Source organism: Bradyrhizobium sp. LMG 9283 (assembly GCF_045571415.1).
Classification (GTDB): Bacteria; Pseudomonadota; Alphaproteobacteria; order Rhizobiales; family Xanthobacteraceae; genus Bradyrhizobium.
The window spans coordinates 3585079-3806637 of the sequence record NZ_CP120691.1 but is presented as its reverse complement, the minus strand read 5'-3'; the positions used below and the strand labels follow the sequence as shown (position 1 = coordinate 3806637).

The 221559-nt window shown below is 64.1% G+C and carries 211 protein-coding genes, 7 tRNA genes, 3 pseudogenes and 2 riboswitches (1 of these 223 only partly in view); of the genes and pseudogenes, 89 read left to right on the top strand and 132 right to left on the bottom strand.

Features of this window, described 5'->3' with window-relative positions; translation table 11 throughout:
* The 14 genes from rpsL to P6U29_RS17715 form a co-directional block, all read right to left on the bottom strand.
* Positions 1–227, bottom strand: partial view of a 30S ribosomal protein S12 gene (gene rpsL / locus P6U29_RS17780; RefSeq protein WP_007603006.1) — the 5' portion only. Its footprint begins 145 nt before the window's first position; only the first 227 of its 372 coding nucleotides appear in the window; it begins with the start codon at positions 225–227; the stop codon falls past the left edge of the window.
* Positions 228–1120: 893 nt separating this feature from the next.
* A complete protein-coding gene (locus tag P6U29_RS17775) occupies positions 1121–3127 on the bottom strand; it encodes an ABC transporter ATP-binding protein (RefSeq protein ID WP_407118763.1) in 2007 nt (668 codons plus the stop codon).
* Between the two features lie 132 nt (positions 3128–3259).
* On the bottom strand, positions 3260–5314 hold the full coding sequence (locus P6U29_RS17770; protein ID WP_407118762.1) for an FAD-dependent oxidoreductase: 2055 nt from the start codon (positions 5312–5314) through the stop codon (positions 3260–3262).
* Between the two features lie 191 nt (positions 5315–5505).
* Positions 5506–9702, bottom strand: a complete 4197-nt coding sequence (rpoC, locus tag P6U29_RS17765) for a DNA-directed RNA polymerase subunit beta' (protein ID WP_407118761.1) — start codon at positions 9700–9702, stop codon at positions 5506–5508.
* Between the two features lie 129 nt (positions 9703–9831).
* Positions 9832–13956, bottom strand: a complete 4125-nt coding sequence (gene rpoB / locus P6U29_RS17760) for a DNA-directed RNA polymerase subunit beta (protein ID WP_407118760.1) — start codon at positions 13954–13956, stop codon at positions 9832–9834.
* A 480-nt stretch (positions 13957–14436) separates the two neighbouring features.
* Complete coding sequence (gene rplL, locus P6U29_RS17755) at positions 14437–14817, bottom strand: 50S ribosomal protein L7/L12 (RefSeq protein ID WP_122402689.1); 381 nt, start codon at positions 14815–14817, stop codon at positions 14437–14439.
* Between the two features lie 54 nt (positions 14818–14871).
* Positions 14872–15390, bottom strand: coding sequence for a 50S ribosomal protein L10 (gene rplJ / locus P6U29_RS17750; protein ID WP_024342439.1), 519 nt, complete (start codon positions 15388–15390; stop codon positions 14872–14874).
* Positions 15391–15975: 585 nt separating this feature from the next.
* Positions 15976–16929 (bottom strand): 2-hydroxyacid dehydrogenase, encoded by a 954-nt coding sequence (locus tag P6U29_RS17745; RefSeq protein WP_407118759.1) that lies wholly within the window; start codon positions 16927–16929, stop codon positions 15976–15978.
* An 89-nt stretch (positions 16930–17018) separates the two neighbouring features.
* A complete protein-coding gene (gene rplA, locus P6U29_RS17740; protein WP_018647230.1) occupies positions 17019–17711 on the bottom strand; it encodes a 50S ribosomal protein L1 in 693 nt (230 codons plus the stop codon).
* A 6-nt stretch (positions 17712–17717) separates the two neighbouring features.
* Positions 17718–18146 (bottom strand): 50S ribosomal protein L11, encoded by a 429-nt coding sequence (rplK, locus tag P6U29_RS17735; protein WP_011088164.1) that lies wholly within the window; start codon positions 18144–18146, stop codon positions 17718–17720.
* Positions 18147–18279: 133 nt separating this feature from the next.
* On the bottom strand, positions 18280–18834 hold the full coding sequence (nusG, locus tag P6U29_RS17730; protein ID WP_407118758.1) for a transcription termination/antitermination protein NusG: 555 nt from the start codon (positions 18832–18834) through the stop codon (positions 18280–18282).
* The gene (gene secE / locus P6U29_RS17725; protein WP_092294122.1) at positions 18834–19025 is read right to left on the bottom strand and encodes a preprotein translocase subunit SecE; all 192 of its coding nucleotides are present in this window, start codon (positions 19023–19025) and stop codon (positions 18834–18836) included. The genes nusG and secE overlap by 1 nt, the downstream gene beginning before the upstream one ends.
* Before the next feature lie 332 nt (positions 19026–19357).
* On the bottom strand, positions 19358–19549 hold the full coding sequence (locus P6U29_RS17720) for a hypothetical protein (protein WP_407118757.1): 192 nt from the start codon (positions 19547–19549) through the stop codon (positions 19358–19360).
* Between the two features lie 220 nt (positions 19550–19769).
* Positions 19770–19845, bottom strand: a tRNA-Trp gene (locus P6U29_RS17715).
* A 146-nt stretch (positions 19846–19991) separates the two neighbouring features.
* Here P6U29_RS17715 and P6U29_RS17710 point away from each other — a divergent pair.
* Complete coding sequence (locus tag P6U29_RS17710; RefSeq protein WP_407118756.1) at positions 19992–21215, top strand: serine hydrolase domain-containing protein; 1224 nt, start codon at positions 19992–19994, stop codon at positions 21213–21215.
* Positions 21216–21361: 146 nt separating this feature from the next.
* Here P6U29_RS17710 and P6U29_RS17705 read toward each other — a convergent pair whose 3' ends face one another.
* A complete protein-coding gene (locus tag P6U29_RS17705; protein ID WP_407118755.1) occupies positions 21362–22129 on the bottom strand; it encodes an SDR family NAD(P)-dependent oxidoreductase in 768 nt (255 codons plus the stop codon).
* A 140-nt stretch (positions 22130–22269) separates the two neighbouring features.
* Positions 22270–22968 carry a histidine phosphatase family protein gene (locus P6U29_RS17700; RefSeq protein WP_407118754.1) on the bottom strand — a complete coding sequence of 233 codons (699 nt, stop codon included), beginning with the start codon at positions 22966–22968 and terminating at the stop codon, positions 22270–22272.
* A 133-nt stretch (positions 22969–23101) separates the two neighbouring features.
* Between P6U29_RS17700 and P6U29_RS17695 the strand changes: the two genes are divergently transcribed.
* The 3 genes from P6U29_RS17695 (at position 23102) to P6U29_RS17685 (ending at position 26559) form a co-directional block, all read left to right on the top strand.
* The gene (locus P6U29_RS17695) at positions 23102–23887 is read left to right on the top strand and encodes an SDR family NAD(P)-dependent oxidoreductase (protein ID WP_407118753.1); all 786 of its coding nucleotides are present in this window, start codon (positions 23102–23104) and stop codon (positions 23885–23887) included.
* Positions 23888–24985: 1098 nt separating this feature from the next.
* The gene (argE, locus tag P6U29_RS17690; protein WP_407118752.1) at positions 24986–26158 is read left to right on the top strand and encodes an acetylornithine deacetylase; all 1173 of its coding nucleotides are present in this window, start codon (positions 24986–24988) and stop codon (positions 26156–26158) included.
* Positions 26159–26175: 17 nt separating this feature from the next.
* Positions 26176–26559 (top strand): immunity 8 family protein, encoded by a 384-nt coding sequence (locus P6U29_RS17685; RefSeq protein WP_407118751.1) that lies wholly within the window; start codon positions 26176–26178, stop codon positions 26557–26559.
* Between the two features lie 145 nt (positions 26560–26704).
* Here the strand turns inward: P6U29_RS17685 and P6U29_RS17680 are convergent.
* From P6U29_RS17680 to P6U29_RS17670, 3 genes and pseudogenes are all read right to left on the bottom strand, one after another.
* A pseudogene (locus P6U29_RS17680) lies at positions 26705–28049 on the bottom strand (IS5 family transposase).
* 282 nt (positions 28050–28331) lie between these two features.
* Complete coding sequence (locus tag P6U29_RS17675) at positions 28332–29390, bottom strand: phosphotransferase family protein (RefSeq protein WP_407118750.1); 1059 nt, start codon at positions 29388–29390, stop codon at positions 28332–28334.
* Between the two features lie 150 nt (positions 29391–29540).
* Positions 29541–30776 (bottom strand): acyl-CoA dehydrogenase family protein, encoded by a 1236-nt coding sequence (locus P6U29_RS17670; RefSeq protein ID WP_407118749.1) that lies wholly within the window; start codon positions 30774–30776, stop codon positions 29541–29543.
* Positions 30777–30987: 211 nt separating this feature from the next.
* Between P6U29_RS17670 and P6U29_RS17665 the strand changes: the two genes are divergently transcribed.
* A complete protein-coding gene (locus P6U29_RS17665) occupies positions 30988–31650 on the top strand; it encodes a TetR/AcrR family transcriptional regulator (RefSeq protein WP_407118748.1) in 663 nt (220 codons plus the stop codon).
* 59 nt (positions 31651–31709) lie between these two features.
* Here the strand turns inward: P6U29_RS17665 and P6U29_RS17660 are convergent, their stop codons facing one another.
* From P6U29_RS17660 to P6U29_RS17610, 11 genes and pseudogenes are all read right to left on the bottom strand, one after another.
* Positions 31710–32102 (bottom strand): RidA family protein, encoded by a 393-nt coding sequence (locus P6U29_RS17660; protein WP_407118747.1) that lies wholly within the window; start codon positions 32100–32102, stop codon positions 31710–31712.
* A 97-nt stretch (positions 32103–32199) separates the two neighbouring features.
* On the bottom strand, positions 32200–32415 hold the full coding sequence (locus P6U29_RS17655; RefSeq protein ID WP_407118746.1) for a hypothetical protein: 216 nt from the start codon (positions 32413–32415) through the stop codon (positions 32200–32202).
* A 275-nt stretch (positions 32416–32690) separates the two neighbouring features.
* Positions 32691–33920 carry a CaiB/BaiF CoA transferase family protein gene (locus tag P6U29_RS17650; protein ID WP_407118745.1) on the bottom strand — a complete coding sequence of 410 codons (1230 nt, stop codon included), beginning with the start codon at positions 33918–33920 and terminating at the stop codon, positions 32691–32693.
* Between the two features lie 181 nt (positions 33921–34101).
* On the bottom strand, positions 34102–35307 hold the full coding sequence (locus P6U29_RS17645) for an MFS transporter (protein WP_407118744.1): 1206 nt from the start codon (positions 35305–35307) through the stop codon (positions 34102–34104).
* 133 nt (positions 35308–35440) lie between these two features.
* Entirely contained in the window at positions 35441–36268 is an 828-nt protein-coding gene (locus tag P6U29_RS17640) for a 3-keto-5-aminohexanoate cleavage protein (RefSeq protein WP_407118743.1), read from the bottom strand.
* A gap of 122 nt (positions 36269–36390) precedes the next feature.
* Entirely contained in the window at positions 36391–37788 is a 1398-nt protein-coding gene (locus P6U29_RS17635) for an MFS transporter (RefSeq protein ID WP_407118742.1), read from the bottom strand.
* A 367-nt stretch (positions 37789–38155) separates the two neighbouring features.
* Positions 38156–38326 carry a hypothetical protein gene (locus P6U29_RS17630; protein WP_198028350.1) on the bottom strand — a complete coding sequence of 57 codons (171 nt, stop codon included), beginning with the start codon at positions 38324–38326 and terminating at the stop codon, positions 38156–38158.
* Between the two features lie 39 nt (positions 38327–38365).
* Complete coding sequence (locus tag P6U29_RS17625) at positions 38366–38569, bottom strand: hypothetical protein (protein WP_061030115.1); 204 nt, start codon at positions 38567–38569, stop codon at positions 38366–38368.
* Positions 38570–38628: 59 nt separating this feature from the next.
* Positions 38629–39963, bottom strand: coding sequence for a PQQ-dependent sugar dehydrogenase (locus P6U29_RS17620; RefSeq protein WP_407118741.1), 1335 nt, complete (start codon positions 39961–39963; stop codon positions 38629–38631).
* Positions 39960–40412, bottom strand: a complete 453-nt coding sequence (locus tag P6U29_RS17615; RefSeq protein WP_407118740.1) for a DUF2231 domain-containing protein — start codon at positions 40410–40412, stop codon at positions 39960–39962. The genes P6U29_RS17620 and P6U29_RS17615 overlap by 4 nt, the downstream gene beginning before the upstream one ends.
* A gap of 103 nt (positions 40413–40515) precedes the next feature.
* Positions 40516–40977, bottom strand: a pseudogene (locus P6U29_RS17610) (NuoB/complex I 20 kDa subunit family protein); the annotation flags it as partial.
* 234 nt (positions 40978–41211) lie between these two features.
* On the opposite strand from P6U29_RS17610, the gene P6U29_RS17605 reads away from it, so the two are divergent.
* Positions 41212–41706: a ferritin-like domain-containing protein gene (locus P6U29_RS17605; protein WP_407118739.1), complete on the top strand. Its 495-nt coding sequence runs from the start codon at positions 41212–41214 to the stop codon at positions 41704–41706.
* Positions 41707–42182: 476 nt separating this feature from the next.
* Here the strand turns inward: P6U29_RS17605 and P6U29_RS17600 are convergent.
* From P6U29_RS17600 to P6U29_RS17590, 3 genes are all read right to left on the bottom strand, one after another.
* Positions 42183–42256: transfer RNA gene (locus P6U29_RS17600), tRNA-Gly, on the bottom strand.
* A gap of 345 nt (positions 42257–42601) precedes the next feature.
* Complete coding sequence (locus tag P6U29_RS17595) at positions 42602–42805, bottom strand: hypothetical protein (protein WP_407118738.1); 204 nt, start codon at positions 42803–42805, stop codon at positions 42602–42604.
* Positions 42806–42831: 26 nt separating this feature from the next.
* On the bottom strand, positions 42832–43017 hold the full coding sequence (locus P6U29_RS17590; RefSeq protein WP_407118737.1) for a hypothetical protein: 186 nt from the start codon (positions 43015–43017) through the stop codon (positions 42832–42834).
* A 199-nt stretch (positions 43018–43216) separates the two neighbouring features.
* Between P6U29_RS17590 and P6U29_RS17585 the strand changes: the two genes are divergently transcribed.
* Positions 43217–43597, top strand: a complete 381-nt coding sequence (locus P6U29_RS17585) for a YciI family protein (RefSeq protein ID WP_122406594.1) — start codon at positions 43217–43219, stop codon at positions 43595–43597.
* A gap of 3 nt (positions 43598–43600) precedes the next feature.
* Here the strand turns inward: P6U29_RS17585 and P6U29_RS17580 are convergent, their stop codons facing one another.
* Entirely contained in the window at positions 43601–44191 is a 591-nt protein-coding gene (locus tag P6U29_RS17580; protein WP_407118736.1) for a TMEM175 family protein, read from the bottom strand.
* A 126-nt stretch (positions 44192–44317) separates the two neighbouring features.
* Here P6U29_RS17580 and P6U29_RS17575 point away from each other — a divergent pair, with 126 nt between their 5' ends.
* Positions 44318–46375: an ATP-dependent helicase gene (locus P6U29_RS17575; RefSeq protein ID WP_407118735.1), complete on the top strand. Its 2058-nt coding sequence runs from the start codon at positions 44318–44320 to the stop codon at positions 46373–46375.
* Here the strand turns inward: P6U29_RS17575 and P6U29_RS17570 are convergent, their stop codons facing one another.
* From P6U29_RS17570 to P6U29_RS17560, 3 genes are read right to left on the bottom strand one after another with little or no spacing between them, the layout of a single operon-like run.
* Positions 46376–47623, bottom strand: a complete 1248-nt coding sequence (locus P6U29_RS17570; RefSeq protein ID WP_407118734.1) for an amidohydrolase family protein — start codon at positions 47621–47623, stop codon at positions 46376–46378. It abuts the gene before it with no gap.
* Between the two features lie 13 nt (positions 47624–47636).
* Positions 47637–48140, bottom strand: a complete 504-nt coding sequence (locus P6U29_RS17565) for a GAF domain-containing protein (protein WP_407118733.1) — start codon at positions 48138–48140, stop codon at positions 47637–47639.
* Positions 48137–49495 (bottom strand): MFS transporter, encoded by a 1359-nt coding sequence (locus P6U29_RS17560; RefSeq protein ID WP_407118732.1) that lies wholly within the window; start codon positions 49493–49495, stop codon positions 48137–48139. The genes P6U29_RS17565 and P6U29_RS17560 overlap by 4 nt, the downstream gene beginning before the upstream one ends.
* Before the next feature lie 112 nt (positions 49496–49607).
* Here P6U29_RS17560 and P6U29_RS17555 point away from each other — a divergent pair, with 112 nt between their 5' ends.
* Together P6U29_RS17555 and P6U29_RS17550 are read left to right on the top strand one after the other, a co-directional pair.
* Positions 49608–50531 (top strand): LysR family transcriptional regulator, encoded by a 924-nt coding sequence (locus P6U29_RS17555; protein ID WP_407118731.1) that lies wholly within the window; start codon positions 49608–49610, stop codon positions 50529–50531.
* A gap of 138 nt (positions 50532–50669) precedes the next feature.
* The gene (locus P6U29_RS17550; protein ID WP_407118730.1) at positions 50670–51701 is read left to right on the top strand and encodes an LLM class flavin-dependent oxidoreductase; all 1032 of its coding nucleotides are present in this window, start codon (positions 50670–50672) and stop codon (positions 51699–51701) included.
* 121 nt (positions 51702–51822) lie between these two features.
* Here P6U29_RS17550 and P6U29_RS17545 read toward each other — a convergent pair.
* Positions 51823–51908, bottom strand: a tRNA-Tyr gene (locus P6U29_RS17545).
* Positions 51909–52114: 206 nt separating this feature from the next.
* Between P6U29_RS17545 and rlmB the strand changes: the two genes are divergently transcribed.
* Positions 52115–52945 (top strand): 23S rRNA (guanosine(2251)-2'-O)-methyltransferase RlmB, encoded by an 831-nt coding sequence (gene rlmB, locus P6U29_RS17540; RefSeq protein WP_407118729.1) that lies wholly within the window; start codon positions 52115–52117, stop codon positions 52943–52945.
* 118 nt (positions 52946–53063) lie between these two features.
* Here the strand turns inward: rlmB and P6U29_RS17535 are convergent, their stop codons facing one another.
* Both P6U29_RS17535 and P6U29_RS17530 read right to left on the bottom strand, forming a co-directional pair.
* Complete coding sequence (locus tag P6U29_RS17535; RefSeq protein ID WP_407118728.1) at positions 53064–53570, bottom strand: hypothetical protein; 507 nt, start codon at positions 53568–53570, stop codon at positions 53064–53066.
* A gap of 43 nt (positions 53571–53613) precedes the next feature.
* Positions 53614–54096, bottom strand: coding sequence for a hypothetical protein (locus P6U29_RS17530; RefSeq protein ID WP_407118727.1), 483 nt, complete (start codon positions 54094–54096; stop codon positions 53614–53616).
* Between the two features lie 282 nt (positions 54097–54378).
* Here P6U29_RS17530 and P6U29_RS17525 point away from each other — a divergent pair, with 282 nt between their 5' ends.
* Positions 54379–54840, top strand: coding sequence for a hypothetical protein (locus P6U29_RS17525; RefSeq protein ID WP_407118726.1), 462 nt, complete (start codon positions 54379–54381; stop codon positions 54838–54840).
* Between the two features lie 185 nt (positions 54841–55025).
* Positions 55026–55100, top strand: a tRNA-Thr gene (locus P6U29_RS17520).
* Between the two features lie 414 nt (positions 55101–55514).
* Here P6U29_RS17520 and P6U29_RS17515 read toward each other — a convergent pair.
* The 3 genes from P6U29_RS17515 to P6U29_RS17505 form a co-directional block, all read right to left on the bottom strand.
* Complete coding sequence (locus P6U29_RS17515) at positions 55515–55931, bottom strand: GFA family protein (RefSeq protein WP_407118725.1); 417 nt, start codon at positions 55929–55931, stop codon at positions 55515–55517.
* The gene (locus tag P6U29_RS17510) at positions 55928–56614 is read right to left on the bottom strand and encodes a class I SAM-dependent methyltransferase (RefSeq protein WP_407118724.1); all 687 of its coding nucleotides are present in this window, start codon (positions 56612–56614) and stop codon (positions 55928–55930) included. The genes P6U29_RS17515 and P6U29_RS17510 overlap by 4 nt, the downstream gene beginning before the upstream one ends.
* A 69-nt stretch (positions 56615–56683) precedes the next feature.
* Positions 56684–57298: a class I SAM-dependent methyltransferase gene (locus P6U29_RS17505; protein WP_407118723.1), complete on the bottom strand. Its 615-nt coding sequence runs from the start codon at positions 57296–57298 to the stop codon at positions 56684–56686.
* 529 nt (positions 57299–57827) lie between these two features.
* On the opposite strand from P6U29_RS17505, the gene P6U29_RS17500 reads away from it, so the two are divergent.
* On the top strand, positions 57828–58016 hold the full coding sequence (locus P6U29_RS17500) for a hypothetical protein (protein WP_407118722.1): 189 nt from the start codon (positions 57828–57830) through the stop codon (positions 58014–58016).
* 3 nt (positions 58017–58019) lie between these two features.
* Here the strand turns inward: P6U29_RS17500 and P6U29_RS17495 are convergent, their stop codons facing one another.
* Positions 58020–58184 (bottom strand): hypothetical protein, encoded by a 165-nt coding sequence (locus P6U29_RS17495; protein WP_407118721.1) that lies wholly within the window; start codon positions 58182–58184, stop codon positions 58020–58022.
* A 114-nt stretch (positions 58185–58298) separates the two neighbouring features.
* Here P6U29_RS17495 and P6U29_RS17490 point away from each other — a divergent pair, with 114 nt between their 5' ends.
* The gene (locus tag P6U29_RS17490; protein ID WP_407118720.1) at positions 58299–58673 is read left to right on the top strand and encodes a hypothetical protein; all 375 of its coding nucleotides are present in this window, start codon (positions 58299–58301) and stop codon (positions 58671–58673) included.
* 299 nt (positions 58674–58972) lie between these two features.
* Positions 58973–59227, top strand: coding sequence for a hypothetical protein (locus P6U29_RS17485; RefSeq protein ID WP_407118719.1), 255 nt, complete (start codon positions 58973–58975; stop codon positions 59225–59227).
* Positions 59228–59253: 26 nt separating this feature from the next.
* Here the strand turns inward: P6U29_RS17485 and P6U29_RS17480 are convergent, their stop codons facing one another.
* From P6U29_RS17480 to P6U29_RS17465, 4 genes are all read right to left on the bottom strand, one after another.
* The gene (locus P6U29_RS17480) at positions 59254–59496 is read right to left on the bottom strand and encodes a hypothetical protein (RefSeq protein ID WP_407118718.1); all 243 of its coding nucleotides are present in this window, start codon (positions 59494–59496) and stop codon (positions 59254–59256) included.
* A gap of 248 nt (positions 59497–59744) precedes the next feature.
* Positions 59745–60452 carry an outer membrane protein gene (locus P6U29_RS17475; protein WP_407118717.1) on the bottom strand — a complete coding sequence of 236 codons (708 nt, stop codon included), beginning with the start codon at positions 60450–60452 and terminating at the stop codon, positions 59745–59747.
* Between the two features lie 261 nt (positions 60453–60713).
* Positions 60714–61109, bottom strand: a complete 396-nt coding sequence (locus P6U29_RS17470; RefSeq protein WP_407119349.1) for a hypothetical protein — start codon at positions 61107–61109, stop codon at positions 60714–60716.
* 232 nt (positions 61110–61341) lie between these two features.
* Entirely contained in the window at positions 61342–61713 is a 372-nt protein-coding gene (locus tag P6U29_RS17465) for a His-rich protein BRANT (RefSeq protein WP_407118716.1), read from the bottom strand.
* A gap of 309 nt (positions 61714–62022) precedes the next feature.
* On the opposite strand from P6U29_RS17465, the gene P6U29_RS17460 reads away from it, so the two are divergent.
* Positions 62023–62565, top strand: coding sequence for a tetratricopeptide repeat protein (locus P6U29_RS17460; protein WP_407118715.1), 543 nt, complete (start codon positions 62023–62025; stop codon positions 62563–62565).
* 109 nt (positions 62566–62674) lie between these two features.
* Positions 62675–64063, top strand: coding sequence for a serine hydrolase domain-containing protein (locus P6U29_RS17455; protein WP_407118714.1), 1389 nt, complete (start codon positions 62675–62677; stop codon positions 64061–64063).
* On the opposite strand, the gene P6U29_RS17450 is transcribed toward P6U29_RS17455, so the two are convergent.
* A complete protein-coding gene (locus P6U29_RS17450; RefSeq protein ID WP_407118713.1) occupies positions 64050–65615 on the bottom strand; it encodes a S10 family peptidase in 1566 nt (521 codons plus the stop codon). The genes P6U29_RS17455 and P6U29_RS17450 overlap by 14 nt on opposite strands.
* A 256-nt stretch (positions 65616–65871) precedes the next feature.
* Here P6U29_RS17450 and P6U29_RS17445 point away from each other — a divergent pair, with 256 nt between their 5' ends.
* The 3 genes from P6U29_RS17445 to P6U29_RS17435 all read left to right on the top strand — a co-directional run bounded on the left by P6U29_RS17445 (position 65872) and on the right by P6U29_RS17435 (position 67905).
* Complete coding sequence (locus P6U29_RS17445; protein WP_407118712.1) at positions 65872–66651, top strand: NAD kinase; 780 nt, start codon at positions 65872–65874, stop codon at positions 66649–66651.
* 100 nt (positions 66652–66751) lie between these two features.
* The gene (locus tag P6U29_RS17440) at positions 66752–67297 is read left to right on the top strand and encodes a response regulator (RefSeq protein ID WP_407118711.1); all 546 of its coding nucleotides are present in this window, start codon (positions 66752–66754) and stop codon (positions 67295–67297) included.
* A 29-nt stretch (positions 67298–67326) separates the two neighbouring features.
* Positions 67327–67905 (top strand): Hpt domain-containing protein, encoded by a 579-nt coding sequence (locus tag P6U29_RS17435; RefSeq protein ID WP_407118710.1) that lies wholly within the window; start codon positions 67327–67329, stop codon positions 67903–67905.
* A gap of 282 nt (positions 67906–68187) precedes the next feature.
* On the opposite strand, the pseudogene P6U29_RS17430 reads toward P6U29_RS17435, so the two are convergent.
* From P6U29_RS17430 to folE, 5 genes and pseudogenes are all read right to left on the bottom strand, one after another.
* Positions 68188–69218: pseudogene (locus P6U29_RS17430) on the bottom strand (IS110 family transposase).
* A 299-nt stretch (positions 69219–69517) separates the two neighbouring features.
* The gene (locus tag P6U29_RS17425) at positions 69518–70693 is read right to left on the bottom strand and encodes a DUF2336 domain-containing protein (protein WP_407118709.1); all 1176 of its coding nucleotides are present in this window, start codon (positions 70691–70693) and stop codon (positions 69518–69520) included.
* Between the two features lie 312 nt (positions 70694–71005).
* Positions 71006–72025 carry a lytic transglycosylase domain-containing protein gene (locus tag P6U29_RS17420; protein ID WP_407118708.1) on the bottom strand — a complete coding sequence of 340 codons (1020 nt, stop codon included), beginning with the start codon at positions 72023–72025 and terminating at the stop codon, positions 71006–71008.
* 208 nt (positions 72026–72233) lie between these two features.
* Positions 72234–72656, bottom strand: a complete 423-nt coding sequence (hisI, locus tag P6U29_RS17415) for a phosphoribosyl-AMP cyclohydrolase (protein WP_407118707.1) — start codon at positions 72654–72656, stop codon at positions 72234–72236.
* Between the two features lie 83 nt (positions 72657–72739).
* The gene (folE, locus tag P6U29_RS17410) at positions 72740–73432 is read right to left on the bottom strand and encodes a GTP cyclohydrolase I FolE (protein WP_407118706.1); all 693 of its coding nucleotides are present in this window, start codon (positions 73430–73432) and stop codon (positions 72740–72742) included.
* Positions 73433–73674: 242 nt separating this feature from the next.
* Between folE and P6U29_RS17405 the strand changes: the two genes are divergently transcribed.
* Positions 73675–74130, top strand: a complete 456-nt coding sequence (locus P6U29_RS17405) for an iron-sulfur cluster assembly scaffold protein (RefSeq protein ID WP_407118705.1) — start codon at positions 73675–73677, stop codon at positions 74128–74130.
* 44 nt (positions 74131–74174) lie between these two features.
* On the opposite strand, the gene P6U29_RS17400 is transcribed toward P6U29_RS17405, so the two are convergent.
* A complete protein-coding gene (locus P6U29_RS17400) occupies positions 74175–75074 on the bottom strand; it encodes a hypothetical protein (protein ID WP_407118704.1) in 900 nt (299 codons plus the stop codon).
* A 248-nt stretch (positions 75075–75322) separates the two neighbouring features.
* Between P6U29_RS17400 and yidD the strand changes: the two genes are divergently transcribed.
* Both yidD and P6U29_RS17390 read left to right on the top strand, forming a co-directional pair.
* On the top strand, positions 75323–75661 hold the full coding sequence (gene yidD / locus P6U29_RS17395) for a membrane protein insertion efficiency factor YidD (protein WP_407118703.1): 339 nt from the start codon (positions 75323–75325) through the stop codon (positions 75659–75661).
* A gap of 91 nt (positions 75662–75752) precedes the next feature.
* Positions 75753–75959, top strand: a complete 207-nt coding sequence (locus P6U29_RS17390; RefSeq protein WP_407118702.1) for a hypothetical protein — start codon at positions 75753–75755, stop codon at positions 75957–75959.
* Here the strand turns inward: P6U29_RS17390 and P6U29_RS17385 are convergent, their stop codons facing one another.
* The gene (locus P6U29_RS17385; RefSeq protein ID WP_407118701.1) at positions 75960–77174 is read right to left on the bottom strand and encodes a hypothetical protein; all 1215 of its coding nucleotides are present in this window, start codon (positions 77172–77174) and stop codon (positions 75960–75962) included.
* Between the two features lie 2 nt (positions 77175–77176).
* Positions 77177–78544, bottom strand: a complete 1368-nt coding sequence (locus P6U29_RS17380; RefSeq protein ID WP_407118700.1) for an APC family permease — start codon at positions 78542–78544, stop codon at positions 77177–77179.
* A gap of 329 nt (positions 78545–78873) precedes the next feature.
* On the opposite strand from P6U29_RS17380, the gene P6U29_RS17375 reads away from it, so the two are divergent.
* The gene (locus tag P6U29_RS17375) at positions 78874–80205 is read left to right on the top strand and encodes an alpha/beta hydrolase (RefSeq protein ID WP_407118699.1); all 1332 of its coding nucleotides are present in this window, start codon (positions 78874–78876) and stop codon (positions 80203–80205) included.
* A gap of 40 nt (positions 80206–80245) precedes the next feature.
* On the opposite strand, the gene P6U29_RS17370 is transcribed toward P6U29_RS17375, so the two are convergent.
* Entirely contained in the window at positions 80246–80635 is a 390-nt protein-coding gene (locus tag P6U29_RS17370; protein ID WP_407118698.1) for a hypothetical protein, read from the bottom strand.
* 90 nt (positions 80636–80725) lie between these two features.
* A complete protein-coding gene (locus tag P6U29_RS17365; protein ID WP_407118697.1) occupies positions 80726–81901 on the bottom strand; it encodes an MFS transporter in 1176 nt (391 codons plus the stop codon).
* 186 nt (positions 81902–82087) lie between these two features.
* Here P6U29_RS17365 and thrS point away from each other — a divergent pair, with 186 nt between their 5' ends.
* From thrS to P6U29_RS17350, 3 genes are all read left to right on the top strand, one after another.
* Positions 82088–84130, top strand: coding sequence for a threonine--tRNA ligase (gene thrS / locus P6U29_RS17360; protein WP_407118696.1), 2043 nt, complete (start codon positions 82088–82090; stop codon positions 84128–84130).
* Positions 84131–84223: 93 nt separating this feature from the next.
* Positions 84224–84787, top strand: a complete 564-nt coding sequence (locus tag P6U29_RS17355) for a nitroreductase (RefSeq protein ID WP_407118695.1) — start codon at positions 84224–84226, stop codon at positions 84785–84787.
* A 63-nt stretch (positions 84788–84850) separates the two neighbouring features.
* Positions 84851–86119 (top strand): serine hydrolase domain-containing protein, encoded by a 1269-nt coding sequence (locus P6U29_RS17350; protein WP_407118694.1) that lies wholly within the window; start codon positions 84851–84853, stop codon positions 86117–86119.
* Here the strand turns inward: P6U29_RS17350 and P6U29_RS17345 are convergent.
* The 5 genes from P6U29_RS17345 to P6U29_RS17325 all read right to left on the bottom strand — a co-directional run bounded on the left by P6U29_RS17345 (position 86105) and on the right by P6U29_RS17325 (position 94173).
* Positions 86105–88567, bottom strand: a complete 2463-nt coding sequence (locus P6U29_RS17345) for a putative bifunctional diguanylate cyclase/phosphodiesterase (RefSeq protein ID WP_407118693.1) — start codon at positions 88565–88567, stop codon at positions 86105–86107. The two genes, P6U29_RS17350 and P6U29_RS17345, sit on opposite strands and share 15 nt — an antisense overlap.
* 539 nt (positions 88568–89106) lie before the next feature.
* Positions 89107–90069 (bottom strand): IS110 family transposase, encoded by a 963-nt coding sequence (locus P6U29_RS17340; protein ID WP_407115511.1) that lies wholly within the window; start codon positions 90067–90069, stop codon positions 89107–89109.
* 634 nt (positions 90070–90703) lie between these two features.
* Entirely contained in the window at positions 90704–92422 is a 1719-nt protein-coding gene (locus tag P6U29_RS17335; protein WP_407118692.1) for an IS1182 family transposase, read from the bottom strand.
* A 115-nt stretch (positions 92423–92537) separates the two neighbouring features.
* Complete coding sequence (locus P6U29_RS17330; protein ID WP_025037121.1) at positions 92538–92732, bottom strand: hypothetical protein; 195 nt, start codon at positions 92730–92732, stop codon at positions 92538–92540.
* A gap of 367 nt (positions 92733–93099) precedes the next feature.
* Positions 93100–94173: a hypothetical protein gene (locus P6U29_RS17325; protein WP_407118691.1), complete on the bottom strand. Its 1074-nt coding sequence runs from the start codon at positions 94171–94173 to the stop codon at positions 93100–93102.
* A 262-nt stretch (positions 94174–94435) separates the two neighbouring features.
* On the opposite strand from P6U29_RS17325, the gene P6U29_RS17320 reads away from it, so the two are divergent.
* Positions 94436–95464 carry a patatin-like phospholipase family protein gene (locus tag P6U29_RS17320; RefSeq protein WP_407118690.1) on the top strand — a complete coding sequence of 343 codons (1029 nt, stop codon included), beginning with the start codon at positions 94436–94438 and terminating at the stop codon, positions 95462–95464.
* Between the two features lie 19 nt (positions 95465–95483).
* Here the strand turns inward: P6U29_RS17320 and P6U29_RS17315 are convergent, their stop codons facing one another.
* A complete protein-coding gene (locus P6U29_RS17315) occupies positions 95484–95912 on the bottom strand; it encodes a CBS domain-containing protein (protein ID WP_407118689.1) in 429 nt (142 codons plus the stop codon).
* 190 nt (positions 95913–96102) lie between these two features.
* Positions 96103–96909 (bottom strand): rhomboid family intramembrane serine protease, encoded by an 807-nt coding sequence (locus tag P6U29_RS17310; RefSeq protein WP_407118688.1) that lies wholly within the window; start codon positions 96907–96909, stop codon positions 96103–96105.
* A 289-nt stretch (positions 96910–97198) separates the two neighbouring features.
* Between P6U29_RS17310 and P6U29_RS17305 the strand changes: the two genes are divergently transcribed.
* From P6U29_RS17305 to P6U29_RS17285, 5 genes are all read left to right on the top strand, one after another.
* The gene (locus P6U29_RS17305; RefSeq protein WP_407118687.1) at positions 97199–97501 is read left to right on the top strand and encodes a GIY-YIG nuclease family protein; all 303 of its coding nucleotides are present in this window, start codon (positions 97199–97201) and stop codon (positions 97499–97501) included.
* A gap of 576 nt (positions 97502–98077) precedes the next feature.
* Complete coding sequence (locus P6U29_RS17300) at positions 98078–98632, top strand: PAS domain-containing protein (RefSeq protein ID WP_407118686.1); 555 nt, start codon at positions 98078–98080, stop codon at positions 98630–98632.
* Positions 98633–98797: 165 nt separating this feature from the next.
* Positions 98798–99955: a DJ-1/PfpI family protein gene (locus tag P6U29_RS17295; protein ID WP_407118685.1), complete on the top strand. Its 1158-nt coding sequence runs from the start codon at positions 98798–98800 to the stop codon at positions 99953–99955.
* Positions 99956–99979: 24 nt separating this feature from the next.
* Positions 99980–100489 carry a GNAT family N-acetyltransferase gene (locus P6U29_RS17290; protein ID WP_407118684.1) on the top strand — a complete coding sequence of 170 codons (510 nt, stop codon included), beginning with the start codon at positions 99980–99982 and terminating at the stop codon, positions 100487–100489.
* Between the two features lie 123 nt (positions 100490–100612).
* Positions 100613–100915, top strand: coding sequence for a hypothetical protein (locus tag P6U29_RS17285; RefSeq protein WP_407118683.1), 303 nt, complete (start codon positions 100613–100615; stop codon positions 100913–100915).
* Positions 100916–100992: 77 nt separating this feature from the next.
* Here P6U29_RS17285 and P6U29_RS17280 read toward each other — a convergent pair whose 3' ends face one another.
* Positions 100993–102909: a DEAD/DEAH box helicase gene (locus P6U29_RS17280; protein WP_407119348.1), complete on the bottom strand. Its 1917-nt coding sequence runs from the start codon at positions 102907–102909 to the stop codon at positions 100993–100995.
* 257 nt (positions 102910–103166) lie between these two features.
* Between P6U29_RS17280 and P6U29_RS17275 the strand changes: the two genes are divergently transcribed.
* Positions 103167–103679, top strand: a complete 513-nt coding sequence (locus P6U29_RS17275) for a hypothetical protein (RefSeq protein WP_407118682.1) — start codon at positions 103167–103169, stop codon at positions 103677–103679.
* An 82-nt stretch (positions 103680–103761) separates the two neighbouring features.
* A complete protein-coding gene (locus P6U29_RS17270) occupies positions 103762–104502 on the top strand; it encodes a metallophosphoesterase family protein (protein WP_407118681.1) in 741 nt (246 codons plus the stop codon).
* Positions 104503–104508: 6 nt separating this feature from the next.
* Here P6U29_RS17270 and P6U29_RS17265 read toward each other — a convergent pair whose 3' ends face one another.
* Both P6U29_RS17265 and P6U29_RS17260 read right to left on the bottom strand, forming a co-directional pair.
* Positions 104509–104931, bottom strand: coding sequence for a VOC family protein (locus tag P6U29_RS17265; protein WP_407118680.1), 423 nt, complete (start codon positions 104929–104931; stop codon positions 104509–104511).
* Between the two features lie 147 nt (positions 104932–105078).
* Positions 105079–106230: a zinc-binding dehydrogenase gene (locus P6U29_RS17260; protein ID WP_407118679.1), complete on the bottom strand. Its 1152-nt coding sequence runs from the start codon at positions 106228–106230 to the stop codon at positions 105079–105081.
* A 283-nt stretch (positions 106231–106513) separates the two neighbouring features.
* Here P6U29_RS17260 and P6U29_RS17255 point away from each other — a divergent pair, with 283 nt between their 5' ends.
* The 3 genes from P6U29_RS17255 to P6U29_RS17245 all read left to right on the top strand — a co-directional run bounded on the left by P6U29_RS17255 (position 106514) and on the right by P6U29_RS17245 (position 109468).
* Positions 106514–107704, top strand: a complete 1191-nt coding sequence (locus P6U29_RS17255; protein WP_407118678.1) for an MFS transporter — start codon at positions 106514–106516, stop codon at positions 107702–107704.
* 193 nt (positions 107705–107897) lie between these two features.
* On the top strand, positions 107898–108509 hold the full coding sequence (locus P6U29_RS17250) for a PilZ domain-containing protein (protein ID WP_026312634.1): 612 nt from the start codon (positions 107898–107900) through the stop codon (positions 108507–108509).
* A 332-nt stretch (positions 108510–108841) separates the two neighbouring features.
* Positions 108842–109468 (top strand): transglutaminase-like cysteine peptidase, encoded by a 627-nt coding sequence (locus tag P6U29_RS17245; RefSeq protein ID WP_407118677.1) that lies wholly within the window; start codon positions 108842–108844, stop codon positions 109466–109468.
* Positions 109469–109587: 119 nt separating this feature from the next.
* Here the strand turns inward: P6U29_RS17245 and P6U29_RS17240 are convergent, their stop codons facing one another.
* The 3 genes from P6U29_RS17240 to P6U29_RS17230 all read right to left on the bottom strand — a co-directional run bounded on the left by P6U29_RS17240 (position 109588) and on the right by P6U29_RS17230 (position 114520).
* The gene (locus P6U29_RS17240) at positions 109588–111357 is read right to left on the bottom strand and encodes a CHAD domain-containing protein (RefSeq protein WP_407118676.1); all 1770 of its coding nucleotides are present in this window, start codon (positions 111355–111357) and stop codon (positions 109588–109590) included.
* Between the two features lie 520 nt (positions 111358–111877).
* Positions 111878–113425, bottom strand: coding sequence for an FAD-dependent oxidoreductase (locus P6U29_RS17235; protein ID WP_407118675.1), 1548 nt, complete (start codon positions 113423–113425; stop codon positions 111878–111880).
* A 387-nt stretch (positions 113426–113812) separates the two neighbouring features.
* A complete protein-coding gene (locus P6U29_RS17230; protein ID WP_407118674.1) occupies positions 113813–114520 on the bottom strand; it encodes a GntR family transcriptional regulator in 708 nt (235 codons plus the stop codon).
* A gap of 258 nt (positions 114521–114778) precedes the next feature.
* Between P6U29_RS17230 and P6U29_RS17225 the strand changes: the two genes are divergently transcribed.
* From P6U29_RS17225 to P6U29_RS17200, 6 genes are all read left to right on the top strand, one after another.
* Positions 114779–115765, top strand: coding sequence for an ABC transporter ATP-binding protein (locus P6U29_RS17225; RefSeq protein ID WP_407118673.1), 987 nt, complete (start codon positions 114779–114781; stop codon positions 115763–115765).
* Positions 115766–115807: 42 nt separating this feature from the next.
* A complete protein-coding gene (locus P6U29_RS17220; protein ID WP_407118672.1) occupies positions 115808–117097 on the top strand; it encodes a PotD/PotF family extracellular solute-binding protein in 1290 nt (429 codons plus the stop codon).
* A gap of 4 nt (positions 117098–117101) precedes the next feature.
* On the top strand, positions 117102–118061 hold the full coding sequence (locus P6U29_RS17215; RefSeq protein WP_407118671.1) for an ABC transporter permease: 960 nt from the start codon (positions 117102–117104) through the stop codon (positions 118059–118061).
* 2 nt (positions 118062–118063) lie between these two features.
* Complete coding sequence (locus tag P6U29_RS17210) at positions 118064–118942, top strand: ABC transporter permease (protein WP_407118670.1); 879 nt, start codon at positions 118064–118066, stop codon at positions 118940–118942.
* A 4-nt stretch (positions 118943–118946) separates the two neighbouring features.
* Positions 118947–119678 carry an aspartate/glutamate racemase family protein gene (locus P6U29_RS17205; protein WP_407118669.1) on the top strand — a complete coding sequence of 244 codons (732 nt, stop codon included), beginning with the start codon at positions 118947–118949 and terminating at the stop codon, positions 119676–119678.
* 406 nt (positions 119679–120084) lie between these two features.
* The gene (locus P6U29_RS17200; protein ID WP_407118668.1) at positions 120085–120579 is read left to right on the top strand and encodes a hypothetical protein; all 495 of its coding nucleotides are present in this window, start codon (positions 120085–120087) and stop codon (positions 120577–120579) included.
* 180 nt (positions 120580–120759) lie between these two features.
* Here P6U29_RS17200 and P6U29_RS17195 read toward each other — a convergent pair whose 3' ends face one another.
* Both P6U29_RS17195 and P6U29_RS17190 read right to left on the bottom strand, forming a co-directional pair.
* Positions 120760–121128: a hypothetical protein gene (locus P6U29_RS17195; protein WP_407118667.1), complete on the bottom strand. Its 369-nt coding sequence runs from the start codon at positions 121126–121128 to the stop codon at positions 120760–120762.
* 103 nt (positions 121129–121231) lie between these two features.
* Positions 121232–121561 (bottom strand): hypothetical protein, encoded by a 330-nt coding sequence (locus tag P6U29_RS17190; protein WP_407118666.1) that lies wholly within the window; start codon positions 121559–121561, stop codon positions 121232–121234.
* A 95-nt stretch (positions 121562–121656) separates the two neighbouring features.
* On the opposite strand from P6U29_RS17190, the gene P6U29_RS17185 reads away from it, so the two are divergent.
* Positions 121657–121821, top strand: a complete 165-nt coding sequence (locus tag P6U29_RS17185) for a hypothetical protein (RefSeq protein ID WP_407118665.1) — start codon at positions 121657–121659, stop codon at positions 121819–121821.
* A 28-nt stretch (positions 121822–121849) separates the two neighbouring features.
* Here P6U29_RS17185 and P6U29_RS17180 read toward each other — a convergent pair whose 3' ends face one another.
* The 3 genes from P6U29_RS17180 to P6U29_RS17170 form a co-directional block, all read right to left on the bottom strand.
* Positions 121850–123544 carry a PAS-domain containing protein gene (locus P6U29_RS17180; RefSeq protein ID WP_407118664.1) on the bottom strand — a complete coding sequence of 565 codons (1695 nt, stop codon included), beginning with the start codon at positions 123542–123544 and terminating at the stop codon, positions 121850–121852.
* Between the two features lie 127 nt (positions 123545–123671).
* A complete protein-coding gene (locus P6U29_RS17175; protein ID WP_407118663.1) occupies positions 123672–124202 on the bottom strand; it encodes a gamma carbonic anhydrase family protein in 531 nt (176 codons plus the stop codon).
* 83 nt (positions 124203–124285) lie between these two features.
* Positions 124286–124615, bottom strand: coding sequence for a DUF6949 family protein (locus P6U29_RS17170; protein ID WP_027576733.1), 330 nt, complete (start codon positions 124613–124615; stop codon positions 124286–124288).
* 222 nt (positions 124616–124837) lie between these two features.
* Here P6U29_RS17170 and P6U29_RS17165 point away from each other — a divergent pair, with 222 nt between their 5' ends.
* Both P6U29_RS17165 and P6U29_RS17160 read left to right on the top strand, forming a co-directional pair.
* Complete coding sequence (locus tag P6U29_RS17165; protein ID WP_407118662.1) at positions 124838–125545, top strand: hypothetical protein; 708 nt, start codon at positions 124838–124840, stop codon at positions 125543–125545.
* A gap of 144 nt (positions 125546–125689) precedes the next feature.
* Entirely contained in the window at positions 125690–126103 is a 414-nt protein-coding gene (locus P6U29_RS17160) for a PaaI family thioesterase (RefSeq protein ID WP_407118661.1), read from the top strand.
* Between the two features lie 277 nt (positions 126104–126380).
* On the opposite strand, the gene P6U29_RS17155 is transcribed toward P6U29_RS17160, so the two are convergent.
* Entirely contained in the window at positions 126381–126599 is a 219-nt protein-coding gene (locus P6U29_RS17155) for a DUF3126 family protein (protein ID WP_007602550.1), read from the bottom strand.
* A 131-nt stretch (positions 126600–126730) separates the two neighbouring features.
* Positions 126731–127555, bottom strand: coding sequence for a serine O-acetyltransferase (cysE, locus tag P6U29_RS17150; RefSeq protein ID WP_407118660.1), 825 nt, complete (start codon positions 127553–127555; stop codon positions 126731–126733).
* A gap of 273 nt (positions 127556–127828) precedes the next feature.
* Between cysE and P6U29_RS17145 the strand changes: the two genes are divergently transcribed.
* A complete protein-coding gene (locus tag P6U29_RS17145) occupies positions 127829–129187 on the top strand; it encodes a hypothetical protein (protein WP_407118659.1) in 1359 nt (452 codons plus the stop codon).
* Between the two features lie 225 nt (positions 129188–129412).
* Here P6U29_RS17145 and P6U29_RS17140 read toward each other — a convergent pair whose 3' ends face one another.
* From P6U29_RS17140 to P6U29_RS17130, 3 genes are all read right to left on the bottom strand, one after another.
* Positions 129413–129904 carry a hypothetical protein gene (locus tag P6U29_RS17140; RefSeq protein WP_407118658.1) on the bottom strand — a complete coding sequence of 164 codons (492 nt, stop codon included), beginning with the start codon at positions 129902–129904 and terminating at the stop codon, positions 129413–129415.
* 3 nt (positions 129905–129907) lie between these two features.
* Positions 129908–130663 carry an alpha/beta fold hydrolase gene (locus P6U29_RS17135; protein WP_407118657.1) on the bottom strand — a complete coding sequence of 252 codons (756 nt, stop codon included), beginning with the start codon at positions 130661–130663 and terminating at the stop codon, positions 129908–129910.
* 165 nt (positions 130664–130828) lie between these two features.
* A complete protein-coding gene (locus P6U29_RS17130; protein WP_407118656.1) occupies positions 130829–131965 on the bottom strand; it encodes a hypothetical protein in 1137 nt (378 codons plus the stop codon).
* Positions 131966–132270: 305 nt separating this feature from the next.
* Here P6U29_RS17130 and P6U29_RS17125 point away from each other — a divergent pair, with 305 nt between their 5' ends.
* Entirely contained in the window at positions 132271–132516 is a 246-nt protein-coding gene (locus P6U29_RS17125; RefSeq protein ID WP_008562814.1) for a zinc-finger domain-containing protein, read from the top strand.
* A gap of 19 nt (positions 132517–132535) precedes the next feature.
* The gene (locus P6U29_RS17120) at positions 132536–133738 is read left to right on the top strand and encodes an FAD-dependent monooxygenase (RefSeq protein ID WP_407118655.1); all 1203 of its coding nucleotides are present in this window, start codon (positions 132536–132538) and stop codon (positions 133736–133738) included.
* A 25-nt stretch (positions 133739–133763) separates the two neighbouring features.
* Here P6U29_RS17120 and P6U29_RS17115 read toward each other — a convergent pair whose 3' ends face one another.
* On the bottom strand, positions 133764–134186 hold the full coding sequence (locus P6U29_RS17115) for a twin-arginine translocation pathway signal (protein WP_407118654.1): 423 nt from the start codon (positions 134184–134186) through the stop codon (positions 133764–133766).
* Between the two features lie 173 nt (positions 134187–134359).
* On the opposite strand from P6U29_RS17115, the gene P6U29_RS17110 reads away from it, so the two are divergent.
* Both P6U29_RS17110 and P6U29_RS17105 read left to right on the top strand, forming a co-directional pair.
* Positions 134360–134448: transfer RNA gene (locus P6U29_RS17110), tRNA-Leu, on the top strand.
* Between the two features lie 150 nt (positions 134449–134598).
* Entirely contained in the window at positions 134599–136158 is a 1560-nt protein-coding gene (locus P6U29_RS17105) for a hypothetical protein (protein WP_407118653.1), read from the top strand.
* Between the two features lie 2 nt (positions 136159–136160).
* Here P6U29_RS17105 and P6U29_RS17100 read toward each other — a convergent pair whose 3' ends face one another.
* A complete protein-coding gene (locus P6U29_RS17100; protein ID WP_407118652.1) occupies positions 136161–137402 on the bottom strand; it encodes a hypothetical protein in 1242 nt (413 codons plus the stop codon).
* Positions 137403–137473: 71 nt separating this feature from the next.
* Entirely contained in the window at positions 137474–138805 is a 1332-nt protein-coding gene (locus P6U29_RS17095; RefSeq protein WP_407118651.1) for a hypothetical protein, read from the bottom strand.
* 439 nt (positions 138806–139244) lie between these two features.
* On the opposite strand from P6U29_RS17095, the gene P6U29_RS17090 reads away from it, so the two are divergent.
* The gene (locus P6U29_RS17090; RefSeq protein WP_407118650.1) at positions 139245–140495 is read left to right on the top strand and encodes a multidrug effflux MFS transporter; all 1251 of its coding nucleotides are present in this window, start codon (positions 139245–139247) and stop codon (positions 140493–140495) included.
* A gap of 54 nt (positions 140496–140549) precedes the next feature.
* Entirely contained in the window at positions 140550–140690 is a 141-nt protein-coding gene (locus tag P6U29_RS17085; RefSeq protein WP_407118649.1) for a hypothetical protein, read from the top strand.
* A gap of 9 nt (positions 140691–140699) precedes the next feature.
* On the opposite strand, the gene P6U29_RS17080 is transcribed toward P6U29_RS17085, so the two are convergent.
* Positions 140700–142292: a glycosyltransferase family 39 protein gene (locus P6U29_RS17080; RefSeq protein WP_407119347.1), complete on the bottom strand. Its 1593-nt coding sequence runs from the start codon at positions 142290–142292 to the stop codon at positions 140700–140702.
* 232 nt (positions 142293–142524) lie between these two features.
* Positions 142525–144135 carry an ABC transporter substrate-binding protein gene (locus P6U29_RS17075; RefSeq protein ID WP_407118648.1) on the bottom strand — a complete coding sequence of 537 codons (1611 nt, stop codon included), beginning with the start codon at positions 144133–144135 and terminating at the stop codon, positions 142525–142527.
* Positions 144136–144404: 269 nt separating this feature from the next.
* Here P6U29_RS17075 and P6U29_RS17070 point away from each other — a divergent pair, with 269 nt between their 5' ends.
* The 9 genes from P6U29_RS17070 to P6U29_RS17030 all read left to right on the top strand — a co-directional run bounded on the left by P6U29_RS17070 (position 144405) and on the right by P6U29_RS17030 (position 156732).
* Entirely contained in the window at positions 144405–145535 is a 1131-nt protein-coding gene (locus P6U29_RS17070; protein WP_407118647.1) for a M20/M25/M40 family metallo-hydrolase, read from the top strand.
* 202 nt (positions 145536–145737) lie between these two features.
* Positions 145738–145842: riboswitch (glycine riboswitch) on the top strand.
* 3 nt (positions 145843–145845) lie between these two features.
* A riboswitch (glycine riboswitch) is annotated at positions 145846–145950 on the top strand.
* Positions 145951–146014: 64 nt separating this feature from the next.
* A complete protein-coding gene (locus P6U29_RS17065; RefSeq protein ID WP_407118646.1) occupies positions 146015–147316 on the top strand; it encodes a D-amino acid dehydrogenase in 1302 nt (433 codons plus the stop codon).
* A gap of 176 nt (positions 147317–147492) precedes the next feature.
* Positions 147493–148434, top strand: a complete 942-nt coding sequence (locus tag P6U29_RS17060) for an ABC transporter permease (RefSeq protein WP_407118645.1) — start codon at positions 147493–147495, stop codon at positions 148432–148434.
* Positions 148435–148453: 19 nt separating this feature from the next.
* On the top strand, positions 148454–149341 hold the full coding sequence (locus tag P6U29_RS17055) for an ABC transporter permease (protein ID WP_407118644.1): 888 nt from the start codon (positions 148454–148456) through the stop codon (positions 149339–149341).
* A gap of 157 nt (positions 149342–149498) precedes the next feature.
* Positions 149499–151148 (top strand): ABC transporter ATP-binding protein, encoded by a 1650-nt coding sequence (locus P6U29_RS17050; RefSeq protein WP_407118643.1) that lies wholly within the window; start codon positions 149499–149501, stop codon positions 151146–151148.
* A 297-nt stretch (positions 151149–151445) separates the two neighbouring features.
* Positions 151446–152951, top strand: coding sequence for a M81 family metallopeptidase (locus P6U29_RS17045; RefSeq protein ID WP_407118642.1), 1506 nt, complete (start codon positions 151446–151448; stop codon positions 152949–152951).
* A 13-nt stretch (positions 152952–152964) separates the two neighbouring features.
* Positions 152965–154137, top strand: coding sequence for a M20 aminoacylase family protein (locus P6U29_RS17040; protein ID WP_407118641.1), 1173 nt, complete (start codon positions 152965–152967; stop codon positions 154135–154137).
* Positions 154130–155551, top strand: coding sequence for an amidase (locus P6U29_RS17035; RefSeq protein ID WP_407118640.1), 1422 nt, complete (start codon positions 154130–154132; stop codon positions 155549–155551). The genes P6U29_RS17040 and P6U29_RS17035 overlap by 8 nt, the downstream gene beginning before the upstream one ends.
* Positions 155552–155841: 290 nt before the next feature.
* Positions 155842–156732 (top strand): crotonase/enoyl-CoA hydratase family protein, encoded by an 891-nt coding sequence (locus P6U29_RS17030; RefSeq protein ID WP_407118639.1) that lies wholly within the window; start codon positions 155842–155844, stop codon positions 156730–156732.
* A gap of 105 nt (positions 156733–156837) precedes the next feature.
* Here the strand turns inward: P6U29_RS17030 and P6U29_RS17025 are convergent, their stop codons facing one another.
* Together P6U29_RS17025 and P6U29_RS17020 are read right to left on the bottom strand one after the other, a co-directional pair.
* On the bottom strand, positions 156838–157815 hold the full coding sequence (locus P6U29_RS17025; protein WP_407118638.1) for an NADPH:quinone oxidoreductase family protein: 978 nt from the start codon (positions 157813–157815) through the stop codon (positions 156838–156840).
* A complete protein-coding gene (locus tag P6U29_RS17020; RefSeq protein WP_407118637.1) occupies positions 157815–158423 on the bottom strand; it encodes a 2-hydroxychromene-2-carboxylate isomerase in 609 nt (202 codons plus the stop codon). The genes P6U29_RS17025 and P6U29_RS17020 overlap by 1 nt, the downstream gene beginning before the upstream one ends.
* A 109-nt stretch (positions 158424–158532) precedes the next feature.
* Here P6U29_RS17020 and P6U29_RS17015 point away from each other — a divergent pair, with 109 nt between their 5' ends.
* Positions 158533–159555: a methionine synthase gene (locus P6U29_RS17015; RefSeq protein ID WP_407118636.1), complete on the top strand. Its 1023-nt coding sequence runs from the start codon at positions 158533–158535 to the stop codon at positions 159553–159555.
* 273 nt (positions 159556–159828) lie between these two features.
* On the opposite strand, the gene P6U29_RS17010 is transcribed toward P6U29_RS17015, so the two are convergent.
* From P6U29_RS17010 to P6U29_RS17000, 3 genes are all read right to left on the bottom strand, one after another.
* The gene (locus tag P6U29_RS17010) at positions 159829–160461 is read right to left on the bottom strand and encodes a hypothetical protein (protein ID WP_407118635.1); all 633 of its coding nucleotides are present in this window, start codon (positions 160459–160461) and stop codon (positions 159829–159831) included.
* A gap of 105 nt (positions 160462–160566) precedes the next feature.
* A complete protein-coding gene (gene gpt, locus P6U29_RS17005; RefSeq protein ID WP_407118634.1) occupies positions 160567–161094 on the bottom strand; it encodes a xanthine phosphoribosyltransferase in 528 nt (175 codons plus the stop codon).
* A 36-nt stretch (positions 161095–161130) separates the two neighbouring features.
* Entirely contained in the window at positions 161131–161868 is a 738-nt protein-coding gene (locus tag P6U29_RS17000) for a competence/damage-inducible protein A (RefSeq protein WP_407118633.1), read from the bottom strand.
* Positions 161869–162150: 282 nt separating this feature from the next.
* Here P6U29_RS17000 and P6U29_RS16995 point away from each other — a divergent pair, with 282 nt between their 5' ends.
* From P6U29_RS16995 to P6U29_RS16975, 5 genes are all read left to right on the top strand, one after another.
* Entirely contained in the window at positions 162151–163569 is a 1419-nt protein-coding gene (locus P6U29_RS16995; protein WP_407118632.1) for a circularly permuted type 2 ATP-grasp protein, read from the top strand.
* 4 nt (positions 163570–163573) lie between these two features.
* On the top strand, positions 163574–164518 hold the full coding sequence (locus tag P6U29_RS16990; RefSeq protein WP_407118631.1) for an alpha-E domain-containing protein: 945 nt from the start codon (positions 163574–163576) through the stop codon (positions 164516–164518).
* 102 nt (positions 164519–164620) lie between these two features.
* On the top strand, positions 164621–165463 hold the full coding sequence (locus P6U29_RS16985; protein ID WP_407118630.1) for a transglutaminase domain-containing protein: 843 nt from the start codon (positions 164621–164623) through the stop codon (positions 165461–165463).
* Between the two features lie 86 nt (positions 165464–165549).
* Entirely contained in the window at positions 165550–166308 is a 759-nt protein-coding gene (locus tag P6U29_RS16980) for a proteasome-type protease (protein WP_122402565.1), read from the top strand.
* 26 nt (positions 166309–166334) lie between these two features.
* Positions 166335–167093, top strand: a complete 759-nt coding sequence (locus tag P6U29_RS16975; RefSeq protein ID WP_407118629.1) for an SDR family oxidoreductase — start codon at positions 166335–166337, stop codon at positions 167091–167093.
* 129 nt (positions 167094–167222) lie between these two features.
* On the opposite strand, the gene P6U29_RS16970 is transcribed toward P6U29_RS16975, so the two are convergent.
* The 7 genes from P6U29_RS16970 to P6U29_RS16940 all read right to left on the bottom strand — a co-directional run bounded on the left by P6U29_RS16970 (position 167223) and on the right by P6U29_RS16940 (position 175388).
* Positions 167223–168830 carry an FGGY-family carbohydrate kinase gene (locus P6U29_RS16970; protein ID WP_407118628.1) on the bottom strand — a complete coding sequence of 536 codons (1608 nt, stop codon included), beginning with the start codon at positions 168828–168830 and terminating at the stop codon, positions 167223–167225.
* Between the two features lie 48 nt (positions 168831–168878).
* On the bottom strand, positions 168879–169607 hold the full coding sequence (locus P6U29_RS16965) for an SDR family oxidoreductase (protein ID WP_407118627.1): 729 nt from the start codon (positions 169605–169607) through the stop codon (positions 168879–168881).
* Between the two features lie 25 nt (positions 169608–169632).
* The gene (locus P6U29_RS16960) at positions 169633–170889 is read right to left on the bottom strand and encodes a sugar ABC transporter permease (protein ID WP_407118626.1); all 1257 of its coding nucleotides are present in this window, start codon (positions 170887–170889) and stop codon (positions 169633–169635) included.
* On the bottom strand, positions 170886–171710 hold the full coding sequence (locus P6U29_RS16955) for an ATP-binding cassette domain-containing protein (protein WP_407118625.1): 825 nt from the start codon (positions 171708–171710) through the stop codon (positions 170886–170888). Before P6U29_RS16955 ends, P6U29_RS16960 begins: the two co-directional genes overlap by 4 nt.
* Before the next feature lie 62 nt (positions 171711–171772).
* Entirely contained in the window at positions 171773–172846 is a 1074-nt protein-coding gene (locus P6U29_RS16950) for a sugar ABC transporter substrate-binding protein (RefSeq protein WP_407118624.1), read from the bottom strand.
* Between the two features lie 217 nt (positions 172847–173063).
* Positions 173064–173948 carry a helix-turn-helix domain-containing protein gene (locus P6U29_RS16945; protein ID WP_407118623.1) on the bottom strand — a complete coding sequence of 295 codons (885 nt, stop codon included), beginning with the start codon at positions 173946–173948 and terminating at the stop codon, positions 173064–173066.
* 201 nt (positions 173949–174149) lie between these two features.
* Positions 174150–175388 (bottom strand): MFS transporter, encoded by a 1239-nt coding sequence (locus tag P6U29_RS16940; protein WP_407118622.1) that lies wholly within the window; start codon positions 175386–175388, stop codon positions 174150–174152.
* Between the two features lie 158 nt (positions 175389–175546).
* On the opposite strand from P6U29_RS16940, the gene P6U29_RS16935 reads away from it, so the two are divergent.
* On the top strand, positions 175547–176797 hold the full coding sequence (locus P6U29_RS16935) for a NupC/NupG family nucleoside CNT transporter (protein ID WP_407118621.1): 1251 nt from the start codon (positions 175547–175549) through the stop codon (positions 176795–176797).
* A gap of 146 nt (positions 176798–176943) precedes the next feature.
* Here the strand turns inward: P6U29_RS16935 and P6U29_RS16930 are convergent, their stop codons facing one another.
* Together P6U29_RS16930 and P6U29_RS16925 are read right to left on the bottom strand one after the other, a co-directional pair.
* A complete protein-coding gene (locus P6U29_RS16930; protein WP_407118620.1) occupies positions 176944–178158 on the bottom strand; it encodes a rhomboid family intramembrane serine protease in 1215 nt (404 codons plus the stop codon).
* A gap of 204 nt (positions 178159–178362) precedes the next feature.
* Complete coding sequence (locus P6U29_RS16925) at positions 178363–178890, bottom strand: cupin domain-containing protein (RefSeq protein WP_407118619.1); 528 nt, start codon at positions 178888–178890, stop codon at positions 178363–178365.
* A gap of 218 nt (positions 178891–179108) precedes the next feature.
* Here P6U29_RS16925 and P6U29_RS16920 point away from each other — a divergent pair, with 218 nt between their 5' ends.
* On the top strand, positions 179109–181238 hold the full coding sequence (locus tag P6U29_RS16920) for a tetratricopeptide repeat protein (RefSeq protein WP_407118618.1): 2130 nt from the start codon (positions 179109–179111) through the stop codon (positions 181236–181238).
* 7 nt (positions 181239–181245) lie between these two features.
* On the opposite strand, the gene P6U29_RS16915 is transcribed toward P6U29_RS16920, so the two are convergent.
* Positions 181246–181533, bottom strand: coding sequence for an usg protein (locus P6U29_RS16915; RefSeq protein ID WP_027560138.1), 288 nt, complete (start codon positions 181531–181533; stop codon positions 181246–181248).
* 378 nt (positions 181534–181911) lie between these two features.
* On the opposite strand from P6U29_RS16915, the gene P6U29_RS16910 reads away from it, so the two are divergent.
* Together P6U29_RS16910 and groL are read left to right on the top strand one after the other, a co-directional pair.
* Complete coding sequence (locus tag P6U29_RS16910; protein WP_407118617.1) at positions 181912–182226, top strand: co-chaperone GroES; 315 nt, start codon at positions 181912–181914, stop codon at positions 182224–182226.
* Between the two features lie 45 nt (positions 182227–182271).
* Positions 182272–183912, top strand: coding sequence for a chaperonin GroEL (groL, locus tag P6U29_RS16905; protein ID WP_194467474.1), 1641 nt, complete (start codon positions 182272–182274; stop codon positions 183910–183912).
* Between the two features lie 74 nt (positions 183913–183986).
* Here the strand turns inward: groL and lepB are convergent, their stop codons facing one another.
* The 6 genes from lepB to P6U29_RS16875 all read right to left on the bottom strand — a co-directional run bounded on the left by lepB (position 183987) and on the right by P6U29_RS16875 (position 186954).
* Entirely contained in the window at positions 183987–184733 is a 747-nt protein-coding gene (gene lepB / locus P6U29_RS16900) for a signal peptidase I (protein WP_407118616.1), read from the bottom strand.
* Positions 184734–184887: 154 nt separating this feature from the next.
* On the bottom strand, positions 184888–185148 hold the full coding sequence (locus tag P6U29_RS16895; RefSeq protein ID WP_407118615.1) for a hypothetical protein: 261 nt from the start codon (positions 185146–185148) through the stop codon (positions 184888–184890).
* On the bottom strand, positions 185145–185447 hold the full coding sequence (locus tag P6U29_RS16890; RefSeq protein ID WP_407118614.1) for a hypothetical protein: 303 nt from the start codon (positions 185445–185447) through the stop codon (positions 185145–185147). The genes P6U29_RS16895 and P6U29_RS16890 overlap by 4 nt, the downstream gene beginning before the upstream one ends.
* 334 nt (positions 185448–185781) lie before the next feature.
* Positions 185782–185847 (bottom strand) — tRNA-Lys (locus tag P6U29_RS16885).
* A 4-nt stretch (positions 185848–185851) separates the two neighbouring features.
* Positions 185852–185921 (bottom strand) — tRNA-Phe (locus tag P6U29_RS16880).
* Between the two features lie 193 nt (positions 185922–186114).
* Positions 186115–186954 carry a LysR family transcriptional regulator gene (locus tag P6U29_RS16875; RefSeq protein ID WP_407118613.1) on the bottom strand — a complete coding sequence of 280 codons (840 nt, stop codon included), beginning with the start codon at positions 186952–186954 and terminating at the stop codon, positions 186115–186117.
* A gap of 130 nt (positions 186955–187084) precedes the next feature.
* Here P6U29_RS16875 and P6U29_RS16870 point away from each other — a divergent pair, with 130 nt between their 5' ends.
* The 3 genes from P6U29_RS16870 to P6U29_RS16860 all read left to right on the top strand — a co-directional run bounded on the left by P6U29_RS16870 (position 187085) and on the right by P6U29_RS16860 (position 189768).
* A complete protein-coding gene (locus tag P6U29_RS16870; RefSeq protein WP_407118612.1) occupies positions 187085–187678 on the top strand; it encodes a cysteine hydrolase family protein in 594 nt (197 codons plus the stop codon).
* An 11-nt stretch (positions 187679–187689) separates the two neighbouring features.
* A complete protein-coding gene (locus P6U29_RS16865; RefSeq protein ID WP_407118611.1) occupies positions 187690–188322 on the top strand; it encodes a glutathione binding-like protein in 633 nt (210 codons plus the stop codon).
* A 108-nt stretch (positions 188323–188430) separates the two neighbouring features.
* A complete protein-coding gene (locus P6U29_RS16860) occupies positions 188431–189768 on the top strand; it encodes a caspase domain-containing protein (protein ID WP_407118610.1) in 1338 nt (445 codons plus the stop codon).
* A 37-nt stretch (positions 189769–189805) separates the two neighbouring features.
* Here the strand turns inward: P6U29_RS16860 and P6U29_RS16855 are convergent, their stop codons facing one another.
* Complete coding sequence (locus tag P6U29_RS16855; protein ID WP_407118609.1) at positions 189806–190906, bottom strand: DUF2778 domain-containing protein; 1101 nt, start codon at positions 190904–190906, stop codon at positions 189806–189808.
* Between the two features lie 669 nt (positions 190907–191575).
* On the opposite strand from P6U29_RS16855, the gene P6U29_RS16850 reads away from it, so the two are divergent.
* Together P6U29_RS16850 and P6U29_RS16845 are read left to right on the top strand one after the other, a co-directional pair.
* Positions 191576–192100 (top strand): FecR domain-containing protein, encoded by a 525-nt coding sequence (locus P6U29_RS16850; RefSeq protein ID WP_407118608.1) that lies wholly within the window; start codon positions 191576–191578, stop codon positions 192098–192100.
* 73 nt (positions 192101–192173) lie between these two features.
* On the top strand, positions 192174–194060 hold the full coding sequence (locus P6U29_RS16845; protein ID WP_407118607.1) for a CHASE2 domain-containing protein: 1887 nt from the start codon (positions 192174–192176) through the stop codon (positions 194058–194060).
* Positions 194061–194066: 6 nt separating this feature from the next.
* On the opposite strand, the gene P6U29_RS16840 is transcribed toward P6U29_RS16845, so the two are convergent.
* From P6U29_RS16840 to P6U29_RS16825, 4 genes are all read right to left on the bottom strand, one after another.
* Complete coding sequence (locus P6U29_RS16840; protein ID WP_407119346.1) at positions 194067–195569, bottom strand: glycosyltransferase family 39 protein; 1503 nt, start codon at positions 195567–195569, stop codon at positions 194067–194069.
* Between the two features lie 6 nt (positions 195570–195575).
* Positions 195576–196703 carry a glycosyltransferase family 2 protein gene (locus tag P6U29_RS16835; RefSeq protein ID WP_407118606.1) on the bottom strand — a complete coding sequence of 376 codons (1128 nt, stop codon included), beginning with the start codon at positions 196701–196703 and terminating at the stop codon, positions 195576–195578.
* 243 nt (positions 196704–196946) lie between these two features.
* The gene (locus P6U29_RS16830) at positions 196947–197150 is read right to left on the bottom strand and encodes a hypothetical protein (protein ID WP_212371979.1); all 204 of its coding nucleotides are present in this window, start codon (positions 197148–197150) and stop codon (positions 196947–196949) included.
* Between the two features lie 87 nt (positions 197151–197237).
* Positions 197238–197618 carry a hypothetical protein gene (locus tag P6U29_RS16825; RefSeq protein ID WP_407118605.1) on the bottom strand — a complete coding sequence of 127 codons (381 nt, stop codon included), beginning with the start codon at positions 197616–197618 and terminating at the stop codon, positions 197238–197240.
* A 110-nt stretch (positions 197619–197728) separates the two neighbouring features.
* On the opposite strand from P6U29_RS16825, the gene P6U29_RS16820 reads away from it, so the two are divergent.
* Both P6U29_RS16820 and P6U29_RS16815 read left to right on the top strand, forming a co-directional pair.
* Positions 197729–198565 (top strand): DUF72 domain-containing protein, encoded by an 837-nt coding sequence (locus tag P6U29_RS16820; RefSeq protein WP_407118604.1) that lies wholly within the window; start codon positions 197729–197731, stop codon positions 198563–198565.
* 9 nt (positions 198566–198574) lie between these two features.
* Positions 198575–199036: a DUF488 family protein gene (locus tag P6U29_RS16815; protein WP_407118603.1), complete on the top strand. Its 462-nt coding sequence runs from the start codon at positions 198575–198577 to the stop codon at positions 199034–199036.
* A gap of 64 nt (positions 199037–199100) precedes the next feature.
* Here the strand turns inward: P6U29_RS16815 and P6U29_RS16810 are convergent, their stop codons facing one another.
* From P6U29_RS16810 to P6U29_RS16780, 7 genes are all read right to left on the bottom strand, one after another.
* Positions 199101–200015, bottom strand: a complete 915-nt coding sequence (locus P6U29_RS16810; protein WP_407118602.1) for a PhzF family phenazine biosynthesis protein — start codon at positions 200013–200015, stop codon at positions 199101–199103.
* A 208-nt stretch (positions 200016–200223) separates the two neighbouring features.
* Complete coding sequence (locus P6U29_RS16805; RefSeq protein ID WP_407118601.1) at positions 200224–200433, bottom strand: hypothetical protein; 210 nt, start codon at positions 200431–200433, stop codon at positions 200224–200226.
* A 145-nt stretch (positions 200434–200578) separates the two neighbouring features.
* Positions 200579–201886, bottom strand: a complete 1308-nt coding sequence (locus tag P6U29_RS16800) for an adenylate/guanylate cyclase domain-containing protein (RefSeq protein WP_407118600.1) — start codon at positions 201884–201886, stop codon at positions 200579–200581.
* A gap of 108 nt (positions 201887–201994) precedes the next feature.
* Entirely contained in the window at positions 201995–203158 is a 1164-nt protein-coding gene (locus P6U29_RS16795) for an ABC transporter permease (RefSeq protein ID WP_407118599.1), read from the bottom strand.
* Positions 203155–204087 carry an ABC transporter ATP-binding protein gene (locus tag P6U29_RS16790; RefSeq protein WP_407118598.1) on the bottom strand — a complete coding sequence of 311 codons (933 nt, stop codon included), beginning with the start codon at positions 204085–204087 and terminating at the stop codon, positions 203155–203157. The genes P6U29_RS16795 and P6U29_RS16790 overlap by 4 nt, the downstream gene beginning before the upstream one ends.
* Positions 204084–204872 carry an HlyD family secretion protein gene (locus P6U29_RS16785; protein ID WP_407118597.1) on the bottom strand — a complete coding sequence of 263 codons (789 nt, stop codon included), beginning with the start codon at positions 204870–204872 and terminating at the stop codon, positions 204084–204086. The genes P6U29_RS16790 and P6U29_RS16785 overlap by 4 nt, the downstream gene beginning before the upstream one ends.
* Positions 204869–205564, bottom strand: a complete 696-nt coding sequence (locus tag P6U29_RS16780; protein ID WP_407118596.1) for a TetR/AcrR family transcriptional regulator — start codon at positions 205562–205564, stop codon at positions 204869–204871. Before P6U29_RS16780 ends, P6U29_RS16785 begins: the two co-directional genes overlap by 4 nt.
* A 109-nt stretch (positions 205565–205673) precedes the next feature.
* Between P6U29_RS16780 and P6U29_RS16775 the strand changes: the two genes are divergently transcribed.
* The 3 genes from P6U29_RS16775 to P6U29_RS16765 are packed head-to-tail and all read left to right on the top strand — an operon-like array spanning position 205674 to position 206896.
* Positions 205674–206009, top strand: coding sequence for an ArsR/SmtB family transcription factor (locus tag P6U29_RS16775; RefSeq protein WP_407118595.1), 336 nt, complete (start codon positions 205674–205676; stop codon positions 206007–206009).
* Positions 206006–206467 (top strand): SRPBCC family protein, encoded by a 462-nt coding sequence (locus P6U29_RS16770; RefSeq protein WP_407118594.1) that lies wholly within the window; start codon positions 206006–206008, stop codon positions 206465–206467. Before P6U29_RS16775 ends, P6U29_RS16770 begins: the two co-directional genes overlap by 4 nt.
* Before the next feature lie 15 nt (positions 206468–206482).
* On the top strand, positions 206483–206896 hold the full coding sequence (locus P6U29_RS16765) for a GFA family protein (protein ID WP_407118593.1): 414 nt from the start codon (positions 206483–206485) through the stop codon (positions 206894–206896).
* Between the two features lie 118 nt (positions 206897–207014).
* On the opposite strand, the gene P6U29_RS16760 is transcribed toward P6U29_RS16765, so the two are convergent.
* Both P6U29_RS16760 and P6U29_RS16755 read right to left on the bottom strand, forming a co-directional pair.
* A complete protein-coding gene (locus P6U29_RS16760) occupies positions 207015–207425 on the bottom strand; it encodes a DUF2000 family protein (RefSeq protein ID WP_407118592.1) in 411 nt (136 codons plus the stop codon).
* A 141-nt stretch (positions 207426–207566) separates the two neighbouring features.
* A complete protein-coding gene (locus P6U29_RS16755; protein ID WP_407118591.1) occupies positions 207567–207956 on the bottom strand; it encodes a DUF4189 domain-containing protein in 390 nt (129 codons plus the stop codon).
* Positions 207957–208284: 328 nt separating this feature from the next.
* On the opposite strand from P6U29_RS16755, the gene P6U29_RS16750 reads away from it, so the two are divergent.
* Together P6U29_RS16750 and P6U29_RS16745 are read left to right on the top strand one after the other, a co-directional pair.
* A complete protein-coding gene (locus tag P6U29_RS16750; protein WP_407118590.1) occupies positions 208285–208584 on the top strand; it encodes a hypothetical protein in 300 nt (99 codons plus the stop codon).
* 42 nt (positions 208585–208626) lie between these two features.
* Entirely contained in the window at positions 208627–209076 is a 450-nt protein-coding gene (locus P6U29_RS16745; RefSeq protein WP_407118589.1) for a hypothetical protein, read from the top strand.
* A 166-nt stretch (positions 209077–209242) separates the two neighbouring features.
* Here the strand turns inward: P6U29_RS16745 and P6U29_RS16740 are convergent, their stop codons facing one another.
* The 8 genes from P6U29_RS16740 to P6U29_RS16705 all read right to left on the bottom strand — a co-directional run bounded on the left by P6U29_RS16740 (position 209243) and on the right by P6U29_RS16705 (position 216076).
* Entirely contained in the window at positions 209243–210847 is a 1605-nt protein-coding gene (locus P6U29_RS16740) for an NTP transferase domain-containing protein (RefSeq protein WP_407118588.1), read from the bottom strand.
* Positions 210844–211545, bottom strand: coding sequence for an XdhC family protein (locus P6U29_RS16735; protein ID WP_407118587.1), 702 nt, complete (start codon positions 211543–211545; stop codon positions 210844–210846). Before P6U29_RS16735 ends, P6U29_RS16740 begins: the two co-directional genes overlap by 4 nt.
* Positions 211546–211547: 2 nt before the next feature.
* On the bottom strand, positions 211548–211871 hold the full coding sequence (locus P6U29_RS16730) for an XdhC family protein (RefSeq protein WP_008564652.1): 324 nt from the start codon (positions 211869–211871) through the stop codon (positions 211548–211550).
* Between the two features lie 10 nt (positions 211872–211881).
* Positions 211882–213084: a vWA domain-containing protein gene (locus P6U29_RS16725; RefSeq protein ID WP_407118586.1), complete on the bottom strand. Its 1203-nt coding sequence runs from the start codon at positions 213082–213084 to the stop codon at positions 211882–211884.
* A gap of 121 nt (positions 213085–213205) precedes the next feature.
* Positions 213206–214114 carry an AAA family ATPase gene (locus P6U29_RS16720; RefSeq protein WP_407118585.1) on the bottom strand — a complete coding sequence of 303 codons (909 nt, stop codon included), beginning with the start codon at positions 214112–214114 and terminating at the stop codon, positions 213206–213208.
* Between the two features lie 60 nt (positions 214115–214174).
* Positions 214175–214981, bottom strand: coding sequence for an FAD binding domain-containing protein (locus tag P6U29_RS16715; protein WP_407118584.1), 807 nt, complete (start codon positions 214979–214981; stop codon positions 214175–214177).
* Positions 214982–215008: 27 nt separating this feature from the next.
* A complete protein-coding gene (locus P6U29_RS16710) occupies positions 215009–215494 on the bottom strand; it encodes a (2Fe-2S)-binding protein (RefSeq protein ID WP_014494194.1) in 486 nt (161 codons plus the stop codon).
* 135 nt (positions 215495–215629) lie between these two features.
* Positions 215630–216076: an SRPBCC family protein gene (locus P6U29_RS16705; protein WP_407118583.1), complete on the bottom strand. Its 447-nt coding sequence runs from the start codon at positions 216074–216076 to the stop codon at positions 215630–215632.
* Positions 216077–216247: 171 nt separating this feature from the next.
* Between P6U29_RS16705 and P6U29_RS16700 the strand changes: the two genes are divergently transcribed.
* The 3 genes from P6U29_RS16700 to P6U29_RS16690 all read left to right on the top strand — a co-directional run bounded on the left by P6U29_RS16700 (position 216248) and on the right by P6U29_RS16690 (position 218978).
* Positions 216248–217603 carry a 3-carboxy-cis,cis-muconate cycloisomerase gene (locus tag P6U29_RS16700; RefSeq protein WP_407118582.1) on the top strand — a complete coding sequence of 452 codons (1356 nt, stop codon included), beginning with the start codon at positions 216248–216250 and terminating at the stop codon, positions 217601–217603.
* Between the two features lie 72 nt (positions 217604–217675).
* Complete coding sequence (gene pcaD / locus P6U29_RS16695; RefSeq protein WP_407118581.1) at positions 217676–218458, top strand: 3-oxoadipate enol-lactonase; 783 nt, start codon at positions 217676–217678, stop codon at positions 218456–218458.
* 127 nt (positions 218459–218585) lie between these two features.
* Complete coding sequence (locus tag P6U29_RS16690; RefSeq protein WP_124162311.1) at positions 218586–218978, top strand: carboxymuconolactone decarboxylase family protein; 393 nt, start codon at positions 218586–218588, stop codon at positions 218976–218978.
* Here P6U29_RS16690 and P6U29_RS16685 read toward each other — a convergent pair.
* Positions 218940–219479: a hypothetical protein gene (locus tag P6U29_RS16685; RefSeq protein WP_407119345.1), complete on the bottom strand. Its 540-nt coding sequence runs from the start codon at positions 219477–219479 to the stop codon at positions 218940–218942. The two genes, P6U29_RS16690 and P6U29_RS16685, sit on opposite strands and share 39 nt — an antisense overlap.
* 276 nt (positions 219480–219755) lie before the next feature.
* On the bottom strand, positions 219756–221018 hold the full coding sequence (ltrA, locus tag P6U29_RS16680) for a group II intron reverse transcriptase/maturase (protein WP_407118580.1): 1263 nt from the start codon (positions 221016–221018) through the stop codon (positions 219756–219758).
* Positions 221019–221559 lie beyond the last annotated feature (541 nt).

The window sequence follows — 221559 nt, the reverse complement described above, 5'->3', positions numbered from 1 at the left end:
TCCTGGAGGTTATGACCCTCGCCGGGGATGTAGCCGATCACCTCGAAGCCGTTGGTCAGGCGCACCTTGGCGACCTTACGAAGCGCCGAGTTCGGCTTCTTCGGGGTCGTGGTGTAGACGCGCGTGCAAACACCACGCTTCTGCGGCGATTGCTGCAGCGCCGGCACCTTCTTGCGCGACTTCTGCACTTCCCGCGGTTGAGCGATCAGCTGGTTGATCGTCGGCATTCTGGCCTTCACCCTTTTTCTGCCGCGGCCCCTCTCGGGTCCGCTGTCTTGCCGCGGCCCGTCACCGGGTCCGCAAATTCTGTTCGAGCTACCCGCCCGAGGGGCACCTTGCGCGAAATAACCCACGCAAAGCGAAATCGCGCCAACCGCTCCATCAACGAGCGGAAAGCGCTTCGACGCCACAGAGGACCGCAGTAGTGAGGCCGTTCAGCGTAACGCCGCGGCCCGCGCACTGAGGTCATGCATCCGAACTCGATCTCAAGAGAACGTGCTCAAGAGAACTAAAGTCGCACTGGCATTGCCTAGCTATGATCGACAGCGTTTGAGCGGCATTCGTCGAGGCTGGTGCCCGCCTTAGCGACCCCTTATGGATCTAGTCCTTGGGGATCAACGGGTGGCCCGTTCCGACGCTGGCGATGCTCACCGCCTGTCGTTAAGTGAGGCGCTTTCTATAAGTGAGAATCGGTCAAGTCAAGGTGAAACGACAGTCACAAAGCGCTTCTGGCGCCAGCAGAAATAGCCTCTTGGCCGCCGACGCGCGCCCATCCGACATGGGAACGAAGATTGCGATCTGCTAGGCCCGAAAGGGAATTATACCCGGACTAAATGTATTTTTATTATCAAAGTGAGTGCTTTTTCCTGCCCGTGCACAAATCTGCCGGCTGGCGACAGGCTTTCCAGCTTTGTCCGGCGTGCCGCGTTGCTGGGACTCCGATGGTAGTGGGCGATCCACGGGGCCAATGCGCCAAGCCACGTATCGAAAAAAGTCAGCGGCTTCGCGTCGGCCGAACGCCTTACGTCAGAGAATCGGCGACTCGGTGCAGGACCTCGCGTGCTTGCGAGACAAGACATGAATCGACCACGGCGGTTTCCCCAGAGCCGAACGCCTCCGGTCACTCCTCCTCGTCGTCCTCATCGTCCTCATCGTCCTCATCGCTGTCGTCGTCGGCGTGAGCCGTCACGCCATGCGGCTGGTGGATCTGATCGTTCCACAGCTTGCGATAGGTGCCGTTCTTGGCGAGCAGCTCGGCATGGGAGCCGCGCTCGATCGCCCTGCCCCCTGAAATCACGATGATCTCGTCCATCTCGACCACCGACGCCAGACGGTGGGTCGACCAGATCATGGTGCGGCCCTTGGCGAGCTTCAGCAGCGTGCGGTTGATCGCGGCTTCCGTAGTCTGGTCGAGGGCCGAGGTGGCTTCGTCCAGCAGCAGAACGGACGGATTACGGATGATCGCACGCGCGATCGCGATGCGCTGGCGCTGGCCACCCGACAGCGTGTCTCCGCGCTCGCCGACCTGCGTGTCGTATCGCTGCGGCAGGCTCATGATGTAGCGGTGGATCTCGGCCTTCTTGGCCGCCTCCTCCACCTCTTCGTCAGTCGCCCCCTCCTTGCCGAGCCGGATGTTCTCGCGGATCGACATGTTGAACAGCATGTTCTCCTGGAACACCACCGCCATGCTTCGGCGCAGCGAATCCAGCGTCACCTTGCGGACATCGACGCCGTCGATGGCGACGCGGCCTTCGTCGGGCACGTAGAGCCGCAGGATCAGATTGAGCAGCGTGCTCTTGCCGGAGCCTGAAGGGCCGACGATGGCGATGCGCTTGCCGGCCTTGAGCTTGAGGCTGAGATTGTCCAGCACCGGCGTCTGACTGCCCTCGTACTGGAAGGTGACGTGATCGAAATTAATGTCGTTGGTGATGCGCGGCAGATCGGGAGCGCCGGGGCGATCCGCCCCGCGGGTCGGCTCGTCGAGCAGCTCCTGGATGTGGCGGATCGCGGCGGCCGAGGAGATCGACACCGGGATGAAGTGCATCACATGGGCAATGTTGTAGGAGACCTCCCAGAACGCGCTCTCGAAGGTGACGAAGGTGCCGATGGTGATCTGGCCCTTGGTCGCCAGATAGGCGCCGATCGCGAGCACCACGAGGTGCAGGAGGAGCACTGAGATGGTGACCGTCCGCTCCACCATGGTCGAGAGGAACGCGGCCGAGGCAATCTTGTTGCGGGTCTCGTCGTTGCGCAAGATGAAGAAGCCGAACATCTTGCGCTGCAGGCTGAACGCCTTGATCACGGCCTGGGCCGCCACGTTCTCCTGCACCATTCCGAGCAGCGCACTCTCGTTGAGCTTCTGCTCGTAATTGGCCTGCACGGCCTTGGGCGTCAGGATCCGCGGGCCGATCAGGGTGATTGGGAACACCAGCAGGGCGACGACAGCGAGCTGCCAATTGAGGAACACCATCAGGATGATGCCCGCGATCAATTCCAGGAACGGCAGCGCGGCGCTGTTAGCAAAGGTCTTGACCGAACCTTCGAAGGCCGAGAGATCGACCGAGAAGCGCGACAGGATCTCGCCGCGCTTGGTGCGGCCGAAATACGCCGCCGGCAGGTCCTGCACGTGCTCGAACAGGCGCTTGCGGACATCGGAGATGATGCAGGCGGCAAGCCGCGCGTCCCAGCGCTCGTACCAGACCGCAACGATCGAAGTGAAGATACCGGCGACGGCGAGCGCGCCGAGGATCTTATAGAGCGCCTGAAAATCCTCCTCGCCGAGCGCGTCGTCGATCAGGAACTTGAGGCTCAGCGGCATGATGACGTTGAACAACGTCTCGACCACGACGCCGAATGCCACGAACGACAGCATCCGCTTGTAGTTGGAGAGATAGGGTTTGACGAACCCGACGATGGTCGCGAGCGCGCCGGCGGCTTCACGCGCGGTAAAGACGACGAGGTCCTCGTCCTCATCGTCGTCGTCGAGCTCCAGCTCGTCATCCTCCTGGTCTTCGGCGTCCTCGTCGTCTTCGAGGTCCGGCTTGGCGAGGGCAAGCTTGTCGTCGAGCTCGGCCGCATCTTCCGCGGCGAGCTTCTGTTTGTCGGGCGGGAGGGGCTTGGACGCCATGAAACCAACCGATGCTGACGGCCGGCATGACCGCAGAGAGAACCAGAAAATAGCGGCAACCGCTATTGTACCGATTCTATGCGATCAGGATGAATTCGGCAAAACAATTGGCGAATCCGACCTGCCCCGTGGCTAGTCCTCGTCCTCGACTTTATCGAAGAAGGAATAGCGCAAGGAGTCCGCGTCCGCGTACCACTGCCCCGGCCCCTTGTTGGCGGCGAGCGTCGCCTCCCACAGCACATCGGCACAATCCTTGCGGTGCATCGAAAGCTCGAAACCGTTGCCGAAGAACAGTTCGGACCATTCCCACCAGGTGCCGAGCTTCTTGACCCCACGCAGGAGATCGTAGCGGTCGATCAATGCCGGCGCCATGTCCGAGGTGATCGAGCCGAACACGAGGCCGGTCTTGACCACGCGGTTGAGCGCGCGGATCGCGCGGACCACCTGCTTCGGGGAAACGTGGCAGAGGCTGGTCTCGAACACGAAATCGAACGTGCCGTCCTTGAACGGCAGGTCGGTGACTGATCCGAGCTTGTTGTACTTCTTCAGCGCTTTCGGCGTCTTGGCGTGGATGGCGCGGTTGTTCTCGATTCCCCATGCATCGATGCCGCGATCGCGCAGCGCGCCGACCAGTTCGCCGCTGGCGGAACCCGCGACCAGCAGCTTGGCGCCCGCAGCCTTGCCCCAGACGATGTCGATTAGCCTGGTGAGGTAATCGGGATCGGTGAAGTGCCGCCACGCTTCGTGATAGGGGCCGAGGCCGCGATAGTTCTCGAAATAATCGCGGTCGATCTTGTTCGAGAGCGGCTTGTTCTGCCGCGCGCGTTCGCGGCGCAGGCGCATCATCTCGGTCAGGATGATGTCGGTCGCCGCGTCCGAGGAGTCGAGCAGGCCGTTCAGCGTCGAATCGAACAGATAGTCGCCGACCACCACGATGCCGGGATGCTCCTTCGGCTCGGGCCGGTGATTGGTCATGACATCGCGTACGGGCAAACCGCCCGGCAGCGCGTTCACCGACGACAGCCAGCGGTGGATCTTGCCTTCCATGAAATGCAAACGCGCATCACCGAGAGAAGCCGGCAGCGATTTCAGGGCGGCATCGATCAGTTCCTGATCCGACAGATTGGCAAAAGCCAGCGCGTCGGAGCCGGGAATGAGCCAGTTCAGAACACCATGCTTGCCGACGTCGTGGCGCGCGCCCTCGTTGTAGACGCAGCAGCCGCCGAAGGCCTCCGACATGAACCAGGCGCCCGGAATCTTCTCGCCCCAGAACGGCTCGTCGAACAGGATCGAGACGCGCAGATAGTGCGCGGGGCGATCGAAATACGAGACGTGCTTGACCATCGACTTGCGCAGCTGCTCGCCTTCCCAACCGAGGGTGGCGAGCCAGGAATGCGGCAGGCAGACCAGCACGAGATCGAAATCGCGGGTCTCCGGTCCCTTGCCGTTCATCATCTTGAGCTGATAGCGGCCGGTCGGCGCCTTGCCGACGGTGAGCACGCGATGATTGAGCTGGATGTCGGCATTGACCTCCGACTGCAGGCACTCGATCAGCTGCTCGTTGCCATTCTGGATGGAATAGAGGCCGATATAGCCGTCGACATCCATCAGATAGTTCTTCAGCGCGTTGAGACCGTTGGTGCTGTGGCTCTCGGTCGCGATGTCGGAGCGCGCCATCACCTTGAAGAAACGCTTTGCCGTGTCGTCCTCGACCTCCTCGTCGAGCACCTGCTCGGCGGTCTTGTAGGCCCAGGGATTCTCGTTGTCGTGCGCGCCGACGCCCTCGTAATATTCGATCGGCGACATCACCTCGGTGCAGCGCTTGCGGAACGCCTCGATCGCGGCCGCGGTCTCGGGGCCGTATTTGCGGCGCATGCCTGGCACGTCATTGAGGAGCTCGCCGCCGAAATGCACCTGCTCGGCGTCCATCGGAATGGTCTGCAGGCCGAAGTGCTGGATCAGCTCGCGCAACGGATCGGGTCCGGTCATGGAGTAATCGTAAATCTCGGCAACACCAGCCTCGTACATCGCGGGCGCCGAATCGAATTTACGCGTGACGATCTTGCCGCCGAGCCGGTCGGAGGCCTCGTAGATGGTGACGCGGCAGAGATCGCCGAGCTTGCGCTTCAGATACCAGGCGCTCATCAGCCCGCCGGGGCCGCCGCCTACGATTGCGAGATCAAGCATGAGAGTTCCGTGGTCTTCCGGCCCTGCCCCGTCACGGGACCACCGGTCTAAGTTCTCCTAGCAGAAGCACTTTTGCGACTGAAGGAAAGATGAACAAAGGTTATCCTGCATCGCAGCAAGCAAAGAAAGCAGCAAAAAGGCCGGCAAAAGCCGGCCTTTTCATTGTCCCCAGTATTCCTACGGATGAACCATCATTCCGCAGGCGGGAGCGCCATCGGCTCCGCTTCCGGCGCGGGCGACACGACGGCCGCCTGCTTCTCGCGCTCGTCCAGGATCAGCTTGTCGCGCTTCATGGCGACTTCGCGGATCTTGGCCATGGAGGCGCCGGTGCCCGCCGGGATCAGCCGGCCGACGATGACGTTCTCCTTGAGGCCTTCGAGTGGATCGATCTTGCCGTTGACCGCCGCTTCGGTGAGGACGCGGGTGGTCTCCTGGAACGATGCCGCCGAGAAGAAGGAGCGGGTCTGGAGGCTTGCCTTGGTAATGCCGAGCAGAACCGGCGTTCCCGTGGCGGGCTTCTTGCCCTCTTCCTTGGCCTTCGCGTTCAGCGCGTCGAACTCGATCTTGTCGACCTGCTCGCCGGAGATCATGTCCGTATCGCCCTGATCGGTGATTTCCACCTTCTGGAGCATCTGACGGACAATCACCTCGATGTGCTTGTCGTTGATGAGCACGCCCTGCAGCCGGTAGACCTCCTGGATCTCGTTGACCAGATAGGCCGCGAGTTCCTCGATGCCCTTCACCGCAAGGATATCGTGGGGCGCCGGGTTGCCTTCCACGATGAAGTCGCCCTTTTCGACGACGTCGCCGTCCTGAAGGTGGATGTGCTTGCCCTTCGGGATCAGGTACTCGCGCGGCTCGTCGGTCTTGTCCATCGGCTCGATCGAGATGCGACGCTTGTTCTTGTAGTCGCGCCCGAACCGGATGGTGCCCGCGATTTCGGCGATGATCGCCGCATCCTTCGGACGCCGAGCCTCGAACAGTTCCGCCACCCGCGGCAGACCGCCGGTGATGTCACGCGTCTTGGCGCTTTCGGTCGAGACACGGGCGAGAATATCGCCCGGCTGGACCTTGGCTCCGATGTCGACCGAGAGAATCGCGTCGACCGACAGCATGTAGCGGGCATCGCCGCCACGGGCGAGCTTGAGCACCTTGCCGTCCTTGCCCTTGACCACGATGGCCGGACGAAGGTCCGAGCCGCCGCGCGTCGAGCGCCAGTCGATGACCACGCGCTTGGCGATACCGGTGGCTTCGTCGAGCGTTTCCGAGATCGACTGCCCCTCGAGCAGATCCTCGAAGCCGATGGTTCCTTCGACTTCGGTGAGCAGCGGACGGGTGTAGGGATCCCACTCGACGATGCGCTGGCCGCGCTTGACCATGTCGCCCTCGTCGACGTGCAGGCGCGAACCGTACTGGATACGGTGCGTCGCACGCTCGGTGCCGTCGGCGTCGACGATCGCGACAACCATGTTGCGCACCATCGCGATCAGGTGACCTTCGCTGTTGCGGGCGATGGCCTTGTTCCTGATCACGATCTTGCCGTCGAAGTTGGCTTCGACGAAGGACTGCTCGTTGAGCTGCGCCGCACCGCCGATGTGGAAGGTGCGCATGGTGAGCTGGGTGCCCGGCTCGCCGATCGACTGCGCCGCGATGACGCCGACCGCTTCGCCGTGGTTGACCGGCGTGCCGCGGGCGAGGTCGCGGCCGTAGCACTTGCCGCAGATTCCGTTGACGAGCTCGCAGGTCAGCGCCGAGCGGATCTTCACCTCCTGGATGCCGGCCTGATGGATGGCATCCACGTGGCTTTCTTCCATCAGCGTGTCGCGCTTGACGATCACCTTGCCCGAGCCGTCACGCACGTCTTCGCAGGCCGTGCGTCCGAGGATGCGCGAGCCGAGCGAGGCGACCACGGTGCCGGCGTCGACGATGGCGCGCATCTTGATGCCGAGCTTGGTGCCGCAGTCGCTCTGCGTGATGATGCAGTCCTGCGCCACGTCGACGAGACGACGGGTCAGGTAGCCGGAGTTTGCGGTCTTCAACGCGGTGTCCGCGAGGCCCTTGCGGGCGCCGTGGGTCGAGTTGAAGTACTCGAGCACCGAGAGGCCTTCCTTGAAGTTCGAGATGATCGGCGTCTCGATGATCTCGCCCGACGGCTTGGCCATCAGGCCGCGCATGCCGGCGAGCTGGCGCATCTGGGCCGGCGAACCGCGGGCACCCGAATGAGCCATCATGTAGATCGAGTTGATGTCGGCGTCGGCTCCGCTCGCCGTCTTCTTGGTGGCGGAGATCTCCTTCATCATCGCCTTGGCGATTTCTTCCGTGGCCTTCGACCATGCGTCGACGACCTTGTTGTACTTCTCGCCATGCGTGATCAGACCGTCGTTGTACTGCTGCTCGAAATCCTTCGCCAGCGTACGGGTGGTATCGACGATCTTCCACTTGCCGTTCGGCACGACCATGTCGTCCTTGCCGAACGAAATGCCGGCCTTGAACGCGTTGTAGAAGCCGAGCGCCATGATGCGGTCGCAGAAGATCACCGTCTCCTTCTGGCCGCAGTGGCGGTAGACCTGGTCGATGACGCCCGAGATCTCGCGCTTGGTCATCAGCTTGTTGATGATCTCGTACGAGATCTTCGGATGCTTCGGCAGCAGGTTGCCGAGCATGACGCGGCCGGCGGTGGTCTCGATCCAGCGCTTGGAGACCTTGCCGGTCTCGTCCATGCCTTCCCACCGGTACTTGATCTTGGTGTGGAGGTGGATGACCTTCGCGTGCAGGGCGTGCTCGAGCTCCGCCATGTCGCCGAACACCTTGCCCTCGCCGGGCAGGCCTTCGCGCATGATCGAGACGTAGTACAGACCGAGCACGATGTCCTGCGACGGCACGATGATCGGCTGGCCGTTCGCCGGATGCAGGATGTTGTTAGTCGACATCATCAGGACGCGCGCTTCCAGCTGCGCTTCGAGCGACAGCGGAACGTGCACAGCCATCTGGTCGCCGTCGAAGTCGGCGTTGAACGCGGAGCAGACCAGCGGGTGAAGCTGGATCGCCTTGCCCTCGATCAGCACGGGCTCGAACGCCTGGATGCCGAGGCGGTGCAGCGTCGGCGCGCGGTTGAGCAGCACCGGATGCTCGCGGATCACCTCGTCCAGGATGTCCCAGACCTCGGGCCGCTCCTTCTCGACCAGCTTCTTGGCCTGCTTCACGGTGGTGGAAAGCCCCTTGGCGTCGAGCCGCGAATAGATGAACGGCTTGAACAGCTCGAGCGCCATCTTCTTCGGCAGGCCGCACTGATGCAGGCGCAGCTCGGGACCAACCACGATCACCGAACGGCCTGAATAGTCGACGCGCTTGCCGAGCAGGTTCTGGCGGAAGCGGCCCTGCTTGCCCTTGAGCATGTCGGCGAGCGACTTCAGCGGGCGCTTATTGGCACCGGTGATGACGCGGCCGCGCCGGCCGTTGTCGAACAGCGCATCGACCGCCTCCTGAAGCATGCGCTTCTCGTTGCGGATGATGATGTCGGGCGCGCGCAGCTCCATCAGCCGCTTCAAGCGGTTATTGCGGTTGATGACACGGCGGTAGAGGTCGTTGAGGTCCGACGTCGCGAAGCGGCCGCCGTCCAGCGGCACCAGCGGACGCAGGTCCGGCGGGATCACCGGGACCACGGTCATGATCATCCATTCCGGCTTGTTGCCGGAGTGGCGGAACGCTTCCACGATCTTCAGGCGCTTGGCGAGCTTCTTATGCTTGATATCGGAGTCGGTCTCCTGCATCTCGGCACGCAGCGAGGCCTCGAGCTTCTCGAGGTCCATGCCCTTGAGCAGCTCGCGGATCGCCTCGGCACCGATCATGGCGGTGAAGGAATCCTGGCCGTACTCATCCTGCGCCTTCAGATACTCGTCTTCCGACAAGAGCTGGCGGTCCTTCAGCGCGGTGAGGCCCGGCTCGAGCACGACGTAGTATTCGAAGTAGAGGATCCGCTCGAGATCCTTCAGCGTCATGTCGAGCAGGAGGCCGATGCGCGAGGGCAGCGACTTCAGGAACCAGATGTGGGCGACGGGAGCTGCGAGCTCGATATGGCCCATGCGCTCGCGCCGGACGCGCGACAGCGTGACCTCGACCGAGCACTTCTCGCAGATGATGCCCTTGTACTTCATGCGCTTGTACTTGCCGCACAAGCACTCATAGTCCTTGATCGGCCCGAAGATGCGGGCGCAGAACAGGCCGTCGCGCTCGGGCTTGAAGGTCCGGTAGTTGATGGTCTCCGGCTTCTTGATCTCGCCGTAGGACCAGGACAGAATCTTCTCGGGGGACGCGATCGAGATCCGGATCTGGTCGAAGACCTGAGCCGGCGTCGTCGGGTTGAAGAGATTCATAACTTCTTGGTTCATCGTCTTCTCCTCGCGTGCCGGTCGCCTCCGGCCGCAAATTCGAAAATCACTCAAGCGGGGCGCCCTGCCCTCAAGGCCTCGGGAGGGGCGCCAATGCCCGGCCGTGAAGGCCGGGCATGACAGGTCGAATTACTCGGCCGCTTCCGACGTCGGTGCCGGTCCCATCTTGGAGTTGTGCAGGTCGACGTTGAGGCCGAGCGAGCGCATTTCCTTGACCAGCACGTTGAACGATTCCGGAATACCGGCCTCGAACGTGTCGTCGCCGCGCACGATCGCCTCGTACACCTTGGTGCGGCCGGCGACGTCGTCCGACTTCACCGTCAGCATCTCCTGGAGCGTGTACGCCGCGCCGTAAGCCTCGAGCGCCCACACCTCCATTTCGCCGAAGCGCTGACCGCCGAACTGCGCCTTGCCGCCCAGCGGCTGCTGGGTGACGAGCGAGTACGGACCGATCGAACGCGCATGGATCTTGTCGTCGACCAGATGGTGCAGCTTGAGCATGTAGATGTAGCCCACGGTCACCTTGCGATCGAACGGATCGCCGGTGCGGCCGTCATAGACGGTCGACTGACCCGAAGCGTCGAGACCGGCAAGCTTCAGCATGTCCTCGATGTCGGCTTCCTTGGCACCGTCGAACACCGGCGTCGCGATCGGCACGCCGCGGCTGAGGTTATGGCCGAGTTCGAGCAGCTCGTTGTCGTTGAGCGACTTGATCGTCTCGTCCTCGCCGTAGACCTTCTTCAAAGTTTCCTTCAGCGGCTTGATGTCCTGCTTCGACAAATAAGCATCGACCGTCTGGCCGATACGCTTGCCGAGACCGGCGCAGGCCCAGCCGAGATGGGTCTCGAGGATCTGTCCGACGTTCATGCGCGAGGGCACGCCGAGCGGATTGAGCACGATGTCGGCATGCGTACCGTCTTCGAGGAACGGCATGTCCTCGATCGGCACGATCTTCGACACCACGCCCTTGTTGCCGTGGCGGCCGGCCATCTTGTCGCCGGGCTGGATCTTGCGCTTCACCGCGACGAAGACCTTGACCATCTTCATCACGCCGGGCGGCAATTCGTCGCCGCGCTGAAGCTTCTCGACCTTGTCGAGGAAGCGCTGTTCCAGCCCCTTCTTCGACTCGTCGTACTGCTTCCGCATGGCCTCGATCTCGGCCATCAGCTTGTCGTTCGGCGAAGCGAACAGCCACCACTGCGACTTCGGGTACTCCTCGAGCACCGCACGGGTGATCTTGGTGTCCTTCTTGAAGCCCTTCGGACCCGCAATGCCCTGCCGCCCCTCGAGCAGCTCGGCAAGACGGTTGTAGACGTTGCGGTCCAGGATCGCCTGCTCGTCGTCGCGGTCCTTGGCGAGGCGCTCGATCTCTTCCCGCTCGATCGCCAGCGCACGCTCGTCCTTGTCGACGCCGTGACGGTTGAACACGCGCACTTCCACGATCGTGCCCTGCACGCCCGGAGGAACGCGCAGCGAGGTATCGCGGACGTCGGAGGCCTTCTCGCCGAAGATGGCGCGCAGGAGCTTCTCTTCCGGCGTCATCGGGCTTTCGCCCTTCGGCGTGATCTTGCCGACGAGGATGTCACCGGCGCGCACTTCTGCACCGATGTAGACGATGCCGGCTTCGTCGAGGTTCTTCAGCGCTTCTTCCGAGACGTTCGGAATGTCGCGGGTGATCTCCTCAGGTCCGAGCTTGGTGTCGCGGGCCATCACCTCGAACTCCTCGATGTGGATCGAGGTGAAGACGTCTTCCTTCACGATCCGCTCGGAGAGCAGGATCGAGTCTTCGAAGTTGTAGCCGTTCCACGGCATGAACGCGACCAACACGTTCCGGCCGAGCGCGAGCTCGCCGAGATCGGTCGACGGACCGTCGGCGATGATGTCGCCCTTCTTGACGATGTCGCCGACCTTCACCAGCGGACGCTGGTTGATGCAGGTCGACTGGTTGGAGCGCTGGTACTTCATCAGACGGTAGATATCGACACCCGACTTGGTCGGATCGAGATCTTCCGTGGCGCGGATGACGACCCGGGTGGCGTCGATCTGGTCGATCACGCCCGAACGGCGCGCCGCGATCGCGGCGCCCGAGTCACGGGCAACCACGCCTTCCATGCCGGTGCCGACGAACGGCGCCTCGGCGCGAACCAGCGGCACCGCCTGGCGCTGCATGTTCGAGCCCATCAGCGCGCGGTTGGCGTCGTCGTTCTCGAGGAACGGAATCAGCGCCGCGGCGACCGAAACGAGCTGCTTCGGCGACACGTCCATGTAGTCGACCTTGTCGGGCGTCATCGGCACGACGTCGCGGGTCCCGCTCGAGCGGCAGACCACCAGGTCTTCGGTGAAGCGGCCCTTGGCGTCGACCGGCACGTTGGCCTGGGCCACGGAATAGCGCCCTTCTTCCATCGCCGACAGGTACACGACCTCGTCGGTGACACGACCATCCTTGACCTTGCGATACGGCGTCTCGACGAAGCCGTACTTGTTCACGCGCGCGAAGGTCGCGAGCGAGTTGATCAGACCGATGTTCGGACCTTCCGGCGTCTCGATCGGGCAGATGCGGCCGTAATGCGTCGGATGCACGTCGCGCACCTCGAAGCCGGCGCGCTCGCGGGTCAGACCGCCCGGTCCAAGCGCCGACAGGCGGCGCTTGTGGGTGATCTCGCTGAGCGGGTTGGTCTGGTCCATGAACTGCGAGAGCTGCGAGGAGCCGAAGAACTCGCGCACGGCGGCGGCCGCAGGCTTGGCGTTGATCAGGTCCTGCGGCATGACCGTGTCGATATCGACCGAGGACATGCGCTCCTTGATCGCGCGCTCCATGCGCAACAGGCCGATGCGGTACTGGTTCTCCATGAGCTCGCCGACCGAACGCACACGGCGGTTGCCGAGATGGTCGATGTCGTCGATCTCGCCCTTGCCGTCGCGCAGATCCACCAGCGTCTTGATGACGGAGAGAATGTCCTCCTTGCGCAGCGTGCGCTGGGTGTCCGGCGCATCGAGGTCGAGGCGCATGTTCATCTTGACACGGCCGACCGCGGAGAGGTCGTAGCGCTCGGCGTCGAAGAACAGCGACTGGAACATGGCCTGCGCCGATTCCAGCGTCGGCGGCTCGCCCGGACGCATCACGCGGTAGATGTCGAACAGCGCGTCCTCACGCGTCATGTTCTTGTCGGCCGAGAGCGTGTTGCGGATGTAGGGGCCGACATTGACGTGGTCGATGTCGAGCAGCGGCAGCTCCTTGTAGCCCTGCTCGTTGAGCACCTTCATCAGCTTGTCGGTGATTTCCTCACCGGCTTCGGCGTGGATCTCGCCAGTCTTCGGATTGACGAGGTCCTCGGCGACGTAATTGCCGACCAGCTCTTCGTCAGCCATGCGCAGCGCCTTCAGCCCCTTCTCCTGGAGCTGCCGGGCGGCACGTACGGTGAGCTTCTTGCCGGCCTCGAGCACGACCTTGCCGCTGTCGGCGTCGATCAGGTCGTTGACGGTCGAGTAGCCGCGGAAACGGTTGGCGTCGAACGGAACGCGCCAGCCTTCCTTGGTCCGCTTGTAGAGGATCTTCTTGTAGAACGTGGACAGGATCGCCTCGCCGTCGAGGCCGAGGGCGAACATCAGCGACGTCACCGGAATCTTGCGGCGACGGTCGATACGCGCATAGACGATGTCCTTGGCGTCGAACTCGATGTCGAGCCAGGAGCCGCGATACGGGATGACACGGGCGGCGAACAGCAGCTTGCCCGAGGAATGGGTCTTGCCCTTGTCATGGTCGAAGAACACGCCGGGCGAACGGTGCATCTGCGAGACGATGACGCGCTCGGTGCCGTTGACGATGAAGGTGCCGTTCATCGTCATGAGCGGGATGTCGCCCATGTAGACGTCCTGCTCCTTGATGTCCTTCACCGACTTGGCGCCGGTTTCCTCGTCGATATCGAACACGATGAGGCGCAGCGTCACCTTGAGGGGTGCAGCGAAGGTCATGCCGCGCTGGCGGCACTCGTCGACGTCGTATTTCGGCTGCTCGAACTCGTAGCGGACGAATTCCAGCATCGAGGTGCCCGAGAAGTCGGAGATCGGAAACACCGAGCGGAACACCGCCTGCAGACCCTCGTCGAGACGGCCGCCCGGGGGTTCGTCGACCATCAGGAACTGGTCATAGGACGCCTTCTGAACCTCGATGAGGTTCGGCATCTCGGCGACTTCCTTGATGTGTCCGAAGAACTTGCGAACGCGTTTGCGACCGGTGAATGTCTGCTGCGCCATCGTGGCCTCTCATTTTCGTCGCCCGCTCTGGGCGCGCCGTCCGGAACGCGGCTGCCACCGCCTTCCGGGTTGAATTTTTCGAACCCGTCTTGGGGGCCGGAGACGCAGTTTCAGGCGCCGATGTCCTGAATCCGTTCTTCAGACCTTCAAAACGCAAAACGACGCGCGGGGCGCAGATGCGCGCCCGCCCGTCACAACGATCATCTTCACGGACTGCAAAAGCCCGAAATAGCCTGCTCTCCCAACGGCTTACAGGGAAATCCGGCATCCCTGCCCACCGCGCTTTCGTGCTGCCGACCCGATATGGGGCGACAATAGTGGAGATTCGAGGGTTAAACCCTCAAATCCCCACACTTTTTTGTGTTCGGCCTGCGTCGGGACGTTCCGTCGCACGCCTTTTGCATCCGACCCCCTCTTGAGGGCGGACCGGGATCCCGGACCTTGCCGATGCGCGGCCGGGATCCCGCCAGCAAGCGCTGCTTACTTGAGCTCGACCTTGGCGCCAGCCTTCTCGAGCTGGGCCTTGATCTTGTCGGCTTCTTCCTTGTTCACGCCTTCCTTCAGCGGCTTCGGAGCACCCTCGACGAGGTCCTTTGCTTCCTTCAGGCCGAGACCGGTGATGGCGCGGACTTCCTTGATGACCTCGATCTTCTTGTCGCCGGCGCTGGCGAGAACGACCGTGAACTCGGTCTTCTCTTCCGCCGGAGCGGCAGCGCCGCCGCCAGCACCAGCCGGCCCGGCCACGGCGACAGCCGCGGCAGCCGAAACGCCCCACTTCTCTTCGAGGAGCTTCGCCAGTTCGGCAGCTTCGAGCACGGTGAGGCTCGAGAGGTCGTCAACGATCTTCTGCAAGTCAGCCATTGTTCAGTTTCCTTACGTGTAAGTCTGGTTCGGGTTTGAGTTTTGCGAAGGGCGTCAGGCCGCTTCGCCCTTTGAGGCATGAGCCTGGATGACGCGCGCGAGCTTGCCCGCGGGCGCATTGGCGAGCTGGGCCAGCTTGGTCGCCGGGGCCACGATGAGGCCGACGATCTTGCCACGCAGTTCGTCAAGCGACGGCAGCGAGGCAAGCGCCTTCACGCCGTCGACATTCAGGACGGTCTTCCCCATCGATCCGCCGACGATGACGAACTTCTCGTTCGCCTTGGCGAAGTCGATGGCGACCTTCGGCGCCGCTACCGGATCGCTGGAAGTCGCGATCACGGTCGGCCCCTTCAGCATGGGGCCGATGGCAACGACGTCAGTGCCTTCAAGAGCAATTTTGGCGAGACGGTTCTTCGAGACCTTCACCGATGCGCCAGCCTGCCGCATCTGCTTGCGCAGAGTCTGCATCTGGGCGACGGTGAGGCCGGAATATTGAGCAACGATCGCGACGCCCGTGGTCTTGAAGACCTCATGGAGCTGTTCGACCGCTTCTTTTTTTGCCGCTCGTTCCACAGCAAGCTCTCTCCGGTTGGCGGTCATCGCGAGAAGCGGGACCGCCGGGTTGCACCCATCGTCCCGCCCAAACCTGAACCTCAGGGCCAAAACCCTTCGGACACGCCGGGCAAGACGACAATTCAAAGCCTGCCCTCCGGGAGCCCCCCAAAGGCCCACGGCGTGTCGAGGTCCGAACCAGACCCTTTTCGCGAAGCCAGCCCTTAAAGCTGGGTGCGAAGTGAAATCCGGTCTTCACCCGTCTATGCAGGCCATGTGATTAAGCCGTTGAGAAATCGAAATTTCCCGCGGGCGCCTGCAGTCTTGGACAGGACAAGGTCAGCCGGCGAACCGCCCGACCTCTGCCCGCACCCCAGCCAACCGACGGGTTTTCCTTCCTTTTCCGGCAAATCCTTGCGGACGTCCTGAAAAGGAATAATCTCCTGCCGTATCGGGTTTTTCGGAATGCGCGCACGAACGCGCCAGCCGAGGCCGGCGCGTCCGGAGGCGGTTCTTTAACCGCTCGGAGCCTGCTTGCCAAGAGCAAAATTCACACCAATTCCATCGATTGGTGGCGGGGCTTGAAATGGCCCAACAAGGACCGATTCAGGCCGATTTGACCGCATAAGGCAGCGGCTTATCCTCAAAGAACGCACTCAGGTTCGCCAGCACGCAATTCTGCATGGCCACGTGCGAGTCTAGGGTATGGCCGCCAATATGGGGGGCGAGCACGACGTTAGGGAGCGCGGTCAAGGCGTCGGGAGCGTGCGGTTCCTTCTCATAGACGTCGAGGCCGGCGCCGGCGATGGTCTTGTCGGTGAGGGCCGCGACCAGAGCCTTCTCGTCGATGACCGACCCACGCGAGATGTTGACGACATAGCCGTCCGCGCCGAGTCGCCTCAGGATACCGGCATTGACGACATTCTGGGTCTCCGCCCCCGCCCGCACCGCGATGATCAGCACGCTGCACCAATCGGCCAGCGCCTCCAGAGAGGGAAAATATTGATAACGCAGATCGTATTTGGTGCGGCTGAAATAGCCGACCTCGCTCTCGAACGCTGCGCAGCGTGCCGCGATCTTGCGGCCGATCTCGCCGATGCCGTAGATGCCGATGCGGCGGCCGGGCATGCCCGCTTGCGGGCGCATCATCGGCGACTGCTTTGACGCCGCCCAATCGCCGCTGCGGACGTATTGGTCGGCAACCAGGATCCGCCGCGTCGTCGCCAGCATCAGGGTCATCGCAATGTCGGCGACGGAAGCGGCATTGGCTCCCGGACTGTGGCCGACCGCGATGTTGCGGGCGGCGGCCGCCTTTAGATCGACGCCGTCATAGCCGGTGCCGTAGCAGACGATAGCGCCGAGCTTGGGAAACAAGTCCATTGCCTCCGCACCGAGCGGCGAGCCGCCTGCGGTGAGCAGCGCGCGGATGCCGCTGAGCTCATCCGCCGAAAACACCTCGCCCGCGGGCTTGCCGCCGGTATCGAGCAGCTCGAACCGCTCTGCGAAACGCGCCATCATCGTCTTGGGAAAGCGCGAATAGATCAGGACCTTGTCAGCCATTGTTCTTGTTTCCGCTAAGCGCCGCCACAACGACGAAGGGCGGAATCGGTTGCCCAATTCCGCCCCTCGCCTCATGCAAGTCTTGAACCTTAGCCGAGAATGGTGCCCGGCTCGACCTTCACGCCGGGGCCCATCGTCGAGGACACCGCAACGCGCTGGATGTAGGTGCCCTTGGAACCGGCGGGCTTTGCCTTGGAGACGGCGTCCGCGAGAGCCTTGATGTTCTCGACCAGCTTCTCCTCGGAGAACGAGGCCTTGCCGACACCGGCCTGCAGGATGCCGGCCTTCTCGACGCGGAACTCGACCGAGCCGCCCTTGGCGCCCTTCACCGCACCGGTGACATCCATGGTCACGGTGCCGATCTTCGGGTTCGGCATCAGGCCGCGCGGGCCGAGCACCTTACCGAGGCGGCCGACCAGCGGCATCATGTCGGGGGTGGCGATGCAGCGGTCGAAATCGATCGAGCCGTTCTGCACCTTCTCGACCAGGTCCTCGGCGCCGACGACGTCGGCACCCGCAGCCTTGGCCTCGTCGGCCTTGGCGCCGCGGGCGAATACGCCGACGCGGAGCGTACGGCCAGTACCATTCGGCAGGGTCACGACACCGCGGACCATCTGGTCGGCGTGACGGGGATCGACGCCGAGATTGATCGCGACCTCGATGGTCTCGTCGAACTTCGCTTTGGCACGCTCCTTGACCATCTTGATGGCGTCCGCGAGCGGGTAAAGCTTTTCGCGGTCAATGCCTTCGCGGGCTTTGTTCAAACGCTTTCCGATTGCCATGGCCGCTTACCCCGCAACTTCCAGACCCATCGAACGGGCCGAGCCCTCGACCATCTTCATGGCCGATTCGATGGTGTCGCAATTCAAGTCCTTCATCTTCTTCTCGGCGATCTCGCGCACCTGCGCCTTGGTCACCTTGCCGGCCTTGTCGCGGCCCGGCGCCTTCGAGCCGGACTGGATCTTGGCAGCCTGCTTGAGGAAGTAGGACATCGGCGGCGTCTTCATCTCGAAGGTGAAGGAACGGTCCGCATAGATGGTGATGATCACCGGGATCGGGGTGTTCTTCTCTTCCTTCTGGGTCTGCGCGTTGAACGCCTTGCAGAACTCCATGATGTTGAGACCGCGCTGACCAAGCGCGGGACCGATCGGGGGCGAAGGATTCGCCGCACCGGCCGGGACCTGAAGCTTCAGGTATCCGGTCACTTTCTTTGCCATGTATCACTCCTGTTGTGCCGGCAGCTGCCGGCGGTTTCAGGTTCGTGGTCGGGATCTCGAGCGGCTGGCAACCGCCCTCGTCCTCCCACGGCCTCTTGTCGCGTGAGGCCCCAGAGCCTCATGCCTCGTCCGGTCAGACCTTCTCGACCTGACCGAATTCCAGTTCGACTGGCGTCGCGCGGCCGAAGATCGACACCGCCACCTTCACGCGCGAGCGCGCCTCGTCGATTTCCTCGACCACACCCGAGAACGAGGCGAACGGGCCGTCGGCCACGCGCACGTTCTCGCCGATCTCGAACGACATCGATGCCTTCGGCCGTTCCACGCCTTCCTGCACCTGGTGCAGGATGCGCATGGCCTCGGCTTCCGAGATCGGCATCGGCTTGTTTTCCGCGCCGAGGAAGCCGGTGACCTTGGGCGTGTTCTTGATCAGGTGGAACGCCTCGTCGGTCAGCTTCATCTTCACCAGCACATAGCCCGGGAAGAACTTGCGCTCGGCGTCGATCTTACGGCCGCGGCGCACTTCCGTGACCTTCTCGGTCGGCACCAGCACCAGCTCGAACAGCTCCTCGAGCCCGCGCTGCTTGGCCTGCTCGCGGATCGATTCGGCGACCTTCTTCTCGAAGTTCGAATAGGCGTGGACGATGTACCAGCGCTTGTCGGACACTTGAGCGGTTGCTGTTGCCATCAGTGAATGCCCAGGAGGAAGGTGATGAGGTAGCGGATGATCTGGTCGGCGGCGAAAAAGAAGATCGAGGCCAGCGCGACCATGACGAACACCATGATGGTGGTGATCGTGGTCTCGCGGCGGGTCGGCCAGGTGACCTTGGCAGTCTCCGAGCGCACTTCCTGCAAGAACTTGAACGGGCTGACTGCCATCGTTTGGGGTCCAACGTCCGTCGACAGACGCAAATGAATTTCAGGGATCCGAACAGCCGCCGTTGGCCCAGCCCTCTGTCTCGAAGGATGAGCCGGAAACCGGGCTCGAGTGTTCGGGGATTTCAAAGCCGCGCCGGAGATCCGCGTCTAACGGGCCGGCTGCGAGTGCCGGGTATCTACTGCGGATGGGGTCAAAGGTCAACATATTCAACATATAGAGAGTTCGTGGGGGCAAGCCGCCTCCCCCAGACGGCCGTGCAGAGGCCATGTGGATCAAGGGGTTATCCACCGCCCGCAAAGGCGCCGGGGAAACCATCGGCAGCCGGGCACGGTCAGTCGGCCCGATCCACCATGGAAATGCCCGGCAGCGGCACCACGAACTTTCCACCTTCGGCGAAATAGCGGGCGCGCTTGGCCCGGATCGGGTCGACATAGCGCCAGGCGAAGACCACGACCAAGGCGGGCTTGGGCTCGTAATGGGCGGCCGGAGGCAGAATCGGAATGTCGTAACCCGGGCCGGCCATTACGCTCCCCTTGTTGGGATCATCGTCCACCAGGAAGTCGATCTTGTTCTCCAGGCCGAACTGTCACCCAGCGCCCCACCTGCACGTCGGACCCCGGCGTGCTAGACGACCTCGGGCCTTAACACCAGCCGTTGATCGTCAAGGTGACCTTCTGAGATTCTCAGGCGAGGACGGCTTGTTCCCTACCCCGCCAGCGTCTGACTTAAGTGATTGATTTTGCTGGCAGGAGTGGAGAGGCTCGAACTCCCAACCCCCGGTTTTGGAGACCGGTGCTCTACCAATTGAGCTACACTCCTACAGATCCCCGTTGCCGCGGATCAGGGGCGCTTTGAAGCACAGGGGACGGCCGGTTTGCAAGGGTGAACCACCAGCTTCGCTTGTTTGCACCGGGGTTTTCGGGCCACTGTCTGTTCCTGAAAATCAAGAACAACCGGGAGCCTCCATGAACGTTCAAGCTGCCACCATAGCCGCCTCCGCGGCCCAGACCCCGTCTTTGCCGGAAGCCCGCCCCGAGACGCTTGGGCTGTCGCGTCCCCGCCTCCAGGCCATGTCGGACGCCCTCAGGCGCGAGATCGACAAGGGAACCGTTCCCGGGGTCACCGTGCTGGTGGCCCGGCGCGGCCAAATCGGCTGGTTCGAGACGCTCGGCAAGCAGAGCCCGGCAGGCGCTGCGCCGATGGCGCGCGATTCGATTTTCCGCATCTTCTCGATGACCAAACCGATCGTCTCGGTCGGCATCATGGCGCTGGTCGAGGACGGCCAGCTCCTGCTGGGCGACGCGGTCGCAAAATTCATCCCGGAATTTGCGAGCCAGCAGGTCGGCGTCGTCAAGGACGGCAAGTTGGAACTGGTGCCGCCGACGCGGCCCATGACCGTGCAGGACCTGCTCCGCCACACCTCCGGCCTCACCTACGAGCACCAGGGCGACGGCCTCGTGCACAAGCTCTACCAGGAATCCCGCGTCCGCAGCCGCAAGATCACCAATGCCGAGCACGCCGCACTGGTGGCGAGCTTTCCGCTGGTCTGCCAGCCCGGCGCGGAGTTCAACTACAGTCGCTCCACCGACATCCTTGGCCGCATCATCGAGGTCGTCAGCGGCAAAACGCTCGGCACGTTCCTCACCGAGCGCGTGCTCGCGCCGCTCCAGATGGCCGAGACCGGCTTCTCGACCTCTGCGGCCAATGTCGGGCGTCTTGCCGAGCCATTCGCGGCCGACCCCTGGACTGGCGACAAGGTCGCACTGTTCAACATGCTCGAGCAACCGGTGATGGAGTCCGGCGGCGGCGGCCTGGTCTCGACCACGATGGACTATGCCCGCTTCTGCCTGATGCTGCGCAATAGCGGCACGCTCGACGGCAACAGGATCATCGGCCGCAAGACGCTGGAGCTGATGGCCTCCGATCACCTCGGGCCAGGCGTTGCGATCAACGGCACGCTGCTGTCGCCCGGCCACGGCTTCGGCCTCGGCTTTGCCGTGCGCCGCGAAGCCGGCATCGCGCCTTTCCCCGGCAGCGTCGGCCAGTATTTCTGGAGCGGCATTGCCGGCACGTTTTTCTGGATCGATCCGAAGGAGGATCTGTTCGCGGTTTTCATGAGCCAGGGCCCGGGCCAGCGTGATTACACGCGAACCTTGGTGCGGGATCTGGTTTACACGGCGGTGGAGTGAGGTCTCTTGCCCCGGACGCGCTGCAACGCCCATCGCGTTGCGGCGCAGAGCCGGGGCCCATGCATCCACGATCTCGTCCGTGGCCTTCTGGGTCCCAGATCGGCGCGCGCCTGAAGCGCGCTTGTCCGGGACACGAGAGCAATGCCTCAACTGATCGTCGCCCCGCCGTCGATCACCATGGTCTGGCCGGTCATGAAGTCGCCGGCCTTCGATCCCAGGAACACGGCCGCGCCCGCGATCTCGTCGGGGATGCCGATGCGCAGCAGCGGCGAGCGCGAGGTCGAAGCCTTCAGGTTCTCCGGATTGTCCCACAGCGCTTTCGCGAAATCGGTCTTGATCAGGCCGGGCGCAATGCAGTTCACGCGGATATTGTGCTTGCCGTACTCGCAGGCGAGATTGCGCGCGAGCTGCATGTCGGCGGCTTTCGAGATCGCGTAAGCACCGAGGATGGTCGACCCCTTCAGGCCGCCGATCGAGGAGACGATGATGATCGAGCCGTCCTTGCGCTCGATCATCTGCGGCACCACCATCGAGATCAGCCAATTGTTGGCGACGATATTGTTGTCGAGGATTTTTCTGAACTGATCGTCGGAGATGCCGGCGAGCGGACCGTAATACGGGTTCGACGCGGCGTTGCAGACCAGCACGTCGATTTTGCCGAAGGCACGGTTGCTCTCGTCAACGAGGTTTTGCAGATTCTCTTTCGAGGAGATGTTCGCGGCGATTGCGACCGCGGTGCCCTTGCCGAATCTGTCGTTGATGCTCTTCGCCACCTGATCGCAGACGTCGGTCTTGCGCGAGGAGATCACCACCTTGGCGCCATGCTCGGCCATGCGCTCGGCGATTGCGAGCCCGATGCCGCGCGTCGAGCCGGTGATGACCGCGACTTTCCCCTTCATGTCGAACAAGGTCATGTTTCTCTCCCAGAGTGATCTTCGTATTCAATGTCGTTACGCAGCGAAGCAAAACATCGAACTCAGGTGCGCAACTGCGCACCTGAGAATCTCGAGATTCCGGGTCTGGTCCTGCGGACCGTCCCGGAATGACAGCTCGCTCAGGCGAGCTTCTTGACTTCCGGTCCCGCCGGCTGGTGCATCGCCGCGTGCGCAGCATCTGCGATCCACGGCTGCTGGTTGACCATCGGCAGCCGCCAGACCGTGCGCTCGGGACTTGCGAAATGATCGAGCCGCGTCACCGACACATTGTCGATATCGAACGCAAGCCCCTGCTCCGGCAGGTCACCGAGTGCGAGGCCGACAGCCGCCTTGATGGTCCCGCCATGCGCAACTGCGATGATGTCCTGCCCGGCCGCCTCTTTGTTGATGCGCTCGATGGTGCGGCGCGTGCGGTTGTAGAGGTCCATGAAGCTTTCGCCGCCGGGCGCGGGCTCGTTGATATCGGCGAACCAGCTCGTGCCGACGGGGCGGCTCGCGACGAACTCGGCGCGGTTCATGCCCTGCCAGCGGCCGAGATTCTGCTCGGCGAGGTCGGCTTCCCATTTCATCGACGCGGGTTTCGGGAAACCGGCCGCCCAGATCGCTTCGGCGGTCTGGTGCGTGCGCATCAGATTGCTCGAATACCAGACCGCGTTGCGTGGCAGCACCTTGGCAACGGCATTGAACACGTAGGTGTCGCTGGTGTCGCAGGCGATATCACTCTGCCCGTAGATGTTGCCGCCGTCATTACGAACCGGCGCATGACGGACCCACCACCACCTCGTCGTGACGACCTTCTTGCCGGAGTCGGACATCATCGAACCCCTTCCATCCCGTGTGATGTCGCTGTACGTCAGTAACGAACGTGTCTCAAGACACTTTACCGTTTGAAATCTTGTTTGAAATTCCGTCGCGCGGCAAGGGCCGCGTGCGAGCAAAAGGGAGAAGCGCATGGGCCGCCTGCAAGGCAAATCCGTCATCATCACCGGCGCCGGCAGCGGCATCGGCCGCGCCGCTGCGCTGCTGTTCACCAAGGAAGGCGCCAAGCTGATCGCGGTCGATCGCACCGAGGCGGTGAAGGAGACCGTCGACGAGGTGAGAAAGGCCGGCGGCATTGCGGAAGCCATGATGGCGGATGCCGGCTCGGAGGCCGACGTCATCGCTGTGATCGACAAGGCGGTGAAGACGCATGGCCGGCTCGACGTGATCTGGGCCAATGCCGGCATCTCCGGCGGGCTCGTTCCGCTCGCCGAGCAGACCGTGGAGCATTGGCAGGAGATTTTGCGCGTCAACCTGATCGGGCCGTTTCTCGCGGTGAAATACGCGATGCCGCACATGATCAAACAGCAGTCCGGCGCGATCGTGCTGACGGCCTCGGTCGCAGGCCTCAAGGCTGGCGCGAGCGGACATCCCTATGCGGCGAGCAAGGCCGGCGTGATCAGCCTGGTGCAGACCACCGCCTATTCGCTCACCGGCACCGGCGTGCGCATCAACGCGGTGTGCCCGGGCCTGATCGAAACCGGCATGACCAAGCCGATCTTCGACCGCGCCAAGGAGCGCGGCACTCAAGACAAGATCGGCCAGCTCAACCCTCTCAAGCGGGCCGGACAGCCGCACGAGCTCGCGGCGATGGGATTGTTTTTGGCGAGCGACGAGGCCTCGTATGTCAACGGCCAGGCGTTCCCGGTCGACGGCGGCTTGACGGCATCGATGCCGTATACGGGGAAACCGGTGTAGTTCGCACAATGTGTGTCCCGGACGCGACGCAGCGCGCAGCGGTGCGGCGCAGAGCCGGGACCCAGGAGGCCACGGCACTCGCTGCTACATGGGCCCCGGCTCTGCAGCGCACCGCCGAAGAGGCGCTGCGCTGCGTCCGGGGCACGAGACCTGAGTCTTCGCGCACAGCCGCCTCAGCATCGTCATTGCGAGCGCAGCGAAGCAATCCAGAAATGCATCCGCGGAACGACTCTGGATTGCTTCGCTGCGCTCGCAATGACGGAGTGTGGGGTGGCAGCCTCGCTCCTCCAACACGCATCTCCTTTGTAGACACACTTTCTCGTCCTCGCGGCTCATCTCGCCCGAGCTTTGCTTGGTCACTCCACCCTCTGAAAGCCAAGAGGCGCAGGGAAGACCGAGAGCCGGTTGGCTCCCACCGACCGCCATGCCAAGAGCAGATTGCGTGCGCTTCAATGCATAGCGGGTAACAGGGCAACCGGAGACATCCCGGCCTTCCCTGCGCAGTGGTTTTACGGCTTATGTCGCGCTCTCCCCGGGGAGCGATGCACTATTGCCCCCGTCGCCTTGCGGATGGCTGATGCGCGTGCCCGGTCGGGCAACACACATCACCGCAACACTTGGCGCACAGACCCCGGGCGCCAGGACCACACGATTTTGCCGTACGCAAGCCGCACCCGTCGTTGGCGCGAGGTCTTCGCTCACGGTCGCCCGCTCTGCAAAACCCTTCGCGCCGGTGTGGCCACGTCCACCGCCGCCCGGCCCGCGTGTCGTGACGATCGCGATACGCCCCTCTTCGTTGGGCCGGGTTGGCGCGCACTATCCGCCAATTCCGAATTTCGGTAAAGCGGAATATTTTTGGCCGAGTGCGTTGACCCATCGCTTGGGTGTTTTGTCCGACGAGCAACGCAAGGTCTTGTAGGGTGTAGCCCGGATGGAGCGAAGCGTAATCCGGGAATCGCGCCGGCGCGTACAGCGGTCCCGGATTGCGCTTCGCTCCATCCGGGCTACACCGGGGTGTGTTGATTTGCGCCACCGCCCACCACGTTGGTATGGTTCCTGCAGGCAACTCAGCCTCCATTCCCTGACAAGATCGAGACAATGCAGAGCTCAAGACCCGACCGTATCCGCAAACTGCTTGCCGACCTCGTCGGCTTCGACACCATCAGCGACCGCACCAACCTGCGCCTGATTGCCCATATCGAGAGCTACCTCGCCGCATTCGGCATCAAAGGCGAGCGCATCGTCGACGCGACCGGGCAGAAGGCCTCGCTGTGGGTCACGATCGGGCCGGACGACCGGCGGGGCTTCGTGCTGTCGGGCCATACCGACGTGGTGCCGGTCGTGGGCCAGGACTGGAGCCATGATCCGTTCAAGCTCGTCGAGCGCGACGGCAAGCTCTACGGCCGCGGCACCACCGACATGAAGGGTTTCGTCGCGGTGTGCCTCGCCATGGTACCGGAGATGCTGGAAGCCAGGCTCAAGACGCCAATTCATCTGGCGATCTCCTATGACGAGGAGATCGGCTGCGTCGGGGTGCGGCCGATGCTGCGCGAGGTCGCGAAGAAGACGGTCAAGCCGCTCGGTGCCTTCATCGGCGAGCCGACTCAGATGCAGGTCATCATCGGCCACAAGGGCAAGCATGGCGTGCGCGCCACGTTCCGCGGGCTCGCCCGCCATTCCTCGATCGCGCCCGACGGGGTGAATGCGATCGAATATGCGGCCGAGCTGATCGTCGAAATCCGCCGCCGCGCCGAGCAACTCGCGGCCGCGCGATCGACGGACAGCCTCTACGACGTGCCGCACTCGACGCTGCTCACCAGCATCGTGCATGGCGGCGCGGCGCTGAACATCGTGCCCGACACTTGCACGGTGGAGTTCGAGTGCCGCGGCATCGGCATCACCGAGTCGCGCGAGGTCACGGATGCGATCGTCGCCTGGGCCAAGGCCGAACTCGAGCCGGCGATGAAGGCGAAGAATGCCGAGTGCGGCATCACCTTCGAAGAGATCCTCGACTACCCCGCGCTCGACACCACCGCCGACGCCGCAATCGTCACCCTCGCCAAGAGCCTTGCGGGGCGCAATGACCACGCCAAGGTCGCCTTCGGCACCGAGGCCAGCCTGTTCGCCAGCATGGCTGACATTCCCTCGGTGGTGATCGGCCCGGGCTCGATCGCGCAGGCGCATACGCCTGACGAGTTCGTGGCGATGGCGGAGCTGGAGAAGTGCGCAGGCTTTGTGGAGAGGCTGATCGCGCATTGTGTGAAGGGATAGGCGACAACGGGCAAGTCATGGCAGCGAAAGTTCGACCACAACTAAAGTCGCTCTTCAGTCCGGACGCCGATCCGATTGATCAATTCATGCCGGACGGACCGTTCGGGATTTTGGTCATGGCGATGATTGGACCTGCGGACAGCTTGGGTGAAGAGTCGTTCGACTTCATGCTCTGCACTCCCGATTGGTTCGCTTCGCATATGAAGAGCGACATCGTCGAAGGGAGGCACTACCTCTTCGTCAAGGATTTCAACTACGCGCAGCTAAAAAGCTTTGTTGAAGACTATTGCGTCAAATGCTCTGCAAACTCATGGCCTGAGGTGGCCGAGAAGCTGGCTCGGCTCGGGAAATGGGAGTTTGAGGACTATGCAGAATACAAGCCGCCCCCAGCGGCGTGGTAACGGCAGCGCGGTAGGGGTGGGCATCCGTGGTGGTTCGAAGAGCAAAGGCGAAAGAATCAGCTCGCCTCATCACAGCTGTCATGCCCCGGCTTGACCGGGGCATCCAGTACGCCGCGGCTTCTCGGTTCAAGCATTTAGTCGTCCGTTAAGAACGCGATTTCAGCGGTGAGGGGTTGCTCGTGGCTGCGATGAGGGTGGTCAGGATCAGGCGCCAAAAAGCTCTCAGCCAGGCGAGGATGCGGCGGAAGTTGTGGCCGACGGCCGAGAGGATGACGTTGGCCGCATCGCCGGCGCGGCCTTTGAGATAGCAGCGGCCGAGGTGACCATCGGTCTTCAGGTGTCCGATGATGGGTTCGATGGCGGAGCGGCGGCGCAGCTCGCGCTTGATGACCCCAAAGACGCCGCGCTTCTGGCCGGAGATGAAGATGCGGCGGGGATTTTGTGCGTCGTGGCCGCGGTATCCCTTGTCGACATAGGCCCGCTCGATCGCGCAGCCGGTGAGTGTCTCGGTGCGGTCGATGACGTCCCGCAAGGTGTGACCGTCATATGGTTATCGGGTAACGCCCTGGCGTGCAGCACGAACACGCCACCGGGAGCACGGCGGTTGTTGGTGACGATCGAGGCTTTGACACCGAACTCGTAAGGCGCGGCTGCCTTGCCCTTGCCGATGCACTCCACCTCCGGGGCGTGGAAGGAATAAAGCTTCCAGCCACGCTGACGCTGCTGTTGCGAGCGGATCTGCGAAGCCCGGCTGAGCGGGAGGACGAAGGCGTTCTCGAGCACAGCTCGACCTTCGATCTTGCGGCCGATATCGCGGATGATCCGGCCCAGCCGGCTACGCAGGATGCGCAACTGCCGCTGATGCCGCCTGAATTGCTTGGCATGGGCGTAGCGTCCCGCCATCATTGCCGCGGTCTTGGCGACGCGCAGATAGGACTGCCGCAGCTTGACCCCGTGCTTCCTCGCCAGGCGGTTGAGCCCCTTGATCGCTGCGTGCAGCAGCTTGGCATCGGTCGGGAAGGTGATCGCCTTCGGCTGCACGGTGGTATCGACCGTGACACGCTTGAGGTCCTGGCTGCGTAACGCGCCGGCTTCGTGCGCCACCCGCAAGCTCTCGGCCAGCAGCAGCTCCAGCTTGTCGCCGAGCCGCTTGCGCCAGTGGCTCAAATCCGAGCGCTCGTGCGGAAATGAATGCTGGAAGAACTCTTCGCCGGTGAAGTACTGGAAATACGGGTCGTGGACCCAGCGCTCGCACACCCCTCGTCGGACAGGCCGTAAATCTGCTTGAGCAGCAGCAGCCCAATCACGAAGCGGGTCGCGATGTCTGGCCGGCCGTTCTCGCTGTAGAGCGGCGCGATCTCCCCATCGATCCAGTCCCAGTCGACCCTGCCGGCGAGCTGAACCAGCTCGTGCTTCATATTGATGATCTGGTCCAGCCTGGCCCGGAACAGATCGCCCGATCCCGTCGCCTTCTGCTTCTTCGGCCGCATCGCCCCCTCCGATGCGACCACGGAATCATGACTGGCGATTCGACGGAATCCTGAAAATGAAAATGCAAGGTTCCGATCCCCGAAGCATCAAAACCCTGCAATCGCAAAAAAGCCGGTCTGCCAGATTACGATTCCACATCAGTCACTTGGTCGCTCTTAACGGACGACCATTTAGCGTCTCTGGAATATTGCCCGCCTTCGCGGGCAATGACGCGGAGTGTGTGGAGGCAGCGTGAAACCACCAACACAAAGGCGCGCCCGTCGGTAGCGCCTTCGTTGTCGCTACACCGCGCCCGCCTTCTGCGCGTATTCCCACGACGCCTTCGACAGCGGCACGGTGCGCTTGGCTGACTCCAGCGCCTTGGCGTTGGCGGCGGTGCCGTCGCGGACGCGGCCGGCGATGCCTTGGGTGATGCCGGCGAGACGGAACAGATTGTAGGCGAAGTACCAGTTGAGATCAGGCACCGTCATCTTGGTGACGTTGCAATAGATCTGCGCCGCCTCTTCCAAGCTCGGGATGTTGAGCGCCTTGAGGTCGACGCCCTGCAGGCCCGGCATGATCCACTGCATCAAGAGATAGGTGAAGTCGGCCATGGGGTCGCCGAGCGTCGACAGCTCCCAGTCCAGCACGGCCTGCACGCGCGGTTCCGTCGCGTGGAAAATCATGTTGTCGAGGCGGTAGTCGCCATGGACGATCGAGACGCGCGCCTGCTCCGGCACGGTCTTCGGCAGCCATTCGGCAACCTTTTCGAACTCCGGGATGTGCTGCGTCTCGGATGCCCGGTACTGCTTGGTCCAGCGGTCGATCTGGCGCGCAAAGTAGTTGCCGGGCTTGCCGAAGTCGCCAAGGCCGATGGCGTTTGGATCGAACATGTGGAGCTTCGCCAGCGTCTCGATCTTGCTGGTGAAGATCTTGCGCCGCGCATCGTTATCCTGGCTCGGCAGCGTCGGATCCCAGAACACGCGCCCCTCCTCCATCGACATGATGTAGAAGGCGGCGCCAATGACGCTGTCGTCCTGGCACAGCGCATAGGCGCGAGCGACCGGAAAGCCCTGCTTTCCTAGGGCTGCAATGACACGGTATTCGCGATCGACCGCATGCGCCGAGGGCAGCAGCTTGCCGAACGGCTTGCGGCGCATCACGTAGGAGCGGTTCGGCGTGTTGAGGCGATAGGTTGGATTGGACTGGCCGCCCTTGAACTGCAGCACGACCAGCGGGCCTTCAAAACCTTCGACATGCTCGCGCATCCAGGCTTCCAGGCGCAGCTCGTCGAAACGATGCCGTTCCTCGACGGGCTTGGTGCCCGAGAATTCTTCGTCCTTTCTGACGCCGTCAGCCACGATGACGCTCCCTCTCAGTCCTGACCATTTCAGGTCGAGCACGATCCTAATGGGTAACCGCTGGCGCACTTGCGTCAAGCGGTCACCTCATCATGCCTGTCACTTCTTCAAATCGGGAGCGCCTTCCGGCACTCCCTCTTGGTGACTTGCTTAGTGACTTGGAGAGTTTGCATACTTCCGAAGTTCAAGCCTGGCAATGGCGCGGTTGTGCACCTCGTCCGGACCGTCGGCGAGCCTGAGCGTGCGGATGTGGGCGTAGTCCTTGGCTAGGCCCGCTTCGTCCGACACGCCCGCACCGCCGAACGCCTGGATCGCCTCGTCGATGATCTTCAGCGCCATGTTGGGCGCTGCGACCTTGATCATGGCGATCTCGGCCTGCGCGGTCTTGTTGCCGACCTTGTCCATCATGTCGGCCGCCTTGAGGCACAGGAGACGCGTCATCTCGATGTTGGTGCGGGCTTCGCCGATGCGCTGCTCCCACACGCTGTGCTCGACGATCTTCTTGCCGAACGCGGTACGCGAGGCGAGCCGCTTCACCATCTTCTCCAGCGCCTCCTCGGCCTTGCCGATGGTGCGCATGCAGTGATGGATACGGCCCGGGCCGAGACGGCCCTGTGCGATCTCGAAGCCGCGGCCTTCGCCGAGCAGGATGTTCTCCTTCGGCACCCGCACGTTCTCGAGCAGCACCTGGGCGTGGCCGTGCGGCGCATCGTCGAAGCCGAACACGGGCAGCATCTTCTCGACCTTGATGCCTAATGTGTCGAGCGGAACCAGGATCTGCGACTGCTGCTGATGCTTGGCCGCCTTGAAATCGGTCTTCCCCATCAGGATCGCGATCTTGCAGCGGGGATCGCCGACGCCGGACGACCACCATTTGCGGCCGTTGATGACGTAATGGTCGCCGTCCTTCTCGATGCGCGTCTCGATGTTGGTGGCGTCGGAGGATGCGACCGCTGGTTCCGTCATCAGGAAGGCTGAGCGGATCTCGCCGTCCATCAGCGGACGCAGCCATTTGCGCTTCTGCTCCTTGGTACCGTAGCGGATGAACACTTCCATATTGCCGGTGTCGGGCGCCGAGCAGTTGAACACTTCCGAGGCCCAGGTGATGCGGCCCATCTCTTCCGACAGCAGCGCATATTCGAGATTGGTCAGTCCCGCGCCGCGGAATTCGTCGTCCTCGTGCTCGGACGGCGGCATGAACATGTTCCAGAGGCCCTCGGCCCTCGCCTTCTTCTTGAGGTCTTCCAGGATCGGGATGACCTTCCAGCGGTCGCCGCTCTTGTCCTGCTGATCGTAAATCGGAACCGCCGGGCGCACGTGCTTGACCATGAAGGACCGCACGCGGTCGAGCCATTCCTTCTGCTTGGGGGACATGTCGAAGTCCATGGGACGCTCCTCGCTTTTCTCTCGCTGGTACTTTTGCGCCGGACTGTCCTCCCGCCCTGCGCGGCCCGCAAGCGCGAATACACGAACTGCGGGGCGCACCGGAACCCATCGCAGTTGCGAATGAGTCCCGATTGCGGATTGACTTTCCCGGCCTTCAAACGATAGTTTCATACAACTGTTTGAATTGCAACTCCCCTCCCTGAGGGCCCCCATGGCCAGCGATCATACGAGGTCTGCCATTCTCGCCGCCGCCGAACGGCTCTATGCCGACCGCGGCTTCGGCGACGTGACGCTGCGCGACATCGTCGCGGAGGCCGGCGTCAACCTCGCAGCGGTGAACTACCATTTCGGCTCAAAGGACGAGCTGATCGCGGAATTATTCGTCACTCGTTCGGTTCAGACCAACCGCGAGCGCCTGCGCGAATTGAAGGCGGCGGAAGAGCAAGGCGGCGGCCGTGCGCCGATCGAAGTGATCTTGCGCGCGCTGGTGGGGCCGACCTTGCGCGGCTGCCTGGGACCGGAGAACCAGCGCTCGACCGCCGCGCGCTTCATGATCCGCGCCTCGATCGAATCCGTGCCACCCATCCGCCGCATCAAGAACCGCGAGATCGATCATTTGCGCAAATTCGCCGCCGCAATGCGCAGGTCCCTGCCCGACCGCAGCGACGTCGATATCTATTGGGGCCTCAACTTCGCGCTCGCCATGGCGCACCACACCATCCGCGAGAGCGAGCGGCTGACGAAGCTGTCGGAAGGCAAATGCGACCTCGACGACGTCGAGGACGTGGTCGCGCGCGTGGTCAGCGTCGCGACGATGGCGCTGACGGCAGGAAAGGCCGAGGCGAAGGCGCCGGCAAAGATGGCGGCGCGTTAGCACGAGACCGTCGACACACTGACGCTGCGCTCCCGCGAGGTGAAGTGACCGCTGGCACCTCACATCATCGCGATGCAGTCGATCTCGACGTCGAAGGGGGCGAACCATTCCGGCGTGTAGACGAAGATCCGCGCCGGCGGGTCATGCGGGAAATAGCGTGCATAGACCACGTTGAAGACTGCGAAGTGCTTCGTCGAGGTGCAGTAAACGTTGCACTTCATGACGTTGTCGAGCGAGGCGCCCGCCGTCTCAAGGCACAGCTTCATCTGTTCCATGACGATCTCGCTCTGCCGCTCGATCGGGGCGGAGGCGATCTCGCCCGTCTCCGGGTCAAATGGCGGCAGGCCGGAGACGAAGATCATGTTGCCGGCGCGCGTCACCGGCGAGGTCGGCGCCTTCCAACGGTCGAGAAAGGACGAGATCGGTTCGACGCGGAGCGCTTCGCGTTTCATTGGCGGCCACCTTCGGTTCGAGCGAGATGACGCCTGACTACATCAGGCTGCAGTCAGGGCGGTTCGCTTCTGATCGAAGTGTAGTCGCAACGGCGGGCTACGCCCGCCGCGGCATCTCCTCGGCCTCTTCCTTGGCGAGCAGCAGCAGCATCTCGATGCCCATCTCGCCTTCCTGCGGTGAGCGGATGAACTTTATTTCGTCCGCGCTCTGCCGCAGTGCGGCAATGATGGCGACGGCCTGATTAGCGGTGGCCGCCTCGGTCGCCAGAATGGCCTTCTGGTCCTTGGCCTGGAACCCGATCGTGTAGGACATTGACTTCCCTCCCGCACTCAAGTGGAGAGATCGAAGCAGAGTCTCGCGCGGAACGGAAGCCTGTGCGACTACGGACCCGGGTTATCTGGGGATTGCGGACAAGCCTCAGGCAAGCTCCAGCATCGCGCGCGCGTCCTCGGGGTGCCGGGGCTGGGGAGCTTGGGTATCTTTTTTACCGAGGGCAAGAAACGGCCGCCGGAACCGCTCGTGAGATTGATCCGGCACAAATCTTCTCACCCTCCCCTGGAGGGCCCTCCAGGGGGAGGGTAATAGCGTCAGACAATCCCCTGCTGCTTGAGCTGCTCGATCTTGCCGGCATCATAGCCGAGCTTGGCACTGAGCACCTCCTGGGTGTGCTCCCCGAGTAGCGGCGGCGCGCGGTAGTCCTTGATCGGGGTCTCCGACAAAGTCAGCGCGTTGCGGACCAGCGAAAGATCGGGCTCGAAGCGGTGGTTGACCTTCACCCGCATGCCGCGCGACTGCACGTGCGGATCGGAAAACACCTGCTCGAAATTGTTGATCGGACCTGACGGCACGCCGGCCTCCTCCAGCTTGTCCAGCCAGTAGGCCACCGGCTGCTTCAGGAACAGGCCGGCGAAGATCGCCATGATCTCCTTGCCGTGCACGACGCGGTCGTTGTTCTTGACGAAGCGCGGATCGCTCGCGAGCTCGGGCTCGCCGAGCACGGCGCAGGTGCGCTGAAACTGGCCGTCATTGCCGACCACCAGCATCAACTCGCCGTCGGCGCAGCGGAACACGCCGGCCGGCATGCCGCCATTGCCCCAGGTGCCGCGGCGCGGCGGTGTCTTGCCGTTGACGAGATAGATCTGCAGCCAGTGCGACAAGGATGCGATGACGGTATCGAACAGGCAGACGTCGATGTGCTGTCCCTGCCCGCCATTGGCGTCGCGATAGTAGAGCGCCGAGAGAATTCCGATCGAGGCGTTCATGCCGGTCATGTAGTCGACGATCGACGGGCCGACCTTCATCGGGCCCTCGCCAGGCTCGCCGTCGATATGGCCGGTGACGCTCATCAAGCCGCCCATCGCCTGCAGGATGGCGTCATAGCCGGCACGCGGCGCATAGGGGCCGGTCTGGCCGAAGCCGGTCACCGAGCAATAGATGATGCGGGGATTGATCGCCTTGATGGTGTCGTAGTCGAGCCCGTAACGCTTGAGATCACCGACCTTGTAGTTCTCCATGAAGACGTCGGCGTCCTTGGCGAGCTCGCGGATGATCGCCTGCCCTTCCGGCTTGGCGATGTTGACCGTGACCGACTTCTTGTTGCGGTTGGCGCAAAGATAGAACGAATTGTTGTTGTTGGCCTTGCCCTCGGGGTCGGCCAGGTAAGGCGGGCCGAAGGCGCGCGCGTCGTCGCCGGTGCCCGGCCGCTCGATCTTGATCACCTCCGCGCCGAGATCCCCCAGCATCTGGGTCGACAGGGGCCCGGCGAGCACACGGGTGAGGTCAAGGATCTTGATGCCTGAGAGCGGCAAGGCCGACATGTCGATTTCCTCCGGGGAACTGATCTTGGCGCGGCGGCGAGATCGCAGGCCGCGCTCCCTGCGGATACACCATTTTCGTGCCCTGAGCACTGCACTGACGGCATACGGCCATCTCTTGCCGGGCAAACGGCGCCAATTCCTGCCCGCAACTTTCCGCGTCGCGAATATCGCCTCGACGGGCTCAGGTCACGCCGGCCGCAACCGCCCGTGGCCGTCGCCGGCCGAGCAGGATCAAGATCAATACCGTGGCGCAGGAGAATACGAAGGTGAGACCGAGCGCACCGCGGCTGCCGAACGCAGTGAGCAGGCCGACCAGGAGCGGCGGCGAGATGGCGGAGGCCAGATTGACCGGCAGCGCGATCATCGACATTGCCTTGGCGAACTCGGCTTGGTCATAGAATACGAGCGGGATGGTCGCCCGCGCCACCGCCATTGCGCCGCTGCCGGCGCCATAGAGCAGGATGAAGACCGCAACCGCCCAGGTGGCGCCCTCGCTCATCATCAACAGCAGCATGGCCAGCGGCAATGCAGTGCCCGCAACGAGCCCGGTGGTGATGCCGTCCCACCGCCCGCGGCCGAGGAAATCCAGCCCGCGGGCGCTGACCTGGATCACGCCCAGCATCGAGCCGAACGCCAGCGCCTGAGCCGGCGCCAGCCCCTCCGCCCGCAACAGCTCGATCAAGATGGCGCTGATGCCGAAATTGACGAAGGCGTTCAGCGTGATGGCCGCGACGACGAGGCCGAACGTGCTCCTTGGAATCGCAGGCGGCGACGACCGCTTGGCCGGTTCGGCGCCATCGTCCTGTGCGATCTTCCGGCGCGGTGCGCAAAACGCATAGAGCGGGAGGCTGACGACGAGCATCATCGCCGCGTAGACGAGGCACGTCCCGCGCCAGCCGAGATGACCGCTCAGGAACGAGGTCGTCGGCCAGAAGATGCTGCTGGACAGGCCCGTCACCAGCATGAGCGCGCCGATCGCATTCTTGGCCTGCCGCCCCGCGATCTCGTTCAGCATGATATAGGCGCCGGTCGACAGCGTGGCGCTGCCGGCGATGCCGAGGACGATCCACGCGGCGAAATACAGCATCGGCTCGCGCGCGAGAGCGAGCAGCACGAAACCCGGCGCAGTGACGATCGTGCCGACCATCATGACCGTCCGCGCGCCATGCCGCGCAAACGACTTGGCGAGCAGTGGGCCGCAAAGCCCCATCGAGACGTAGAGAACGGACGTGCCTGCGAACACCGCCGGAAGGCTCATGCCGAGATCGGCGGCGAGATCGCGCCCGACGATGGCGGGAAGGCCGATCGTGCCCCATCCGACCAGCTGCGTGATCGCAAGCACCAGCAGGACGCCGATCAGCCTGCCATCAGATTTCAAGAACTGCATTCCAAACGTCGCCTGCCCGCCAGGCGCAGATTGCGCCTGTGCACCTGTCTTATCTGCAGACTCGGCGCACGGGAACGCCGGCCGCCGAATGGCAGGAGGCAGCCGGAAGCATGTCGGGCGGTAGAAAGGCGTCCTACCCCGCGATCCCAAGCAAGGATCGCGCCTCGGCTGCGGTCGCAACGCGCCGGCCGTGGCGCGCGACCGCCTCGGCGGCGATGGCGACCAGCTCCGCGTTGCTGGCGGCGAGACGCGTCTTGTCGATCCGGATATTGTCCTCGAGCCCGGTGCGAACCGCGTCGGCGCCGCGCGCGAGCGCCCAGCCCATGACCTCGGCTTGATGGCGGCCAATTCCGGCTGCGGTCCAGGTCGCCTTCGGGATCAGCCGCCTGAGCTCTCCCAGCAGAATGTCGAGCACATGCTCGTCCGCCGGCATCGCATTCTTGACGCCCATGACGAACTGAACGTGCGGACGCGCGTCGATGAGGCCGGCCTCGATCAAGCGCCCGGCGCCATGCAGATGCGACAGGTCGAAGATCTCGATTTCCGGCCGGATGCCGTTCGCCTTCATGCCGGTGGCGAGCGTCTCGACCAGCGCGGCGCTGTTCTCGTAGACGATGGTCGGAAAGTTCACCGATCCCGTGGAGAGCGAGGCCATGTCGGGCTTGAGGTAGAGCGCCGATCCGCGCGCCGAGGGATCGCGGCCCCGCCCGCCGGTCGAGAACTGGACGATCATTCCCGGACAATGCGTCCTGATCCCCTCCTGCACCCTGGCAAAACGCTCGGGGTCGGAAGACGGCGTCTCGTCATCGTTGCGAACGTGGATATGTGCAAGCGTGGCCCCTGCCTCGAAGGCTTGGTGCGTCGATTCGATCTGCTCGGCCGGCAGGATCGGGACCGCCGGATTGTCCTTCTTGCGTGGAACGGAGCCGGTGATTGCGACGGCAATGACAGCGGGGTTCATCCTGCAACCTCATGATTTTTGCGCTCGTGCGCATAAGGCTCGACTGGCCAGTCTTGCTACGCGTGAAGCCCTGCCACTGCAACATTCGTCGATCGCAGCGGCAGGGCCTCGTTCCGTTCGGATCAGGTCGGAATTGCGGTGGCACCGCTCGCTGCTGCCGCACGCTGCCGCTCATAATCGGCCCGCGCCATCGGAACGGCCTCGGGATTGCCGAGATCGTCGATCTTGACCCGATAGGTTTCGCGGGCCGTTACCGCCGCGAGCGCCGCGATGACCGTGATGCCGAAGGCGATGGCGCCAACCGTCAAGGGAATGTTGGCCGAGCCGGGAGGCGCCACGGTGGCGAACAAGGCGGGCAGCAATGCGGTGATGGTGGTGCCGATGTTCTGCGAGATCGCCATCGCGGATACCCGGGTGCGGGTCGGAAACAGCTCCGGATAGAAGCTCGGGAAGATCGCGTTGTAGCCCTGATAGACGACGCCCCACATCAAGAGCGACAGCAGGATCGCCAGCGGCACATTCCGAATGCTGATGGCATAGAGATAGCCGAAGGCGAGCAGGCCCGAGAGCAGCGCGCCCACGATGATCGGAGGCTTGCGGCCGACCTTGTCGGAGAGATGGCCGACGAAAGGAATGATGAATACGGCCAGCATGTTGCCGAGCACCGGGATCCACAGATAGACGTCCTTGGCAAAGCCGATGCCATAGGCCGGCTGCACCGCGTAGGCCGCACCGAAAATGGTCGCGACCACAGGAATGACGTTCATCAGCGCCATGCAGATCACCCTCAGCATGTCGGGCCAGCTCAACCTGATGGCCTGGACGATCGGAGCGCGCGGCGTTTCTCCCCGTTTCTCCTCGCGGGCAAAGGCAGGCGTTTCGTCGACTTCGCGGCGAATGATATAGCCCGCGACGATAACGAAGAAGCTGAGCAGGAACGGAATCCGCCAGCCCCAGCTGTTGAAGGCCTCGGTCGGCATATAGGCCGCCAGCGGCAGGAAAACCGCGGCCGCGAGGATTTGTCCGGCCTGCACGCCCTGAAGCGCGAAGCTCGCATAGAAGCCGCGCCGGCCGAACGGCGCATGCTCCAGGATCATCGAGCTGGCGCCGGAGATTTCACCGGCCACGGCAAATCCCTGCACGAGGCGCAGCATGACGAGCAGGATCGGCGCCAGGATGCCGGCCTGCTGATAGGTCGGCAGCAAGCCGACGGCCATCGTCGAGATGCCCATCAGGAACATGCAGAGGATGAGGACGGTCTTGCGGCCATGCGTGTCGCCCCAATGTCCGAGCACGAAGGCACCTATCGGCCGCGCCACGTATCCGACGCCATATGTCGCAAGCGATGCAACGATCGCAACGGTGGGATTGTCCGACGGGAAGAAGATCTGCGGGAAGATCAGCGATGCCGCCGTGGCGTAGATGAAGAAGTCATAATATTCGAGAGCCGAGCCGATCCAGCCGCTTGCTGCAGCCTTCCTCGACTGACTCCTGTCATGGATCGCGCGCGTGGTAGCCATCAGAAAAATTCCTCCCGATCTGGCTTGTTCGTTGACGTCCCGTTGGCGGGCTTCGTCGGACATTTGGGCAGCAATCTCCGAACGCTCTGCGGAACTCCGCGAGCGCTTGGCACTTGCCGGTCGGTGTCTTGAGTGAGGATGACAATAGGCTTTCGCCGGGGTAACACAATTACCCAGTTATGCGATAAACCTAACATGATGTTATGGCGTTGGCGGCCGCGATGGAGGCCGGAAAACGGCGTCATCTTCAGCGACGGGCATCGAAGCCGACCGCCTCGAATTCAAACGCCGGTGCCGAGGTTGCGATCGGGATCGCCCGCCGGGCGCGGGCGGCTGATCGTCTGATCACGACAGCCGCCGAGCGGCGTCACGCGGTGTGGCCGGGATCAATATGCTTAGGGGTCTTCTTGTCGCGCTGGGGCGTCATCTTGGCCGGATCAGGCGCGTCCGGCACGCCGCGCGGTCCGAGCTGGTCGCGCTGGATGTCGTCCTCGGAGCGGGATGGCTCGACACCGTTGGGCTCACGGGGCTTGGTCATCGCGGCCTCCTTCTCTCGAACCCATGTCTGCGGCGGGCTCTAGACACCGAGCGCGTTGTCGCCGGCTTCGCGGCCGGGCACGCTGACATGGACTTCATGTCCCTCACGGAGGGCCAGGGATGCCGCGGCCACCGCCGACTCGAATGCGGCTTCTTTGGTGGCGTATCTGCTCTTGACGTCGCCGTCATGCAGCACGCCCCATTCGTCCTGCACCGGCACGATGGCGTATTGAGCGAGACCCATTGTCCTACTCCTGATTTGCCGTTCAAAAAATCACCTGAACTCTCAACGCGGTACCGGGCCTAACGTTGCGTCAGTTGCGGACGGGCGGCACTCACCCGCCAGACCGTGTTGCCGCTGTCGTCGGCGACCAGCAGCGCGCCGGTCTTGTCGATGGCGACTCCGACGGGGCGGCCGCGCGCCTGGTTCTTATCGTTGAGGAAGCCGGTGACGACGTCTTGCGCCGGGCCGCTCGGCTTGCCGTCCGTGAACGGTACGAACACGACCTTGTAGCCGTTGAGCACCTGCCTGTTCCAGCTGCCGTGCTCACCGACAAAGGCGCCGCCGCGATAATTGGCCGGCAGACTGGTGCCGGTGTTGAAGGCGAGCCCGAGCGGGGCGACATGCGAGCTCAGCGCGTAATCCGGCACGATCGCCTTGGCGACGAGATCAGGCCGCTCCGGCTTGACGCGGGGATCGACGTGCTGGCCGAAATAGCTGTAGGGCCAGCCATAGAAGCCGCCGTCCTTCACCGAGGTCAGGTAGTCAGGTACAAGATCGGGACCGAGCTCGTCGCGCTCGTTCACCACCGTCCACAGCGCACCGGTCTGCGGCTCGAAGCTGAGTCCGTTCGGATTGCGCAAACCGCTTGCGAACACGCGCCAGCGCCCGCTGGCACGATCGACCTCGAGGATCGCAGCGCGGTTGTGCTCGGCCTCCATGCCATTCTCGGTGATGTTGCTGTTGGAGCCGACACCGGCATAGAGCTTCGAGCCGTCGGGGCTGGCGACCAGGCTCTTGGTCCAGTGATGGTTGATCGGACCGCCCGGCAGCGGCGTCAGCACCGTGCCGGGCGCAGTGATCTTCGTATCCCCTTCCGTGTACGGATATCTGACGATGGCGTCTGTGTTGGCAACGTAGAGATCGTTGCCGACCAGCGCGACGCCGAACGGCGAGTTGAGGTGGTCGAGGAAGACGCTTTGCGTCTCCGGCACGCCGTCGCCATTGCTGTCGCGCAGCAGCGTGATGCGATCGCTCTCGCCGCTGTCGCCGCCGGAGGTCGCCCAGGACTCGACCAAGCCCATCACGATCTCCTTGGGCCGCTTGATCGGGGCGCCCTTCGGCGCCTTGGATTCCACCACCAGCACGTCGCCATTGGGAAGAACGTAAACCGAGCGCGGGTGCTGCAAGCCCGTGGCAAAGGCCTTGGCCTGCAAGCCTTGCGCAACCGTCGGCGTCTCGTCCTTCTTCCAGCCGACGATGCGCGCGATATGAACCGGCGGCAGCAGATATTGCTGGATGTCGGGCAGCACCGGATTGGCGCCGATTTGCGCCTTCGGATCACCGCTCCCGTCGTTGCAGCCGGCAAGACACAGCAAGGAGGAGCAGAGCAGCGCGCGCGCAATTGTGGTTCTCATCGCACAACTCCCACGCCGTGGCGGTACACCATGGCCCAGCCGAGCCAGCCCGTGACCGGCAGGATCAGGACGGTGAGGACCGAAAGAAGGAGCCCGACCGGCCAAACCGAGGTCCAGGCATCGCGGGTGTGGATCAGCACGTTGAAGATCGCCAGGATCAGCGCCCCGGCGTTGCCGATCAGATGCGGCCAGGCCGGCGTCTGCGCCCGCACCAGCCGGTTTCCGAGGAAGTCGGTCAGGCCGGCGATGGCCGCCAACACGCCGAAGATGACGCCGAAGAGCAGAAGCCAGGCCGAAAAATTCGCCCACATGATCTCGGCGCTGACGACATAAGCGATGTCGGTCAGCAGCGCCCCGATAAAACACACGATCGGGATCGGCACCAGCATCGGATGGATCGGATGACCCGCGATCTGCGCGGTGGAGCGCACGCGCACGTCGTCTTGCACGGTTGGCCTCGCGTGACTTTCGCCCCGCCCGGCCGGCCAACTCGCGCTTGCGGTGATGGTTCCTCAGACCGCGGCTTTCCCCCGGGGCCGACGGCTCATCGGGTCACCGCTCGATCGTTCCGGTTCGCCGAATCTTCTTCTGCAGGAGAACGAGCCCGTAAAGCAGGGCTTCAGCCGTCGGAGGACAGCCGGGCACATAGATGTCGACGGGCACGATGCGATCACAACCGCGCACGACCGAGTACGAATAGTGATAGTAGCCGCCCCCGTTTGCGCACGATCCCATCGAGATGACGTAGCGCGGCTCCGGCATCTGGTCATAGACCTTGCGCAAGGCTGGCGCCATTTTGTTGCAGAGCGTACCCGAGACGATCATGACGTCGGACTGCCTTGGCGATGCGCGAGGTGCGGCGCCAAACCGCTCGATGTCGTATCGTGGCATTGACACCTGCATCTGCTCGATCGCACAGCACGCAAGGCCGAACGTCATCCACATCAGAGAACCCGATCGCGCCCATGTGATGAGGTCGTCGAGCGGGGCGACGAAGTAGCCACGGTCACCGAGATGGTCCTGGACATTGTCGAAGGCAGCGTTTTCGAGATGGTTCATGGCGATCGCCTGCAAGCCCTTCCTGATGCTGCAAGTACGGCTCCGTCTCGCTGTTCCTAATTTCTTCGCTGTTTCCTCGGCCCCGAGCTCATCAAATGTCGTTTGCACCCCGGAACAGTCTCGCGGATAGGCGGTTGACCGCCAAATCCGGAACCGGGTCATCCCAAACTCAAGCCATGGACGGACATCATGAAGATCGAAAACTTCAAAGACCTGTACGTCGCCGAGCTGCAGGAACTCGTCAGCATGGAGGATCAGCTGAGTGATGCACTCAAGCGAATGGCCGAGATGGCGGTGCATCCCTCCCTGAAACTTGCCCTGGCCGAGCATCAGCAAGAGACGGAGGAACAAGGTCAACGGCTTCAGAAAATCCTGCGGAGGCATGGCGCAGATGCGCGCGTGCACACCGACCAGGCCGTGGAATCGTTGATCGAAGAGACTGCGAAGATGATGACGATGGTGACGCAGGATGACTTGCGCGACGCCGCGATGATCGCCTCGGCCCAGAAGCTGGAACATTACGAGATTGCCGCCTATGGCAGCGCAGCCGCTCTTGCCGGACAGCTCGAGTTCAGGGAAGACCAGAACATCCTGCACGAGAGCCTGGAGGAGGAGAAGGCGGCCGACGCCATGCTGACGATGCTCGCAAAGGGCGAAGTCAATCTCGATGCTCTTGCAGCCTGACCGGAACGTCGCTGGTGAGTGCCGGGGCCGCCGGGTCGGGCCGTGAGCGCAATTCCGGTACCCGCAAGCACGCGTGAAACCAGCCGCTGCGCTTGGCCTTTTCGATGCGAAACTTTGGAGGAACTTTGGATGTATCAGTTCCAAAATCTGCCGAGGGTGCTTCCATGCGCAAATGGCAAATGCGCGCCCCTCTTCAAAACAAGAACCCCGCTGGTTACCGGGGTAACCTGGCGGGGCTTGTGAACAAATCTTTGATTTGGTTTATCCGCAGCTTTCGCTCTGGCCTCGCCATTTCATCGATCGTCCACTGAATTACCAACCGATGACCTCCATGGACGTTCCAGACGGCGGTCATTTTTAATGTTTCCGATTGTCCGTGCTGGCGCTGGAGCGCAAGGCGTTGAGCGGAGGAAGGCCGGATCTTCGAGAGGAATGGAACGGGAGCCCGCGCTTACCCTTCGGGCGGTACGTCCGATTGGAGCGGGTGAAGGGAATCGAACCCTCGTATTCAGCTTGGAAGGCTGCTGCTCTACCATTGAGCTACACCCGCGTTACGGGCTCCCTAACACGGCCGGACGGCGGTCTCAACTGCCGAGGAGGTCGCTTTCCGGCGTCTTCCACCCCTCGCGGACCGCCTCTGGTCCCTCCAGGATTCGCCGCCCCTTAACAGCGGCAGCAATGCTACCTATATTGAAGACTTCCGAAACCAACGAAAGGAGGTGATCCAGTGTCTTATCTCAAGCGCTGTCACCTCGCTGGGATCGCCCGCTGAGCTTTGGCTAAAGCTTGGCATCGGGGCGCTCTCGGCCCTGGACCAGCGAGCAAGAAATCGGGCGCGACGGGGCCTCCCCGCCGCGCCTTTTCTTTGCGATTTCCTTGAAGCCGGATCGCCGGGTCAGCCGGCGCGAAGCCGCTCGCGCAGTGCGACGGCGGCGATCAGCATGCCGACGCACCAGGCGACGACCGCGCGGTGCGGCTCGCCGCCGAGCAGCACCGTGAAGAGGCTCGCCAGAAGGCACGGCGCAATGGCCTTGCCGGTCCGGCTCATCAGCGCGACCAGGAACGGCATCGCCGCGATCGCTATTTGCAGGGCGTTCATTTTGAACGACCGCTCGTCGAAACGTGTCAGAAGCCGCAGATGTTGAACGCGCGCGGCCGTTTGCCGCGCCGGCTCTCCGCGATCCGCTCGCCGCCGTTCTCGGCCGAGCTGCCGTAATAGCGGTGATGGCCCGCCTCGTCGTGCAAATCGGCCGGCTGCGACTGTCCCGCCCGCCGCGCGTCGCAGATGATCTTGATGGTGTGACCCGACATTGCCGCCTCCAGCTAAAAGCTTTGTTGTTTGTGGTCCATCAGTCGCGACCACTTCCGGCGGCGTTCACATGGCAAAGCCGCAATCGGGTTTCAGAACGGTTTCGCCGCTTGCCGGCCACGCAATATTTTGCTTCGGGATTGTCGGCACGGGCTGCCGTGCCACGTCCTTGGAACTTGCGCAGAAAGAAACGAGGTGACGATGCTGTACGCCATCCTGGCCTATCACGTGGAAGACGAAGTCCTGTCCTGGACGCCGGAGCAGGACGCCGCGGTCGTGGCCAAAGTCATCGAGGTTCAAGCACCTCTTCGGGCAAGCGGACAGTTTGGACCGGCGGCCCGCCTGGATGAGACGCGAAAGGCCCGCACCCTGCGGGGCCCCGGCGCGGGCATGGTGCTGGACGGGCCGTTTGCCGAAACCAAGGAGCAGCTTCTGGGCTTCCACCTGATGCAATGCGCCACCGAGGATGAGGCGATCGCGGCGGCGCGGAAGCTGCGTGCGGTCAATCCGACGGCCGTCTACGAGATCCGCCCGGTCAAGCTTTACGTGCCGGCCGATGGGTTCGGCGCGACATCCGGTTGAGCCCTACGCGTCCGGCCCGGTCCGCCCCGCATAGAAGCGCTGGATCACGAGCCCACCGAACGCAATGAACCACACAAAGGGGGCGACCTGGGGCGCGAACGCCGCAGCGATGGTGCCCGGGATGAACACCAGGAGCGGAAACAGCGAGGCCATCATCTCGTGGCGCCAGCCGCCCAGGATCGTCCACCACAACCAGGCATTGAGGCCGGCAATCGCGGTCAAATGCAAGCCGTAGAGCACGGCGACGGCGTTGCTCATGCCGTAATTGGTGTAGAGGCCGTTGGTCACCGGCAGCAGCACGATCGAGAGCAGGAAAAACAGATTGAGGATCACCATCCCACGGCTGCCGACCGGCTGGCGCGCCAGCCGGCGGTGATGACTGATCCAGAACACGCCGGCGATGATGAAGCTGAGCGCGAAGCCGGCGAGCTTGCCGGAATAGACATGGGCAAGATCGCTCCAGCCAGGAGCGCTGGTGAACACCGCGGCCTTGGGCAGATCGTAGGCGAGCAGCGTCATGGCGACACCAAAGATGGTGTTGCTGAGCGATTCCAGCCGCCGCATCTCGAACTGGTCGGGCTTGAGCTCGGTCATAGCGGACGCGTTTCCCGGGCTGGAACTTGGGGCCGCCTCCCCCCTAAATCCTAAAGCCGGTTTCGTCCAGCCGCATTGCGATTCGCGCTGGGATCGCCGACTCTCATCCTTTCACCGGGGCGATTCGTGGCGACATATCTGGACACGCTCAATGCGGAGCAGCGCCGCGCCGTCGAGCATGGCGTGGCTGAAGGCGCGACCATGGGCGCCCCCCTGCTCGTCATTGCCGGCGCGGGCTCGGGCAAGACCAACACGCTGGCCCACCGCGTCGCGCATCTGATCGTCGCAGGCAGCGATCCCCGCCGCATCTTGCTGATGACGTTCTCCCGCCGCGCGGCGGCGGAGATGGCCGGCCGCGTCGAGCGTATCGCCCGCAAGGTGCTGGGTGAGAACAACGCCGCAGTCATGCGCGACGCGCTCACCTGGGCCGGCACCTTCCACGGCATCGGCGCGCGGCTCCTGCGCGAATATGCCGAGCGGATCGGCGTCGATCCCGCCTTCACCATCCATGACCGCGAGGATTCTGCCGACCTGATGAACCTGGTGCGGCACGAGCGCGGGCTGTCGAAGACCGAGAGCCGCTTTCCCGCCAAGGGCACCTGCCTGTCGATCTATTCCCGCTGCGTCAATGCGGAGATGGAGATCGAGAAGGTGCTCGGCCAGCACTATCCCTGGTGCGCGGGCTGGGCCGCCGAGCTGAAGGGTCTGTTCGCCGCCTATGTCGAGGCCAAGCAGGCCCAGCATGTGCTCGATTACGACGACCTCCTGCTCTACTGGTCGCAAATGATGAGCGATGCGCTGATTGCGGAAGAGATCGGCGGCCGCTTCGATCACGTGCTGGTCGACGAATACCAGGACACCAACCGCCTGCAATCCTCGATCCTGCTGGCGCTCAAGCCCGACGGCCGCGGCCTCACCGTCGTCGGCGACGACGCGCAGTCGATCTATTCGTTCCGCGCCGCCACCGTGCGCAACATCCTGGAATTTCCGCAGAGCTTCTCGCCGCGCGCGGAAATGATCACGCTTGACCGCAATTACCGCTCGACGCAAGCGGTGCTCTCGGCGGCGAACGGCGTCATTGGCCTCGCCCGCGAGCGCTTCACAAAAAACCTCTGGACCGACCGCACCTCGGGGCAGAAGCCGCAACTCGTCACCGTGCACGACGAGGCCGACCAGGCGCGCTACATCGTCGAAGCGGTGCTGGCCAATCGCGAGCAAGGTGCGCTGCTCAAGCACCAGGCGGTGCTGTTCCGGACGTCCTCGCATTCGGGTCCGCTCGAGATCGAGCTGACCCGCCGCAACATCCCCTTCGTCAAGTTCGGCGGGCTGAAATTCCTCGATGCCGCCCATGTCAAGGACGTGCTGGCGCTGCTGCGTTTCGCCGAAAATCCGCGCGACCGCGTCGCCGGCTTCCGCATCCTGCATCTCTTGCCGGGCATCGGCCCCGCGACCGCACAGCGCGTGCTCGACCAGATGGCGGAGAGCACCGACCCGCTTGCCGCGCTCGGCCGGCACCCGGTGCCAGCGCGCACCGGCGACGACTGGAGCGACTTCGTCCGCACCGTCGAAAACTTGCGCTATTCGGAATGGCCGGCCGACCTCGAACGCGTGCGGCTCTGGTACGAGCCGCATCTCGATCGCATCCATGAGGATTCCGAGACGCGCCGCGTCGATCTGATGCAGCTCGAGCAGATCGCGAGCGGCTATGCCTCGCGCGAGAAGTTTTTGACCGAGCTCACGCTCGATCCGCCCGATGCGACCAGCGACAAATCCGGACCACCCCTGCGCGACGAGGATTATCTGATCCTCTCCACCATCCATTCCGCCAAGGGCCAGGAGTGGAAATCGGTGTTCGTGCTCAATGTCGTCGACGGCTGCATGCCGTCGGATCTCGGCGCCGGCACCAGCGCCGAGCTCGAGGAGGAGCGCCGCCTGCTCTATGTCGCGATGACGCGCGCCAAGGACGATCTCCACCTCGTGGTGCCGCAGCGCTTCTTCGTCCACGGCCAGGCCGCCAAGGGCGATCGCCACGTCTACGCCTCGCGCACCCGCTTCATCCCGGAATCCCTGGTCTACCTGTTCGAGCGCGCCGCCTGGCCGAAAGCCGCGGCGGGCGCAGCGCGCACCGCGGCGCAGGGGCCGAAGATCGACATCGGGGCAAAGATGCGCGGGATGTGGCGGTAGTTACGCGTTCAGCCGGTCGAACTGGACCTTCCCCGCCTTCATCACCAGCGGGATGTGCTCGCCCTGACCGAGCAGGCAGGCAACATCGCGCAGCGGGTTGCCGTCGACCACCAGCAGGTCCGCGATAGCCTCCGGCACGATGCGGCCGAGCTTGCCCTCCGTGCCGAGCACCTCGGCGCCGATCACCGTCGCGCTGGCGATGACGGCGCGCGGGCCGAGGATTTCGGCGCGAATGCGGAACTCGTCGCTCTGCAGGCGCTGGGATGGGCCGAGCAAATCGCTGCCGAAGCCCATCTTCACGCCGGCGTCGCGATAAATCGCGAGCGAGCGCAGGCCGGCGTCACGGACATCGGCGATCTTGGCCACGCTCTCCGGCGGCAGGCCATATTGGGCGCCCTCGTTGGCCAGCGCCTCGTAAGTGACGAGCGTCGGCACCACATAGGCGCCCTTCTCGGCCATCAGCCGCGCGGTCGGCGCATCGACCAAATTGCCGTGCTCGATGGTGCGCACGCCGCAGCGCACCGCGCGCTCTATCGCGGCAGCGGTATAGGCGTGGGCGAGCACATAGGTCTGGCGCCCGCGTGCCTCCTCGACGATGGCGCGGATCTCGTCCTCGGAGTAACCAAAGGCGCCGACCGGATCGGTCGGCGAGGCGACACCGCCCGAGGCCATGATCTTGATCTGGTCGGCGCCCATCTGGAGCTCCTCGCGCGCCGCCTTGCGCACGCCGTCAACGCCGTCAGCAACGCGCGCCAGCGCGCCGACACGTACGCAGCAGGGACACGGCGCGTCGCTGGCGAGGTAATCGGAACGTGCCCGCATGTCGCCGTGGCCGCCGGTCTGGCTGAGCGCGCGGCCGGAGACGAACAGCCGCGGTCCATCGGTCAGGCCGGTCTCGATCGCCTGCTTCAGCGCGTGGCCGGCGCCGCCGGCGTCGCGAACCGTGGTGAAGCCACGCCGCAGCATGCCGCGCAAGAGCAGCGTCGAGCGCAGCGTCACCAGCACGTTCGGCATGTGCACCTGCTGCGCCAGATTGAGCTCGACCGCGATCGCGTGAACATGCAGATCGATCAGTCCGGGCATCAGCGTCTTGCCGTTCAAATCGATGGTGCGATCGGCGGTGGCCTGGATCGGCCGGTCGGATATCTCCTTGATCAGATTGTCCTCGACCAGCACATGATGCCCCTCCAGCAAATCTGGCTGCAGCGGGTCGAGCAGAGCGACGTTCTGGAAGAGAATGCTGGGCATCGCGACGGTCCTGTCAGAGTTCGGCCGGCGCGAGCAGCGCCGGCAAGGTAAGCTGGGCAAAGGGAAGGCACGCAGCGACATCATCTTCGCCGTACCAGCCCGCCTCGTGAAGCAGATTAAGCGAACCAAGCGTGCGCCCGCGCCAGCGCACGGGCATGTTGAGCACGCTCTCGCAGCCGAGCGAGGCGATCAGCTCATGATCGGAGAACACGGTGCGCAGATCGTCATGGGTACGGCCAATATAGGCTTCGCCGCGATCGAGCACGGCCTCGGTCCAAGGTCCAGGCGTGAGGCGCTTGCGTCCGCCGGTCGGGTATGGTCCGGGGAGATTGGAATAGACCCGGGCCGCCTCACCGCTGTTGCCGTCATAGGTGAGGATCGTGAACAGCTTGTGCCCGATCGCCGACTTCACGGCTTGGTCCAGCGCTACGTACAGCGCATCCGGCTGATCCACCCTGCCCTGCGCCGCCGCGACGGCACAGAGCCAGGGATCGGCCTTTGGTTTCGTCCGCGTCATGCCACCTCACCCGCGGCGATCTCCTCCAGCGAACGCCCGCGGGTCGGCACGCCCATCAGCACGACGGTGACAGCGCCGAGCAGCAGCACGGTGGTGGTGACGCCGAACACGCCGGCAAAGCCGAAGTTCGGATAGAGATAGCCAACCAGGATCGGCGAGACGATCGCGCCGATGCGGCCGATCGCCGACGCAAGGCCGGCGCCCGTGGTCCTCACCGGCGTCGGGAACACCTCGGCGGTGTATGCATAGACGCCCGCGTAGGTGCCGTTCATGAACAGCGACAGGAAGATCCCCGCCGCCATGATCTGCTGGTCACTCTGCGCGAAGGCGAGCCCGAGTGCGCTGACGCCGCCGAGCACCATGTAGGAGGCAATGGTCGCCTGCCGGCCGATGCGCTCGTTGAACCAGGCCGCACTGAAATAGCCGGGAATCTGCGCGCAATAGATCGCGATCGAATAGGCGAAGCTCTTGGTGATGCTCATGCCGTTCTGGACCAGGAGGCCGGGGATCCAGACGAAGAAGGAATAGTAGCTGAAGGTGATCGCCAGCCACATGGTCCAGGTCATGATGGTGATGCGCGCCTGCCGGCCCGCCAGAAGCGCGGCGAAATTGGCAAACAGTGTCCCGCCTGTCCCCGCCGGCGCCGCGGCTTCGAGGACCGGCTGCGGCAGGACATGGCCCTCGCGCGCAAAGCCCGCCTCGATCCTGTCCAGCAGGGCCTCGGCTTCCTTGCCCCTGCCCCGGCTTTCGAGCCAGCGCGGCGATTCTGGCAGCGACTTGCGCCACCACAACAGCATGACGACCGGCACCGCGGTGATCACCAATACGATACGCCAGCCGTTGTCGGAGGTGGGAACGATGAAGTAGCCGAGCAAGGCGGCGGCGACGAAGCCGAAGGAGAAGAAGCCGGCCAGCGCGCCGGTGAAGCTGCCGCGATAACGGCGCGCAACGAACTCCGCGAGATAAGGTGCGATGATCGCGCTCTCCGCGCCGGTGCCCATGCCGGCCACGACACGCGCGGCGAAAAAGGACGGCCATGTGTCAACCACTGCGCTCACGATCGATGCCGCGCAATACAGCGCCAGCGCCGACATCATCACCGCGCGGCGGCCGATCAGGTCGCCCAGCGTGCCGGCCAGCAACGCCCCGAACAGGAAGCCGATATAGGTGCTGCTGCCGAGCACGCCGATCTGCACGCTCGACAGATTCCACGCCGTGCGCAGCACCGGCAGGATGAAGGCCAGCACCGCCGCGTCCATCGCGTCGAACATGTAGCCGAGCCCGCCCATCAGCAGCAGATGCGTGTGGAAGCGTGCGAACGGAAGGCGCTCGATGCGCGCCGATATCATCGACATGAAAGTCCCCCTCGATTGTCACGGGCCCGGCGCGCCGCTCGGGAGGGAACCATAGACAAAGTGACATTATCGTCATAATTTATAATCATGATCTGATATATCACTATGGTGAATGTTCGTGTCGTTCCGCGCGCTCGACCTCAACCTCCTGAAAGTTTTCGAGGCGCTGATGACCGAGGGCAGCGTCACGCGCGCCGCGAATGCGTTGCGGATGACCCAGCCTGCGGTCAGCAACGCGCTCGCGCGGCTGCGCGACGCGCTCGGCGATCCCCTGTTCGTGCGAGCCGGCACCGGCATCCGTCCGACCCAGCGCGCCGTAGTGCTGTGGGAGCCGATCGGCGAGGCACTGGAAAGCGTCCGTGGCGCGCTCGACGAGCAGGAATTCGATGCCGCCCGTGCACAGACCGAATTCAGCCTGTCGATGTCGGACTACGTCTCCTCGCTGGTGATGCCGAACCTGCTCGACCATCTCGGCAAGGTTTCGCCAAAGTCGCGCGTCCACACCGTGCCCAATACCGTCGTAGAGATCGCCGACCAGCTCGAGGACAACAGAGTCGATTGCGTGCTCAGCGTCTATGTCAACGAGGCGCAGCAGCCGGCTGCCATTCGTTCGCGCTCGCTGTGGACGGTCGAGTATGCCTGCTTCATGCGGCGGGGCCATCCGCTTGCTGCCCAGAAACGGCTGAGCACGCGAACCTTCCTGAACGCGGGTCATGTCGACGTGAGCCTCGCGGGCAAGACCATGCCGTCCTATGACCTCTTCCTTGCCTCGCGCGGGCTGTCGCGCAACCTGGTCGCCACCGTCAATCACTACAGTGCGGCCTACGAGGTCGTGCGCCAGTCCGACCTGATCGCCGTGCTGCCGAGCGATCTGCGCTCGCAATCAAGGCATGCGCCGTTCCTGCATGCGATGCCGCTGCCTCTCAAAGCGCCGCCGCGCATCGTCAGCCTGTTCTGGCACCAGCGCAACGACACCGTGCCGGCGCAGCGCTGGCTGCGCGAGACCCTGGTCGAGATGTTCGCCAGATCCGATTGAGCCCGCCGGTTCGATGAAGAACCGGAAACTATGGCTTTCCTGGAGCAGCATTGTCGAAGCGGCCTTCGCCCCCTAGCTCACGGCAAGCATTTCCTCCCACATGACGGCGCCTTGTCGCGCCCCACAGAGACCTCATCGATGACCGCACCGCTCGAATTCGGACTAGATACCTTTGGCGATGTCACAAGAGATGCATCCGGCGGCATGATCACGCATGCGCAAGTGATCCGCAACGTCGTCGACGAAGCGGTGCTGGCCGACGAGCTCGGCCTCGACTTCATCGGACTTGGCGAACATCACCGCGCCGACTTCGCGATCTCCTCCCCTGAGACGGTGCTCGCGTCCATCGCATCGCGCACCAGGCGCATCCATCTCGGCTCTGCCGTGACGGTGCTGAGCTCGGACGATCCCATTCGCGTCTTCCAGCGCTTTGCAACACTGGACGCGCTCTCGAACGGGCGCGCCGAGGTGATCCTCGGCCGCGGCTCCTTCACCGAGTCTTTTCCGCTGTTCGGCTTCGACCTGCGCAAATATGAAGAACTGTTCGAGGAGAAGCTCGATTTGTTCGCCGCGCTGTTGTCGCAGAAGCCGGTCACCTGGGACGGCAAGCTGCGCCCGCCGCTGCGGGAGCAGCTGGTCTATCCGCCGGTCGAGAACGGCACGCTCAAAACGTGGATTGGCGTCGGCGGCAGTCCGCAATCGGTGGTGCGCGCCGCGCATTACGATCTGCCCCTGATGCTCGCGATCATCGGCGGCGATCCCGCGCGCTTTGCGCCCTATGTCGATCTCTATCACCGCGCCTTCAGGGAGTTCGGCCGCCCGGCCCGGCCGATCGGCGTGCATTCGCCGGGCTATGTGGCCGAGACAGATGCGCAGGCGCGCGAGGAGCTGTGGCCCGACTACAAGGCCATGCGCGACCGAATCGGCAAGGAGCGCGGCTGGCCGCCGATGGGGCGCGACGAGTTCGTCAGCGAGGCCGAACACGGCTCGCTCTATGTCGGCTCGCCGGAAACGGTGGCGCGCAAGATCGCGAAGACCGCAAAGGCGCTCGGGATTTCGCGGTTTCAGTTGAAGTACTCGGCGGGGCCGTTGCCGCACGAGAAGCTGATGCGGAGCATCGAGCTTTATGGGCGCAAGGTGGTACCGATGGTGCGGGAGATGATGGGGTGACGACGGCCTCTCGTCAGTCCGCCTTCGCCCTGCGGGCTACGGCGTGACAGCCTTCGCTCACTTCGCGCCACGAGCACTTATGCTGGCTTGCCTAGCCGTAGCTCGCGAAGCGAGCCAAGGCTGGTGGGGGAGGCAGGACTCGAACCTGCGAAGCCATGAGGCGGCTGATTTACAGTCAGCTCCCTTTGCCACTCGGGACACTCCCCCGCTCGACGGCAGCACAATCGGGCCGGACCTTGCCGGCGACCGAAGACGGCCATGGAACGTGAAGGCCGCGTCAGCCCGGATCGGGGCGCGACCGGGCGCGTTTATGGGCGAAGCGGTGGGGCAAAGTCAACCGAGGCAAGCAGCTAAAATCGCCCCCTCAGGCACTGAAATTGCCATATTCCGGAACCCGTGACAGAAGCGAGCCCATGAAGGATCGAAAATTCGGCCCCAAGGGGGCTCGCGGCGGCGCTAAGCCCTTCAGCCGGCCCGGAAAATCAGCCGGCCGGCCGGCTTGGCGCGAGCGTGATTCGCAAGCAGATGGCCCTGCCATTCTCTATGGCTGGCACACCGTCACCATGGCGCTGGCCAACCCTCGGCGCCGGATCCGCAAGCTGACGCTGACCGAGAACGCCGCAAGGCGCCTTGCGGAAGAGAACATCGAGACCCGCGTGGCGCCCGAGATCGTGCGGCCCCAGGAGATCGACCGGCTGCTGTCGCCCGACGCCGTACACCAGGGCCTGTTAGCCGAGGCCGATCCCCTGCCCTCGCCCGATATCGAGACCTTGAAGCAGGAAGGCATTGTGCTGGTGCTCGATCAGATCACCGATCCCCACAATGTCGGCGCCATCCTGCGCTCGGCCGCGGCGTTCGCGGTGAAGGCGATCGTCACCACCGCGCGGCACAGCCCGGAAGCGACCGGCGTGCTGGCCAAGGCCGCCTCCGGCGCGCTCGAGCTGGTGCCGATGGTCACGGTGCAAAACCTCGCCCGCGCGCTGACGGCGCTGAACGAGCGCGGCTTCCAGACCGTCGGCCTCGACAGCGGAGGCAGCGAGGATCTCAGCGACGTCGCGCTGCGCGAGCCGCTTGCACTCGTGTTGGGAGCCGAAGGCAAGGGCCTCAGGCAATTGACCCGCGAGACCTGCAGCGTCGTCGCACGGCTCGACATGCCCGGCGAGATCAAAAGTCTCAACGTCTCGAACGCCGCCGTGCTCGCGCTCTATGTCGGCGCCAGCCGGCTCGGGCTGATGAAGCGGTAGGCTGCGGGCCACGGACGGAATTGCGCTCCCTCGCCCCGCTTGCGGGGAGAGGTGAAGAAACAAAACGCCCGTCCACATTGCGCGGACGGGCGTCTCGTTGGCTCTAACCGATCAGAGATCAGTAATAACGGCGCAGCACGCGGTGACCGCCATAATAGTACGGCGCGTGGCGATGGGCGTAGCCGTAGCGCGGAGCATGGCCATAGTGCACGCGCGGCAGATAGCCGTAGCGCGGACCATAGCCGTAGCGATTTGGACGGAAGTACGGGCGGCGATAGGGATAGGCAGCCGGCGGCGCCACCGCAGCGGCACGATAACCATAGCCGTAGCCGTAATTGGCAGGCGCGACGACAGCGTCCTCACGGTAGGTCGGGTACGGCGCGAAGGCGCCGGGACCGGTATAGGTCGGACCCTGGTTCACGTAGTAATACTGCGTGGTCGGCTCGACGAGGCGCTCATAGCCGCCATAGCCGTAGCCATACCCATAGCCGGCGCAGCCGGTATTGCAGCCGGTATAGACCGGCGCAACCGGCGCGCACGTGGTGAAGCCGCAGGCCGCGGCGGGCGCGGTGGCGGCGAACATCACGGCAGCTACCGCGACCAGTCCCGAAATCATCTGACGCATTACTATCTCCTGTTGATTTCCGTTTTTTGGATTTTCACGTTGCTCAACCCGGCGGCCTGCCGGGTATCTCTGTGTGCGGCCGCGGCCGAGGGGGCCGAGGACGGTCGTTGATCTCGGGCGCGTAGATGACCGGCGGCGGATCGACGGGCACGTCCATCTGCGGCGGCAACGGCGCGGACGACGCGCCCCAGCTCTGGTGGTAGCTCTCGGCGGGCTTCGGCAATTTGCGGTTGGCGGGCGGCTCGACCTCGAGCCGGCCGTAGCCCGGTCGCAGGCCCAGCGTCGGATAATAATGGCCGACGTCGTCGGGCTGCCGCTCGGCGATGTAGCGTCCACCATAGATTGTGGGCTGTATCTGCTGGTTCTTGCCGAGGCCCCAGACACCTTCGACCACGCTATAGGACGCGTCGATGTTATTGATGATGATCGGCACGCCGGGACGGCCCGGGACGACGATCTCGAAGCCGCCGGCCAACGCCGTCGCAGGCAGTCCGATCAGAAAGGAGGCGAGCGCCACAGCGCGCATGAGGAGACCCCGGTTATCCGGGTGCAACCTAACCGATCGCTGCGCAGAGAGGGTTAAGGCCTGCTCACCAAATTCCGGTAAGCCTAACGTGCAAGGATCGCGCGCCACTCAAATGCTGCACAGCGAACTAGCGAAGCGTTAACGGCGCGGGACTCCGCCGCCGGAACAGCACCGTATGCTCACATCCGTTTGACTGTTCGCCTCCGAAAACCCCAGGGTTGCATCGGAACGTCCTGCGCCGTCAAGGTTTAGCTCCCGTCATCAAAATGGGAGCGAAGAACCATGAACATCAAGCTTCTCGGGGCCACGGCGATTGCAGCGACCATGCTTGCAGGCTCTGCCATGGCGCAGACGGTCGTCACCAATCCAGGCCGCTGCTCGGCGCAATTCCCCAACGCCAACTGCCAGAACCTCGGCCCCGGAAACCCGTACACCGATAGCGGATACCGCCATCGCCGCATGTCCTATCGTCAGACCCGTGCCGACTGGAATAACGATTGGAACAGGAGCCGCACCGGCTTCTGGCCGACCGACGTCGCGGCTGGCGTAGCCGGCGCCGCGATCGGCACCGCCGGCGCGATTGCCACCGCCCCGTTCCGCGCGTGGGACAATTCCTACGCCTATGACCGCGGTTGGGACAATCGCGGATGGGACACCCGCACCTACGCCCAGCGCAACGGCTTCGTCTGTACGCCCGGCACCTGGTTCAAGGGCGAAGACGGCCGCCGGCACATCTGCCAGTAAGGCGGTTTGAGCCGAACGCCACACATCAGGCGCCGGCACAAATCAGGCGGCTCCTCGGGCCGCCTGATTTCATGCCTGCGACCACGATCGCGGGTTCTGGCACTTTCCAATCAAGTCTGGTATTGCGGCGCGCACGGGCAGACAGTTCCGGCGCAATCCGAGCCCTGCCCCGCATCTTGGGCGTCGCCGGCTTAGCTCAGCGGTAGAGCAGCGGTTTTGTAAACCGAAGGTCGGGGGTTCAATCCCCTCAGCCGGCACCATTGGTCTAGCTCCGCGACCGCAGATCGAAGCCTGTCAATTGCCACGGCTCCTTATCCATCGGCGACCACCGCAAGAACAAAATCATCGGTTTGGCGTTATCCTCGTGCTCGAGAGCCCTCTCGCGGAGGTCTAGCGATGGAGCCGAATGATCGGGTAGCCTTAGCCCTATCCGCTGTCGCCTTGGCCATCGCCATTGTGGTTGCATCGACAGTCACGTTAGAGCGCGTCAATACCCGTACCGCCAGCAACGATGCACCTCCCGGAACGGTAGGACTCGCCAGGCCTCACCCGCCGCTGGACCGTGCTCCCGGTGAACCGATACAGCCGCAAGGAGCGCCGTCTAACGGAAGTCATCGGCAGCGTCCTTGACCGAACACCGGCCGCGACCAGCACCAGCACGCGATGCCTGTGCCTCAGCTTGAACTCTTCGCGCTGCCCTGTTCGAAGTGCGCGACGCCGGCGCCACCGATCTCGATCCAGGCATGTTTCGATTGCTCGAACACCGATCTGACGGGTGCGGGAAAATCCGGATCCGCGATGGCGCCGACAGCAACGCCGATCATGTCAGGCAGATTGTCGGCCTTCCAGCAGACCGTCGAGCCGCAGTCGGCGCAGAAATAGAAGCGGACCTCGCCGCCGCTTGCGGCGGCGCGAGCGTACTGCTTCGGCGCGCCGGAGATCGTGACGGCTTCGACAGGGTAGAACGCACCGACACCGAACGGCGCTCCGGTTCGCCGCTGGCAGTCGATGCAATGACAGGCCGCAACCAGCCTGGTCGGTCCCGGAAGCGAAAGTGAAACAGCACCGCAACTGCATCTCGCATCGATCATCGGACATCCTCCAGCCACCAGAGCGCGAGGCTCTTGTCACGCCAGCCGCCGCCACCCTCCTCGCAACGCTCGTTGATCAGCGCCTGCGGCGCCGGCCAGTCGAACGGCGCCTTCTGCATGTTCAGGGCCCGCCAGTCGCCGTCCTCGCAATCGCGATTGCCCTCCCATTCGGGAAAGGTGGTGACCAGCAGGAAGCGCGCGCCGCTCATCCGAAATTGCGCGAGGGCGCGATCGATGTTGGCAGAGCTCAGATGCACCAGACAGTCCCGGCACAGAATGATGTCTGCGCGCGGCAGCGCATCGCGCGTGATATCGGCGACCAGAAAGCGGCCTGGCGAACCGCCGCCCGCGACACGCCGGCGGTTGGCTTCGATCAGCGACGGCACGATGTCGATGCCAGTGTAGTCGATATCGAGCTCGAGCCGGCCGATCCATCCGGCATCACCGCAGGGCGCATCCAGCAGCGAGCGCACGCAGAGCCGTTGCAGCAGCGCAGGAAGTGCCTCCCGGATCGCGGCGGTCGCGGGGTCCTCCGAGCCGAGGCCGGACACCGAAGTGGCCGCGCCCCAAAGGTTGGTCCGCTCGATCCGCTCGAACCGTGCGGCGAGATCGAGGCCCGCAAAATTCTCGCGGTCGGCAAGGAAACGTTCGTGGGCGAGCACGAGAGGACGGCGGGAGATCATCGGACGAGCCTCGAGCCAAGTCGCGAGCCAGTGTAAAGGCAATGCGTTGCATCCGGAATCGCCTGCCTTTCAATCCGGCTTCCGCCACTCCATCATGTGAAAGTAGGGCACGCGGCGATGACGGGCGACCTGCTCGGGACTGCCGCCTGTCGGCTGCGGCTCGATGAACAGGCGCAACTGAAGCCCGTGATCGAGCAGCAGCGTCATATAGGTGCTGAGCGGACGATGCCAGTTTTGGATCCGGATGCCGCGCCAGCTCAGCCAGATCGGGCGCTCATCCATGTAGTGATCGATCGCGAAGCGCAGCTCGCCCTCACCGTCACGTGTCCAGCCGTCCGGCTGACCGGCGGTGTTGAAGCTCGTGAGGTTGGCGATCAGCAACGTACCGCCCGGGCGCAGCGCCGCCACCATGCTGGTGATCGCCGCATCGAGATCGGGCATGTCGATCAGGCTGAGATAGCTGACGACCAGATCGAAGCTGGCATCAACCTCCATCGTTTCGGCGCGGCCGAGCCGGTAGTCGCCATCGGGGTCCAGCTCACGGGCGCACGCGAGCAACGCCTCAGTCGGATCGATGCCGGTGGTGCGGATGCCGGCGCGCTGCATGATGCGGCAGAAGCGCCCTTCCCCACAGCCGACATCGAGCGCATTGCGAAAGCCGCGCCCTTGGATGCGCTTTCTCATCGGCGCGTCCAGCACGAAGCGGCGACCATAGTCGCCATCTTGCCCCTGCTCGACCATCCAGGCAGCCGCGGACGCGGCCCAGCCGCCCGCTGATGTCCTCGTTCATAGGTAGACCTTCGGGAATGGATATTGGCCGCACCCATCGCGGGCGCGGCCTACTGACCACAGATTGGATCAGAGTTCAACATGAGGTAGTATGCGCACACGATGCGCTCCACCACGGTCAAAGAAAGCCAGGATCGCCGCCGGTGCGGTTACGGCCATCGTGATGACGGCCGTACTGTTCGCAATCGCAATGGGATTTCTGCTGGCACTGTAGACGGCATCGGCACCCCGAACATACACCGCGCAAACGCACCCGGCGCACACGGTCCGCGGGAGTTTTCGGATGTGATCGTTCAGCCAGTCGCGGTCGATCCGTCCGCTTCAGGCGGGTCTCGGAGGCGCCTGATCCGATAAGGTTCGGATCGGAACAAGGACGGGCGTCACTCGTTCTCGACCCATGCGGATCAGAGAAGAGAACCGGAATATGATTCTGCTGGCGACGGTGACGCTGTGCTGTGGCGCCGTGGCCGGCACATTGACGCTGTTAGAACCTGTGCTCGGGCCAGCGCCGGAGAAGCCGGCCGCCAAGCGGGTGGCAATCGACGTCACCGCTCAGACGGTTCGGGTGGTCGGCGCGCCGTTCGAGCCCAACGTCAATCCGCGTGAGCGGTAGCGCTCACCGCGGCGAGGCCTCCTTGCCCTCCTCGGGCCGGGCGTGGGCACGCGCCAATTCTTCCACAAACGCGATTACCTCTGCCCGCTTGTGAGGCGGCAGCGACAGGAACGCACGGATGAGCCTCAGCCCCTCCACCTCGTCCGGGCGTTCTTTTGTTGTATCCATTCTTCTAGTTTCAGGCGACCGGGAAAAATATGCAATCCAAATATGCAATTCCTTGCAAGACCTGCTTGATTCGACGCCGCCGCTTTGCTGGAATAAGCGCGGCTGAGGTGGATCATGAAATGGATCAGGGAGCGCGACGCACTGATCGCGCAGACACTGGCCTTCGTCCAATCGGTGACCGGTAGGAAGGATGACGCCCTTCAGCCGGATGCGCCTGCGGTTGGCTCGACCGCCGCAGTGGAGATCGTCGCGGTGGAGGCGGTCACCGTCGAGGTCGAACCGCCGCAAGCCCCCCTTCCGCCCCGGCCCGCACCTCTCCCGCCGCCGCGGGCAAGCGGCGATTTCCGCACCGAGATGCAGGCCCGCATCGCCAATTTCCGCAAGCATCAGGAGCGCTTCGAGCGCGAGCGTGAGGAATATTATGCGGCGACCCTGACCAAATTGCGTACCGCCATCCGCGACGCCGCCGGCCCACCGGCCAAGAAATAAGGCCGCCGGTCAGGGACCTACAGCCAGGACCAGACCAGCCAGAGATTGGTCGCGCAGGCGCCGAACAGCGCCAGCGTGAGCGGCAGGAGCATGTGCCCGCAGGATGTCTTCAGGTCGCTCGTCATGGCGGAAAACATCTGCTGATTCCGGCCAACGAGTCCCAGGGATTCTTTTTTCCGGGATTCAGGACTCGTTAAGGACTCAGGTCCGGCGGCAGCCGATCACGGAGCCGTGATCTAACCGCAGGGCGGAACCCCTTACCGGGCGAGCTCGTTGATTGGGTTTCTGGAGCGGGAAGAATGCCCTACGCCCTGTTCTGCAACGACGCCCAGATCAGCAAGGCCTATCCAAGCGAGTCCGACGTCTGGAAGCTCGCGCAACGGAGCGGCCTCGTCGTGGACGTGATGGCGGACGACGAGCGGCCGGGACCGCGCCGGGTGCTCGACAACGACTACGAGATCGCGCCTTGCCAGGCAGCTCAGGGCGAGGACCCCGCCAAGAACAAGGCTGAGGCCGACCAGGATTCAAGATTGGAGCTTGAGCTGAATTCCTGAGCTCCGGCACAAAACCGGGGCGGAGCTCAGGGCGTGGCGGCCGCAAGCGAGGCCTGCTCGCCCGGCATGACGACGCAGGCCTTGCGGCGATGCAGCCCGCGGATGGCGCCGGTAACCTTCAACACCTTGCCTGACGGACAGGAAGCGTCCTTGACGAAGGCGACCTCATAGGGTGCCAGCATCAGAGGCTCGGATTTGAGGATTGTCTGTGCAGAGCACGGTAGGCAGAAAAAGCACGAGAGCACCACTGCCGACACCAAAATACGCATGTCCGTCGTCCCACCTGCCCGGTAAATCTCATATAACGCGTTCCGGAGCGCGAGTTCCGTAAATCGCAAAAATTATTTTTGCGATACGTCAGCTCCATGACGCGCGTGAGAAGGCGCGCCAGCATCGTTTGCAAGCAAATGACGCGCCAGATGGTTTACACAAAGCAAACGAGGCGCCGGCCAACGGAATCGGCAAACGAAAGGCCGGCGCAGCCGGCCTTTGTCGGGTCTTTGATCGTCGCTGGCCGTCAGTAGCGGGAGGCCGCCGGGCCGCCCCAGCCGAAGCGGTAGTTCACACCGACCTTGACGGTATGGTCGTCCTCCCGGCCCCGAACGCCGACGATGTCGGCCGGGCCGGAGGTGAAGGTGGTGCTGCCGAAATTGTAGTACTGGTACTCGGCCTTGGCCGACCAGTTCGGCGCAAACATGTATTCGAGGCCGGCGCCGACGGTATAGCCGTCCTTGCTGTTGCCGGTGGTGGTGAAGGCCTGCGGCACCCCAGCGATGTTCACCCCAAGGCCGTTATTGCGCCAGGCATAACCGCCCTTGGCGTAAAGCAGCGTCGGTCCCCAGGTGTAGCCGATGCGACCGGTCACCGACCCGATCTGGTCGGTGTTGGAGGTGACCTGCGTGCCCTGCGGGAAGGTGACACCGTTGTTGTTGGTCGGCAGCCAGGAATACTGAGCCTCGACACCCACCACCCAGTTGGGCGCGAACTGGTAGTCGAAGCCGCCCTGCACGCCGCCCATGAAGCGGGCGTCGCTGGACTGGAAGCTGCTGTCGCCGGCAAACGCGCCGCCGACATGGCCGCCGATGTAGAAACCGGTCCAGTTATAGATGACCTGCGGCGGCGTATAGGCCGGAGCCTTGGTATAGGTGCGCGGCTGCATGTCCGCGGCGGCCGCCGGTGCGGCCAGCGCCAGCAGAGCTGCTGCACCGAGCAAGATCGGCTTCATGATCATCCCCGTTCTTTCATTTACGACACTCGGGAAACAACGTGGCGTGAATTGGGTTGCTTCGCGGCGATGCCGGAACGTTGATCGTTCGTTACTGTGACGGCTTGGCAACAAGGCGATTTTGTTCCGTCACGGCGACTGCGCAAGGCCGCCGCAGCGATTTGTCGCAAGACAAAACCACCCCGTTCAAAGCTCGCCGAAACGTGATCCGGCGGCTCCGGCGCTTCTGTCTAACACCAGGCGATGAAGGCGGGCTTTGCGTTACCGCGTCATCTTTTCAAGTTCCGGAAAGGGAGCGTAAACCGCACCGGCGCAGACATCGCTGGTCCGGTCGACCACGCGATCCGCTCGGCCGTTGACGAAGATCACGGCACGCTCCCGCATGGCCTTGTAGCTGCCATCGCTCTCGCGCGGGGTGAAGTGCAGGCAGCTCACATAGAACTGCCGGCCGCCGACCTCGCGTTGCACCGGCTCGGCCATGCTGGCATCGCGCACGCCGACCGGATTGTTGAGATAGGCTTTCATCAAAGCCAGCGTGTCGCTCCGGAAATTGTCGGGAAACGGCTGCGGCCCACCGGCCTGTGTCCCACCCAGCAGGGTTGGACGGTCACCGTCGCTGCCGAAACATGCCGCAAGCGCCAGCGGCAACGCCAGGATCACCGCACATCTCGCCAATCGCCCCACAGGCCCCGCTCTCCGCTCGATCAGATTCGGAGACGTTCTAGCCCCAAGCCTGCGCGAAGGGAATTCGCTTGCAGCGGCGCAAACAGCGCACCGGCCCGCTGCCGGCACCTCGGGCTTTCGCGCAAGGTGTGGCGAACGGACCAGGCCTGACGTCCGCGCGCGGCGGCGGGGCAATGCCAGGGATGCCGCCGCGCGGGATCAGTCGTCAGTTGCGCTTGTCTGACGTCGCCGGCTTGGTCACGTCCGGCTGTGCCTTCTGCGACTGCTTGGCCGAGACCTGCTTGTGGTGATGGCGATGCTTGCGCACGGTCTTGTGCTCGTCGGTCGTGACCGCGGCGTTGGCGTTCATCGCCTTCGACTTGGTCTCCACCTTGGCATCCGCCTTGACATCGGGAGCCTTTACATCGGAAGCCTTGACGCCGGCGTCCGGTTTCGCGGCGGTGGTCGCCGCCTTGATCTGGCTCTGGTCCGCCTTGATCACCGGGGCTGTCGTGGTGGTCTTGCCGACTTCAGCGGCGAAGGCGGGAGCTGCGATCACGGAAGCTGCGAGCAAGGCTGCGGAAATCGTCTTCAACATGGTGGTCTCCTCTTGGAAGGATCTTGAGGCGGCGCCCTCTCGTCACCCCTTCGATCGTGGGTCGGAGCCTAGGCGGGGCGCACTGAACCCAGTCTGAAGCCCCTTGCAGGCTTCCGTTCATCTCGATGACAAGTTTGTCATCCGCGGCTGGGCGAAGAGCGCGACTTTGCGAATAGGGCTTGGCGAACAGGACTTGGCGAACAGGACTTGGCGAATAGATCGTGCGAAGCGGGAATGTTTCTGCCCGATGGGTGTTCCGGTCTTTGGGCAATCGTGTAGGATCGCCACGTTCCATACGGGAGACTTTAGATGCGCAAACTCTCAACGCTTGTTGTGCCGGGCCTCGTCGTCATGACGTTGGCGGCTGCGCCGGTGCTGTCCAGTGCCTACGCCGCTGGCAGCGACGAGCCGTCCTCGCCGCCGAAATCGGACTCCTCGTCCAAGAAGGGCAAGAAGAAGAGCTCTTCCGTCAGCGATCCCAAATTCCTCGCGGCTTATCGCACCGCCTACACCGCGATCTACGACAAGCACGATTACACCGGCGCGATCGACCAGCTGAAGTCGCTGGGGCGCGACGACGTCGCCGACGTCGCCAACCTGATCGGCTATTCCTATCGCAAGCTCGGCGACTACCAGTCGTCGAAGGTCTATTACGAGCTGGCGCTGAAGGACGATCCGAACCACGTCCGCACCTGGCAGTATTACGGCCTCTGGCAGCTCGAGCAGGGCAACCGCGAACAGGCGCAGTATCATCTGAACAAGATCGCATCGCTCGCCGGCACCGACAGCTCTGAATATCGCTCGCTTGCCGCAGCGCTCGACAAGCCGACCGGCGCGACGCTGGTCTACTGAGACAATCGCATCTCCTAACGAAGCGGACGGGCACAACCTCAGGGTTGTGCCCGTTCTGCATTTTCGGCTAGCCTCGCGCACCCAATTCTCCCTCGCAAATTGGTGCGCAATGGACACGTGGCTGCGATCCGCGATCGACTACATCGGCTCCTGGATCGAATTCCAACTGATGACTATCCAGCAGCCGGGCGTCATCGTGGCCTTCGCCCATCGCGGCGAGGTCGTCGCCGAGCATGCGTTCGGCCTCGCCAATCTCGACACCGGCGAGAAGCTCACCCCGCGCCACCGCTTCCGCATCGCTTCGCACTCCAAGAGCTTCACCTCGGCCGGCATCATGAAGCTGCGCGAGCAGCGCAAGCTCCGGCTCGACGACACGGTGGGCCAATATATCGGCGGCCTGCATCCGCACGTCGCCGAGACGACGATCGCGCAAGTGCTGTCGCACAGCGCGGGGCTGACGCGCGACGGCGCCGATTCCGGCCAATTCATCGACAGCCGCCCCTATCTCGACGCCAACGAGCTGCTCACAGAATTGAAACTGGCCACCGCAATCGAGCCCGGCACCCGCTTCAAGTATTCCAATCACGGCTTTGGGCTGATCGGTCTCGTGATCGAGGCCGTGACCAAGGAGCCCTACTCCGTCTGGATCAAACGCGAGATCATCGAACCCGCGGGCTTGCGTGAAACCGAGCCGAATGCGCCGCTTGCCAAGGGCACGCCGTTCGCGTGCGGTCATACGCGCAAAGTGCCGCTGGGCGAGCGCTACGTCATCCCCGGCGACAATCCCGCACATGCGATGGCCTCCGCCGCAGGCTTCGTCGCCACTGCCGCCGACACCGCCCGATTCTTCGCACAGCTGGCCGCCAATGCGAAGAAGAGCGTGCTGTCGGTCGCGAGCCGCCGCGAGATGACGCGAAATCATTGGCGCATCCCGCAGAGCTTCGAGGCCTACTATGGCTTGGGCGTCAATGCCGGCAAGACCGACGGCTGGGACTGGTTCGGTCATGGCGGCGGTTTCCAGGGCTACATCTCCCGGACCTGCGCCATTCCCGCTTGCGAGCTTTCGATCAGCATCCTCAGCAACTCCATCGACGGCGCGGCCCCGTTCTGGATGGATGGCGCGATGCAGATCCTGCGCGTCTTCCAGACCCGCGGCGCGCCTGACCGGCGCGTGCGCGACTGGACCGGCCGATGGTGGACGATCTGGGGCGCGACCGATCTCGTCCCCGCAGGCAACCGCGTGCTCGTCGCCAATCCGCAGTTCAACAATCCGTTCATGGATGCCGCCGAGATCGAAGTCATGGGCCGCGACACGGGCAAGCTCGCCTGGGCTGCCGGCTATTCCAGCCACGGCGAGCCGGTGCGCCGGGTTCGTGACAAGCGCGGCAAGATCAGCGACATCTGGATCGCCGGAGCGAACGTGAAACCGGCCAAAGTCGTCGCGCGCGAGATCGCGCGGAGGTATAAGCCGCGCAAGCGCCGGGCTACTCCCGAATGAGCGCCTCGACCTCGCTCCGGAATGCCTGCCGCGATCCGTCGCGCGAATAGAACATGTGGCCACCGGGATAAACGACGAACTTCACGCGCTGCGTCACGAAAGCCGGCAACTGGTCGAGCACCCGCTTGGTACCGAAATAGGGCGTGGCGAGGTCGAACAGGCCGTGCGCGACCAGCACGTTCAGCTTCGCATCGGTGGCGAGGATCTGGCGCAGCTCGGAAACGGATTGTGGCGGGTTGATGCCGCGACCAAAATCCCAGTGGCCTTCCACACTGCCGTTCAGGACCTCATAGGAGCCGTCGGGCCGCCAATTGAGCTTGCGCGTCAGGACGTCGACGGCCGCACTCGTCAGCGGCGCCTGGAGCGCGTCGCCCGAGGGATCGCCGAAGCGGGAGCTGCCGGAATCCGGATAGGGATCGAAGCCGCGGACCGAGCCGTCGTAGCGTCCCGTCACCTTGCCGTTCTTGCGGTCGAGCTCGCGGCGGAATTCACCGACGTCGAAGCGCCCGGCGAGCCTGCGGCTGACCGCCTGATCGATGCCGGTGAGCTCGGCGACCTTGTCGGCGAGACGATTGGTTGCCTCCTTGTCCGCCTCGCCCTTGACGAGATCGGTCAGGAATTCGCCGCGCGCGTAAGCCTCGACGTCGGCGAGGTCGGCGCGCTTCACCGGTCCCTTGGCTTCGCGTGCCACCGCGACATAGCTCGGCAACGTCGCGACGTATTGCAGGAGGCTCGTGCCGGTGAACTCGCGGAAATCCAGCAACGGCGACACCATGATCAGTCCCCTGACGCCGATACCGTGCTGAAGCTGCAGCTGGCGCACGACCTTCGGCCCGCGAATGCCGCCATAGCTCTCGCCCGCGACGTATTTCGGCGAGGTCAGCCGGTCGTGCTTTTCGAGCCAGCGCCGGATCACGAGCGCGATCGAATTGACGTCGCCGTCGACTGAGTAGAAGGACTTGCGCGCGTCCTCGCCGCTCGCGACGAAACGGCTGTAGCCGGTGCTGACGGGATCGATGAAGACGAGATCGGTGAAGTCGAGCCAGGTTTCCGCGTTCGGCCTCACCTCGGGCGAGGCCGAGGGCGACAGGGCCTCGCCATCGAGCGGCAGCCGCCACGGACCGGCCGCGCCGAACTGGAGCCATGCTGAGGACGCGCCGGGCCCGCCATTGAACAGGAACGTCACGGGGCGCGTCGCGCGGTCGGCACCGTCGAGCTCATAGGACGTGACGGCGATGTCGGCCAGCGGCTCGCCCTTGCCGTCGAAGACGCGGATCGAACCGGCGGTCGCGGCGAAGTTGAGGGTTCGGCCGGGCAGATCGAGCGTCTGCTTTGTGGTCGAATCCGGCGGCAGACGGTGTAGCTCGGCGATCGATGACGATGTTTGCGACGCGCTCTGCGCGCCACCGCGCCCGCCCTTCTGTCCGGCCGGCGATGCCGCCTCGGAGCGCGGCTGCGGCGGATCATCCGCGCGCGCAAGGCCCGCGAGAGCGAAAGCCGAGACCGCCAGCACCAGACTCGCGTGACGGAGCACCGGCAAATTCGTGACCATGATCGTTCTCCCTACCCGGCGGTGACAGCCGGTGAGAACAGAAAGGTTAGCGCGGAATTGCGACGGTTTGGGGGATCATTGGTCTGACAGGGCCTGAAGAAGCCGGCCAGGTTCAAATCCCCCGGTTCTGTGCTTAAATCCGGTTGCACAGCCCCCGTTAGCTTTGGCGGGCGGTCATCCTCGACAATGGATGCTTAGGTCGTATAGACGAGCCCGGCGGAACTTTTCTCCAGCAAGGCGGCCCTGCCGAGAAGCCATGACCAAGCCCTCGCGATACGACCGGATTGCCTTCGTCGCCAGCCCGAGCAATGAGGCGCAGGTCGCCTTCGGCCAGCTCACCAGGGACTATGGCAATTGCGACCCCAAGGAGGCCGACGTCGTCGTCGCACTCGGCGGCGATGGCTTGATGCTCCAGACGCTGCACCAGCACATGCACACGGGAAAGCCGATCTACGGCATGCATCGCGGCACCGTCGGGTTCCTGATGAACGAGTATTCAACGCACGATCTGCGCGCGCGGCTCGAGGCGGCCCACGAATCCGAGATCAATCCGCTCTTGATGCGCGCGACCGATATCAATGACCGCGTCCATCTGCACCACGCCATCAACGAGGTCGCCCTGTTCCGGCAGACCTACCAGGCGGCGCGGCTGCGTATCCTGATCGACGAGCGCGAGCGCATGTCCGAGCTGATTGCGGACGGCATCATGGTGGCGACGCCGGCCGGCTCGACTGCCTACAACCTCTCCGCCCAGGGGCCGATCCTGCCGATCAACGCCGCGTTGCTGGCGCTGACACCCATCAGCGCCTTCCGCCCGCGCCGCTGGCGCGGTGCGCTGCTGCCCAACACGGCCTATGTCGTGATGGAGGTGCTGGAGGGCGACAAGCGGCCGGTGGCAGCCGTCGCCGACCACGACGAGGTGCGCGACGTCCGCCGCGTCGAGGTGCTGTCCGACAAGACCATCGCGATGCGGATGCTGTTCGACCCCGGCCACAGCCTGGAAGAGCGCATCCTGCGCGAGCAGTTCGGCTATTGAACCGCCTGCCCCGCAACGCCTTCCGAGCCCCGATCGCAACCCTTCGTTAACCGCCGGCGCGATATGGTTAACGAAAGTTGACCGCTTTGGCCCGGGCGTCATGTTCCGCATCGATTTCAACAAGCTGCGCTTCCTCGTCTGCGACGACAATCCGCACATGCGCCGCATCCTGCGGACGCTGTTGCATTCCTTCGGCGCGCGCGAGGTCTATGAAGCCGAGGACGGCGCCACGGCGCTCGAAATGTACAGCCATTACGTGCCCGACATCGTCATCACCGACTGGGCCATGCCGATCTTCGACGGGCTCGAGCTCGCGCAGATGATCCGGCAGCCGGAATCCAAGGGCAATCCTTACGCGCCGATCATCATGCTGACGGGACATTCCGAGAAGCGCCGCGTCACGGTCGCACGCGATGCCGGCGTTACCGAATTCCTGGCCAAGCCGATCTCGGCCAAGGGACTCTATCAGCGCATCCTCAACGTGGTCGCCAATCCCCGCCCCTTCATCAAGACCAAGACCTATTTCGGCCCGGACCGGCGCCGCAACACCAACTCCGCCTATATGGGCCCCGAGCGCCGCGTCGGCGAAAAGCACGAGGTGCTGCAGCAGCCCTCGCTGCTCGACAAGGCCCGCTCCTCCCTATAGCGCAACGTCCTTCAGACGAGGCAGGCATCATGGCGAAGAACAGCGCAAAGGACATCGAGGTCAAGGCCTTCGCCACGCATCAAGTCATCACGCAGCCCAACCCGCTGCGCAAGGTCCTGCGCCGCGTCGAAGAAAAGGACATGGACGATCCGGTCGGCCGCGCCGAACGGGCGCTCGCGAGCCTCGCCAGTGAGTTCAAGGACTGGATGGCGATCGAGGTCGAGAGATTGTCCGCCGCCTGGACTGCCGTGCAGAAGGATGGCTTCACGAAGAAGCTGCGCGACGAGCTGTTCCACGCCGCACACGACATCAAGGGCGATGCGGCGACTTTCGGCTTTCCTTCGGCAGCGGGAATCGCCGAGAGCCTGTGCCGCGTCATCGAGCACGCGCCTGATCTGGAAAAGGTGCCGGCCGAGCTGTTCACGCACCACATCAACGCCATTCTCGCCATCGTGCACGAGAACACCAGGCTCGACAGGATCAGCGTCTCCGCCGAGCTCAGCCGCCGCCTGCGCAAGGTCGCCGACGACTATCTCACCCAGGTCAACCGCGACCGCCCCGAGCATCTCGAGGTGATCCTGGCGCCCAGCATCGCGCCGGTGGAGTAGCATCCCGCTCTCTCCCCTCGGCATGTATGGACGGCCCCCTCTCGGCAAGGGCTTTTTGGTGCTTCAGCAAATGAATCGGGGAGCGGTCATGTATACGGCCTCGAGAAGCGGCCATTGACCGCGGGCCCTGATGGAGATCGCTGTTCCAATCATTGCGGCGCGCTGTGACGCGCGATGACGATGCGGAGTGTTTCGATCCCGTTTTCCAGACCATTTGCCATCACACCTTTAGTGCCCTTCCGATAGGCGTGGAGCGCGAGCGCGGCGGCTGTTGCCCCTCAACTAGGCCGCAGCCGGCGCGCTCGCGCGGTCTCGGTAGGTTTCTCCTTTGACCAGCATGGCCCAGATGATCCGGGCGGTTTTGGCCGCGAAGGCCACCATGGCGACCTTATAAGGCCGCCGCGCCAGCAGATCACGCAGCCACGGATCGGTGACGCCGCGCGCCTTCTGTTGCCGCAGATAGGCGCTGGCACCGCTGATCAACAGCGCTCGCAGCACACGGTCTCCCTGTTTGGAGATCCTCCCGGGGCGATGCTTGCCTCCGGTGCCGTGGTCCTTGCCGGTGATCCCGATCCAGGCTGCGAAGTCGCGACCGGAGCGGAACACTTTTGCGTCGGGCACTTTGGCCAGGACCGTACTGGCGATGATCGGGCCGACGCTTGGGACCTCCATGAGCCGCTTGGCGTCGCGATCGCCACGGGCAGCCTTGGCGAGCTGCCGTTCAAGCACCCGTTCGTCGGCATCGAGTGCCTGCCAGTGCTTGGCCAGCATCAACAGGGCGCTGCGCATCATCTCCGGATCTCCTCACTCGGCTCTTCGAGCCGGGCCATCAGCCCGCGAAGCCCCTGATATCCTTGCGCTGCCACGATCCCGAGCTCACTCAGCGCTGCTCGCAAGGCGTTCGCCACCATGGTCCGCTGCCGAACCAGCAAGGCACGCGCGCTATGAACCGCCAGCGTTGCCTGTTGCGCGATGCTCTTCACCGGAACAAACCGCATCGTCGGTCGGGTCACAGCCTCGCAGACCCCTTCGGCATCGCGGCCATCGTTCTTGTTGCGCTTGACGTAGGGCTTCACATAAGCCGGCGGCATCAACCGCACCTGGTGGCCATACCGGCCGATCACGCGCGCCCAATGATGAGCGCTGCCGCAAGCCTCCATGCCCACCAGGCACGGCGGCAACTGTGCGAAAAACTTCTCGACCGAGGCTCGCTTGAGCTGGCGCCTCACCACCACAGCTCCCGACGCGTCAATCCCGTGGACTTGAAAAACGTTCTTCGCCAGATCAACCCCAATCGTGCTAATCTTCGTCATGGACGGCTCCCTTTGTCTGGTTCGACTCAACATCACCAGTCTGGCACACCGATGCCGTTCGGGGGCCGTCCACCCCATCATTGCGAGGAGCACTTGCGACGAAGCAATCCAGGAATGCATCCGCGGAAAGATTCTGGATTGCTTCGCTTCGCTCGCAATGACGGAATTTGCGGCTGCCCTATCGACACGAGCAGAATCGCAGGGTGGGCAAAGCGAAGCGTGCCCACCAATCGGCATAAGCCGTGTGGATAAATGGTGGGCACGGCGCAATGCGCCGTTGCCCACCCTACCGCATCTCGTTACGCCGCAATCAGATCATCATAAACTGGATCGATCGTATCATCCGCGACCAGCTCGTCGCAGAACAGCCGTGCCTCTTCGCGCGCGGACTCGGTGGCGAAGCGGCGCAGCAGGACCATCAGCGGCTCGGTGGCGCCCCGGTCGGTTTCGCAATGGGTGAGCACGCGCTCGACCATGCGCCGGCGCAGCCGCACCGCGCCGTCGTCGCTATCGACGAAGCCCTGCTCGTGGCAGGCATCGAGCGCGACCTGGAATGCCGCAAACGTCGCCTCGGGAAGGCCGGCGCGGCGCAGCAGTGCGTGCAGGCTGTTGCCGCCGCGGTCGTGCAGCAGCGCGGTGACGCGTGCCAGCGGCAGGTCGGCAAGCTCGGCGAGAGCCGCATCGAACAAATCGAGATTGCTCGACAGCAGTGCGCGCAGGATCAGCCCCGCGGTCAGCTGGCCAGTGATGCGCAAATGCCGGACAAGGTCTTGCATGTCCTCGCCACGCGAGCGCGCCGCGATGTTCATGGTGGAGCGGTCGCGTGCCTCGATGGTGATGCGGTCCGCGCGGTCGGCGCTCAGCCAGTTCCGCGCGACGACGAATTGCGCCAGCGTCTCCGAGAGCTTTGCCACCAGCGCGGCACGCGTTGCGGCCGGCAGATCCTCCAGCACCAGCATCGCTTCGCGGATTGCTGCGAGATGGCCGTGACGCTCGACGATGCGGTGCCAGGAGAACGGAGCCAGCTCGGCGTGGGGATTTTCGATCAGCTCCAGTGCGGCAGCCGCGCAGCCGACTTCGGCGATCGCGGCGCAGACCGATACCGGCAATGCGATGCGGCGGGCCACCGCGCATTGCACCTCCTCGTCGCCGGTCGCGACGATGTCGACGAGATCGGCGTCGATCAGCAGCGGAGAATGTTCGAGCACGGGCAGTGCGACGGTCGGCTGATCTGCCGACAACGCCCGCACGATTGCGGCTGGTGCCTCGGCGCTGCGGGCAAAGGCCTGGGCCATCGCCTGCCGCACCAGCGGCGAGGGATCGTCGAGCAGCATCAGAAGCGCGCCTTCGGCGGCGATGCGGTCGTCTGCAGAAAGGTCCGAGATCAGCCAGGCCCGGGCCAACGCCCGTGTTGCCTCGGCCCGCTCGCCGGCAGGCGCCGTCCTGATCCAATGAATGAACTGCCGAACAATCATGCTGCTTCCGGCTTACACAACAAACGAAAATGGTGACGGCTCGTCACTTGCAACACAAAATAAACCACGACGCTTAACAAAGCGTTCACCATAACTGGCTGGTTTTATTGACGTTTTGTTAAGGGAACAAAGCGCCCGGAAGCCGGGCCCCGAACGCTGCGCAGCGCCTCCCTGGCGATGCGAAGCATCGTCCAGCGAGCGACGCGCTGCAGAGCCGGGGCCCAATTCAACGGAAGGAATTGCTGCGATATGGGTCCCGGCTCTGCGCAGCAGCGTTTCACGCTGCAGCGCGTCCGGGACACTAGATCTCGACTAGCTCGAGAACGTACCGCTGCGATCGCTGAAGAGATCGAGCGGCTGCGGCGGCCGCACGTCCGGCGTCACTGATGCGACCGAGGTGAGCGAAGCGTTGTTGCCCCACAGTTTCTGCACTGTGGTCGAGACTGGCTGCTTGGTGTCGCCAGGCTGATAGATCGAGCGGAATGCCGGCGTCGTCGGCGCATTGTCCGCGACAGTCGTGGACGATGTCGCGCTCACCGGCGTCACGGCATTCGTATTGGGAAAAGTCTGAAGATAAACGGCGTTGTCGGTCACGGGTGGAGTCGGCTGCACGCCGTTCGCGCTGGCGACCTCAGTGGTCGACGGCGTGCCGCCATACATCGCCATCGCGCTGCGGGTCAGTTTCGAATTGGCCGCACTGGCGTAACGTGCGTCGAGCACCGAGTAGACCTCGGAGACACTGCGGGCGCGGCCGTCCTTGGCGTAGAAGATCGAGCGGTTGGCGGCAGCCGCGTTGGGAAACAGCCGCGCGCCGACCGCTTGCGGATTGTCCTCGGCATTGGCGATCAGTTTTGCGGCCCCGCCGACGCCCATGAAATGCGCCATATAGAGCTCGCTGTCGCTTGGCCTGCGGCCGAGCAGACCGGTGAGCTTGAAACTATTCGACTGCGTCAGTGCCGCCGCCATGGTGGATGCGGCCTCCGGGTCATCGCGCAGCTTTATGATCGACCGCTTCATCACGGGATCATCGACGGTGTAGGTGCCAGCCGAGGTCCTGGTGATGGCGTCGGCGAAGCTGCCATAGCCGAACTGGGCGCCCGCCTCCTTCACCGTGCCGAGCCAAGTCTGGTCGATGAACTGATAGAGCCCGTGCGCGGACGAGGTGGTGGCCCCCGCCGTCGGATCGAAATCCGATTCCATCTTGGCGGTGGTCAGCATGTACTGGAAGCTGACCCCGGAGATGTTCGAGGCCTGCTTGATCGCACCGGCGACGCGCGCCCGCGACGGATCGAGTCCGGCCGTCTGCGTGGCACTGGAATTGTCGATCGACATGATGAAGTGCCCGCCCCGCGCGGCGTTGAGCGACGCCGGCAATTCGGCGCCCGTCGTCTCACCGTGGGACAGGCATGGTTAATGCGGGGTTAATTGCCGCAAGTGGTCATTCCGGGGCGCGCGACAGCGCGAACCCGGAATCTCGAGATTCTCAGGTGCGCAATTGCGCACCATAGTCGGCTCTTCGAGCCGCCCCGGAATGACGACGTCATTTCTTGTACACCGCGTCCGGATCGAACAGCCGCTCGGCATCCACGAAGACCAGCCTAGCTTCTCCGCCCTCCGCCTCTATCTTGCGATAGAAGCATGACCGTCGGCCGGTGTGGCAGGCCGCGCCGATCTGCTCGACGCGGATCCAGACCGCATCCTGATCGCAATCGGTGCGCATCTCGATGACGCGCTGGGTCTGACCTGAGGTCTCACCTTTTCGCCATAAGGCATTGCGCGAGCGGCTGAAGTACCAGGCCTCGCCGGTCGCAATCGTCTTGCGCAACGCCTCCTCGTTCATGTGCGCGACCATGAGCACGTCGCCGGTGGCGACGTCGGTCGCGACGCAGGTCACGAGGCCGCTCGCGTCGAACTTGGGCAGGAAGGCGAGACCTTCCTCGATCTCATGGGAATGAGCGGACACGGGACCCTCGCTCGAGCATGATCCGGAAAAGTGTGAAGCGGTTTTCCGGAAAGATCATGCTCAAAAAATAAAGCCTCGCGAGGTCAGCGCGTCGGGCCTCGCACCAGGGACAGGAATCGGGCTTGCTCCGCCGGATTGTCGCGGAACATGCCGGTGAAGCGGCTGGTGAAGGTGGAGGCGCCATGCTTGGCGACGCCGCGCACCGACATGCAGGTATGCTCGGCCTCGATCAGCACTGCAACGCCGCGGGGCTTGAGGATCTCGTCGATGGCCGCGGCGATCTGCGCCGTCAGGTGCTCCTGGGTCTGGAGCCTACGGGCGAAGATGTCGGTCAGGCGGGCAAGCTTGGACAGGCCGACGACGCGTTCCACCGGTGTATAGGCGATATGCGCCTTGCCGTAGAACGGCATCATGTGATGCTCGCACTGCGAGGTGAATTCGATGTCGCGCACCAGCACGAAATCGTCATAGCCGGCGGTCTCGCCGAAGGTGCGGTCGAGCACCTCGGCCGGGCACTGGTGGTAGCCCTGATAGAGCTCGTCGAAGGCCTCTACGACGCGGCGCGGCGTGTCGAGCAGGCCCTCGCGCTGGGGGTTCTCGCCAATATAGGCGAGCAGCGTCTTCACCGCCGCTTCCGCCTCGGCGCGCGCGGGGCGCGGCTGGTCGGCGCGGACCGCAGCCGAGAGGAATTCGGCAGGATCAAGCTCGGCTGGGCGGCTCTCGGGCTGCCGGTCGGAGGGCTTGTTGGGGCGGATAGATTTGATTGCAGCGTCCATATCGACTCCGTTCGACGGCCCTAACGGCCGGAGTGTCACCGGCAGACGGGGCGGCCAAGCCGCCGGACGCCTGAAGAGAACAGTTTCGGCGAAAAAGGTCCCGAGTCATCATGCTGGCGGCACAGATCTGGATCACCGCCGCCTCATCGCTGGACTATTTTTCCGCCGGTTCCGCCCCTATATAGGACCGTGGACGCCGCCCGCCAAGGCCGAACAGGTGCGGAAGTGCTGGACTTCATCACATGCTGAACGACATCTACAATAAGCGCATCATCGAACTGGCCGGGAATATTCCGCGCCTCGGGCGGCTGTCGGATCCCGACGCCTCCGCGACCGCGCACTCGAAGCTATGCGGCTCGACTGTGAAGGTCGATCTCAAGATGAGCGGGGACACCGTCACCGACTTCGCCCATGACGTGAAGGCGTGCGCACTGGGCCAGGCCTCTTCATCCATCATGGCAAGTCACGTGGTCGGCTCGACTGCGAGCGAACTCCGTGAGTTACGCGAAACGGTTCGTAAGATGCTGAAGGAGAACGGCGCGCCTCCTGAAGGCAAATGGGAGGAGATCAAGTTCCTCGAGCCGGTGCGAGACTATAAGGCGCGCCATGCCTCGACGCTTCTCACCTTCGATGCCGTGGTTGATGCCATCGGCCAGATCGAGGCCAAGACCAAGCAGCCGGCCGCGGCGCAGGGCTGAGCCCGTCGATGTCATTCCGGGTTCGGAATGACAGTGCGGTGAGCTTACTTCTGCGCCGCCGTAGCCGGCGCTGCCGCGCTGCCGGTCGGCACCAAGGCTTCCGCCGTCTTGGTCGACTTGGCAGGCTGCCCCTGCTCCGGTTCCGCGGCGAACCTGGCCTGCGTCCTCGGTGCAAGCTCTGCCATTGCCGGCGCTGAGATGTCCACATGCGGGAGCACATCGGCCACGAGATCGGTCGTGACCAGATTGGTGAGCTTGAGCTCGCCGGCGTCGAGCTCATGCAGCTGTTCCCAGGGCGGGACGCTGAGCGCAAGCGACAGCAAGTCGCCTGCGCCGCCCATGTCGAATGTATATTTGGCGAGACGGCCGATGTCGCGCTCCACGATCATCAGATCCTGCGCGCTGTAGCTGGCGGCCTTGGCATCGTTGGCCCGGTCGCCCATCCAGATCTGATGGACGCGGACATGGGCGGCTTCCGGCACGTAGCGCTTCTTGCCGGCCAGCAGCAGGAACACGCACATGGATTCGCAATAGGCTTCCGGCGTGACCGCCGGGCGAGCCGACTTCCCGCCGCGGAGGCTGACGCCGACTGTGGTCAAAAGCCCGAGATTGCGGAAACGCCTACCGAGTGTGATCGCGTCATTGACGGAACCGCCGCTGGAGTCGAGCACCACCGTGGCGCCCCCAAGCTGACGGCCGCGCGAAAATTCTTCGAAGTCCTTAGGCGTGTCGGCGGTGATGATGCCGACTGCGCTGATCCAGCCGCGGCAGTTCGGCTCGCAGGCAACCCAGCTGAACTTCATCGGCAGCTTGCGCTCTTCGAGGGCAGCGCCGGCGCGGGCCGACGACCCGAATGTCGCGACGGCGCCAGCCAGCGCGACTCCACAAACGGCGGTTCCCACCAGCAACCAGCCGCGAAGATTAAGGGAGTTCAGAAGTCTCAATCTGGTTCCTTCCCCAAGCCCCAAAGGTCCCCAAACAATCACCGGTAGCGCCGTGTGAGTCCATCATACAGGCGTATGTTTCTTACACACGAACGTCACAAAAATGGTATCCGGGCGAATACAGATCGTCCACAGATACTTGCTGCACTGCTCCCAAAAAGCATGCAAAATATGGCGTACAAACAACAGCTTACGGTTCCCTGCGCCGGAACCATGCACACCTCGATCAACATCGCAGCAAAGCGCACATGAAGCAGTCAGCCTGCGAGCATTGTTCCAGTTCCGTCGACGGTGTGCTCCGGCTGCCGCGCAGGTTGGGCCGCGCGCTGATCTGGCTGTATCGTCATACGCTGTCGCCTCTGGTCGGCTACAACTGCCGGCATTTGCCGACTTGCTCGGTCTATGGAGATGAGGCGATCGAACGGTTCGGGCTCTGGGCCGGCGGCTGGATGACGCTCGCACGCCTGCTCCGCTGCAATCCGTTCGGCACATCCGGCATCGACAACGTGCCCCTCACCGCGCCGCAGGGCGCACGCTGGTATCTGCCGTGGCGCTACGGCCGCTGGCGTGGGGTCAATGCATCCTGACGTTTGCGCGGTGATTTGTGCATCGCTGCCCTGACCGGAACCGGAACTTTCTGCTCGCGTTGTTTTGATGCTCCCACGGGAGGAAACAATAATGCGCTGGAAAATCAGCCCTCATTTTCACTTCAAGCCTGGCCCGAATTTCAGTCATCGGGGACACGATCCCAGAACCATCGACCTGCTCGCCATCATCGCCCTGCTCGCGCTCGTCCTCGGCTCAGGTTGGTATCTGGCGAGGAGCCTTGCGACACAGCCAAGCACGACGACGTTCATCGTGCCGAGCCAGAGCGTGCATTGGTAGCTAGCGGAACCAGAAGAAACGTCCCTGTGACGGCGGGTCCGGCTCCGGCGGCCGCAGCCGCTTCGGGCGCGGCGGCCTTGGCGCCGGCTCGGCAGCCGAAGTGGACTCCGCCGCCGGCGCGGTCTCGCTGCCCGGCACCTTCACCGCCAGCAGCAAATTCGACTCGTGCATCCGCCAGCGATAGCCGACGCCGAAATCGATCGGCTGGGCGCGCGTGAACAATTCGGCGTAGCGCTCCTGGTAGCGGCCGGGGAATTCGTCGATGGGGCCCAGATAGCGGCCGAACGGGAAAAACCGCCATTGCCGCGCATTGTAATTCGCGAGCGGAATGCCGGAATCGTCCTGGATGATGGTGGCACTGTTGGCGAGCAACCAGTCTCGCACGACGGTGAAATTGCCGGAATGCAACAGATACGAGGCGCTCTTGAGCAGGCTGTTGCCTGGCCCCAGCGCCTCGCAGAATTTCAGGAATCCGGTGTTGCGCGCACCGGCATTGGAGAGGTCGGTCGAGAAATAATACAGCGTGCGCGCTTCGCCATCGCTGCCCGCAAAGGTGATGCGGACGCCGCGCGTCGCGTTCCGTCCCGGATTGTCGTCACCGACATGCATCCCGCCCTTGTCGTCGAGCGCGACCATCTCGACATTGCGGATGATCTTGCCGGAGCGCGCCAGGAAGACATAGAGGATCGGCAAGGTGCCGTTGACCTGGTTGGCGTGCAGGTCGACCTTCATCTGCTTGGTGATGAAGAAGGAGAAGCTCAGGATCGAGCCGAGCGAGCGCTCGACATTGTAGAGCGCGGCGCCGACCGAACCGCGCGGCAGCCGCGTCAGATCGGGCACGGCCCCTACCGGCTCCAGCGCGCCGAGCACGTAGGTGCTGGCCCTGGAATAGAAGGCATTGGCGTAGAGGAAATCCGGGCCGCTGAACATGTAGAACATGGTCGGCCGCGGCGCGGCTAGATTGACGTCAGCCCAACTGCGGATCTTCGAGAGCTGCCTCTGCTCGAGCTGAGCGAAGGCGCCGTCGAAGAATTTTGCGTGACGCTGCCAGGCCGGATCCTTGGTGAGCGGCACCAGCGGCGAGTCCGCCGAGGGCTGCATGCCCGCAAGGAAGCGCGCGGTGTCGTCGAACGTGACCTCTGCAGCATGCGTGGACCAGACGGACGCAGCCAGCAGGGCAAGGGCGACGGCCACAATTCTCAGGGGGCGGACCATGTCTATTCGGGATGTGGTGAAGCGACAGCGGCGACCGGCCGCCTGCGGAAGACAGCGTAAATCAACAGGCCCGAGAGCATGACGAGCATTCCCGACAGCGACTGCACTGGCCGCTCGGTCAAGAGGTAGTACATCATGAACGCGGTCACGAGCAGGAAAACGAGCGGCGTGAACGGGTATCCCCAGGTGCGATAGGGCCGCGGCAGATCGGGATCGGTGATGCGGAGCTTGATGACGCCGGCGACCGTGAAGAACGAGCAGAACAACAGCGCGAACTGGATGAAGTCGAGCACCGCCTCGAAGCTGCGCGTGAACAACAGCAGGGTCGCGACCGCAAGCTGAAACAGGATGGCATAGGCCGGCGCGCCGCTCACCGATCGCTTCGAGAACACGCGCAGGGCCGGAATGTCCTCCCCCATCGTCATCATCACGCGCGGCCCGATCCACATCATCGCGCTGATCGAGGAGATCAGGCCAACGCAAATCATGGCGCCGACGATCCGGCCGCCGAGGCTGCCGAAGATGGCGCTGCCGGCGACGCTGGCGACGTCGAGCTGGCCGGCGAGCGCACTCACCGGCGTGGAATAGAGGAATACCGCGTTGAGTGCGACGTACAGCACGAGCACGATCAGCGTGCCCGCGAGCAGCGCGCGCGGCAGGCTCTGCTGCGGCGTTTTCATCTCGCCGATGATGTAGGTCGCGGCATTCCAGCCCGAGAACGAATACATCACGAAGACGAGGCCAATCGCGAAGGGCGCGCTGACGATGTGGGCGAGGTCGCCCGGCTGCGGCGTGAAGGCGATCGGCTGCGGCACGCCGATGACAAAGCCGGCGACCAGGAAGGCGACGATCAGCACGACCTTGAGGATGGTCGAGATCAGCTGGAAGGTCGAGGAGTGCCTGACGCCGGTCAGCTGCACGATCGAGACCAGCCACACCACACCAATGGCGAGCGGGATCGGCGGCAGATCTGGCACGACCGATTTGGCGTATTCGCCGAACGCCATCGCGGCGAGCGCGACGGGCGCTGCAAAGCCGACCGTCGCTGACACCCAGCCGGCGAGAAAGCCGAAGGCCGGATGATAGGTGCGACCGAGCAAGTTGTACTCACCGCTCGAGCGCGGAAACATCGCGCCCAACTCGCTGTAGGCGAACGCTCCACACAGCGCGACGATGCCGCCGACCGTCCAGAGCAGCAAAATCGAGAAGCCGGACGGGATGTCCTTGACCTGGAAGCCGAGGCTGGTGAAGACGCCGACCCCGATCATGTCGGCCACAACGATGGCGGTTGCGACCGGAACGGAGACCCCCGCCCCGCTCCCGGTCAGCCGGCCAGTCCAGGCTGCGGTTCCCGCATCTGATGCCGTCATCGGGGTCCTTAATCTCAGGCGTCTCGCCTAGTTGGGGCCCGTCGTGCAGTTTGGCCCAGTCAATTCAAGCAGGGTTAACAAGAGTTAAATGAGGCAATGTTAGCAGGTACCAAGACACCGACTAAGCATGCTTTTGGACGATGACGCTGGATTTGTCCGCAATTTCCCAATCCCCTTCCCCACAATCAGGACACGATTGCATGGTCCTCTTGAGCGTTCCGGATGTGGGGAAGTTTCTCCGGACGCTTAACGTCGCCTAAACGCCAGTCGGCTCAATTGTCGTAAAATATGCCGACGGACTTGATGTCGTGGCTTGGGGTCATGGGTGGATGTTCGGGGCCGTTCCGACACTGAGAGCTGACTTTCGTGCCGATCGGACACCGTCCGGTCGGCACGGTCGTGCGCTCCGGGTCGGTTTGATCTCAGGCTTGGTGCCGTTGTCGCTGACGCTGGTTCAATGCGGCAAGGCGCCCGATCCGGCGGCGCTGGCGGCGAACTCGCAGGCGAATGTCCAGGTCGTCGCCAAAACCAATTCGCAAACCTCGCGAATGGCAAGCGGCGACACGTTCGAGGACCGCTTTCCGGCCCCGCAGTTCAAGGAGCGCTTTCCCTCGGCGAGTGAAAGCTTCCTGCACCGGCAGATGTCGGACGTCTCGCCTGAGCGCGCTGTCCAGCAACAACCGCCGGAGCAAGCGTCCTACAAGGTGGCGTCGCTCGAGCCGCAAGTCCCCTACAAGCGTCCCGGCCGCGAGGACCTGACGACGCTCGTCAGCATGAAGTCGTCGGCCTTCCCCTATTTCGGCAACAACCCCGCCTCCGACGCGCCCTTCCTCAACATCTCCAAGGGCGATCGCCGCGGCCATCGCAGCTATTCCGGTCGCGTCTACTGGCAGGACGAGACCTACAGCGACAGCCGCGTGCTGGTGCACGTGCCTGAGCATTTCGACGTGCGCAAGCCGGGCGTGATCGTGGTGTTCTTCCACGGCAATGGTGCGACGCTCGAGCGCGACGTACGCGACCGCCAGTTGGTGCCCAAGCAGATCACCGATTCCGGCGCCAATGCCGTGCTCCTTGCACCGCAAATGGCCGTCGATGCCGCCGATTCCAGCGCCGGCAAGTTCTGGCAACCGGGCGGCTTCAAGCGATTCATGGCGGAATCGGCCGACCATCTCGCCCGCCTCACCGGCGATCCCAACAGCGCGCGCGCTTTCGCCAATATGCCGATCGTGATCGTCGGCTACAGCGGTGGCTTCCTGCCGACCGCCTGGAGCCTGGAGGTCGGCGGCATCAGCGACCGCGTCCGCGGCGTGGTGCTGCTCGACGCGGTCTACGGCGAAATGGACAAGTTCGCCTCCTGGATCGAGAGCCACCGTTCCGGCTTTTTCGTCAGCTCCTACACCCACTACACGGCGCGGCGCGACCGCGAGCTGATGAGCATGCTCAGGCAGAAGGGCATCAGCGTCGCCGAGGACATGGACGGGCCGCTACAGCCCGGCAGCGTGGTGTTCGTGGAGACTGGCGAGGGCATCACTCATCGCGACTATGTGACCCGCGCCTGGACGCGGGATCCGCTCAAGGACGTGCTGGTGAAGATGTCGGCGACGCCGTCGCTCGCGCTCACGCGCGTTGCCGCCACCAATCCATCCACATCGAGCCACTAGGCCGATATTGAGCCTTGGCCTAGCGAAGATCAGTTGAATATTAGTTCTTGGGCAGCTTCGGAATGCTCTCGGCAAAGCCGTTGAAGCAGGCCAGCCGCTCGTCCTCTTCCTTGAAGAATCGGCAATCAGCGTAGCCCTTGGCCTTCGCCGGCTTCGGCTTCGGCGCCGGCGGGATCACGGCGTCGTAGCAGTTGAGGCGATCCTTGGTGCCGTCGTCGATCTCGAGGCAGGCCTGGAGCCGAACGGCGATCGACTGCGGCTTGCCCTTCGCTGCCGCGGCAGGTTTGGCCGCGGCCTCTTTGGTCCCCTCCTTAGTCCCCTTGGGCTTGACCTGCACCAGCGGCTTGTCCCCCACCATCGGTGGCTTGTCGGCTTGCGCGAACGCGGAGGCTGAATAAAGCACCGCGGCAACCGCCAGAATCATCCTCATCTCAGTCAACTCTCTTTGATCCCCGTGACTGGCCTTCTAGCGCTCCCGCGCGCCGTTTGCCAAGCGCCTTGCGTAGAGGAAACGCGGCGTTCAGGCGGTGGCGGCAGCCGCCGGCCGGGGCCGGGTCAGCACCACCAGGATCAGCGCCAGCACGACGAAGCCGACCGCGACAAAGCCGAGCGTGTGCAGGAGCTCGCGGGCAAACAGCAACCCGCCGACGGCAGAGCCCACGGCCTGGCCGATATAGAGGACCGAGGTATTGAGCGCGACGGTCGCCGAGGCCAGCGGCGGCGCGGCCGCGACCAGCCGCACCTGCTGCATCGAATTGGTCGAGGCGAAGCCAAGGCCCCAAATCGCGACCGCGCCCGCCATCAAGACGAGCGAGCCGGCGCCGAGCGCCCAGCCGGTCATCCCGGCAAGCAGCAAGGAGGTGAACAGCAACGAGGTGCGATAGGGCCCCGAGGTGTCGACGATACGGGTCGCGACGACAAGGCCAAGGAAGCCGCAGACGCCATAAAGCGCGAACACCATGCCGATCACATCGGGGCCGGCGCCGGTGAGCTTGTTGAGCAGCGGGCCCATATAGGTGAACACGACGAACTGTCCCGACATTTGCAGCATCGTGATCGCAAGCAGCAGCAGGATCGTCCTGCTCCGGCCGACGGCGGCCCATGTCTTCAGATCCACCGCTGCGCCCTTCAGGCCCGCTGGCAGACGTAGCAGCAACAGCAGGAAGCTGATGCAGCCGAACGCGCCGATCCCGCCATAGGCCGCGCGCCAGCCATAGCGACTGGCGATGAAGGTGATCAGCGGCAGGCCAACGGCGGCTGCCAACGACCAGCCGAGGAAAATGTACGCAATGGTGCTGCCGCGTCGCTCCGCCGGCACGATCAGCGCTGCCGTGCCGGCGGCCTGCGGCGTATAGAGCGCGCCGACCGCGAGCATCACGAGGCGAACGATCAGGAGGCTGGTGTAGTCGGGCGCGAAGGCCGAGGCGAGATTGCCGAGGGCAAGCACCGCCAGCGTCGTCGTGAGCAGCGTCCGCCGTTCGATGCGGCTGGTGAGCCAGGCCGTCAGCGGCGAGCCGATGCACAGCGTGACCGCGCCGAATGTGATCAGCAGCCCGGCCGCATGAATGCTGATGTCGAGCCCCGTCGCCAGTTCCGGCAGCATGCCCGCCGGCGCCAGCACCGAGCAGCCGGTGACGAGATTGCCGAGCATCAGGGCGGTTGGCGCGAAACGGCGGGCGGCGGGGGCATTTTCCATGCAAGCGCATGTAGCGGCGGCATGTGACGAGTTAAAGGGCACAACGCTAAATAGTTGGGGCTGCGCCCCCGGTTTTGCGCGCCACTTTCTTGGAAATGCCGGATTGCACAGGCCGAATCGCCTGATATATCGCTCGTTCCCGCTTACCTGCGCTCGTTCGCAGGAGTGAGCCTCAGGAGAAAAGCAATGACCGACCAGCCCAAATCCGAGTCAGGCTTCCAGTACAGCCTCTCCAATCTGAAGCCCGTGACGCCCACTCCCAAGATCACTCTCACCTTCCCCGACGGCGCCAAGCGCCAATTCGACAAGGGCATCACGGGCCTCGAGATCGCCAAGGGCATCTCGCCGTCGCTGGCCAAGCGCACGGTTGCGATGGCGCTCGACGGCGCGCTCGCCGATCTCGACGATCCCATCGAGGCCGATGCCAAGATCGAGCTGGTTGGCCGCGACGACCCGCGTGCGCTGGAATTGATCCGCCACGATTGCGCGCACGTGCTGGCGGAAGCCGTGCAGACGCTGTGGCCGGGCACCCAGGTCACGATCGGTCCGGTGATCGAGAACGGCTTCTATTACGACTTCTTCCGCAACGAGCCGTTCACGCCGGAAGACTTTGCCGCGATCGAGAAAAAGATGCGCGAGATTATCGCGCGCGACAAACCCTTCACCAAGGAAGTCTGGGACCGCGACAAGACCAAGCAGGTGTTCCGCGACAAGGGCGAGGCGTTCAAAGTCGAGCTGGTCGACGCCATTCCCGGCAACGAGCCGATCAAGATCTACTATCAGGGCGACTGGTTCGATCTCTGCCGCGGCCCGCACATGACCTCGACCGGCAAGGTCGGCAATGCCTTCAAGCTGATGAAGGTGGCCGGCGCCTATTGGCGCGGCGATTCCAACAACCCGATGCTGACCCGCATCTACGGCACGGCCTTCGCCAAGCAGGAGGACCTCGACGCTTATCTGAAGCAGATCGAGGAAGCCGAGAAGCGCGACCACCGCAAGCTCGGGCGCGAGCTCGACCTCTTCCACTTCCAGGAAGAAGGTCCGGGCGTGGTGTTCTGGCACCCCAAGGGCTGGACCATCTTCCAGCAGCTGATCGCCTATATGCGCCGGCGCCTGACCGGCGACTACAGCGAGGTCAATGCGCCGCAGATCCTCGACAAGGTGCTGTGGGAGACCTCGGGCCATTGGGGCTGGTATCGCGAGAACATGTTTGCGGCGCAGTCGGCCGGCGACGAGGCCGAGGACAAGCGCTGGTTCGCGCTGAAGCCGATGAACTGCCCGGGCCATGTGCAGATCTTCAAGCATGGCCTGAAGAGCTACCGCGACCTTCCCTTGCGCCTCGCCGAGTTCGGCGTGGTGCATCGCTATGAGCCCTCCGGCGCCATGCACGGCCTGATGCGCGTGCGCGGCTTCACCCAGGACGATGCGCACATCTTCTGCACCGAGGACCAGCTCGCCGAGGAGTGCCTGAAGATCAACGATCTCATCCTGTCGACCTACGCGGATTTCGGCTTCACCGGCGACCTCACGGTGAAGCTGTCCACCCGTCCCGACAAGCGCGTCGGCACCGACGCGATGTGGGATCACGCCGAACGCGTGATGGCGACGGTGCTGCGCGAGATCCAGTCGCAGAACAATCACATCAAGACCGAGATCAACCCGGGCGAAGGTGCGTTCTACGGGCCGAAGTTCGAATACGTTCTGCGCGACGCCATCGGCCGCGACTGGCAGTGCGGCACCACGCAGGTCGACTTCAACCTGCCGGAGCGGTTCGGCGCGTTCTACATCGACCATGATGGCGGCAAGAAATCGCCTGTCATGGTGCACCGTGCGATCTGCGGCTCGATGGAGCGCTACATCGGCATCCTGATCGAGCACTATGCCGGCAACTTCCCGCTCTGGCTCTCGCCGGTGCAGGCAGTGGTCACGACCATCACCTCGGAAGGCGACGAGTACGCCAAGGTGGTGCTGGAGCAGGCGCGCCGCGCCGGGCTTCGGGTCGAGATCGACCTGCGCAACGAAAAGATCAACTACAAGGTCCGCGAGCACTCGCTGGCCAAGATCCCGGCGCTGCTCGTGGTCGGCAAGAAGGAGGCCGAGACGCATTCGGTCTCGGTTCGCCGCCTCGGCAGCGACGGGCAGAAGGTGATGACGACCGCCGAGGCGATCGCCGCCCTGGTCGACGAGGCGACCCCGCCCGACGTCAAGCGGGCGCGGGGCATCGTCTGATCCCTGAAATCGATCTAAATTCGCTTCCGGTTGCGGGCTTGCATGCTTATCTCGGCATGGCACGCCCGCCGACCTGTTGAAGAGGATATCGCAGTGCCCGACGCCATCGAACTCCTAAAGACCCGCCGCTCGGTCAAGCCGCGCGAGATGACCGGCCCTGGTCCCTCCCCGGCCGAGCTCGAGACCATCCTCACCATCGGCGCGCGCGTGCCCGACCACGGCAAGCTCGCGCCCTGGCGCTTCATCATATTCGAGGGCGACGCGCGTCAGCGCGCGGGCGAAGTCATCGCGAGGGTCTTCGCTCGGAAGAATCCGGGCGCGCCGGCGGCCGACGTCGAGGTCGAGCGCAAGCGTCTGATGGACGCGCCATTGGTGATCGGCATCGTCAGCTTCACCAGGCCGCACCCCAAGGTGCCGGCGTTCGAGCAGGAACTGTCGGCGGGCGCCAGCGCCATGAACATCGTCACGGCCGCCACCGCGCTCGGGTACGGCGCCTGCTGGCTGACGGGCTGGTTCGCCTTCGATCGCGATGTGCTTGATGGCCTCGGCCTCAAGCCGGACGAGAAGCTCGCCGGTTTCATTCATGTCGGCACGCCGACCAAACCCAGCGAGGACCGTCCGCGACCGTTCCTTTCGGAAATTGTGACGCGTTTTTAGTCGAAGTCGTGTTGACGCTTTGAACATCTTGCGGCTTTGATCCCGCCGAGGGAGGAAGCCCGGATGAGACGGCGTGAATTTCTTGTCGGGGCCGCGATGCTCGCCGGCTCGATAGCGCGAAGCCGTGCTGCCGATATTCCCGCCCCCTCGTCCGAGGGGCTCGACCGCATCACGGCGTATTTTGACAATGAGGTGGGAAGCGGCCGGCTGCCGGGCGCGGTGATCCTGGTCCAGCAGCACGGCAAGCCGGTCTATCTGAAGTGCTTCGGCGTGCGCGATACCAGAACCGGCCTCGCCATGACGCCGGACACGATCTTCGCGATCCACTCGATGACCAAGCCGATCACGTGCCTTGGCGCGATGATGCTGATCGACGAAGGCAAGCTTGCGCTCACCGACCCCGTGTCGAAATACGTCCCGCTTTTTGCCGACACCAAGGTGGGCCTCGAGGTGACCCTGCCGGACGGCAAGCTGGAGCTTGACCTCGTGCCACCGGTCCGTCCCGTCAATATCGAGGATCTGCTGCGGCACACCTCGGGCATCAGCTACGATTATATAGGCGGCAAATGGGTCGAGCAGGCCTACAAGGCCGCCAATATTTTCGAGGGCCAATTCAACAACAGGGAATTTGCCGATCGCATCGCAAAACTGCCGTTGGCGCGGCAGCCGGGAACGCTGTGGCGCTACGGCCATTCCACCGACGTGCTCGGCGCCGTCATCGAGATCATCTCGGGCCAGACGCTGTATGAATTCCTGAAGCAGCGCATCCTCGACCCGCTCGGCATGAGCAGCACCAAATTCGCGCTCGCAACGGAGGACGAGCTTGCGCGGATGGCGCGGCCGTTGCCGAACGATTTCATCCTGCTCGCCGGCGAGCGCGACCGCCTCGACCATCCCGAATGGCAGTCCGGCGGCGGCGGCCTGCTCTCGACCATCATCGACTATCAGCGCTTCGCGCAAATGCTGCTCAACGGCGGCGAGTTCGATGGTAGGCGCTATCTCAGCCCGGCCGCGTTCAAGGCCATGACGACCGATCACATCGGGCCGGGCTCCGGCGTCGGACGCGACTATTTCTATTTCCCGGGCGACGGCTTCGGCTATGGCTACGGTCTCGCGGTGCGCACCGATCCCGGCAATGCGAAACCACCGCCGCCGGGCTCGCTCGGCGAATTGAAATGGGACTCGGGCAGCGGCACCTATTTCGGCGTCGACCCCAAGCTCGACATGGTCTACCTCATGATGCAGCAGACCCAGAACGAGCGCAGCCGCATCACACCCGCGTTCAAGGCGCTGGTCTACGACTGCTATCCGCCCGCACTACGCCGCCCGTGAGTTGCGCTGACCGAAATCGGCGAGGAGCTTTCCGATCTCGGCCGCGGGCCGCGCGGCGCTGAACAGAAATCCCTGCACCTCGTTGCAGCCTTCGGCCCGCAACCAGTCGAGCTGATCCTCGGTCTCGACGCCCTCCGCGGTCGTGATGATGTTGAGGCTGCGGCCAAGCCCGGAGATCGCGCGCACGATCGCGCCGCAGTCGGGTCGCTGCGCCAGATCCTTGACGAAGGAGCGGTCGATCTTGATCTTGTCGAATGGAAAGCTGCGGAGATAGCTGAGGCTGGAATAGCCGGTGCCGAAATCATCCATGGAGATGCCGACGCCGAGTTCGCGCAACTGGTGCAGGATGGCCAGATTGGCATCGGTCTCCGCCAGAAAGACCGATTCGGTGATCTCGAGCTCGAGCCGCTTCGGCGACAGCCCGGACTGCGCCAGGGCCGAAACCACGACCTGAACCAGATTGCGGCTGCGGAATTGCGCCGGCGACAAATTGACCGCGACCTTGACGTCGACAGGCCATTTGACCGCCTCGGCGCAGGCTTCGCGCAGCACCCACTCGCCGAGCTGGATGATGAGGCCGATATCCTCGGCAACAGGGATGAATTCCGCCGGCGAGATCATGCCCTTGTCCGGATGACGCCAGCGCAGCAGCGACTCGAATCCGGAGATGCGGTCGGAGGCGATCGACACCAGCGGCTGGTAGTGCAGCTCGAACTCGCCATTGGCGAACGCGCGGCGCAGATCGAGCTCCATATCGCGGCGCCTCTGCGCCTGGAGGTCCATCTCACGCTCGAAGAAGTGGTGCACGCCACCGCCCTCGGACTTCGCCCGGTACAGCGCCATGTCGGCATTGCGCATCAACTCTTCCGGCGTCGTGCCGTCGCCCGGCGACAGCGCGATGCCGATGCTGGCGCCGATCACCATCTCCTGTCCGCCGAGATCATAAGGCGCCTTCAGCATATCGATCAGCAGGCTCGCGCAGGCACTGGCTTCGTTCGGCGAAACGTCGGCCGCCAGGATTACGGCGAACTCGTCGCCGCCGAGTCGCGCCGCGAGATTGGCGCCCCGGACCGCGATGGTGAGGCGCTCGGCGACCTGCTTCAGCAGGCGGTCGCCCACCGGATGGCCGAAGGAATCGTTGACGTTCTTGAACAGGTCGAGATCGATGTAGAGCACCCCGACCCGTTTTCCATCGGCCTGACTCAGCGCCTGCTTCAGGCGCTCCTGGAAGTGTTCGCGGTTCGGCAGATCGGTGAGCCCGTCATGGTGCGCCATATGGGCGATGCGGGCCTCGGCCTTGCGCCGTTCTGTGATGTCGACCACCGCAACCAGATAGCCGTCGCGATCGTCAAAGGCGACGCGGCGGCCGAAGGTGAGCACCTCGATCTCGCTGCCGTCGGCGCGCAGGTGCCGCCAGTTGCGCGAGGAGTGATAGGCATCGCCGACGCGCTCCAGCGCCTCGGCGTGGCTGTCCCACTCGTCCTCCGGCCAGATCTCGTGCAGCTTCATGCGCAGGAAGGTGGCGCGGCTGTAGCCGTAATGCTGGACCGCGGCGTCGTTGACACTGAGGAACTCTTTGGTCTGTGCATCGAACACCCACATCGGCATCGGGTTGTTGTCGAACAGCAGGCGGAACGAGGCATCGCGCCGCTTCAACGCGGTGACGTCGGAGATCGTCAGCGAGACCACGTCGGCGAAGGCGGTGGCGCTGAGCCTGAGGTAGCGCCCCTCGCTCTCGATCTCGAGCTGCTCGCCGCGGCCGCCCGAAATGGCCTTGAGCAGGAATTCCATCACCTCGGGCGAGGCCAGCAGCGTGCTGCCCTCGCCGATCCGCCGCCACAGCAGGCTCCCGCTCGCAACCTTCAGCAGCTCGCCCGCGCTTCTGTTGTGATGCACGACCTGAAGATCGAACGGCTTGCCGCCGGTATCGCGCAGCGTCGCCAGGGAGACCACCGCATCGTCGGTCGAGGAAAAGATGGCGTCGAGGAGATTGTATTGCGCGCCGCGCTCGTTGACATAGGCGCCAACCAGCGTCGCGCCCCAGCGCGAGGACGTCGGCAGCGCCAGCAAATCGTAGGTCCTGACCATGCCGTCGCGCACGCAGTGCGCGCTCGCCTGGTGCGGCCGCCCGGTCGCAAGCGCGCTCGCCGCCGCTTCCGAAAGCGCCGTAGCGCAATCCGGCGAGAGCTCGGCGACGGGAATGTCCCAGCGCTCCTCGCCGAGCCATTTCTGCACGTAACGTCCGCTGCGCGACAGCTCGAGCACACCGTCATTCTTCAAGAGCGCGATGTGGTCGGCGAGCCGTCCAAGACTGCCGAGCATCACGTCTTCGTAGCGCGGCAGCCGTTCGCCCGGCTTCAACGCGGCACGCCATTTGCGCTGAAGCACCGGGATATCGTCAAACATTTCGGTGGCCGGCTTCTCCGGCATCTTCTTCGCGGCAGTCATTGCAGTCCCCAACGCACGTTCCCGGCGCATCCAATGCAGGCGCGCTTAACGACGTGTAAAAAGCGCACAGCCGGGGGTTCCGTTCGGTGATTATGACAGTTTTAAGTCAGGTGTTGGTTAGTGGACGTTAGCGACTATGACGGTTGTGCAAAGGCGATGCTCTCGTGTCCCGGACGCGACGCAACGCGCAAGCGTTGCGGCGCAGAGCCGGGACCCAGCAGGCCACACGGATTGCTGTTTGCATGGGCCCCGGCACTGCAGCGCATCGCTTCGTGCTGCGCAGCGTCCGGGGCACGAGATCGCCGTTCAACGAAAAGCATAGCTGATCATCCTCGCGGCTCATCTCGCCCGAGCTTTGCTTGTCGCTTCACCCTCAAAGAAAGAGCAACTGGGTCGGAGTAGACCGGCGATCAGACGGGCTCAAGGCTGGTGCTGGCGCACCCCGCCTTCGGCGGCTGACGGCCTTGACCCCGTCTGCACGCCGGTCTTTGGGCTTGGCATGCGCTCGGCCGAGGTCCGAGCACGAGAAGGCGCGCTCGTCAGGCCAACCTGTATTTCTTCGGATCCCACGTCTCGCCGCGAGCGATCATGGTGTTGAGGATGACGATCAGCTTGCGCATGCAGGCGACGATCGCGACCTTTGGCGGCTTGCCCTTGGCAATCAGGCGCTCATAGAAGGCCTTGAACACCGGGTTGTTCAGCGTCGCGGCGCCGATGCAGGGCATGTAGAGGGCGTTCCGCACCCAGCGGCGACCACCCTTGATGCAGCGTTCACCTCGACGTTTGCCGCTATCGTCGTCATAAGGAGCAACGCCCACCAACGCGACGACAACTTCGTCGCTCACCTGCCCCAACTCCGGTAGGCCTCCAAGCAGCGCCATTGCGGTCCCCTCAGCAAAGCCTGGTACGCTCTGGATGATCTCGGCGCGTTTGGCAAAGTCCGGCGTTGTCTTGATCGTCGCCGCGATCGCGGTATCGATCGCGGCGATTTCGTCAGCCAGCTTCTTAAGAAGACGCGCGCGAGCCTTCCGAACAAGGGCCGGCGCCTCATGCTCGTTCTGCATTTCCAGGCGAGCCCTGACGTCGATCAGGCCTTGGCGTCCCTTCACCAGTGCCTTCATCTCCTCGTGAGCGGGATCGTCGACTTGGCTGGGAGCCTCGCTGAATGTCTCGGCGAACCAGGAGATCATCTCTGCGTCGATCTTGTCATTTTTAGCAAGGCGTCCCGCCGATTCCGCAAAGTGGCGAACCCGTTTGGGATCGACGATCCGTACTTCCAGCCCGGCTTGGCGCAACGCCTTGGCCCATACCCGCTCGTAGCCGCCGCTTGCCTCCATCACTGCCTTGCCGACCCGATGCTTGCGAAGCCATGCAATCAAGCTCCGTCGCCCCGCCGCGGTTGTCGGGCAAGTCTTCCGCTCCGTTACGGTCCGAATGCACGCATCAATCTTGTCTTTGGCGACATCGATGCCGACGACAACCAGATCGTCTTGTGTCATCATCCACTCCCTTCCTTGCCTGGTACGGGCTCGCAGCCCTTGCAACTGTTCGGGTTGAGGAAGACACCGGAGCTGTCCCTTGCTCTTTAACAGGCTCTGTCGCTTTTGGGCGCAACGGGCTCAGTTCCGGCAACGGGCGGTTCTGATCCAACCGCCCGTTGCCACATTCTGGCAGATTTCGGGGACACAAGGGCGCAGGGAAGACCGTGGGAAGACCGGGAGCCGGTTGGCTCCCATCGACCGCCATGCCAAGAGCAGATTGCGTGCGCTTCATGCATAGCGGGTAACAGGGCAACCGGAGACATCCCGGCCTTCCCTGCGCAGTGGTTGGAACGGCTTATGTCGTGCTCTCCCCGGGGAGCGATGCACTATTGCCCCCGTCGCCTTGCGGATGGCTGATGCGGCTGCCCGGTCGGGCAACACACATCACCGCAACACTTGGCGCACAGACCCCGGGCGCCAGGACCACACGATTTTGCCGTACGCGAACCGCACCCGTCGTTGGCGCGAGGTCTTCGCTCACGGTTGCCCGCCCTGCGAAGCTTCTCGCGCCGGTGTGGCCACGTCCACCGCCGCCCGGCCCGCGTGTCGTGACGATCGCGATACGCCCCTCTTCCTTGGGCCGGGTCGGCGCGCGCTATCCGCCAATTCCGAATTTCGGTAAAGCGGAATATTTTTGACCGAGTGCATTGACCCATCGCTTGGGTGTTTTGCCCGACGAGACTGAGCAAGAATTGCTCGTTTTGGCGGAGTCAGGCCGGTGTGGGCGACCGATTGCGATCGGAGGCGGGTGATTGATCCAGAAGGCCTCTGGAGCAAGCTGGATGCCCTGCAGGAGGGCTGCGAGGGTGCCTCGGCCAGGAGCGAGCGTCTTTGCGAGGGCGGCCAGAAACACGTCTAAGCCAAGAATGTTGAGCACGCGGGTAAAGTTGTAGCAGAGCGCCATCAGGTTCCACTCACCGCGGACCTTATCGAAGCCGCGGACCAGGAAATGACGATAGCCGGCGCGGCATTTGAGCGTGCCAAACGGATGCTCGACGATGGCAAAACGACGGCGCATCAGCTCGCCTGCACCCTGCATCCGCGCGCGATGACGTTCAAGAACGCCTTCATGCTCCCAGCGACCGATCGTCCGGTAGGCCGCGTTCGACGAGAGACACTGGACCTTGAGCGGGCAGGTCCTGCAGATCGCTCCGCGCGCCGCATAGCGGATCTCGATGCGGCCGCTGGTGTTCTTTTGCCTGCTCTTCATCGGATGTAGCGGTTGGCCGGCAGGACAACGGTAGGTGTCGGTTGCGCCATCATAGTTGAAGTCCTTGAGGGCAAAGCGGCCTTGCTTCTCGAGCCGGGCGTTGCCCTCCGGCACCGGCACATAGGGCGTGATGCCATCGTCTTCACAGGCCTTCAGTTCGCGACTGCTGTAATAGCCCTCATCTGCCAGCGCCTGCAGGGCCCCGACCTCGAGAGCCTCTTTTGCCGCCATGGCCATCGCATGTAGCTGGCCGACATCGCTGCTGTCGTTCACCACCTCGCTGGCGACAATGAGCTTGTGCTTGTCATCGACGGCGGTCTGCACATTGTAGCCTGCGACGCCCTGGCCGCTCTTGACCAGAAGCCGGGCATCCGGATCAGTCAGGGATAGCTGCGTCGCGCCATTCTCTTCCAGCCGAGCAAGGTCGCCTTGTGCGCGCAAGCGCTTCGCCAGCAGCGCCGCGATCTTCGCACCGATGTCGCCGCCACCTCCGCCGCCGCCATCGGGCCCATCCTTGCCCGGCTTCTTGGCTTCCGCGGCATCATTGTCCTCAAGGCACTTGCCGTAAGCCTCGATCTCTTGGTCCAGCTTGATGATCTGATCGGCAAGCCGTTTGCGCGTAAAGATGCTGGCCTTGCTGGCGTCGCCATGGAAGAACGAGCCGTCAATTGCAACAACGCTGCCGCCGACAAGACCAAGCTCGCGCATCAGCAGCACGAAGCTGCGGTTGGCTGCCTTCAGCGCCGCCCAGTTCTCTTTGCGGAAATTGCCGATCGTCCGATAACCCGGCTTCAGATTCCTCAGCAGCCAGATCAGTTCCAGATTGCGGCCGGCCTCCCGCTCCAACCGACGCGACGACCTGATTTGGTTGATGTAGCCGTAAAGGTAGAGCTTCAGCAGATCGGCTGGATCGTATGGCGGCTGGCCGACCTCTTCAGCCTTGCGATCCGCATGGCGAAAGCCGAGCTTGGCAAGGTCGAGGACACGAACGAAGCTCTCAATCGCCCGGACGGGGTTGTCCGGTCCGACATAGTCCTCAATCCGAGCAGGAAGCAGGCTGGCCTGGTCGCGGCTCTCGCCGGTCTTGAATGTGCGATTCGTCATGAACAGAATCGTACATCAACTCACCAAAATGCCGAGTTCTTGCTCAGTCTCGACGGGCAACGCAAGGGATTGTGGCCCGGATGGAGCGCAGCGTAATCCGGACTACGGGACGCCGCTAATCCTCGCTGGACGCCGCCGAGCGGTTGCGCAAATAGGCTTGGGACAACAGGAAGAACAACGCGCGCTCGCCTTGATATTTGGCGGACGGACGCGTGCGCTCGAAACCGTCGGCAAATATCTTGCCGGACTGGTCGCACACCTGCCACCGCCAGCCAAACCGCTTGCGCCTGGTGAGGATCACTTCGAACATGCCGACGAGCCTGGTCCCCTGTGCCGGTCTTACAAGGCATGCGCCTGCTCCGGCCTCCCCCGTTAGACGGACGCCCGACATATAGCGCAGCAGAATGGAAAGAGAATAAGATTGATTGCCGCAAGTACGTATCTTCAACCGGTCGTGGGGCAGGCGTGCCGCTTCTGGGATAAGCCGATGCCGCCGGGGTTTCTTGGCCCCAAGCTGGTAGCGCTGCCAGTAGTCAAGACAGAACACAGCGGTGGCAAAGAGCAGTTGCTTGGCAGAACCATGCCGGAAGCGGCGGTATTAGGAGATGCACACCCGTGCGCGCGATGAGAATTTTTGTGCCGAACGTCTCACTGCGGGAGGCACCGCCGCCCGAGCCTTAGCGCGCGACGACCTCGACTTCGCCGTCGACGCCGTTGACGACGTTGAAACCGCGCTCGTAGACCTTGCCCTCGTTCTTGGCGATGGCGCGGTATTCGCCTTCGGAGAGCACGACGCGCGGGAAGGCGCCGATCGATTCCTTGATGACGTCGCCGCCCGGGGTCAGCACCGACCAGGCCGTGTTGGCGAGCGCCTCGCCGCCCCTGTCGCTGACCAGCTTGAGCGTGATGACGGCGGCGCGGTGGGTGATGGTGACGTCGGTGAGCTTGCCGGCCTGAACGCGAATGTCGGAGCGCACCACCGAATTGGCGTCGCCATAGTTGGAGACGATATAGTAGGTGCCTTCCGGTATCAGCACGACATCGCCGGCGGCGACGTTCGGCACCAATGCAGCGCGATCGCCGGACTCGAACTGGCTGCCCTTGTAGATCGCGAATGAGATCTGGTTCTGCGGAATGCGGCTGGTGCCGACCCGGCCCTCGATGCGCAGACCGCCGGCCGGCAGCACGAAGGATTCGCGGTCGGTCTCGGCCTTCAGGCTGACGGTGCGCACCGCGCTGACGAGGCCGAAGGCGACATGGACGACGTAATTGCCCGGCGGCAGCACGATGTTCGGCGTGGCGTTGCGATCCTCACGGATCAGCTTGAAGGTGCCGTTCTCGTCGGGACGGTCAGCGAACACGCGCCAGACCAGACCGCTGGTGATGGGGGCCGAGTCCTTGCCGTATTTCGCCGTCAGCGACAGCACGCCCTGCCCGGGCACGGCCGCATTCAGCGGGGCGGCCGGCGGCACGGTCGTGACGGCGGGCGGCGGCATGCTGGGCGTAGCGGGCTGCATCAGCGTCGGCGGCAGGCTCGGGGGTCCCGCGCCCGGCCCGGAGGGAGGTGCCAGGCTGACGGCGTTGCCGGGGTCGGGCACCGACGCTGGCGGCACCGGCGGCGGACGATCGGAGAAAAGCTGCGCCTGCGCGGCATTTTGGCCCAATGTCACGAGGCAAACAGCAAGGATCAGCGCCGGCAGCAGCCTGCCACTGCGCCGCCATCCGATGATGCCGTCACCCCCGCGTGTCATGTTCCCTGCTTTTCCCCGAAAACGCGGCAAATTCAAGCCTCTGAATCCCCAACAAATACGGTCTCTCATACGGCCCCTCCTTTCCCTGGAACCGACTTGACGCCTGCGTGATTATCCCTGGAGCAACCGTCCATCGCCATACTCCTGCCCTGTGCGCTTCCCAAAGCGGCATAAACCATGCTTCGGCCCCGAGATGGCGGAGCTCGGTAACGGTGCCTAGTCTGGTGGTTGGTTGGGGCTCGGCCGGCGTAGGAGAGTTTCGGTGCTGGACATCTTGAAAGGTCGGAGCGCGAACGGCTCGAACGGCGAGAAAGTTGGTCTCGGCAGCATCCGCCGGCCGGTCATTGGGCTTGCACTCGGCGGCGGCGCGGCGCGCGGCTTCGCCCATATCGGCATCCTGAAGACCTTGCTCAGCAACGGCATCGTGCCCGACGTCGTGGTCGGGACGTCAATTGGCGCCGTGGTCGGCGGAGCCTATGCGACCGGCCAGCTCGACACGTTCGAAGAATGGGGCCGCAGCCTGCAAGGCATGCGCAACATCCTCGGCTATGTCGACATCCGCCTCAACGGCTCGGGCCTGATCGGCGGCGAGAAGCTGGCAACCCGGCTGGAAGAGGCGATCGGCCAGACCCTGATCGAAGACCTGCCGGTCAAGTTCGCGACCGTCGCGACCGAAGTCCGCACCGGCCATGAGATCTGGCTGACCCGCGGCCGCGTGGTCGACGCGATGCGCGCCTCCTATGCCTTGCCCGGCATCTTCTCGCCCGTGCTGATCGGCGACCGCTGGTTGGTCGACGGCGCGCTGGTCAATCCGGTGCCGGTCTCGGCCGCGCGCGCGCTCGGCGCCGAAATCGTCATCGCGGCAAACCTTTCCAGCGACATCTTCACTCATTCCACGACGATCTATTCGCACGGCGCGATGCCCACACCGGTCGCACCGGTGGCCGAGGAGACGACCGCCAAGCGGCGTTTCCCGCGGCTGTTCTCGCCCGAGAAGACCATGAAACGTGAGTTCTTCGGCGGTGGCGGACGCCCCGGCATCTCCTCGGTGATGGTGGATGCCTTCAACATCATGCAGGACCGCATCACCCGCGCCCGCCTCGCCGGCGATCCGCCCGACATGCTGATCACGCCCCGGGTCGGCCAGTTCGGCTGGTTCGACTTCCACCGCTCCGAGGATCTGATCGCGCACGGCGTACGCGCCGCAGAGCGCGCGTTGGACTCGATCCAGGAAGCGATCCACGTGCTGGCGCCGCCGCCCGAGGGCGCCGCGCCCAAAGCCGCCGAGTAAGGCCGCTGAGTAACGCCGGTCAGGCGGTCTTGATGTAGTCGCGCAGGGCTTCCTGTTCGGCCTCGTATTCCTGGACGCGGCGCTTGACGATATCGCCGATCGAGATCAGGCCGACGACCTTGCCGTTCTCGATCACGGGGAGATGGCGAAACTTGCCTGTCGTCATCACCTCCATGAGCTCGGCCACCGTGTCGGTCTCCTTGCAGGTGACGACCTTGCGGGTCATCACCTCCGAGACCGGCTCTTCCAGCACGCCGGCGCCGCGCTCGCCGAGCACGCGCACAATGTCGCGCTCCGACAGGATGCCCTCGAGCCGGCTCTGGTTCATCACCAGCACCGCGCCGATTTTCTTCTCACCGAGCAGCTTGATCGCGGCCGCCAGTTTGACGTCGGGCTCGACGCTCACGATCTGGTGGCCTTTGGTGTTCAGAATGGAACGTACCGTCATTGTCGCCTCCCTGAATCGGAGCCGTCCGCCTTGTGGCGGTCCGAACTTGTTCTGCGAGTCTTCAACTAACAGTTTTGGCGCGGGTTTCACGCTCGCGCGCTTGTCGAAACGTTGCCTCTATCGGCTTGTCGCTTCGGAACATTCTTCTTGGGAATGATGGATGAATTCGGGCCGCGCCGCAAGCGCCGCTTCAAATTCGGTCTGAAACGTCCTGTGATGACGCATCCGCAGCATCGGTTCGCACGCGCGGCACCGGATCGAACAGCGTGAACAGCAACAGGCCGGCGAAGAAGCCGCCGATATGCGCCTGCCACGCGACGCTGGTTGTCTCGGCATCGATGCCGATTGCGCCGACGCCGAAGATGATGTTGACGCCGAACCACACGGCGAGGAAGCCGACCACCCGCCCGTCGCGCAGCGCGCGCGACAGCGGCAGCGCGGGAACCTTCGCGGCGGTATCGGCATCCGATCGGCTGAACGACAGGAAGCTGCCGCGGGCGAAGGCGAAGCGGATCGCGGCGGCCATCGCGCCCGACACCGAGGCCGAAGCGCCGATCATCGGCGCCACCGCATGCTCATGGGTGACGAGATGGGCCAGTGCGCCGGCCGCCGCCGTCACCGCCAGGAAGACGAAGAACCTGAGCGTGCCGAAGCGCCGCGCCAGCGCGCTGCCGAACGGCAGCAGCCACAGCACGTTGAAGCCGAGATGGGTGAGATTGGCGTGCAGCAGCGAATAGGTGACGAAAGTCCAGACCTTCGCCCCCGCCCCGCCCGGAATCTGCAGGTTGAGCAGCGAGGAATCGTAGCGCTTCGGAATGAAGCCGAAGACGTCGATGGTCCAATTCTCGAGCTCCGGCGGCAGCAGCACCCGCAGATGGATCAGCGCCAGCAGGGCGATATAGGCGGTCAGCGCCGCCGGCAGCGTCAGGATCGGCTCGCGCGGAGCCTCCTCAACGACGGCCGGCACGTTCGGTGACGAATCTTGCGGGAAATCCAAGGCAGCTTCGCTTTCGGGCGCGATCGGAGCGACAGCCTTGCAGATAGTCGCCTTTACCGCCCCTGCGCAAGTGCACAAAAGGAAAAGCTGCGAGATGTCCGGCCCGCCCCGCCGCTGGGCCCCGGCTCTGTAGCGCATCACCGAAGAAGTGCTGCGCTGCGTCCGGGGCACCAAGATCTCGTGTCCCGGACAAGGCGCGGCACGAAGTGACGCACCGCAGAGCCGGGACCCAGTTGGCGGCAAGCTCAAATTATGCAATTTTAGGTAGTTGCAATTCCGGGCTTCGCCGATGCAAATCGCCTTCTTCGTCTACATCCGGGCCAGCAAACGAAACGGCACCCTGTATGTCGGCGTCACCAACGATCTCGCCCGCCGAATGGTCGCACACAAGGCCAAGCTCGTGCCCGGGTTCACGAAACAGTATGGGGTGACCCTGCTCGTCTATTTCGAAACCTACGGATCCATCATTGAAGCACGGGCACGCGAGCATTCGCCGAAGCGATGGCGGCGCGCCTGGAAGCTGAAGCTGATCGAAGACCTCAATCCGGATTGGCGCGACCTGACGGATGAACTGAACTCTCTTGCTAGCTGACTGGGTCCCGGCTCTGCGCAGCAGCGCTGAGCGCTGCTGCGCGTCCGGGACACGGAAATCACCCCGCGGGACGTGTCCAGGACAAGGCGCGGCACAAAGTGACGCTGCGCAGAGCCGGGACCCAGCTCTGTCGCGACATGGGTCCCGGCTCTGCGCAGCAACGCTATGCGTTGCAGCGCGTCCGGGACACGAGGGTTTAAAAAGGAAAAGGCAGGGCCCTGGGAAAGCCCTGCCTGTCCGTGTCGGTCTTCCGGTGGCCGGAGAGATAAGGCGTATCCCCACCCCTCCCCGCGATCGTGACCAAACTGTTTGACGCCCTAAGTACAGGCCCCGCCGAGAACCTGGAGAAAGCGGCAAGGCTTGCGACCGCGGTCACCATAGCAGGCGCGCGGCCGACACCAAGCGCATAGTTAATTTAACGTTAACGACGCAAAGGCAGGCATAAGGGGCCCGAAAGCGCCGCTGCGGCATGGACGCTGCAAATCCCCTCCTGCACAACAACAGAAGGGATCGCGGGTGCACTGAAGCGGGACAGGTTTGTCCCTTCGAGGTTGCACCCCGGGCGAGCGTTCAGTCATGAAACATCCGTCGAGCCGCGCGTTCTTCGCGTATTGGGACAAGAAGCGCGGCACTGCGCGGGCCCCTGACCGGGCCGACATCGACCCGGCCGCGGTCCGCGGCCTGCTCGGCGACATCTTCGTGCTGTCCTGTGAACCAAACCTCGGCTTCCCGTTTCGCGTCGCCGGCACGCGCGTCTGCGCGCTCGCAGGAACAGACCTCAAGGACCAGAGCTTTGCGGCGCTGTTCGCGCATGCGAGCCGCGGCGAGATCGAGGAGATCACGACGATCGTCGCCGACGAGACGCTGGGTGCGATCGCCGGCGTCACCGCGGCACGCGAGGACGGCAGCAAGGCGCATCTCGAACTGCTGCTGCTCCCCTTCAACGCCCGTCCGCACACACCGGTTAGCGTGACCGGCGTGCTCGCGCCGTTCGACGACGAATGCGGCACGCTTTCCGCTTTCACCCTCACCTCCTGGCGCTACCTGCACCAGCCCGAGAAACTCTTGCCACGCGCCATCCGCAAATTGCAGGTCGCACGCGGCCTGATGGTGTATGAGGGGCTGAGATAGTCTCCACCGCCCAATGCGCGGCATCGCGCGCAAGAAGAACCTGCCGCGCGACAAATCAACGCGCATGCGGATGACCGTTTTTGCCGGATCTGCGTCATTCCTGATGCCATTGCCAAGGGTTAGCTTCCGCTTCGCGTGAAGCAACGAGGATCGGGTGACATCATCATGATATGGCGCATTCTGGCGTTGAGCGGCGTCGGCTGTGTGGCACTGCTGGTGGCGATCGGCGGAACCTGGTTGTTCCTGCTGCCGGGCTCGCCGGCTCGGGGAACCGCGCCTGCGATATCCAAAGACGAGACCGAGGCGACGCTTGCGGCGCTGAGGCCGCCGAAGCGCAAACGTCCACTGATCGCCATCGTCGGCATCAACGACATGAGCGAGACGACCGACTATCTGATGCCATACGGCATCCTCGCGCGCGCTGATGTCGCCGACGTCCTCACATTGGCGACGCAGCCCGGCCCCGTCGCCCTCTATCCCGCGCTGAAAGTGCAGCCGCACGCGACCATCGCCGAGTTCGATGCCGCGCATCCGGACGGCGCCGATTACGTCATCGTGCCCGCGATGAGCCGTGAAGACGATGCCTTGGCGTTGCAGTGGATCAGAAGCCAGGCCAGCAAGGGCGCGATCGTCGTCGGCGTCTGCGTCGGCGCCAAGGTCGTTGCCAACACCGGGCTGCTCGACGGCCGGCAGGCCACCACGCATTGGTATTCGGTGCGCGATTTGCAGAAGCATTCTGCGATCCGCTATGTGGCGGACCGCAGGCTAGTGGTCGACCGCGGCGTTGCGACCACCACCGGCATCACTGCATCCATGCCGATGGCCCTGACCCTGGTCGAGGCCATCGCCGGACGCGCCAAGGCGGAGGCGGTTGCCCGCGAAATCGGTCTTGCGCACTGGGATGCACGCCACCGCAGCGAGGCGTTCCGGTTCACACGCCCCTTCGCGGTGACGGCGATCGCCAACACGCTTGCATTCTGGAACCGCGAGCAGCTCGGAATCGCGCTGACGTCAGGCATCGACGAGGTGTCGCTTGCGCTTGTAGCCGATGCGTGGTCGCGCACCTATCGCTCGCGCGCTCTCACCTTCGCGGCCACGGCAGAGGCGCAGACGAGCCGCGACGGTCTTCGCATCCTGCCGGACAAGGTCGCGGCCGACTGGCCGGCAAAGCTGACGCCGCCGACCGCCGTCGACTTGCCGCCGGCGCGAGCGCTGGACCAGACGCTAGACGCCATCGATGCGCGCTACGGGCCGCGCACGGCGGATTTCGTCGCGATGCAGCTCGAATATCCGAGACAGCGGCGCGGCAGCGCAGGGAAATAAACTGAGACGAAACGACGGATCGACATGAGCAAGAAGACGCACTGGCGTCCCGCGCACACCTCCGACTTGCGTGCGATCAGCGCGATTGCGGCGCGCATCCATCCTGCGCTGCCTGAACGCGCCGAGGTGCTCGCGGAGAAAATGCGGCTCTACCCGGACGGCTGCCGCGTGCTCGGTGCGGATGAAGGCATCGTCGGCTACGGACTGACGCATCCCTGGATGCAGTACCGGATTCCGCCGCTCAACAGCTTCTTGCAAGAATTGCCCGATCGCGCGGATTGCCTCTACCTGCACGACGTCGCCATATTGCCCGGTTTTCGCGGCGGCGTTGCGCGCGATTATGCTGCCGATATCGAGCAGCTGGCGCGCGCGTCACACATTGCGACGCTGGCGCTGGTCTCGATCTACGCCACGCGACCGCTCTGGGAACGTCTCGGCTTCCGGGCCGTCACGGCGGATGCGGAGCTGCGTACAAAGCTCGAATCGTACGGCGAAGGCGCGACATACATGCTGCGCGACCTCGCCGCGACGTGACGTCCCCTTCCCGGTCGGCTCACGTGGGCGTGAAGCCGCCCTCTCGAACCCGGTCGGTTCAGCCTCCGTCGAAGGTGTGTGCGAGCCGTTCCGGTCTCGCCGAACCGAGGCTGGAGAATGTCCATGAAACTCACATTGTCGAAAGTTGCGTTCGTTGCGTGCGTTGCGACGGCCGCGTTCACCGCGACCAGCGCCAATGCGGCGCAGGTCCGATCTTACAGCTGCGAATTTGCATTTTTCGAAAGCTGTGGCAGCGTCGTCGAAATGCCGAACCCGGGCCGTGCACGCCGCGTCGTTCGCCTCACCCACGATACCTCGCCGATCTACATGAAGCAGAGTGACCCGCGCTACAGTTCGTCGATGCGCGATGCCGGCGGTGGTGGCGGCGGAGGAGGAGGAGGTGGTGGTGGTGGTGGCGGCCGCTGAACTCACACCCGACTTTTAGATGATGTCGCCGGTGCAATCCGGCGGCATCATTGCCGTGCGCGTTGATCGGTAGCCGATCAGCTTCGACGCTTCTTCTTCGCCTTCTTTCCCGATGCACCCTTCACCGGCCAGGGCGTGACCGACGGCTCCGTGTGGCCCGGCCTGTTCTTGTGCCTCTTCTTTCCGAAGGAAGGAGCATCGCCGAATTTCGGCGCGCCCTCACCACGAGCTTTTCTGCGTGGCTTGAATCCACTTGCCTCGCGCGGGCGATCGTGGTGCCGGTCACGATGGTCGCCGGCCTCGCGGCGGGGCGTGTGAGAGCGCTCCTCCGAAGCTTCCTGGCGGCGGGGCACGTCCGCCATCGGTTCGATGCGAATGCTGTCTTCCTTGTCCGGACGCTTGATCTTGGTGGCGAACGAATCCGCGACCCGCTCGGAAATCTCAAACTCAGTGGTGGTGTCCATGATCTTGATGGAGCCGATGTCGCGCTTGTCGATGCCGCCGCGACGGCAGATCATCGGCAGCAGCCAGCGTGCCTCGGCATTCTTGCGCCGCCCGATCGCGACGCGGAACCAGACGCTGCCCTCCGTCATGGCGTGCTTCGACGACGCTTTCCCCGGTTTCGATCGCGCCTTGACGCGATCGTCGCCGCCTTCAAGTCCGTCCCGCCCGCGCTCCTCGCGCAGCTTGCCGCTTCGCTCGCCGGGATCGATGATGTCCTCGGGCGACGGCAGCCGCGCGCGATAGAGTCGCGCGAGCGCGGCGGCGATGTCCTCGGGCGACCGCTCGGCCAATAGCGCCTGCGCGAGAGCGAGGTCGTCGGAAGTCGTCTCCTCGGTGAACAGCACATCCTTCATGCGCTCGTGATCGAGCTTGCGGATTTCATCCGCCTGCGGCGCCGTGCCCCAGGCCGCGTCGATCCCAGAGAGATTGAGCAACAGCTCGGCGCGCCGCCGCCGTGCCGGCGGCACCAGGAGGACGCTCGTCCCCTTTCGGCCCGCACGTCCCGTACGGCCGGAGCGGTGCTGCATAACCTCGGCGTCGTTGGGCAGGTCGGCATGGATGACGAGGTCGAGGCTCGGCAGGTCGATGCCGCGGGCAGCGACGTCGGTCGCGACGCAGACGCGGGCCCGTCCGTCCCGCAGCGATTGCAGCGCCAGGGCGCGTTCGTTCTGCGTCAACTCGCCCGACAGGGCGACCACGGAAAAGCCGCGTTCCAGCAGCGATGCCTGCAAATGCCTCACGGCGTCGCGCGTGCTGCAAAACACCAGCGCGCTCGGCGCCTCGTAGAAGCGCAGCACGTTGACGACGGCATGCTCGACGTCGGCGGGCGCGATGCGGATCGCGCGATACTCGATATCGGCATGGCCGCCTTCGTCGCCGGCGACCTCGATCCGGAACGCATCGCGCTGATATTGCCTCGCGAGCGCGACGATTCCGCGCGGAAAGGTCGCCGAGAACAGCAGGGTGCGGCGCGCCTCCGGCGTGGTCTCGAGGATGAATTCCATGTCCTCGCGAAAACCGAGATTGAGCATTTCGTCGGCTTCGTCGAGCACGACCGCAGCGAGTTCGGAGATATCGAGACGGCCACGGCGCAGATGATCGCACAGCCGTCCGGGCGTGCCGACGACGATGTGGGCGCCGGCGGCCAGCTCGCGCTGCTCGCGGCGCGGATCCATGCCGCCGACACAGGAGACGACGCGCCCGCCGGCATGCCCGTAGAGCCAGGCGAGCTCGCGTTGAACTTGAAGCGCGAGCTCGCGGGTCGGCGCCACGATCAAGGCGAGCGGCGCGGCCGCAGGTCCAAACTGCTCGGCGTCATCGAGGAGATTTTTCGCGATGGCCAATCCATAAGCGACGGTCTTGCCGGAGCCGGTCTGGGCCGACACCAAGAGGTCGCGGCTCGTTGCTTCGTGGGCGAGCACCGCGAGCTGGACGGGCGTTAGTGAATCATAGTTCCGCTCGGCCAAAGCTCTGGCGAGCGGCGGGGTCAGGGCCGGAAGAGACACGAGATGGAGAACCTTGGTTGATTCAGGCGCGGAACGGTGATCCTGCGGACCTGAGCTGCGTGCGCGGCAAACGGCCCGGCCGCACGCTGATTTGATCTGGGCGCTCTTTACGCCAAGAGCCCGGAAAGCACCATGCCTATGATGCATGGCTTTCCGGAGAGCACCGCGCCGGAAGGTTGCAGCGGATTTTTGCGGCTACCTCCGTTAACCTGCGCCTCACCGGATCCGATGGGAATGACCGCGTGACGTCCTCCGTCAAACGCACCTGCGGCGACTGCACGCTCTGCTGCAAGGTGATGGCTATCGAGGCGCTGACCAAGCCCGCGAACGCCTGGTGCCGGCATTGCAAGCCCGGCCGCGGCTGCGCGATCTACGCCGCGCGGCCGGCTGAATGTGAGGACTTCGCCTGCCTGTGGCTGGTCAACGATCTCCTTGATGAACGATGGAAGCCAACCCGGTCAAAGCTGGTCCTGACCATCTCGGAGGACGGCATCGAAGTCCGGTGCGACCCGGGCTCTCCCAACGCCTGGCGCAGGGAGCCCTACGCCAGCGACATCCGCGCATGGGCGGCGGAGGGCGAGCGCAACGACATGACTGTGGTCGTGATTGTCGGGCAGCGCCTGATCCTCGTCACGTCGGATCGCGAGTTCGATCTCGGGATCGTAGGACCGGACGAGCGGATCGTGCGGGAGATCGAGGGCACGAAGGTGGTGGGCGCGAGCGTGGTGAAGGAAAGCCAGACCAGCGATGGCTAGTTGGTGAACGCGCTATCGGCTGATGCTAGATAAGTCCCACGACCTGGCAGAACTCAGGCGAAACAGAATACGGAGCACAACGATGCGATTGGCAGTCATTTCCGATGTCCACGGCAATCTTGCCGCTTTGGAGGCCGTGCTGGCCGACATCAAGGCGCGCGGCGTAGATCGTACGGTCAATCTGGGTGACTGCGTCACCAGCCCGTTGTGGCCGAGAGAAACCTTCGAAGCGCTCCAGCCGCTGTCGTTACCGACCGTGCGCGGAAACCATGATCGCTGGATTGAGGAGTTTCCGGACGACAAGCTTTCGCCGGCAGGCCTGTTTGCGCGTCGCGCACTGACTGCGGAGCAACGGCGCGCGCTCCACAGCTTGCCGTCCCGGATATGGCTGGACGACGGGATCCTGGCCTGCCATGGCACGCCCGACGACGATACGGCGTGCCTGTTGGAGGAAACGCTCGACGACGGCCGCTTTGTGCCGGCACGCCGCGAAGTTCTGGCGAGCCGTCTGCAAAGCGAGCCGACTGCGCGCGTGGTGCTGTGTGGCCATAGCCACCGCCAGGCAGTCATTCAGGGCCCCGGCGAGTGTCTGGTTCTCAATCCGCGGAGCGTTGGGTGTCCGGTGTTCGCGGACATTCCCTTTGCCGCGAACCTGGAATACCGCTCGCCTCACGCCCGGTATGCGGTCCTCACCAAAAGACAAAGGGGCTGGCAAGTCGAACTTCTCGCCCTCGAATACGACTGGGAGGCCGCGTCGGCGCGTGCGCTCGCCAACAACCACCCGGAATGGGCGCACGCCATGTTATCCGGATACGTCAAATAGAACCTCTCAGATCTCCGCGTAGATCTCCAGCAGATTGCCGTCGGGGTCGCGGAAGAACAACGTGCGGTGGCCGAATGACTGGTTCATCGGCGGCGACAACAGCGCCACGCCATGCCGCACGAGCTCGTCGGCGCATTCATCGACCTCGGCCGCGGACACCTTGAAAGCCAGTTGCAGCGAGGCGCTGCCCGCCGGGGTCGGTGCGTCGGCGGCGGTGCGGCTCGGTCTTGCCAGCGTCAGCGTGTTGCTGCCCAAGCCGTATTCGATCCAGTTCGGCGAGAGCTCGCGCAGCAATGGAAAGACAAGAATGTCTTCGTAGAAGCGGCGCATCGCGGCCATGTCGCGCACGAAGATGACGGTGTAATCGATCGCGCGGATGGCCTGGAATGGGGAGCGACGGTTTGGGTCGGAAGTCTGCTCGTTTGTCATTTCGTAGCTCAATCCAAACTCCGACGCGTAGCCCCCATGAGCGAGGCGACATGCGGGAAATCATCCACGAGCTCCCCGGATGTCGCGGAGCCTATCATCGGGCGCCGCTTTGCGGCCGACCCGTTGGCTGATCCGGGCTACACGCCCTTACTCCACCAACTCCGGCCACGGCACGATGGTCGACTTCACCGTCTTCATCGCCATCGCGTCCTTCACCGCCTGCGCGACGCCCGCTTCCGTGAACGGGTAGATCGTCTGCATCTTCAGCCACGGATACTTATCACGCGTGCGATAGAGCATGTCGACACCGAGCGGCAGGTCGTTGCCGGTGAAGCCCCAGGATCCCAGCACGTTGAGATCCTTGGTGCAGATGCGATGCCAGGAGGTATCGATCGAGCCGGCGTCGGTGAACTGGCCCATCTCGACATAGGTGCCGCCGTCGCGCAGCATCTCGATGCCTTCGGGGCCGGCGGTGGGATGGCCCGAGCAATCCATCACGAGATCGGCGCCGAAGCCGCCGACAATGTTGCGCACGCGCGCGATGCGCTCTTGCGGCGACTTGAGCTCCTCGATGTTGACCGTTGCCTCCGCACCGAACTCGCGCGCCAGCTTGAGCCGCGGCTCTTCCGGCGCGCCGACGCAGATCACGCGCCCTGCCCCCATCTCCTTTGCGGCGGCGACCGCGAGAATGCCGATCGGGCCGGAGCCCTGGATCACCACCGTGTCGCCCCAAGAAAAACCACCGGCACGGGTCGCGCGATTGAAGGCGCGGATGCAGGAGGTCAGCGGCTCGGACAGCGCCCCGAGCCGCAGCGACATGTCATCGGGCAGCTTGTAGATCTTGGTGCCGGGCAGCATGTCGAGATCGACATAGACATATTCAGCCCAGCCGCCCCACAGGTGCGGCGCCTTGTCGAAGCCGAGATAGCGGCCGTAATAGACCGGCGTCAGGCACTTGTTCGCCGTCTGCGGATAATGGATGCAGTAGTAGCAGCGCCCGCACGGCATCAAGGGCGGGATCATCACCTTGGAGCCGATTCCGAGCGGCTTGCTCATGAAGTCCTCGTTGAACTCATCGCCGCATTCGACGATGATGCCGCCGAGCTCGTGACCGAGCGTGAACGGCCAGGGCAGCGGCTTCGGCCAGTGGCCTTTGAGGATATGCAGATCGGTGCCGCAGACCCCGCAGGCGCCGACCTTGATCAGCGCGGCTTTCCGGCCGACCTTCGGCCACGGCACGGTTTTGATGACGGGCTCCGAGCCCGGCCCTGCGTGGGTGCAGACGCGGATCTGGTCCATGGTGCGTTCCTCGCTGCCCGTCTGTTATGATTTGTGTGCGGGCTGAGGCGAAGCGTATGTGAGATACGAGATCGTGCCAAGCGGGCAGTCTCGTAGCCCGCATGAGCGAAGCGATATGCGGGGGCGCGGTCCCGGACATCGCTGCGCTCGGGGCTACGGGACACACACCCAAGTGTCTTGAGCACGGCCCGGCGAACGTGTAAGGCCCGAGCAGTCCTGCCCAGGTGCCCGCTTGAATCCCCTCCCCCAAAATCCCATGGTCGCGTCCGGATCGTTCGCGGCGATGAAGTCTCTGCCCTACCGTCTCCAGTTCACGGCCTACGTGCTGGCGATGATGGCTGACAATGTCGAGCATGTGATCAGCTATTGGGTGGTGTTCCAGAAATTCCATTCGCCGGCGCTGGCGGGCTTTGCGGTGCTGTCGCACTGGCTGCCGTTCCTGCTGTTCTCGGTCGCGGTCGGCGGGCTTGCCGATCGGTTCGATCCGCGCCGCATTATCCAATGCGGCATGCTGCTGTTCATTGTCGCCTCCGCCGGATGGGGCTTCTTCTTCCTCACCGATACGATCCAGATGTGGCACGCGATGCTGCTGCTGGTGATCCACGGCTGCGCCGGCGTGCTGTGGCAGACGCCGAACCAGCTCTTGCTCTACGACCTCGTCGGTCCCGCCGATCTGCCGAGCGCGGTGCGGCTGAACGCGATGGCGCGCTATCTCGGCATCCTGGTCGGGCCTGCCGTCGGCGGGATCATCATGCTGACCCTCGGCACCTCGCACGGCATCATCTTCAACACGCTGTTCTATCTGCCGATGCTGCTCTGGCTGTTCTGGGCGCCGGCGCGCGACAAGAGCGTCGCCGTGCGGCGCTTCGCGGTGCGCGGCCTTGCCGACATCATGCAGACCATCCGCGCCATCGGCACCCAGCCGGTGCTGACGGCGATGACGTGGCTCGCCGGCCTCACCTCCTTCATGATCGGCAATGCCTATCACGCCCAGATGCCGGGCTTTGCCGGCGATCTCGGCCATGGCGATCCCGGCGTCTCCTACAGCGTGCTGCTCGCGGCGGACGCGGCCGGCGCCCTGCTCGCCGGCATCGCGCTGGAATCCTGGGGGCGGCTGAAGGGCACGCCGCGCACCGCGATCATGCTCGCGATGCTCTGGAGCGCGGCACTGTTCGGCTTCGCTTTGGTGCAGATCTATCCGGTTGCGATCGTGCTGTTGTTCTTTGCCGGCTTCTTCGAGCTCTCGTTCAACACCATGGCGCAGGCGCTGGTGCAGCTGAACGCGCCGCCCGACATCCGCGGCCGTGTCGTCGGGCTTTATAATATGGCTGGGCTGGGGATGCGGGCTTTCAGCGGCATCACGGTCGGGCTCTCGGGGGCGGCAATCGGCATCCACTGGTCGCTCGGGCTCTCGGCCACGGTGCTGCTGGCGCTGCTGGGTCTGCTCCATGGGCGGGCGGCAAACAAGGCCTAAGGGCCTCGGTCGTCAGCCTGGACTGCACAGTCGCCCGGTCTCGGCCTTGTCACGGGGCTGCCCGCCCTCGATGTGGCTTTTCGAGCGCATTGTTTCCGTTCGTAACCGATCTCGCCAATCCTAACGCGGCATTAACCCTGTGCACCTTAGGGTCGTGCCGGACTCCGCCCGGGCGGGGGGTCGGGTGTTGGAAATGGCGTTGGCGAACAAAAAATTTCTTCCGGCCGCCGAGGAGCGCAGGCGCTTCCAGCGGGTGAAGGTGCACCTGCTCGGCCGCTACATGCTGCCGGACCGCCGGGAATTCCCCTGCCAGGTGATCAACATGTCGCCAGGCGGCCTTGCTCTGCTCGCCCCCGGCATCGGCAATGTCGGCGACCGCGTGGTCGCCTATCTCGACCATATCGGCCGCGTCGAAGGCAAGATCACCCGCATCATCGACAATGGCTTCGCCATGACGATCGGCGCGACGCCGCGCAAGCGTGACAAGCTCGCGGCCCAGCTGACCTGGCTCGCCAACCGCGACATCCTCAATCTGCCGGAGGATCGCCGTCACGACCGTATCGTGCCGCGCAACCCGATCGCAGTGCTGACGCTCGAGGACGGCACCAAGATGACCTGCCGCATCATCGACCTCTCGCTGTCGGGCGCCGCCATCGCCGCGGAGAACCGGCCGCCGCTGAAATCAACGGTTCTGCTCGGCCGGGTCCAGGGCCGCGTGGTCCGAAATCTCGAGGACGGCTTTGCGCTGGAATTCATGCATGAGCAGCCGGCCGAGACACTCGAAGAGAGCGTTACCGCGCGGTAAAGCGCAACGACACGAAAACCTCGACATTTCCAGGCTCGAAGGCGGCCTCCGTGATGCGGACGCCGCCTTTTTTCGTGTCTCGCAGCGAGCCGCCCGCGGTTAACGCGTGGGTTGTAGATGCGCGCAAACACCGCGTCTGCCAGCGTTTCCGCGTTAATCGATAGAATTTGAATCAATTGCAGTCATATCGAATTTTATTCGAATTCGATTCAAGTATAGATCGAATTCGCCGCGCCTTTTACTTGCATTCGTCTCGACTTGACTTGGTTGACTTAGCGGCAAACTCAAAAGCTCCGTGCGAAATGTGGTCCCAACAAGAAACGGGGGCCGCAATGTTTGACTTCAGGGGACAGGGGAAGAGGCTGGCGATTGCCGCCATGCTCTTCGGGATCAGCACGGCAGCGCAGGCCGGCGAAGGCCGTCTGCTCTACGCGAGCCTCGGCGACACCACGCGTGCGCCGATCGGCTGGGTTGAGTTCTGCGCGGACAATGCTGCCCAGTGCCAGGGCGCGCCGATGCAGCCGCGCGACATCGTGATGTCGCAAGCCGCATGGCGCGACCTCGTCAAGGTCAATCGCTGGGTCAACGAGACCATCAAGCCTTTGACCGACCAGGAGCACTGGGGCGTGATCGAGAAGTGGTCGCTGCCGACAGACGGTTACGGCGACTGTGAAGACTACGTGCTGTTGAAGCGCAAGATGCTGATGGATGCCGGATGGCCGCGCCAGGCCCTGCTCATCACCGTCGTGCGCGACAAGAAGGGCGAAGGCCACGCGGTGCTGACGGTGAAGACCGACAAGGGCGAGTTCGTTCTCGACAATCAGAACGAGAACGTCGTCGCCTGGACGGAGACCGGCTACCGCTTCGTCAAGCGCCAGTCGCAGAGCGATCCCAACGTGTGGGTCTCGCTGGGCGATACCAAGCCGGCGGTCTCCACCGCCAGCGCGAAGGATCAATAGGAACGAGACAACGAGTTACGCGGCCCGGTCACATCCCCACCCCTCCCCGTCCCAGACCGGTACGCGCGCGCCCAGCCATCCCCCAATGGCTGGGCGCAATTTTTTTGGGGAATACGCCATCAACTCTGCTGGGCTTGCCGCGACCAGGGCACGCGCACGGCGGTGAAATCACGCCAGCTGTCCTGCAAGGACCGGTGCACGCCCGTCGATGCACACGCCTGCCAGCCGGCGATCGCGGCCGCCGCGATGGCGCTGTCGCGATCTTCAGAACCGAGCCCGTCGAGCAATGAGGCCGTCACCGCCATGTCGTTGAATGCGCCGAGCTCCTCCTGCAAGCCGGCGAGCCTGCGGGCGAATTTTCGCGCGGACTTGCGATCGGCAAACAGCGGCAACAGGAACTCGCCGAGATAGCGCAGGCGCTTGGTCGCGAGCCGCACCCGATGCACCTCGTCGACCGTGAGCGATTTGAAGCGGCGACCGCGCTTGAGCACCTTGGCGTGCTGCTCCGACAGGACGCGCTGCGCGAAGTTGACGGCGGGCTCGGCGAGCCGGCCGAGTTCTTCGGGCGCGACGTCATTGCGCCAGCCGCGCGTCTCGATCCAGCCGCCGAGACTGATCAGGAAGACGGCGCAGCGGCGATCATCAAGCGCATTGTGAGCCTTGCGATAGGCTTCCGCCTGACGCAGCGCCGCGACCCGCCCGAGCGCATCGAACCCCACGATGGAAGGGCAGGCTTTTGCGATCGCCGGCAAGGTGTCGAGCTGGAACACGTCCCAGTCGCGCGCAGCGGACAGGCCTTGCGCCAGCCATTTGGCTTCCGACCGCAGCACATCGAGGTTGCTGAGCGCGCCGACCGATCGCATCAGGTCGAGCGCCGATCGCAGCCGGCGCAGCGAGACACGCAGCTGATGCACGCCTTCCGGATTGCCGCCGGCTTCGGCCGCCGGCAAGGACTGCAGCAGATGAAGGAAGCACGAGCGCAGGATCGTTGCGAAGGCCTCGTCGAGCGTGACGGACGGATCGAGCCGAAGCTTGCGCGGCCGGCGCGCCGACGGCGCCTTGTCGGCGGCAAGGTCAAAGCCGCGCGCGGACTTGCTGCGGATGGACGGCTTCATCTTTCCGTGCTCCGCAAGCCGCAACGCGATCTCGTAGATCGTGCTCGCGCTGCCGCTCTTGAGCTCCAGCTCGATCTCGCTCACCGGCAGCGACTTGCCGCCTGCCGTCAACTCGCCCTGGTCGAAGGCGATCTCGACCGTGCCGGACGGCAGGTCGACGATGCGCGTATGCCGATGGATATCGGCCGTGAAGACCGCTTCTAGCGGCTGCGCGCCGAGATGGCCGTGAAGCTTCTCCGGAATGAATGGCAATGCCAAAGCGGGATCGGGCGCAAGCGAGGCCACGCTCGCCTCCCATTCGCCACGGCGCAGCGGATCGTCCGCGGCGTCGGTCTTCACGGTCTGGACGAAACGCGTGCCGCTCTGGCGTACACGCAAACTCAGCCCGGCGCGACGAAGTGCCCGCTCGGGCGTGTCGTAGTAGACGGACTTGAGACGTTTTCGCGTGCCGTTGTTGCGTGCGTTCGCCGCGATGACCGGCGCAGCGCTGAAATCTGCCATGCGATCGGCATCGACGAGAAGCTTGAGCTCGATTTCGCCGGCGGGACGCGCGATGGCGCTCGGCTCAGTTGGTTTCAGATCAGCCGTCATCTCTTGCGATGGCGTCCGATCACTCACAGCGCCCTCGATCCCCGGCTCCGCGCCTGACCCGGCGGGTTCAATCTGCCTCAGGAAGCCGGCGACGACTTGCGCCCGCTTGTTCTCCTTCGGAGCGTGATTCCCACCCGGCCCGCTCGGAGTCTTGCGGGCCGGTGTTGAATCTGACTTCAGCATTGAGAGTAACATGACAGTTTGATGACAGAGCGTGAGCATATAGCCGGTAAGCCCCGCGAGGAATAGTCAGGTTACGTCGCAATGCATCATCGTCCACATGCGAGATCCCGAGCGAAGATCTCGGCGAGGACTGTCACAATTGGGCTCGGCGTTACGAATTAAGTTGGCGCCGAGCATCACAAGTGATCGTATTGATAGGGACTCTCGCAGGTCTCGAAATCGAGACGAACACGTCAACGAGCTTGGTTCATGCTAGCCGAGAAATTCTTTCTGGTTCTGGAGACACTTAGAAGTCAGCTGCCCGATGACAGGCCCGAGATTTGGGCAAGTCCTCGGCCGAATACGGCGATCCCCTCTGATTCGCGGCGCAAAAAACCGGTTCCCGGCGGTCAGGAGTAGAAATATCATTCGAGCGGCGGCATCGCGGTGCTCAGTGCTCTCATGGACTGAGCACATTCCGAGCCACACCTCAGCGGCGGCGGCCTAAGAGCCTGGCCGCAACCTTTTCAGGGACGACCGCTCACTCTGCGGCTTCAAGGTTGGCGGGCTTGTCGGCCTCGCCCAGCGGCGACACTGCGGGGCCATTGAGCGCGGTGCCATCAGGCGCGAACTGCGACCCGTGGCACGGGCAATCCCAACACTGCTCGAGTGAATTCCAGTGCACGACGCAGCCGAGATGGGTGCAGCTTGCCGAATGCAAATGCAAATGCCCGTTCCGGTCGCGGCACGCCGCGATCTTCTTCAGGCCGCTGCGGACGAGGCGCCCCTCGCCGGGCCGCAGGCGTTCGACGCTCGCGATCTCGCTCGCCGCAAGATACTCCGCGAAATTCTTCAGCGGCGTGATGTTCTCGCTGATGAGCTCGCCGATGTTCTTGTAAATCTTCCGCGCCGGAGCGTAGACCTCTTCCCACGGGCTCGCACCGATCGTGATCAGATCCGTCACCAATAGACCGGCGACGAGCCCGTTCGTGATCCCCTGCCCTGAATCGCCGCTGACGATGAAGAGATGCTCCTCGCCGGGGCTGCGGCCGATGAAGCCGGCGAAATCGATCGGCTCCAGCACCTGGCCGGACCACCGATGAGTGACCTCGCGCAGGTCCGGCAATCGCTCGCGCGCCCAGCGTTCGAGCGCATCAAGGCGTTGTGCGCCGTCGTTCGCCTCACCCGATTTATGGTCTTCGCCGCCGATGATCACGATGTCCTCGTCGGCAGAGAACGGCTGGAGGCGGACATAGTGATAGGGATCGAGCGTATCCCAATAGAGCGCATCCTCCAGCGCTCCGGCCGCAATCTTCGCGGCGAGCGCATAGGTGCGGTAAGGCGCCTGCTTGGTGTGGATCGCGACCTGCACATTGACGGGCGAGTTGGTCGCGACCACCACGTCGGCGGCGTGGACCTCGTGGCCTGAGGCGGTCGTCACGACCATGTCGCCGTGGCGCTGGCGGATACTCTCGACACACGTGTCGGCGTAGAGCTTCGCTCCCCGGCGCTCCAATGCGCCCGCGAGACCAGCGAGATATTTGGTCGGGTGCAGGCGCGCCTGGCGCGGAAAACGCAGCGAACGCATCTGGCCTTTGGCATGGAACGGGGTCGGCTCGATGCAATTTTCGATGGGAATCCCCAGCTTGCGGCAGCAATCCAATTCCCCATCCAGCTCGGATGCGGGCGTTTCGGGTGCCAGCACCCAATAGCCGTCCACGCGTTGAAAATCGCAATCGATGTGCTCGATACGCTGGATGGTCTCGGCGCGATCGATCGCGGTCACGACGCTCTGATAGTAGTACTGCGCGGAGTCGGGGCCGCGTACTCTCACCAACGCGTCGTAACCGTCGTCGAGCGCCGTCGCCAGGTGTGCGGTGGTACGCGCCGTCATCCCGCTGCCGATGCCACCGCGGTCCAGCACCACGACCGAACGTCCATGGCTGGCAAGTTCATAGGCCACCGATAACCCGGCGATTCCAGAGCCGACAACGACGACGTCCGTCCCCACGGTCCCGGACAGCGCCGGCGCGTCGGCGACCGAAACATCCATCCAGGGCGATCGGGTGTGCTCGTCCCGTACGTTCATGGCAGTTCTCCTCGGAAGAACAAACGATGCGGCAGGTTCAGGGTTCCTGCCGGCGTCCGCGGGCGGAAATGCCGCTGATGCTCACCTCACCGATTAGGAACCTTCATCGTGCTCGCGCATGAAACGGCATGAGAACTCCATCACCCGGAATGCGCAGGGCACTGCGTCAGGCTCAATTGTACGGGCACCTGCTCGTCCGCAATGACAGGCTCTATCACCCGGGAGGCAATCATCCGATCTGCTCGATACAGCTTGCACGAGAGATGGTCAGGTCAGGATGGATGACCAAGCACGACGGCGAATACGAGATCACGCCTGACGGGCAGCTCGCCGCCGAAAGTGAACTCAGCCGCTGATCGGCGTAGCCGGCGCGACCGCGCCCCTTGGTCAGGCGCCGAGCACGTCCGCCAGCCGCAGCTCGTCGGCAGCGGGATCCTTCAGGAACAGCTCCGCCTCGATCTCGTTCAGGTGCGACAGCATCAAGGACCCCGCGCGCGCCTTGTCGCGCTCGCGGATCGCGGCGACGATTCCCGCGTGATGATCGGTGCCGCAGGCCGGCGTGTCGTGGCGGCGGTAGAGCAGGATGATGAGTGAGGAGCGCGCGATCAGCTCCTTCAGGAAGCCGAGATAGATGCTGTGACCGCTCATCTCGGCGACGAGACGATGAAACTCGCCGGAGAGCCGCACCGAGGCGCGCGCGTCGCCGCGCAATTCCGCTTCGCGCTCCTCGGCAAGATGTTGGCCGAGGCGATCGAGCCATGTCGGCGAAACCGCGTCGATCGCGTGGTCCACGATTGTGGGTTCGATCAGGCGGCGTGCCTCGAACACCTCGCGGGCATCGGCGGGCGTCGGCCGCGCGACGAAGGCGCCGCGGTTCTTCTCGATGTTGACGATACCCTCATGCGCGAGCTGCTGCAGCGCGGTGCGCACCAGCGTACGGCTCGCGCCGTAGATCTCGCCGATCTCGTCCTCGCCGAGCTTGGTGCCCGGCAGCAGGCGATGCTCCAGGATCGCCGCGGTCACGCCCTCCCGGATACGGCTGACGCGATCGCTCGCATCTGGCGCATCGGATTTTTGACGGGTCTTGGCGGCCATGGGGGCGAGGGCTCGATCGACAGACGTTCGGCCTTGGATGTTAGTCGACGAGCTGTATCCAATCACAGGCGAAACTTTATACAATCTTCGCCCGTTTTGTGTGCAGATGACTGCACGGGCGGCAGGCAGCCAACGGGGGCCGGAATCGACCTAACGATCTGACTCCGCTGCACAGTTTTGGAAATTCGCACCGCCGCGGGCTGTTGGCACGGACCTTGCGGAGAGAGGCGGGACGCATCGCCCCTCCTCGGACACGCCATGGCCACTCCCGCCGCTCTCGAACTGGTCGCCGTCACCAAGCGCTACGACACCACGCTGGCGGTCGATAACGTCAACCTGAAGATCCCGGCCGGCACCTATTGCTGCCTGCTCGGCCCTTCCGGCTGCGGCAAAACCTCGACCCTGCGCATGATCGCGGGCCACGAGGCGGTCAGCGAGGGCGACATCATCCTGGGCGCGCAGAACGTCACCGATCTGCCGCCGGCCGAGCGCGGCACCGCGATGATGTTCCAGTCCTACGCCCTGTTTCCGCATCTCAGCGTGATCGACAACGTCGCCTTTGCACTGAAGATGCGCGGCATCGACAAGCCGATGCGGCACAGGCGCGCCGGCGAGCTGCTCGAGCTGGTCGCCATGAGCCCCTATGCCGGACGCCTGCCTGCGCAGCTCTCCGGCGGCCAGCAGCAGCGCGTCGCCCTCGCTCGCGCGCTGATCACCGAGCCGCAGATCCTGCTGCTCGACGAGCCGCTCTCCGCGCTCGATCCGTTCCTGCGGGTGAAGATGCGGGGCGAATTGAAGCGGCTGCAGCGCGAGCTCGGCATCAGCTTCATCCAGGTCACCCACGGCCAGGAAGAGGCGATGGCGCTCGCCGACCACATCGTGGTGATGAACCTCGGCCGCATCGAGCAGCAGGGCACTGCGCGCGAGATCTTCCACCATCCCCGCACCGAATTCGTGGCGCGCTTCATCGGCGGCCACAACGTCCTCAGCGATGCCGGCAATCTCATCGCGGTGCGCGCCGATCAGCTCGGCATAGTGCCGTTCGCCGACGGCGCATTCGGCGCGCCGGCGCTGCTGACCCAGACCGAATATCAGGGCTCCTACATCGCTGTCTCGCTCACGCTCGACGACGGCACCGCCCTGTTCTCCCATGTTCCCGAAGCCGCCTTCGACGTCCACCCGTTCCGCCCGGGCGATCGCGTGCTGGCCACCTGGGATCCCGCCAAGGCGCAACGCCTGCAATAGCGCCAATCGATCACTGGAATGCGCAACAGAGGAGTGACTGACATGAGCGAGACCACCAGGACGACCGGCGTCAGCCGCCGCACGCTACTCAAGGGCACCGCGGGTCTCGCGGGCCTTGCCGCCGGCTCCGGCGCGATCACCGGCTTTCCCTACGTGAAGTCGGCTGACGCAAAGGTGCTGCGCTATCTCGGCACCGCCGTGAACGAGGGCGACGACATCTCCAAGCAGTGCCTGAAGGACACCGGCATCAAGATCGAATACATCACTGCGACCACCGACGACGTCACCAAGCGCGTGATGACCCAGCCGAACTCCTTCGACGTGCTGGACACCGAATATTTCTCGCTGAAGAAGCTGGTGCCGTCGGGCAACATCCTCGCGCTCGACGCCAAGAAGATCAAAGAGTTCGACAACATCACACCCGTCTTCACCAAGGGCGAGACACCCGGCGGCAAGAAGATCGGCGGCCAGGGCACGGCACCCTGGAAGGTGCTCTATCTGGAAGGCAAGGACTCTAAGAAGTTCGCGACGTCGGCGACCGAATTCGTGACGCTGATCCCGACCGTCTACAACGCCGACACGCTCGGCATCCGCCCCGACCTGATCAAGCGGCCGATCAGCTCCTGGTCCGAGCTGCTCAATCCCGAATTCAAGGGCAAGGCCTCGATCCTCAACATCCCCTCGATCGGCATCATGGATGCCGCGATGGTCGTGGAAGCCACCGGCAAATACAAATATGCCGACAAGGGCAACATGACCAAGGAGGAGATCGATCTCACCATGAAGGTGATGACCGAGGCCAAGAAAGCCGGCCAGTTCCGGGCGTTCTGGAAAGACTTCAACGAGAGCGTAAACCTGATGGCTTCGGGCGAGACCGTGATTCAGTCAATGTGGTCGCCGGCGGTGACCAAGGTGCGCTCGATGGGCATCCCCTGCACCTTCCAGCCGCTGAAGGAGGGCTACCGCTCCTGGGCTTCCGGCTTCTGCGTGTCCAAGGGCGTTTCGGGTGCGAAGCTCGACTGGGCCTACGAGTTCGTCAACTGGTTCCTGTCCGGCTATGCCGGCGCCTATCTCAACCGTCAGGGCTATTACTCCGCGGTGCTCTCCACCGCGAAGGCGCACATGGAGCCCTACGAGTGGGCCTACTGGATGGAAGGCAAGCCGGCCGAGAAGGACATCAAGGCGCCCGACGGCTCGCTGCTGGAGAAGGCCGGCGCGGTGCGCGACGGTGGCTCCTATGAGGACCGCATGGGCGGCGTCGCCTGCTGGAACGCGGTGATGGACGAGAACGACTACATGGTTCGCAAGTGGAACGAGTTCATCGCGGCGTGACGTGATGGACACCTCTGAGGACATCCTGCATCAGGCATCCCCGGACATCGTCCGGGGATCGGAGACGGCGCGCCGCAGCAAGGCGGCGCGCCTGTCACCGTCCTTCATCTCCTGGCTCCAGGCCGGGCCGATGATGCTGGTGTTTCTCGCCTTCTTCCTGATCCCGCTGGTGTTCGTCGTCATCGTGTCCTTCTGGGACTACAACGAATACCAGTTGCTGCCGGCCTTCTCGGGCCGCGGCTACACCGACACGTTCGAGGGCTGCATCGCGCAGCTTCCCGATCTCTGCACGATCGGCAAGACCTATCTGAAGACTCTGAAGCTGTGCTTCATGGTCTGGGCCATCACCCTCTTCATCGGCTTCTGGGGCGCCTATTTCCTCGCCTTTCACGTCAAGTCCAAGACCTGGCAGATGGGATTGTCGCTGCTCTGCACGATCCCGTTCTGGACCTCCAACGTGATCCGAATGATCGCCTGGATCCCGTTGCTCGGGCGCAACGGCCTCGTGAACTCCGGCCTGATGAAGGCGGGACTGATCAACCATCCCTTGGAATGGCTCCTGTTCTCCGAATTCTCCGTGGTGCTGGCGCTGGTGCACCTCTTCACCTTCTTCATGGTGGTGCCGATCTTCAATTCGATGGTGCGCATCGACAAGTCGCTGATCGAGGCCGCCTATGATGCCGGCGCCACCGGCTTCCAGACACTCGTCAACGTCATTATTCCGCTGGCCAAGCCCGGCATCGTGATCGGCTCGATCTTCGTCATCACCATCGTGATGGGCGACTTCATCACCATCGGCGTGATGGGCGGCCAGCAGATTGCGGCGGCCGGCAAGATCATCGAGACGCGAGTGAACGCGTTGCAATTTCCCGCCGCCGCGGCCAACGCCGTGATCCTGCTCGCGATCACCTTCCTGATCATCACCATGATGTCGCGCATCGTCGACATCAAGAAGGAGCTCTGAGCATGAAGGAAGGACGCCCGCGCTCTTTCTACGTGCTCGCGATCTTCTTCGCGGCCTATGTGCTGTTTCTCTACGGGCCGATGATTGCGATTTACGTGCTGTCGTTCCAGGGGCCACAAGGCGGCCTCACCTTCCCGATGAACGGCGTATCGACCTTCTGGATCGCTAAACTGTTCCAGGGCACCGGCATCGTCGATCTCGGCGCGGCCTTCCGCCGCTCGCTGCTGCTCGGCGTCATCGTGATGATCGTCACCGTCGTGCTGTCGGTCGCCGCCGGCATGGCTTTCCGCAGAAAATTTAGGGCACAGAGCATCCTGTTCTATTCGGCGATTGCGAGTCTCATCGTGCCCTCGATCATCACCTCGCTCGGCATCTCGCTCGAATTCCGCATCATCGACGATCTGATCAAGGCGCATTGGAACGAGAATTTCGAGACCTCGATGGGCCTGCTCACCTCCGGGCTTGGCGCGCACCTGACCTGGACGCTGCCGTTCGGCCTGCTCATCATGTTTGCGATCTTCAACCGCTTCGACCCGCGCCTCGAGGAAGCCGCGCGCGATCTGGGGGCGACGCCGTGGCAGACCTTCCGTCACGCCGTGCTGCCGATCATCCTGCCCTCGGTGATCGGCATCGGCCTGTTCGGCTTCACGCTGTCCTGGGACGAGCTCGCGCGCTCCAGCCAGGCGATCGGCGCGGTCAATACATTGCCGCTGGATCTGCAGGGCCTCACCACCACCGTGACCAACCCGGACATCTATGCGCTCGGCACCGTGATCTCGGCGGTCTCGTTCGCGGTGATCACGCTTGCGCTCGGCACCATCCACATGCTCAACAAGCGGCAGGCGGCCAAGGGCTCGGACGCCGGCAAGGGACTCGTCTGATCTGATGCGACTGCACGTCGTCAATCCCAACACCACCGCGTCGATGACGGCAAAGATCGCCACTGCGGCGCGCAGCGTTGCCCTGCCCGGCACGGTGATCGACGCGCGTCAGCCGACGATGGGCCCAGTCTCGATCGAGGGGTTTTACGACGAGGCTTTCGCCGTTCCCGGCATGCTCGGCTGCGTCCGCGAGGCTGACCGAAATGGTGCGGATGCACACATCATCGCCTGCTTCGACGACACCGGCCTCGACGCGGCGCGCGCGGTGGCGAAGGCACCCGTGATCGGCATTGGTGAAGCCGGTTTCCACATGGCGAGCCTGATCGCCGCGCGTTTTGCCGTGGTGACGACGCTCGGCGTCTCCCTCGTGCCGATCGAGCATAATTTGCGGAAATACGGACTCGCCGAGCGCTGCGCCCGCGTCCGCGCTGCCGAAGTGCCGGTGCTCGCACTCGAGGAGCGCAACACTGAGGCGCTCGGAAAAATCTCGGCGGAAATCACCGCCGCCATCCGTGACGACCGCGCGGAGGCGATCGTGCTCGGCTGCGCCGGCATGGCCGATCTCGCCAGCGAGCTCGCCGAAACGCACAGCCTGCCTGTCGTCGACGGCGTCGCTGCTGCGGTGACGCTGGCGGAATCACTGGTGCGGCTGGGACTGAAGACGTCCCGCCTCGGCCCCTACGCGGCACCGCGCGCGAAGAGCTATTCCGGTCCCTTTTCGCAGTTTCAGCCTTGATCCTGCCCCCTTATGGGATTTTCAGGGCTATCGCATTTGAGCGCTTTTCCCTGCGGCTGTCCTTCGAGACGTCCGCTTTTGGCGGGCTCTTCAGGATGAGGACGGAGTGCGCGGCAGCAGTTTCAACGAGCAATGACGCCGATTAGCCTCATCCTGAGAAGGCACGTAAGCGCCGTCTCGAAGGACGAGGCGTGCGCGCCGGCCGCCGCCATCAGTCATATGCGATAGCCCGGCCTTAAGGGGGCTCTCGGAGCCGCCAAGGCCTGCTGATCACTGGTTTTTTGGCTGTCAGCCTCTTTTTGGTCCCATTCCTTGCCGAAACGTAACGTTTTCGGGACGCCCCGGTGACCCCTCTGAGTTGCCGGTCTTCGCCACTCACCAAGTTTCCATTTGGGTTTTGTCAGCGATGATCGATCTCGCCCAGGACACACCGTCCAACCCCCTCCTTCGCCTTGGCGCCCAGCCCATCGCGCTGACCGCTGCTGCCCTCCTGCTCCTGATCGCGGGGGTGACTTCAATCGCGGTCTGGCGTGCCTATACGGGCGCCGCCCCCGAGACCGACCGGGTTGTGGCATCGCGGCAGCTCCAGGCCCGCGCGGCCCAGGCATCCGAGCAGCTCGTCGAGAAGACCAAGGGGCTCGAAGCGACCCAGCAGGAATCGATCGACCAGCTTCAGATGGTGCAGGACCAGCTCCAGACGATGAAGCGGCTGATGGCGGCGCAACAGGCCGACACCAAGCGCCTGTCCGAGCAGGTCGCAAGCCTGAACGAATCCATCGACGGCCTGCGGCAGTCCTTTGCCAGTGCACGGGCGACCGAGGTTGAAACGCCGTCGGTTACCCGCAGGAAACCGGCTCGGTACCGCGTCCACGCCAGCGCACGCAAGCGCTCGCGCGGATAAGCTGATCACGGCGCGGGAACTTTATTTTCGCCACTTGTGAACTGGATCACATTCGCGCGTATGATTCCGCGCGATGCTCGCCGTCACCGGATGGCGTGAGCCGATTTCAATATCCGGGGCTGGCAAGGTCGTTGACGGTATACTGCGTCAACGGCCTTGTTTTTTAACAGGTATTCCGCCTCATTCGCAGACGTCGACCCGACGGTATCGCCATCCCGACGGCGTCATGACACGCTTCCGCGCGACATAGCAGCCACCATAACCATCGTCGTAGCCGGTACCATAATAGTAGGGATCACCGTAGTACGGGTAGCCGTAGCCGTAATAGCTCCCGTAGTAGCCGGCACCAACGAAACCCGCCCCGATCGCGAACCCTGGCCAGAAGCCGCCGCCATGCCAATGCCGGTACCCCCAGCCGCCCCCGCCATGGAAAGCACCACTATGGAAGCCTCCACCATGTCCGAAACCGCCGCGCGCCTCCGCCACTTGCGGCGCCGACAGCCCGACCGCCGCCACAGTCAGCGCCGTCGTGATCATCTTGCGTAACATTACCCGATCCTCCGCGTGGACACGCTCCACGCTTCAAAGCAGGACCAAGCTAACGTCAGTTGGGAATTCGTGACAGCCACGCTGTCTCACTTCCGCGCGAGTGTCAGCAGCCGCGGCAGATGCTCTTCATCTTCCGGTCGAGCTGCCGGTTCTCGGTGTTTACGGTGGCATCAGTCTCCCCACCTGCGCCGGAGCCGGTGGTGACTCCGGATCCCGGGCCGGATGATTGAGCCGTACCCAGGCTGTTGGTCCCGGGCGGCGGTGCCGGCGAATTGCGAACACCTCCGGTCGATCCCACCGAACCGCCAGTCGTTCCCACCGAGCCTCCGCTCGATCCGGCAGAGCCGCCGGTCGTTTGCGCGAATGAGACGGCCGGCATCGCCGCGAGTGCGAGGATCATGATCGTGATCTTGATTGAGCCGGTTGCGGACATTGGAAATGCTCCTTTTGCCGGTCAACCGCCTCGGTAAAGACCAGTTCCGGAACAAATGTCGTCACATCAGCTTGAGACCGAGGGAGCAAATCACGATGACCGATCGCGATCCCTTTGCAGAGGGCGAACGCGCCGCGCGCGAAAACATTCCGGCCGAGGCCAATCCTTACCTCGACGGCAGCGACGAGCATGCGCTTTGGGCCGCAGGCCACGAGAAGATGGCAGGCGCGATCGAAGCACGCGAATCCGAGGGACGCTGAGGCACCGCTTCGTGGCGCGCACCGACCGCTAGGCCGCCGCCACCACGCTCTCGGTACGATCCTCCACCATCGTCACGAACATGTGGGACTCCTCGCCGGCGCCGCCGATCTGAAGCCGGCGAGCCGAGATCACGCGGCGGCCGCGCGTAGGATTATCGACGGTATCGATGATTGGCTCGAGCTGCTGCTTCTGGGCGAGGAGCTGCTGGTCGCGCCGTTCGATCAGTTCGGCTGTCTCTGCGGAAAATAATTCCCGCGCGGTCTTGCCGATGAGCTCGCCGCGCGACATGCCGATCATCTTCTCGGCGGCCTTGTTGACGAAGACGTAGCGCAAATTGCGCGCATCCTTGGCGATGATGCCTTCGGCCACGTTCTCGATGATGGTGGCGAGGAAGCGCTCCATCCGTTCGAGAATGCGCTCACGCTGACGCTGTTCGGTGACATCCTCCTGCACCGAAACCCAGCCGCCGCCGTCCATCGGGCGCTCGTAGATCTTGATGATGCGGCCGTCGTTCAAGGCGATCTCATAGGCCGTCGGCTGACGCTTGGCGATCCGGTCGAGAACGGCTCCGACATATTTTGCGACGTCGCCGCTGAACAGGCCGCTACTAACCCGGTGCTGGAGGATTTCCTCGAGAGTCGATCCGGCCTGAATCGTATCGGGCAGACTATAGATCTTCCGGTAGTTGCCGTTCATCGCAACCACGTTGGCCTTACTGTCGAGCATGATCAGGCCTTGCGGCATGCTGGTAATCGCGGCGGAAAGCTGCCACTTCTTGGCCTGGTACTTGTCGTTGAACTTGTCGCGCTCGGTCATCGCCGCATCGCGCGCCTGCGCGGTGCCAAGCTCGAGCTCCTCGAGCTCGAAGATGCGTGCCACGGCGTCGCGGAAATTCTGCACCGCGCGCGCAAGATGCCCGATCTCGTCGTGACGGCGCAGATGCGGCACCTCGCTCTTCACGTCGCCTTGCGCGATCCGGTCGGTCGCCTGCGTGATCTCGGACAGGGCACCGACGATCGAGCTGCGCATGACCACGACGTTGAGCGCCGCAAGCATCAAGGCTGCAAGTCCGAGCGCGAACAGATAGGCAGCCGCATAGCGGTTCTCGTTGGCGAGTTCGTCCGCCTCGCGGGCACGCTGCTGGTAAATGCGCTCGAGCGCCTCGATATCGCTGTTGAGCTTGCTGCGCATCGTTCGGTTGGCGTCGTTGTCGCCCCATTCACGCGCGGCGGCCGAGCTGATCTCCACTCCGCGCCGCACGAGCTCCTGCCGGAAGTCGATGAATTGCACGATCCGCTGCCGGAAGGCCGAGAACAGTTCGGCGTCGTCGTCGCGAACATTCCTCTCCATGTTCTTCACGGCCTCGGTAAGCTCATGGTTGCGCCGCAGGAGGGCGTCCGCGAACTGCTTCATCCTGCCGCGATCTGCCGTCATGTAGATGCCGCGCGACTCCATGACGATCGCATAGATCAGCGCATTGATGCGTCCGACGTTGATCGCCGCCGCGGCAGAGGACGCATGCATGTGACGATAGGTCGTTTGCAAGCGCACCGACTGGATCGACATCACGAGCAGGAAGGTGGTGACGATCGCCAGGAAGCCGGCGATGCTGTAAACCTTTTCCGCGACGGTGAGCGTGTCTGCGCCGCGCGCGAACCTTACAAATTTCTTCAACAATCTGGTTCCGGCACCAAAGCCGGATCCGAGCGCCGTCGCATCCATGGCGCCACTCCTCCTGGTTGAAAGCGCTCGAAAATAAAGCGTGATCGCGCTAGCGGAGGATTAAAGCACCCGCCGGTATTACTACGGTACTGCATGCCGCCCCAAGGCGGGCCGCGCCGGTGCTTTCTCAGCCGATCCGCTTCAAGCCTTGCTTGAAGCGCGGACCGTTGGCCATGTAGAACCTGGCTGCACTCCCCATCTTCTGCACCTGGGCGTCGTCGAGGGTACGGATCACGCGCGCGGGCGAGCCGATGATCAGCGAGCGCTCGGGGAACTCCTTGCCCTCGGTGATGACGGAGCCGGCGCCGACGATGCTTTTGCGGCCGATTCTGGCCCCGTTCATCACAATCGAGCCCATGCCGATCAGCGCGCCCTCCTCGATGGTGCAGCCGTGCAGGATGACGTTGTGGCCGACCGTGCAGTTCCTGCCGATGATAAGCGGAAAGCCGAGATCGGTGTGGCAGGTCGAGCCGTCCTGCACGTTGGCGCCCTCGCCGACCTCGATCCACTCATTGTCGCCGCGCAGCACCGCGCCGAACCAGACGCTCGCGCCCGGCTTCAGGCGCACGCGACCGATCACGGTGGCGGTTTCGGCGATGAAATAATTGCCGTCGGCGGGAAGGTCGGGCGCCTGCCCGTCGAGCTCGTAGATCGCCATGGAGGTCTCCTGTCGCGTTGGCGACTGGCATAGCGAAACAGCAGCCTGGAGGCAAAGGGCCGGCCGCGCTCAAGGCGCGGACATCAGACCAGGAGGCCGGCGGCGCGCAACGTCATCAGAAAGAAGGTGCCGCTCATCATGCTCCAGAACCCGGCGATGAGGGTCGCCATCATCACGAATTCGACGCGGCGGCTTTCCACCCGCATGCCGCGCAGCGTGTTGCGCATGATGATGAAGGGCGCGGCGAACACCAGGAACGGAACCGCCGCGAAAGTTTTCGGTGCCACGCCGTCCTGCAACAGGCCGAAGCCGGCGGGCCGCTGCGCGAGCGCCTGGTATCCGTTCACGAGCGCGCCCGCGAGCGCAAAACCGATGCAGATCGAGAAGAAGGTATTGAGAGCTTCAGGTGTCATCGGAACGGTCCGCCCTTACGCAACGCGAGGTGCCCTCCTGTGACAAAAAGTGCCGGTTAACGCTACATTATCCTTAAGGGAAGGTTAACGCGACCGGCCGGTCCGCGCAGAGCCGTCCCCGCTTCCCGCAGCCGGGAACGCTCCGCGAAATCGCGGGCGCGTGGCATATTCGCCGCTGATTCGTCGGCCATCGGCCGACCTCCGGCTCGACTTGCGCAATTCATGACGGTGTTCTCGGCAGCTCCCCTTAGGTCCCCCCGTGCACGCACCCGGGCACATGTCGTCCCGATCGTGCTCGGGGGCAGTGCGGCGGCATGCGCGGTGGCGCTCGTCGCCTATCTGTTGTGGCCGACCTGGGGCAGCCGGGGCGCGAACGCCCCGGACAAGCTGCCGGTGAGCGTCGGCGGCACGCTGTTCAACCTGCCGGTGACCGCGATCCGCATGAAGATCCAGCGGCACTCGGGGCCGCAGGAACGCATCGATCTCGACTTCCTCTATCCCTCGCTGGAGCCGCCCGGCGCGCCCAAGCATGTCACCGCCGACACGGCGGAGGCGGCGGTGCAATCGATCGACCGCATCTTCCTGTCGATCGCGGCCCATCACGAGGCGCTCTCGCCCGAGCAGCGAACAGCCACGATCTATCCGCGCTATCTCGATCAGGCCGCGGCGACGGCTGTGGACGGCCTGACGATGCGGATGTTCCGCACCGACACGCCTTATGGCAGCGAGGACCTCTATTCCGCTGCGAGCCCTGCGCTGACGGCGCGCTGCACCCGCGATGCGGCGACCCCGGGCATGTGCCTCTCAGAGCGCCGCGTCGGCGGCGCCGACCTCACCTTCCGCTTTCCACGCAGCTGGCTGTCGCAATGGCGTGACGTGGCGGAGGCGATGGAGAAGCTGACCGCGCAACTGCGCGGGCCGAAGGGCTGAGTGCGGCGGCTCCGCCTGGGCGGAGGCCTTCCAGAACAAAAACTTCGAAAACAACCCCATGCACAGTAGCCAAGCGCCTGTCATCCTTCGTATTTTTCGAAGGCGAATTTGATCCGTCGGGCAAAACGGGAGTATGGTGTCACCATGGGGGCGACCGACTTGAACGATGCCGCGACACATCTCCCACCCGGTGCCCAGTTGCTGGGGCGGGAATGGCTTGGCTTTGACGAGACCGGCCAGATCGCCCTAATCCGCTTCCAGGCTCAAAGCGGCTTCACCAACAGGCATGGGACGATCCAGGGCGGATTTCTCGCGGCGATGCTGGACTCCGCGACCGGAATTGCCGCGCTGGCTGCGCTCCCGCCAGACCTGACCGTGGTCACCAGGAGCCTCGATACGCGCTTTCTGAAACCTGCGGCGGTCGGGCCGATCACGGCCCGCACGCGCGTCGTCGAACGGACGGATCGTGACATGGTCGTGCAGGCCGAGCTCGTCGATGCGGGCGGCGTCATCGTTGCCGATGCAACGGCGCGGCTGCGCGTTCTTACGAAGAGATAGAGTTATGCAGCCGCAAAGCTGATGCCCGTCGTTGCGAGCGACTTGTCTGCCATAGGTCGAAGAGCGGCGGCGGAAGCGAAGCAATCACGGCATGTGGGGGCGCTGCATTGGCAGCTCGCGTGTCCCGGACGCGCTGCAGCGTTCTTACGCTGCTGCGCAGAGCCGGGATCCAGAAGGCCATGCACCACGCTGCTGCATGGGCCCCGGCTCTGCAGCGCATCGCCGAAGAGGCGCTGCGCTGCGTCCGGGGCACGAAGCCGAAGTTTCCGTGTAACCGCTACTCCTGATCGACGAGATCGTCCTCGAGGATCGCCATCTGGAACTGGAACGAGCGATCGTCATCCTCGTCGTCGACGAAGAGCACGCCGATGAACTCCTCGCCGATATAGACTTCGGCGGAATCGTCCTTTTTCGGCCGCGGCACGACGCGAATCTTGGGATTGCCGAATACGCGCTTCAGATACGCGTCGAGCTTTCTCACTTCCTTGACGTCCACGGCAAGTCTCCAATCGAAAATCTGGTTGGCGGGGTTTACGACGAGACGCGGCGAACCGCCAGCATGAATTGTCAAAGAAATTTGCGACGGAAAGGGCCGGAAAATCCGGTCCCGTTCCGGTCGAACTGAGATCAAAGTCCCATGGCGTTGATCATCTGATCCATCGTGCGCGACGGCTCGGCGCAGCCGGCTTCGCCGACGATCTTGGCGGGCACGCCTGCAACCGTGACGTTGTGTGGCACCGGCTTGACCACGACCGAGCCGGCGGCGATGCGGGCGCAATGGCCGATCTCGATATTGCCGAGGATCTTCGCGCCGGCGCCGATCAGCACGCCATGGCGGATCTTCGGATGACGGTCCTCGTTCTCCTTGCCGGTGCCGCCGAGCGTGACGCCGTGCAGGATCGAGACGTCGTCCTCGATGACAGCCGTCTCACCGCAGACGAAACCGGTGGCGTGGTCGAGGAAGATGCCGCGGCCGATGCGCGCGGCGGGATTGATGTCGGTCTGGAACACCGCCGATGATCGGCTCTGAAGGTAGTACGCGAAATCCTTGCGGCCCTTAAGATAGAGCCAGTGCGCGAGGCGATGGGTCTGGATGGCGTGAAAGCCCTTGAAGTAGAGCAAGGGATCGATGAAGCGCGAGGTCGCGGGATCGCGGTCGTAGACGGCAACGAGATCGGCCCGGAAGGCGTTGCCGAGATCGGGATCGTCGCGCAGCGCCTCAGCATAGGCCTGGCGCACAAGGTCGCCCGACAGTGCGGAGTGATCGAGCCGGTCGGCGACGCGGTGGACCACCGAATCTTCCAGGCGGCCGTGGTGCAGCACCGCCGAATAGATGAAGGTTGCAAGCTCGGGCTCGCGGCGAACAATGTCCTCCGCTTCGCTCCGGATCCGGTCCCAGATCGGATCGAGCGATGCGAGCTTTCCTCCCGGATTGACCTGATGCACTGCCATGGGATTTGCTCTCTCGAATTGGCTTCTTTTGCGGGCTGTATAGCACAGTCTAGGCAACAAAATCCTGACGGGCTTGCCTGAGAGTGAACAGCACCTTGCCCCGCGGGGCATGCCAAGGCTTTGAAACACAACAGTTTCTTCCGACGCCCCGAAGCGCAAGGTCGGCTCAAAGTGGTCAGAGTTTCGCCAAATTCAAGCGGGGCGGCGTCAAACTATTGGTGAATTCACTCCCAACCGTTATTGCGGTCATGTCCGAACGGGGCGGGAGCAGATTTGAGCATCACCACCGAACAATTGCGCGCGCGCGCCGCGGGCTCGTTTTGGCTGCGGCTGGCGGCGGTGGCCCTGCCCCTCCTGATGATCGCGCCGGCGTTCTGGAACGGCTATCCGCTGTTGCAATGGGATACCGGCGGCTATCTGGCGCGCTGGTACGAGGGCTATCTCGTCCCCAGCCGCTCCACGGTGTTCGGGCTCTATCTGCATTATGGCGAGAGTTTTGGCTTCTGGATCAATCTCGCCGTCCAGTCGCTGGCGACGCTGTGGCTGCTGCAGCTCACACTTCGTGTCCTCGGATTGATGCAGACCTTCCGCTTCGTCGCGATCAGCCTCGGCCTGATCCTGTCGACCGCGCTGCCCTGGCTTGCGAGCATGCTGCTCACCGACATCTTTGCCGGGCTCTCAGTGCTGTCGCTGTTCCTGTTGGCCGTCGGCGCCGGCAGGACATCAACGCGCGAAAAGATCTCGCTGTTCGTCTTCACCGCCTTTGCCGCGGCGACCCACAGCGCCACGCTCGGCGTGCTGCTCGGGCTGTGCGGCGCCGGTTGGATGGTGCGGCCATTCGTGGGCAAACAGCTGCCGCCTGCCGGATTGGCGCAAGCGAGCCTCTCGATCGTTGCGGGCGGCCTGATGCTGGTGTCGACGAACCACGCACTGTCGGGCCAATGGGCCTGGACGCCCGGCGGTTATGGCGTCGCCTTCGGCCGCATGATGCAGGACGGCATCGTTGCACAGTATCTCAACGACCGTTGCCCGCGCGAACGTTACAAGCTGTGCCCCTATCGCAACGAGCTGCCGGCGACTGCCGACGAATTCCTGTGGGGCAAGAGCATGTTCAACACGCTCGGCCGGTTCGATGGGCTCAACGACGAGATGGGCTACATCGTCGTGCATTCGCTTGCGGACTATCCGGCCTGGCAGGCCGGCGCGGCGTTGCGCGCGATGGGACAGCAATTGCTGCATGTGGCGACCGGCGAAGGCACCAATGGCTGGATCCCGCACACCTACGGCATCATCGAGCGCTACATCCCCGCGCAGGTCGCGCCGATGCGGGCGGCGCGGCAGCAGCACTGGGACATCAACTTCGACTACGTCAACTGGCTGCATGTCCCCGTCGCGCTGGCCTCGATGCTGGCGCTGGTTCTGCTGCTCGCAGATGCGCTGGCGAAACGCCGGCTGGACGATCTGACACTACTGGCGGCGACGGTGACGCTGGCCTTGCTCGGCAACGCCTTCATCTGCGGCGTGATCTCCGGCCCGCACGACCGCTATGGCGCGCGGATGGTGTGGGTTGCCACATTCGTGGTGCTGATGGCGGTGGCGCGCCGTTTTGGTGATGACATTAAAGCGCGATGAGATTGGGATGAAGGGTCATCGCGCTTGGTTCGTCCGAGCAGCGATCGCTTTCATCGAAAAGGAACACCAGACTTTGGTGTTCAACAGCCTATCCGCGTCGGCAAGAACTTGAGTCCGATAACAGCCCCTGGCGGACTCGAGGCGCTCTCAAGCGGCCCGCTTGCACGTCTGCTTGTGGACCCCGATGGCGAAGCTCGGTTTGGCTCAGATAGCATTGTTGCCTGATCAGTCATTCGCGCCGACGTCTGTAAAAAGGAACCCTGCCGGCGTCTTTGTAAAGACGAAGATGAGCTCGCCGCAGAAGACGAGGTAATTGTCATTGTTCTCTTGATCACGATCGTAGACGGCCTTGCCGCGCTGGATACACGCGCGATTTTTCGCCGTGAACGAGGTCGGATAGGTCTTGGCACGAAATTGCGCGGCCTCGCGAATTGCGCTGTCGTTCATGAACGGCAATCGTGTCATACCGGCGACGGCGGCGGAATCGTTTGTCCTCAGCGCCGCGCGAAACTTCTCGATGAAGCCATCGAATTCCTTCTGCAAGGCAGGAGAAGCAACGGCTTTCTTCGGCGCCTGGGCGACGGCTGAAGCAGGAGCAAGGTTCACGAAAGCGGTTGCGAGCATAAGTCTCAGAAAAAATCCCACGGGTCGGCTCCGTCCCTCGTGATGGGACATTTCAGGATAGCTGGGCAACAACCTCATCGCTTCAGACGACATTGCTCAGCCGCGACGTGACAGGAAGTCGAGCACGCCGGTCTTGTAGACCTTGTCGCCGACCGCACGCATGTGGTCGCGATTGGGAATATCGAGCACTTCCGAACCAGGGATGATCGCGCCGAGCGCGCTGGCGGAACCTGCGACGTCGTCGGCGCTGCCGACCGCGATCAGCACGGGCACGTCGATCCGCGCAGCCTCGTCCCTGGTCATGAGGTCGCGCGTGCCGCGCAGGCAGGCGGCGAGCGCACGACGGTCGGAGCGCGTCTGATCGGCAAAAGCACGAAACGTGCGGCCGACGGGATCGGTGACGTCCTCGAGCGCGGGCGCTTCCAGCGCCTTCGCGACGTTCTCGCCGGGTCCGGTGCCCTCGATCAGGCCGCCGATGCCGATGCCGCCGAGGATCGCCGAGCGCAAGCGCTGCGGCTCGTTGAGGGAGAGCCACGCCGTCATCCGGCCGCCCATCGAATAGCCCATGATGTCGGCCTGCGGAATGGCGAGATGATCCATCAACGCGAGCACGTCGCCGGCCATGGTCGGGATCGAGTATTGGGCGGGCTCGTAGAGCTTCGCGCTTTCGCCGTGGCCGCGATTGTCGAGCGCAATCACGCGGCGGCCGTTCTTGCGCAGCTCCGAAACCCAGGTCGGATAGACCCAGTTCACGTTCTTGCTGGAGGCAAAACCGTGCACCAGGATGATCGGATCGCCCTCGCCTTCGTCGAGATAGGCAATTTCAACGGCGCCGTTGTGGAAGCTCGGCATCATCAGTTCCGGAGGTTTCGAGGGGAAAAGCTTGATCTTAGAGCATGATCCGGAAAAGTGTGCAGCGGTTTTTCCTCGCGACAAACGCGGACCGCGGTTGCGCGGAGATCATGCTCAAACAATAACCCGGAGTGCGCCGACGATTTACCCCAATTTGGTCGCGCTTTAGGCCTTGAGAGCCGCACTTTCCAGCGCGGCTTCGGCTGCGATCTGCGCGCGGCGGAGCCGCCGCGCGCGTCGGCGATCGCACCAGGCCTGGGTGAGGCGCTCGGTCGTCGCCTTGATGGAAGAGAGAAGGCCGAACAGCGTCAGTGCCGCACCGAGCAGCCAGAGCGCCAGATCGAACGCGCCGCCGATCAGCAGCAGCGCGCCGCGGCCGAGCAGCTTCATGATCGCGCGGGTCTTGCCGCCCTGCGCTTCCGCCAGCCGCGCCGCGCGCGCGACGTCCTTCGGGCCTTCGGCGATCCGCAGCGTATCCATCGCGCCGCGCGTGCCAGTCTTCTCGGCGACGCGCGTGACGTCCTTGCCGAGCCGGACCAGCGCGCCGGCCTTCTCAGCCCGGAACGCGGCCTTGATCGCGCTCACGGTCTGGCCCGGCCGCAGCACCGAGCCTGATACCACCGCATTCCGGAGCGCCGGCGTGTCGACGACCTCGCGCACTGACCGGCCGGCCCATGCGGCGAGCCCTTCGCCGAGCCGCCCGACTTTCCGCGCATCCTTCACCAGCGTCAGTCCGGCGCGCACCGGCGCGGCACCGCCGACGGACACGTAGGTTGCCGCGGTCACCACAAGGCCGGCGGCCGCAAGCCCGAGCACGAGGCGGTCGGTGTCCTCGCCCATGGCCAGATGCTTGCCCTCGCGCACCACGTCCCTGACGTCGCCGATCACGAACAGATCGCCGGCCACCGTTCCCGACAGGCTCGCGACATCGTCCGCGTTGCCGGTGACGAGACCGGTGGCGAACCGTTTGGCGAAATGCGAGGTGGAATTCTCGGCTTTGATCGCGTCGTTGACGCGGCTCAGGAGATCGTCCGGCAGCGCGATATTGCGGTCACGCGCCAGCGCCACGAAACTGTCGGCGAGATCGGCGTCGCCGGCGGCGAGAGCGGCCTCGATATTGTCCAGAACCACACGGTCGTTCTGCCGCAGCAGCGCATCGAGCTTGAGCTCGGAGAGCATGGCCGGATCGTCCTGCGCGGCGAGGATCGCGCCGGCCTCACGGGCATGCGGTGCTACCTGCGCGAGCATGAAGCTGAACGCGGCAAGCCCCGTCAACGCCGTACTGATTCGCAGCCACTTCATGTGGAAAAGTCCGGATGCCCTGGGATCGCTCGCGCCGACAATTCGTCTTTCGTCCCAAATTACGCGTCCAAAGAGATAGTATGCCAAAATTGCGACACAACGTCCCCGACGAAAGAAGGGCTTCTCTCAGGCCGCAAGATTGTGTCGAATTTGCATGAGCAAATGAGCATGGGGCAATTGCGAACCTTTCGGTTCCGCTGGACTAGCAATCATCTGCCCCCGCCAGTATGGTCCGCGGCGCCTTAAAGAAGCCGCGTCAGTCGTTGATTGTGTCTGCCGCCATTGCCACTCCAGGATGAGTTACGATGTCCGACCATGTCGTCCCGCACTTCCATAACGATGCCGGTGTCCCCGTCATCGAGATCGGCTCGCAAGAGTTCATGTGCGTGGGCGCCAATCCTCCGTTCGATCATCCGCACGTGTTCCTCGACCTCGGCAACGACAACGAGATCATCTGCCCCTACTGCTCGACGCTGTACCGCTTCGCGGCCGACCTGAAGCCGGGCGAAGCCCGCCCGCCGGAATGCGTGCTGAAGGACAAGGTGGCCTGACCGCTTCCATCGGTCAGGGGTGGCGCTCTCCCGAACGATTGTCATCGCCGGTGCCGGTATCGGTGGACTGACGGCCGCGCTGGCGCTCGCGGCCCGCGGCTTCCGCATCGTCGTGCTGGAAAAGGCCGAGCGCCTCGAGGAAGTCGGTGCCGGCCTGCAACTCTCCCCCAATGCCAGCCGCGTGCTGGTCGAGCTCGGCCTGACCGAACGCCTCAAGTTGCGCGCGGTGACCCCGGAGGCGGTCTCGATCATGAGCGCGCGCGCCGGCGGCGAGCTGCTGCGCATGCCCCTCGGTGAAGCGGCTTCCACGCGAGCCGGCGCCCCATACTGGGTGGTGCACCGTGCCGACTTGCAATCGGCACTGGCCGGCGCCGTTGCCGATCATCCCGATATCGACCTGAAGCTAGGTGCAATCTTCGAGGACGTCGCGCCCCACGCCAAGGGACTGACCGTCGTCCATCGCAGCGGCACGATCCGCCGCAGCGATCTCGCCAGCGCGCTGATCGGCGCCGACGGCATCTGGTCGACGGTACGCCAGCATCTGTTTCCCGAGGTGCAGCCGCGCTTCTCCGGGTTGATCGCCTGGCGCGGCACGCTCGAAGCCACGCAGCTGCCGAAGGACTATACCGCGCGCCGGGTGCAGCTCTGGATGGGGGCGAACGCTCATCTGGTCGCCTATCCGATCGCAGGCGGACGCCAGATCAACGTGGTCGCGGTGCTGCCCGGCACCTGGAACCGGCCGGGCTGGAGCACGCCAGGCGATCCGCTCGAGGTGATGGACGCCTTTGCCGCCCCGCGCTGGCCGCCGGCGGCGCGCATGATGCTCGCTGCGGTGGATAGCTGGCGGAAATGGGCCCTGTTCGGCGTGCCCGACGGTTGCCCCTGGAGCAAAGGTCCGGTGGCGCTGCTCGGCGATGCCGTGCATGCGACGCTGCCTTTTGCAGCTCAAGGCGCCGGCATGGCGATCGAGGATGCCGCCGTGCTCGCCCAGCATTTGAGCCTTGAGGCCGCCGAGAGCACCAACGGCATCGCCGCCGCGCTGACGCAATACGGCCGTGCACGCCAGACGCGGGTGCGGCGGGTGCAGCGGACCGCGCGGCAGCAGGGCCGCATCTATCATCTCGGCGGGCCGCTCGCCTTCGCACGCGATCTTGCGATCCGCGCGCTCGGCCCGGAGCGCATGTTGGCGCGGCAGGACTGGATCTACGGCTGGCGGCCTTGATGCGAAGCGCCGCCGGCGCGATGCCTCAACGAGCCGCTTTCCCGGATTTCGATGCGGGTTTGGCGGTGGCCGCCGGCGATGCCGCAGGGGGTGTGGCCTCAGGCGGCGTCTCCCGGCATTTGTTGCGGCGCCAGGCGTCCTCGGCCAATTGCGCCTGCCCGCGCACCGCGACATAGTCGTTGCGATAAGCGAGCTCGGACACGACCGCGCCACCCGCCCCGGTTTCGGCCTTCTCCATCAGCTTCTGCAAATCGTCGGTGCGCTTGGCGAGCAGCTTGCGCTCACCCTCCAGCTGCTTGCAGTCGTACAATTCGTATTTGGCGGGATCGGCAAAGGCCGGTGCGATCGTCTCGCTCATGCTGGCGCAGCCGGACAGCGCGACGCCAGCTGCAAGCAGCGCAAGGAGCGCGCCAAAGCCGCGCAGCGAAGAGCAAGACGAAACAGCCATGCCGGATGAATAGCCCCCGTGGATTGAGAATGCCTAAAGCAGCAACAGATGTCCGGATTGAGGCTTTGCCTTATGCGCCCGGCTCGCTTAAGGAAGAACCGTCCCTCCGGCTACGCACCGCGCCAATTCCAGGCGGCCGGGATGGACTTAAGTCTTTGATCTCGTTGGATCAAGCGGGCATGGCGGAATTGGTAGACGCAAGGGACTTAAAATCCCTCGGTGCGCAAGCGCTGTGCCGGTTCGACCCCGGCTGCCCGCACCACGAGATCTGATGCCCCCCTGAGGCGCACCGCGCTGGCAATCGTTCGTTTACCAATGCCCCCTTCCGCGTGCAGGCCCCGCGCGGCGCGACCGGCCTTTACCCCACTTTAGATCGTCTTCCCCTAAAGCAAACAGCGTCTGCCGCCGGTCGATGCGGCCCCAGAACACGCAGGGCCTGGAGCGGCTCGCTGCGATGGTGAGAGCTCCGATGGACGCGCGCGAGAATTGGTCCCGATCCGGGATTGGCGGAGCACCGGCAGCGACCGGGCGCCACCTGCAGGGGCTCGAGGTCTACGTCTTTCTGATCGCTTTCCTCACCGTGTTTTATCTGTCGAACGGGCCGCTTCTGCTCGGCCATTACGATCTGGGCTGGCACCTCGCCGCCGGAGACCTGATCAGGGAGCGGGGTGAAATCCCCTTCCAGGACCCATGGGCGTTCACGCTCGGAGACAGGCGATGGTACAATCTGTCCTGGCTCTGGGACGTGATGGCGAGCATGCTGTATCAGCATGCCGGGTTTGCCGGGATCGTCCTCGTGGTGGTCGCCTGCGGCGCGGTCATTGCCGGATATCTCGCCTTCTGCGGTCTGAGCAGCGGCGCATCGGCCCCCGCGGTCTGCATCGCGGTCTTCGCCGCGTGCCTGCTCTACCCCTGCTACGAAGCCTCGCCCAACATGTATCTGGCGGCATCGCCGAATGTCGCGACCATGCTCTTTGCGGTCGTCTTCTACGGGGAATGCCTGCGGCGGCGATGGTTCCTGTTGCCGCCGATGATGATCCTCTGGGTCAACCTGCACGGCGGCTTCGTGCTCGCCTTCCCCATCATCGGCGTCTTCTGCGGCGCCGCCCTGCTGCGGCGGGACTGGACACACTTTCGAAACTACTGCTTCGCAGGCGCCGGATGTGTCGTCGCGATCTTCGCCAATCCGCTGGGATGGCATGTCTATGACGGCGTGCGGGCGACCCTGGGACACTTCGTCCAGGCCGATATCGGCGAATGGCGGTCCTATTTCCACAACATGGAGATGCCGGGAAGCATTCCCGGCATCGCCTATGCGCTGACCTTCGTCGCGCTGGAGCTGCGATTCCGAAACGCAACGCGCGTTCCCCTCGAGGCGCGCGTGCTTGCCTGGCTCTTCCTGTTTCTGGGTCTCTATCAGTTCAGGTACACCGCGTTCTTCTTCATCTTCTCGAGCATCCCGATGGCGCTTCACATCGACCGGCTGCTGCCGAAACGCCTGTCGAGCTTCGAGGTGCGGCGCGCGATGCTGGCGGCGGGTGTCGTTGGCATCCTGTTGCTGCCGTTCACGTTCATGCAAGTGAGACCCGCTCTGGCACTGCCCGATATGCTCTCGGACGAAGATGCCCGCTATCTCAAGGTACACAGCTCGCACGCGCATCTGCTGAATCACTGGAACGTCGGCGGGCTGCTGATCTTCAGAACGCAGGGATCAGTGCCCGTATTCGTCGACGGCCGCGCGGCGACCGCCTACCCCGACGAGTTGTTGCACGACTATCTCAAGCTGGTTCGGTGGGAGATCGACGAGACCGCCTGGGACAAGGTGATCAGCAAATACAAGATCGATGCGGTGCTCTGGATCAAAGCACACGATCCGCTGCGGCACTTCCTGGTCAGCGAGAGGGGCTGGAAGGAGGAATACACCGGCGCCTATGTCAGCCTCTACACCAGGCCCGAGGCTGCTGCCCGATAGGATCAGGCCTCTTGAAGCTTGCGCCAAGATGCCGATTGGCCTGAAGATCCACGCGGCAGCAGGAGCCAGAAGCAGACCAGCGCGATCGTGAGCTGGCCGAACCCGCTCATGAACACGCCCGAGACCGAGGCCAGAGTCGGGATGGCGACCGCGATCGTCAGCACGGCTGCCATCAGCATCGCGGGCAAATCGACGATGAGAACGGCCGCGTAGAGCGCCACCTCGAAGAAGGCATACTCCTTCAGCCTCGGCGCGCAGAGATAGAGCGCGTACATCGCGAGCACGGTGATACGCATCGCGACGTCGGGATGGTCGACCAGCCAGTCATCGAGCGCCCGAAGCGGCGAAGCCTTGCCAGAAGGCCGTCCGACCATGCGCCACACCGAGATCGCGAGCGGCGCGAGCACGAGGGCGACCGCGATCAGACCATAAAGCGCGACAACGAGCGCCTTGCTGCCGCCGAGCCCAATGCGGTCCGCGAGCGTGAGCGAGATGAAGAGCAGCGACGGGTTGACCTCGTTCCCCGGCGAATGCTGTCCGGGGATCTGGCCGAAGATCGCGCTCAGCCAGCTCTTGAACAGGTCCGGGTAGACCAGCAGCGACGCCAGGATCGGCAGGAGGAACGTGGCGAGCGCCACCCCGATCAGGAAGAGCTTGCGAGCTCTCGGTTGCGGCAGGAAATAGAGCGCGGCGAGAACCGGGAGGAATACCAGCTTGAACGAGATGACGAGGCCGAGTACGGCGGCACCGGCGAGTTGCGGGGCAAGGCTCGTGCCGTCTCCGGACGACACCGGACGCAGCAACAGCGCAAGCGATACGGCCGTCAAGAGTCCACTCAGGATCGCAAAATTCCCGGTCGCGACGATCCATTCGAAGCCGAGGAAGCCGCCAAATGCGAACAGGCCCCGCAGCGCGACATCCCCCGCGCCAGAGCGGGTCTTGCCGAGACCAGGCAGCATCAGCACGCAGATCACCCCAAGAATGAGATAGATCGGCTTGTAGTGAGCGACGAGAACGCCGCCGGCGCAGAGCGGCCGGAAGGCATCGAGGGTCACCGGAAGATAGGGATAGGAGAGCTTGGTGTCCTTCAGGTTCTTGACGAAATAGGGATCGAGCCCGGCGAAATGCGCATCGACGGCGGCGCAGTTCACCCGCGCATCCCAGCCGAACGTCTCGTCCATGCCCATATCGATGGCGACGAGCGTGGCGACCAGCACCGCCAGCACCAGGATGAAGCGGGTCATCCAGTAGCTCCCCGGCCTATCGGCGGCAAAGCTCCGTCGTTCTCCACCTTGCGCGGACGCAGCGACATTCGTCATGATTGCGCGCCTTCCATCTCGAGGCGGGTCGGCTCCGCGCGAAAATCCAGCAGCAGGATCCAGAAGCATATCAGCGCGATAATGAGGAGGATGAAGGTGCCCTCGAGGGTCGTCCCTGCAAGCGAGACCAGCGCGGGAATGAGGAGGCCGACAGTGAGAACGGCGGCGAGTGCCCTTGCCGGAAGGTCGACGACGAGAATCGCAGCATAGAGCGCGAGCTCGAAGAAGGCATATTCCTTGAGCCGCGGCGAGCTGAGATAGAGCGCAAACATGGCGAGCACCGTGATGCGCATGGCCGCATGGGGATGATCCATCAGCCAGCGATCCAGCCGCAACAGACGTGATCCCCCTTCCCTCACGGGGCGACTCGCAGCCACGCGCAGCACGGACCAGGCGAACGGCACGAGCACGAGCGCGGAGGCGGCGAGCGCATAGGCCGCCAACAAGGCCGGCTTGTTGTGGCCGAGGCCGGCATGATCCATCAGGCTCTGCGCCAGCAGCAGCAGCGACGGATTGATCTCCACTAGGTCGACGGCGTGCTGATTGGGAATTTGTCCCGCAATCGCAAGCAGCCAGCTTGCGAACAGATCGGGGTACATCATCCGCGATATCAGGACCGGCAAGGCGAAGCTGATCGCCGCCACCGCGATCAGCGCCAGCTTGCGACCACGCGGCAGCGGCAGGAAATAGAGCGCAGCCAGCACGGGGACGAACACCAGTTTGAACGACATCGCAAGGCCGAGCAGCGCAGCGCCAGCGAGGCTCAAGGTAAAGCCTGGGTCCTCCGACGCGCCGGCGGCCGGCGCACGAAGCAGGAGCATCAACGCGATCGTGGTCAGCACGCCGCTCAGGATCGCGAAATTCCCCGACACGTGCACCCATTCGAAACCGACGAAAGCGCCGAGCACGCACAGCACCCTCAGCGCAACATCGCGGGCGCCCGGGCGCGCTCGGCCGAGACCGGGCAGGAGCAGCCCGCAGAGCATGGCGAGCACGAGATAGGCGCCCATGTAGTGACGGACGAGAAAGCCACCCGCGCACAACGGGCGGAAGACATCCAACGTCACGGGCAGGTAGGGATAAGAGAGCGTGGTGCCCTTCAAATTCTTGACGAAATAAGGATCGAGCCCCTCGGCATGCGCGTCGACCGCCGCGCAATTGACGTGAAGATCCCAGCCATATTTCAGATCGAGCCGGGCATAGTTGACGAGATTGCCGAGCACGAACAGCGCGGTCAGCCCGATCAGGCAGACAAGCCAGATGTTCCGCCTCGCAGCCGGGTCGGCCGAGGGTCCCACCCATCGTGCTGCATCGGTCACATCGGACACTGCGAAAATACCTGTCTTCCTGGGTTCCCTGGGCGCGCTATGCGGCGCCGGTCAGGCCACAATGGACAGGATTGGGTTGCGGATTCATCTCTCCGACGCGCCATGACCGATCTTATGGTGAATCCCTGGTTGCCGACCCGCGAGGCGAATGACGGTGAGGTGGTTGCGTGCCGTCACGCTCGCGAAGGGCTGCGCCTACCGCGGCGCGTGGGCGGCCAGCCAGGCATCGAGCGCCTTGCGCGTGTCCTGTGTCGCTGCCATGCGCGCGAACTGCTCGCTCTTGATGGCGAGGCCTTCCGCTGATTGAGGCAGCCCGTCCCGGGCGGCCCCCTCACCAATTTTTGTCCGCCCCTGCTCCGCCTGTCAGCCATCCCGAAACATGGGTTGTGCAACGCAACATCGACGATAGATAAAGTCGCTCGATTCAGGGGGAAGTTTCTTGTCTGACGTCAATGCCGACGATTGGGTGTCCTCGGGACACCGCCCGATGGGTTTTCCAGAATTCGTCATCGTGATCGCGTCCATCATGGCGCTCAATCCGCTCGCGATGGACATGATGCTGCCGGCACTGCCCAACATCGGCACCGCCTTCAAGATTCCCGTCGCGAACCATCTTCAGCTGGTGTTGTCGACCTTCCTGATCGGCTTCGGTGCCGGCCAGTTCGTCATGGGACCCCTGTCGGACCGCTTCGGCCGCCGGCCGGTGCTGCTCGGCGGCATGGCAGTCTATGCGGTGGCGAGCGTGCTGGCGGTCGCGGCGCCCTCGTTCGAGACGCTGCTGCTGGCGCGTGCGCTCCAGGGGCTCGGCACCTCGGCGACGCGCGTGATCGCGACCTCGATCGTGCGCGACTGCTATGTCGGCCGCCGCATGGCGAGCGTGATGTCGCTCGCGATGATGGTGTTCATCGCGGTGCCCGTGGTCGCCCCCTCGTTCGGACAGGCGGTGCTGCTGGTGACGGCGTGGCGCGGCATCTTCGTGGTGCTGATGCTCTACGGCCTGCTCGCGCTCGCGTGGTGCGTGCTGCGGCTGCCTGAAACCCTTCCCGAGTCCGAGCGCAGGTCGCTGGCGCCCGCCGACGTGCTCGCGGCCTTCCGCCAGACCGTGACCAATCGCCAGACCATCGGCTATGCCACGGCGGCCGGCAGCATCATCGGCGCACTGTTCGCCTATGTCTTCTGCGCCCAGCAGGTCTTCACCGGCATCTATCACCTCGGCCACTACTTCCCGCTGGCCTTCGCCGCGATTGCGGCCGGCACTGCGATCGCCGGGTTCCTCAATGCGAGGCTGGTCGGGCGGCTCGGCATGCGCGTGATCTCGCACGGGGCGCTGGCGCTCTACACGATCGTCGCCGCCGTGATGCTGCTGACGGAAATTCTCGGCGTGCTGCCGCTTGCCCTGTTCATGGTGCTCTCCGCCCTGATGATGTTCTCATTCGGCATGATGGTCGCGAACTTCACCGCGCTCGCCATGGAGCCGCAGGGCCACATCGCCGGCACCGCCTCCTCGCTCTACGGCTCGATCACGACGCTGATCGGAATCGTGGTCGGCATGGCGATCGGACAGAGCTTCGACGGCACGCTGCTGCCATTCTCCGTCGGCTTCTTCCTGTCGACGCTCGCTGCGCTTGCGATCGTGCTGGTGGTGGAGAAGGGACGGCTGTTCAAGCCGCATCATCGTCCCGTCGGCTAAGGAACCACGCGGCGGCCGCGATGTTGTCCTGCAGCAATTCTAGAGGATGCTGCAATGGAACTGGAACACCGCGAAGGGCAAGGCGAGGTAGAACGGCAGAAGACGGAACGTTCCGAACCGCGCGCTGAGCAGGCGCCATTCACCACGCCTCTTGCGAGCGAGGGGCTCGAGCAGGTGCGCGACAGCCACTGCTGAACACGAAGCCTATTCGGTGCCTCGCCGGCTGGCGCTGAAATCATCCGCAGCGCTGGCCGGCAGCGGGCCTCCCTCGGGGAGCGCCATCAGCAAGATCACCTCTCGAGATAAACCAGGCTGGCCCCACAGGGAGGCCCGCACGGTGAATTCGCGCCTGACGAAATGCCCACCGCGGGCGGACACCCGTTCGATCCAGCGGTTGCAATATTCCTGCCCGCGAAAACAGAGTGCGGCCCAGCCGCGGTCCAGCGTCTTTTTGCGCGGCAGGCCCCAAGTGTATTGGTATTCGAACGGCCGCGCGTAATGCGGATGATCAGGGCTGTAGAACGCGGTCGCGAAGGCAAGCGCGTCGTCGCCGCTGACCGCGCTCAGCGGCTCACCGGTCTGCTCGCGCCACTCGCGCGTCAACTCGCTGGCCGCCTGCGCGTAAAAATTCCGTCCCTCTTCATAGCCGTGATTGTTGCGATAGGTGGCATGGATCGGCGCTGCGATCAGGACGGCGGCGAGCGCAGCGCCGGCAACGATCACTGTGAGGTTCACCGTGTGGAAGCGCTCGATCGGATAGCTCGCGCCGCAGACCACGAGAACGGCGAACAGGAACAGTCCCTGCAAGGCCCACAGCGACGGCAGATCGGTGCCGATGAGAAGCGACGTCAGCACCGGCAGCACGATCGTGCCAATCGTGACGTAGAACAGTAGCCGCAGGCCCGGGCTCATGGCCACGAAGTCGGCGGGAAACTGCTTCAAGCGCGTTCCTGCGATCAGCACCCAGAGCACGGCCGATATGCTGATCGCCGCCGCCAGCCCCAGCAAAAAGTTTCTCGCCTCGCCGAGTGAGCTCGCGACGTTGCCGTTGGCGTGCGCCAACGCGTAGGTGAAGGTCGACGCGCCCGTGGTCGCGAGCCAATAAACGTGAGGCGCCAGCGCCGCGAGCCCGACGACGACCGAAATCCATGGCGAAGCGGAGCTGAAATAGGCGCGCCGCGCCGGGTGCGCCAGCGCGGCAAATGCGAAGCTCGCGACGAGAAAAATCGAATAATATTTGCCGACCATCGCCAGCGCGGTCGTACATCCTACCGCGATCGCCCACGGCCAGGCGCGCGTCTCGAATGCGCGCAGGAAGCACCAGGTTGCCAGCGGCCAAGTCGCCAGCAGCACCGAATTGGCATTGAAGCGCTGGGCATGAAATTGATAGGCCGGCGTCAGCATCAGGAGCAAGAGCACCAGGATGCGCTTGTGTCCGGTCACGAATTGCCGGGCGATCCGGTCGACGAAGATCAGTGCAAGGCCGGCATTGGCCATCGCCATCAACTGCAACGACCAGTCGCTGAGCGGGAAGACGGAGGTCCAGCCAGCGGCAACCCAACCCATCAGCGGCGGATGCTTGTGATAGCCCCAGGCGAAATCCCGCCCCAACGTCCAGGCTTCGAGGGTATCAGGGTGCAGGCCACCGCCGGCATAGGCAATCGCCAGATAGAGCATCCAGATCGCCACGAAGCAGGCGATGAGAAGCGGCACGGCCCAGCCCGCCTCGACGCCATCGAGCCAACGCAGGAAAGGCCGTCGCCAACGCGCCGGTGCGCGATCGGACCGTTCGGCCATCGCCTGGAATGGAAAATCGATCGGCACGGGAAGCAGATTGAAGAAGGGAAAATGATACGTGAGGACGAGACATCTATTTCAAGATTGAAACAAATAGCAATGATTGGACATTGGAAGGGTTAAAAGCCCCGCGCCTTCTGAGCCGACGCCGGGCCAAGAAAAAGCAGCGGCGCCGCTGATATCAGCGGCGCCGCATAGTGATCGGGGTAAAGGCGGCGAGGATGCCCCCCGCTTACTCCGACTTGTCAATGTTCCAGAAGAGCGGCGTCGCCGGACCGTCGAGCACACCGGTCAGCGATTTGCGCCAGCCGCTCGGCAGGAGGTACTGCCCGAGCGGGATGTAGATGACCTGCTCATAAGCTTCCTTCTGGATGTCAGCCGCGATCTTCTTCTGCTCGTCGAGCGAGGGTGCGCGGACGAACGCGTCCTTGAGCTGCTCGATCTTGGCGTCCTCCGCCCAGCCGAACCAGCCGCCCTTCTTGCCCTGGCCGCCGATCGAGAGATTGGCGATCGGGTTGGAGACATCGGCCGCGACCCAGTTGGTAAAGAACATGTTCCAGCCGCCCTCCTTCGGCGGCTTCTGGCTGGCGCGGCGGCTCACCACCGTCTGCCAGTCGGTCGCTTGAAGGTCGACCTTGAAGCCGGCCTCGCGCAGAAGTTGGGCCGCAACGATCGGCTGCGCCTTCAGCGTCGTGACGTCGCCAGGGGCCATGATCACGACCGGGGTGCCGTCATAGCCGGATTCGGCGAGCGCCTTCTTCGCTTCGGCCATGCCGTTGCCCTTGACGAGGGTCTCGGCACCAACCTCGGTCGCCAGCGGCGTGCCACACACGAAGAAGGCACCACAGATCTTCTGATACTTCGCATTGCCGACCAGCGCATCGAGAACGTCCTTCTGGTTCATCGCCAGCAAGGCGGCCCGACGCACCTTCACGTTGTCGAACGGCGGATAGAGGAAGTTCATGCGGCCGAGGGTCTGGAAACCGAACTTATTGGAGACCTCGATCGTGAGCTCCTTGTTCGCTTCCAGCACCGGCAGCATGTCGTAAGGCAGATTTTCCATGAAATCGATGTCGCCCGACTGCAGCGCGTTCACCGCGGTCTGCGAGTCCGGCATGGTGATCCACTCGACGCGGTCCACCTTCACCACCTTGCCGCCAGAGGTCCAGCTCGCCGGCTCCTTGCGCGGCACGTAGTCGGTGTTCTTGACATAGACCGCCTTCACGCCCGGCTGGAATTCGCCCTGCACGAACTTGAACGGACCCGAGCCGATCTGTTCCGGGATCTGCTTGTCCGGCGGCGTCTCCGCAAGGCGCTTCGGCATCATGAAAGCGACGCGCGAGGACGGCTTGCCGATGGAGTCGAGCACCAGGCCGTAGGGCTCTTTCAGCTTCAAGGTGATGGTCTTGGCGTCGGTCGCCTCGATGCTCGCGGTGAAGTCCATGAGCTTCTGGCCCATGCCGTCGACCGCAGCCCAGCGCTTCAGCGAGGCGACGCAGTCCTCCGCCGTCACCGGCGTGCCGTCATGCCACTTCAGGCCCTCGCGCAGGGTGAAAGTGTAGGTGAGCTTGTCGTCGGAGATCTTCCAGTCCGCCATCTGCGGCTGGATCTTGAAATTCGAATCCGTTGCGACCAGCGTGTCGTAAACCATGTAGCCATGGTCACGCGTGATGTAGGCCGTGGTGAAGATCGGATCGATGATGCGCAGATCCGAATGCATCACCGCCGTGAGGGTCTTGCCGGCCGCAAGCACTGGCGAAGCCAGCGCGGTCGAAAGCGCGACGACCGACAGCGCAAGTTTGGAGGCGAATGCGCGAGGCCCCCGGCGCGTGAAGTGGAACATAGAAGGTTCTCCTGACGTGAAACTGTTCAAAGGCAGGCTATTGATTGAGCATGCGGCTCGTTCATTGGATGAACTAACTTCATGCAATGCCTTTATCTTTTCGAGACTTGCAGACAGTGTTGAGCGCGTCAATCCGGTTTCGTCGCAAGCCCTCGCGGCGCGCGCACGGGCTCCACAAAGATCAGTTTAGCTCTACAACGCTCTCCGCTTGTCCTGCCCCGCGCTGATGCAATGCGCGTTCCATCTTTCGCAGCTTGAGAGACATTAAGATGAATCCAGCCAATCTTCCCTTCGATTCCGAGGCCATGCTCGAGGGCCTGCGCACCTGGGTGGAATGCGAGAGCCCGACCTGGGACCCGAACGCGGTGAACCGCATGCTCGATATCGCAGCGCGGGATATGGCGATCATGGGTGCGACGATCGAGCGCATCGCCGGCCGCCAGGGCTTTGGCGGCGTCATCCGCGCGCGCTTTCCCCATCCGAAGCAGGGAGAGCCGGGAATCCTGATCGCCGGACACATGGATACCGTTCACCCGGTCGGCACCATCGAGAAGCTGAAATGGCGGCGCGAGGGCAACAAGTGCTACGGGCCCGGCATCTACGACATGAAGGGCGGAAATTATCTATCGCTGGAAGCGATCCGCCAGCTGGCGCGCGCGTCGTTCACGACGCCGCTGCCGGTCACGGTGCTGTTCACGCCGGATGAGGAAGTCGGCACGCCCTCCACGCGCGACATCATCGAGGCGGAAGCCGCACGCAACAAATACGTGCTGGTGCCGGAGCCCGGCCGCGCCGACAACGGCGTCACCACCGGACGTTACGCCATCGCACGCTTCAATCTCGAGGCGACGGGACGGCCGAGCCACGCCGGCGCGACGCTGTCGGCGGGACGTTCGGCGATCCGCGAGATGGCGCGGCAGATCCTCGCGATCGACGCGATGACGACGGAGGATTGCACCTTCTCGGTCGGCGTCGTCCACGGCGGCCAATGGGTCAATTGCGTTGCCACGACCGCGACAGGCGAAGCGCTGTCGATGGCCAAGCGTCAGGCCGATCTCGACCGCGGTGTCGAGCGGATGCTGGCGCTGTCGGGCACCAACAACGACGTCACCTTCAAGGTGACGCGCGGCGTGACGCGGCCAGTCTGGGAGCCGGATGCCGGCACCATGGCGCTGTATGAAAAGGCGCGCGGCATCGCCAAATCCCTCGGCGCGGAATTACCGCATGCAAGCTCCGGCGGCGGCTCCGACGGCAACTTCACCGGCGCGATGGGAATCCCCACGCTCGACGGTCTCGGCGTGCGCGGCGGCAATGGCCACACGCTGGAGGAGTTCATCGAGATCGATAGCCTGGTCGAGCGTGGGCGCCTGATGGCGGGATTGCTGGCGACGCTGGAGTAGTAACACTCGTCATTCCGGGGCGATGCGACAGCATCGAACTATGGTGCGCAATTGCGCACCATAGAATCTCGAGATTCCCGGTCGCGCTGCGCGCGCCCGGAATGACTCGGCTTCCAACTTCGCACTGCACAATGCATTGGCAATCGCGGTCGAAATTTAGCCTTGTCCAAAAATGAGGCGTATCGTACTGCTCGGCCGTCCACGCGACGATGCGGGAGAGATCGCAACGAAGGCTTTCAGCTTTCGTTGCGGCGCCGACGGAGCAACCGCCCCGGAAACTCTCAGGCAAAAGGACCGTTTCGTCAGGACGATCTGGAGAGAGACCGCACGATTGAAGTCGATCGTGATGTCCACCGAAGGGGATAGTCCGCTGCAGGAGCCGCAGTGGATCAAGCTCTCAGGTACCGTGACAGATGGGGCGCCGCCAACGGCCTTTGGCCGGCGGTCAGCCAATCCTAACTCACGGGACAAAGCCTGCCATGACCCATATCGCCATCATCGGCGCCGGCATCACCGGCGTGACGACTGCCTATGCCCTGCTCGAACGCGGTTTTGAGGTGACGGTGCTCGATAAGCACCGCTACGCTGCGATGGAGACGTCCTTCGCCAATGGCGGACAGCTCTCCGCATCGAATGCCGAGGTCTGGAACAGCACTGCGACGATCCTGAAAGGTCTGCGCTGGATGTTCCGGCGGGACGCGCCGCTGCTGATGAACCCACGGCCCAACTGGCACAAATATTCCTGGGTGAGCGAGTTCGTCGCCAACATCGGCAACTACCGGGCCAACACGATTGAGACCACGCGGCTCGCGATCGAAGCACGCAGGCATCTGTTCGACATCGCTGCGCGCGAAGGAATCGACTTCGATGTCGAACGCCGCGGCATCCTCCACATCTACCGTGACAAGGCCGGCTTTGAATCCGGTCTGCGCGTCAATGCCCTGCTGCAGGAAGGCGGTCTCGACCGCCGCCCGGTGACGCCGGAGGAAATCCGCGCGATCGAGCCGACACTGCGCAGGGACTATTATGGCGGCTTCTACACGCCGTCGGATGCGACCGGCGATATCCACAAGTTCACCCGCGGGCTGGCGGAAGCCTGCAAGCGGCGTGGCGCGACCTTCATCCACGAAGTCAACATCGATTCGATCGCGCGTGCCGGCGGCGGCTTCGTCCTCGGCTGGGCGGATCTTGCCGCGAGCGATGCAGCCACATCCCCGCGCGGCATGCTGAAGGCGGACGGCGTCGTGGTCTGCGCGGGCGTTGCGAGCCGTCATTTCGCTGCCCTGCTCGACGAGCGCGTCAACGTCTATCCGGTGAAAGGCTACTCGATCACCGTGCAGCTCGACACCGCCGACAGCCGCAACGCCACTCCGACCGTGAGCCTGCTGGACGAGGCAGCCAAGATCGTTACCAGCCGGCTCGGGGCCGATCGCTTTCGCGTCGCCGGCACCGCCGAGTTCAACGATTTCAATCGCGACATCCGCGCCGACCGCGTGCAGCCGCTGATCGACTGGGTGCGCAGCAACTTCCCCGCCGTCGAAACGTCGCGCGTCGTGCCGTGGGCGGGGCTGCGCCCGATGATGCCGAACATGATGCCGGTCGTGCGCGCAGGGCGGATACCGGGCGTGTTCTTCAACACCGGCCACGGCCATCTCGGCTGGACTCTGTCGGCGGCGACGGCGCAGATGATTGCCCAGACCATCGACGGCTGGCGCGGGCTCAATGCGCCGCCGAGCGTGCCTTCACTTGGGGTTGAACATGAACTGCGACATGCATCCTGAGTGGACGATTTCGGGGACATGCCCGCCTCTTGCTACAGCGCAGCCCTTGGCACACAATTTGCCCCGAGAACGGCGTCTCCGGGCGGCCTTTTCAGTCCAAGTGATAGGCATGATAGACACGACAGAATTCACGGGCGCCTCGAGGCGCCACAAGTTCCGCAGCCGGAGATAGGTGCATGCTGGGTTATCTTATTCGCCGCGTTCTGGCCGCGGTGCCCGTGATGGGCGTCGTCGCGCTGTTCGTGTTCCTGCTGCTGCGGCTGACGCCCGGCGATCCCGCCGCGATTCTCGCCGGCGACAACGCGACGCCGGAACGGCTCGAGCGCATCCGCACCTCGCTCGGCCTCAACGAGCCGCTGATCGTGCAGTTCATCACCTGGGTGAACAAGCTGCTGCACGGCGACCTCGGGACCTCGCTGATCTCCAACCTGCCGGTGATGAAGATGATCGGTCAGCGCGTCGAGCCGTCGATCTCGATCGCGCTGTCGACCATCATCCTCGCCGTGGTCGTCGCCGTTCCCTTGGGAGTGATCGCGGCCTGGAAGCACGGCACCTGGATCGATCGCTTCGTGATGGGCCTGTCCGTGCTCGGCTTCTCGGTGCCGGTGTTCGTGGTCGGCTATGTCCTGATCGAGGTCTTCGCGATCGAGTTGCGGTGGGTGCCGGTGCAGGGCTTCCGCAGCATCTTTAACGGCTTCGGTCCGTTCTTCGAGCGCATGATCCTGCCGACCTGCGCATTGTCCTTCATCTACATCGCGTTGATCGCGCGCATGACGCGCGCGGCGATGCTCGACGTGCTCGGCGAGGATTACGTGCGAACGGCGCGTGCGAAGGGCATCAACGAGGTCGCGGTGATGATGCGCCATGCGCTGCGCAACGCCGCGGTACCCGTGATCACCGTGATCGGCACCGGCTTTGCGCTGCTGATCTCCGGCGTCGTCGTCACCGAGAGCGTGTTCAACATCCCCGGCATCGGCCGCCTCACCGTGGATGCGGTGCTGGCGCGCGACTATCCGGTGATCCAGGCGATGATCCTGCTGACGTCGCTGATCTATGTCGTCGTCAATCTCCTCATCGACGTCGCCTACACCCTGCTCGATCCCCGGATCCGGTACTGAGGCAAGGATAAGAACACACATGTCGGTCGATACCCTTCCGCAGTCGTCCATTCCGATCACGTCGCCACTGCGGCCGCGCTTCGGATTCCTCACCTCGACGCCAATCATCGCCACGGCGACGGTCCTGCTCGCCCTCATCGTGGTGGTCTCGATCGTCGCGCCGCTGATCGCGCCGCATGATCCGATCCAGCTCGCGCCGTCGCAGCGATTGAAGCCGTCCTCGGCGCAATTCCTGCTCGGCACCGACGCTTACGGACGCGATCTCTTGTCGCGCGTGATCTATGGCGGCCGCATCTCGCTTCTGATCGGCATCGGCTCAGCGATCCTGTCGATCGCCATCGGGCTCGTGATCGGCCTCGTCTCCGGCTTCTTCAAGCTGGTCGATTCCGTCCTGATGCGCGTGATGGACGGCCTGATGGCGATGCCGAGCATCCTGCTCGCGATCGCCGTGGTGTCGCTGTCCGGCGCCAGCATCTGGACCGTGCTGATCGCGATCACCATTCCGGAGATCCCGCGCGTGGCGCGATTGGTCCGCTCCGTCGTGCTGTCGGCGCGCGAGGAGCCTTACGTCGAGGCCGCGATCTCGGTCGGCTCCAGCCTGCCGAAGATCATGTGGCGGCATCTGATGCCGAACACGATCGCGCCGCTGATCGTCCAAGGCACCTATGTCTGCGCCTCCGCGATCCTCACCGAGGCGATCCTCTCCTTCCTCGGCGCCGGCATCTCGCCGGAGACGCCGACCTGGGGCAACATCATGGCCGAGGGCCGCCAATACTTCCAGATCAAGCCCTCGTTGATCTTCTGGCCGGGCCTTTTGCTCTCGATCGCCATCCTCAGCATCAACCTGATCGGCGATGCCGCCCGCGACGCCCTCGATCCGCGCATGAAGCAGCGGGAGGGGAAGTGATTTGTCTCGCCGGCCTAGCCCCTTGTTCCGTCATTGCGAGCGAAGCGAAGCAATCCAGTCTGCGTCCGCGGACATATCTCTGGATTGCTTCGTCGCCAGCGCAAAATTGCTTTGCAATTTTGTCGCGGGCTCCTCGCAATGACGACGGAGTGACCTAATGACCAACACCGTTCTCGACATCAACAACCTCGTCGTTTCCGTCGGCAAGAAGCCGAAAGGCGCCAACATCATCGACGGCATCTCGATCCAGGTGCGCGAGCGCGAGACGCTGTGCCTCGTCGGCGAAAGCGGCTCAGGCAAGTCGGTGACCTCGCTCACCACGATGGGCCTGCTGCCGAAGGGCACGCTGGTTCCCACCGGCGGCAGCATCAAGCTGGTCGGCGAAGAGCTGCTCACCGCGACCGACCGCCGGCTGCGCCAGCTGCGCGCGACGCAGATGGCCATGATCTTCCAGGAGCCGATGACCGCGCTCAATCCGGTGGTGCCGGTCGGCCGCCAGATCGACGAGGTGCTGCGCGCCCATACCGATCTCGACGCGAAGGCGCGCAAAAAGCGCATCCTCGACATGATGGAGCAGGTTCGCCTGCCCCAGGTCGAGCGCATCTTCGCCTCCTATCCGCACCGCCTCTCCGGCGGTCAGCGCCAGCGCATCATGATCGCGATGGCGCTGGTGCTGGAGCCGAAGCTCTTGATCGCGGACGAGCCGACCACCGCGCTCGATGTCACCACGCAGAAGCAGATCCTGACCCTGATCCGCGACCTTCAGCGCGATCACGGCACTGCCGTGCTGTTCATCACCCATGACATGGGCGTGGTCGCCGAGATCGCCGATCGCGTCGCGGTGATGCGGCAAGGCCGCCTGGTCGAGACCGGGCCGCTCGAGACCGTGCTGCGCAACCCCACCATGGAGTATACCCGCAACTTGCTCGCCTCGGTGCCGAGCCTGGTGCCGCGACAGCCGCGCGAGGAGAGCCGCGAGCCGATCGTGCTGGAAGCCAACGAGCTCAGCAAGGTCTACAAGGAGCGCGCCTTCTTCGGCAAAGGCCGTGAGGTCGTCGCCGCCGACAAGGTCACGCTGACGCTGCGCAAGGGCCGTACCCTCGGCATCGTCGGCGAAAGCGGCTCGGGCAAGTCGACGGTCGCGCGCTGCATCGTCCGCCTGATCGATCCGACCTCGGGCGGCGTGCGCCTTGCCGGCCGCGAGATCGCCGACATCTCGCGCCGCCTGCTCCAGCCGCACCGGCAGAAGATCCAGATCGTGTTCCAGGATCCCTACCGCTCGCTCAACCCGCGCGTCACCGTCGGAGAAAGCATCGCGGAGGGCCCGATCAATTACGGCGTCGCGCACGCCGATGCGATGAAGCGAGCGCGCGAGCTGCTCGAGCTCGTCGGCCTGCCGGCTGATGCGGTGTCGCGCTATCCGCACCAGTTCTCCGGCGGCCAGCGCCAGCGCATCGCGATCGCCCGCGCCCTTGCGCTCGATCCCGACGTGCTGGTCGCGGACGAAGCGGTTTCCGCGCTCGACGTCTCGGTGCAGGCGCAGGTGCTGGAACTGCTCGATGAGATCCAGAAGCGGCTCGGCATCGCGATCCTGTTCATCACCCACGACCTGCGCGTCGCCGCGCAGATCTGCGACGAGGTCGTGGTGATGCAGCATGGCCGCGTCGTCGAGCAGGGCCCCGCCGCCGAAGTGCTGACGCATCCGAAGGAGGCCTACACCAAGGCGTTGCTGGATGCGGCACCGGGGCGCAGCTGGGACTTTGCGAATTTCCGGCCGGTGGCGGAAGGCGTGGCAGCGAGCCTGTAGCTCCACGTTCGGTGTCGTCCCGGCGAACGCCGGGACCCATACCGCGTGATCTATCACTTGCGGGTAGTGGGAATATCGAACGAAGAGTCTTCGCCAAACTTCTCCCTGGGGTGATGGGTCCCCGCGTTCGCGCGGACGACACTGAGAATGTGGAAGGGTCGCCGCTCACAAGGGGATCGCATCCGCAGCATTCCCAAAACGTCTTGACCCTATGCGCAGCGCGATTGCTTCCCGCCTTGCCCTCCTCGCAAGGCCAAGGCTAACGTCACGCACTCTGATTGCCTGGGACTTGAATTGATGACACGCATCGCCGTCGGCGGCTTCCTGCACGAGACCAACACCTTCGCTCCGACCAAGGCGACGTTCGCGGACTTCCAGCATGGCGGCGGCTGGCCGGCGATGACTGAAGGTGCCGACGTCTTGAAGGTGATGCGCCGCATCAATGTCGGCCTTGCCGGCTTCGTCGACAGCGCCGTGGCGAACGGCTGGGAACTCATCCCGACCATCGCCTGCGGGGCGAGCCCGTCGGCGCATGTCACCAAGGACGCCTTCGAGCGCATCGTGAAGGTGATGGTCGACGGCATCGCAGCCGCCGGGCCGATCGATGCGGTCTATCTTGACCTGCACGGCGCCATGGTGACGGAGCATCTCGACGACGGCGAAGGCGAGATCCTGGCGCGCGTGCGCCGCATCATCGGCAAGGATGTTCCGCTGGTCACGAGCCTCGATCTCCACGCCAACGTCACGCCCGAGATGATCGCGCAGGCCGACGCGCTGATCGCCTACCGCACTTATCCCCACGTCGACATGGCCGAGACCGGCCGCGCCTCCGCACGGCATCTGGCGCTGCTGCTAAAGACGAAGCAGCGCTTCGCAAAGGCTTTCCGGCAATTGCCGTTCCTGATCCCTATCAGCTGGCAATGCACCAACGACCAGCCGACCAAGGGCATCTACGAGAAGCTCGCCACGCTGGAGGGCGATGCCGTTCCGACCCTGTCCTTCGCGCCCGGCTTCCCCGCTGCAGATTTCCGCCATTGCGGCCCGAGCGTGTTCGCCTATGGCAAGACGCAAGCCGATGCCGACCGTGCAGCGGATGCGATGGTGAAGCTCATCGAAAGCCATGAGGACGATTTCGACGGCAAGATCTGGACGCCCGACGATGGCGTGCGCCATGCGATGGAGCTTTCCAAGAACGCAAGCAAGCCGATCATCATTGCCGATACCCAGGACAATCCCGGCGCCGGCGGCGATTCCGACACCACGGGCATGCTGCGCGCGCTGGTGCGCAACAAGGCGAGCGCCGCGACCGGCGCAATTTACGATCCGGTCTCGGCGAAGGCCGCGCATGCGGCCGGCGTCGGCGCGACCGTGACGCTGTCGCTCGGCGGCAAGTCGGGCATTCCCGGTGACGAGCCCTATCGCGAGACCTTTGTGGTCGAACAGCTCTCCGACGGCCGCTTCATCGCGCCCGGCCCCTACTATGGCGGCCGCGAGATGGAGATGGGTCCCTCCGCAGCCTTGCGCATCGGCGACGTTCGCGTGGTCGTTTCTTCGCACAAGGCCCAGCTCGCCGACCAGGCGATGTACCGCTATGTCGGCATCGAGCCGACGCGAGAGAAGATCCTCGTCAACAAGAGCTCGGTACATTTCCGTGCCGATTTCGAACCGATCGCGGAAAAGCTGATGATCTGCGCCGCGCCCGGCGCGATGCCGGCCGACACGGCTACCCTGCCTTGGACGCGCCTGCGGCCGGGCATCCGCATCAAGCCGAACGGCCCCGCTTTCAACCCTCCTTCACGCTAACCGGACAGGACACATGCCCACGATCGACCGCATCGACGGCTATGCCGACGAACTCACCGCCATCAGGCGCGACCTCCACGCCCATCCCGAGATCGGCTTCGAGGAGGTGCGCACCTCCGGCATCGTCGCCGACAAGCTGAAGAGCTGGGGCATCGAGGTGCATCGTGGCCTCGGCGGCACCGGCGTGGTCGGCGTCATCAAGGGCAAGGGCACGGGCAGCAAGCGCATCGGCCTCCGCGCCGATATGGACGCGCTGCCGATGGAAGAGAACACCAATCTGAAATGGAGCTCGAAAATCCCCGGCCGCTTCCACGGCTGCGGCCATGACGGCCACACCACCATGCTGCTCGGCACCGCGCGCTATCTCGCCGAGACCCGGAACTTCGACGGCACCGTGCACCTGATCTTCCAGCCGGCCGAGGAAGGCCTCGGCGGCGCCCGCGCCATGATCAAGGACGGCCTGTTCGAGAAATTTCCCTGCGACGAGCTTTACGGCCTGCACAACGCGCCCGACCTCAACCATGGCGAGATCGCGATCCTGCCCGGACCGGCGATGGCCAGCGCCGACTTCTTCGACCTCCGCATCACCGGCTATGGCGCGCATGGCGCGATGCCCGAGCGCTCCAAGGACGCGGTGATCATCGCGACCACGCTGGCGCAGGCGATTCAGACCATCGTCAGCCGTAACGTCGAGCCGCTGCAGGCCGCCGTCATCTCGATCACGCAGATCCATGCCGGCTCCGCCTACAACGTCATCCCCGGCGACGCGCACCTGTGCGGCACCATCCGCACCTTCTCGGATGAAGTCCGCGCCCTGGTCGCTGAACGCATCCGCACGATCTGTGCCGGCATCGCGGCTGCGTTCCAGTGCACGATCGAAGCCGACATCCGCGATACGTTCGGTGTTCTGGTCAACCAGGTCGAGCAGTCCAAGGTGGTCGAGGAGGTCGCCCGCACGATCGTCGATCCCGCCAACGTGATCACGCGCGCCCAGCCGAAGATGGGGAGCGAGGATTTTGCCGACATGCTGCAGACCGTTCCCGGCGCCTATTTCTGGGTCGGCCATGACGGCTCGGTGCCCGTGCACAATCCCGGCTTCGTGCTCGACGACAAGATCCTGCCGATCGGCGCCAGCATGTTCGCCCGCATCATCGAGACGCGCATGCCGGTGGGTGGCAATGCATAAAAAAAGCGCCGAGGACGCGGTCACCTCGCTGCACGATCTGTCCGCGGTCGATCTGATCGCGGGCTATCGCGCAAAACAGTTCTCGCCGAGCGAGGTGCTGGAGGACGTGCTCGCGCATGTCGCGGCGTGGGAACCGCACCTCAAGGCGCTCTATGCATTCGACCCCGACGGCGCGCGCGAGGCCGCCAAGGCCTCGACCGCGCGCTGGAGCGGCGGCGAGCCGTCCGGCGCGCTCGACGGCGTGCCTGTCACGGTGAAGGACAACATCGCGACCAAGGGCGTGCCGGTGCCGCTGGGCGCGGCCAGCGTCAAGCTCGTGCCGGCCGAGAAGGATGCGCCACCCGCCGCGCGGCTGCGCGAGGCCGGCGCGATCATCTTCGCCAAGACCACCATGCCCGATTACGGCATGCTGTCGTCGGGACTCTCCAGCTTCCATGCGCTCGCGCGCAACCCTTGGGACCTCTCCAAGAATCCCGGCGGCTCCAGCGCGGGCGCAGGCGCTGCGGCGGCGGCCGGCTATGGTCCCTTGCATCTCGGCACCGATATCGGCGGCTCGGTTCGCCTGCCCGCCGGCTGGTGCGGCCTCGTCGGTCTCAAGCCGAGCTTTGGCCGCGTACCGATCGACCCCACCTATGTCGGCCGCGTCGCAGGTCCCATGACCCGCACCGTCGACGACTGCGCGCTGATGATGAGCGTGATCGCAAAACCCGACCGGCGCGACGGCATGAGCCTGCCGGCCGAGCCGCTCAACTGGAAGGGATTGGAGAAGTCCCCGCGAAAGCTGCGCATCGGCCTGATGCTCGATCCCGGCTGCGGCCTGCCACTGGAAAAGCCGGTGCGCGAGGTCGCGGTGAAGGCCGCGAAGGCGTTCGAATCCGCGGGCGCCGTCGTGACGGAAGTCGACGGCATCCTGACGCGAGAGATGCTCGACGGCCTAGACAATTTCTGGCGCGCGCGGATGTGGGACGATCTGTCCAAGCTGACGCCGGCCGAGCAGGCCAAGGTGCTGCCTTATATCTCCAAATGGGGCGAGTCCGGAGCGAAGCTCTCGGGCGTCGAAGTCATCCGCGGCTTCAACCAGACCATGGCGATCCGCACGGCGGCGTCAAAGCTGTTCTGCGAACTCGACTATGTGATCTCGCCGACCGCGCCGAACGTAAACTTTCCGGCGGAGTGGGCCTCGCCGATCAACGATCCCATGAAGCCGTTCGAGCACATCGCCTATACCGTGCCGTGGAATATGTCGGAGAACCCGGCAGTCTCAATCAACGGCGGTTTCGACGCCAAGGGCTTTCCCATCGGCGTGCAGATCGTCGGCCGCCGCTTCGACGATATCGGCGTGCTTGGCATGGCCAAAGCTTTTGAGGGCTTGCGCGGCGCGCAGCGCCCCTGGCCGAAGCCGCCGGCGCAGTAGCGACGCGCAGTCATTCAACGCGCCCACTAACCGCAAGCCCGAACGACTTGCTTGAAGTATGCTGAGCTGTTGCTTCACCCTCCCCTGAAGGGGGAGGGTCGGTTCACATGGAGCGCAGCGACATGTGAGACGGGGTGGGGTGACGGTCTCTCGGCGCCCGACGGTGCCCGTGTGGAGAGATCACCCCCCGCTCGCGCCTCGCGCGACCGACCCTCACCCTCCAGGGGAGGGTAAAGAAGACTCAAGCCTCTGCCATCTGCGCAGCCAAAAACCAAGGGAAGGAAGCCACCATGGCGTATGAGACGATCAAGTATGAGGTCGCCGAGCAGATCCTCACCATCACGCTGAACCGGCCCGACAAGCTCAACGCCTTCAACGCGCAGATGCAGGCAGAGCTGATCGATGCGTTCGACGCCGCCGACAGGGACGACAACGTCCGCGCCATCATCGTCACCGGCGCCGGCCGCGGCTTTTGCGCCGGCGCCGACCTCTCCTCCGGAGCCGACACGTTCGACCGCGACGCGCGGCGCGGGCCGGTGAAGCGCTTGGCCAACGGCAAGGTCGACTACAGCGACCCGCAGGTGCGCGACGGCGGCGGCCAGGTGACCTTGCGCATCTTCAAGTGCCTCAAGCCGGTGATCGCCGCGGTGAACGGGCCGGCCGTCGGCATCGGCGTGACCATGCAGCTTGCGATGGATATCCGCATTGCTTCCGAGGCTGCGCGGTTCGGCTTCGTGTTCTCCCAGCGCGGCATCGTGCCCGAGGCGGCCTCGAGCTGGTTCCTGCCGCGCATCGTCGGCATCTCGCAGGCGCTGGAATGGTGCTATTCGGGCCGCGTCTTCCCGGCGCAGGAGGCACTAGCGGGGCGCCTCGTCAGCAAGGTGGTCCCGCCGGACGATCTGCTGCCGACCGCACGTGCGCTGGCAAAAGAGTTCGCCGCCAAGACAGCGCCGGTATCGGTCGCGCTGATCCGCCAGATGATGTGGCGCATGATGGGAGCCGATGATCCCATGGAAGCCCACAAGGTCGACAGTCGCGGCATCTACGCCCGCGGCCGCTCGGACGATGTGAAGGAAGGCGTGGTGTCGTTCCTGGAGAAGCGGCCGGCGCAGTTCAAGAACAAGGTGTCCACCGACATGCCGGACTATTTCCCGTGGTGGACGGAGCGGGAGTATAGGTGAGGCTCTCGTAGGGTGGGCAAAGGCGCTCTTGCGCCGTGCCCACCATCTATCGGCAACCGAAACCAGAATGGTGGGCACGCTTCGCTTTGCCCACCCTACGACACGTCACTCCATCACCAGCGCGACCCGCCCGATCGCCTTGCGGTCGATCAACAACCGCATCGCCTTCGCGTAATCCTGCAGCGGCAGGCGGTGCGAGACGTTGGGGCGCAGCTTGCCCTCCTCCGCCCATTGCAGCAGCGCCTTCAATCGGACCTCACCGAGCGCCGGATTTCTTCGCACGGCCTCCCCGGCGCGCACGCCGAGCACGCTTGCGCCCTTGATCAGCAGCAGATTGGTCTTGGCCGAGCCGATGCCGCCGGTGAAGCCGATCACCAGCAGCCGCGCGCCCCAGGCGATGCAGCGCATCGAGTCCTCGAAGACCTGGCCACCGACAGGGTCGAACACGACGTCCGCGCCGCGGCCATCGGTGATGCGCTTGACCGCATCGCGAAACGGCTCGCGGTCGTAGCGGATCAGGTGATCGGCGCCGCGCGATTTCGCGATGGCCAGCTTCTCGTCACTGGAGGCGGTGGCGATCACGGTCGCACCCAACATCTTGCCGATCTCGACGGCAGCAAGTCCGACGCCGCCGCCGGCGCCGTGCACCAGCAGCACCTCACCCGGCGCGACCCGGCCACGGTCGATCAGCGCGTGATAGGCGGTGCCGTGGCCCGCGAGATAGGTGGCGGCCTCGGCGTAGTCGAACGTGGAAGGCATCGGCGTGAGTTGGGCTGGCGTGACCACAGCTTCTTCTGTGAAGGCACCATGGCGCATCTTCACGATGACCTTGTCGCCGATGGCAACGGCCCTCGCCTTCGTGCCGACCTCCGTCACGTCGCCGGCAGCTTCCATGCCGGGCGTGAACGGCAGATCCGGCTTGAGCTGATATTCACCCGCGGCCATCAGCACGTCAGGAAAATTCAGCCCGGCCGCGCGGATGGCGACGCGCACCTCGCCCGGCTTCAGCGCGCGCGACGGAAACTCTTCCAGCAGCAAGCGCTCGGGCGCACCGAGTTCGCGGCAGACGACGGCGCGTACCATCAGGCTGCGCTCGCCTTGCGGCGCAGCAGCGCCTCGCGGATCAGCGGCAGGCGGTCGTTGCCGAAATACATGTCGGTCTTGCCGACGAAAATAGTCGGCGAGCCGAAGCCGCCGCGCGCCACGACTTCCTCGGTATTGGCCTTGAGCTGATCCTTGATGCTCTGTTCCGAAATGCCGGCGAAGAATTTCTGCTCATCGAGACCTACCTTCCTGCAGATCTCGGCGAGCACCGCATCCTGCGAGATGTCCTTGTCCGCGCCCCAATAGGTCTCGAACACCGCCGTCGCAAACGGCAGCATGTCCTTGCCCAGCCAGATGCAGCCGCGCATCGCCTTGACGCTGTTCACCGGAAACACCGTCGGCGGCATCTTGATCGACAGGCCGGCCGAACGCGCCCAGTCGTTGAGATCCTTCAGCATGTAGCGCGCCTTCAGCGGCACCGGCTTCTCCCGCTGCGCATAGACGCTCGGATTGACCGTGTTGAAGATGCCGCCGACCAGGATCGGCCGCCAGACGATCTCCGCGCCGAGCTCCTTCGCGAGCGGCTGGATGTTGTGGAACGCGAGATAGGTCCAGGGGCTGGAGCAGTCGAAAAAGAATTCGATCATGGCGTTTCCGGTCCGGCGCGCTGGGGTTCAGGACGACTTTTGTTGTTCTGTACCTCGACGTTAAGACATGGCAGGAAGGGGCGCAACACAACCTGCCGGGAGGGCCGCCATGCTGTTTCCAACCACGATCGCCGGCTCCTTGCCGAAGCCGGAATGGCTCGCCGAGCCGAACATGCTCTGGGCGCCCTGGAAGTCACAGGGCGAGGAGCTCCTGCGCGCCAAGCGCGATGCGACGCTGATCTGGCTGAAGATCCAGGAGGACGCCGGCATCGACATCGTCACCGAGGGCGAGCAGGCGCGTCAGCATTTCGTCCACGGCTTCCTGGAGAAGATCGAGGGCATCGATTTCGCCCACAAGGTCGAGATGGGCATCCGCAAGGACCGCTACAAGGCAATGGTGCCGCAGGTGGTCGCCCCGCTCCGCCTCAGGGGCCGCGTCCACGCCTTTGAGGCGCAAGTTGCGCGCACGCACACGAAGAAGCAGCTGAAATTCACCCTGCCCGGGCCAATGACCATCATCGACACCATCGCCGATCGCTATTATGGCGACCGCGTGAAGATGGCCTTTGCCTTCGCCGAGCTGCTCAACGAGGAGGCCAAGGCGTTGCAGGCCGACGGCGTCGATCTCGTGCAGTTCGACGAGCCGGCTTTCAACGTCTACATGGACGAGGTCAACGATTGGGGCATCAAGGCGCTGGAGCGCGCTGCGCAGGGGCTGACCTGCGCCACTGCCGTGCACATCTGCTACGGCTACGGCATCAAGGCCAACACCGACTGGAAGGAAACGCTCGGCACGCAATGGCGGCAGTATGAGCAGATCTTCCCGGCGATCGACGCGAGCCCGATCCAGCAGGTCGCGATCGAGTGCCGCAATTCCAAGGTACCGCTCGAGCTGCTGGCGCTGCTCAAGACGAAGGTCGTGCAAGCCGGCGTGATCGACGTCGCCAGCGACACGGTTGAGACTGCCGAGGACGTCGCGCAGGTAATCGAGGCGGTGTCGAAATTCGTGCCCAAGAGCAACATCATCGCCACCACCAATTGCGGCATGGCGCCGATGCGGCGGGAGATCGCGGAAGCGAAGCTGGCGGCGCTAGGCGCCGGCGCTGCGCTGGCGCGCGAGAAGCTGGGCTGATCACGATGTCGGCTCGGCTTGGCCTTAAAGCGCGATGCAATGAGTCTTGATCGCTGCAACAACGGAGGTGCGCTCCCTCTCCCGCTTGCGGGAGAGGGTTGGGGAGAGGGTGCTTCCGCAATGGGACAATCCCCGAGAGGAAAAAGCCTTCACCCGGCGCTTCGCCATAGCCGAGGCTTTGCCTCGGCGTCTCTTGAGATGACGGCCGCCAGAGGCGGCCTACACCTCTCCCGCAAGCGGGAGAGGTGAACGTGCCGCGGCAATCGATTCAAGCTAAAGCCATCCCGCTCTAGCCAACGCCGTCGGATGCAGCACGGGCTGATAGCCGGCGATGATCGCGCGCAGCGTGGAAGGCGGCGTCAGCAACATCGGTTGATCGGGCATGCATGCATGCGGCGCGTAGCCCGCTGGCGACCACAGCAGCGCCTTTCCCTGCATCACCAGAAAGCTCTCTTCGCCCTGCTGCACCATCGCGCCGTTGGGCAAGTCTGCCAGCGGCATCGGGAGCGGATGCAACCGCTTGCGGCCGAGATCGAGACGCTCCCGATGCAGAACGGCATCCATCGTCTTGGCGCTGACGTCGCTTGCACCATTCCCCGCTTCCCACGCAGCGCGAAATCGTTTGGCATCGTCACGCCGGCAGAAGAAGCAGGGCCGATGGCCTGCGGCGAAGGCCGTCGCCTCGTCGAGGAAGAACAGCTCGGTCCAGCTCCGCCCCGCCATCACCGGCCGCCGCCAGCCGCGGAATTCGCAGAGGCACGTGATCCAGGCCGGCGACGACCAGCGCTTGTTCAATAACGTTTTCGTCGCGGGATCGTGGATGATCCCGCGGTTGCCGGTGAATGTGCCGCGGTGTGGGGTGGCGATGATGTCGCCGGTGGGCGTGACGCGGTTTTGCAGGGGCATGCCGCGCCTTTCAACTGCCGTCATTCCGGGATGGTCCGAAGGACCAGACCCGGAATCTCGAGATTCCGGGTTCGATGCTTCGCATCGCTCCGGAATGACGGTCCGTCACGCCGCGCCGTCGCGGAGCGGCGGGTGGTAGGACAGCGCGGTGTCCCAGGGAAAGAAGATCCAGGTGTCCTGCGAGACTTCCGTGATGAAGGTGTCGACCAGCGGGCGGCCCTTCGGCTTGGCATAGACGGTGGCGAAATGCGCGTCCGGCAGCATCTCACGCACCAGCTTGCCGGTCTTGCCGGTATCGACGAGGTCATCGACGATCAGGAGCCCCTTGCCGGTGCCGCCGCCGAGCTTCACCGCCGCTTCGGAAATGCCCTTGAGGACCTGGAGCTCGCCCTGCTTGGTGTGGTCGTAGCTCGCAATGCAAACCGTATCGATGACGCGCACCCCGAGCTCGCGCGCCACGATCGCAGCAGGCACCAAGCCGCCGCGCGTGATTGCGATCACCGCATGGAACGGACCAACTTCGTTGAGCCGCCAGGTCAGCGCCCGGCAATCCCGGTGGAACTGGTCCCACGAAACCGGGAAGGCCTTGCCCGCCCGCTCCTGCGCGCTCAGTTCCGGTGCTTCACCAGCCATTGTCGTCTCCTGCTTCGTCTGCCGGCAAAGTCCCTGCTAGCGGGTGACGTTCAATCCCGCCAGCATTTCCTTCACGGCCGCCATCGCCGCGGCCAGCTTCGCCGGATCGCGCGAGCGCACCACCAGATTGGTGTTGGGCTTCTGCTCCTCATCCATGAACGGATAGCTGCCGATGATGGTGTCCGGATGGGCGGCCGCGATCGCCCGCAACGGACTGCCGATGTCGCCCTCGCGCGCGTTGGCGCGAACCGATTCGGAGAGCATGCGCACGCCGGACTTCAGCTTGGGCGAGACGATGTCCATCATCGCCTGCATGATCGAAGGCACGCCGGCCATCACGATGACATTGCCGATCTTGAAGCCGGGAGCGAGGATGGTTGCGCTCTGGATCAGCTCGGCGCCGTCGGGGATGCGGGCCATACGCAGGCGGGCCTCATTGAGGTCCTGTTCGCTCCAGCGCTCGCGGAAACGCGTAACCACCTCCGGATGATGATCGATACCGACGCCAAATGCCTTGGCAACACTGTCGGCTGTGATGTCGTCATGGGTCGGCCCGATGCCGCCCGTTGTGAAGACGTAGGTGTAGCGATGCCGGAGTGCGTCCAGGGCGGCGATGATGTCGGCCTCGTCGTCGGAGACAATCCGGACCTCCTTCAGGTCGATGCCGATATTGGTCAGGTATTCGGCGATGAAGCCGATGTTCTTGTCCTTGGTCCGGCCGGACAGGATTTCGTCCCCAATGACCAGAATGCCCGCCGTGACGATGTCGCTCATGCCTTAAGTCCCTCACCTGTGACGCCGACTTTGCCGAGGTAACGCGTTGAAGTCACGCGGTTTTGCTTCTGAAATAAGCAGTCCTCAGCCATTTTTTCAGGCAAGCCGCCGGCCATCCCCGGCAAATGCCCCTTCTCCATGCTTATCGTGCTGGCCCGGCCCTTGCTACCTCCTACGGAAGTCATGCACTCTCACGGCATGGCCACAGGACGTTGCGGTCTTCAGCAAGGCCTAAGCGACCTGACCGATGTTGCAATGCCTGGGGGAGAACAGTCGGAATCCATGGCAGTCGCGTTTGACGAAATGAATATTCCCGGTGGGGAGCTTCGCCCCGCCTATCAGGAGCTGGCGCGCTGGCTCAAGGAGACGCCTCCCGAGGCCCTCGAATATCGGCGCCAGGAGGCCGAGCTCCTGTTCCGTCGGATCGGCATTACCTTCGCGGTCTACGGCGATTCCGAGTCCACCGAGCGCCTCATCCCCTTCGACGTGATCCCCAGGATCATGTCCGGCAAGGAATGGGCGCTGCTGGAGAAGGGCTTGAAGCAGCGCGTGCGCGCGCTCAACATGTTCCTGCGCGACATCTATCACGGCCGCGACATCCTCCGCGCCGAGGTCGTGCCCGACGATTTGATCTTCCAGAACCCGGTCTTCCGCCCCGAGATGAACGGCCAGCATGTGCCGCACGACGTTTACGTGCACATCGCCGGCATCGACATCGTCCGGGTCGACGCCGAGGACTTCATCGTGCTGGAGGACAACGCCCGCACGCCATCCGGCGTGTCCTACATGCTGGAAAACCGCGAGATCATGATGCGGCTGTTTCCGGATCTGTTCGCCCGCCACAAGGTGGCGCCGGTCGAACGCTATCCGGACGAGCTGCTCGCGGCGCTTCGCTCGGTCGCGCCGCAAAGCGCATCCGGCGAGCCGACCGTCGCGCTGCTCACGCCCGGCGTCTACAACTCGGCCTATTACGAGCACTCGTTCCTGGCCGACAAGCTCGGTATCGAGCTGGTCGAAGGCCGTGACCTCATCGTCAAGAACAACGAAGTGTTCATGCGGACGACGGAAGGGCTGAAGCGGGTCGACGTGATCTATCGCCGCGTCGACGACGATTTCCTCGATCCCCTCAGCTTCCGTCCCGACTCCGTGCTTGGCGTGCCGGGCCTGATGTCGGCCTATGCGGCCGGCAACATCACGCTCGCCAACGCCGTCGGCACCGGCATCGCCGACGACAAGGCGATCTACTCCTACATGCCTGATATCGTGAAATTCTATCTCGGCGAGGAGCCGATCCTGAAGAACGTGCCGACCTGGCGCTGCCGCGAGCCGAAGGACCTCGCCTATGTGCTGGACAATTTGGGCGAGCTCGTCGTCAAGGAAGTGCACGGCTCCGGCGGCTACGGCATGCTGATCGGACCCGCTGCGACCAAAGCGACGATCGAAGCGTTCCGCGACAAGCTCAAGCGCGAGCCGGAAGGTTTCATCGCCCAGCCGACGCTGGCGCTCTCGACGTGCCCGACCTGCACCGCATCCGGTCTCGCCCCGCGCCATGTCGATCTTCGCCCCTTCGTGCTCACGGGCAGCAAGAGCACCACGATCGTGCCGGGCGGCCTCACCCGCGTCGCGCTGAAGGAGGGCTCCCTGGTGGTGAATTCGAGCCAGGGCGGCGGCACCAAAGACACCTGGATTCTGGACGAGTAGAGAGATGCTGTCGCGTACCGCCGAAAACCTCTATTGGCTCGCCCGCTATGTCGAACGGGCCGAATATCTCGCGCGCACCATCGATGCGACGCTGCGCGTCACCGCGCTTCCCGCCGCCTATATCGGCAAGACCAACGAATGGGACTCGGCGCTGCTCACCGCCGGCGTCGCCGCTAGCTTCTATCAGACCTATGAGGAAGCCAACGAGCACAACGTCGTCGACTATCTCTCGTTCTCGGTGGACAACCCGTCCTCGATCAGGAATTGCATCGAGGCGGCGCGGCTGAACTCGCGCTCGGTGCGCACGGCGCTGACCAGCGAGATGTGGGATACCATCAACTCGGCTTGGATCGAGCTCCAGGCTGTTTGGAGCAAGGGCACCTCGACGCGCGAGGACCTCGCCAAATTCCTCCGCTTCGTGCAGGAGACCTCGCTGCGGTTCGACGGCTCGGCCTACCGGACCATGCTGCGCAACGACGCCTATTGGTTCTCGCGGATGGGTGTGCACCTGGAACGCGCCGACAACACCGCCCGCATTCTCGATGTGAAGTATCACGTGCTATTGCCCGAGGAGGAGCATGTCGGCGGTCCGCTCGATTTCTATCAGTGGAGCTCGATCCTGCGCTCGGTCTCGGCGCTGACGGCCTATCACTGGGTCTATCGCGAGACGCTGAAACCCTGGCTGATTGCGGATTTGCTCATCCTCAACGACACGCTGCCGCGCTCGCTCGCCAGCTGCTACGGCAACCTCGTGCGCAACCTCGACCAGATCGGCGTCGCCTATGGCCGCCAGGGCCCGGCCCAGCGTCACGCCCGCGGCATCCGCAACCGGCTGGAACACAGCAATATGAACGACATTTTCCAGCATGGCGTGCATGAATTCATTCAGGAATTCATCGCGGACAATTCCAGGCTGGGCGAAATCATCACGAAGCAGTATTTGATCTGACCTTCGGTCATTCCGGGGCGTCCGAAGGGCGAACCCGGAATCTCGAGATTCCGGGTTCGATGCTGGCGCATCGCCCCGGAATGACGGAGCAAGTAATCCACCATGCGCCTGCGAATCCAGCACACCACGACCTATCGCTACGAGCCGCCGGCCACCAGCGTGATCCAAATCCTGCGCATGACGCCGGGCAGCCATGATGGGCAGTACGTCGCGGAATGGCAGATCGACGTCTCCACCGACACCAAGCTCGACATGCATGAGGATGCGTTCGGCAACGTCACCCACGTGCTGTCCTGCGGACCTGTCGCCGACATCCAGATCACGGCCGAGGGCCTGATCGAGACCCACGACACCGGCGGTGTGCTGCGCGGCACTGACGAGCGCTTCCCGGCCGGCATGTTCCTGCGCTCCACCGACCTCACCTCCGTCAATCCGGCGATGGCGGCGGTTGCGCGCCAGTTGCGCAGCGAGGCCGAGAGCGACACGCTCGGCTTCCTGCACACGCTGATGACGCAGATCGCCGATCACATGACGTTCGATCAGGACCCCACCAACAGTGGCACGTCCGCGGCGGAGGCGTTCGCGCTCAAGCGCGGGGTCTGCCAGGACTACGCGCACATCTTCATCGCCTGCGCCCGCGCCGGTGGCGTGCCGGCGCGCTTCGTCTCCGGGCATTTCTTGCGTGCAGACGACATGGTGCATCAGGACGCCGGGCACGCCTGGGCGGAGGCTTACGTGCCCGATCTCGGCTGGGTCGGCTTCGATCCCGCCAACAGCATCTGCGCCACCGACGCCCATGTTCGCGTTGCGATCGGGCTCGACTATCTCGGCGCGGCCCCGGTGCGCGGCACGCGCTATGGCGGTGGCACGGAAACGCTGACGGTCGCCGTGAAGGTCGAGCAGGCCGGCCGCGGCGGGCAGTCGCAATCGCAGCGACAGAGCTAGCTCCGTCACCGCCGGGAATCGGGGGTTGGAGCGGCCCCTGAAATTGGCTAGTACTTCCGCGCAAACGTTCGCGTCGGGGACTGGAAATGACCTATTGCTGCGGAATCCTGGTTCGAGACGGTCTGGTGATGATCGCCGATACCCGCACCAATGCCGGCCTCGACAACGTCTCGACCTTCCGCAAGCTGCACATCTTCTCCAAGCCCGGCGAGCGCATCATGGCGATCGCCAGCGCCGGCAACCTCGCGATCAGCCAGTCGGTGCTCTCCACCCTGACCGAAGGCCTGGAGGATCCCAACACGGGCGAGGTCGAGACGCTGATGAACGCGCCGACCATGTTCCAGGCCGCCCAGCGCATCGGCCGGGCGATCCGGGCGGTGCATGCGACCGAAGGGCCGGCGCTGAAATCAGAGGACGTGTCGTTCGACGTTTCCTTCCTGTTCGGCGGCCAGATCAAGGGCGCGCGCATGCGTCTGTTCATGGTCTACACTGCCGGCAATTTCATCGAATGCACCACCGACACGCCCTATCTGCAGATCGGCGAGCACAAATACGGCAAGCCGGTGCTCGACCGCGCCATGCATTACGACGTCGAGCTCTACGAGGCGCTGAAGACCGGCCTGATCTCGATGGACTCGACCATGCGTTCGAACCTCGGCGTCGGCCTGCCGATCGACGTACTGGTGGTGCGGAACGATGCCTGCGAGGCCGATCTGAATCACCGCATCGAGGCGGGCGAGCCCTATTTCCACGATTTGCGCTCGCGCTGGTCGGCGGCGCTGCGGGCGGCGCACCAGAACATTCCGCGTCCGCCCTACAAGAATGAAAAAGAATCCAAAACCTGACAGCTCAAGAGAAAGGGCAGGAAACGATGAGTGAAGCGAAGAAGATCGCATTGGTGACGGGCGCCGGCACCGGCGTCGGGCGCGCAGCGTCGCTGGCGCTGATGAACACCGGCTTCACCGTGGTGCTCACAGGGCGCCGGCTCGACATGCTCGAGGAGACGGCAAAGCTCGGCCCTGCTGGCAAGAGCCTGTGCGTCACCGCCGACATGACCAGACCGGACTCCATCGCCGCGCTGTTTGCCAAGGTGAAGGAGACCTATGGCCGGCTCGACGTGCTCTTCAACAATGCCGGCATGGGCGCGCCGGCGGTGAACTTCGAGGACCTCAGCCTCGAGCAGTGGCAGGCGGTGGTGAACACCAACCTCACCGGCCCGTTCCTGTGCACCCAGCACGCCTTCCGCATCATGAAGGACCAGACCCCGCGCGGCGGCCGCATCATCAACAACGGCTCGATCTCGGCGCATGCGCCGCGGCCGTTCTCGGCCGCTTATACCTCGACCAAGCACGCCATCACCGGCCTGACCAAGGCCTCGAACCTCGACGGCCGCATGTATGACATCGCGGTCGGCCAGGTCGACATCGGCAATGCGGCGACGCCGATGACCGATCGCATGGTCAATGGCCCCGGCGTGCTGCAGCCTGATGGCACCACCAAGCACGAGCCGCGCATGGACGCCAAGGCGGTCGGCGACGCCGTGGCCTACATGGCCAGCCTGCCGCTCGACGCCAACGTGCTGACCATGACGGTGATGGCGACCAAGATGCCGTTCGTCGGACGCGGCTGAGGCAAAACTGAAACCAACCCCATGCACAGTAGGCCGCGTGGGGTTGCTATCTGTGCTCGGCAAGCGGCGTGCTGAATCCCTGCTCTGCTTCTGCAATAGCGGAGCCCGTCCGCACGTCGCGAAAGCAAGCTAGTGGCTTCGGATTGATCGGCCGACCTTCTGCAAGGCCTCGAAGGTTGCAAAACGCTCGATATTCCAGTTTGCCAAGGCCGCGTAGGATGAATGTATTTCTCCCAAAGCCGACATTGCTCGCATCGCCTGGCTGACATCGGCGTGATCGCCCGAAGCGACCGATCCGAGCATCGCTGAGCCGAGCAACACCGGCTCCGGAGATGCCGAGGCAGCAACAGTCAAGCCGGTCGTATCGGCGAGCACTTGCCGCACGAGGCGGCTCTGGGCCGCACCACCGCTGACGACGATCGTATCGATGGCGATGCCCTTATCCTGCTGGGCGTGCACGATCTGCCGCGCGCCGTAACCAAGGCCGCACAGGCCGGCAAGATAGAGGGCCAATAGACTCTCCAGGTCCGAACGCATATCCAGTCCAGCGATTAGTGCACGGGCATCTGGATCGGCGAAGGGCGCACGGTTGCCGAGAAATTCGGGCACGACATGAAGCTCGCCGACCAATTCCCGAACCATCTCTGCACCTCCGCGCGCGTCCACCTGGGCGGCGAGCCAATCGGCGAGCGTCCGTTGCTCCAGACGCGCCGCGTCCGTCGCCTGTGCGGAATACGGATGCATCTGTACGAGATGGTCAATTGCTGCACCAGCGACTGACTGTCCGCCCTCATTGAGCCACAGCCCCGGCACCATGGCGGAAAAATAAGGCCCCCAAACGCCGGGAACGAAGACGGGGTTCTTCGTGGTCGACATGGTGCAGGCGGACGTTCCGAACACATAGGCCATGCGCGTGAGCGCCGTACCCGCAGCTCCGCGAGCCCCCACCGTTCCGACGCCGCCCGCATGCGCATCGATGAGGCCTGCCGCAACAGGCGTGCCAAACTTCAGGCCAAGGTCGGTCGCTGCCTCCGATGTCAGGCCCGCAGCAAGCCGTGTGCCGCCGGGCACGATCTCGGTGCCTATCCGGCAAAACTGCTCGTCCGCCAGCGTCCCGAGACCGACGGAACGGAAGAAGTCGGAATCCCAGCGGTTTTCGTGGCCTAGATAGGTCCACTTGCAGGTTACGGTGCAGGTGGAGCGGGCAAGGCTTCCGGTTGCACGCCAGGTGAGGAAATCAGTCAGGTCCATGAACTGCCAGGCGTCCGCAAAGCTGCCGGGCATGTTCTCGGCGAGCCACAACAGTTTCGGCGTCTCCATCTCGGGTGAGATCGCTCCCCCGACATAGTCGAGAACCTTCGCGCCCGTGCGGTTGATCCGGCGCGCCTGCTCGACCGCGCGGTGATCCATCCAAACGATGACATTGCGGGCGGGATCGCCGGACGGGCCGACCGGAAGCGGAGCGCCGCCAATGCCCAGCACCACCAACGAGCAGGTCGCGTCAAAGCCAATGCCGGCAATGCTGTCCGGCGCGATGCCGGCCTTTCCGACCGCGCCACGCACGCTGCGGCATACGGCGCGCCATATGTCCTCGCTCGACTGTTCGACAATGTCACCAGCCTCCCGCCAAAGCCTGATGTCGGCCTTGTCGGTGGAGACAAGTCTGCCAGAACGATCGAAGACCCCGGCTCTCGCACTGCCCGTGCCGACGTCGATGCCGAGAAAATGACGAGTCATCGCGAAGTCCCTCACCATGACGCAGCGTTCAGATCGCAGGCAGAATCGTTACAGATCGTTGCTCTGCGGCAGGATGACGAGGTCGCGGATCGTGACATTTCGCGGGCGGGTCAACATGAAGAGCACTGCCTGCGCAACTTCTGTCGGCTGGATCAGGCCACCGGCCGCCATTTCCTGCTCGAGCTTCTCCTTCGGCCAATCGCTGATGAGCGCGGTCACGACCGGGCCGGGCGCCACGGCGCCGACGCGTAGGCCATATTTCGCGACCTGCCGACGCACGGTATGGACAAAAGCCTGCACGGCATGTTTCGAGGCGGTGTAGATCGGCTCCCAGACGACGGGGACGAGACCGGCGATCGAACTGGTGACGATGATGTCACCGCTCTTGCGCTCCACCATATGTGGCAGCACCGCGTGGATCGAGCGGAACAGCGCGTTGACGTTGAGGTTGAGCATTCGGTCCCAAGCGTCAGGATCGCCGTCGAGCACCTCGCCTCCAATGTAGGCTCCGGCATTCGCATGGAAAATGTCCAGCCGGCCGGCCTTTTCCAGCACCTGCGGCATCATGCCCGCCATGCTTGCCTGATCGGTAAGGTCGATGCACAACGGAATCGCCTGGTCGCCCAGTTCGAGGCAGACGCTGTTCAGCGCATCCTCGGCGCGGTCGACCAGCACCACGCGCGCACCGGCTGTGATCATCGTCCTGGCGCATTCGAGACCAATGCCCGAAGCAGCGCCGGTAATAGCGGCAACCTTTCCTGCAAGTTCCTGGCCCACGGTCGGTCCCTCTTGTTGGAGTTGTCTAGGCTCGGCCATGGGAGACGCGGGAGCGGCGTGCCAGCGAATCGACGATGACCGCGACGGCAAGCACCGCACCCGTGATCATGTACCGAAGCGAAGAGGAGAGATCGAGCAGCGTAAGGCCGCTGGCGATCGACTGGATGACGATGATTCCGAGCAGTGCCGAATAGGCGCTGCCGCGGCCGCCAAACAGGCTGGTGCCGCCGATGACCGCCGCGGCAATGGCGTTGAGGTTCACATCTCCCGTGCCGGCCTGCTGGCTGGAAGATGCCAGCCGCGCGGCGGCAAGGATACCGCCGGCGGCTGCCAGCGTGGAGCACAGCATGAAGGCGCTCATGTGGATCCGGCGAACGTTGATGCCGGCGCGACGGGCCGCCTCGCGATTGCCCCCGACCGCGCTCATTGAGCGGCCCCATTTCGTCCGCTTCAGCGCGTAGTTCATGACCACGCACAAGCCGACGAACAGGCCGAACATCCACGGAACGCCGCGAGCGAGATTGAGATAGTAGACAATGAATTCGAGCACGACGACGACCAGCGCACCCTTCAGCAGAAGGCGGCCGAGCGAGCTTGCTGACAGTCCCGCCGCGCGTCGGCGCGCGGCCATGCGGTAGCCGGTCGCGAATACCACCACGCCAGCAAGTGCCGCCAGCGCGTAGGATAAGATCGGCGGCATCACGAGCATCTGTCCGAAATTGACCAGCGGAGATCCGTAAGGAAGGTTGATCGAGCCGGACGAGCCGAGCAGATAGAGTTGCAGGCCGAGCCATGCCAGCAGGCCGGCCAGCGTCGAGACGAAGCTCGGCATGCCAAGGCGGTTGAACAAGACGGCATAGAGCGCGCCGATGGCGGCACCGAACGCCAGCGCTGCGACGATCGCCACCGCCACGGGCCAGTCCTGGTTGACCCACAGCACGCCAACCAGCGCGGAGGAGAACCCGCTCACCGAGCCAACCGAGAGGTCGATTTCGCCGACCATCAGGATACAGACGATGCCAAGCGAGATGACGCCCACTGTGGAGCAGTCGAACAGCAGATTGACCAGATTGTCAGGCGCCAGGAAGACCGGGTTCAGGCTCTGGAATGCGGTGCAGATGATCAGCAGCCCGACCACCACCGGCAGGGAGCCGAGGTCGCCCGACCGCACGCGATCGACAAAGGCGCCGATCGTGCTGCCGATCGTGTCCGCATGCGCCACGCGCTCGTCGCGGCGGTCCAGCAACGGCATGGTCGAAACCCGCTGCGTGTTATCGGTCATGGCCGCACCTCCCGCGACTGCTGCGCGCGGCGTCGGCTGGCACGCCGGGAGACCGAGTTCTCGTCGGCGCCCGTGATGGCCGTGACGAGATCCTGGTTGGAAACGTCGGGTCCGAATTCGCCGTTATTGCGGCCGAGGCGCAGCACCACGATCCGGTCGGCAACCGCGCGCACGTCCTCCATGTTGTGGCTGATCACGATAACGCCGAGACCGCGGGCACGCACACGCTCGATCAGGTCAAGCACCTCCGCGGTCTGGGCGACGCCGAGCGCGGCGGTCGGCTCGTCGAGCAAGATAAGCTTCGGCTCGGTCAGCAGTGAGCGCGCGATGGCCACGGTCTGGCGCTGCCCGCCGGAGAGCGACGCAACGGGATCACGCACGCTTGGAATGCGCGCCGACAGTTCGTTGAGCAAGGTCCAGGCCCGGACCTCCATCGAAACCTCATCGAGCCGCGCGGGATTGAGCTCGCGCCCCAGGAAGATGTTGGCGACCACGTCAAGATTCTCGCAAAGCGCCAGGTCCTGGAACACTGTGGCGATACCCAGACCCAGCGCCGTGGCCGGATCAGGCAGGACGACATGTTCGCCATCGAAGGCGATTGTCCCCGAGGTGGGCTGGTGCACACCGGCAAGGATCTTCACCAGCGTGGATTTGCCGGCGCCGTTGTCGCCGACAAGCGCCACGACCTCGCCGGCGTGAACGTCAAGATCGACGTCTGTCAGGGCGGACACCGCGCCGAAATTCTTGGAAATGCCGCGAAGGCTCAGGACCAGTTCGCCTGGCCTCTGTTGCGGTTGATCGACATCCGAGATCGTGGACATTTCCGTGTCCGCCTTCCCTTCGTTCATCCCGGCCGCGGTGAGCGGCCGGGATACTACTTCGCTTACTGCGTGATGCCGAGCTTCTTGCATCCTGCGGCATATCTGCCCGTGCAGAGCTGATCGGCGGTCTGAATCTTCTTGTCGATGATCTCCGCCTTCAGGTTCTGCTCGGTCACGACCGCCGGAATGAACAGCTTCGACGGCGTATTAAAGAGAGTGGTTTCCGCCTTGGGCGTACCGCCCGAGAGGAATTCTATCGCCGCCTGGGCTGCGGCACCTGCTACGATCTCGCTGGGTTTGGAGATCGTATTGTACTGATCGCCAGCGATGATGAGCTGAAGCGCGGCAATCGTCGCATCGTTGCCCGTCACAGGAGGCAGCGGATCGACACCGGCGGCCTTGAGAGCGGCAATCGCGCCACCGGCCGTACCATCATTAGCGGCGACGACGCCGAGAATCTTCTTGCCGAAGCGGGTGACCTGGCCACTTGCCCACTGCTGCGCCTTGGGCGGCGCCCAGTCCGGCGTGTCGTATTCGGCAAGGATTGGATAGCCGCTCTTCTCGAGGCCCGCGTGAATGCCCTTTTTGATTAGGCCTGCGGCGGCGTCCGTGGGCGATCCATTGATCTCGAGCACCCCTTCGCCCTCCTTGGCTGTGACTTTGGCGTCTTTCAGGTGCTTGACCAGCGATTCGGAGATCGCCTTGCCGATGCCTTCATTGTCGAAGGAGACGTAGAAGTCGGCCTTGGCGTCGGGAATCGGGCGGTCATACGCAATAACCTTGATACCCTGGGACTGTGCCATCTTGACCAGCGAAGCTGCGGCGGTCGAGTCGACCGGATCGAGCACGATGACCTTGGCGCCCTGCGAGATCACCGAGTTGAATTGCTGCTGCTGACGCGCGGCGTCCGCACTGGCATTCTGGTAGATGACCTTGCAGCTCGGGCAGAGTTTCTTCATCTCGGCAGCAAAACCTGGATAGTCATGCTGTTCGTAGCGGGTGGAGGCCTGGTCGGGCATGAGGAAGGCAACAGTCGCGTCCTTCACCTCCGCGGCCTGCGAGAACAGGGCTGTTGCGCCGAGCAGCGACAGGACGAGCGCGGCTGTGCCCGTGGTCTTGAACAAGAGTTTCGTCATCCGGACTTCCCTTTCCGAAACTGGGTGTTAGAGTGCTACTCATTGATCTCTAGGAGACACGCCTTCCCTGCTTCCGCAGCCGGGCGGCAACGGCGGTCAGCGCCGATATCCTCCGAAGCCACGCGGAATTTCCGGACAAGCAATCTCCTTCGCAGGCTGCCATCGGCGCGCCCACGTCATTCTTCCCGCAATCGTCCTCCTCCCTTGCTCCTCCCAGTTAGGCGGCGCGTGCCGCGTTGATGTTGTCGGCCAGCAATCGTCTGAAGCGCGAGGGCGGCATGCCCTTTTCGGCCAGAAACTGACGATTGAAATTGGAGAGATTGTTGAAGCCGACCTGGTAGCAGATGTCGGTGATGGGCGCGTGTTCGTCGCTCATCAGAATTTGGCAGGCCAGATTGATGCGGAGCCTCTTGACGTATTGCACCAGCGACATCCCCGTGTGGCGGCGGAACGAGCGCGAAAACCCGCTTTGCGACTGGCCGGCGATCGTCGCGAGATCTGCTTCGCCGAACGGCTGCGTCAGGTTCTCGCGGATGAAGGCGAGCGCCTTGTTCATTCCAGCCGACATGTAGCCGGATGGGTCGGGCAAATAGTTTGGGCTGGAGAGCGGCAGTGCACCCCGGGCGCGGCAGAGCGTCCCCAGGATCATCATGAACAGCTCGATCCGACGCACGCCCTTGGCCGCCACGATCTCCTCCATCAGCGGGGCGAGCTCCTTACTTGTGTCGCCTGAGAAAAGCACGCCGCGCCGGGAGGATTCCAACAGCGCACCGAGGCCCGAGAGCTCGGGCATGAGCTTCATCGTATCGCCTATGAATTCTTCGCTGAACTGGATGATACGGCCGCGCAGCGGGATGGCGACGTCCGCCGGCAGATCGCTCACCCAATTGTGCGGCAGGTTTGGACCGGTGAGCACGAGATTTCCCGGCTCGAATTGGCCGATGAAATCGCCGACAAAGTAGCGCCCGCTCGTTGCCACGACCTGATGGATCTCGTATTCCGGATGGAAATGCCACCTGACCGTGTGGAAGGGATACCCGTGCGACCAAGCCTTGAACGACTCACCGCGCCGTATCTGGACAACTTCCAGGTCTGGTTCCATATCCGTTCCCTCCTGGGCCGGCCAGTCTATGAACGCCTGGCCTCGCCGATGGCTGAGTTTGCTCAGCTCTAGCTATTGCTGGAATCGTATCGGGTGGCTGCCGCTGCCGCCACCACGATTCAGATGCCCAACCGATACTCTTTTGACATTCTTTGACTGGGCGCCGCAATATCGGCCGCCCTCAGGCTTGGTGCAGCTGCCCTACTCCAAGCTCTCGACCTGCCGCAGGCTCGGAAACAGCTTCATCCAGAGCAGCGCCACGGCAACCGTGCAGACGCCGCCCAGCACGGCGGCGGGCATGGCGCCGAACAGGGCGGCCGTGAGGCCACTCTCGAACTGGCCGAGCTGGTTCGAGGCGTTGATGAAGAGGAAATTCACCGCACCGACCCGGCCACGCATCTCGTCGGGAGTGGACAGCTGCACCAGCGAGAAGCGGATCACGACGCTGATCGTATCGGCTGCGCCCAAAACGGCGAGCGACAGCACCGATAGCCACATCCATGGCGACAGCGCGAACACGATCGTGGCGAGGCCGAACACGATCACCGCCTGGAACATGCGCAAGCCCACATGCCGCGAGATGGCGTGGCGCGCCAGCACCATGGTCATCAGGAGCGCACCGACCGCAGGTGCGGCACGGAGCACGCCGAGCCCGACCGGGCCGGTCTGAAGGATATCGCGGGCATAGATCGGCAACAGCGCGGTGACGCCGCCGAACAGCACTGCGAAGAGATCGAGCGAGATGGTGCCCAGGATCGCGGGGTTGCCGCGGATGAAGCGGACGCCGGCAAAGATATTGTCCGAGTTCGTCGCCGCCTTTGCGATCGCTTGCGGGCGCGGGCGGATGAAGCCAGTCAAAATCATCCCCAAAACCCAGAACAGCACCATCACGGCATAGGCGAGATGCGGGGCGACCGCATAAGCAAGGCCGCCGAGCGCCGGCCCGGTGATGGTCGCGACCTGCGCCGCGCCGCTGGAGATGGCCGTGGCGCGCTGCAGCGATCCTTGCGGCGCGATCAACGGCAGCAACGCCGCTGTTGTCGGGCTCTCGAACGCGCCGGCAATGCCGAGCACGAAGGTCGCGATGAAGATCTGCACCTCGCCGACCGCGCCGAGATAAGTGATGGTTGCGAGATAGAGCGCGGTCGCGGCCTCCACGAGCTGGCAGAGCTGGACCACGCGCTTGCGCTCGTAGCGGTCGGCTGCATGTCCAGCGACGAATACCAGGAGCGCCGTGGGCAGGAACTGCACGAGGCCGACCATGCCGAGGTCGAATGCCGAGCCGGTGAGGTCGTAGATCTGCCAGCCGATTGCAACCGCCGCGATCTGGCTGGAAAAGCGCGACAGGCTGCGGGAGAGCAGGAAGAACAGGAAGGCGCGGTGGCCGAGCAGCGCGCCGGCGCTGACCGGCAGATTGTCGGATATTGCCTGCTCTGGCATCGCCTCTTCGGTCACCTCGGACGGTCTGGCCCTGATCTTGATGGGCCTCCGCGTGGCTGAGGCTTGCCCGCTTGTCAACAACGAGCCACTTCCGTGGCCCCCCGGCATTGCCTTTGCAATGCACACGCGGCCATAATCATTGGGGGTTTGGGGACATCATGCTTCGGTTGCAATCGGCACTCGGCATTTTCGCATTGCTGCTGATCGCCTTCGCGCTGGCGGAGAATCGCCGCGCGGTCTCGCTGCGCCAGGCCGCGATCGGCCTCGTCGTAACCTTCGTCACCGCGGTCGTGCTGCTGAAGCTACCGGTCGTCGCCCATGCCTTCGGCACCATCAATGATGCGGTCGGCGCGATCTCGGCGGCCTCGCGCGCCGGCTCCGCCTTCGTGTTCGGCTATGTCGGCGGCGGCCCCCTTCCGTTCGATCTGAAGGTGCCGGGCGCGGATTTCATCCTGGCGTTCCAGGCATTGCCGATCGTGCTGGTCATGAGCGTGCTGACGACGCTACTGTTCTATTGGCGGGTGCTGCCACCGATCGTGCGCGGCATGGCCTGGCTGCTCGAACGTACGTCAGGGGTCGGCGGCGCCGTGGGCCTCTCGACCGCCGCCAACATCTTCCTCGGCATGGTCGAGGCTCCGCTGTTCGTGCGGCCGTATCTGGCGCAGATGACCCGCAGCGAATTGTTCCTGGTGATGACCGGCGGCATGGCCGGCATCGCCGGCACGGTGCTGGTGCTCTATGCGACGCTCCTGGCCCCGCTCATCCCCGACGCAGCCGCGCACTTCGTCATCGCCTCGGTGCTGGGCGCACCGGCCGCGATCCTCGTCAGCCTGATCATGGTGCCCGAGATATCCGACAAGCGCACCGGCGGCGCACTGGAAGATCCCGAGATGAACGTGTCCAGCACGATGGACGCCATCGTCAAGGGCACCACCGGCGGCCTCGAATTGTTGCTCAATATCGTCGCCATGCTCCTGGTGCTGGTGGCGCTGGTCTATCTGGTCAATGCCATGCTTGGCCTCTTGCCTGATATCGGCGGCGCCGCGATCTCGCTGCAGCGCGTGCTTGGCCTCGTCATGGCGCCGGTATGCTGGTTGATGGGGCTGCCATGGGATCAGGCGATCACCGCCGGCAGCCTGATGGGCACCAAGACCGTGCTCAACGAATTGATCGCCTATGTCGACTTCTCGAAGCTGCCAGCCGACGCGCTCGATCCGCGCTCGCGCCTGATCATGCTCTACGCGATGTGCGGCTTCGCCAACTTCGCCAGCCTCGGCATCATGATCGGCGGCCTGGGCGTGATGGCACCGGAACGGCGCGAGGAGATCAACGTGCTGGGGCTGAAGTCGATCGTATCGGGGACGCTGACCACGTGCTTGATGGGCGCGGTGGTGGGGGTGTTAGCGTAGGCTCTCTCCACCGTCATTGCGAGCGAAGCGAAGCAATCCGGAAATGCATCTTCCGAGACAGTCTGGATACCTCGTCGCATCGGCGCAAAATTGCTACGCAATTTTGTCGCGAACTCCTCGCAATGTCGGCGGAGAAGGTCTACGCCTCACCCGCACAACTTCGACTTCTGCAAAATACGACGCACCTCGGCCAGCTTGGCCCGGCACGGCTCGGCCGCCATGGCCTTGGCCTCGCTGGTTCGTCCCTGCGCCCACAGCAACACCGCCATCAAGCCCTGCGCCCCGGAGCGCACCGGCCCGCCCGCCACATCCGAAGCTGCGAGCGACATGGCGGTTCGCGCTTCCGTTTCCGCGGCACTGAGGTTCGCTTGTTCCAGGAAGAAGACCGCACGGTACACATGAGCCCGCGCGTCTTTCGGGTAGCGGGTGACGAGATCGAAAGACCGGTTGACCATCTCGTCAGCCTTCGCCGGCACTTCCGACGCGCGGATATAGTTCACGGCATCGGCCATGTAAGACGAATAATGAGCGGCGGCGAAGCCGGCGCAGATCAGAGATCCGAGGGATCCTGCAAGCAACGTCATGCTCGCGCTCCGCGGCAGGCTGTCATAGGACCAGAAGGCGAGCCACGGCATGACGGCAAGCGCGCCGCCGGCCACCGCACCACCTGCATGGGCATAATAGTTGACGTTGCCGGAAGCGCCAAAGGCAAGCGGCAGCAGTGCGGGAACGCCGAAGAAGAGCGACGTCTTCAGCCTCGATATGGTTTGATCGGCGTCCGCTTCGGGATCGAAGCTCACGACGAACAGTGCGGCGATGAGCCCGGTAATGGCGCCGGACGCACCGACGCCCACTGTGCCGGGGCCATTGCCCAGCAGCGAGCCGGCCTCCCCGGCCAGTGCACTGGCAACAAAGATCAAGGCAAACCAGCCACGGCCAATCAGCGACTCCAGCCTGACGCCGACGATGAACAGCCCGACGCAGTTGCTTATGAGGTGCCAGCCGCTGCCATGCAGCAGCGGCGCAAGCCCGATCCGCCACCACTCCCCCCTTCCGACAACCAGATCGTAGCCGGACGCGCCCTGAGCGATCAGCGAGCGGACATCGAGGTCGCCGTCCCGCGCAATGTCGATGGCCAGACTGCGTTGCAGAGCGAAAATAAGGAGCAGACCAAAAATCAGGCCAATGGTGAGGAAGGGGATATCGGCCAGAAGCTTGTTGTCGCCAAAAAGCGTCTCCTCACTGGAGGGCTGAGCGCTGTCGCGCAAGACCGCTGGAGCCGTCGGCGCGGCGGCGGGTTGAAACGATGCTCTTGGAGGTGGCGCTACGATGCCGCGTCGGCCAAAAGTATTGGTCGCCATGAAAACATTTCCCGCATTTTCACAGCCTTGAGTTGACGCGAGAGGTATTTTCGACTGGTTAGCGCCCGCCCTTCGGGGCAGATGAAATCATCCGATTGGTAATTGCCCGGTTTCGCGGATCTGGCGCTTTTTAGTGATTGTGTATCGTGATCCCGTAGCCCGGATTGAGCGCGGCACAATCCGGGCAAGGAGGCGGAGCGACGCTTACGCCTTCAACTCGACCGTCTTGAATTCCGCCGGCAGGATCACCTCCAGCAGTTCCACATCGTCCGAATAGTCCAAGATCATGTGCTTGATCTTCGGCGGCTGGGTCCAGGCGCTGCCTTGCTTCATCAAGGTCTCGCCCTGCCCGTCCATATAGGTCTTTACCCAGCCCTTGAGCACGTAGACCATCTGGAATTCGACGTCGTGATAGTGGAGCTTGGAAACCTCGGCCGGGTTGCAGGGGCCTTGCAAGCGGATCACATGCGCCTGCGCCTGGCCATGGGTCGCCTCGGCGATGCCGAGATCGCGGTACTTGGCATAGGCACGCAGGCCGTCGGCCTTGAAGTCTTCCTCGCGGTGATGGCTGATGGCGATGCGCTGCTTCGGCCGCGCGGGCTTCTTCGGAGCGACGGTGCGTGCCTTCGCCTTCACCGCCTTGCGCGCCGAGGATCGCGCCGCTGCCTTGGCGCCGCTCCGCTTCTTCACCGCGCTCTTCATTGCGGGTCTTGATGCTTTTTGCTTGGCCATTGTCTGCCTCCCTGATTTGAGCCGCGCCCGTCGCACGGGTATGAGCCGAAGGTCAGATTACCCAGTCCCGGGCGCGGCAGCAATTACGGAGCTGAGGCCAGTCACGCGATCACCCGATCAGTCGTAGCTTGTCCCAAGCTGTCGTGGCGAGCGGCCATCGTCTCGTCTTCGTTCTCTCCCTGAATTAGTCTCGCCAGGGGATCTGGGGGAATTGATTCATGGGCAACAGCGTCGGTCAGCGTGCATTTCAAAATGCTCGGCTTCAGAAACGCCAAAAGGCCGACGTGCTGCCATTGCTCGGGCAAGCGCTTGAGTTGCACAAGAAGGGCCGCCTCCCCGAGGCCAAGGCTGCTTATCGCCAACTCCTGCAGATCACGCCCAACCAATTCGTCGCGCTGCATATGCTCGGCGCCTTGGAGTCTGATGCCAAGAACTATGACCAGGCCGAAATCCTGCTGCGTCGGGCGGTTGCCGTGGACCCGCGATCTGCCGAAGCTCACATGAGCTTGGGCGTCGCGCTGAACGGGCTGAAACGTCACGATGAGGCCCGCGAGAGCTATCGAAAGGCTCTCGCCTTGCGGCCCAACTACGCCCTCGCACAGTCCAATCTCGGTAACGCGAGCGCGGCCCTTGATCTGCACCTGGAAGCGCTCGAGAGCTACGATCGGGCGCTCGCAATTGATGGGAACCTTGCCGAAGCCCACAACGGCCGCGGCTCTGCGCTCTGCCGTCTGCGCAACTATGACGAGGCTCTCGCAAGCCTGAACCGCGCGCTCTCGATCAAGCCTGACTATGCCGCGGCGCTGGCGAACCGCGCCGTTGCACTACGGGAGCTTCAGCGATTTGACGAAGCCATGGCGGATTGCAATCGGGCAATCGCCCTGGCACCCCACGACGCGAATGGGTGGCTCTGGCGCGCCAATGTCTTGCTCCAGACCCAGCGGATTGCCCAAGCATTGTCCGATTGCGAGAAAGCCCTCGCGGTCGCGCCCGATTCTGATCAAGCTCACCTGGTGCTGGGCCTTTGTCTCGCCGGACTTGGCCGGGTCGATGAAGCCATCGCCAGTTTCGACAGAGCCCTCGACATCCGGCCTGACCTTCAGAGCGCGATCTCCAGCAAGATATTCACGCTCGATTTTGTGGCGGACGCCAGCGTCGAACAGCATCAGCAGGCGCGTCGCGTGTGGTGGGAGCAGATCGGGGCGAAAATCGCTTCAGAAGCGGCAGCACCGCATGACAACGACCGCGATCGGGATCGCCGTCTGGTGCTCGGCTACGTCTCGTCGGACTTCAACGCGCATTCGGCCGCGTTCATTTTCAAGCCAGTCCTGCAACACCATGACCGGGCACAGTTCGAGATCGTGTGCTACTCGTGTTCATCGAAAGAGGATGCGACGACAAGCGAATTTCAAGGGATCGCCGATCGCTGGCGTGACGCCTCGCAATGGACCGACGATCGCCTCGCCGCTCAGATTCGCGCCGATCGCGTCGATATCCTGATCGATCTGTCCGGCCATACCAGAGGAAACCGCCTCGGCGTATTTGCGCGCAAGCCGGCACCGATCCAGGCGCACGGCTGGGGCCACGGCACCGGCACCGGGCTGCCGACGATCGATTATCTGTTCTCGGATCCTGTCGCGATTCCTGTGGCCGTTCGGCATCTGTTTGCGGAGACCGTCGTCGACCTGCCGTGCTTCGTGACGCTGACGCCGCTGCCGGCAGGTATTGCGCGGGCGGAGACGCCAGCGATCTCGAACGGCTTCATCACGTTCGGCGTCTTCAACCGCATCAGCAAGATCTCGGACGAGGCCGCGGCAGTCTGGTCCAGGATTCTCGAGCGAGTGCCGGGTTCGCGACTGCTGATCAAGGATGTTGCGCTCGACGATCAACTGGTCCGCGACAAGCTGCTGGCGCGATTTGCGGCTTGCCGATTGCCGGTCGAACGCGTCGATCTGCTCGGAGCCACCTTGCGGGGCGAACATCTGGCATCCTTCAATCGCATCGATATCGCACTCGACCCGTTCCCACAGAACGGCGGCGTCAGCACATGGGAAGCCCTGCAGATGGGCGTGCCCGTGGTGGCGAAGCTCGGGAACAGCCTGCCCAGCCGGGCCGCCGGCGCCATCCTCGCCGCGCTTGGCCTGCCGGATTGGGTCGCCGACAGCGAGGATGCATATGTCGAGATCGCAGCCGGCCGCGCGGCGCGGATCGGCGAGCTCGAAAAATTGCGCCGCGAACTGCCCGGACAGATCAGCGCTGCGGCCGCCGGCAACCCCGTCTCATACGCGCGAGCCGTGGACGAGGCCTATCGCGCGATGTGGACACGCTATTGCAACGGCGGCGTCTGATCTCAGCTCAATGCAGCCGGAACACGCCGTCGACGGCGCGCAGCTCGGCCGGCTTGATCAGCTTGGAATGCGCCACTGTGACCGAATGCAGTGGGCCATCGAGCTTCTCCTGCCAGAACGCCAGGAAATCGGTGAGCGCCGGAAATTTCGGAAACATGTCGTAGTTCTGCCAGACATAGGTCTGGAGCAGCGAGGGATGATCCGGCATCCGGTAGAGAATTTGTGCCGTCGTCAGCCCGTAGCCCAGCATCTGTTTCCGGAAGTCCTCGGAAACGCCCCCAACGCGCAGTCCCATGCCAAACCTCCTTTGCAGGAGCGCATGCAGGGGGTGGCTTGATCCGTGCCCCGGGAGCCACCCGGAAACGATGCGCTCACATGAGAGAAATGTGACGCAAACTGACAATCCATCTCAAGCCCAAAAGTTTAACAAGCTGTTGAAATTCAATGCGTTAGCAGCAGACATGACTCCGTGCTAATACCGGCCTCGGGTGTCGGTTAACGATGGAAAAGAGATTCTGGCAGTCCGCGCTTTCGGGTGCTAATTTTTCTGCTACAAACCCTTGCCCCCGCAAAATTCCTATCCTATTTCTGCGTCGCCCGTGCTAGCACTCGCGGGCAACGACTGCTAACAACCTAAAAATCCTCAACTCGTGCAATTACTTAGGAGGACTGCATGAAATTCCGTCCGCTTCACGACCGCGTCGTGGTCAAGCGCATCGACGCAGAAGAGAAGACCGCTGGCGGCATCATCATTCCCGACACTGCCAAGGAAAAGCCCTCCCAGGGCGAAGTCGTCGCCGTCGGCCCGGGTGGCCGCGACGAGGCCGGCAAGCTGATCCCGATCGACCTGAAGATCGGGGACCGCGTGCTGTTCGGCAAGTGGTCCGGCACCGAGGTCAAGATCGACGGCCAGGACCTGTTGATCATGAAGGAGAGCGACGTGATGGGCGTTCTCGAAGTCAGCGAGTCCAAGAAGAAGGCGGCCTAAGAGCCCCCTCTCCCTCCAATCAAATCATTCCAAGGAAAATTCCAGATGGCAGCCAAAGAAGTCAAATTCTCGGTTGAAGCGCGCGACAAGATGCTGCGCGGCGTCGACATCCTCGCCAATGCGGTGAAGGTCACCCTCGGCCCGAAGGGCCGCAACGTCGTGCTCGATAAGTCGTTCGGCGCTCCGCGCATCACCAAAGACGGCGTCACCGTCGCCAAGGAGATCGAGCTCGACGACAAGTTCGAAAACATGGGCGCACAGATGGTGCGCGAAGTCGCCTCCAAGTCCGCTGACGCGGCCGGCGACGGCACCACCACCGCGACCGTGCTCGCGGCTGCGATCGTGAAGGAAGGCGCCAAGTCGGTCGCCGCCGGCATGAACCCGATGGACCTGAAGCGCGGTATCGACCTCGCGGTCGAAGCCGTCGTGGCCGACCTCGAGAAGAACTCGAAGAAGGTCACCTCGAACGACGAGATCGCCCAGGTCGGCACCATCTCGGCCAACGGCGACGCCGAGATCGGCAAGTTCCTCTCCGACGCCATGAAGAAGGTCGGCAACGAGGGCGTCATCACCGTCGAGGAAGCCAAATCGCTCGAGACCGAGCTCGACGTCGTCGAGGGCATGCAGTTCGACCGCGGCTACATCTCGCCCTACTTCGTCACCAACGCCGATAAGATGCGCGTTGAGATGGACGACGCCTACATCCTCATCAACGAGAAGAAGCTCTCTTCGCTGAACGAGTTGCTGCCGCTGCTCGAGGCCGTGGTGCAGACCGGAAAGCCGCTGGTCATCGTCGCCGAGGACGTCGAAGGCGAAGCGCTCGCGACCCTGGTCGTGAACCGCCTGCGCGGCGGCCTGAAGGTCGCGGCGGTCAAGGCCCCGGGCTTCGGCGATCGCCGCAAGGCCATGCTGCAGGACATCGCGATCCTGACCGGCGGCCAGGCGATCTCGGAAGACCTCGGCATCAAGCTCGAGAACGTCACGCTCAACATGCTCGGTCGCGCCAAGAAGGTGATGATCGACAAGGAGAACACCACGATCGTCAACGGCGCCGGCAAGAAGGCCGACATCGAGGCGCGCGTGGCCCAGATCAAGGCGCAGATCGAGGAGACCACCTCGGACTACGACCGTGAGAAGCTCCAGGAGCGTCTTGCCAAGCTCGCGGGCGGCGTCGCGGTGATCCGCGTCGGCGGCGCGACCGAGGTCGAGGTGAAGGAGCGCAAGGATCGCGTTGATGACGCGATGCATGCGACCCGCGCGGCTGTGGAGGAAGGCATCGTCCCGGGCGGCGGCGTCGCCCTGCTCCGTGCCTCCGAGCAGCTCAAGGGCCTGCGCACCAAGAACGACGACCAGAAGACCGGCGTCGAGATCGTGCGCAAGGCGCTGTCGGCTCCCGCTCGCCAGATCGCGATCAACGCCGGTGAAGACGGCTCGGTGATCGTCGGCAAGATCCTGGAGAACAAGGCCTACAATTACGGCTTCGACTCCCAGACCGGCGAATATGCCGACCTCGTCAAGAAGGGCATCATCGACCCGACCAAGGTGGTCCGCACCGCGATCCAGAACGCTGCCTCGGTGGCCGCGCTCCTGATCACCACGGAGGCCATGGTCGCCGAGCTGCCCAAGAAGGGCGGCGCCGGCCCCGCGATGCCCCCGGGCGGCGGCATGGGCGGCATGGACTTCTAAGGTCCAACGACCTCAAGAACTACGAAACCCCGGCAGCAATGCCGGGGTTTTTTGCTTTGCGGGCAACTCCCTCGTCACTCCACCTTCCCCAACCGCTCGAAGCGCGGCTCTCCGTCTTCGTCGAGCGACCAGAAGATCCGCGTCACCTTGCCGACGAGATTGTCCATCGGGATGAAGCCGAACGTCGACATCATCCGGCTGTCGGTGGAGTTGTCGCGGTTGTCGCCGAGCACAAAGACATGGCCAGGCGGCACCGTGAAGACGTTGGTGTTGTCGAGATAGCCGTCGTCGACGCAATCATGCGTCACGTAGCTCGCGCCGTTCGGCAGCGTCTCGCGCCAGCGCCTGACCTCCGCCCCCTCGTTCACGCCGCAGGCGGAGCCGGCGAGCGTCGCCTCCAGGGCAACGCGCGTCACCGGACGGTCGTTGAGGATAAGCCGGCCTTGCCGCATCTGGATACGGTCTCCAGGCAGTCCGACCACGCGCTTCACGTAATCGGCCGAACTGTCCTTCGCCGTCCGGAATACGACGATGTCGCCATACTCAGGTTCGGCGGCGAGGAAGCGGCCCGAGATCCAGGACGGCGCGAAGGGAAAGGAATAGCGGCCATAGCCATAGGCATATTTCGCGGCGAAGACGTAGTCGCCGACCATCAGCGTCGGCGTCATCGAACCGGACGGGATGTTGAACGGCTGGTACAGGACGAAGCGAAACAAGACCAGCGGCGACCACAGCACGGGGATCAACAGGATCAGGACGACGATCACCTTCCATTCCCGCGATTGCGCCGACGGCCGAATGGTTTCCGACAGAGTGCTCATGCGCATTCCCGATCAAGCTGTCTTCGCGGGATTACGCAGCCTTCACGCGCGCGTGCAATCCCGGCTTCGTGATCTTGGTCGCACAAGCGCGTCCACGCGTTCATGGCAATGACAGCAGGAATGTGAAGGGCCGCCCGTGGGCGGCCCTTCCGTTTCATGCGCTCTCTGGCGTCTTCAGGCGCACGAGCCGGGTCAGAAGAGCATCGAGGCCCTGCCCGTCGCCGGCATGGAGGTCGATGCGTCCGACCTTCTCGACCAGCCGCTCCAGCGACTCCAGCTCCTTGAGCCGCAGCAGCAGGGGGTTCTCCTCCATCAGGCGGGCGGTGTTCAGGAGCGAACGCGTCGCCGCGGTCTCCTCCTGCCGGCGGATCAGGTTCGCCTTCGCAACCCGCTCCGCCTCCACCACCTTGTTCACCAGCTCCCTGATCTCGCCGGGCCATCGAGGCTGACGATGGCGATCTCGTCCGCCTTGGTCTCGACTGCCTCGAACAGCTCGGCGGCAAGATCGGGCCGCGCGGCCTTCAGCACCGCGTAGCGCTCCGCAGGAAATTCGCTGCGGACCACGTCGAGCACCTCGGCCTTCAGTTCGTGCAGGGGATCGAACAGACGATGCTTGCCGGGCGCGAGCACGCGCACGAGCTGCCCGTTGCGCGTCAGCAACGCACGCTCGCCATCCTTCACCGTCACGTTCAGCATCAGCAAATGCCAAGTCATGGCACGCCTCCTTCATTTGCGCCCGGCCGGATGCCGGACAGCAGTTTCGTTCGCAAAGGACGTGAGGACGCGGACGACGCTTCCTGAGAGATCAACGGGCCGGGGCTTGAGCTTGCATGACGACGGGCGCACGCGCGCGATCGCGCGACGCCTGTCGCGCGGCCGTGCGGAGCCACTCGGCGTCAGCGCAAGCGGTATCTACCCGCGGTGCAAAGCCGGTCTCACAGTGTCTAAGTTCGGACGGAAAGCCTTGCGGCAAAACGGCCGGACCGCGACTGAAGCGCGCGTCCGGTCCTCGTCAGAGGTATCAGCTTATTAAGCTGAAACGGAGCGCTGGAGCGGGATTCGAACCCGCGACAGGATGATTAAAAGTCATCTGCTCTACCAAACTGAGCTATCCTTTGTGCAAGAGACCGGAATCGAACCGATGCCTTCGGGTCTTCAGCCCGACGCTCTCCATGAGCTACGTCCTGCGTTTCTCCTTCATTCGGCGGAACACGAAACCGGAGACCGGCCCGCGCCAGTCGGGATCTCAGGGAGCCCGAACCCATGGCCTAGCGAAGGAGCGCGCTAATAGACGAAGCACGTTCGGGTTGCAAGGGGGCGGCTCGAGATTTTTTGTCACAGCCTGCGCGCTGTGACGCAATGATCACAGCGCGACGTGACGTCAGCTGCGCGAGGTGTCCTGAAAACAGGTCCTCACCCAGTCGATCGTCACGCGTGTCGCCGGATCGCGCTTGAGATGGTTCTGCACCAGCAGCCAGACGTCGCGCCGTTTCGGCAGCAGCGTGGCGCGCAGATTGCGATCGGCGAGCAGCGATCCGCAGCTGTGCTCCGGCAGCACGCCGATGGCCTGATGCGACTGGATCATGGTGCGGATGATGCGGACATTGTCGGTGACGCAGCGCACGTTCTTCAGACGCTTCGCACGCAAGAACTGCGCTTCCGGGATCGCGTCGAGCTCGTCAGGATAGACGCACGCGACAGGCTCCCCGCTGCTGCGGTCCGCCGGCTCGAAGAAGTACAGCCTGACCTCGCCGAGCTTGGAGATGGTGAAGTCGCCCTTCTCCGGCTTGCGCAGGCGGATGGCGAGATCGGCCTGCCAGCGCGAGAACTTGACGTTGCTGCTTGCGGTGAGGAATTGCAGCGTCAGCCCGGGATGATCGCGCAGGAAGCCGCTCGCATGCGGCGCCAGCAGCTCTTCGGCGACCGCATTGGTCGAGGCGATGCGCAGGCGCCCGACCGGCCCCACCTGGCTCTCCTTGATGCGATCGATCGCGGCGGCATGTGCCGCCATCGCGCCGACATGTTCGAGCACCGCCTCGCAATGGCGCGTCGGCCGGCGCAAGCCGTCCACGGCGTCGAACAGCGGCACGCCGAGATCGCGCTGGATGCGCGCCAGCCGGCGGCCGACGGTGGTCTCGTCGATGCGCAGCCGCGCGCTGGCGCCGGCATAGGTGCCTTCGTCCCTCACCGCAGCGATGATGCGCAGATCGTCCCAGTTCATTCCAGGAGCCTAGCAGGCGACAGCGGATCCTGCAATTTTGCAGCCGTATGCCGCAATATTCCTGCACAATGGCAGGCCCGAGCCACGCTAGTGTCGCGTCATCCGACATCCCCTGGAAGGCCTGACCAGCATGACCGCTCCAAAGACCCTGCTCGAACTCGCCGGCGCGGATCTCAATCCGCCGAACCTCAACGAGGCCTGCCTCGTGCTGATCGACATCCAGAACGAATATTGCGCCGGTCCGCTGGCTCTGCCCGATGCGCAAGCGGCGATCGCCGCGGCCGCGCGTCTGCTCGCGCGCGCACGGGAAAGCGGAGCCGCGATCTTTCACGTCGCGCACAAGGGACGCGCCGGCGGCCTGTTCGACCGGGAGGCCGCGCGCGGCGCGATCGTCGAGCGCCTGACGCCGCTCGCCAGCGAGCCCGTGATCGAGAAGGCGCTGCCGAATGCCTTCGCCGGCACCGATCTGCAGGCCCGGCTTGTCGCGACCGGACGCAAGAACATCGTGCTGGCCGGCTTCATGACGCATATGTGCGTGTCTTCGACTGTCCGCGCCGCGCTCGATCTCGGCCTGCGCACGACGATCGCAGCCGATGCCTGCGCCACTCGCGACCTGCCCGACGGCCGCGGCGGGACGCTGGACGCCCGAACGATCCACCAGGTCGCGCTGGCCGAACTCGCGGACCGCTTTGCCATCATCACGCAAGTCGAAGCGCTGACTTGATGGAGCATGCGATGCTGCAGCTCTATTTCTTTCCGATGGCCTGCTCGCTCTCAAGCCGCATCGCGCTGATGGAGGCCGGTATCGAGGCGCAGTATCACCTCGCCCATATCTGGAGCAAAAGGATCGTGGACGACGCTCGCGATTTCCGCGACCTGTCGCCGAAGGGCGCGGTGCCGGTCCTGGTCTTGGCGAACGGCGAGCGGCTGACCGAGAGCGCGGCGGTATTGCAATACATCGCCGATGTGAAGCCGGAGGCACGCCTTGCACCGCGGCCCGGCGATTTCGATCGCTATCGCCTGCAGGAATGGCTGAGCTTCATCGGCGCCGAGATCCACAAGGCGTTCCTGTTTCCGACCTTCTGGTACAAGGACGACGGCTCGCTCGCCAAGCCGCGCGCGAGGATCACACAGACATTGTCGGTGCCTGCTGCGCATCTTGCGAACCGCGAATTCCTCGTCGGCAACGACTTCACCGTCGCAGATGCCCATCTCACCTGGGCCTTGCTGCTGCTCCGTCCCGCAGGAATCGACATCGCGCAATGGCCGTCGTTGTCGACCTATCTCGAGCGCATGCAGGCGCGGCCGGCCGTGCGGAGCGCGATCACGGCCGAGATGGCGCTGCGCAAGACCTTGGCGGCGACGTGACAGGATGCCATGGCCGCCCGATCCGCGCGGCTCGAACGCAGGGCATTGATGTCGGCGCAGCATGCGCTAATCTGGGAGATATTTTTCGATATTCCTTGGAAGGCATTCATGCGTGCTTCTTCCGGAATTTGCCTGGCGCGATCTTGCGTCGCTCTCCTCGCCTTCTGGCTGTGCCATGCTCCGGCCTCGGCGGAAACGCGGGTCGCGCTGGTGATCGGCAACGGCGCCTACGTCTCGACAGCGAAGCTTCCCAACCCCTCGCATGATGCCGAGGACGTCGCAGCCTCGCTGAGGCGCAGCGGCTTCGAGGTGCTCCAGGGCATCGATTTGCGCCAGGCCGACATGCAGGACCTGACCATCCGCTTTGCGCGCGCGGCGAGCCGAGCGGATGTTGCCATGTTCTACTACAGCGGCCATGCGATGCAGTACAACGGCGTGAACTACCTGATGCCCGTCGATGCCGTGCTGACGGATGAAGCGGACCTCAAGCGCTTCGTGCGGGTCGATGACATCGTGAACGATTTGCAGCAGGCCAAGAACCTGCGCATCCTGGTGCTGGATGCCTGCCGCGACAATCCGCTGGCCGAAACTCTCAAGCGCTCCGCCGGCACGACGCGCGCCGCCTCGATCGGCCGAGGTCTGTCGAAAGTCGAAGCCCCGCGCGGCACGATCGTATCCTTTTCGACGCAATCAGGTCAGGTGGCCGCCGACGGCACTGGCCGCAACAGCCCCTATACGACGGCGTTCCTCAAGCACATCGAGGAGCCGCACGAGATCGGCGACGTCTTCCGCGATGTCAGCAGCGACGTCTACGAAAGCAGCGGTAAGACCCAGCTACCGGAGTTGTCGCTGTCGATTATCGGCAAGTTCTATCTGAACGGACCGGTATCGGTCACAGTTACGGCTCCGCAAGCCGCACCTCGGCCTGATCCTGGCGCATCTGCGGAAGCACACTGGAGGGCCGCCGATGGGATCGGCACTGCCACCGCCTATGAGGATCACCTCGCGCGATTTCCGAATTGCAGCTTCGCCAATCTCGCCAGGGCGCGGATTGACAGCCTGAAGCAAAAGGTGGCACTTGCGCCGGCGAGCGGCGAGAGCAAGATGTTCGATGGCAAGTGGGATGTCACCGTGAGCTGCGCTAACTCAGGCAAGGCATTGGGCTATACCCGAGCCCTGTCAGCCACGGTCGCGAACGGTTTATTCCATGCGGAGGATCGGGACCCGCGTACGAACAGTACGCTCGAAATCGACGGACAGATATCAGCTGATGGGAAGAGCACGCTCAGTGCGCGAGGTCTCACCGGCCCTAGCGCCTACACAGTCAACAATATCGCGCCCGGCTCACCATACGCGTACACGATCGACGCGCAATTCGAGCGCAGTCGCGGCAGCGGCAAACGCAACGAACTGCGTCCGTGCAGCTTCATCTTCGTCAGGCGCTAGTTAGCTATGCCCGCACGAGCGGCCGCGCTGCGTCGCCTTACTCCACTCGCGCCAGCACCGCGAGCTTGCGGATGCCCTTGTTGCGGTAGGCGTCGAGGAACGCGTAATAGTCCTTGAACGACACGCAGCCGTTGGAGTCGCCGTTCGGCCCGAGCATGAAGGTGTGTGCGAGCAGGCCGTCGCGGCCGTAGATCGCGCTCTCGCCGCCGATCGGGGTCAGGCGCAGCGCCGGCACGCCGTGGAACAGCGCCTCGCGCGGCTTCAGCGTATAGATGTGCGGCGGCGTCACGCCGCGCATGCGGATTTTCGAGGAGCGCGGATCGTCGAGATTGGAGCCGAGGCCGGAATGCGCCTCGAGCTTGGTGCCGTCGGGCAGATACACCGTCTTGGCGGTGATGTCGTAGACCGCGGTGTCGCGCTCATAGGGCGGCGCGCCGCCGAACATCGGGTTCTGCTCTTTCGGTGCGATGGACGCGGTGATGCTGGCATCGGCCGAGGCGTAGGCGAGCAGCCCGCCGGACGGCTCACGCTTGCCCCAGAGCTTTTCCACCATCGACTGGCGCGGAGCGGTGATCGACATCACCGCGGCCTTGGCGCGGTCGGCGAAGGATTTCGGCTTCGCCTCGGGCGCCGGCACGATCTGGGCCGGATCGGCCGAGGCCAGCTGCATCTGGGCATCCGGTGCGCGCTTGGCCTTGTCCGCAGATTTGTCAGCGGACTTTTCAGTGCTCTTGGCTGTCGGCTTCAGCGCTTCCGCGACCTTCGCGATCACGCTCTGCTTCGGCGCGTCCTTCGACGTGTCCTTGGCCACGGCAACGTCTGTTGCGGGCGCGGCGCTCGCCGCATTCGACGGCACGCCTTGCGTCGCGGCGGCGGCAAAGCGCTCGTTGAACATCTCGCGCGAGATGGGAGCTGCGACCTGGAGCCGGTCGGGCAGCAGCGCGAAGGTTTCCTTGATGGCCTCGCCGGCCTCGCGCAGCGCCACCTTGGGCGCGCGCTTGATCACGGGCTCGTCGTAGCCGATGCTGCCGACAGTCGGATAGACGCTCGCGCCAAAGACGTTGCTGTAGATAGTCCAGCCGGCGCCCATCACGACGCAGCCGATCGCTGCGGCGCCAAGCCAATTGGCCGTGGTCATTTTCCGGGAAGATTTCCGCGAATTATTCTGCGAGAAATTTTTGGACTTCCGTGCCGCGTTACTCTGCGCAGCGATACTCGTACTCATTCGCCTTGCGTCCAGGACGGTGTCACTCAGTCCCCCTTCGAAGTGCCGCTGGTCACGATCCGGGAACAGCATCTCGCAGAGGGTCGGAGCGTCATTAAGGCGACTTTTAGTTAAATGCGGATTAAGTTCGGGCGGATGTGGGGCAACTCGTTAACGCTGTCCCGTTTTGAGAAAAAAGCCCGCAGAACTACGGACTTAGTCGCGTCTGTTAACCATATTTCTCGACCGGTTTGCGTCGCTCTTCGACGCTTGCGGCCGCATCCATGACGCACTCAACAACGTCGTTTTCGTGACCCTCAAATTAGCCCTGAGCGTAGCGCGCAAGCGTTGCGCGAGGCTGGTGGCCCCCTCGTCCGTCGGACCTGCGTCCGCCAGCCGATTGCGGCAACAGCGCATGCGCATCGCGCACCGCGCGGCCTTACGCGGCACAGCGCCGTGACTGAAAGTTGATCATTTCGGTTCTGGACATCGCCGCCACGAGAAAATAGCTGCCACCTCGGCACTTTTCAGCAGCCTCTGCGCGTGATACGGTACCGTATCATCCCGCCTTGAACTGTGCCGAGCACGCAAACGGAGGCTGGCATGAGAGGGATCGCGCGCGCAGGGTTTATCGCCCTGGCAGGGTCGCTTCTGTTGATTGGATCTGCGACTGCACAGCCTGCGGCTAATGCGGGTTGCACGGCGTCGCCCTCGTCCGCTGGGACGCAGACCTGGCGCTGTGACAACGGCATCACCATCGTTGCGGAAAATGGTGCCAAGTTTGAACTTAAGGACGCCAACCGCGACGGACATATAGATTCCGTGGAGTTGAGCAACAAAGCCCTGCTGATCGAGGTGCCCAAGAAGCCGCGGGGCACCCCCTTCAAGGTGCTGACGCCGCAAGCGATTGCCGCAGTGCGCGGCACGAAATGGGCAGTCGATGTCGCTGACGCCAAGACCTCCGTGTTCGTCGCCGACGGCCGGGTCGGCGTGACCCGCCGGGCTCGTGGACGCGGCGTCGTGCTTGGACCCGGCGAAGGCGTCGACGTCGAGGCAACCGGCCCGTTGACCGTCAAGACATGGGGCCAGCCGCGTGTCGACGCGCTCATGGCGAGACTCGGCCAATAAGATTGGGGCGGCATCGCCCGGCCCCAATGCTTGGCCGATGAGATTTGGATAATGGAAGATTGCAGACGACCGCATGCGCAGCCGACGCGTTCAGATCCTGGTGGCACTCGTCCTCACCGCGCTGTGGGGCGCGGGCGTCTATGCCGCGCACGCCAACGGCCATCTGCGCTTTCTCGACCGCCTCGAAGCCACGCTGACGGACTGGCGGACGCAGGCCCGCGGCGTGCAGCGTCCGCCCGATCTCGTCACCATCGTCGCGATCGACGACACCGTCGTGAAGCGCGGTGGTAGCTATCCGCTGCCGCGCGCCGATCTCGCCCGCGTCGTCGACACCATCGTGCAGTTCAAGCCGAAGGTCGTCGCGATCGATCTCCTGCTCGTCGACCGCAGCGCTGCGATCGGCGACGCCACGCTGGCCAACACGCTCGCCACCGGCCCCATGGTGCTCGCGGCTGCAGCGATCTTCCCCTCCGCCAGCGAGACCGTGGCACCTAGCGATGGCCCCCTGGCCATGTTGCCAGAGGCCGAACGCTTCCTGCAGCCATTGCCCGCATTCGCCGATCACGCCGAGGTCGGCGTCGTCAACGTCGCGACAGGACAATCGGGCTCACCGCTCGCGGTGCCGATGCTGTTCCGGACGCGCGACAAGGTCGAGCTGTCGTTCCCCTTGCGCGTCGCCGCCCGTGCGCTCGACCAGCCGCTGACGATCGCGCCCGACCGTCTCATGCTCGGCGATCGCGCGGTGCCGACCGACAGCGATTTCGCGCTGCCAATCACCTATTACGGCCCGCGTCGGACCATCCGCACCGTCAGCGCACAGAGCATCTTCGACGGCACGCTCGATCGCGCGGCGATCGAGAACCGGATCGTCGTGATCGGCGCCTCGGTCGCCGGCGGCGGCGACTTCTATCCGACGCCGTTCGATTCCCTCATGCCCGGCGTCGAAGTGATCTCCACTGCGATCACGCATCTCGTCGCCGGCGATGGCATCGTGCGTGATCGCCGGGTCCGTATTGCCGACGCGCTCACTGCGACCCTTCTGCCGATGCTGCTGGTCGGCCTGCTCGCCTGGCGACGTAGCGCGCTCGGCATCATGGCGGCGGCCGCGGAGATGATCGCCTGGGCCGGACTCAACCTGTTCGCGTTCACGCATGGCGTCTGGCTGAACGCCGCGACCACCCTCGCCGCGGCAGTGCCGCCGGTTGCGGTCTTTGCCGGCGTGCAGCTGTGGGCCGGAGGCCGCCGCACGCAATATTTCGCCGCCAAGAGCAGGACGCTTGCGCAATTCCAGGCGCCGGCGGTGCAGGAGTGGCTGGCGCGCGATCCGAATTTCCTGTCAAAACCCGTCCGGCAGGAGGCCGCCGTGGTCTTTGTCGATCTCTCCGGCTTCACCGGTCTGAGCGAGCGGATTGATCCGGACGAACTCAGGGATCTTCTGAAGGCGTTTCACGCACTGATCGACAAGGCCGCGATCGATTGCGGCGGCATGATCACCGGCTTTCTCGGCGACGGCGCCATGATCCTGTTCGGGCTGCCGCGCGCGATGCCCGACGACGCGGCGCGCGCGCTGAAATGCGCGATCGACCTGCATCGCGGCCTCGAACGCTGGATCGCCTCGCTGCCGCCGGCAGTCGCAGGTCAGCTCGGTTTCAAGATCGGCGCGCATTGCGGCCCCACCGTCGCCTCGCGGCTCGGCGAAAGCCATCAGCACATCACGGCGACGGGCGACACCGTCAACGTCGCAAGCCGGCTGATGGAGGTTGCCGCCCAGAACGATGCGCGGCTTGCGCTGAGTGATACGCTGCTGGATGCGGCGGACTTCCATGGCGCTCCCGACGGCGTCCTGTCAGGCCCCCTGCTCGCCCAGGTCCGCGGCCGCTCCGGTGTTGTGACCGTCTGGTTCTGGCGCGATCAGAGTGGGCCAGGCCAGGATCCTGCCAAGGCCGAGATGATCGGCTGAGGTCCGCTACCGCGCTTCCGGCGGCGGCGAGCGGTCGAGCACATCGCCCTTGGCGCCTTCGAGCAGATCGATGCCGTAGGTCTCGACCACGAGCGGCCCGCGCTTGCGCTGCAGCTGCGCAATCTGCGTCACCTGCGCAAAGAGAGCATTGAGGACGGGATGGCCGTCCGGGCGCAGCTCGTCGACATAGAGCAGCTTGCCGGCGAGCAGCTTGGGATCTGGCTCGCCCACGTTAACCCAGCGGATGCGCTGGCTCTGCTGTGCCACACAGGTGCCGCGCGGCAGGTAGAACGCGAGCCAGCTCGTGGTGCCGTAGTCCTGTGCGAGCACACAGGTCGCACCAACGCGCACGCGCACCGCTTCGATCTCTGCAGCAAGCTCGCGCCAGCCGACACCGACGCTGCGCACGGTGGCATCGCGACGGTAGCCCGACAGCCACCCGGTATTGGCCTGAACGATCAACGCTGCAAACATCACGATGCCGACCGGCGCGGCCCAACGCAGGCAGAAATCGACGAGGCGCCGCTGGCGCGGCTTCCACCTCACGAGATTGGCGGCGGCCGCGGCCGCAATGACGAAGGGCGGATAGACCGGCGCGAACCAGTTGGCCTCCACGCGGGCATGCAGCGAATGCCAGACGAAATAGGCGACGATGGTCCAGAACATCGTCTCGATCAGCACGCGGGAGGCCAGCGCGCCGGCCCGGTGCCAGGTCAGCGCGTGCAGGCCCATGGCGCCGAGGATGAAGACCAGCGGCGTTGCGAACGCGATCTGGGTTGGGATCAGCTCGGCGATGAAGACCGGGCGGAAGTCCTCGATCTTCGCGCGGCCGAGCTGCTTTGCGAACGAGACCCATTGATGGTCCGCATTCCAAAGGATCACCGGCGAGAACAGCGCCAAGGCAACCAGGCCGCCGAGATACGGCCAGGGCGAGAGAAACCAGCGCCTGAGTTTCGGCACGGAAGCGAGCCAGATCAGGATCGCTGGCCCGAAGAACATCGCGGTGTATTTTGAGAGCAGCGCCGCGCCGACCGCGGCACCGGCCGCGAGCCACCAGGCGCCCCGGCCGGTCTCCAGCACCTTAGCGAGGAAGAACAGCACGAAGCTGGAGGCGACCAGCAGCGGCGAATCGGGCGTCACGATCAGGGTGCCCACGGAGGCCAGCAGTGTCACGTTGAGCAGAATGGCGCTGGTCGCAGCCACGCGCGTGCCGCCGAACAGGATCGCGGCGGAGCGATACACCGCGTAACTCATCGGCAGCGCCAGCAGGATCGAGACCAGGCGGACGCCGAGCTCGGTGTCGCCGGCAATCATGGTGCCGGCGCGGATGACGTAGGCGACCATCGGCGGGTGGTCGTAGTAACCACCGGCCAGGTTCTTCGACCACATCCAGTAATAGGCTTCGTCGAAGGTAATAGGCGTGAACGCGGCCGCGACGAGCCGCAGGGCCACCAGCGCGAGAATCAGCAGCGCGGTATTGCGGACGATCCGCGCGTCGGCCCCGCCCATCACGCGCTATTTCTTACGCCAGACGAACAGTCCGGACATCGCGTAGTTCCATACCACGCCCATCAGCGCGCCGGCCATGCCGGCCAGCCACCAGATCGGCTCCTGATCGTACACCGAGAAGGCGACGCCGACATTGGCGAGCAGGCCGACGCTGCACACGATGTAGAAGGCGATCAGGCCGCGCAGCAGCGCAAAGCTCTTCAGCCGCTGGTCGCGATAGGTGAGGAAGTTGTTGAGGATGAAATTGCTGGTCATCGCGACGATAGCGCCCGCGGCCTGCGCCTCCGCGAACGGTGCGTTGAACAGGCGAAGTGCGATGAACAGCGTGGTGAGATGCACCACGAGGCCGATGCCGCCGACCATCGCGAACAGGATGAAGCGCAGCGAGACGATGTCGTTGGTCAGCTTGGCGAAGACGAGACCGAGGAAGTCGAGCGCGACCATGGAATCGAGCTTGCTCTCGCCGTGCTGACGGGCGCCGAAGGTGTAGGGAATCTCGACCGCCCGCAAGCCGCCGTGCGCGGTCGCGACGATGTCGAGCAGGATCTTGAAGCCGTGCACGGAGAGCTTTGGCGCGAGCAGCTCGAAACGGTCGCGGCGGATCATGAAGAAGCCGCTCATGGGGTCGGCAATCTCGACCCGCAGCATCTTCTTGGCGACCTCGGTCGCGAGCGCACTGGCGCCGGCGCGCTGCTTGTTGAAGCCTTCGCTCTTGTAGCCCTCGATGTAGCGGCTGCCGACCACGAGGTCGGCCTGATCGCTTGCGAGCAGCAACAGCATTTTGGGCAGTTGCGTCTCGTCGTGTTGGAGGTCGGCGTCGATCACGGCCACATAGGGCGCGCTGGACGCGAGGATGCCCTCGATGCAGGCGCCCGAGAGGCCGCGGCGGCCGATGCGGCGGACACAGCGCACGCGGCTGTCGCGCTGCGCCAGCGCGCGCACCACGTCCCAGGTGCCGTCAGGCGAATTGTCGTCGACGAACACGACTTCCCAGGCGACGTTGACGAGCGTCGCCTCCAGGCGCCGGTACAGCACGGTGACGTTGTCGCGCTCGTTGAAGGTGGGGACGATGACCGACAGTTCCGGGCCCTCTTGAGCCTGGATGTCGATGCCCGATCTGATCGCTTCGTTCATGACGGCAGCGTATATCCGCCGCGTCTTGCGCTGCCAAGCCGGGGTCTCAGGGGAACGGCCGAAAACGGGGCCCAAAATGCCAACGACCCCGGAACGGCGGACCGCGCGTACATCCGGCGCAGGTCTGGGCTATTCCAAGGTCGTCCCGACAACGGAGTTCTTCGCTCAATGTCGCCGTTATCGGCTAGATGGGGACGGCAAAAGCGCTTCGCAAGGGGGGGCTGAAGCCCCATTTTTCGTGCCCTATTGGTTGGGCACCTCCCGAATGATCGGCCCGCGCGGCGCTGGCGCGGCGGGGGCTGCCGGTGCCGCCGCCGGGGCCGGCTCGACTTTCGCCGGCTTGGGCGGCTTGCCATACTGGCCGATCGGCCCGAACACGACGGCAACCGCAAGCACGATCGCCGCGACGATCGCCCCCAGAATGCCCCCCACCGACTCAGACGACATGGAAACCCATCCCTGCTCCAGATGGACCCACTGATACCATGGATGAGCGCGCGGCCGGAAGAGCTGCCGGACAGCATTGGTGACTGGCTACTTCTGAGGTGGCCGGTGCTTGACGAAGGCCATCACGATGTCCTTCTGCGCCGCCTCCACCGCCCTGTTCGCGGTGGCGAGATGGGCCCCGGCATCGATCTTCGGATACTGCGTGGTGAGATAATCGAGCAGCGTCACCCGGTAATATTGCCGCTCCGATGGACAGGCGCCCGCCACCGAGCGGCCGAAATCCTGCTCCGACAGGCCCTGATTGGACTCGCGCGAATACTCCCTGGCGAGGCAATGCCAGTAATCGTCGCGGCCCTGCTGTGCGAGCTTCTGTGCGCTTTTCGCGTCGTCGTCATCTGCCAACGCAGAACATGTCATGGCAGCAGATGTCATCATGACGAGCGCGGCTCCCACCAACAGCATCCGCATCGTTGTTCTCCTTCTTCGCGGGTCCGGTCGCGAGCTTAGACAGGACGGGCCAACTGGCCAATCACATCTGGTTTGATTAGGATGAAGCCCTCCTCCCCCCCCCCCCGACGATGCGAGATCCTCCCGTGGCCAAAGCAAAAACCGCGTCCAAAAAATCCGGCAACATCTTCATCGGCATCGGCGGCTGGACCTTCGAGCCCTGGCGCGGCGTGTTCTATCCGGAGAAGCTCGCGCAGGCGAAGGAGCTGTCCTACGCCGCCTCGAAGCTGACCTCGATCGAGATCAACGGCACCTATTACGGCTCGCAGAAGCCGGAGAGCTTTCGCAAATGGGCGAGTGAGGTGCCTGATGATTTCGTGTTCTCTGTGAAGGGACCGCGCTTCGCGACCAACCGGCGCGTGCTCGCCGAGGCCGGAGATTCCATCAAGCGGTTCTATGATTCCGGCGTGCTGGAACTCGGCGACCATCTCGGGCCGGTGCTGTGGCAGTTCGCGCCGACGAAGAAATTCGACGGCGCCGATTTCGGCAAGTTTCTGGAGCTGTTGCCGCGCAAACTTGAGGGACGCGCGCTGCGCCACGTCGTCGAGGTCCGCCATGACAGTTTCTGCACGCCTGACTTCATCGCGCTGATCCGCGAGTTCGAGACGCCCGTGGTGTTCGCCGAGCATGGCAAATATCCTGCGATTGCCGACGTCGCCGGCGATTTCGTCTATGCGCGGCTCCAGAAGGGCAATGACGAGATCAAGACCTGCTATCCACCGAAGCAGCTCGATGCCTGGGCGGAGCGCTTCAAGGATTGGGCTTCGGGCGGTGAACCGGACGACCTGCCGAAGGTCGATAAGGCCAAGCCGACCAAGGAGCCACGCGACGTGTTCGCCTATGTCATCCACGAGGGCAAGGTGCGCGCGCCCCATGGTGCCATGGAACTGATCGCGCGGGTGAGCTGAGGATGGTTCATGGCAAAGGCGAAGAAGCTGTTCACCATCGGCTATGAGCAGACGCCGCCCAAGGCGGTGCTGGACGAGCTGGAACAGGCTGGCGTCAAGCTCGTGGTCGACGTGCGCGCGGTGACGTCATCGCGCCGGCCGGGCTTTTCCAAGAAGCAGCTTTCGGCAGGCCTCGACGAGCGCGGCATCGGCTATGTCCATCTCGCCGCGCTCGGCACGCCGAAGGAGGGCCGCCTCGCCGCCCGCAGCGGTCAGTACGACGTCCTGGAGAAGGTCTATTCGAAGCACCTGAAGACGCCGCAGGCAAAAGAAGAGATGGACGAGCTCTCGGCACTGGTGAAGAAGGCCGGCCCGGTGTGCCTGCTCTGCTACGAGCGCGACCACACCCACTGCCACCGCCAGATGATCGCGGAGATCATCGAGGAGCGCGATGGCGTGACGGTGAAGAATTTGGCGGGACGGCAGGTGTAGCCGTCATTCGGAGCGCGCGTAGCGCACGGCCCGTAGCCCGGATTGCGCTTCGCTCCATCCGGGGCTACGAATCTCCTGCCAGTTTAAACGTCCCCTCCATCATCTGCACGCAGCTGCCCCCGACATGGGCGGAGACGATCTTGCCGTCCTGCTTGCGCACGCGGGTGAGAAGGATGCTCGGACGGCCCATGTCAAAGCCCTGGCCGATCGTGAGCTTCAATTCGCCGTCACGCGTGGGATCGAGATCGGCGAACAGCGCGGCGGCGGCAACCGTCGCGCTGCCGGTCGCGGGGTCTTCGATCAGCCCGCTTGCGCCGGGAAAGAACATCCGCGCCTGACGCTCGCAAGATGCCTCAGCTGTCGGCACATCGCGCGTGTAGAAGTACACCGAGAAAGCGCCGTCGCGCGGCAGCATCCGGCCAAACGCTGCGGCGTCCGGCTTGGCCCGGCGCACAGCCTCGCGCGATCGCACCTCGGCAACCACGAACGGCGTTCCGACGCCGACGACTTGCGGCGCATGATAATCGGTCTTGATGTCATCCGCCGTCAGAGAGATGCAGGCCGCGACCTCTTCGGCAGAACATTGTGCAAGCCGGGACAGCGGCTGCGGCGCGGTGAGTTCGGTGCCGACCACCCGGCGCTGCTCGCGCACAATCTCCACCGGCACGAGGCCTGCTTTCTCTTCGAACAGCAGGCGCGGCTTCGGCTCCCTGGCAAGGCTCGCCAGCACGAAGGCGGTCCCGACATTAGGATGTCCCGCAAAGGGAAGCTCCCTCACCGGCGTGAAGATGCGTACCTCCGCATCATTGGCCTTGTCGCGCGGCGGCAGCACGAAGGTCGTCTCGGAATAGTTGAACTCGGTCGCGATCGCCTGCATCTGTGCGGTCGTGAGCCCGCCGGCATCGAGCACCACCGCGAGCTGATTGCCGCCGAAGGCGCGGTCGGTGAACACATCCACGGTGACGTAACGGCGCTGCATCTGCACTTCCCCATGCAAGTCGCGGCCACGACCGGCCGCATCGCGCAGCAGTCTACAAGGCGGCAACAACGCCCGTCATGTCCCAAAATTCGGAGCAATCGGAGCAATCGCGGAGAGATCAGAAGAGCAGGTGCACACCGTCGCGCCTGCTCTCGCAGTGAGTCCGGGCTGGCAGACCTCGCCAGCCCGGCGTCATCTGATCCGAGCGCTAGTTCGGGTACGCGTACGCCGTGTTCGGCAGGCAAGGCGGCTGCTTGTAGGGATCAGATGCAAACGCACCCTCTGCGGGAGCCCTGACGCAGTCCGTCGTCACGTGAGTTGCGGCGTGCCGCGCTGTGACGTTACGGGCGGCTGCGGCTTCGGTTTGAAGGATGGCGGCGGCGATCAGGGCGGCCGCAACAACGGTCAATCGGGTCATTTGTTTTCTCCGGATAACGCGTGAAAGCCGAGACGTTTCGGCTTCCACAGTGCAGGACCCGAAAACTAGCAGGGATATTTCATCACGCGTCGTCAACGCAGCGCGATCTCGCTTCAACGACGCGCGACTCACATTTGAAGGCGCCCTACCCCAGCTGAAACACCGGCACTTTCTGCTCGTAGCCGCGCACCTCGACTTCGCCGAGCGCGACGGCATCGCTGCCGTCGGCGCCCAGCGCCTCGCGCACGGACGCGGAGATCAGGAGCTGCGAACCGAACTCCTTGTTCAGCGCCTCCAGTCGCGAGGCGAAGTTCACGGTATCGCCGATGACGGTGTATTCCTTGCGCCGGGGCGAGCCGATATTGCCGGCGACGACCTCGCCGAAATGGATGCCGATGCCGATGCGAAGCGGCCAGCTGCTTTCTGCGTTGATGCAATCCATGGCCATCAGCATCTCGCGGCCGGCGGCGACCGCGCGGTGCGCGGCGTCGGAGGCCTCCAGAGGCGCACCGAACAGCGCGAGGAAACCGTCACCAAGAAACTTGTTCACAATGCCGCCCTGGCGGTCGAGGATGTCGACCAGCACGGCGAAGGCGCCGTCGAGCCGGTCGACCACCTCTTGCGGCGTGCGCGATTGCGCGCCGGCGGTGAAGCCGCGGAAATCGACGAACATCACCGCGACGCGGCGAACGTCGCCGCCTGCGCTCGTTCCCGCCGCCATCAGCTGCTCCACCACCTGCGGAGAAACGTGCTGGCCGAACAGATTGGTCACCCGGTCGCGCGCGGTGGCCGCCGCGATGCTCGCGGCAAATTGCCGCCGCAGCTGCGCGCCCACGGCGCCGGCCAGCACCCCGCAGATCAGGATGATGATGCTGCGCACGGCATGGAAATAGACCAGGGGTTCGTCCGTCTCGCCCGCCGAGTTGTAATACAGCGCGATTGCCAGAAGCCCGGCTGCGGCTACGAAACCCGTGAAGGTGGAGAGCCAGAAATCGAGCCGCAGGGTCGAGAGGATGACGAAAATGAAGTACATCAGCGGCACGGCGAAGCCGAGCGCCTGGCTCGCGCCCATGGTCCGGATTTGCAGGATGAGGATCACCGTCGGCAGCGACGTCTCGATCAGCGCGCCGATATAGCGCCTGATCACCGGCACGTCGCGATCGAGGCGGAGGTTTTTCCTAATCTGGGTGTGGATCCAAACCTCGAACAGGATGAAGCCGACGAGAAGGCCGTAGATTTCGATCAGCCCTTCCGTACCGCGCCAGACCCGGTTCACCACAGCGGGATCGATCAAGTAGATCGCGGTGAGGAACAACATCATGACGCAGCCGGTCATGATCAGGGCGCGCACCCGCAACAGCTCGGTGCGCAGCACCTCCCGCGTCAGCTCGCGCTCGAAGTCCTCCGATAGCACGGCATGATGCCGGGCCTTCCTGCTTGCAAACCTGACCATTTCACCCTCTTGTCATTCCGCGGCGCGGCGAAGCCGCGAAGCCGGAATCTCGAGATTCCGGGTTCGATGCTAGCGCATCGCCCCGGAATGACATCGAGACAGTTTGCCTCAATCCAGCGTGCGGCGGAAGCGCGTCACGGCGATGGTCATGGCGAGCAGCATCAGAACCGCCAGGGCCAGGGCATCGAAATGCAGGTTCTCCATGGTCGCGCCCTTCAGCATGATCGCACGGACGATGCGCAAATAATGGGTCAGCGGCAGGCATTCGCCGACATATTGCGCCCAGCTCGGCATGCCTGCGAACGGGAACATGAAGCCCGACAGAAGAATGCTCGGCAGGAAGAACATCATCGACATCTGCATGGCCTGGAGCTGGTTCTGCACCAGCGTCGAGATGGTATAGCCGATCGACAGATTGGTGGTGATGAACAGCGTCGAGAGCAGCGCCAGCAGGACGAGATTTCCGAGCACGGGCACGCCGAACAGACCGACGCCGATGCCGATGATCAGGAAGGCCTGGACGAAGCCGACTAGCACGTAAGGCACGATCTTGCCGAACATCACCTCGACCGGCTTGATCGGCATCGACAACAGGCTCTCCATGGTGCCGCGCTCGACCTCACGCGTGACCGACAGCGCGGTGAAGATCAGCATGGTCATGGTCAGAATGGTACCGACGAGGCCCGGCACGATGTTGAGGCTGGAGGCCGCGGCCGGATTGTAGCGGGCATGCGCGCGGATCTCGAACGGCATCTCCGGCGGATCGCCGATGAAGAGATCGTGCTTGAGCGCGGTCTGCACGACCATGCCAAGCGAGCCGAGCGCCGCGCTCGCCGCAACCGGGTCGGTGGCATCGGCGGCGACCAGCAGCGCCGGCCTGTCGCCGCGCCGCACCGCGCGCTCGAAGCCGCGCGGGATCTCGACGCCGAACAGCACCTTGCCGGATTTCAGCAGGTTGTCGAAATCGTCGACGTCGTGCACTTCATAGAGGAAGCGGAAATAGGCGGTGTTCTCCAGGGCCTTCAGAATCGAGCGGGTGAGATCGGAATCCTCCTGGAGCAGCACGGCACTCGGCAGATGATGCGGCGTGGTGTTGATGGCATAGCCGAATAGCATGAGCTGCATCACCGGCAGCATCACGATCATCGCGAACGAAACGCGGTCGCGCCTGAGTTGGATGAACTCCTTGATCAGCATCGCATAGGAGCGCCGCAGGAAGCCGAAGCGCTCGCGAACTTCGCGGGCTGGAGCTGGACGATCAACGACGCTCATTGGAAATTATCCTTGGAGCGCCCCATCAGCTCGATGAACACGTCCTCGAGCGAGGGTTGCGACTTCTGCCAGTGCAGGTCGCTTTTCTCGCGCCACGGCGCGATGCTGGCTTCGAGTGCGGCCACGTCGCGGCCGGAGACGTGCAAGGAGGTTCCGAACGGCGCCACCATGTCCACGCCCGGCTTGCCGGTGAGCGCGGCCGTGAGCCCGTTCAAATCCTCGCCCGTGACGGTGTAGGTCGTGAGCGCCGACTTCGCGATCACCTCCTCCACCGTGCCGCGCGCGAGCAGATGGCCATAGGCGATGTAGGCGATCTCGTGACAGCGCTCGGCCTCGTCCATGTAGTGGGTCGAGACCAGCACGGTGAGGCCGTCGGCGGCGAGTGCGTGGATCTCGTTCCAGAAATCGCGCCGCGCCTTGGGATCGACGCCGGCGGTCGGCTCGTCGAGCAGCAACAATTGTGGATTGGGCAGCGTGCAGGCCCCGAGTGCCAGCCGCTGCTTCCAGCCGCCGGAGAGCTCGCCTGCAAGCTGCTCCTCGCGCCCCGAGAGCCCGAGCCGCGTGATCATGTCACGTGCGGCACCGCGCGCGTCAGCGAGGCCATAGAGCCGCGCGACGAATTCGAGGTTCTCGCGCACCGAGAGGTCCTGGTAGAGGCTGAAGCGCTGGGTCATGTAGCCGACCTGGCGCTTGATCTTCTCGGCATCGCGGCGGATGTCGTAGCCGAGACAGGTGCCCTCGCCGCTATCCGGCGTGAGCAGCCCGCAAAGGATGCGGATGGTCGTGGTCTTGCCCGAGCCGTTGGGTCCGAGGAAGCCGTAGATCGAGCCGCGCTTCACCTGCATTGACAGATCGTGCACGACTTCCCGGCCGCCGAACGACTTGGTCAGGCCTTTAACGTCGATCGCGATGCCGTTGCCGTTGCTCATCGCTTGTCCGCCACCGGTGTCTTTGGGTTGAGATGGACGTCGATCGGCTGTCCGACGCGCAAGGCGTCAGGCCTCGAGGGCCGCGCCTGGATCAGGTAGACCAGCTTGTTGCGCTCATCGAGGCTGTAGATGACAGGCGGAGTGTATTCCGCCGAGGTCGCAATGAAGTAGATCTTTGCGGTGAGATCAGCGGCGCAATTGTCGCAGGCGATCCGCACGGTGTCGCCGATCGCAAGCTTGGGCAGCTCGGTCTCCGGCACGAAGAAGCGTAGCTTCATGTTGCCAGGCGGCATGATCGAGAGCACCGGCCGCTGCGCCGCGACCATCTCGCCCTCGCGGAAATAGATCTGCTGGATCGTGCCGGCGACCGGCGCAAAGCCCCTGCGCCGCGCCAAGCGCGTCTCCGACGTCGCCACCCGCGCTTGCGCCACCCGCAAAGCCGAAACGGCGGAGTCCAGATTGGCCTGCGTGCCTGCGCCGGTCTTGCTCAGTGAGGCGGCCCGGTCATAGGTCTGCTGCGCATTCGCCAGCGTCGCCTTGTTCTGGTTCAGATCGACAAGCTGGAGGTCATCATCGACGGAATAGAGGTGATCGCCGACCTTGACCTCGTCGCCCTCGCGGACATTGAGCTTGGTCACCCGGCCGGCTTCGTCCGGGCTGACGAAGATCATGTCGGCCTCGACCCAGCCCTGGAAGCCGGGATCGCGCTTCTCGTTGCAGCCGGCCAACCCGGCCGCGAGCGCGATCGTCAATGCAAGACTGAAAATTGCTTGCGACGACCTCATGTCGTCCTCCGTTCGCCAAAAATCAAATCGAGATGAACGCGCAGCATCTCTCGCGCATCGAGCGGCGCATGCCGCGCAAACAGGCTCTGCCAGATCACCGCGATCATCGCAGGCGCGACCAGGATCTGCGGATAGTGAGCGAGATTCTTTTCGCGGATCTCGCCGCGGGCGATGCCGAGCTCGATCAGTGCGCGCATGGCGGCGATCCCGCGCGAGACCACCTCGCGGTAGTAGAAGTCGGCGACTGACGGAAAGCGCGGACCCTCCGCCACGATCAGGCGCACTAGATCGCCGCGCCTCGTGCCGATCACCTCCTTCAGGAAGTTGCCTGCGAAAGCCTCGATCAGGTCGCGCACCGAGCCCGCCGGCGGCGGCAGCGTAGTCAGCCGTGCGACCACGGGAACGATGACGATGCGCACCAGCTCCTCAAACATCGATTCCTTGTCCTTGAAGTGCAGGTAGATCGTGCCCTTGGCGACGCCCGCGCGCTTGGCAATGTCGTCGAGCCGCGTCGCCGCAAACCCGCGCGCGATGAATTCGTCCATCGCCGCTTCTACGATCGCTGCACGCCGCTCCGCCGCGCGCGTGGCGCGGTTCGAGGCAGGCGCCTCCTCGCCGCGAGCGGGCGCTGGGCCCTTCGCGCCGGCGGGAGGCGCGGATGGCAAGATGGCTTTGGTCGGCTTTCTGGTCATTTGAGCTATATGACTGACTAGTCAGTCATAGTCAAGTCAACGACACAGCCCCATTTTCGGAAAATAAATTAGTATTGACTAATGCATTAGCATCTACTAATTTAATTTCATGATTGAAGCCGCCCCAAACCCCGTCACCACCGTGATGCGCGCCCTCGCCGATCCGACCCGCCGTGCCGTGTTCGAGCGCGTGTTCGAGAGCAAGGAGATCAGCGTCGCCGAGCTGACGCGCGGCAGCGGCGTCACTCAGGGCGCGATCTCGCAGCACCTGAAGTCTCTCAAGCAGGCCGGCCTCGTCGCCGAGCGCGCAGAGGGCCGCAACGTCTATTACCGCGCCGCGCCGCAAGGACTCGAGCCGCTGGTGACCTGGATGGATCACTACGGCGTCTTCTGGCGCGAGCGCTTCGAGAACCTGCGTGACCTGTTGAAGGAGATCGATCCGTGAGTACTGCCGCGTTGAAAGTCGAAACCAAGGACATCGTCATTGACGAGGTGCTCCCTCATGCACCGGAGACGATCTGGAAGGCGCTGACCAGCGCGCAATTGATCGCGCGCTGGCTGATGCAGCCGACCGGCTTTGAAGCCGTCGAAGGCAAAGCCTTCACGTTCCAGACGACCCCAGGCGGCAATTGGGACGGCGTGATCCATTGCCGGGTTCTCGAGGTCGTGCCGAACCGCCGTCTCGTCTATGCCTGGAAAGGCGGCCATGAGCTCAACACCGGCTATGGCGCGCCGCTCGACACCGTCGTGACGTGGTCCCTCACCTCGGTCGAAGCCGGCACGCGGCTCCGTCTGGTCCATGCGGGCTTCGTCCTGCCCAGGAACGAGTCGGCCTACACGATCATGAGCGGCGGCTGGAAGAAGGTCGTCCGCAAGCTCGACGAGATCAGCGGCGAAAAGTGAGTGGGAGACATCGCGATGGAAAAGCCCTATACCGGCGGCTGCGCCTGCGGCGCGATCCGCTATTCGATTCTGGGGGAGCCCCTGTTCAGCAATCACTGCCAGTGCCGGGACTGCCAGCGCGAAAGTGGCAGCGGGCATGGCTCGTACGCGACATTCGCGCGCGCCGGCGTCACGCTGACCGGCGAAGCGAAGCATTGGGACATGGTCGCCGACAACGGCAATGTGAAGACGCGCGGCTTCTGCACTCAATGCGGTGTCCCTGTGTACATGACCTTCGCGGCGCAGCCCGACGTCTTCACGATCCGGGCGGCAAGCCTCGACGAGCCCGCCCGCTACAAGCCGCAGGCGGTCACTTTCGCCGCGCGCGCTCATAACTGGGATCGTCTTGATCCCGGCCTGGTGAAATTCGAAGGCATGCCGCCGGGGTGAGGCGCACTCTTTCCCGCCTGCGTGAGAGGGTTGGGAGAGCTGTCTCCACAAAGGGCCCTCTTGCGGAGAAAGCCCTCACCCGCCGCTTCGCGGAGAGGTGAGACGACAGCACCTACATTCAGCTATGGAACTTCAGGCCGTCGACGATCTTGTCGATCACCTTGCGCTCGGCACGCACAGCGATGCCGACGAGATTGAGGTCGTTGCGCGCGACCGCCCTCACCGCCTCGCGGTTGGCGGCATCGTGCGTAGTCTTGAACATGTCCTCGGTATAGACGGCTGGCGTCACGTTCCGCGTGAGTGCACGGTCCAGCGCGCGCGACAACGCCGGACCGTCGGCGCCATAGATCAGGATCGGCTGGCCGATCAGTGCGTGATATTTCGTGCCTGAGGCGTCTTCATAGGCCTCACCGATGCAGTCCGGAAAAGCCGCGACGATTCCGCTCGTGAGAAAGGACGCGACGTTGAGCTTCTGCCAGGCCTGAAGATCGGTGCGGATCACGACCGCGATCTTGGTGTCGAACTGCATGTTTTCCTTCCGCTGTCATTCCGGGGCGGTCCAAAGGACCGAACCCGGAATCTCGAGATTCTCAGGTGCGCAGTCACGCACCATAACTCGATGCTACGCATCGCCCCGGAATGACAGCAAGAGGAATCGGCCCTTCGGGAATCAACCCTTGGCGTCGCAGGCCCAGGCGCGGATCACGCATTCCTTGCCGCCATATTTGTAGCATTCGCGCGTGGCGGCGTTGAGCGAGGCCGAGATCTTCGGCTTGACGGCATAGCCGTAAGCGCCGCAGGGGTTGGCGAGATCGACCGACATCGCCGCGCAAGCGCGCTTCATCGTCACCGTCGTGCAGTCGCCCTTGCACTGCTTCTGCGCGGCGGCGCGCGCCTCATGCTCGGCGCCGTAATCATACGCTTGGCCATAGGCGCCGCACTTGCCGACCGCAAAGGCGCCGGCGGCATGGGCTTCGGTAATGTAGCGGGCACCGGCGACACAGACGGACAGCGCAAAGAAAAACATCGCGCAACGACGCGCGACGGCATTCGAAGCCATGGAAAAACCCCTCCCCCCAAGGCAGGTGGAGGCGACTCTAAGCGGCGGTCGTTTCCAGATGGTGAATGAGGGATTGAAATCCGCGACTTGGGAGGTGCCGTAGAGTGGGCAAAGGCGCGAAGCGCCGTGCCCATCATCCATTCACACGGTCATTCAAGATTGGTGGGCATGCTTCCGCCTTCGCTCTTCGAGCTACGGCGGACAAGTCGCTTTACCCGCCTACGGCAGCGGATCGCGCCGACAGACATCGCGCCTCGCAAAACCCTCTGGTCTGACCCCGCCCACCCAAGTAGGTTTGGCCGCTACGGCCCGGAGGAGAGGCCTGATCGTGATGAAGCACCTGCCACTCGTCGTACTCGCCATCTTATCGGCGACATCCGTATGCGCCGCCGAGCAACAAAGCGGCCCGTTTCGCGACGCCTATCTCTGCCCGTCTCGAGGACCATCTTCCGTCTGCGTCTACGGGACGATCACGAAGGGCGCGCAGGTGACGGTGATCGCCAAGGGCTGGAAGAGCGCGGCCCAGCCGAAGGAAAGATTCTCGAACAAGAACGAGGAATTCCAGAACGGCGTTGCAACAAGCACACGGCTGCAGGTCCAACCCAGCCCCCGAAAGACGTCTCCATGATCGCCGTCCTGGCTCCGGCAGACGCCGTCAACGAAATCAGGCTTGAGGAAATTCAGTCCGAATCTCGCTGAACGGATAGGCCGCTACGTCAAGAGCGCGAAAGCGCTCAACCTCGAACCGGACATCCGCCTGTTGCAGACGCGCCTGCTCCGGCTTTCGCCGACGATCCTGCTGTCGGAGACATTCCTCAGCGCCCCCGACGATGTGGCTGAATTGACAAAGCAACTCCCAAGTGGCTGCGACGCCTGCGAGAAAGTACCGCTGATGGTGGGTGCGGATCTACACGACCTCTTCAGGGAGATTCGCTCCTCGCAGAAGAACGCGGTGGAGCGCACCTGCGGCGGAATCAAGCTGGCGTTCACGCTGTCTGGGCGGCCCCATGCCCTCAGCTACGCCTTCACCTGCGAAAGCGACGCGATGATGGCAACGCTGGTCCACGATCTTTCGGGGCCAACTCCAAAGCTGGTCTTCAGGACGGTCGGCGGTCTTTAGCAGACGCGCGCGCCAGCGTTCCGCGATCAAAGGCCCGTACGTTGGGCAAAGCGACTTATCCGCCGTAGCTCGTAGAGCGAAGATGGAGGCGTGCCACAGAATCGCGGATCACCTACGAAGCGATGGTGGGCACGGCGCTGCGCGCCTTTGCCACCCTACGACAGCCTCATCCCCGCCTTGCCGCTTCCAGCGCCTGTGGCGTGTCGATGTCGAAGAAGGCGCTCTCGCCGTCCACCGGCACTTCAGCGACTGCCTCCGCATGCTTGGCGATCAAATGTCGCGCGCCAACGTCGCCGTCGAGCGTCATCAACTCCTTGAAGAAGCGGCGCGACCACAGCACGGGGTTGCCGCGGCGGCCTTCGCTGACGGGCACGACGATGAGATTGCCACGATCCGGCGCAAAACCGTCGATGAGACGATCGATCAGGCCAGCATCGATCAGCGGCATGTCGCCGAGGCAGACCACCGCGCCGTCGCAGCTCTCGGGCACGGCGGCGATGCCGGCCTTGACCGAGCTGGCAATGCCGCCGGCGAAATCCGGATTGCGGACGAATTTCACCTTCAACCCCTGCAGCGCCTGCTCGACGAGCTCGGCCTGGTGACCGGTGACGACGATCACCTCGGATGCTTTGGAGGCCAGCGCCTGCTCGGTCGCGAGACGCACCAGCTTTTTGCCGTCGAGCTCGGCGAGCAGCTTGTTCGGTCCGCCCATGCGGGTCGAGCGTCCCGCCGCGAGCACGATGGCCGCAACCTGGCTGTTGCCTTCGGTCTCCGGTTGCGCGCGCGGCTGCGGCCGCGTCACGATCTCCATCAGGAGACCGCCGACGCCCATGCCCATCAGCTCGGACCGCGTCACCTCGATGCCGGCGAGCAGCCGCATCAGCACCCAGTCAAATCCGTTCTCGACCGGCGAGCGCGCGCAACCCGGCGCGCCCAGCACCGGCACGCCGCCGGTGCGGGCGATCAGCAAGAGATTGCCGGGATCAACCGGCATCCCGAAATGCTCGATCTCGCCGCCGATGCCGGTGACGGCCGCCGGAATCACGTCGCGGCGATCGGCGATCGCGGATGCACCGAACACGATCACGAGCTCCGCGCCCAGGCCCAGCACCTCCTTGATCGCGGCCGACAGCGCCTGCTCCTCGTGTGGGACACGCCGCTCGCCAATGATGCTGGCGCCGGCCGGCGCGAGCCGCTCGGCGGTGACGCGCAGGGTCTTGTCGATCACCTTGGAGGAGAGGCCCGGCAGCAGCGTCGAGACCACGCCGACGCGCTTGATCACGTAAGGCGCGACCTTCAGCACGTCCTTGCCGGCAGCCTGCACGGCGGCATCGCGCAAACGTCCTTCGACACCGAACGGGATGATCTTGACGGTGCCGACCATCTCGCCTTCGACCACCGGTTTGAAAGCGGTGAGCGTGGCAAAGGTGATGGCCTCGTCGATGTTGTTGATGCGGTCGACCGCGGCGCGGTCGATCACCAGCACGCCCGCTCGCGCGGCGAACAGATTGGCGCGGCCGGTGAAGGCGCGCTCGACATGAATGCCCTCGCCGCCGACCGCAAGCGCGATGCTCGCGGCCGCAACGTCCTCGGAGACGTCGCCCTCCTCCATGCGCACCACGACGATGTCTTTGATGCCGGCGCGCTCCAGCGCTTCGACCTCGGCGGCGCCGATCGTCGTGCCCTTCTTCAGCACCAGCGGTCCCTGACGCAGGGTGTGGACGGTCACCCCGCCGATCGCATCCCTGGGGCTCGCTGGTCCGAACTTCATGCCGCTTCTTCTTTTTCTTTTGGAGGCAGGCGGAGCACCGCCGTGATCTCGGCCATGATCGCCACTGCGATCTCGGATGGCGAGACCGCGCCGATCGCAAGACCAATGGGCGCGTGGATGCGCGCGATGTCGCTTTCCTTGGCGCCCTGCGCCCGCAACCGGTCGGCACGCTTGGCATGCGTCTTCCGCGAGCCGAGCGCGCCGATGTAGAAGCAGTTACGCTCGAAGGCGTGCAGCAGCGCGGGATCGTCGATCTTGGGGTCGTGCGTCACCGCGACGAACGCCGTATAGGCGTCGACGTTGAGCGGCGGCAGCGCGGTGTCGGGCCATTCGGCGATCAGGGGAATGTCGGGGAAACGCTCGGGGCTGGCAAAGGCCGTGCGGGGGTCGACGACGGTGACGTCGTAGCCCAGCGAGCGCGCCAGCGGCGCCAGGGCCTGGCTGATATGGACCGCGCCGACGATCACGAGCTTTGCGGTCGGCGCGTAGACATTCAGGAACAGCTTCTTGCCGCCGGCCTCGACATTGGCGCTCTTGCCCATGCGAAGCTGCTTCTCCAGTTCAGCCCGTAGCGGGTCCTTGGCAAAGTCTGCGGCCTTCACCAGGCGCTGCTCGCCGGTCTCGGTGTCGGTCACCAGCATCACGGGCCGGCGCGCGGCGCGCTCGGCGTTGAGTTCGTGCAGGATTGCGAGCTTCACGGCTAGCCGACCTTCTCGACGAAGACGCGGATGGTGCCGCCGCAGGACAGCCCGACATTCCAGGCGGTCTCGTCGGCGACGCCGAACTCCAGCATTTTCGGCTTGCCGCTCTCGATCACGTCCATAGCCTCGGTGACCACGGCGCCCTCGACACAGCCGCCGGAGACGGAGCCGAGGAAGGTGCCCTCGTCATTGATGACGAGGCTCGAGCCCGCCGGGCGCGGGGCCGAGCCCCAGGTCTCGACAACGGTGGCGAGCGCAACGCCACGGCCAGCCTTCTGCCAGTCCTCCGCCGCCTTCAGAATGTCCTCGTCGCGATCGAGCATGGGGTGCCTCTCAAGCTACGGAGCGGATCAGGCTGCGGTGATGCGGCGGCAGCGGCTGGGAGAGCGTCGTGATCAGCTCCTGGATCGAACTCAAATTATGTACCGGGCGGAATTCGTCAACGTGGGGAAGCATCATTTTGATGCCCTGCGCCTTGGCCTCGAAGCCGCCGAACCGGAGCAGCGGGTTGAGCCAGATCAGCCGCCGGCAGGACCGGTGCAGCCGGTCCATCTCGAAGGCGAGCCTGGAATCGGCCTCCCGCTCCAGCCCGTCGGAGATCAGGAGCACGATGGCGCCCTGGCTCAGCACCCGCCGCGCCCACAATTTGTTGAAGTTGTGCAGCGAGGCCGAGATTCGGGTGCCGCCGGCCCAATCCTCGACCGAGGCCGAGCAGCTCGCCAACGCTTCGTCGGGATCGCGCTGGCGCAGCGCGCGGGTGACGTTGGTCAGCCGCGTGCCGAACAGGAACACCGAGACGCGTTTTCGCGCATCGGTGATGGCATGCAGGAAATGCAGGAACAGGCGGGTGTACTCACTCATCGAGCCCGAGATATCGAGCAGCGCAACGATCGGCGCCGGCTTCTCGATCCGCCCGAGGCGATGGATGTCGATGATGTCGCCGCCGGTCCGCAAGGAGGCGCGCAGCGTGCGGCGCAGGTCGAGACGCAGGCCCCGCGGATCGGGTCGTTGCCGGCGCGTCAGCAGCTCGGCCTGCGGCAAGTGCATCCGCTCGATGGCGTGGAGCGCCTCGGTGATCTCCGCTGCGCTCATCTGTGCAAAATCCTTCTTCTGAAGGATCTCCTTGTCGGAGACCGACAGGCGCAGGTCCTGCTCCTGGTGCTGCGGCGTCTCGGTCATGCGCGGCTGCGACATCGCCTCCTGAACGCGACGGGCGCCGGCCTGCGGCTTCTTCTTGGCCTGCTCCGGCAACGGCACCGAATCCAGCATGTGCTTCCACTCCTCCGAGGCGCGGAAGAACAGGTTGAAGGCTTGCCTGAAGATCAGCGCATGCTCGTGGCGCTTGACGAAGATCGCCTCCAGCGTGGTGAAGACGTCGGACCGGTTGCCGATGTCGATCACCTGCAGGGCGCTCATGGCATCGATGACGGCGCCCGGGCCGACCGGCATGCCGGCCGCACGCAGCGCGCGGGCGAAGCCGACGATGTTGTCGGCGAATTGCTCTGTCTGCTCGGGGGCAAGGTGGTTGATGGCCATGGTCGTGTTGCCCCTGCCGTCATTCCGGGGCACGCGAAGCGTGAACCCGGAATCTCGAGGTTCTCAGGTGCGCAATTGCGCACCATAGTTCGATGCTACGCATCGCCCCAGATCGATCCAACTAATTCTCGCTCGTTGCTTCCTTCAGCACCTTCTGCAAGGTATCGCCCTGCATGCGGGTGATGTCGTCCTGGTACTTGAGCAGCGCGCCCAGCGTGTCGCCGACCACTTGCGGAGTGAGCGAGCGGGCATCCAACTCCGATAGCGCGGTGGCCCAGTCGATGGTCTCGGCGACACCAGGCGACTTGTAGAAGTCCTGGTTGCGCAGCGCCTGGACAAAGCGCACCACCTGCTGCGACAGCTTTGCGGAGATGCCGGGCACGCGCGTCTTGACGATCGCAAGCTCACGCTCGGCGGCAGGATAATCCACCCAGTGATAGAGACAGCGCCGTTTCAACGCGTCGTGGATCTCGCGGGTGCGGTTGGAGGTGATGATGACGATCGGCGGGTGCGGCGCCTTCACGGTGCCGAATTCGGGGATGGTCACCTGGAAGTCACTGAGGATTTCGAGCAGGTAGGCTTCGAACGCCTCGTCGGCGCGGTCGAGTTCGTCGATCAACAGCACCGGCGGGCCGGCGACATCAGGTTCCAGCGCCTGCAGCAGCGGCCGCTTGATCATGTAGCGATCGGCGAAGATGTCGCTCGAAAGCTGCTCGCGATCGGTGTCGCCGGCGGCTTCGGCCATCCGGATCGCGATCATCTGCGCCGCGCTGTTCCACTCGTAGACCGCGGAGGAGACGTCGAGGCCTTCGTAGCACTGCAGGCGGATCAGCTTCCGCCCCAGCGCCACCGAGAGCACCTTTGCGATCTCGGTCTTGCCGACCCCGGCCTCGCCTTCCAGGAACAGCGGCCGGCCCATGCGCAGCGACAGATAGGTCACCGTCGCCAGCGACCGCTCGGCCAGATAGCCGCGCGACGTCAGGAGTTCGAGCATCGCATCGACCGATGCCGGCAGGGCCGCTAGAATCATGAAAGGCCAGTCTCGCTTACGCCCTCACCGGGCAAGTAGTGGGCCAAAGAGTGAGGCCCATCATTCCTTGGCATTGGCAGCATCGACGGCGCGCCGCGCCAGCACACCAATGAGGTGCGCGCGGTATTCGGCGCTGCCATGGATATCGCCGTTGAGGCCTTCCGCGGGCACCGTGATGCCTTCCAGCGCCTTCGAGGCGAAGCGCTTCTTCAGGGCCTCCTCGAATGCCGTGACGCGGAACACGCCTTCAGACCCGGCGCCGGTGACGGCAACACGCACGTCCGAAGGACGCCGCGCCACGAACACGCCGACCAGCGCGTAGCGCGAGGCCTGGTTGCGGAATTTGACATAGGCCGCCTTTTTCGGCAGCGGGAACATCACCTTGGTGATGATCTCGTCGGCTTCGAGCGCCGTCGTGAACAGGCCCTGGAAGAACTCTTCCGCCTTGAGACGGCGCTTGTTAGTGACGACGGTGGCCCCGAGCGCGAGCACCGCGGCCGGATAGTCGGCGGTTGGATCGTTGTTGGCGAGCGAGCCGCCGATCGTGCCCTTGTGACGCACCGCGGGATCGCCGATTCCATCGGCAAGGTTCGCCAGCGCGGGAATCGCCTCACCGACGATCGCGGAGGTCGCCACCTCGGCGTGCTTGGCGGTGGCGCCGATCACGAGCGAGCGGCCTTTCATCTCGATCGTGTTGAGCCCCTCGATGTGGGAGAGGTCGACCAGATGCGGCGGGCTTGCGAGGCGCTGCTTCATGACGGGAATCAGCGTGTGGCCGCCGGCGATCACCTTGGCGTCTTCGTTCTTCACCAGGAGGTTGGCCGCCTGGCGAACAGTCCCAGGGCGATGATATTTGAATTCGTACATCTGAATGTCCTGATCGCGGGATGCGCGTTACGCGAGATCCGATTTCGCCATCGCCTTGGCGCCGGCGGAGATCGAAGCGACGATGTTCTGATAGCCGGTGCAGCGGCAGAGATTGCCTTCGAGCTCCTCGCGAATTGTATGGTCGTCGAGCTCGTGGCCCTTGCGGTGCACGATGTCGATCGCAGTCATGATCATGCCCGGCGTGCAGAAGCCGCATTGCAGGCCGTGGTGCTCGCGGAAGGCCTCCTGCATCGGATGCAGCGGCGCGCCGTCGGCAGCCAGTCCCTCGATCGTCTTGACCTCGTGACCATCGGCCATCACCGCAAGCGTGGTGCAGGACTTCACGGCCTTGCCGTCGAGATGCACGACACAGGCGCCGCACTGCGAGGTGTCGCAGCCGACATGGGTGCCGGTCAGCCGCAGATTCTCGCGCAGGAACTGCACCAGAAGCGTGCGGGGATCGACATTGGCCGTCACAGGATTGCCGTTCACGATGAGGGAGATTTTTGCCATAAGCACTCTCTATCAGCGCCCCAACGGGTCCCGTCGAAGCGGTTCTTATAATTATTCCAACCTATCATATGGGCCATTGTCGCCTGGGGCAACATCACCCCGGACGCAAGCCGCCATGCCGAAAGGCGATAGGTTTCAGCCCTGTACCGCCTTGGCGAAGTTCGCGAAAAATTCGTCGGCGAGTTTCTTGGCGGTGCCGTTGATGAGGCGTTGGCCGAGCTGCGCCAACTTGCCGCCGATCTGCGCCTCGACGTCGTAAGAGAGCAGCGTGCCGCCATCCTTCTCCGCGAGCTTGACCGCCGCGCCGCCCTTGGCGAATCCGGCCACCCCGCCCTCGCCCTCACCGGAGATCTTGTAGCCGTTCGGCGGGTCGAGGTCGGACAGCATGACCTTGCCCTTGAAGCGCGCCGACACAGGGCCAACCTTCATTTTTGCCGTCGCGCGAAAGCCGCCGTCGTCGGTCTTCTCCAGCTCCTCGCAACCGGGGATGCAGACCTTCAGCACCTCGGGATCGTTGAGCTTGGCCCACACGGCCTCGCGCGGCGCTGCAAGCTGGACTTCGCCGTTCATCGTCATGGCCATGAGGTGCCTCCCGGATCGCGCAACTATAGTGCTGATCAAGTAACGCAGGGACGCGGCAAAGGAAAGGGCGGGGCCAGGTCACGTGCAATGCATATTCGCAACTGCAAAAAGACGTGTACGGGCGGTAGGGGATTGGCACAGCCGGGCCATGATGATTAGGTCGCGCGCAACATGAGCACATCCCTCTCCCCCCTGCTCGCGCCGATGCTGTCGAGCTCCGCCATGCGCGCGATCTGCGACGATCGGTCTAACCTGCAGAACATGCTCGATTTCGAGGCAGCCTTGGCACGCGCCGAGGCTGCTACCGCCGTGATTCCGGCATCTGCCGTCGGCCCGATCGAGGCCGCGTGCAAGGCCGATTCCTTCGACATGGCCGCACTGGCCGAGGCAGCGACGCGATCGGGCAATCTCGCGATTCCCCTGGTCAAGGCGCTGACCGCCAATGTCGGCAAGAAAGACGCGGAGGCCGCACGCTACGTGCATTGGGGCGCGACCAGCCAGGACGTCATCGACAGCGCGACCATGCTGACGCTTCGCGCCGGCATCGCGGCGCTGGACGCCGACCTCAGTCGCGCCATCAAGGGCTTTGCCGCACTGGCGCGCAGCCATCGCAACACCGCGATGGTGGCGCGGACCTGGCTCCAGCACGCGCTGCCGATGCCGTTCGGGCTGAAGGCGGCGGAATACGCGTCAAGCCTCGCCCGCGCGCGCTGCCGCCTGCGGCGGCTCTCCCGCGAGGGCCTCGCGCTGCAATTCGGAGGTGCTGCCGGCACGCTCGCCGCGCTCGGCGGCAACGGGCTCGCGGTGGCCGAACGGCTGGCGCAGGAACTCGATCTGCCGTTGCCCGAGGCGCCCTGGCATACCCATCGCGACCGCATCGCAGAGGCTGCCTCCTGCTTCGCAATCCTTGCCGGCAGCTGCGGCAAGATCGCACGCGATGTCTCGCTGCTGATGCAGACCGACGTCGCCGAAGCGTTCGAGCCCGCCGGCGAAGGCCGCGGCGGCTCCTCGACCATGCCCCACAAGCGCAACCCGGTCGCGGCCGCAAGCGCGCTGGGCGCCGCCACCATGGCGCCGCAGCTCGCTGCGACGATTTTTGCCGCGCAGGTGCAAGACCATGAACGCAGTGCCGGCCCGTGGCATGCGGAATGGCCGACGCTGCCGCAATTGATGCTGGTCACCTCTGGCGCGCTGGCCGCCATCGTCGATATCGCCGAGGGTCTCGAGGTCGATGCGGCGCGCATGCGCAGCAATCTCGATGCGACGCACGGGCTGATCATGGCCGAGGCGGTCACCTTTGCGCTCGCCGAGAAGATCGGCAAGAGCGCCGCACATCTCCTGATCGAGGCCGCCAGCAAGCGCGCGGTCGCCGAGAACAAGCATCTGCGCGAGGTGCTGTCAGGCGATTCGCAGGTCACCGCGCATCTGCCGCCGGAAAAAATTGCAGCATTGTTCGAGCCGATGGCCTATCAAGGAGCGTCACAGGCGCTGATCGATCGCCTGCTCGACAGCCTCGATCAAGACTAATCATCTGCGCATGATCTATTCGGAAAACCGCTCTACACTTTTCCGAATCATGCTCCCGAACGGAGACGCCGCATGCCCATGATCGATGCCGACGGTTGCCTGCTCAACGTCTCCGTTGAGGGCCGCGACGGCGGGCCGACCCTGATGCTCTCCAACTCGCTCGGCTGCACGCTGCAGATGTGGGAGCCGCAGATGAAGGCGCTCACGCAGGTGTTCCGCGTCATCCGCTACGACCGCCGCGGCCATGGCAAGTCCAACGTTCCGCCCGGCCCCTACACGATGGAGCGGTTCGGCCGCGACGTGCTCGCGATCCTCGACGACCTCAACATCGAGAAGGTGCATTGGTGCGGCCTGTCGATGGGGGGCATGGTCGGGCAATGGCTGGGTGCCAATGCGCCGGAAAGATTCGGCAAGCTCATCCTCGCCAACACCTCCTGCTACTATGCAGAGCCGACCAAATGGCTGGAGCGCATCGATACCGTGAAGAAGGGCGGCATCGCAGCGGTCGCCGATGCCGTGCTCGCCGGCTGGCTCACCCAGGATTTCCGCGAGCGCGAGCCTGCGATCACCGCAAAGATGAAATCGATGCTGCTGGCGTCACCGGTCGAGGGCTACCTTGCCTGCTGCGAGGCGCTGTCGACGCTCGACCAGCGTGCGCTGCTGCCCAAGATCAAGAGCCCGACTCTGGTGATCGCCGGCCGCCATGACATGGCGACGCCGATCTCGGCGGCCGAGCTGATCCGCTCGAACATTCCCGGCGCCAGCATGACCATTATCGACGCCGCGCACATTTCCAACGTCGAGCAGCCGCACGCGTTCACGGATGCGGTGGTGGGTTTTCTCACGCAGCGCTGATTGGAGGCATCGTCATCCCGGGGCGATGCAAAGCATCGAACCCGGAATCTCGATTGGCATTCACAACCTCGAGATTCCGGGTTCGCCTCTACGAGGCGCCCCGGAATGACTGACTGGAGGAAACACAATGGACGACCAGAAGCGCCGCGATGCCGGCATGAACGTACGCCGCAAGGTGCTGGGCAATGCCTGGGTCGACAAGTCGATCGCGAACCGCAACGCCTTCAACACCGACTTCCAGGATATGATCACCCGCTACGCCTGGGGCGAGATCTGGACGCGGCCGCATTTCGACGAGCGCACGCGGCGGGTGCTGGTGATCGGCACCATGGTCGCGCTCGGGCAATGGGACGAATTCCGCCTGCATGTGCGTGCGGCGCTCGCCGAGGGCGGCTTCACTCCCGACGACATCAAGGAGATCCTGCTCCAGCAGGCAATTTATTGCGGCGTGCCGGCGGTGAACCACGCCGTGAAGGAAGCCTCAGCGATTGTGCAGGAGCTCGGTCTGCTCAAGTCGTAGCGGCTCAAGACTTGGCGGCGCGGCGGCCTCGATGGCCTTTGATGCCGCCTCCGGCCGCTCGATCACCACCACGATGGCGGCACCGAGCAAAAGCAGCAGCTCGGTAGCGTGCAGCCGTAGCGCGGCCATCTCGCCGACCTTCGAGGCCATGACCATGCTCGCAAACGAGATCAGGCTGCCGATCGCCAGCGCAATGCCGAGCGCCTCGTCACTGCCGCCGCTCTTACGGGTCCGGGGAATGCACAGCAGCGCAAGGTAGATCGCAAGGAACGCGACCACGGTCAGCCGTCCCAGCGCCAGCAGCCAGGCCGCGCGCACCGTGTCCATCCCCGCCATCTGCAGATGATCGCTGAGGAACAGCGCCACCGCGACGCTTGGCCGCTCGTAGAGGCCGTGCACCGGTGCAACAAAGATGTTGAAGGCGACGAGAGTCCAGGCCGGGATGAAATAGGCCGCCAGCAGAGTGCCGTTGACCGAACCGATCCGCCAATTCCTGAACATGCCGCTACCCGCTTCGCGTGTCATTCGCCTTCGAGAGAAGGCTTTGCCGGGAGCTAACTCGCATCGGACTGTGGCGGCAATTTAAACCCTTTGTTTACCTTAACTGGCCCCCGGCTGACTCCGTCATTCCGGTATGGTGCGTTAGCACCAGACCCGAGATTCCGGGCTCGGCCCTTCGAGCCGCCCCGGAATGACGCCAACCAATCGGGTAGGAGGAAGCCTCGCGGCTTCCCCCTCCCACACCACCGTACGTACGGTTCCGTATACGGCGGTTCGTCAAGCACGATTGAGATGGCGGTGCAGTTCGATGAGAGACGGCAAGCCGAGTTGCGTGAAGAAGGCGGCGCGATAGGCATCGTTCATGTGGCTGGCCCCGGCGTTCCACCAGGGGCCTCGGCCGTTGGAGGCCGACCGCCATGCCCGCTCCGGATCGAGCCCGCGTTGCATCAAGCGCTTGCGGCGTGTCCGCGGTCGCTTCCACTGGCGCCAGAGGACGCAGCGCAATTTGCGCCGCATCCAGCCGTCGAGCTCCTCGAACACCCCTTTGGCCTCCGCCAGCCGGAAGTATTGCAGCCAGCCGCGCAGGATGGGGGTTAGGGCTCTGACAGTCGATGCCAGGGTTCGTCCGCGCCCTTGGCGCAACGTCGTCCTCAGCTTGCTCCGCAACCGCTGCACACTCTTGGCCGCGACCCGCAGGCGCGGTTGCTTGTGAGCGGTCATGGTGTAACCGAGGAAGGTACGCGCCCAGGGATGGTCAACAGCACTCTTTGCTGCGTTGACCTTGAGCCGCAGCTGCTCGGTCAGGAAGCGCGTGATCGACGCCATCACCCGCTCGCCGGCCCGCCGCGTCCGCACATAGATGTTGCAGTCGTCGGCGTAACGGCAGAAGGCGTGGCCTCGTCGCTCGAGCTCCTTGTCCAGGTCATCGAGCAGGATGTTCGACAGCAGCGGTGACAGAGGACCGCCTTGCGGCGTGCCTTCGCTCCGTGCCGTCGTGATCCCACCCGTCATCAATCCAGCCTGCAGGTAGCGGCGGATCACCCGCAGCACCCGCCTGTCCGCGACCCGGCGGGCCACTCGTGCCATCAGCACATCATGGTTCACCCGGTCGAAGAACTTCTCCAGATCAAGGTCGACGACGAAGCGTCGGCCCTCGGCCACGTGCGTTCGCGCGGCACGCACCGCATCGTGCGCGCTGCGCCCCGGACGGAAGCCGTACGAAGCCTTGGAGAAGCCTGGATCGAACAGCGGCATCAGCACCTGATGCATCGCCTGCTGGATCAACCGATCCACCACCGTCGGGATGCCCAATTGGCGCATCCCTCCACCGGGCTTGGGGATTTCCACCCCGCGCACCGGCTGCGGCCGATAGCGGCCTTCCAGCAGTTCTTCCTTGATGCGCAGCCAATGCTCCTTCAGATACGGCTGCAACTGCTCCACAGTCATCCGATCGATGCCCGCGGCGCCCTTGTTCGCCACCACCCGATGGTAAGCCGCCATCATGTTCGCTCGGCTGACGATCTTCTCTATCAGCCGCACTTCCACCTCCGGGGGGAAGGTTGCGATCTTGCCGCGATGTTTGATGCACCCGCCTCCTGCTCTGGCGGCTTCCGGCCGCTGCCCTCGGAGCGGGCATGACGCATCTCAGCGCCATCGTCTGCATCTGCTTCCACCATCGACAGACCGGCCTCCTCCGGTACTCGACGTTCGGCCCTTCACCGGCTTGGTCTGCCGGCTACTACGGCCTCTGCTGACTTCTGCCGCCCCATCCCGACGCCTTGCGGCGCCGGTAGCACACCCGTTGCCGGGGGCAGGACGACAGATCTCCCAGGGTTAGTCGCGTGACCTTCGTGCCATGTACCTGTCGCATCTACGGCCGCATCCTCCGGGTGATATTGGGCTTCGGGAATTCTTGCTCCCTCGCCCGGATGCGGACGCCTCCTATGCGCTTCCTGTTCGTCAGGCCGGCACTTTGCTTACAGCTTCCTTCAGACCCCGCCTCGCGACGACGCCCTTGCTGTTCGGCTAACGGTTCCCATCACCAGGGTCCGTAGAGGACTCTCACCTCCAAGTCATCGAT

What these genes read in the sequence shown, in the direction of transcription:
- P6U29_RS17775 (WP_407118763.1), bottom strand. Translation starts at nt 3,127, where the DNA reads ATGGCGTCCAAGCCCCTCCCGCCCGACAAACAGAAGCTCGCCGCGGAA.
- P6U29_RS17770 (WP_407118762.1), bottom strand. Translation starts at nt 5,314, where the DNA reads ATGCTTGATCTCGCAATCGTAGGCGGCGGCCCCGGCGGGCTGATGAGC.
- rpoC (WP_407118761.1), bottom strand. Translation starts at nt 9,702, where the DNA reads ATGAACCAAGAAGTTATGAATCTCTTCAACCCGACGACGCCGGCTCAG.
- rpoB (WP_407118760.1), bottom strand. Translation starts at nt 13,956, where the DNA reads ATGGCGCAGCAGACATTCACCGGTCGCAAACGCGTTCGCAAGTTCTTC.
- rplL (WP_122402689.1), bottom strand. Translation starts at nt 14,817, where the DNA reads ATGGCTGACTTGCAGAAGATCGTTGACGACCTCTCGAGCCTCACCGTG.
- P6U29_RS17745 (WP_407118759.1), bottom strand. Translation starts at nt 16,929, where the DNA reads ATGGCTGACAAGGTCCTGATCTATTCGCGCTTTCCCAAGACGATGATG.
- rplA (WP_018647230.1), bottom strand. Translation starts at nt 17,711, where the DNA reads ATGGCAATCGGAAAGCGTTTGAACAAAGCCCGCGAAGGCATTGACCGC.
- rplK (WP_011088164.1), bottom strand. Translation starts at nt 18,146, where the DNA reads ATGGCAAAGAAAGTGACCGGATACCTGAAGCTTCAGGTCCCGGCCGGT.
- nusG (WP_407118758.1), bottom strand. Translation starts at nt 18,834, where the DNA reads ATGGCAACAGCAACCGCTCAAGTGTCCGACAAGCGCTGGTACATCGTC.
- secE (WP_092294122.1), bottom strand. Translation starts at nt 19,025, where the DNA reads ATGGCAGTCAGCCCGTTCAAGTTCTTGCAGGAAGTGCGCTCGGAGACT.
- P6U29_RS17720 (WP_407118757.1), bottom strand. Translation starts at nt 19,549, where the DNA reads ATGGCCGGCCCGGGTTACGACATTCCGATTCTGCCTCCGGCCGCCCAT.
- P6U29_RS17710 (WP_407118756.1), top strand. Translation starts at nt 19,992, where the DNA reads ATGAACGTTCAAGCTGCCACCATAGCCGCCTCCGCGGCCCAGACCCCG.
- P6U29_RS17705 (WP_407118755.1), bottom strand. Translation starts at nt 22,129, where the DNA reads ATGACCTTGTTCGACATGAAGGGGAAAGTCGCGGTCATCACCGGCTCG.
- P6U29_RS17700 (WP_407118754.1), bottom strand. Translation starts at nt 22,968, where the DNA reads ATGATGTCCGACTCCGGCAAGAAGGTCGTCACGACGAGGTGGTGGTGG.
- P6U29_RS17695 (WP_407118753.1), top strand. Translation starts at nt 23,102, where the DNA reads ATGGGCCGCCTGCAAGGCAAATCCGTCATCATCACCGGCGCCGGCAGC.
- argE (WP_407118752.1), top strand. Translation starts at nt 24,986, where the DNA reads ATGCAGAGCTCAAGACCCGACCGTATCCGCAAACTGCTTGCCGACCTC.
- P6U29_RS17685 (WP_407118751.1), top strand. Translation starts at nt 26,176, where the DNA reads ATGGCAGCGAAAGTTCGACCACAACTAAAGTCGCTCTTCAGTCCGGAC.
- P6U29_RS17670 (WP_407118749.1), bottom strand. Translation starts at nt 30,776, where the DNA reads ATGGACTTCGACATGTCCCCCAAGCAGAAGGAATGGCTCGACCGCGTG.
- P6U29_RS17665 (WP_407118748.1), top strand. Translation starts at nt 30,988, where the DNA reads ATGGCCAGCGATCATACGAGGTCTGCCATTCTCGCCGCCGCCGAACGG.
- P6U29_RS17660 (WP_407118747.1), bottom strand. Translation starts at nt 32,102, where the DNA reads ATGAAACGCGAAGCGCTCCGCGTCGAACCGATCTCGTCCTTTCTCGAC.
- P6U29_RS17655 (WP_407118746.1), bottom strand. Translation starts at nt 32,415, where the DNA reads ATGTCCTACACGATCGGGTTCCAGGCCAAGGACCAGAAGGCCATTCTG.
- P6U29_RS17650 (WP_407118745.1), bottom strand. Translation starts at nt 33,920, where the DNA reads ATGTCGGCCTTGCCGCTCTCAGGCATCAAGATCCTTGACCTCACCCGT.
- P6U29_RS17645 (WP_407118744.1), bottom strand. Translation starts at nt 35,307, where the DNA reads ATGCAGTTCTTGAAATCTGATGGCAGGCTGATCGGCGTCCTGCTGGTG.
- P6U29_RS17640 (WP_407118743.1), bottom strand. Translation starts at nt 36,268, where the DNA reads ATGAACCCCGCTGTCATTGCCGTCGCAATCACCGGCTCCGTTCCACGC.
- P6U29_RS17635 (WP_407118742.1), bottom strand. Translation starts at nt 37,788, where the DNA reads ATGGCTACCACGCGCGCGATCCATGACAGGAGTCAGTCGAGGAAGGCT.
- P6U29_RS17630 (WP_198028350.1), bottom strand. Translation starts at nt 38,326, where the DNA reads ATGACCAAGCCCCGTGAGCCCAACGGTGTCGAGCCATCCCGCTCCGAG.
- P6U29_RS17625 (WP_061030115.1), bottom strand. Translation starts at nt 38,569, where the DNA reads ATGGGTCTCGCTCAATACGCCATCGTGCCGGTGCAGGACGAATGGGGC.
- P6U29_RS17620 (WP_407118741.1), bottom strand. Translation starts at nt 39,963, where the DNA reads ATGAGAACCACAATTGCGCGCGCGCTGCTCTGCTCCTCCTTGCTGTGT.
- P6U29_RS17605 (WP_407118739.1), top strand. Translation starts at nt 41,212, where the DNA reads ATGAAGATCGAAAACTTCAAAGACCTGTACGTCGCCGAGCTGCAGGAA.
- P6U29_RS17595 (WP_407118738.1), bottom strand. Translation starts at nt 42,805, where the DNA reads ATGAACGCCCTGCAAATAGCGATCGCGGCGATGCCGTTCCTGGTCGCG.
- P6U29_RS17590 (WP_407118737.1), bottom strand. Translation starts at nt 43,017, where the DNA reads ATGTCGGGTCACACCATCAAGATCATCTGCGACGCGCGGCGGGCGGGA.
- P6U29_RS17585 (WP_122406594.1), top strand. Translation starts at nt 43,217, where the DNA reads ATGCTGTACGCCATCCTGGCCTATCACGTGGAAGACGAAGTCCTGTCC.
- P6U29_RS17580 (WP_407118736.1), bottom strand. Translation starts at nt 44,191, where the DNA reads ATGACCGAGCTCAAGCCCGACCAGTTCGAGATGCGGCGGCTGGAATCG.
- P6U29_RS17570 (WP_407118734.1), bottom strand. Translation starts at nt 47,623, where the DNA reads ATGCCCAGCATTCTCTTCCAGAACGTCGCTCTGCTCGACCCGCTGCAG.
- P6U29_RS17565 (WP_407118733.1), bottom strand. Translation starts at nt 48,140, where the DNA reads ATGACGCGGACGAAACCAAAGGCCGATCCCTGGCTCTGTGCCGTCGCG.
- P6U29_RS17560 (WP_407118732.1), bottom strand. Translation starts at nt 49,495, where the DNA reads ATGTCGATGATATCGGCGCGCATCGAGCGCCTTCCGTTCGCACGCTTC.
- P6U29_RS17555 (WP_407118731.1), top strand. Translation starts at nt 49,608, where the DNA reads ATGTTCGTGTCGTTCCGCGCGCTCGACCTCAACCTCCTGAAAGTTTTC.
- P6U29_RS17550 (WP_407118730.1), top strand. Translation starts at nt 50,670, where the DNA reads ATGACCGCACCGCTCGAATTCGGACTAGATACCTTTGGCGATGTCACA.
- rlmB (WP_407118729.1), top strand. Translation starts at nt 52,115, where the DNA reads ATGAAGGATCGAAAATTCGGCCCCAAGGGGGCTCGCGGCGGCGCTAAG.
- P6U29_RS17535 (WP_407118728.1), bottom strand. Translation starts at nt 53,570, where the DNA reads ATGCGTCAGATGATTTCGGGACTGGTCGCGGTAGCTGCCGTGATGTTC.
- P6U29_RS17530 (WP_407118727.1), bottom strand. Translation starts at nt 54,096, where the DNA reads ATGCGCGCTGTGGCGCTCGCCTCCTTTCTGATCGGACTGCCTGCGACG.
- P6U29_RS17525 (WP_407118726.1), top strand. Translation starts at nt 54,379, where the DNA reads ATGAACATCAAGCTTCTCGGGGCCACGGCGATTGCAGCGACCATGCTT.
- P6U29_RS17515 (WP_407118725.1), bottom strand. Translation starts at nt 55,931, where the DNA reads ATGATCGATGCGAGATGCAGTTGCGGTGCTGTTTCACTTTCGCTTCCG.
- P6U29_RS17510 (WP_407118724.1), bottom strand. Translation starts at nt 56,614, where the DNA reads ATGATCTCCCGCCGTCCTCTCGTGCTCGCCCACGAACGTTTCCTTGCC.
- P6U29_RS17505 (WP_407118723.1), bottom strand. Translation starts at nt 57,298, where the DNA reads ATGAGAAAGCGCATCCAAGGGCGCGGCTTTCGCAATGCGCTCGATGTC.
- P6U29_RS17500 (WP_407118722.1), top strand. Translation starts at nt 57,828, where the DNA reads ATGATTCTGCTGGCGACGGTGACGCTGTGCTGTGGCGCCGTGGCCGGC.
- P6U29_RS17495 (WP_407118721.1), bottom strand. Translation starts at nt 58,184, where the DNA reads ATGGATACAACAAAAGAACGCCCGGACGAGGTGGAGGGGCTGAGGCTC.
- P6U29_RS17490 (WP_407118720.1), top strand. Translation starts at nt 58,299, where the DNA reads ATGAAATGGATCAGGGAGCGCGACGCACTGATCGCGCAGACACTGGCC.
- P6U29_RS17485 (WP_407118719.1), top strand. Translation starts at nt 58,973, where the DNA reads ATGCCCTACGCCCTGTTCTGCAACGACGCCCAGATCAGCAAGGCCTAT.
- P6U29_RS17480 (WP_407118718.1), bottom strand. Translation starts at nt 59,496, where the DNA reads ATGCGTATTTTGGTGTCGGCAGTGGTGCTCTCGTGCTTTTTCTGCCTA.
- P6U29_RS17475 (WP_407118717.1), bottom strand. Translation starts at nt 60,452, where the DNA reads ATGAAGCCGATCTTGCTCGGTGCAGCAGCTCTGCTGGCGCTGGCCGCA.
- P6U29_RS17465 (WP_407118716.1), bottom strand. Translation starts at nt 61,713, where the DNA reads ATGTTGAAGACGATTTCCGCAGCCTTGCTCGCAGCTTCCGTGATCGCA.
- P6U29_RS17460 (WP_407118715.1), top strand. Translation starts at nt 62,023, where the DNA reads ATGCGCAAACTCTCAACGCTTGTTGTGCCGGGCCTCGTCGTCATGACG.
- P6U29_RS17455 (WP_407118714.1), top strand. Translation starts at nt 62,675, where the DNA reads ATGGACACGTGGCTGCGATCCGCGATCGACTACATCGGCTCCTGGATC.
- P6U29_RS17450 (WP_407118713.1), bottom strand. Translation starts at nt 65,615, where the DNA reads ATGGTCACGAATTTGCCGGTGCTCCGTCACGCGAGTCTGGTGCTGGCG.
- P6U29_RS17445 (WP_407118712.1), top strand. Translation starts at nt 65,872, where the DNA reads ATGACCAAGCCCTCGCGATACGACCGGATTGCCTTCGTCGCCAGCCCG.
- P6U29_RS17440 (WP_407118711.1), top strand. Translation starts at nt 66,752, where the DNA reads ATGTTCCGCATCGATTTCAACAAGCTGCGCTTCCTCGTCTGCGACGAC.
- P6U29_RS17435 (WP_407118710.1), top strand. Translation starts at nt 67,327, where the DNA reads ATGGCGAAGAACAGCGCAAAGGACATCGAGGTCAAGGCCTTCGCCACG.
- P6U29_RS17425 (WP_407118709.1), bottom strand. Translation starts at nt 70,693, where the DNA reads ATGATTGTTCGGCAGTTCATTCATTGGATCAGGACGGCGCCTGCCGGC.
- P6U29_RS17420 (WP_407118708.1), bottom strand. Translation starts at nt 72,025, where the DNA reads ATGTCGATCGACAATTCCAGTGCCACGCAGACGGCCGGACTCGATCCG.
- folE (WP_407118706.1), bottom strand. Translation starts at nt 73,432, where the DNA reads ATGGACGCTGCAATCAAATCTATCCGCCCCAACAAGCCCTCCGACCGG.
- P6U29_RS17405 (WP_407118705.1), top strand. Translation starts at nt 73,675, where the DNA reads ATGCTGAACGACATCTACAATAAGCGCATCATCGAACTGGCCGGGAAT.
- yidD (WP_407118703.1), top strand. Translation starts at nt 75,323, where the DNA reads ATGAAGCAGTCAGCCTGCGAGCATTGTTCCAGTTCCGTCGACGGTGTG.
- P6U29_RS17390 (WP_407118702.1), top strand. Translation starts at nt 75,753, where the DNA reads ATGCGCTGGAAAATCAGCCCTCATTTTCACTTCAAGCCTGGCCCGAAT.
- P6U29_RS17385 (WP_407118701.1), bottom strand. Translation starts at nt 77,174, where the DNA reads ATGGTCCGCCCCCTGAGAATTGTGGCCGTCGCCCTTGCCCTGCTGGCT.
- P6U29_RS17380 (WP_407118700.1), bottom strand. Translation starts at nt 78,544, where the DNA reads ATGACGGCATCAGATGCGGGAACCGCAGCCTGGACTGGCCGGCTGACC.
- P6U29_RS17375 (WP_407118699.1), top strand. Translation starts at nt 78,874, where the DNA reads ATGTTCGGGGCCGTTCCGACACTGAGAGCTGACTTTCGTGCCGATCGG.
- P6U29_RS17370 (WP_407118698.1), bottom strand. Translation starts at nt 80,635, where the DNA reads ATGAGGATGATTCTGGCGGTTGCCGCGGTGCTTTATTCAGCCTCCGCG.
- P6U29_RS17365 (WP_407118697.1), bottom strand. Translation starts at nt 81,901, where the DNA reads ATGGAAAATGCCCCCGCCGCCCGCCGTTTCGCGCCAACCGCCCTGATG.
- thrS (WP_407118696.1), top strand. Translation starts at nt 82,088, where the DNA reads ATGACCGACCAGCCCAAATCCGAGTCAGGCTTCCAGTACAGCCTCTCC.
- P6U29_RS17350 (WP_407118694.1), top strand. Translation starts at nt 84,851, where the DNA reads ATGAGACGGCGTGAATTTCTTGTCGGGGCCGCGATGCTCGCCGGCTCG.
- P6U29_RS17345 (WP_407118693.1), bottom strand. Translation starts at nt 88,567, where the DNA reads ATGACTGCCGCGAAGAAGATGCCGGAGAAGCCGGCCACCGAAATGTTT.
- P6U29_RS17340 (WP_407115511.1), bottom strand. Translation starts at nt 90,069, where the DNA reads ATGATGACACAAGACGATCTGGTTGTCGTCGGCATCGATGTCGCCAAA.
- P6U29_RS17335 (WP_407118692.1), bottom strand. Translation starts at nt 92,422, where the DNA reads ATGACGAATCGCACATTCAAGACCGGCGAGAGCCGCGACCAGGCCAGC.
- P6U29_RS17330 (WP_025037121.1), bottom strand. Translation starts at nt 92,732, where the DNA reads ATGTTCGAAGTGATCCTCACCAGGCGCAAGCGGTTTGGCTGGCGGTGG.
- P6U29_RS17325 (WP_407118691.1), bottom strand. Translation starts at nt 94,173, where the DNA reads ATGACACGCGGGGGTGACGGCATCATCGGATGGCGGCGCAGTGGCAGG.
- P6U29_RS17315 (WP_407118689.1), bottom strand. Translation starts at nt 95,912, where the DNA reads ATGACGGTACGTTCCATTCTGAACACCAAAGGCCACCAGATCGTGAGC.
- P6U29_RS17305 (WP_407118687.1), top strand. Translation starts at nt 97,199, where the DNA reads ATGCAAATCGCCTTCTTCGTCTACATCCGGGCCAGCAAACGAAACGGC.
- P6U29_RS17300 (WP_407118686.1), top strand. Translation starts at nt 98,078, where the DNA reads ATGAAACATCCGTCGAGCCGCGCGTTCTTCGCGTATTGGGACAAGAAG.
- P6U29_RS17295 (WP_407118685.1), top strand. Translation starts at nt 98,798, where the DNA reads ATGATATGGCGCATTCTGGCGTTGAGCGGCGTCGGCTGTGTGGCACTG.
- P6U29_RS17290 (WP_407118684.1), top strand. Translation starts at nt 99,980, where the DNA reads ATGAGCAAGAAGACGCACTGGCGTCCCGCGCACACCTCCGACTTGCGT.
- P6U29_RS17285 (WP_407118683.1), top strand. Translation starts at nt 100,613, where the DNA reads ATGAAACTCACATTGTCGAAAGTTGCGTTCGTTGCGTGCGTTGCGACG.
- P6U29_RS17270 (WP_407118681.1), top strand. Translation starts at nt 103,762, where the DNA reads ATGCGATTGGCAGTCATTTCCGATGTCCACGGCAATCTTGCCGCTTTG.
- P6U29_RS17265 (WP_407118680.1), bottom strand. Translation starts at nt 104,931, where the DNA reads ATGACAAACGAGCAGACTTCCGACCCAAACCGTCGCTCCCCATTCCAG.
- P6U29_RS17260 (WP_407118679.1), bottom strand. Translation starts at nt 106,230, where the DNA reads ATGGACCAGATCCGCGTCTGCACCCACGCAGGGCCGGGCTCGGAGCCC.
- P6U29_RS17255 (WP_407118678.1), top strand. Translation starts at nt 106,514, where the DNA reads ATGAAGTCTCTGCCCTACCGTCTCCAGTTCACGGCCTACGTGCTGGCG.
- P6U29_RS17250 (WP_026312634.1), top strand. Translation starts at nt 107,898, where the DNA reads ATGGCGTTGGCGAACAAAAAATTTCTTCCGGCCGCCGAGGAGCGCAGG.
- P6U29_RS17245 (WP_407118677.1), top strand. Translation starts at nt 108,842, where the DNA reads ATGTTTGACTTCAGGGGACAGGGGAAGAGGCTGGCGATTGCCGCCATG.
- P6U29_RS17240 (WP_407118676.1), bottom strand. Translation starts at nt 111,357, where the DNA reads ATGCTGAAGTCAGATTCAACACCGGCCCGCAAGACTCCGAGCGGGCCG.
- P6U29_RS17235 (WP_407118675.1), bottom strand. Translation starts at nt 113,425, where the DNA reads ATGAACGTACGGGACGAGCACACCCGATCGCCCTGGATGGATGTTTCG.
- P6U29_RS17230 (WP_407118674.1), bottom strand. Translation starts at nt 114,520, where the DNA reads ATGGCCGCCAAGACCCGTCAAAAATCCGATGCGCCAGATGCGAGCGAT.
- P6U29_RS17225 (WP_407118673.1), top strand. Translation starts at nt 114,779, where the DNA reads ATGGCCACTCCCGCCGCTCTCGAACTGGTCGCCGTCACCAAGCGCTAC.
- P6U29_RS17220 (WP_407118672.1), top strand. Translation starts at nt 115,808, where the DNA reads ATGAGCGAGACCACCAGGACGACCGGCGTCAGCCGCCGCACGCTACTC.
- P6U29_RS17215 (WP_407118671.1), top strand. Translation starts at nt 117,102, where the DNA reads ATGGACACCTCTGAGGACATCCTGCATCAGGCATCCCCGGACATCGTC.
- P6U29_RS17210 (WP_407118670.1), top strand. Translation starts at nt 118,064, where the DNA reads ATGAAGGAAGGACGCCCGCGCTCTTTCTACGTGCTCGCGATCTTCTTC.
- P6U29_RS17205 (WP_407118669.1), top strand. Translation starts at nt 118,947, where the DNA reads ATGCGACTGCACGTCGTCAATCCCAACACCACCGCGTCGATGACGGCA.
- P6U29_RS17200 (WP_407118668.1), top strand. Translation starts at nt 120,085, where the DNA reads ATGATCGATCTCGCCCAGGACACACCGTCCAACCCCCTCCTTCGCCTT.
- P6U29_RS17195 (WP_407118667.1), bottom strand. Translation starts at nt 121,128, where the DNA reads ATGTTACGCAAGATGATCACGACGGCGCTGACTGTGGCGGCGGTCGGG.
- P6U29_RS17190 (WP_407118666.1), bottom strand. Translation starts at nt 121,561, where the DNA reads ATGTCCGCAACCGGCTCAATCAAGATCACGATCATGATCCTCGCACTC.
- P6U29_RS17185 (WP_407118665.1), top strand. Translation starts at nt 121,657, where the DNA reads ATGACCGATCGCGATCCCTTTGCAGAGGGCGAACGCGCCGCGCGCGAA.
- P6U29_RS17180 (WP_407118664.1), bottom strand. Translation starts at nt 123,544, where the DNA reads ATGGATGCGACGGCGCTCGGATCCGGCTTTGGTGCCGGAACCAGATTG.
- P6U29_RS17175 (WP_407118663.1), bottom strand. Translation starts at nt 124,202, where the DNA reads ATGGCGATCTACGAGCTCGACGGGCAGGCGCCCGACCTTCCCGCCGAC.
- P6U29_RS17170 (WP_027576733.1), bottom strand. Translation starts at nt 124,615, where the DNA reads ATGACACCTGAAGCTCTCAATACCTTCTTCTCGATCTGCATCGGTTTT.
- P6U29_RS17165 (WP_407118662.1), top strand. Translation starts at nt 124,838, where the DNA reads ATGACGGTGTTCTCGGCAGCTCCCCTTAGGTCCCCCCGTGCACGCACC.
- P6U29_RS17160 (WP_407118661.1), top strand. Translation starts at nt 125,690, where the DNA reads ATGGGGGCGACCGACTTGAACGATGCCGCGACACATCTCCCACCCGGT.
- cysE (WP_407118660.1), bottom strand. Translation starts at nt 127,555, where the DNA reads ATGGCAGTGCATCAGGTCAATCCGGGAGGAAAGCTCGCATCGCTCGAT.
- P6U29_RS17140 (WP_407118658.1), bottom strand. Translation starts at nt 129,904, where the DNA reads ATGTCGTCTGAAGCGATGAGGTTGTTGCCCAGCTATCCTGAAATGTCC.
- P6U29_RS17135 (WP_407118657.1), bottom strand. Translation starts at nt 130,663, where the DNA reads ATGCCGAGCTTCCACAACGGCGCCGTTGAAATTGCCTATCTCGACGAA.
- P6U29_RS17130 (WP_407118656.1), bottom strand. Translation starts at nt 131,965, where the DNA reads ATGAAGTGGCTGCGAATCAGTACGGCGTTGACGGGGCTTGCCGCGTTC.
- P6U29_RS17125 (WP_008562814.1), top strand. Translation starts at nt 132,271, where the DNA reads ATGTCCGACCATGTCGTCCCGCACTTCCATAACGATGCCGGTGTCCCC.
- P6U29_RS17115 (WP_407118654.1), bottom strand. Translation starts at nt 134,186, where the DNA reads ATGGCTGTTTCGTCTTGCTCTTCGCTGCGCGGCTTTGGCGCGCTCCTT.
- P6U29_RS17105 (WP_407118653.1), top strand. Translation starts at nt 134,599, where the DNA reads ATGCGGCCCCAGAACACGCAGGGCCTGGAGCGGCTCGCTGCGATGGTG.
- P6U29_RS17100 (WP_407118652.1), bottom strand. Translation starts at nt 137,402, where the DNA reads ATGACCCGCTTCATCCTGGTGCTGGCGGTGCTGGTCGCCACGCTCGTC.
- P6U29_RS17085 (WP_407118649.1), top strand. Translation starts at nt 140,550, where the DNA reads ATGGAACTGGAACACCGCGAAGGGCAAGGCGAGGTAGAACGGCAGAAG.
- P6U29_RS17080 (WP_407119347.1), bottom strand. Translation starts at nt 142,292, where the DNA reads ATGGCCGAACGGTCCGATCGCGCACCGGCGCGTTGGCGACGGCCTTTC.
- P6U29_RS17075 (WP_407118648.1), bottom strand. Translation starts at nt 144,135, where the DNA reads ATGTTCCACTTCACGCGCCGGGGGCCTCGCGCATTCGCCTCCAAACTT.
- P6U29_RS17070 (WP_407118647.1), top strand. Translation starts at nt 144,405, where the DNA reads ATGAATCCAGCCAATCTTCCCTTCGATTCCGAGGCCATGCTCGAGGGC.
- P6U29_RS17065 (WP_407118646.1), top strand. Translation starts at nt 146,015, where the DNA reads ATGACCCATATCGCCATCATCGGCGCCGGCATCACCGGCGTGACGACT.
- P6U29_RS17060 (WP_407118645.1), top strand. Translation starts at nt 147,493, where the DNA reads ATGCTGGGTTATCTTATTCGCCGCGTTCTGGCCGCGGTGCCCGTGATG.
- P6U29_RS17055 (WP_407118644.1), top strand. Translation starts at nt 148,454, where the DNA reads ATGTCGGTCGATACCCTTCCGCAGTCGTCCATTCCGATCACGTCGCCA.
- P6U29_RS17050 (WP_407118643.1), top strand. Translation starts at nt 149,499, where the DNA reads ATGACCAACACCGTTCTCGACATCAACAACCTCGTCGTTTCCGTCGGC.
- P6U29_RS17045 (WP_407118642.1), top strand. Translation starts at nt 151,446, where the DNA reads ATGACACGCATCGCCGTCGGCGGCTTCCTGCACGAGACCAACACCTTC.
- P6U29_RS17040 (WP_407118641.1), top strand. Translation starts at nt 152,965, where the DNA reads ATGCCCACGATCGACCGCATCGACGGCTATGCCGACGAACTCACCGCC.
- P6U29_RS17035 (WP_407118640.1), top strand. Translation starts at nt 154,130, where the DNA reads ATGCATAAAAAAAGCGCCGAGGACGCGGTCACCTCGCTGCACGATCTG.
- P6U29_RS17030 (WP_407118639.1), top strand. Translation starts at nt 155,842, where the DNA reads ATGGCGTATGAGACGATCAAGTATGAGGTCGCCGAGCAGATCCTCACC.
- P6U29_RS17025 (WP_407118638.1), bottom strand. Translation starts at nt 157,815, where the DNA reads ATGGTACGCGCCGTCGTCTGCCGCGAACTCGGTGCGCCCGAGCGCTTG.
- P6U29_RS17020 (WP_407118637.1), bottom strand. Translation starts at nt 158,423, where the DNA reads ATGATCGAATTCTTTTTCGACTGCTCCAGCCCCTGGACCTATCTCGCG.
- P6U29_RS17015 (WP_407118636.1), top strand. Translation starts at nt 158,533, where the DNA reads ATGCTGTTTCCAACCACGATCGCCGGCTCCTTGCCGAAGCCGGAATGG.
- P6U29_RS17010 (WP_407118635.1), bottom strand. Translation starts at nt 160,461, where the DNA reads ATGCCCCTGCAAAACCGCGTCACGCCCACCGGCGACATCATCGCCACC.
- gpt (WP_407118634.1), bottom strand. Translation starts at nt 161,094, where the DNA reads ATGGCTGGTGAAGCACCGGAACTGAGCGCGCAGGAGCGGGCGGGCAAG.
- P6U29_RS17000 (WP_407118633.1), bottom strand. Translation starts at nt 161,868, where the DNA reads ATGAGCGACATCGTCACGGCGGGCATTCTGGTCATTGGGGACGAAATC.
- P6U29_RS16995 (WP_407118632.1), top strand. Translation starts at nt 162,151, where the DNA reads ATGGCAGTCGCGTTTGACGAAATGAATATTCCCGGTGGGGAGCTTCGC.
- P6U29_RS16990 (WP_407118631.1), top strand. Translation starts at nt 163,574, where the DNA reads ATGCTGTCGCGTACCGCCGAAAACCTCTATTGGCTCGCCCGCTATGTC.
- P6U29_RS16985 (WP_407118630.1), top strand. Translation starts at nt 164,621, where the DNA reads ATGCGCCTGCGAATCCAGCACACCACGACCTATCGCTACGAGCCGCCG.
- P6U29_RS16980 (WP_122402565.1), top strand. Translation starts at nt 165,550, where the DNA reads ATGACCTATTGCTGCGGAATCCTGGTTCGAGACGGTCTGGTGATGATC.
- P6U29_RS16975 (WP_407118629.1), top strand. Translation starts at nt 166,335, where the DNA reads ATGAGTGAAGCGAAGAAGATCGCATTGGTGACGGGCGCCGGCACCGGC.
- P6U29_RS16970 (WP_407118628.1), bottom strand. Translation starts at nt 168,830, where the DNA reads ATGACTCGTCATTTTCTCGGCATCGACGTCGGCACGGGCAGTGCGAGA.
- P6U29_RS16960 (WP_407118626.1), bottom strand. Translation starts at nt 170,889, where the DNA reads ATGACCGATAACACGCAGCGGGTTTCGACCATGCCGTTGCTGGACCGC.
- P6U29_RS16955 (WP_407118625.1), bottom strand. Translation starts at nt 171,710, where the DNA reads ATGTCCACGATCTCGGATGTCGATCAACCGCAACAGAGGCCAGGCGAA.
- P6U29_RS16950 (WP_407118624.1), bottom strand. Translation starts at nt 172,846, where the DNA reads ATGACGAAACTCTTGTTCAAGACCACGGGCACAGCCGCGCTCGTCCTG.
- P6U29_RS16945 (WP_407118623.1), bottom strand. Translation starts at nt 173,948, where the DNA reads ATGGAACCAGACCTGGAAGTTGTCCAGATACGGCGCGGTGAGTCGTTC.
- P6U29_RS16940 (WP_407118622.1), bottom strand. Translation starts at nt 175,388, where the DNA reads ATGCCAGAGCAGGCAATATCCGACAATCTGCCGGTCAGCGCCGGCGCG.
- P6U29_RS16935 (WP_407118621.1), top strand. Translation starts at nt 175,547, where the DNA reads ATGCTTCGGTTGCAATCGGCACTCGGCATTTTCGCATTGCTGCTGATC.
- P6U29_RS16930 (WP_407118620.1), bottom strand. Translation starts at nt 178,158, where the DNA reads ATGGCGACCAATACTTTTGGCCGACGCGGCATCGTAGCGCCACCTCCA.
- P6U29_RS16925 (WP_407118619.1), bottom strand. Translation starts at nt 178,890, where the DNA reads ATGGCCAAGCAAAAAGCATCAAGACCCGCAATGAAGAGCGCGGTGAAG.
- P6U29_RS16920 (WP_407118618.1), top strand. Translation starts at nt 179,109, where the DNA reads ATGGGCAACAGCGTCGGTCAGCGTGCATTTCAAAATGCTCGGCTTCAG.
- P6U29_RS16915 (WP_027560138.1), bottom strand. Translation starts at nt 181,533, where the DNA reads ATGGGACTGCGCGTTGGGGGCGTTTCCGAGGACTTCCGGAAACAGATG.
- P6U29_RS16910 (WP_407118617.1), top strand. Translation starts at nt 181,912, where the DNA reads ATGAAATTCCGTCCGCTTCACGACCGCGTCGTGGTCAAGCGCATCGAC.
- groL (WP_194467474.1), top strand. Translation starts at nt 182,272, where the DNA reads ATGGCAGCCAAAGAAGTCAAATTCTCGGTTGAAGCGCGCGACAAGATG.
- lepB (WP_407118616.1), bottom strand. Translation starts at nt 184,733, where the DNA reads ATGAGCACTCTGTCGGAAACCATTCGGCCGTCGGCGCAATCGCGGGAA.
- P6U29_RS16890 (WP_407118614.1), bottom strand. Translation starts at nt 185,447, where the DNA reads ATGACTTGGCATTTGCTGATGCTGAACGTGACGGTGAAGGATGGCGAG.
- P6U29_RS16875 (WP_407118613.1), bottom strand. Translation starts at nt 186,954, where the DNA reads ATGAACTGGGACGATCTGCGCATCATCGCTGCGGTGAGGGACGAAGGC.
- P6U29_RS16870 (WP_407118612.1), top strand. Translation starts at nt 187,085, where the DNA reads ATGACCGCTCCAAAGACCCTGCTCGAACTCGCCGGCGCGGATCTCAAT.
- P6U29_RS16865 (WP_407118611.1), top strand. Translation starts at nt 187,690, where the DNA reads ATGCTGCAGCTCTATTTCTTTCCGATGGCCTGCTCGCTCTCAAGCCGC.
- P6U29_RS16860 (WP_407118610.1), top strand. Translation starts at nt 188,431, where the DNA reads ATGCGTGCTTCTTCCGGAATTTGCCTGGCGCGATCTTGCGTCGCTCTC.
- P6U29_RS16855 (WP_407118609.1), bottom strand. Translation starts at nt 190,906, where the DNA reads ATGACCACGGCCAATTGGCTTGGCGCCGCAGCGATCGGCTGCGTCGTG.
- P6U29_RS16850 (WP_407118608.1), top strand. Translation starts at nt 191,576, where the DNA reads ATGAGAGGGATCGCGCGCGCAGGGTTTATCGCCCTGGCAGGGTCGCTT.
- P6U29_RS16845 (WP_407118607.1), top strand. Translation starts at nt 192,174, where the DNA reads ATGCGCAGCCGACGCGTTCAGATCCTGGTGGCACTCGTCCTCACCGCG.
- P6U29_RS16840 (WP_407119346.1), bottom strand. Translation starts at nt 195,569, where the DNA reads ATGGGCGGGGCCGACGCGCGGATCGTCCGCAATACCGCGCTGCTGATT.
- P6U29_RS16835 (WP_407118606.1), bottom strand. Translation starts at nt 196,703, where the DNA reads ATGAACGAAGCGATCAGATCGGGCATCGACATCCAGGCTCAAGAGGGC.
- P6U29_RS16830 (WP_212371979.1), bottom strand. Translation starts at nt 197,150, where the DNA reads ATGTCGTCTGAGTCGGTGGGGGGCATTCTGGGGGCGATCGTCGCGGCG.
- P6U29_RS16825 (WP_407118605.1), bottom strand. Translation starts at nt 197,618, where the DNA reads ATGCGGATGCTGTTGGTGGGAGCCGCGCTCGTCATGATGACATCTGCT.
- P6U29_RS16820 (WP_407118604.1), top strand. Translation starts at nt 197,729, where the DNA reads ATGCGAGATCCTCCCGTGGCCAAAGCAAAAACCGCGTCCAAAAAATCC.
- P6U29_RS16815 (WP_407118603.1), top strand. Translation starts at nt 198,575, where the DNA reads ATGGCAAAGGCGAAGAAGCTGTTCACCATCGGCTATGAGCAGACGCCG.
- P6U29_RS16810 (WP_407118602.1), bottom strand. Translation starts at nt 200,015, where the DNA reads ATGCAGCGCCGTTACGTCACCGTGGATGTGTTCACCGACCGCGCCTTC.
- P6U29_RS16805 (WP_407118601.1), bottom strand. Translation starts at nt 200,433, where the DNA reads ATGACCCGATTGACCGTTGTTGCGGCCGCCCTGATCGCCGCCGCCATC.
- P6U29_RS16800 (WP_407118600.1), bottom strand. Translation starts at nt 201,886, where the DNA reads ATGGTCAGGTTTGCAAGCAGGAAGGCCCGGCATCATGCCGTGCTATCG.
- P6U29_RS16795 (WP_407118599.1), bottom strand. Translation starts at nt 203,158, where the DNA reads ATGAGCGTCGTTGATCGTCCAGCTCCAGCCCGCGAAGTTCGCGAGCGC.
- P6U29_RS16790 (WP_407118598.1), bottom strand. Translation starts at nt 204,087, where the DNA reads ATGAGCAACGGCAACGGCATCGCGATCGACGTTAAAGGCCTGACCAAG.
- P6U29_RS16785 (WP_407118597.1), bottom strand. Translation starts at nt 204,872, where the DNA reads ATGAGGTCGTCGCAAGCAATTTTCAGTCTTGCATTGACGATCGCGCTC.
- P6U29_RS16780 (WP_407118596.1), bottom strand. Translation starts at nt 205,564, where the DNA reads ATGACCAGAAAGCCGACCAAAGCCATCTTGCCATCCGCGCCTCCCGCC.
- P6U29_RS16775 (WP_407118595.1), top strand. Translation starts at nt 205,674, where the DNA reads ATGATTGAAGCCGCCCCAAACCCCGTCACCACCGTGATGCGCGCCCTC.
- P6U29_RS16765 (WP_407118593.1), top strand. Translation starts at nt 206,483, where the DNA reads ATGGAAAAGCCCTATACCGGCGGCTGCGCCTGCGGCGCGATCCGCTAT.
- P6U29_RS16760 (WP_407118592.1), bottom strand. Translation starts at nt 207,425, where the DNA reads ATGCAGTTCGACACCAAGATCGCGGTCGTGATCCGCACCGATCTTCAG.
- P6U29_RS16755 (WP_407118591.1), bottom strand. Translation starts at nt 207,956, where the DNA reads ATGGCTTCGAATGCCGTCGCGCGTCGTTGCGCGATGTTTTTCTTTGCG.
- P6U29_RS16740 (WP_407118588.1), bottom strand. Translation starts at nt 210,847, where the DNA reads ATGAAGTTCGGACCAGCGAGCCCCAGGGATGCGATCGGCGGGGTGACC.
- P6U29_RS16730 (WP_008564652.1), bottom strand. Translation starts at nt 211,871, where the DNA reads ATGCTCGATCGCGACGAGGACATTCTGAAGGCGGCGGAGGACTGGCAG.
- P6U29_RS16725 (WP_407118586.1), bottom strand. Translation starts at nt 213,084, where the DNA reads ATGGCCATCAACCACCTTGCCCCCGAGCAGACAGAGCAATTCGCCGAC.
- P6U29_RS16720 (WP_407118585.1), bottom strand. Translation starts at nt 214,114, where the DNA reads ATGATTCTAGCGGCCCTGCCGGCATCGGTCGATGCGATGCTCGAACTC.
- P6U29_RS16715 (WP_407118584.1), bottom strand. Translation starts at nt 214,981, where the DNA reads ATGTACGAATTCAAATATCATCGCCCTGGGACTGTTCGCCAGGCGGCC.
- P6U29_RS16710 (WP_014494194.1), bottom strand. Translation starts at nt 215,494, where the DNA reads ATGGCAAAAATCTCCCTCATCGTGAACGGCAATCCTGTGACGGCCAAT.
- P6U29_RS16705 (WP_407118583.1), bottom strand. Translation starts at nt 216,076, where the DNA reads ATGGCCATGACGATGAACGGCGAAGTCCAGCTTGCAGCGCCGCGCGAG.
- P6U29_RS16700 (WP_407118582.1), top strand. Translation starts at nt 216,248, where the DNA reads ATGAGCACATCCCTCTCCCCCCTGCTCGCGCCGATGCTGTCGAGCTCC.
- pcaD (WP_407118581.1), top strand. Translation starts at nt 217,676, where the DNA reads ATGCCCATGATCGATGCCGACGGTTGCCTGCTCAACGTCTCCGTTGAG.
- P6U29_RS16690 (WP_124162311.1), top strand. Translation starts at nt 218,586, where the DNA reads ATGGACGACCAGAAGCGCCGCGATGCCGGCATGAACGTACGCCGCAAG.
- P6U29_RS16685 (WP_407119345.1), bottom strand. Translation starts at nt 219,479, where the DNA reads ATGTTCAGGAATTGGCGGATCGGTTCGGTCAACGGCACTCTGCTGGCG.